The organism is Mesorhizobium sp. P3_B5 (assembly GCF_056402815.1).
In genome coordinates this window covers 53,921-280,014 of record NZ_JBFUGR010000002.1, presented here as the reverse complement: position 1 = coordinate 280,014, position 226,094 = coordinate 53,921, and the positions used below count along the sequence as shown (strand labels likewise).

Annotated in this window: 214 protein-coding genes, 1 tRNA gene and 1 pseudogene (2 of these 216 running past the window's edge); 113 read left to right on the top strand and 103 right to left on the bottom strand. The window is 63.4% G+C overall.

Features of this window, described 5'->3' with window-relative positions; all coding sequences use genetic code 11:
* On the bottom strand, positions 1-185 hold the 5' end (the start) of the coding sequence (locus AC1DVW_RS06335; RefSeq protein ID WP_477321911.1) for a L,D-transpeptidase. Its footprint begins 586 nt before the window's first position; 185 of the gene's 771 nt are visible here — the first part of the coding sequence; its start codon is at positions 183-185; its stop codon lies beyond the left edge, outside the window.
* Between the two features lie 207 nt (positions 186-392).
* Between AC1DVW_RS06335 and AC1DVW_RS06330 the strand changes: the two genes are divergently transcribed.
* The 3 genes from AC1DVW_RS06330 (at position 393) to xylB (ending at position 3,998) form a co-directional block, all read left to right on the top strand.
* The gene (locus tag AC1DVW_RS06330) at positions 393-1,016 is read left to right on the top strand and encodes a LysE family translocator (protein WP_477240910.1); all 624 of its coding nucleotides are present in this window, start codon (positions 393-395) and stop codon (positions 1,014-1,016) included.
* Between the two features lie 122 nt (positions 1,017-1,138).
* Positions 1,139-2,461: a tetratricopeptide repeat protein gene (locus AC1DVW_RS06325; RefSeq protein WP_477321909.1), complete on the top strand. Its 1,323-nt coding sequence runs from the start codon at positions 1,139-1,141 to the stop codon at positions 2,459-2,461.
* Positions 2,462-2,543: 82 nt separating this feature from the next.
* The gene (gene xylB, locus AC1DVW_RS06320; RefSeq protein ID WP_477321907.1) at positions 2,544-3,998 is read left to right on the top strand and encodes a xylulokinase; all 1,455 of its coding nucleotides are present in this window, start codon (positions 2,544-2,546) and stop codon (positions 3,996-3,998) included.
* 32 nt (positions 3,999-4,030) lie between these two features.
* Here xylB and AC1DVW_RS06315 read toward each other — a convergent pair whose 3' ends face one another.
* Entirely contained in the window at positions 4,031-4,393 is a 363-nt protein-coding gene (locus AC1DVW_RS06315; RefSeq protein WP_477321905.1) for a nuclear transport factor 2 family protein, read from the bottom strand.
* 112 nt (positions 4,394-4,505) lie between these two features.
* Here AC1DVW_RS06315 and xylA point away from each other — a divergent pair, with 112 nt between their 5' ends.
* The 3 genes from xylA (at position 4,506) to AC1DVW_RS06300 (ending at position 7,407) form a co-directional block, all read left to right on the top strand.
* Positions 4,506-5,831, top strand: a complete 1,326-nt coding sequence (gene xylA / locus AC1DVW_RS06310; protein WP_477321903.1) for a xylose isomerase — start codon at positions 4,506-4,508, stop codon at positions 5,829-5,831.
* Positions 5,832-6,172: 341 nt separating this feature from the next.
* Positions 6,173-6,928: an SDR family oxidoreductase gene (locus tag AC1DVW_RS06305; RefSeq protein WP_477322636.1), complete on the top strand. Its 756-nt coding sequence runs from the start codon at positions 6,173-6,175 to the stop codon at positions 6,926-6,928.
* A 275-nt stretch (positions 6,929-7,203) separates the two neighbouring features.
* Positions 7,204-7,407, top strand: a complete 204-nt coding sequence (locus tag AC1DVW_RS06300; RefSeq protein WP_477321902.1) for a hypothetical protein — start codon at positions 7,204-7,206, stop codon at positions 7,405-7,407.
* Between the two features lie 73 nt (positions 7,408-7,480).
* On the opposite strand, the gene AC1DVW_RS06295 is transcribed toward AC1DVW_RS06300, so the two are convergent.
* Entirely contained in the window at positions 7,481-8,461 is a 981-nt protein-coding gene (locus tag AC1DVW_RS06295) for a GlxA family transcriptional regulator (protein ID WP_477240898.1), read from the bottom strand.
* Positions 8,462-8,538: 77 nt separating this feature from the next.
* Between AC1DVW_RS06295 and bcoG the strand changes: the two genes are divergently transcribed.
* From bcoG to AC1DVW_RS06260, 7 genes are all read left to right on the top strand, one after another.
* Positions 8,539-9,456: a 3-dehydrocarnitine:acetyl-CoA trimethylamine transferase BcoG gene (bcoG, locus tag AC1DVW_RS06290; protein WP_477240896.1), complete on the top strand. Its 918-nt coding sequence runs from the start codon at positions 8,539-8,541 to the stop codon at positions 9,454-9,456.
* A 16-nt stretch (positions 9,457-9,472) separates the two neighbouring features.
* Positions 9,473-10,102, top strand: coding sequence for an HD domain-containing protein (locus AC1DVW_RS06285; RefSeq protein ID WP_477240894.1), 630 nt, complete (start codon positions 9,473-9,475; stop codon positions 10,100-10,102).
* On the top strand, positions 10,099-11,193 hold the full coding sequence (locus tag AC1DVW_RS06280; RefSeq protein WP_477321900.1) for a carnitine 3-dehydrogenase: 1,095 nt from the start codon (positions 10,099-10,101) through the stop codon (positions 11,191-11,193). The genes AC1DVW_RS06285 and AC1DVW_RS06280 overlap by 4 nt, the downstream gene beginning before the upstream one ends.
* 4 nt (positions 11,194-11,197) lie before the next feature.
* Positions 11,198-12,361, top strand: coding sequence for an acyl-CoA dehydrogenase family protein (locus AC1DVW_RS06275; RefSeq protein WP_477321898.1), 1,164 nt, complete (start codon positions 11,198-11,200; stop codon positions 12,359-12,361).
* 67 nt (positions 12,362-12,428) lie between these two features.
* The gene (locus AC1DVW_RS06270) at positions 12,429-14,507 is read left to right on the top strand and encodes an acetate--CoA ligase family protein (RefSeq protein ID WP_477321896.1); all 2,079 of its coding nucleotides are present in this window, start codon (positions 12,429-12,431) and stop codon (positions 14,505-14,507) included.
* The gene (locus AC1DVW_RS06265; RefSeq protein ID WP_477321894.1) at positions 14,500-15,282 is read left to right on the top strand and encodes a carnitinyl-CoA dehydratase; all 783 of its coding nucleotides are present in this window, start codon (positions 14,500-14,502) and stop codon (positions 15,280-15,282) included. Before AC1DVW_RS06270 ends, AC1DVW_RS06265 begins: the two co-directional genes overlap by 8 nt.
* A gap of 116 nt (positions 15,283-15,398) precedes the next feature.
* Positions 15,399-16,340 (top strand): alpha/beta hydrolase, encoded by a 942-nt coding sequence (locus AC1DVW_RS06260; protein WP_477321892.1) that lies wholly within the window; start codon positions 15,399-15,401, stop codon positions 16,338-16,340.
* A 9-nt stretch (positions 16,341-16,349) separates the two neighbouring features.
* Here the strand turns inward: AC1DVW_RS06260 and AC1DVW_RS06255 are convergent, their stop codons facing one another.
* A complete protein-coding gene (locus AC1DVW_RS06255; protein WP_477321890.1) occupies positions 16,350-17,210 on the bottom strand; it encodes a hypothetical protein in 861 nt (286 codons plus the stop codon).
* A gap of 111 nt (positions 17,211-17,321) precedes the next feature.
* Entirely contained in the window at positions 17,322-18,914 is a 1,593-nt protein-coding gene (locus AC1DVW_RS06250) for an ABC transporter substrate-binding protein (RefSeq protein ID WP_477321888.1), read from the bottom strand.
* A gap of 202 nt (positions 18,915-19,116) precedes the next feature.
* Between AC1DVW_RS06250 and AC1DVW_RS06245 the strand changes: the two genes are divergently transcribed.
* From AC1DVW_RS06245 to AC1DVW_RS06225, 5 genes are all read left to right on the top strand, one after another.
* Positions 19,117-21,363: a hypothetical protein gene (locus tag AC1DVW_RS06245; protein WP_477321886.1), complete on the top strand. Its 2,247-nt coding sequence runs from the start codon at positions 19,117-19,119 to the stop codon at positions 21,361-21,363.
* A 10-nt stretch (positions 21,364-21,373) separates the two neighbouring features.
* Entirely contained in the window at positions 21,374-25,225 is a 3,852-nt protein-coding gene (locus AC1DVW_RS06240) for a DUF7929 domain-containing protein (protein ID WP_477321884.1), read from the top strand.
* 184 nt (positions 25,226-25,409) lie between these two features.
* On the top strand, positions 25,410-26,087 hold the full coding sequence (rpe, locus tag AC1DVW_RS06235; protein ID WP_477321882.1) for a ribulose-phosphate 3-epimerase: 678 nt from the start codon (positions 25,410-25,412) through the stop codon (positions 26,085-26,087).
* Between the two features lie 275 nt (positions 26,088-26,362).
* Entirely contained in the window at positions 26,363-27,103 is a 741-nt protein-coding gene (locus AC1DVW_RS06230; RefSeq protein ID WP_477240871.1) for a GntR family transcriptional regulator, read from the top strand.
* Between the two features lie 81 nt (positions 27,104-27,184).
* Entirely contained in the window at positions 27,185-28,711 is a 1,527-nt protein-coding gene (locus AC1DVW_RS06225; RefSeq protein ID WP_477321880.1) for a malonate--CoA ligase, read from the top strand.
* Between the two features lie 60 nt (positions 28,712-28,771).
* Here the strand turns inward: AC1DVW_RS06225 and AC1DVW_RS06220 are convergent, their stop codons facing one another.
* The 5 genes from AC1DVW_RS06220 to AC1DVW_RS06200 are packed head-to-tail and all read right to left on the bottom strand — an operon-like array spanning position 28,772 to position 33,757.
* Positions 28,772-29,884 (bottom strand): NAD(P)/FAD-dependent oxidoreductase, encoded by a 1,113-nt coding sequence (locus tag AC1DVW_RS06220; RefSeq protein WP_477321878.1) that lies wholly within the window; start codon positions 29,882-29,884, stop codon positions 28,772-28,774.
* Between the two features lie 9 nt (positions 29,885-29,893).
* On the bottom strand, positions 29,894-31,072 hold the full coding sequence (gene nagA, locus AC1DVW_RS06215; RefSeq protein ID WP_477274460.1) for an N-acetylglucosamine-6-phosphate deacetylase: 1,179 nt from the start codon (positions 31,070-31,072) through the stop codon (positions 29,894-29,896).
* Positions 31,069-32,100: an SIS domain-containing protein gene (locus AC1DVW_RS06210; protein ID WP_477321877.1), complete on the bottom strand. Its 1,032-nt coding sequence runs from the start codon at positions 32,098-32,100 to the stop codon at positions 31,069-31,071. Before AC1DVW_RS06210 ends, nagA begins: the two co-directional genes overlap by 4 nt.
* Complete coding sequence (locus AC1DVW_RS06205; RefSeq protein ID WP_477321876.1) at positions 32,097-32,879, bottom strand: GntR family transcriptional regulator; 783 nt, start codon at positions 32,877-32,879, stop codon at positions 32,097-32,099. Before AC1DVW_RS06205 ends, AC1DVW_RS06210 begins: the two co-directional genes overlap by 4 nt.
* Positions 32,876-33,757, bottom strand: a complete 882-nt coding sequence (locus tag AC1DVW_RS06200) for a glucosamine kinase nucleotide-binding domain-containing protein (protein ID WP_477321874.1) — start codon at positions 33,755-33,757, stop codon at positions 32,876-32,878. The genes AC1DVW_RS06205 and AC1DVW_RS06200 overlap by 4 nt, the downstream gene beginning before the upstream one ends.
* A 198-nt stretch (positions 33,758-33,955) precedes the next feature.
* Here AC1DVW_RS06200 and AC1DVW_RS06195 point away from each other — a divergent pair, with 198 nt between their 5' ends.
* The 6 genes from AC1DVW_RS06195 to AC1DVW_RS06170 all read left to right on the top strand — a co-directional run bounded on the left by AC1DVW_RS06195 (position 33,956) and on the right by AC1DVW_RS06170 (position 40,254).
* A complete protein-coding gene (locus AC1DVW_RS06195) occupies positions 33,956-34,912 on the top strand; it encodes an N-acetylmuramic acid 6-phosphate etherase (protein ID WP_477321872.1) in 957 nt (318 codons plus the stop codon).
* A 2-nt stretch (positions 34,913-34,914) separates the two neighbouring features.
* A complete protein-coding gene (locus AC1DVW_RS06190) occupies positions 34,915-36,174 on the top strand; it encodes an ABC transporter substrate-binding protein (RefSeq protein WP_477240855.1) in 1,260 nt (419 codons plus the stop codon).
* Positions 36,175-36,401: 227 nt separating this feature from the next.
* Positions 36,402-37,331, top strand: a complete 930-nt coding sequence (locus AC1DVW_RS06185; protein ID WP_477321870.1) for a carbohydrate ABC transporter permease — start codon at positions 36,402-36,404, stop codon at positions 37,329-37,331.
* Positions 37,332-37,341: 10 nt separating this feature from the next.
* On the top strand, positions 37,342-38,181 hold the full coding sequence (locus AC1DVW_RS06180) for a carbohydrate ABC transporter permease (RefSeq protein ID WP_477240851.1): 840 nt from the start codon (positions 37,342-37,344) through the stop codon (positions 38,179-38,181).
* Positions 38,178-39,239: a Gfo/Idh/MocA family protein gene (locus tag AC1DVW_RS06175; RefSeq protein ID WP_477240849.1), complete on the top strand. Its 1,062-nt coding sequence runs from the start codon at positions 38,178-38,180 to the stop codon at positions 39,237-39,239. Before AC1DVW_RS06180 ends, AC1DVW_RS06175 begins: the two co-directional genes overlap by 4 nt.
* A gap of 16 nt (positions 39,240-39,255) precedes the next feature.
* Entirely contained in the window at positions 39,256-40,254 is a 999-nt protein-coding gene (locus AC1DVW_RS06170; RefSeq protein WP_477321869.1) for an ABC transporter ATP-binding protein, read from the top strand.
* 211 nt (positions 40,255-40,465) lie between these two features.
* Here the strand turns inward: AC1DVW_RS06170 and AC1DVW_RS06165 are convergent, their stop codons facing one another.
* From AC1DVW_RS06165 to AC1DVW_RS06145, 5 genes are all read right to left on the bottom strand, one after another.
* The gene (locus AC1DVW_RS06165; RefSeq protein ID WP_477321868.1) at positions 40,466-41,311 is read right to left on the bottom strand and encodes a fumarylacetoacetate hydrolase family protein; all 846 of its coding nucleotides are present in this window, start codon (positions 41,309-41,311) and stop codon (positions 40,466-40,468) included.
* 217 nt (positions 41,312-41,528) lie between these two features.
* On the bottom strand, positions 41,529-42,260 hold the full coding sequence (locus AC1DVW_RS06160; RefSeq protein ID WP_477321866.1) for an SDR family oxidoreductase: 732 nt from the start codon (positions 42,258-42,260) through the stop codon (positions 41,529-41,531).
* Between the two features lie 180 nt (positions 42,261-42,440).
* Positions 42,441-44,813 carry an aldehyde dehydrogenase family protein gene (locus AC1DVW_RS06155; protein ID WP_477321864.1) on the bottom strand — a complete coding sequence of 791 codons (2,373 nt, stop codon included), beginning with the start codon at positions 44,811-44,813 and terminating at the stop codon, positions 42,441-42,443.
* A 67-nt stretch (positions 44,814-44,880) separates the two neighbouring features.
* A complete protein-coding gene (deoC, locus tag AC1DVW_RS06150) occupies positions 44,881-45,930 on the bottom strand; it encodes a deoxyribose-phosphate aldolase (RefSeq protein WP_477321862.1) in 1,050 nt (349 codons plus the stop codon).
* A gap of 154 nt (positions 45,931-46,084) precedes the next feature.
* Positions 46,085-46,912 (bottom strand): ferredoxin--NADP reductase, encoded by an 828-nt coding sequence (locus AC1DVW_RS06145; protein WP_477240837.1) that lies wholly within the window; start codon positions 46,910-46,912, stop codon positions 46,085-46,087.
* A gap of 220 nt (positions 46,913-47,132) precedes the next feature.
* Between AC1DVW_RS06145 and AC1DVW_RS06140 the strand changes: the two genes are divergently transcribed.
* The 7 genes from AC1DVW_RS06140 to AC1DVW_RS06110 all read left to right on the top strand — a co-directional run bounded on the left by AC1DVW_RS06140 (position 47,133) and on the right by AC1DVW_RS06110 (position 54,809).
* Positions 47,133-49,217: a hydantoinase/oxoprolinase family protein gene (locus AC1DVW_RS06140; protein ID WP_477240835.1), complete on the top strand. Its 2,085-nt coding sequence runs from the start codon at positions 47,133-47,135 to the stop codon at positions 49,215-49,217.
* Between the two features lies 1 nt (position 49,218).
* Entirely contained in the window at positions 49,219-50,910 is a 1,692-nt protein-coding gene (locus AC1DVW_RS06135) for a hydantoinase B/oxoprolinase family protein (RefSeq protein ID WP_477321860.1), read from the top strand.
* Positions 50,897-51,265, top strand: a complete 369-nt coding sequence (locus tag AC1DVW_RS06130) for a hypothetical protein (protein ID WP_477240831.1) — start codon at positions 50,897-50,899, stop codon at positions 51,263-51,265. The genes AC1DVW_RS06135 and AC1DVW_RS06130 overlap by 14 nt, the downstream gene beginning before the upstream one ends.
* A 141-nt stretch (positions 51,266-51,406) precedes the next feature.
* Positions 51,407-52,183 carry an ABC transporter substrate-binding protein gene (locus AC1DVW_RS06125; RefSeq protein ID WP_477240829.1) on the top strand — a complete coding sequence of 259 codons (777 nt, stop codon included), beginning with the start codon at positions 51,407-51,409 and terminating at the stop codon, positions 52,181-52,183.
* A gap of 70 nt (positions 52,184-52,253) precedes the next feature.
* A complete protein-coding gene (locus tag AC1DVW_RS06120; RefSeq protein WP_477240827.1) occupies positions 52,254-53,369 on the top strand; it encodes an aminomethyl transferase family protein in 1,116 nt (371 codons plus the stop codon).
* 370 nt (positions 53,370-53,739) lie between these two features.
* Positions 53,740-54,333, top strand: a complete 594-nt coding sequence (locus AC1DVW_RS06115; protein WP_477321858.1) for a hypothetical protein — start codon at positions 53,740-53,742, stop codon at positions 54,331-54,333.
* On the top strand, positions 54,318-54,809 hold the full coding sequence (locus tag AC1DVW_RS06110; protein ID WP_477321856.1) for a phosphatase PAP2 family protein: 492 nt from the start codon (positions 54,318-54,320) through the stop codon (positions 54,807-54,809). Before AC1DVW_RS06115 ends, AC1DVW_RS06110 begins: the two co-directional genes overlap by 16 nt.
* Here AC1DVW_RS06110 and AC1DVW_RS06105 read toward each other — a convergent pair.
* Genes AC1DVW_RS06105 through AC1DVW_RS06080 form a run of 6 tightly spaced genes read right to left on the bottom strand, consistent with a single transcriptional unit; the run spans position 54,781 to position 61,848 of the window.
* Complete coding sequence (locus tag AC1DVW_RS06105) at positions 54,781-55,242, bottom strand: MarR family winged helix-turn-helix transcriptional regulator (protein ID WP_477240823.1); 462 nt, start codon at positions 55,240-55,242, stop codon at positions 54,781-54,783. The genes AC1DVW_RS06110 and AC1DVW_RS06105 overlap by 29 nt on opposite strands.
* A complete protein-coding gene (locus tag AC1DVW_RS06100; protein WP_477240821.1) occupies positions 55,239-55,823 on the bottom strand; it encodes an amino acid synthesis family protein in 585 nt (194 codons plus the stop codon). The genes AC1DVW_RS06105 and AC1DVW_RS06100 overlap by 4 nt, the downstream gene beginning before the upstream one ends.
* The gene (locus tag AC1DVW_RS06095) at positions 55,816-56,700 is read right to left on the bottom strand and encodes a UPF0280 family protein (protein WP_477321854.1); all 885 of its coding nucleotides are present in this window, start codon (positions 56,698-56,700) and stop codon (positions 55,816-55,818) included. The genes AC1DVW_RS06100 and AC1DVW_RS06095 overlap by 8 nt, the downstream gene beginning before the upstream one ends.
* Positions 56,700-58,241 (bottom strand): 6-hydroxynicotinate reductase, encoded by a 1,542-nt coding sequence (locus AC1DVW_RS06090; protein WP_477240817.1) that lies wholly within the window; start codon positions 58,239-58,241, stop codon positions 56,700-56,702. Before AC1DVW_RS06090 ends, AC1DVW_RS06095 begins: the two co-directional genes overlap by 1 nt.
* Positions 58,238-60,991 (bottom strand): molybdopterin-dependent oxidoreductase, encoded by a 2,754-nt coding sequence (locus AC1DVW_RS06085; RefSeq protein ID WP_477240815.1) that lies wholly within the window; start codon positions 60,989-60,991, stop codon positions 58,238-58,240. Before AC1DVW_RS06085 ends, AC1DVW_RS06090 begins: the two co-directional genes overlap by 4 nt.
* Entirely contained in the window at positions 60,988-61,848 is an 861-nt protein-coding gene (locus AC1DVW_RS06080) for an FAD binding domain-containing protein (protein ID WP_477321852.1), read from the bottom strand. The genes AC1DVW_RS06085 and AC1DVW_RS06080 overlap by 4 nt, the downstream gene beginning before the upstream one ends.
* A gap of 288 nt (positions 61,849-62,136) precedes the next feature.
* Between AC1DVW_RS06080 and pncA the strand changes: the two genes are divergently transcribed.
* A complete protein-coding gene (gene pncA / locus AC1DVW_RS06075) occupies positions 62,137-62,751 on the top strand; it encodes a bifunctional nicotinamidase/pyrazinamidase (RefSeq protein WP_477321850.1) in 615 nt (204 codons plus the stop codon).
* Between the two features lie 15 nt (positions 62,752-62,766).
* Positions 62,767-64,194: a sodium:proton antiporter gene (locus AC1DVW_RS06070; protein ID WP_477322634.1), complete on the top strand. Its 1,428-nt coding sequence runs from the start codon at positions 62,767-62,769 to the stop codon at positions 64,192-64,194.
* Between the two features lie 239 nt (positions 64,195-64,433).
* Here the strand turns inward: AC1DVW_RS06070 and AC1DVW_RS06065 are convergent, their stop codons facing one another.
* The 8 genes from AC1DVW_RS06065 to gcvA (AC1DVW_RS06030) form a co-directional block, all read right to left on the bottom strand.
* On the bottom strand, positions 64,434-65,141 hold the full coding sequence (locus AC1DVW_RS06065) for an ABC transporter ATP-binding protein (RefSeq protein WP_477321849.1): 708 nt from the start codon (positions 65,139-65,141) through the stop codon (positions 64,434-64,436).
* The gene (locus AC1DVW_RS06060) at positions 65,134-65,862 is read right to left on the bottom strand and encodes an ABC transporter ATP-binding protein (RefSeq protein ID WP_477321847.1); all 729 of its coding nucleotides are present in this window, start codon (positions 65,860-65,862) and stop codon (positions 65,134-65,136) included. Before AC1DVW_RS06060 ends, AC1DVW_RS06065 begins: the two co-directional genes overlap by 8 nt.
* Positions 65,859-66,821 carry a branched-chain amino acid ABC transporter permease gene (locus AC1DVW_RS06055; RefSeq protein ID WP_477274413.1) on the bottom strand — a complete coding sequence of 321 codons (963 nt, stop codon included), beginning with the start codon at positions 66,819-66,821 and terminating at the stop codon, positions 65,859-65,861. The genes AC1DVW_RS06060 and AC1DVW_RS06055 overlap by 4 nt, the downstream gene beginning before the upstream one ends.
* A complete protein-coding gene (locus AC1DVW_RS06050) occupies positions 66,818-67,699 on the bottom strand; it encodes a branched-chain amino acid ABC transporter permease (RefSeq protein WP_477240803.1) in 882 nt (293 codons plus the stop codon). Before AC1DVW_RS06050 ends, AC1DVW_RS06055 begins: the two co-directional genes overlap by 4 nt.
* A gap of 160 nt (positions 67,700-67,859) precedes the next feature.
* Positions 67,860-69,164, bottom strand: a complete 1,305-nt coding sequence (locus AC1DVW_RS06045; RefSeq protein WP_477274409.1) for an ABC transporter substrate-binding protein — start codon at positions 69,162-69,164, stop codon at positions 67,860-67,862.
* Positions 69,165-69,316: 152 nt separating this feature from the next.
* On the bottom strand, positions 69,317-70,777 hold the full coding sequence (locus AC1DVW_RS06040; RefSeq protein WP_477321845.1) for a hypothetical protein: 1,461 nt from the start codon (positions 70,775-70,777) through the stop codon (positions 69,317-69,319).
* Between the two features lie 181 nt (positions 70,778-70,958).
* Positions 70,959-72,263, bottom strand: a complete 1,305-nt coding sequence (pncB, locus tag AC1DVW_RS06035) for a nicotinate phosphoribosyltransferase (protein ID WP_477274405.1) — start codon at positions 72,261-72,263, stop codon at positions 70,959-70,961.
* A gap of 111 nt (positions 72,264-72,374) precedes the next feature.
* Entirely contained in the window at positions 72,375-73,349 is a 975-nt protein-coding gene (gene gcvA / locus AC1DVW_RS06030) for a transcriptional regulator GcvA (protein WP_477274403.1), read from the bottom strand.
* Positions 73,350-73,562: 213 nt separating this feature from the next.
* On the opposite strand from gcvA (AC1DVW_RS06030), the gene speB reads away from it, so the two are divergent.
* The 13 genes and pseudogenes from speB (at position 73,563) to AC1DVW_RS05965 (ending at position 86,745) form a co-directional block, all read left to right on the top strand.
* Positions 73,563-74,624 (top strand): agmatinase, encoded by a 1,062-nt coding sequence (gene speB, locus AC1DVW_RS06025; RefSeq protein ID WP_477240793.1) that lies wholly within the window; start codon positions 73,563-73,565, stop codon positions 74,622-74,624.
* 82 nt (positions 74,625-74,706) lie between these two features.
* A complete protein-coding gene (locus AC1DVW_RS06020) occupies positions 74,707-75,513 on the top strand; it encodes a transporter substrate-binding domain-containing protein (RefSeq protein WP_477321843.1) in 807 nt (268 codons plus the stop codon).
* Between the two features lie 6 nt (positions 75,514-75,519).
* The gene (locus AC1DVW_RS06015) at positions 75,520-76,176 is read left to right on the top strand and encodes an amino acid ABC transporter permease (RefSeq protein ID WP_477321841.1); all 657 of its coding nucleotides are present in this window, start codon (positions 75,520-75,522) and stop codon (positions 76,174-76,176) included.
* Entirely contained in the window at positions 76,173-76,820 is a 648-nt protein-coding gene (locus AC1DVW_RS06010; protein WP_477321839.1) for an amino acid ABC transporter permease, read from the top strand. The genes AC1DVW_RS06015 and AC1DVW_RS06010 overlap by 4 nt, the downstream gene beginning before the upstream one ends.
* Positions 76,821-76,891: 71 nt before the next feature.
* The gene (locus AC1DVW_RS06005) at positions 76,892-77,980 is read left to right on the top strand and encodes an ABC transporter substrate-binding protein (protein ID WP_477321837.1); all 1,089 of its coding nucleotides are present in this window, start codon (positions 76,892-76,894) and stop codon (positions 77,978-77,980) included.
* A 131-nt stretch (positions 77,981-78,111) separates the two neighbouring features.
* Positions 78,112-79,149: an ABC transporter ATP-binding protein gene (locus tag AC1DVW_RS06000; protein ID WP_477240783.1), complete on the top strand. Its 1,038-nt coding sequence runs from the start codon at positions 78,112-78,114 to the stop codon at positions 79,147-79,149.
* The gene (locus AC1DVW_RS05995) at positions 79,146-80,000 is read left to right on the top strand and encodes an ABC transporter permease (protein ID WP_477240781.1); all 855 of its coding nucleotides are present in this window, start codon (positions 79,146-79,148) and stop codon (positions 79,998-80,000) included. The genes AC1DVW_RS06000 and AC1DVW_RS05995 overlap by 4 nt, the downstream gene beginning before the upstream one ends.
* A complete protein-coding gene (locus AC1DVW_RS05990) occupies positions 79,997-80,800 on the top strand; it encodes an ABC transporter permease (protein WP_477240779.1) in 804 nt (267 codons plus the stop codon). The genes AC1DVW_RS05995 and AC1DVW_RS05990 overlap by 4 nt, the downstream gene beginning before the upstream one ends.
* A gap of 103 nt (positions 80,801-80,903) precedes the next feature.
* Positions 80,904-81,128: pseudogene (locus tag AC1DVW_RS05985) on the top strand (ABC transporter permease subunit); the annotation flags it as partial.
* A 296-nt stretch (positions 81,129-81,424) separates the two neighbouring features.
* Positions 81,425-82,090: a hypothetical protein gene (locus AC1DVW_RS05980; protein ID WP_477321835.1), complete on the top strand. Its 666-nt coding sequence runs from the start codon at positions 81,425-81,427 to the stop codon at positions 82,088-82,090.
* A 7-nt stretch (positions 82,091-82,097) separates the two neighbouring features.
* Complete coding sequence (locus AC1DVW_RS05975) at positions 82,098-85,163, top strand: OmpA family protein (RefSeq protein WP_477240775.1); 3,066 nt, start codon at positions 82,098-82,100, stop codon at positions 85,161-85,163.
* 13 nt (positions 85,164-85,176) lie between these two features.
* Complete coding sequence (locus tag AC1DVW_RS05970; RefSeq protein ID WP_477240773.1) at positions 85,177-85,671, top strand: Rab family GTPase; 495 nt, start codon at positions 85,177-85,179, stop codon at positions 85,669-85,671.
* A gap of 3 nt (positions 85,672-85,674) precedes the next feature.
* Complete coding sequence (locus AC1DVW_RS05965; RefSeq protein ID WP_477240771.1) at positions 85,675-86,745, top strand: adenylate/guanylate cyclase domain-containing protein; 1,071 nt, start codon at positions 85,675-85,677, stop codon at positions 86,743-86,745.
* Positions 86,746-86,994: 249 nt separating this feature from the next.
* Here AC1DVW_RS05965 and AC1DVW_RS05960 read toward each other — a convergent pair whose 3' ends face one another.
* From AC1DVW_RS05960 to AC1DVW_RS05950, 3 genes are all read right to left on the bottom strand, one after another.
* Positions 86,995-88,062: a cyclic nucleotide-gated potassium channel gene (locus tag AC1DVW_RS05960; RefSeq protein WP_477240769.1), complete on the bottom strand. Its 1,068-nt coding sequence runs from the start codon at positions 88,060-88,062 to the stop codon at positions 86,995-86,997.
* Positions 88,063-88,283: 221 nt separating this feature from the next.
* Positions 88,284-89,678 carry an adenylate/guanylate cyclase domain-containing protein gene (locus AC1DVW_RS05955; protein WP_477321833.1) on the bottom strand — a complete coding sequence of 465 codons (1,395 nt, stop codon included), beginning with the start codon at positions 89,676-89,678 and terminating at the stop codon, positions 88,284-88,286.
* Positions 89,679-90,080: 402 nt separating this feature from the next.
* Positions 90,081-91,484 carry an MATE family efflux transporter gene (locus AC1DVW_RS05950; protein WP_477321831.1) on the bottom strand — a complete coding sequence of 468 codons (1,404 nt, stop codon included), beginning with the start codon at positions 91,482-91,484 and terminating at the stop codon, positions 90,081-90,083.
* A gap of 248 nt (positions 91,485-91,732) precedes the next feature.
* Here AC1DVW_RS05950 and AC1DVW_RS05945 point away from each other — a divergent pair, with 248 nt between their 5' ends.
* From AC1DVW_RS05945 to AC1DVW_RS05920, 6 genes are all read left to right on the top strand, one after another.
* Positions 91,733-92,650, top strand: a complete 918-nt coding sequence (locus AC1DVW_RS05945; protein ID WP_477321829.1) for an AraC family transcriptional regulator — start codon at positions 91,733-91,735, stop codon at positions 92,648-92,650.
* 230 nt (positions 92,651-92,880) lie between these two features.
* Positions 92,881-94,152 carry an ABC transporter substrate-binding protein gene (locus tag AC1DVW_RS05940; protein ID WP_477321827.1) on the top strand — a complete coding sequence of 424 codons (1,272 nt, stop codon included), beginning with the start codon at positions 92,881-92,883 and terminating at the stop codon, positions 94,150-94,152.
* A gap of 119 nt (positions 94,153-94,271) precedes the next feature.
* On the top strand, positions 94,272-95,138 hold the full coding sequence (locus AC1DVW_RS05935) for a carbohydrate ABC transporter permease (protein WP_477240759.1): 867 nt from the start codon (positions 94,272-94,274) through the stop codon (positions 95,136-95,138).
* Positions 95,139-95,149: 11 nt separating this feature from the next.
* Positions 95,150-95,962 (top strand): carbohydrate ABC transporter permease, encoded by an 813-nt coding sequence (locus AC1DVW_RS05930; protein WP_477274380.1) that lies wholly within the window; start codon positions 95,150-95,152, stop codon positions 95,960-95,962.
* A 15-nt stretch (positions 95,963-95,977) separates the two neighbouring features.
* Positions 95,978-97,024 (top strand): NAD(P)-dependent alcohol dehydrogenase, encoded by a 1,047-nt coding sequence (locus AC1DVW_RS05925; RefSeq protein WP_477321825.1) that lies wholly within the window; start codon positions 95,978-95,980, stop codon positions 97,022-97,024.
* Between the two features lie 8 nt (positions 97,025-97,032).
* Positions 97,033-98,148: an ABC transporter ATP-binding protein gene (locus AC1DVW_RS05920; protein WP_477321823.1), complete on the top strand. Its 1,116-nt coding sequence runs from the start codon at positions 97,033-97,035 to the stop codon at positions 98,146-98,148.
* Here the strand turns inward: AC1DVW_RS05920 and AC1DVW_RS05915 are convergent.
* The 10 genes from AC1DVW_RS05915 to AC1DVW_RS05870 all read right to left on the bottom strand — a co-directional run bounded on the left by AC1DVW_RS05915 (position 98,141) and on the right by AC1DVW_RS05870 (position 109,896).
* Positions 98,141-99,727 carry an FGGY-family carbohydrate kinase gene (locus tag AC1DVW_RS05915; protein WP_477321821.1) on the bottom strand — a complete coding sequence of 529 codons (1,587 nt, stop codon included), beginning with the start codon at positions 99,725-99,727 and terminating at the stop codon, positions 98,141-98,143. The genes AC1DVW_RS05920 and AC1DVW_RS05915 overlap by 8 nt on opposite strands.
* On the bottom strand, positions 99,724-100,407 hold the full coding sequence (locus AC1DVW_RS05910; protein ID WP_477321819.1) for an HAD family hydrolase: 684 nt from the start codon (positions 100,405-100,407) through the stop codon (positions 99,724-99,726). Before AC1DVW_RS05910 ends, AC1DVW_RS05915 begins: the two co-directional genes overlap by 4 nt.
* A gap of 18 nt (positions 100,408-100,425) precedes the next feature.
* A complete protein-coding gene (locus tag AC1DVW_RS05905; protein WP_477321817.1) occupies positions 100,426-101,904 on the bottom strand; it encodes a mannitol dehydrogenase family protein in 1,479 nt (492 codons plus the stop codon).
* An 88-nt stretch (positions 101,905-101,992) separates the two neighbouring features.
* A complete protein-coding gene (locus AC1DVW_RS05900) occupies positions 101,993-102,763 on the bottom strand; it encodes an L-iditol 2-dehydrogenase (protein ID WP_477321815.1) in 771 nt (256 codons plus the stop codon).
* Positions 102,760-103,764 carry an ABC transporter ATP-binding protein gene (locus AC1DVW_RS05895; RefSeq protein WP_477321813.1) on the bottom strand — a complete coding sequence of 335 codons (1,005 nt, stop codon included), beginning with the start codon at positions 103,762-103,764 and terminating at the stop codon, positions 102,760-102,762. The genes AC1DVW_RS05900 and AC1DVW_RS05895 overlap by 4 nt, the downstream gene beginning before the upstream one ends.
* Positions 103,765-103,816: 52 nt before the next feature.
* Positions 103,817-104,641 carry a carbohydrate ABC transporter permease gene (locus AC1DVW_RS05890; protein WP_477321811.1) on the bottom strand — a complete coding sequence of 275 codons (825 nt, stop codon included), beginning with the start codon at positions 104,639-104,641 and terminating at the stop codon, positions 103,817-103,819.
* 11 nt (positions 104,642-104,652) lie between these two features.
* A complete protein-coding gene (locus AC1DVW_RS05885; RefSeq protein ID WP_477321809.1) occupies positions 104,653-105,525 on the bottom strand; it encodes a carbohydrate ABC transporter permease in 873 nt (290 codons plus the stop codon).
* 140 nt (positions 105,526-105,665) lie between these two features.
* Positions 105,666-106,976, bottom strand: a complete 1,311-nt coding sequence (locus AC1DVW_RS05880; protein WP_477321807.1) for an ABC transporter substrate-binding protein — start codon at positions 106,974-106,976, stop codon at positions 105,666-105,668.
* A 733-nt stretch (positions 106,977-107,709) separates the two neighbouring features.
* Entirely contained in the window at positions 107,710-108,618 is a 909-nt protein-coding gene (gene gcvA, locus AC1DVW_RS05875) for a transcriptional regulator GcvA (protein ID WP_477240735.1), read from the bottom strand.
* 318 nt (positions 108,619-108,936) lie between these two features.
* A complete protein-coding gene (locus AC1DVW_RS05870; RefSeq protein WP_477240731.1) occupies positions 108,937-109,896 on the bottom strand; it encodes a sugar-binding transcriptional regulator in 960 nt (319 codons plus the stop codon).
* 213 nt (positions 109,897-110,109) lie between these two features.
* Here AC1DVW_RS05870 and AC1DVW_RS05865 point away from each other — a divergent pair, with 213 nt between their 5' ends.
* Entirely contained in the window at positions 110,110-110,742 is a 633-nt protein-coding gene (locus AC1DVW_RS05865; RefSeq protein WP_477321805.1) for an HAD family hydrolase, read from the top strand.
* A 5-nt stretch (positions 110,743-110,747) separates the two neighbouring features.
* Here AC1DVW_RS05865 and AC1DVW_RS05860 read toward each other — a convergent pair whose 3' ends face one another.
* The 9 genes from AC1DVW_RS05860 to ureC all read right to left on the bottom strand — a co-directional run bounded on the left by AC1DVW_RS05860 (position 110,748) and on the right by ureC (position 117,399).
* Positions 110,748-111,515, bottom strand: a complete 768-nt coding sequence (locus AC1DVW_RS05860; protein WP_477321803.1) for a class II aldolase and adducin N-terminal domain-containing protein — start codon at positions 111,513-111,515, stop codon at positions 110,748-110,750.
* A 100-nt stretch (positions 111,516-111,615) separates the two neighbouring features.
* A complete protein-coding gene (gene ureG, locus AC1DVW_RS05855; RefSeq protein WP_477310903.1) occupies positions 111,616-112,248 on the bottom strand; it encodes an urease accessory protein UreG in 633 nt (210 codons plus the stop codon).
* On the bottom strand, positions 112,245-112,685 hold the full coding sequence (locus AC1DVW_RS05850) for a DUF3995 domain-containing protein (RefSeq protein WP_477321801.1): 441 nt from the start codon (positions 112,683-112,685) through the stop codon (positions 112,245-112,247). The genes ureG and AC1DVW_RS05850 overlap by 4 nt, the downstream gene beginning before the upstream one ends.
* On the bottom strand, positions 112,682-113,353 hold the full coding sequence (locus AC1DVW_RS05845; protein ID WP_477321800.1) for an urease accessory protein UreF: 672 nt from the start codon (positions 113,351-113,353) through the stop codon (positions 112,682-112,684). The genes AC1DVW_RS05850 and AC1DVW_RS05845 overlap by 4 nt, the downstream gene beginning before the upstream one ends.
* Positions 113,346-113,942 carry an urease accessory protein UreE gene (gene ureE, locus AC1DVW_RS05840; RefSeq protein WP_477321798.1) on the bottom strand — a complete coding sequence of 199 codons (597 nt, stop codon included), beginning with the start codon at positions 113,940-113,942 and terminating at the stop codon, positions 113,346-113,348. The genes AC1DVW_RS05845 and ureE overlap by 8 nt, the downstream gene beginning before the upstream one ends.
* A complete protein-coding gene (locus AC1DVW_RS05835) occupies positions 113,939-114,544 on the bottom strand; it encodes a glutathione S-transferase family protein (protein WP_477321796.1) in 606 nt (201 codons plus the stop codon). Before AC1DVW_RS05835 ends, ureE begins: the two co-directional genes overlap by 4 nt.
* Before the next feature lie 47 nt (positions 114,545-114,591).
* Positions 114,592-115,185, bottom strand: coding sequence for a hypothetical protein (locus AC1DVW_RS05830; protein ID WP_477240715.1), 594 nt, complete (start codon positions 115,183-115,185; stop codon positions 114,592-114,594).
* Positions 115,186-115,219: 34 nt separating this feature from the next.
* The gene (locus AC1DVW_RS05825; RefSeq protein ID WP_477321794.1) at positions 115,220-115,654 is read right to left on the bottom strand and encodes a hypothetical protein; all 435 of its coding nucleotides are present in this window, start codon (positions 115,652-115,654) and stop codon (positions 115,220-115,222) included.
* A 32-nt stretch (positions 115,655-115,686) separates the two neighbouring features.
* On the bottom strand, positions 115,687-117,399 hold the full coding sequence (ureC, locus tag AC1DVW_RS05820) for an urease subunit alpha (protein ID WP_477321792.1): 1,713 nt from the start codon (positions 117,397-117,399) through the stop codon (positions 115,687-115,689).
* Between the two features lie 167 nt (positions 117,400-117,566).
* Here ureC and AC1DVW_RS05815 point away from each other — a divergent pair, with 167 nt between their 5' ends.
* Positions 117,567-117,944 carry a hypothetical protein gene (locus AC1DVW_RS05815; protein WP_477240711.1) on the top strand — a complete coding sequence of 126 codons (378 nt, stop codon included), beginning with the start codon at positions 117,567-117,569 and terminating at the stop codon, positions 117,942-117,944.
* 74 nt (positions 117,945-118,018) lie between these two features.
* On the opposite strand, the gene AC1DVW_RS05810 is transcribed toward AC1DVW_RS05815, so the two are convergent.
* The 5 genes from AC1DVW_RS05810 to AC1DVW_RS05790 are packed head-to-tail and all read right to left on the bottom strand — an operon-like array spanning position 118,019 to position 119,959.
* Complete coding sequence (locus AC1DVW_RS05810) at positions 118,019-118,324, bottom strand: urease subunit beta (RefSeq protein WP_477321790.1); 306 nt, start codon at positions 118,322-118,324, stop codon at positions 118,019-118,021.
* Between the two features lie 7 nt (positions 118,325-118,331).
* Entirely contained in the window at positions 118,332-118,487 is a 156-nt protein-coding gene (locus AC1DVW_RS05805) for a hypothetical protein (protein ID WP_477240707.1), read from the bottom strand.
* Between the two features lie 48 nt (positions 118,488-118,535).
* Positions 118,536-118,790, bottom strand: a complete 255-nt coding sequence (locus tag AC1DVW_RS05800; RefSeq protein WP_477240705.1) for a DUF1272 domain-containing protein — start codon at positions 118,788-118,790, stop codon at positions 118,536-118,538.
* A 10-nt stretch (positions 118,791-118,800) separates the two neighbouring features.
* Positions 118,801-119,103, bottom strand: coding sequence for an urease subunit gamma (locus tag AC1DVW_RS05795; protein ID WP_023693076.1), 303 nt, complete (start codon positions 119,101-119,103; stop codon positions 118,801-118,803).
* A 22-nt stretch (positions 119,104-119,125) separates the two neighbouring features.
* Positions 119,126-119,959 (bottom strand): urease accessory protein UreD, encoded by an 834-nt coding sequence (locus tag AC1DVW_RS05790; protein WP_477322632.1) that lies wholly within the window; start codon positions 119,957-119,959, stop codon positions 119,126-119,128.
* 208 nt (positions 119,960-120,167) lie between these two features.
* Here AC1DVW_RS05790 and AC1DVW_RS05785 point away from each other — a divergent pair, with 208 nt between their 5' ends.
* The 3 genes from AC1DVW_RS05785 (at position 120,168) to AC1DVW_RS05775 (ending at position 122,467) form a co-directional block, all read left to right on the top strand.
* Positions 120,168-120,422: an acyl carrier protein gene (locus AC1DVW_RS05785; RefSeq protein ID WP_477240701.1), complete on the top strand. Its 255-nt coding sequence runs from the start codon at positions 120,168-120,170 to the stop codon at positions 120,420-120,422.
* Positions 120,423-120,427: 5 nt separating this feature from the next.
* Positions 120,428-121,636, top strand: coding sequence for a beta-ketoacyl-[acyl-carrier-protein] synthase family protein (locus AC1DVW_RS05780; RefSeq protein WP_477321788.1), 1,209 nt, complete (start codon positions 120,428-120,430; stop codon positions 121,634-121,636).
* 126 nt (positions 121,637-121,762) lie between these two features.
* Entirely contained in the window at positions 121,763-122,467 is a 705-nt protein-coding gene (locus AC1DVW_RS05775) for a glutathione S-transferase family protein (protein WP_477321786.1), read from the top strand.
* A gap of 36 nt (positions 122,468-122,503) precedes the next feature.
* Here AC1DVW_RS05775 and AC1DVW_RS05770 read toward each other — a convergent pair whose 3' ends face one another.
* From AC1DVW_RS05770 to AC1DVW_RS05755, 4 genes are all read right to left on the bottom strand, one after another.
* Positions 122,504-122,872: a hypothetical protein gene (locus tag AC1DVW_RS05770; RefSeq protein WP_477274331.1), complete on the bottom strand. Its 369-nt coding sequence runs from the start codon at positions 122,870-122,872 to the stop codon at positions 122,504-122,506.
* Positions 122,873-122,958: 86 nt separating this feature from the next.
* Entirely contained in the window at positions 122,959-123,579 is a 621-nt protein-coding gene (locus tag AC1DVW_RS05765) for a nucleoside triphosphate hydrolase (protein ID WP_477274329.1), read from the bottom strand.
* Between the two features lie 115 nt (positions 123,580-123,694).
* On the bottom strand, positions 123,695-124,786 hold the full coding sequence (locus tag AC1DVW_RS05760) for a hypothetical protein (RefSeq protein ID WP_477321784.1): 1,092 nt from the start codon (positions 124,784-124,786) through the stop codon (positions 123,695-123,697).
* A 194-nt stretch (positions 124,787-124,980) separates the two neighbouring features.
* Positions 124,981-126,786, bottom strand: a complete 1,806-nt coding sequence (locus AC1DVW_RS05755) for a methyl-accepting chemotaxis protein (RefSeq protein ID WP_477322630.1) — start codon at positions 126,784-126,786, stop codon at positions 124,981-124,983.
* Positions 126,787-127,232: 446 nt separating this feature from the next.
* On the opposite strand from AC1DVW_RS05755, the gene AC1DVW_RS05750 reads away from it, so the two are divergent.
* The 4 genes from AC1DVW_RS05750 (at position 127,233) to AC1DVW_RS05735 (ending at position 130,374) form a co-directional block, all read left to right on the top strand.
* Positions 127,233-128,174, top strand: a complete 942-nt coding sequence (locus AC1DVW_RS05750; RefSeq protein ID WP_477321782.1) for a D-alanyl-D-alanine carboxypeptidase family protein — start codon at positions 127,233-127,235, stop codon at positions 128,172-128,174.
* Positions 128,175-128,494: 320 nt separating this feature from the next.
* Entirely contained in the window at positions 128,495-129,418 is a 924-nt protein-coding gene (locus tag AC1DVW_RS05745) for a DUF1003 domain-containing protein (RefSeq protein ID WP_477321780.1), read from the top strand.
* A 124-nt stretch (positions 129,419-129,542) separates the two neighbouring features.
* Positions 129,543-129,619, top strand: a tRNA-Arg gene (locus AC1DVW_RS05740).
* 287 nt (positions 129,620-129,906) lie between these two features.
* Positions 129,907-130,374, top strand: a complete 468-nt coding sequence (locus tag AC1DVW_RS05735) for a hypothetical protein (RefSeq protein WP_477240683.1) — start codon at positions 129,907-129,909, stop codon at positions 130,372-130,374.
* Between the two features lie 127 nt (positions 130,375-130,501).
* Here AC1DVW_RS05735 and AC1DVW_RS05730 read toward each other — a convergent pair whose 3' ends face one another.
* Together AC1DVW_RS05730 and AC1DVW_RS05725 are read right to left on the bottom strand one after the other, a co-directional pair.
* Positions 130,502-131,956, bottom strand: coding sequence for an ROK family protein (locus tag AC1DVW_RS05730; protein ID WP_477321778.1), 1,455 nt, complete (start codon positions 131,954-131,956; stop codon positions 130,502-130,504).
* A 251-nt stretch (positions 131,957-132,207) separates the two neighbouring features.
* Entirely contained in the window at positions 132,208-133,113 is a 906-nt protein-coding gene (locus tag AC1DVW_RS05725) for a tagatose-bisphosphate aldolase (RefSeq protein WP_477321776.1), read from the bottom strand.
* Between the two features lie 265 nt (positions 133,114-133,378).
* Here AC1DVW_RS05725 and AC1DVW_RS05720 point away from each other — a divergent pair, with 265 nt between their 5' ends.
* The 4 genes from AC1DVW_RS05720 to AC1DVW_RS05705 all read left to right on the top strand — a co-directional run bounded on the left by AC1DVW_RS05720 (position 133,379) and on the right by AC1DVW_RS05705 (position 137,620).
* Positions 133,379-134,281 carry a sugar-binding transcriptional regulator gene (locus AC1DVW_RS05720; protein WP_477321774.1) on the top strand — a complete coding sequence of 301 codons (903 nt, stop codon included), beginning with the start codon at positions 133,379-133,381 and terminating at the stop codon, positions 134,279-134,281.
* Positions 134,282-134,721: 440 nt separating this feature from the next.
* Positions 134,722-135,699, top strand: a complete 978-nt coding sequence (locus AC1DVW_RS05715) for an ABC transporter substrate-binding protein (RefSeq protein ID WP_477240675.1) — start codon at positions 134,722-134,724, stop codon at positions 135,697-135,699.
* Positions 135,700-135,816: 117 nt separating this feature from the next.
* Positions 135,817-136,872, top strand: a complete 1,056-nt coding sequence (locus AC1DVW_RS05710; RefSeq protein WP_477321772.1) for an ABC transporter permease subunit — start codon at positions 135,817-135,819, stop codon at positions 136,870-136,872.
* Positions 136,865-137,620 (top strand): ATP-binding cassette domain-containing protein, encoded by a 756-nt coding sequence (locus tag AC1DVW_RS05705; protein ID WP_477240671.1) that lies wholly within the window; start codon positions 136,865-136,867, stop codon positions 137,618-137,620. Before AC1DVW_RS05710 ends, AC1DVW_RS05705 begins: the two co-directional genes overlap by 8 nt.
* A gap of 24 nt (positions 137,621-137,644) precedes the next feature.
* On the opposite strand, the gene AC1DVW_RS05700 is transcribed toward AC1DVW_RS05705, so the two are convergent.
* Positions 137,645-138,790 (bottom strand): LacI family DNA-binding transcriptional regulator, encoded by a 1,146-nt coding sequence (locus AC1DVW_RS05700; RefSeq protein ID WP_477321770.1) that lies wholly within the window; start codon positions 138,788-138,790, stop codon positions 137,645-137,647.
* 606 nt (positions 138,791-139,396) lie between these two features.
* Here AC1DVW_RS05700 and AC1DVW_RS05695 point away from each other — a divergent pair.
* The 3 genes from AC1DVW_RS05695 to AC1DVW_RS05685 all read left to right on the top strand — a co-directional run bounded on the left by AC1DVW_RS05695 (position 139,397) and on the right by AC1DVW_RS05685 (position 143,090).
* Complete coding sequence (locus AC1DVW_RS05695; RefSeq protein ID WP_477240667.1) at positions 139,397-140,359, top strand: sugar-binding protein; 963 nt, start codon at positions 139,397-139,399, stop codon at positions 140,357-140,359.
* A gap of 119 nt (positions 140,360-140,478) precedes the next feature.
* On the top strand, positions 140,479-142,017 hold the full coding sequence (locus AC1DVW_RS05690; protein WP_477322628.1) for a sugar ABC transporter ATP-binding protein: 1,539 nt from the start codon (positions 140,479-140,481) through the stop codon (positions 142,015-142,017).
* A gap of 77 nt (positions 142,018-142,094) precedes the next feature.
* Positions 142,095-143,090, top strand: a complete 996-nt coding sequence (locus AC1DVW_RS05685) for an ABC transporter permease (RefSeq protein WP_477274295.1) — start codon at positions 142,095-142,097, stop codon at positions 143,088-143,090.
* Positions 143,091-143,098: 8 nt separating this feature from the next.
* On the opposite strand, the gene phnN is transcribed toward AC1DVW_RS05685, so the two are convergent.
* The 9 genes from phnN to AC1DVW_RS05640 all read right to left on the bottom strand — a co-directional run bounded on the left by phnN (position 143,099) and on the right by AC1DVW_RS05640 (position 152,917).
* Positions 143,099-143,728, bottom strand: coding sequence for a phosphonate metabolism protein/1,5-bisphosphokinase (PRPP-forming) PhnN (phnN, locus tag AC1DVW_RS05680; RefSeq protein WP_477321768.1), 630 nt, complete (start codon positions 143,726-143,728; stop codon positions 143,099-143,101).
* Positions 143,725-144,864, bottom strand: a complete 1,140-nt coding sequence (locus AC1DVW_RS05675; RefSeq protein WP_477321766.1) for an alpha-D-ribose 1-methylphosphonate 5-triphosphate diphosphatase — start codon at positions 144,862-144,864, stop codon at positions 143,725-143,727. Before AC1DVW_RS05675 ends, phnN begins: the two co-directional genes overlap by 4 nt.
* 26 nt (positions 144,865-144,890) lie before the next feature.
* Positions 144,891-145,598, bottom strand: coding sequence for a DUF1045 domain-containing protein (locus AC1DVW_RS05670; RefSeq protein WP_477321764.1), 708 nt, complete (start codon positions 145,596-145,598; stop codon positions 144,891-144,893).
* A 153-nt stretch (positions 145,599-145,751) separates the two neighbouring features.
* Complete coding sequence (iolB, locus tag AC1DVW_RS05665) at positions 145,752-146,564, bottom strand: 5-deoxy-glucuronate isomerase (protein ID WP_477321763.1); 813 nt, start codon at positions 146,562-146,564, stop codon at positions 145,752-145,754.
* Between the two features lie 351 nt (positions 146,565-146,915).
* Positions 146,916-147,128: a DUF3329 domain-containing protein gene (locus tag AC1DVW_RS05660; RefSeq protein WP_477321761.1), complete on the bottom strand. Its 213-nt coding sequence runs from the start codon at positions 147,126-147,128 to the stop codon at positions 146,916-146,918.
* 64 nt (positions 147,129-147,192) lie between these two features.
* Positions 147,193-148,110: a myo-inosose-2 dehydratase gene (iolE, locus tag AC1DVW_RS05655; RefSeq protein WP_477321759.1), complete on the bottom strand. Its 918-nt coding sequence runs from the start codon at positions 148,108-148,110 to the stop codon at positions 147,193-147,195.
* Positions 148,111-148,217: 107 nt separating this feature from the next.
* The gene (gene iolD / locus AC1DVW_RS05650; protein WP_477321757.1) at positions 148,218-150,068 is read right to left on the bottom strand and encodes a 3D-(3,5/4)-trihydroxycyclohexane-1,2-dione acylhydrolase (decyclizing); all 1,851 of its coding nucleotides are present in this window, start codon (positions 150,066-150,068) and stop codon (positions 148,218-148,220) included.
* 34 nt (positions 150,069-150,102) lie between these two features.
* The gene (locus tag AC1DVW_RS05645; protein WP_477321755.1) at positions 150,103-152,037 is read right to left on the bottom strand and encodes a bifunctional 5-dehydro-2-deoxygluconokinase/5-dehydro-2-deoxyphosphogluconate aldolase; all 1,935 of its coding nucleotides are present in this window, start codon (positions 152,035-152,037) and stop codon (positions 150,103-150,105) included.
* A gap of 151 nt (positions 152,038-152,188) precedes the next feature.
* Entirely contained in the window at positions 152,189-152,917 is a 729-nt protein-coding gene (locus tag AC1DVW_RS05640; protein ID WP_477274277.1) for an SDR family NAD(P)-dependent oxidoreductase, read from the bottom strand.
* Positions 152,918-153,037: 120 nt separating this feature from the next.
* On the opposite strand from AC1DVW_RS05640, the gene AC1DVW_RS05635 reads away from it, so the two are divergent.
* The gene (locus AC1DVW_RS05635; protein ID WP_477322626.1) at positions 153,038-153,946 is read left to right on the top strand and encodes an AraC family transcriptional regulator; all 909 of its coding nucleotides are present in this window, start codon (positions 153,038-153,040) and stop codon (positions 153,944-153,946) included.
* Here the strand turns inward: AC1DVW_RS05635 and AC1DVW_RS05630 are convergent.
* A complete protein-coding gene (locus AC1DVW_RS05630) occupies positions 153,943-154,788 on the bottom strand; it encodes a MurR/RpiR family transcriptional regulator (RefSeq protein ID WP_477241846.1) in 846 nt (281 codons plus the stop codon). The two genes, AC1DVW_RS05635 and AC1DVW_RS05630, sit on opposite strands and share 4 nt — an antisense overlap.
* A gap of 156 nt (positions 154,789-154,944) precedes the next feature.
* On the opposite strand from AC1DVW_RS05630, the gene AC1DVW_RS05625 reads away from it, so the two are divergent.
* Positions 154,945-156,054 (top strand): Gfo/Idh/MocA family protein, encoded by a 1,110-nt coding sequence (locus AC1DVW_RS05625; RefSeq protein WP_477321753.1) that lies wholly within the window; start codon positions 154,945-154,947, stop codon positions 156,052-156,054.
* A 10-nt stretch (positions 156,055-156,064) separates the two neighbouring features.
* Here the strand turns inward: AC1DVW_RS05625 and AC1DVW_RS05620 are convergent, their stop codons facing one another.
* From AC1DVW_RS05620 to AC1DVW_RS05590, 7 genes are all read right to left on the bottom strand, one after another.
* Entirely contained in the window at positions 156,065-157,156 is a 1,092-nt protein-coding gene (locus AC1DVW_RS05620) for a 3-deoxy-7-phosphoheptulonate synthase (RefSeq protein ID WP_477321751.1), read from the bottom strand.
* Between the two features lie 194 nt (positions 157,157-157,350).
* A complete protein-coding gene (locus tag AC1DVW_RS05615) occupies positions 157,351-158,145 on the bottom strand; it encodes an SDR family oxidoreductase (RefSeq protein WP_477321749.1) in 795 nt (264 codons plus the stop codon).
* A 30-nt stretch (positions 158,146-158,175) separates the two neighbouring features.
* A complete protein-coding gene (iolG, locus tag AC1DVW_RS05610) occupies positions 158,176-159,171 on the bottom strand; it encodes an inositol 2-dehydrogenase (protein ID WP_477240639.1) in 996 nt (331 codons plus the stop codon).
* Positions 159,172-159,292: 121 nt separating this feature from the next.
* Positions 159,293-160,060 carry an ATP-binding cassette domain-containing protein gene (locus tag AC1DVW_RS05605; RefSeq protein WP_477240637.1) on the bottom strand — a complete coding sequence of 256 codons (768 nt, stop codon included), beginning with the start codon at positions 160,058-160,060 and terminating at the stop codon, positions 159,293-159,295.
* Between the two features lie 2 nt (positions 160,061-160,062).
* Complete coding sequence (locus tag AC1DVW_RS05600; protein WP_477321747.1) at positions 160,063-161,133, bottom strand: ABC transporter permease; 1,071 nt, start codon at positions 161,131-161,133, stop codon at positions 160,063-160,065.
* A gap of 100 nt (positions 161,134-161,233) precedes the next feature.
* On the bottom strand, positions 161,234-162,175 hold the full coding sequence (locus AC1DVW_RS05595; protein ID WP_477240633.1) for a sugar ABC transporter substrate-binding protein: 942 nt from the start codon (positions 162,173-162,175) through the stop codon (positions 161,234-161,236).
* 303 nt (positions 162,176-162,478) lie between these two features.
* Positions 162,479-163,510, bottom strand: a complete 1,032-nt coding sequence (locus AC1DVW_RS05590; RefSeq protein ID WP_477240631.1) for a LacI family DNA-binding transcriptional regulator — start codon at positions 163,508-163,510, stop codon at positions 162,479-162,481.
* A gap of 184 nt (positions 163,511-163,694) precedes the next feature.
* Between AC1DVW_RS05590 and AC1DVW_RS05585 the strand changes: the two genes are divergently transcribed.
* Genes AC1DVW_RS05585 through AC1DVW_RS05575 form a run of 3 tightly spaced genes read left to right on the top strand, consistent with a single transcriptional unit; the run spans position 163,695 to position 166,390 of the window.
* Complete coding sequence (locus AC1DVW_RS05585; protein ID WP_477241844.1) at positions 163,695-164,789, top strand: fatty acid desaturase family protein; 1,095 nt, start codon at positions 163,695-163,697, stop codon at positions 164,787-164,789.
* A gap of 51 nt (positions 164,790-164,840) precedes the next feature.
* On the top strand, positions 164,841-165,155 hold the full coding sequence (locus tag AC1DVW_RS05580; RefSeq protein WP_477240629.1) for a MocE family 2Fe-2S type ferredoxin: 315 nt from the start codon (positions 164,841-164,843) through the stop codon (positions 165,153-165,155).
* On the top strand, positions 165,152-166,390 hold the full coding sequence (locus AC1DVW_RS05575; protein ID WP_477321745.1) for an NAD(P)/FAD-dependent oxidoreductase: 1,239 nt from the start codon (positions 165,152-165,154) through the stop codon (positions 166,388-166,390). Before AC1DVW_RS05580 ends, AC1DVW_RS05575 begins: the two co-directional genes overlap by 4 nt.
* 16 nt (positions 166,391-166,406) lie before the next feature.
* Here AC1DVW_RS05575 and AC1DVW_RS05570 read toward each other — a convergent pair whose 3' ends face one another.
* The 5 genes from AC1DVW_RS05570 to hslV form a co-directional block, all read right to left on the bottom strand.
* Positions 166,407-167,366, bottom strand: a complete 960-nt coding sequence (locus AC1DVW_RS05570) for a DUF1402 family protein (RefSeq protein WP_477321743.1) — start codon at positions 167,364-167,366, stop codon at positions 166,407-166,409.
* Positions 167,367-167,543: 177 nt separating this feature from the next.
* Positions 167,544-168,857, bottom strand: a complete 1,314-nt coding sequence (gene hslU, locus AC1DVW_RS05565; protein WP_477274265.1) for an ATP-dependent protease ATPase subunit HslU — start codon at positions 168,855-168,857, stop codon at positions 167,544-167,546.
* Positions 168,858-168,861: 4 nt separating this feature from the next.
* The gene (locus AC1DVW_RS05560) at positions 168,862-169,461 is read right to left on the bottom strand and encodes a DUF2585 domain-containing protein (RefSeq protein WP_477240622.1); all 600 of its coding nucleotides are present in this window, start codon (positions 169,459-169,461) and stop codon (positions 168,862-168,864) included.
* Positions 169,462-169,465: 4 nt separating this feature from the next.
* Positions 169,466-169,993 (bottom strand): GNAT family N-acetyltransferase, encoded by a 528-nt coding sequence (locus AC1DVW_RS05555; RefSeq protein ID WP_477321741.1) that lies wholly within the window; start codon positions 169,991-169,993, stop codon positions 169,466-169,468.
* Positions 169,983-170,534, bottom strand: coding sequence for an ATP-dependent protease subunit HslV (hslV, locus tag AC1DVW_RS05550; RefSeq protein ID WP_109666998.1), 552 nt, complete (start codon positions 170,532-170,534; stop codon positions 169,983-169,985). Before hslV ends, AC1DVW_RS05555 begins: the two co-directional genes overlap by 11 nt.
* 215 nt (positions 170,535-170,749) lie before the next feature.
* Between hslV and hisB the strand changes: the two genes are divergently transcribed.
* Genes hisB through coaA form a run of 9 tightly spaced genes read left to right on the top strand, consistent with a single transcriptional unit; the run spans position 170,750 to position 176,473 of the window.
* Positions 170,750-171,349: an imidazoleglycerol-phosphate dehydratase HisB gene (gene hisB, locus AC1DVW_RS05545; protein ID WP_477240617.1), complete on the top strand. Its 600-nt coding sequence runs from the start codon at positions 170,750-170,752 to the stop codon at positions 171,347-171,349.
* Positions 171,350-171,353: 4 nt separating this feature from the next.
* Positions 171,354-171,827 carry a DUF2628 domain-containing protein gene (locus AC1DVW_RS05540; protein WP_477274261.1) on the top strand — a complete coding sequence of 158 codons (474 nt, stop codon included), beginning with the start codon at positions 171,354-171,356 and terminating at the stop codon, positions 171,825-171,827.
* Position 171,828: 1 nt separating this feature from the next.
* Positions 171,829-172,479 carry an imidazole glycerol phosphate synthase subunit HisH gene (hisH, locus tag AC1DVW_RS05535; protein ID WP_477240613.1) on the top strand — a complete coding sequence of 217 codons (651 nt, stop codon included), beginning with the start codon at positions 171,829-171,831 and terminating at the stop codon, positions 172,477-172,479.
* The gene (locus AC1DVW_RS05530; RefSeq protein ID WP_477321739.1) at positions 172,476-172,766 is read left to right on the top strand and encodes a DUF1330 domain-containing protein; all 291 of its coding nucleotides are present in this window, start codon (positions 172,476-172,478) and stop codon (positions 172,764-172,766) included. The genes hisH and AC1DVW_RS05530 overlap by 4 nt, the downstream gene beginning before the upstream one ends.
* Positions 172,767-172,769: 3 nt before the next feature.
* A complete protein-coding gene (hisA, locus tag AC1DVW_RS05525) occupies positions 172,770-173,519 on the top strand; it encodes a 1-(5-phosphoribosyl)-5-[(5-phosphoribosylamino)methylideneamino]imidazole-4-carboxamide isomerase (protein WP_477274259.1) in 750 nt (249 codons plus the stop codon).
* Positions 173,516-174,352 carry an arginase family protein gene (locus tag AC1DVW_RS05520; protein ID WP_477321737.1) on the top strand — a complete coding sequence of 279 codons (837 nt, stop codon included), beginning with the start codon at positions 173,516-173,518 and terminating at the stop codon, positions 174,350-174,352. The genes hisA and AC1DVW_RS05520 overlap by 4 nt, the downstream gene beginning before the upstream one ends.
* Positions 174,349-175,155 (top strand): imidazole glycerol phosphate synthase subunit HisF, encoded by an 807-nt coding sequence (hisF, locus tag AC1DVW_RS05515; RefSeq protein ID WP_477241842.1) that lies wholly within the window; start codon positions 174,349-174,351, stop codon positions 175,153-175,155. Before AC1DVW_RS05520 ends, hisF begins: the two co-directional genes overlap by 4 nt.
* Before the next feature lie 8 nt (positions 175,156-175,163).
* Positions 175,164-175,481: a phosphoribosyl-ATP diphosphatase gene (locus AC1DVW_RS05510; RefSeq protein WP_477321735.1), complete on the top strand. Its 318-nt coding sequence runs from the start codon at positions 175,164-175,166 to the stop codon at positions 175,479-175,481.
* Between the two features lie 32 nt (positions 175,482-175,513).
* On the top strand, positions 175,514-176,473 hold the full coding sequence (gene coaA / locus AC1DVW_RS05505; RefSeq protein WP_477321733.1) for a type I pantothenate kinase: 960 nt from the start codon (positions 175,514-175,516) through the stop codon (positions 176,471-176,473).
* Here the strand turns inward: coaA and AC1DVW_RS05500 are convergent.
* The 4 genes from AC1DVW_RS05500 to AC1DVW_RS05485 form a co-directional block, all read right to left on the bottom strand.
* Positions 176,460-177,491, bottom strand: a complete 1,032-nt coding sequence (locus tag AC1DVW_RS05500) for a phosphatase PAP2 family protein (protein ID WP_477321731.1) — start codon at positions 177,489-177,491, stop codon at positions 176,460-176,462. The genes coaA and AC1DVW_RS05500 overlap by 14 nt on opposite strands.
* Positions 177,492-177,659: 168 nt before the next feature.
* Entirely contained in the window at positions 177,660-178,280 is a 621-nt protein-coding gene (locus tag AC1DVW_RS05495) for an alpha-ketoglutarate-dependent dioxygenase AlkB family protein (RefSeq protein ID WP_477322624.1), read from the bottom strand.
* A 124-nt stretch (positions 178,281-178,404) separates the two neighbouring features.
* Entirely contained in the window at positions 178,405-178,842 is a 438-nt protein-coding gene (arfB, locus tag AC1DVW_RS05490) for an alternative ribosome rescue aminoacyl-tRNA hydrolase ArfB (RefSeq protein WP_477240599.1), read from the bottom strand.
* An 86-nt stretch (positions 178,843-178,928) separates the two neighbouring features.
* Positions 178,929-180,539, bottom strand: coding sequence for a phosphoenolpyruvate carboxykinase (locus AC1DVW_RS05485; RefSeq protein WP_477321729.1), 1,611 nt, complete (start codon positions 180,537-180,539; stop codon positions 178,929-178,931).
* 342 nt (positions 180,540-180,881) lie between these two features.
* Between AC1DVW_RS05485 and AC1DVW_RS05480 the strand changes: the two genes are divergently transcribed.
* The 15 genes from AC1DVW_RS05480 to AC1DVW_RS05410 all read left to right on the top strand — a co-directional run bounded on the left by AC1DVW_RS05480 (position 180,882) and on the right by AC1DVW_RS05410 (position 199,478).
* Positions 180,882-181,583, top strand: a complete 702-nt coding sequence (locus AC1DVW_RS05480; RefSeq protein WP_013528337.1) for a response regulator transcription factor — start codon at positions 180,882-180,884, stop codon at positions 181,581-181,583.
* A 24-nt stretch (positions 181,584-181,607) separates the two neighbouring features.
* Entirely contained in the window at positions 181,608-183,392 is a 1,785-nt protein-coding gene (locus AC1DVW_RS05475) for a stimulus-sensing domain-containing protein (protein ID WP_477321727.1), read from the top strand.
* Positions 183,393-183,395: 3 nt separating this feature from the next.
* Positions 183,396-183,842, top strand: coding sequence for an HPr kinase/phosphorylase (locus tag AC1DVW_RS05470; protein WP_477240593.1), 447 nt, complete (start codon positions 183,396-183,398; stop codon positions 183,840-183,842).
* Positions 183,843-184,006: 164 nt separating this feature from the next.
* Positions 184,007-184,408 (top strand): PTS sugar transporter subunit IIA, encoded by a 402-nt coding sequence (locus tag AC1DVW_RS05465; RefSeq protein ID WP_477240591.1) that lies wholly within the window; start codon positions 184,007-184,009, stop codon positions 184,406-184,408.
* Positions 184,405-184,701, top strand: a complete 297-nt coding sequence (locus AC1DVW_RS05460; protein ID WP_477240589.1) for an HPr family phosphocarrier protein — start codon at positions 184,405-184,407, stop codon at positions 184,699-184,701. Before AC1DVW_RS05465 ends, AC1DVW_RS05460 begins: the two co-directional genes overlap by 4 nt.
* A 211-nt stretch (positions 184,702-184,912) precedes the next feature.
* Positions 184,913-186,313, top strand: a complete 1,401-nt coding sequence (ahcY, locus tag AC1DVW_RS05455) for an adenosylhomocysteinase (RefSeq protein WP_477240587.1) — start codon at positions 184,913-184,915, stop codon at positions 186,311-186,313.
* A 186-nt stretch (positions 186,314-186,499) separates the two neighbouring features.
* Entirely contained in the window at positions 186,500-189,064 is a 2,565-nt protein-coding gene (locus AC1DVW_RS05450; RefSeq protein ID WP_477321725.1) for a sensor histidine kinase, read from the top strand.
* A gap of 8 nt (positions 189,065-189,072) precedes the next feature.
* The gene (gene tsaE / locus AC1DVW_RS05445; protein WP_477321724.1) at positions 189,073-190,584 is read left to right on the top strand and encodes a tRNA (adenosine(37)-N6)-threonylcarbamoyltransferase complex ATPase subunit type 1 TsaE; all 1,512 of its coding nucleotides are present in this window, start codon (positions 189,073-189,075) and stop codon (positions 190,582-190,584) included.
* Positions 190,581-191,309, top strand: coding sequence for a nucleotidyltransferase family protein (locus AC1DVW_RS05440; RefSeq protein WP_477321722.1), 729 nt, complete (start codon positions 190,581-190,583; stop codon positions 191,307-191,309). Before tsaE ends, AC1DVW_RS05440 begins: the two co-directional genes overlap by 4 nt.
* On the top strand, positions 191,306-194,428 hold the full coding sequence (gene addB / locus AC1DVW_RS05435) for a double-strand break repair protein AddB (protein ID WP_477321720.1): 3,123 nt from the start codon (positions 191,306-191,308) through the stop codon (positions 194,426-194,428). The genes AC1DVW_RS05440 and addB overlap by 4 nt, the downstream gene beginning before the upstream one ends.
* Positions 194,425-197,937, top strand: a complete 3,513-nt coding sequence (gene addA, locus AC1DVW_RS05430) for a double-strand break repair helicase AddA (protein ID WP_477321718.1) — start codon at positions 194,425-194,427, stop codon at positions 197,935-197,937. The genes addB and addA overlap by 4 nt, the downstream gene beginning before the upstream one ends.
* A 76-nt stretch (positions 197,938-198,013) precedes the next feature.
* The gene (gene trxA, locus AC1DVW_RS05425) at positions 198,014-198,337 is read left to right on the top strand and encodes a thioredoxin (protein WP_127380281.1); all 324 of its coding nucleotides are present in this window, start codon (positions 198,014-198,016) and stop codon (positions 198,335-198,337) included.
* A gap of 128 nt (positions 198,338-198,465) precedes the next feature.
* Entirely contained in the window at positions 198,466-198,747 is a 282-nt protein-coding gene (locus tag AC1DVW_RS05420) for a cupin domain-containing protein (protein WP_354461417.1), read from the top strand.
* 72 nt (positions 198,748-198,819) lie between these two features.
* Positions 198,820-199,068: a plasmid stabilization protein gene (locus AC1DVW_RS05415; protein ID WP_477321716.1), complete on the top strand. Its 249-nt coding sequence runs from the start codon at positions 198,820-198,822 to the stop codon at positions 199,066-199,068.
* A complete protein-coding gene (locus AC1DVW_RS05410; protein ID WP_477321714.1) occupies positions 199,065-199,478 on the top strand; it encodes a PIN domain-containing protein in 414 nt (137 codons plus the stop codon). Before AC1DVW_RS05415 ends, AC1DVW_RS05410 begins: the two co-directional genes overlap by 4 nt.
* 15 nt (positions 199,479-199,493) lie before the next feature.
* On the opposite strand, the gene AC1DVW_RS05405 is transcribed toward AC1DVW_RS05410, so the two are convergent.
* From AC1DVW_RS05405 to AC1DVW_RS05380, 6 genes are all read right to left on the bottom strand, one after another.
* A complete protein-coding gene (locus AC1DVW_RS05405) occupies positions 199,494-199,913 on the bottom strand; it encodes a VOC family protein (protein WP_477321712.1) in 420 nt (139 codons plus the stop codon).
* A 27-nt stretch (positions 199,914-199,940) separates the two neighbouring features.
* The gene (locus AC1DVW_RS05400; protein WP_477321710.1) at positions 199,941-201,266 is read right to left on the bottom strand and encodes a bifunctional folylpolyglutamate synthase/dihydrofolate synthase; all 1,326 of its coding nucleotides are present in this window, start codon (positions 201,264-201,266) and stop codon (positions 199,941-199,943) included.
* A 62-nt stretch (positions 201,267-201,328) separates the two neighbouring features.
* Positions 201,329-202,255 carry an acetyl-CoA carboxylase, carboxyltransferase subunit beta gene (gene accD / locus AC1DVW_RS05395; RefSeq protein WP_477321708.1) on the bottom strand — a complete coding sequence of 309 codons (927 nt, stop codon included), beginning with the start codon at positions 202,253-202,255 and terminating at the stop codon, positions 201,329-201,331.
* Between the two features lie 36 nt (positions 202,256-202,291).
* The gene (trpA, locus tag AC1DVW_RS05390) at positions 202,292-203,131 is read right to left on the bottom strand and encodes a tryptophan synthase subunit alpha (protein ID WP_183446090.1); all 840 of its coding nucleotides are present in this window, start codon (positions 203,129-203,131) and stop codon (positions 202,292-202,294) included.
* 2 nt (positions 203,132-203,133) lie between these two features.
* Entirely contained in the window at positions 203,134-204,354 is a 1,221-nt protein-coding gene (gene trpB / locus AC1DVW_RS05385) for a tryptophan synthase subunit beta (protein ID WP_477321706.1), read from the bottom strand.
* 33 nt (positions 204,355-204,387) lie between these two features.
* Entirely contained in the window at positions 204,388-205,047 is a 660-nt protein-coding gene (locus tag AC1DVW_RS05380) for a phosphoribosylanthranilate isomerase (RefSeq protein ID WP_477321704.1), read from the bottom strand.
* Between the two features lie 110 nt (positions 205,048-205,157).
* Here AC1DVW_RS05380 and AC1DVW_RS05375 point away from each other — a divergent pair, with 110 nt between their 5' ends.
* Positions 205,158-205,376 carry a hypothetical protein gene (locus AC1DVW_RS05375; RefSeq protein WP_477321703.1) on the top strand — a complete coding sequence of 73 codons (219 nt, stop codon included), beginning with the start codon at positions 205,158-205,160 and terminating at the stop codon, positions 205,374-205,376.
* Positions 205,377-205,409: 33 nt separating this feature from the next.
* Here the strand turns inward: AC1DVW_RS05375 and AC1DVW_RS05370 are convergent, their stop codons facing one another.
* The 4 genes from AC1DVW_RS05370 to AC1DVW_RS05355 all read right to left on the bottom strand — a co-directional run bounded on the left by AC1DVW_RS05370 (position 205,410) and on the right by AC1DVW_RS05355 (position 208,780).
* Positions 205,410-206,168, bottom strand: coding sequence for a M48 family metallopeptidase (locus AC1DVW_RS05370; RefSeq protein ID WP_477274209.1), 759 nt, complete (start codon positions 206,166-206,168; stop codon positions 205,410-205,412).
* Positions 206,169-206,268: 100 nt separating this feature from the next.
* The gene (locus tag AC1DVW_RS05365) at positions 206,269-206,745 is read right to left on the bottom strand and encodes a DUF2852 domain-containing protein (RefSeq protein WP_477321701.1); all 477 of its coding nucleotides are present in this window, start codon (positions 206,743-206,745) and stop codon (positions 206,269-206,271) included.
* A gap of 117 nt (positions 206,746-206,862) precedes the next feature.
* Positions 206,863-208,005, bottom strand: coding sequence for a benzoate/H(+) symporter BenE family transporter (locus tag AC1DVW_RS05360; protein ID WP_477321699.1), 1,143 nt, complete (start codon positions 208,003-208,005; stop codon positions 206,863-206,865).
* Between the two features lie 4 nt (positions 208,006-208,009).
* The gene (locus AC1DVW_RS05355; RefSeq protein ID WP_477321697.1) at positions 208,010-208,780 is read right to left on the bottom strand and encodes an alpha/beta hydrolase; all 771 of its coding nucleotides are present in this window, start codon (positions 208,778-208,780) and stop codon (positions 208,010-208,012) included.
* A 232-nt stretch (positions 208,781-209,012) separates the two neighbouring features.
* Between AC1DVW_RS05355 and infC the strand changes: the two genes are divergently transcribed.
* The 7 genes from infC (at position 209,013) to pheT (ending at position 215,270) form a co-directional block, all read left to right on the top strand.
* Positions 209,013-209,549: a translation initiation factor IF-3 gene (gene infC, locus AC1DVW_RS05350; RefSeq protein ID WP_010912915.1), complete on the top strand. Its 537-nt coding sequence runs from the start codon at positions 209,013-209,015 to the stop codon at positions 209,547-209,549.
* Positions 209,550-209,690: 141 nt separating this feature from the next.
* Positions 209,691-210,317 carry a methyltransferase family protein gene (locus AC1DVW_RS05345; RefSeq protein ID WP_477321695.1) on the top strand — a complete coding sequence of 209 codons (627 nt, stop codon included), beginning with the start codon at positions 209,691-209,693 and terminating at the stop codon, positions 210,315-210,317.
* Positions 210,318-210,510: 193 nt separating this feature from the next.
* Positions 210,511-210,714, top strand: coding sequence for a 50S ribosomal protein L35 (gene rpmI, locus AC1DVW_RS05340; RefSeq protein ID WP_006201248.1), 204 nt, complete (start codon positions 210,511-210,513; stop codon positions 210,712-210,714).
* Positions 210,715-210,802: 88 nt separating this feature from the next.
* On the top strand, positions 210,803-211,204 hold the full coding sequence (gene rplT / locus AC1DVW_RS05335; RefSeq protein ID WP_023672281.1) for a 50S ribosomal protein L20: 402 nt from the start codon (positions 210,803-210,805) through the stop codon (positions 211,202-211,204).
* A gap of 144 nt (positions 211,205-211,348) precedes the next feature.
* A complete protein-coding gene (gene pheS / locus AC1DVW_RS05330) occupies positions 211,349-212,446 on the top strand; it encodes a phenylalanine--tRNA ligase subunit alpha (RefSeq protein WP_477321693.1) in 1,098 nt (365 codons plus the stop codon).
* Positions 212,443-212,865, top strand: a complete 423-nt coding sequence (locus tag AC1DVW_RS05325) for a GFA family protein (RefSeq protein ID WP_477321691.1) — start codon at positions 212,443-212,445, stop codon at positions 212,863-212,865. The genes pheS and AC1DVW_RS05325 overlap by 4 nt, the downstream gene beginning before the upstream one ends.
* Entirely contained in the window at positions 212,862-215,270 is a 2,409-nt protein-coding gene (gene pheT, locus AC1DVW_RS05320) for a phenylalanine--tRNA ligase subunit beta (RefSeq protein ID WP_477321689.1), read from the top strand. The genes AC1DVW_RS05325 and pheT overlap by 4 nt, the downstream gene beginning before the upstream one ends.
* 235 nt (positions 215,271-215,505) lie before the next feature.
* On the opposite strand, the gene AC1DVW_RS05315 is transcribed toward pheT, so the two are convergent.
* Complete coding sequence (locus AC1DVW_RS05315) at positions 215,506-216,501, bottom strand: aldo/keto reductase (protein ID WP_477321687.1); 996 nt, start codon at positions 216,499-216,501, stop codon at positions 215,506-215,508.
* A 96-nt stretch (positions 216,502-216,597) separates the two neighbouring features.
* On the opposite strand from AC1DVW_RS05315, the gene AC1DVW_RS05310 reads away from it, so the two are divergent.
* The 5 genes from AC1DVW_RS05310 (at position 216,598) to AC1DVW_RS05290 (ending at position 221,508) form a co-directional block, all read left to right on the top strand.
* The gene (locus AC1DVW_RS05310) at positions 216,598-217,488 is read left to right on the top strand and encodes a LysR family transcriptional regulator (protein WP_477321685.1); all 891 of its coding nucleotides are present in this window, start codon (positions 216,598-216,600) and stop codon (positions 217,486-217,488) included.
* 60 nt (positions 217,489-217,548) lie between these two features.
* Positions 217,549-218,121, top strand: coding sequence for a cytochrome b (locus AC1DVW_RS05305; RefSeq protein ID WP_477322622.1), 573 nt, complete (start codon positions 217,549-217,551; stop codon positions 218,119-218,121).
* A 67-nt stretch (positions 218,122-218,188) separates the two neighbouring features.
* Complete coding sequence (locus tag AC1DVW_RS05300) at positions 218,189-218,764, top strand: YceI family protein (protein WP_477274189.1); 576 nt, start codon at positions 218,189-218,191, stop codon at positions 218,762-218,764.
* A 68-nt stretch (positions 218,765-218,832) separates the two neighbouring features.
* Positions 218,833-219,819 carry a Gfo/Idh/MocA family protein gene (locus tag AC1DVW_RS05295; RefSeq protein WP_477274187.1) on the top strand — a complete coding sequence of 329 codons (987 nt, stop codon included), beginning with the start codon at positions 218,833-218,835 and terminating at the stop codon, positions 219,817-219,819.
* A gap of 30 nt (positions 219,820-219,849) precedes the next feature.
* Positions 219,850-221,508, top strand: a complete 1,659-nt coding sequence (locus AC1DVW_RS05290) for an FAD-binding dehydrogenase (protein WP_477321683.1) — start codon at positions 219,850-219,852, stop codon at positions 221,506-221,508.
* A gap of 44 nt (positions 221,509-221,552) precedes the next feature.
* On the opposite strand, the gene AC1DVW_RS05285 is transcribed toward AC1DVW_RS05290, so the two are convergent.
* The gene (locus AC1DVW_RS05285) at positions 221,553-221,918 is read right to left on the bottom strand and encodes a VOC family protein (protein WP_477321681.1); all 366 of its coding nucleotides are present in this window, start codon (positions 221,916-221,918) and stop codon (positions 221,553-221,555) included.
* Positions 221,919-222,066: 148 nt separating this feature from the next.
* Here AC1DVW_RS05285 and AC1DVW_RS05280 point away from each other — a divergent pair, with 148 nt between their 5' ends.
* Together AC1DVW_RS05280 and AC1DVW_RS05275 are read left to right on the top strand one after the other, a co-directional pair.
* Positions 222,067-222,372, top strand: coding sequence for a hypothetical protein (locus AC1DVW_RS05280; RefSeq protein ID WP_477321679.1), 306 nt, complete (start codon positions 222,067-222,069; stop codon positions 222,370-222,372).
* A gap of 28 nt (positions 222,373-222,400) precedes the next feature.
* On the top strand, positions 222,401-223,291 hold the full coding sequence (locus tag AC1DVW_RS05275; protein ID WP_477321677.1) for a sigma-70 family RNA polymerase sigma factor: 891 nt from the start codon (positions 222,401-222,403) through the stop codon (positions 223,289-223,291).
* A gap of 10 nt (positions 223,292-223,301) precedes the next feature.
* On the opposite strand, the gene AC1DVW_RS05270 is transcribed toward AC1DVW_RS05275, so the two are convergent.
* Complete coding sequence (locus AC1DVW_RS05270) at positions 223,302-223,700, bottom strand: VOC family protein (RefSeq protein WP_477321675.1); 399 nt, start codon at positions 223,698-223,700, stop codon at positions 223,302-223,304.
* A gap of 111 nt (positions 223,701-223,811) precedes the next feature.
* Between AC1DVW_RS05270 and AC1DVW_RS05265 the strand changes: the two genes are divergently transcribed.
* The gene (locus tag AC1DVW_RS05265) at positions 223,812-224,513 is read left to right on the top strand and encodes a helix-turn-helix transcriptional regulator (protein ID WP_477321673.1); all 702 of its coding nucleotides are present in this window, start codon (positions 223,812-223,814) and stop codon (positions 224,511-224,513) included.
* A gap of 130 nt (positions 224,514-224,643) precedes the next feature.
* Here AC1DVW_RS05265 and AC1DVW_RS05260 read toward each other — a convergent pair whose 3' ends face one another.
* On the bottom strand, positions 224,644-226,094 hold the 3' portion of the coding sequence (locus AC1DVW_RS05260) for a winged helix-turn-helix domain-containing tetratricopeptide repeat protein (RefSeq protein ID WP_477321671.1). 220 nt of this gene lie beyond the right edge of the window; 1,451 of the gene's 1,671 nt are visible here — the last part of the coding sequence; its start codon lies beyond the right edge, outside the window; it ends in the stop codon at positions 224,644-224,646.

Sequence of the window (226,094 nt, the reverse complement as noted above, 5' to 3'; positions counted from 1 at the left end):
CCGGTGGTCAGATCGTCGAGCTGCAGCTGCGGCAGCTCGAGTGTCTGGGTGCTGCAACCGGCAACGCCGAGCAGCGCCATGGCGCCGGCGCCCGACAGCATGGTGCGGCGGGAAAGCTGAAATTCGGGATTTTCGATGGCGTCGCCCTGATGTGGCGGCGTCAGACTTTGCGGCAGCTCACGCATGTAACCCAAACCCTACGCTATCGGCGGGAAACACGGTCCGGCCGGATAGAAGCATTTTCACCAATCATGGTTGAAAAAGCGTGAAGACGCGCCACGCCGTCTTAACGCGGCTGACCGAACCGAGGTGCTGCAGATTTTCGAACTTGCCTCTTTACATCTTCGCGGGGCCAAGGATTTATCCTCTTCTTTAAGCTCAAGGAGACGACCATGTCCTTCGAAAACTGGGCTGCCTTTGCCGCCGCCTCGGCCATCCTTCTGATCATTCCGGGTCCGACCATCCTGCTGGTCGTGTCCTATGCGCTGGGTCAGGGCTGGCGTACCGCGCTGCCGATGGCGGTCGGCGTGGCGCTTGGCGACTTCACCGCCATGACGCTGTCGATGCTGGGCATCGGCGCGCTGCTGGCGGCGTCAGCCACTGTGTTCACCGTACTGAAGGTGATCGGCGCCTGCTACCTGATCTATCTCGGCATCAAGCTGTTCCGCGCCGGCGGCGCGCTGCGGGCCGAGCCGCGCACCGATGCGGTGTCCGCGGCCAGGATGGCGGCGCATGCCTGGCTGGTCACCGCGCTCAATCCGAAGAGCATTACCTTCTTCGTCGCCTTCCTGCCGCAGTTCCTCGACCGGCACGCCGATTTCTGGCCGCAGATGCTGATTTTCGAAACCACCTTCCTGGCGCTCGCCTTCGCCAATGCCTTCGGTTACGCGCTGATCGCGGCGAGAGCCCGCAACGTCGTGCGCAATCCCAAGGCGATCCGCATCTTCAACCGCACCGGCGGCACGCTGCTGGTCGGCGCCGGCATCGCCACCATGGCGATGCGTTCGGGCAATTGATGGCGAGGCGAAGCCAACCGCTTCCGGCATTGGTGAGTTCCAAACCCGGGTTGGCACGCCCGGCGCCGTTGCATTAGGATCGCATCCAGGTCTGGGATGGCGGCTATCGGCAAGGACGCAACATGGCAGTCAAGGATGCATTCGGACTGACGTTTTCTGGTGCGACGGAGGCTGGGTTCTCGCCCTACAGCAAGGCGGTGCGTGAGCTGCAGTGCTTCATCGGCGACCCGGTCGGCTCCGTCGACAGTGCCATTGCGCAAGATCCCGATTTCGTCATGGCGCATGTGTTCAAGGGCTATCTGTTCGGCCTTGCCACCGAGCGTGAGGCGACGGCGGTGGCCAGGGCGTGCCACGAGGCGGCGCTGCCGCTTGCCGCAACAGTGCGCGAGCAGGCGCATGTTGCAGCCCTTGGCCATCTCGCTGGCGGACGCTGGCATGAAGCCGCCCGTGTGCTGGAAGACATCGCAATCGAGTTTCCGCTCGACATGGTGGCGTTGCAGACCGGCCACCAGATCGACTTCTTCACCGGCAATGCCAGAATGCTGCGCGACCGCATCGGCCGCGCGCTGCCATCCTGGCAAAGCGGCATGCCCGGGTACCACGCCGTCCTCGGCATGCAGGCCTTCGGGCTGGAGGAGATGGGCGACTACGCGCGCGCCGAGAAGCTCGGCCGCACGGCGGTCGAGATCGAGCCACGCGACGGCTGGGCGCAGCATGCGGTCGCCCATGTCATGGAAATGCAGAGCCGGCAAAAGGACGGCATCGCCTGGATGCGCGCCAATCCCGAAGCGTGGACGAAGGAAAGCTTCCTGCAGGTGCACAATTGGTGGCATCTGTCGCTGTTCCACTATGATCTCGGCGAGACCGACGAGGTGCTCAAGCTCTATGACGGTCCAATCTACGGCACGCCGTCGACGCTTGCGCTCAACATGGTCGATGCCTCGGCGATCCTGTGGCGGCTGCATCTCGGCGGTGCCGATGTCGGCGACCGCTGGGCAGCGCTCGCCGCCAACTGGCCCAAGGCCGGTGCAGGCGACTATGCGTTCAACGATGCGCACGCGATGATGGCCTTTGTCGGCGCCGGTCTGGAGGCGCCGGCCAACACGTTGCTCGAAGCCCAACGCCAGGCGATGCGCGCCGACGACGACAACGCCGCCTTCACCCGGGATGTCGGCCATCCCTTAACGCTCGCCATCAAGGCATTCGGCGACGGCAATTATGCCGAGACGGTGCGGCTGATCCGGCCCATCCGGGCGATTGCCCACCGCTTCGGCGGCAGCCATGCCCAGCGCGACATCATTGACCTGACGCTGATCGAGGCGGCCTTGCGTTCGGACGATCAAGCCCTGGCGAAGGCTCTCGCGGCGGAGCGCGTGCTGGCGCGACCGGACAGCCCGCTGTCGGCGCTGTTTTCCCGGCGTGCTGCCGATTTGTCAGAGAATTGACCCGAAGCCGATCTTGTTTTAAAAACTGGCCAAGCCAGATTTTTTCGAGACCCGAAAAAATTACCGGCATGGGGAGGAAAACATGTATCTCGGGCTCGATCTCGGTACGTCGGGCGTCAAGGCGCTGCTGATCGATGCCGGGCAAACTGTCGTCGGTTCCGGTCACGCGCCGCTCGACGTGTCGCGGCCGCATCCCGGCTGGTCGGAGCAGAACCCCGCCGACTGGACCCGCGCTTGCGAGGCGGCAATCGCCGAAGTGAAGGTTTCACATCCGAAAGAGCTTGCCGCGGTCAAAGGCATCGGCCTGTCCGGCCACATGCATGGCGCCACCTTGCTCGGCGCCGGCGACCAGGTGCTGCGCCCCTGCATCCTGTGGAACGACACGCGCAGCCATGCGGAAGCCGCCACGCTCGACGCCGACCCCCGCTTCCGCAAGCTGACCGGCAACATCGTTTTCCCCGGCTTCACCGCGCCAAAGCTGGCTTGGGTGAAGAACAACGAACCCGCCATTTTCGCCAGGGTGGCAAAGGTGCTGCTGCCGAAGGATTTCCTGCGGCTCTGGCTGTCCGGCGAGCATATTTCGGAAATGTCGGATTCTGCAGGCACCGCCTGGCTCGATGTCGGCAAGCGCGCCTGGTCGTCCGAGCTGCTGGCCGCCACCTCGCTCGATGAAAAGCAGATGCCGTCGCTGGTCGAGGGCACTGAGAAGGCCGGCGGCTTGCGCAGCGAACTGGCCTCGAAATGGGGCATGGCTTCAGGCATTCCGATCGCCGGCGGCGCCGGCGACAATGCGGCCTCGGCCTGCGGCATGGGTGCGGTTGGTGCCGGCCATGCCTTCGTCTCGCTCGGCACGTCGGGCGTGTTGTTTGCCGCCAACGCGGCCTATCTACCCAACCCGGCAAGTGCCGTGCACACGTTCTGTCATGCCTTGCCCAACACCTGGCACCAGATGGGCGTCATCCTGTCGGCGACCGATTCGCTCAACTGGCTGTCGGAGATCACGGGGAAAGGCGCCGGCGACCTGACATCAGAACTCGGCGAGACGCTGAAGGCGCCGACCGGGGTCTCCTTCCTGCCCTACCTCTCGGGCGAGCGCACGCCGCACAATGATTCCGCCATTCGCGGCTCGTTTACCGGCCTGGCGCATGAATCAAGCCGCGCTGTGCTGACTCAAGCCGTGCTCGAAGGCGTCGCCTTCGCCTTCCGCGACAGTCTGGAAGCGCTGACGACGGCCGGTACGACGCTGACCCGGGTCACCGCCATCGGCGGCGGCTCGCGCTCGCGCTATTGGCTGAAGGCAATTGCCACGGCGCTGCAGGTGCCGGTGGACATTCCGGCTGATGGCGATTTCGGTGCTGCTTTTGGGGCTGCAAGACTCGGCCTGATCGCGGCGACCGGTGCCGATCCGCTTAGCGTCTGCACGGCGCCGAGGACGGATGCGACCATCGAACCGGATGCGGCGCTCATGGGCGCCTATGCCGACGCCTATCATCGCTACCGGGCACTTTACCCGGCGATCAAAGGCGCCACGGCGTGAGCGATTTCTCGCCCACGCCGCAGCTTCGCGGCTCACTGCGCCGGCACCTTGTCGAGAAAGCCGGTGACGCTCTTCAGGCGACCATTCTCGATGACACCGATGTCGGTGCCTTCGATGACGGAGTCCGTGCCATCCGGCCCGAGGTTCCACGAGAAGCGGATCGTGTCGGCAAAGCCGTCCGGCTTGCCCTTCAGCGAGAACCGGAAGCCGGCAAAGCGCTGCTGCACGCCGTCGATGAGGGCGGCGACACCGTCATGGCCGTCGCCCTGCATGAGCGGGTCGCGGTAGCTCACGTCTTCGGTGAAGGTCGCCTTGAGCAAGGCCGCTCGGCGGTCCGCATCGCCTTCGTTCCAGGCAGTGATGTAGTTCTGGGCGATCGTGTTGAGGTCGGTCATGGTCTGTCTCCTTCGTTGAGTGGTTTTGACATGACCCTTTTCGGCCAGCGAAAGAACGAAACCAATTACGCCTGAGGTAATCAGGGCGAAACTATTCGAGAGAGGAAAAAACATGAGCAGCGGATTTTTCGGCGACATCAAGACGATCAAATATGAAGGCCCGGATTCGAGCAATCCGCTGGCCTACCGGTTCTACAACCCCGACGAAGTCGTCGCCGGCAAGCGGCTGGAAGATCATCTGCGCTTTGCCGTCGCCTATTGGCATTCCTTCGCCTGGCCGGGCGGCGATCCGTTCGGCGGCCAGACCTTCGACCGTCCCTGGTTCCCCAAGGCGGGTGGTGTCGACACGATGGAACTGGCCAAGCTCAAGGCCGATGTCGCCTTCGAAATGTTTTCGCTGCTCGGCGCACCGTATTTCTGTTTCCACGATGCCGATGTGCGGCCGGAAGGCAGGGACTTTTCCGAAAGTGCTGCCCGGCTCGACGAGATCGCCGACTATTTTGCCGGCAAGATGAAGCAGACCGGGGTCAAGCTGCTTTGGGGCACGGCTAACCTGTTTTCCAACCGCCGCTTCATGTCGGGTGCGGCCACCAATCCCGATCCGGATGTGTTTGCCTATTCGGCGGCGACGGTGAAGCACTGCATCGATGTCACCAAGCGGCTGAAGGGCGAGAACTATGTGCTGTGGGGCGGGCGCGAGGGCTATGAGACGCTGCTCAACACCGATCTTGCCCGCGAGCAGGAACAGGCCGGGCGCTTCCTCAACCTGGTCGTCGACTACAAGCACAGGATCGGCTTCAAGGGCACCATCCTGATCGAGCCGAAGCCGCAGGAGCCGACCAAGCACCAGTACGACTATGATGTCGCCACGGTCTACGGCTTCCTCAAGCGCTTCGGCCTGGAGAAGGAAGTGAAGCTCAACATCGAGCAGGGCCATGCGATCCTGGCCGGCCATTCCTTCGAGCACGAGCTGGCGCTGGCCAATGCGCTCGGCGTCTTTGGTTCGATCGACATGAACCGCAATGACTACCAGTCGGGCTGGGACACCGACCAGTTCCCCAACAATGTGCCGGAGATGGCGCTCGCCTATTACCAGGTTCTGCAGGCAGGCGGCTTCAAGACCGGCGGCACCAATTTCGACGCCAAGCTGCGCCGCCAGTCGCTCGACCCACAGGATCTGCTGATCGGCCACATCGGCGGCATGGATTCTTGCGCACGGGGTCTCAAGGCCGCGGCACGCATGGTCGAGGACAAGGCGCTGTCGGGTCCGCTGGCCGAGCGCTACGCCGGCTGGAACTCCGCCGAAGCCAAGGCAATGCTTGCCGGCAAACGGACGCTGGAGGAGATCGCCGAGCGCGTGGTCAAGAAGAAGATCGAGCCGCAACCGAAATCCGGCCGCCAGGAACTGCTCGAAAACATCGTCAACCGCTACGTCTGAAGCCTGACCTCTGGACTGACATCCGCCGCGCATGGCTGAAAGCCGCCGCGGCGGGTGTCCCCTGAATCAGGTCCTGCAGGCAACGCTTGAAGGCACCTCGGGGGGCGCCCAGCGATCATGATCGACCGGATGAATGGGACGCTGCAGGACGGTTCAGACCTACGCAAGGACGGCTGCGCAATCGGTATTCCGGCAGCAGAGCGGACACCCCAGAGCGGCCGGCTTCGGCATTTCGAGAACGCCAAGCGGCGCGGAATGTTGCAGAGCAAATCTTCGCAGCACGGTCGCCATGGTGCGTGGTAAGACCGCGACGGAGCAACCAGCGGAGTCTGATTTTGACCATGCCTTCTACGACCAAGCGTGCGCTGATCACCGGGGCGGGTGCTGCTGACGGCATCGGCTTTGCCATTGCGCGGCAGCTCGGCCTTGCCGGTCATGCCGTTTTCCTGAACGGTGCCAGCGCGCGCGTACTCGATCGCGCCGCCGAGCTTTGCGCCGAAGGCATCGACGCCAAAGCCGCGGTCGCGGATCTCACCATCGCGGCCGAAGTCGCGCGGCTGCGGGCTGATGTCGGCGCTGTCGACATCCTGGTCAACAATGCCGGCATGGGTTCGCTGGCATCGCCCTCGGCCGATAAGGCGTTTCTCGCCATGACCGAGGCCGACTGGGACCAAGGGATCGACGTCAGCCTGAAGACCGCATTCCTGGTCACCGGCGCGTTTTTGCCGGCGATGGTAGTGGCAGGCTATGGGCGCATCGTCAATGTGGCGTCGGTTACCGGGCCGCTGGTGTCTTTCGAAGGCACTGCAGCCTATTCCGCCGCCAAGGCCGGCATGGTCGGCCTGACGCGCACGCTGGCGCTCGAAGTGGCAAAAAGCGGCATCACGGCCAATGCCGTGGCCCCCGGCTGGATCGAAACGGGCTCGTCGAGCGCAATGGAGCGGCAAGCTGCCCTGCACACACCACCGGCGCGGGCCGGGCGACCGGACGAGGTTGCCGCAGCGGTGGTGTTCCTGGCATCGGAAGGTGCGAGCTACATCAACGGCGCCCTGCTGGTGGTCGATGGCGGCAACAGCCTTCAGGAGCGCAAGGGCTGAGACCGAAACGACCGGCAGCCGAAGTCCGGCCGCCAAGAATATCTGGAGAACTCGTCAACCGCTACGTCTGAGGCGGAAAGCCGATTCGTATTGCTTGAGGGGCGACGGGATAACATCCCGGCCGCCGCGGAATTGGTTTGCGCAAGACCCTGTCCGACGACAAGGTTTTGCCTCGCGCTGCCCCTCAATCACCTCGCTCTTGCCTTCAAACAGCCGTCACGGAACTCGTATAAGACGGCTTCTGTGGCGGGTGAAAAGGAAGGAGGCGAACCGATATGCAGCACGAACGCGAAATCGACGCCCTACTCTCATCCGGCGAGACCGGATCGATTATCGATCGGCTGATGGCATTGCCGAGGCCGACAGACGATGTGAAGAACGAATGGGACCGTGCCGTCAGCAGCCGGTTCGAAGTGCGGCTGTCGAGACAGATGCGCTCGCAGATGGACACCAGCGGCGATCGGCAGAACGCCGCTTGATCCCCTGGAGCAATTCCAGGAAAAGTGTGAAGCGGTTTTCCGTCCGGAATTGCGACAATACAAATAGACTGACTTAGCCCCGACGCAGCCTGACCGGGGCTTCGCCGAAAGCTCTTGAAAACGCTCTGGAAAATGCCGCGGCGGACGAAAATCCGGTCCGCCCGGCAATATCGGCCATGGCCACCCTCGTGTCGACCACCAGCCGGCGCGCTGCCCCCAGCCGCAGCCTGAGATAATAGGCGCCCGGCGTCTCGCCGATCGATTTGCGAAAGATGCTTTCCAGTGTTCGCGCCGTCACCCCGGCGCGTTTGGCCACCGCGGCGATGGTCAGCGGCTGGTCGACATGCGCTTCCATCAGCCGGATCGCTTGCGCCAGCCGCGGGTCGTAGCCGTCGAGCCGGCCGAGCGAGACCAGCGGCTGCGCGTCGGTCGCGGCGCGTGCCTGGTCATAGATGAAGACGCTGGCGACATCGAGCGCCACGGCCATGCCGAGCCGGGTGCGAATCAGATGCAGCATCAGGTCGAAGGTCGGCGACGCCCCGCCCGAGGTGAAGACCGGCCCGTCGATGACGTAGCGATCGGGGCGCACGTCGACACCGGGAAAGGCCGACGAAAAATCCTCCATGTCCTCCCAATGGGTGGTGGCGCTACGCCCTTCCAGCAGGCCGGCGCGGGCCACCAGCCAAGTGCCGGCCTCGACGCCGCCGCAGGCGCGCGCCGTCCGCGCCGCGCGGCGCAGGCCGGCAAGCAGGGCCGATGTGGTGTAATTCTGGGTGCCAAAGCCGGCGACGACGACCAGCATATCGGTCGGCTCCGCCGCATCGAAGCGGCCGCTGACCGCCACCGGCAGGCCGCATGTGGTGACCGGTGCCTCGCCGGTGACCGAGACCAATTTGAAATCGAACAAGGTCTCGCCGGCGATGCGGTTGGCGGCGCGCAGCGGATCGACAGCGGAGGCCACGCACATGATCGAGGCGCCGGAAAACACCAGCAGCGTCACCTTGAGCGGCGAGCGCTCGGCGCGAAAGATCGTTGGTTTTTCGCTTTTGATCATGAGGCTTTCGTAAAACGCAAAACAGTTTCCTGCAAGTAGCGCAATGTTGTGGTCTGTTTCGATTGGGAGGAAGTTCCATGCCGCTCGCGATGAACCGTGAGGTTTTCATTACCTGTGCCGTGACCGGGTCCGGCGGCTCGCAGGACCGCTCGCCGCATGTGCCGCGTTCGCCCAAGCAGATCGCAGATTCGGCGATCGATGCTGCCAAGGCCGGCGCGGCCATCGTCCACTGCCATGTGCGCGACCCCGAAACCGGCAAGCCCAGGCGCGATGTCCATCTCTACCGCGAAGTGACCGAGCGTATCCGCGCGGCAGACGTCGACGTGATCCTGAACCTCACCGCCGGGATGGGCGGCGATATGGTGTTCGGCTCGCCGGAAGCGCCATTGCCGCTCAATGAAAAAGGCACCGACATGGGCAGCGCCACCAACCGCATGGAACATGTGCGCCAGTGCCTGCCGGAGATCTGCACGCTGGATTGCGGCACCATGAATTTCGCCGAAGCCGACTATGTCATGACCAACACGCCCGGCATGCTGCGCGCCATGGGCGGCATGATGACGGCGCTCGGCGTCAAGCCGGAGATCGAAGCCTTCGACACTGGCCATCTGTGGTTCGCCAAGCAATTGGTCGAGGAAAAGGTGCTCAACGCCGATGCATTGGTGCAGCTTTGCATGGGCGTGCCGTGGGGCGCGCCGGACGACCTCAACACCTTCATGGCCATGGTCAACAATGTCCCGTCGACCTGGAACTGGTCGGCCTTTGCCATCGGCCGCAACCAGATGGCCTATGCCGCCGCTGCCGTTCTCGCTGGCGGCAATGTCCGCGTCGGGCTTGAAGACAATCTCTGGCTCGACAAGGGTGTGCTGGCGACCAATGCGCAGCTGGTCGAGCGTGCTGCCAGCATCGTCACCAATCTCGGCGCCAGGATTCTTGGGCCGGAGGAAGTGCGCAAGAAGCTGAACCTGACCAAGCGGGCGCCCATCGCCGCGTGATTTGAGGGGTGCGGAGATGACAACCGTCAAATTCACCGCGATGAAGGATGGCGACCGGGACGACTACGAATTCCTGACCGCGCATGAGATCGACTATGCGGCCAGGACCGGCGAGCGGCTGCTCGATGCGCTGGTGCAACTCGACGAGGGCCTGTCCGGCTACAAGATCACCCGGCTCGGTCATTCGCTGCAGGCGGCGACGCGGGCCTGGCGAGACGGCGCCGATACCGACTGGATCGCCTGCGCCCTGCTGCACGACATTGGCGACATCTACGCGCCCTACAATCACGACGAATATGCCGCTTCGATCCTGAAGCCCTTCGTGCGCGAGCAATGCACCTGGGTGGTGGAAAAGCATGGCGACTTCCAGCGCCTCTATTATGCCCACCATCTCGGCGGCAACCGCCATGCCCGCGACCGCTTCGCCGGCCATGTCTATTTCGACGATTGCGACCAGTTCTGCGAACGCTGGGACCAGTCGAGCTTCGACCCCGACTACGACACGCTGCCGATCGACTTCTTCCGGCCCTTCGTGCTCGAAGTCTTTGCCCGCAAGGCCTACGACGCCTCGGTAATCCGCGCCGGCGAGCGCGTGCCCCTCATCGATCCCCAAACAGCCAAGACAAGAACCGGAGCTTCCGCATGAGCATCATCAACAAGGCAGCCGCCATTGGCGGCGGTGTCATCGGCGCCGGTTGGGTGGCGCGGCTGCTGCTCAACGGCATCGACGTGTCGATCTTCGATCCAGATCCCGAGGCCTCGCGCAAGGTCTCGGAAGTGATGAAGGGAGCGCGACGCGCCTACAAGCAGATGGTTCCCGGCGGCTTGCCCAAGGAGGGCAAGCTGACCTTTGCCAAGACGATTGCCGAAGCTGTCGCCGATGCCGATTTCATCCAGGAAAGCGTGCCTGAGAGACTCGACCTCAAGCACCGCGTGCTGGCCGAGATCGACAGCCACGCTCCGGCTAATGCCATCGTCGGCTCGTCGACCTCCGGCATCAAGCCGACCGACATGCAGGTGGCGATGAAGAAGCATCCGGAGCGGCTGGTCGTCGGCCATCCCTTCAACCCGGTCTATCTCCTGCCGCTGGTCGAGATCGTCGGCGGCGAGCAGACTTTCCCCGAGGCGATCGAGGTCGCCAAGGAGATGTACGCCTCGATCGGCATGAAGCCGGTGGTCATCCGCAAGGAGATCGAGGCCTTCGTCGGCGACCGCCTGCTGGAAGCAGCATGGCGCGAGGCGCTGTGGCTGATCAAGGACGGCATCTGCACGGTCGAGGAACTCGACGACATCATGCGCTATGGCTTCGGCCTGCGCTGGGCGCAGATGGGCATGTTCCAGGTCTATCGCGTCGCCGGCGGTGAAGCCGGCATGCGCCACTTCATGGCGCAGTTCGGACCGTGCCTGAAATGGCCATGGACCAAATTGATGGATGTGCCGGAATTCAACGACGAGCTGGTCGACCTGATCGCCACCCAGTCGGACGACCAGGCGCACGGGCTGTCGATCCGCGAGCTGGAAAAGATCCGCGACGACAATCTGGTCGCCATCATGGACGCGCTGTCGAAGCAGAACAAAGGCAAGGGTTGGGGTGCCGGCGCCTTGCACAAGGACTATACCAAGCAGCTGGCCAAGCTGGCGGCGAAGAAGCCGGCCGCCTCCAAGGCGGCGGAGAAGGCTAAGGCGTTGAAGCCGGTGAAAAAGGTCGAGAAGCCGAAGAAAAAGAAGAAGGGCTGACCCCATGGATTTCGGTCTGTCGGAGGAACAAAAGCTCATCGTCGAGACGACGCGGGCGTTTGTCGAAAACGAACTCTATCCGCATGAGCGCGAGGTCGAGCGCACCGGCGTGCTGCGCCGCGAACTGATCGAGGAGATCAAGGTCAAGGCGATCGAAGCCGGGCTTTATGCCGGCAACATGCCGGCCGATGTCGGCGGCGCCGGCCTCGATACAGTGACCTGGCTGCTCTATGAGAAGGAACTCGGCCGCGCCAACTACGCGCTGCACTGGACCTGCGTCGCACGTCCTTCCAACATCCTTTTGGCCGGCACGCCGGAGCAGCGCGAAAAGTACTTATTCCCTTGTATTCGCGGCGAGAAATGGGATTGCCTGGCGATGACCGAGCCGGGCGCCGGCTCGGATCTGCGCGGCATGAAGGCCACCGCCGTTCAGGATGGCGACGACTGGGTGCTGAACGGCACCAAGCATTTCATCAGCCACGCCGACCTCGCCGATTTCGCAATTTGTTTCATGGCTTCGGGCGAGGAAGAAACTGCGCGCGGCAAGCGCAAGAAGATCACCGCCTTCTTTGTCGACAAGGGCACCAAGGGTTTCACGGTGCGCGACGGCTACCGCAACGTCTCGCATCGCGGCTACACCAACGCCATCCTCGAATTCGACGACTGCCGGCTCCCGGCAAGCCAGGTCCTTGGTGAAGTGCACAAGGGCTTCGAGGTCGCCAATTCATGGCTGGGCGCCACCCGCCTGCAGGTCGGCGCCACTTGCCTCGGCCGCGCCGAGCGGGCGCTTGGCCACGCCCTCGAATATTCAGCGCAGCGCCAGCAGTTCGGCCAGCAGATCGGCAAGTTCCAGGGCGTCTCGTTCAAGCTTGCCGACATGGCGACGGAATTGAAGGCCGCCGACCTGATGGTGTTCGAAGCCGGCTGGAAGTACGATCAGGGCACCGTCACCGAACAGGACATGGCTATGGCCAAACTGAAGGCAACCGAAATGCTCGCCTTTGTTGCCGATGAGGCGATCCAGATCCATGGCGGCATGGGGCTGATGGATGATCTGCCGCTGGAGCGCATCTGGCGCGACGCCCGTGTCGAACGCATCTGGGAAGGCACTTCGGAGATTCAGCGACATATTATTTCGCGGGCGCTGCTGCGTCCGTTCGGCGCTTAGAGCATGATGGCCACCAAACCGGGTTCCGGTTTTGGGGATAAGATCATGTTCAAACGAAAAGATGGCCATGCATAAACTCGAACGTCTCCTGCGCCCGAAGTCGATTGCTGTGTTCGGCGGGGCGCAGGCCGCCGCCGTCGTCGCCCAGTCGATCAAGATGGGCTTTGCCGGCGAAATCTGGCCTGTACACCCGACCAAGGACGAGGTCGCCGGTCGCAAGGCCTATCGTTCGGTGGCCGAGCTGCCGGGCGCGCCAGATGCCGCCTTTGTCGGTGTCAACCGGCATCTTTCCATCGAGGTGGTCAAGGCGCTGGCCGAGCGAGGCGCCGGCGGCGCCGTCTGCTTTGCCGCCGGCTTTCTCGAAACCGAGGCCTATGACGCGGACGGCGAGCGGCTGCAGGCCGAACTGGTCGCCGCCGCAGGTGAAATGCCGATCATCGGGCCGAACTGCTACGGCCTGATCAACTACGCCGACGGCGCGCTTTTGTGGCCGGACCAGCATGGCGGCATTAGGCTGCCCGAGGGCGGCCGTGGCGTCGCCATCATCACGCAGTCCTCCAACATCGCCATCAACATGACGATGCAGAAGCGCGGACTGCCTATCGCTTTCCTGATGACCGCCGGCAACCAGGCGCAGACCGGTCTTTCCGAAATGGCGCTCGGGCTGATCGAGGACGACCGCGTCACCTCGCTCGGCCTGCACATCGAGGCCTTCGATTCGGTAGCCGGCTTCGAGCGGCTGGCGGCGCGGGCGCGCGAATTGAAGAAGCCGATCATCGCCATGAAGGTCGGACGCTCCGAGCAGGCCAGACAAGCGACCGTCTCGCACACCGCTTCGCTGGCCGGCTCCGATGCCGCGTCCGGCGCTTTCCTGAGGCGGCTCGGCATTGCGCGTGTCGATTCCATCCCCGCCTTCATCGAGGCGCTGAAGCTGCTGCACATCACCGGGCCGCTGCCCGGTTACCGGCTGTCATCGATGAGCTGCTCGGGCGGCGAGGCATCGGTGATGGCCGACAGCGCCGAAGGCCGCTGGGTCAATTTCCCTGTTCTGACCGACCAGCACCGGCGGCATGTCAAATCGACGCTCGGGCCGCTTGTCGCTGTCGCCAACCCGTTGGACTACCACACCTTCATCTGGAACAATGAGCCGGCGATGACCGCCACCTTCACCGCCATGGTGTCGGGCGGCTTCGACCTCAACATGCTGGTGCTCGACTTCCCGCGTCCCGACCGCTGTTCGGACACCGACTGGTGGGCGACTTTGCGCGCCTTCGAATCGGCGCTGAAGACCAATTCGGCGCAAGGTGCGATCGTCTCCTCGCTGCCGGAGAACCTGCCCGAGGAATACACCGCCGGCCTGATGGCGCGCGGCATGGTGCCGTTGTTCGGCATTTCCGAGGCCATGGACGCGGCGCAGGCGGCTGCTTTCATCGGCTGGGCATGGAGCGAGCCCGAGGCACTGCCGATCGACACTTCGGCTTCCGGCGCGCCGGCCGGCGATCATGTCACCCCTGACGAGGCCGAAGCCAAATCGCGGCTGATCAAGGCCGGCCTGTCCGTGCCAAAGGGCGAACGCGCCGGCAATGCGGTCGAGGCGGTCATTTCATCGATGGCGCTTGGCTTTCCGGTGGCGCTGAAGGCTTTGGGCGTCACCCACAAATCCGAGCTGGGTGCGGTCACGCTCAACCTCAAGGACGCCGAATCCGTAAGCACGGCCGCCCATGATCTCTTGCCGCTCGGCACCGGCCTCTACGTCGAGCGCATGGTGCGCGACGGTGTCGCAGAACTGATCGTCGGCTTCACCCGCGACCCAATGTTCGGCGCGGTGATGACGTTGGGCAGCGGCGGCGTGCTGGTCGAGCTGTTGCGCGACAGCGTCACGCTGATGCTGCCTGCAACCCGCGACGACATCGAGGCGGCGTTGCGCGGCCTCAAACTGTTCCCGCTGCTCGAAGGCTATCGCGGCCGGCCGAAAGCCGATGTCGCGGCTGCCATCGACGCCATCTCGGGCATTGCCGCCTTCGTGCAGAAGAATGCCGGCGAGATCGAGGAACTCGACATCAACCCGCTGATCGTCTGCACAGAGGGCAAGGGCGCCTGGATCGCCGACGCGCTGCTGGTGCTGGGAGACAAGAAGAATGCCTGACGTCATTTCGACCCGCCGTGAGGGCACTATCCTCGAGGTCACGCTCGACCGGCCGAAGGCGAATGCCATCGACCTCAAGACCTCGCGCTTGATGGGTGAGACGTTCAAGGCATTCCGCGACGATCCGGAGCTTCGCGTCGCCATCGTCAAGACCGCCGGCGACAAGTTCTTCTGCGCCGGATGGGACCTGAAGGCGGCGGCCAGCGGCGATGCGGTCGACGGCGACTATGGCGTCGGCGGGTTTGCAGGGCTGCAGGAACTGCGCGACCTCAACAAGCCGGTCATCGCCTGCGTCAACGGCATGGCGGTCGGCGGCGGCTTCGAGCTGGCACTGTCCTGCGACCTCATCTACGCCTCCGACCATTCCTCCTTCGCGCTGCCCGAGATCCGCGCAGGCACGCTGGCCGATGCGGCGACGATCAAACTGCCGAAGCGCATCCCCTACCATGTCGCCATGGATCTTTTGCTCACCGGCCGCTGGATGGATGTCGCCGAGGCGCATCGCTGGGGCCTGGTCAACGAGGTGCTGCCCAAGGACAAGCTCGAAGACCGCGTCTGGGAGATCGCAAGGCTGCTGGCCAGCGGCCCGCCGCTGGTGTTCGCCGCGATCAAGGAGACGGCGCGGGTGGCCGAGGCGCTGACCTTCCAGGATGCGATGAACAAGGTGACGCGCCGCCAGTTGCCGACGGTTGATGCGCTCTACGGCTCCGAGGACGGTATGGAGGGTTTCCGTGCGTTTGCGGAAAAGCGCGAGCCGGTGTGGAAGGGGAAGTGAGCCACTTTACCCTCCCCTCGATGGGGAGGGTCGGACCGAAGGTCCGGGGTGGGGTGACGCGCCGCTACCCCCACATCGCGGGACCTCCCCCATCATGGGGGAGGTAAAGGAGTCCCATGACCGACTACACAAAACTGATCGACGCCGAGACCTGGGCCTTCATCGAGCGCACCAATTCCTATTATCCACCGGATACGATCGACTACACGATCGCTGAGCAGCGCGGCATCTACGACCGCCTTTGTCGCGAGTTCTTTGCCGGCTATCCCGAAAGCGTGACGGCGCAGACCACTGTCATTGCCACACCGTCGCACGACATCCCGATCCGCATCTATCGGACGGTGGCGCCGCAGTCGGCGGCGATAGTGCTGTATTTCCACGGCGGCGGTTTCATCCTCGGCGGGCTCGACAGCCATGACGATGTCTGCGCCGAGCTTTGCGCCCGCACCGGCTATGAGGTGGTTTCGGTCGACTACCGGCTGGCGCCGGTACACCTGCATCCGGCTGCTTTCGAAGACTCCCTCAGCGCCTTCGAATGGGCAACGGCAACCTACAAGTGCCCGATCCTGCTTTGCGGCGACAGCGCCGGCGGCAATCTCGCCGCTGCCGTCAGCCACGCGACGCGCGGCCAGCCGCGAAAACCGGTCGGCCAGGTTCTGATTTATCCCGGCCTTGGCGGCGACCGGTCGGGTGCCTCCTACGCAATCCATGCCGAGGCGCCAATGCTGACCGTGCGCGACCTCGATTTCTACAAGGATATCCGCACCGGTGGTGGGGATGATAGCGGTGACGCAACACTGGCGCCGCTGGCAGACACCGATTTCTCCGACCTGCCACCAACTATGTTGGTCACCGCAGAGTGCGATCCGCTGTCGTCGGACGGTGAGGCCTATCGCGACCACATCGTTGCGGCCGGCGGGCGCGCCATCTGGTTCGAGGAACCGGGGCTGGTGCATGGCTATCTCAGGGCCAGGCATACGGTCGGCCGGGCGCGTGCCAGCTTTACCCGCATCACGGACGCAGTGTCGGCGCTCGGCAAGGGCGAATGGGTCTGGTGACAGCCCGCCTCAGCCGCGGACAAACCTTATCAGCGCCGCTCCCATGCGGTCGTTGAATTCCTGGCGGAAGCGGTTCTGCTTCAGCCAGTCGGGGTTTGAACCGACGGTCTTGTTGGCGTCGACGACGATGCCCTTGCCGTCGACGATGAAGTAGTCGATCGCGCCAAAATCGAGCCCGAGCCGCTGCCTCACCGCCAGCACCTCCAGCGGAACAGGACCGCCCTCTTCGTTGCTGAGGATTTTCGACCCGGCGCACAGCACGTCGTTGTAGACCTGCCGCATATTGACCTCGGCTTCGAGCAGGAACATGTAGCGATGCTTGACGATCGGCAGGTTGAGGCTTGCGAAGGCGAATTTCTCGACCATCAGCCGATCGTCTGACCAGACCCCCGCCGGAACCTGTCCCATGGTCTCGTAGACGCGATAGGGTGGGCACAGGCGTTGCTTGTAGCCGGGGTCGAAGGTCTTGCGGACGAAATGCGCCGCCCGTGTCCAACGATTGCGGTACTGCCGCCAGCGCAGTTCGGGCCGGCCCTTGCTGTTCAGAACCGTCTTGACCACGACCGGACCGGAATGGCTGTCGCCGGGCTTCAGCCTCAGCGTCGAATAGAGGTGCCGGTGGATCGACAGCGCACAGCCGTTGATGGTGCGGTCGTAGAGCTCAGGGATTTCGTGGTAGAGTTGCGGCACTTCGGTCAGGTCGATGTGCAGCAGGGCCGCCAGCGCCCTATCCGCATGCGCCGGCCTGTCGAGCAGGCGGACCGTCATGCCAGCCTGCTCCAGATAGGGCAGCAGCGACTGGACGGAATACTCCTCGCCTGAGCGAAAATTGCCCAGGCTCTCCACATAGACATCGAGATCCGCGCGCATTGCCAGAGCGCTAGAGCCCGTTCCATCCCGACAGAATCGGGATGGGGGCTCTATCTCTTTGTTTGAGCATGATCTTTTCCGAAAACCGGATTCCACTTTTCGGGATCATGCCTAGTCCTGGACGTCGACGCTCGAGAAGTCGTGATGATCGAACGGGTCCATCACGTAGCCCTTGACGCGTTTGCGCATCGGTACCGACACCACCGAATGGGCGATCACCACCCATGGCGTCTGTTCCCTGAAAATCTGCTGCGCCTGCGCATAGAGTTTTGCGCGGGCATCGGGATCGACGATCCCGGCTGCCTGCTTGAGCAAGTCGTCGAAAGCGGGAAAACACCAATTGGCGCGATTGGTGGCGCCGACACCGGCGCAGCCGAGCGGCACTGAAAGGAAATTGTCGGGATCGCCATTGTCGCCGGTGAAGCCGAACAGCATGGCGCCGTCGCGGTCGAGTGCCTTTGAGCGGGCGAGGTATTCGACCCATTCATAGGTGACGACCTCCACGGTGACGCCAATCTTTGCCAGATCCGACTGAATCATTTCGGCCATGCGCTGCGCATTCGGGTTGTACGGACGCTGCACCGGCATCGCCCAGACCTTCATTTGCAGGTCCTTTACGCCGGCGGCGGCGAGCTCCTGCCGGGCAGCTGCAGGATCGAAAACAGCGTCAGGGGTCGACGCGTCATAGGCCCAGGAGGTCGGCGGAAGCGGGTTGCGCGCGACCTTGCCGGTGCCGCGGAACACCGCGTCGACAAGCGCCTTCTTGTCGATCGCCATGTCGATGGCCTTTCTGACGCGGGGATCGTCGAAGGGCTTCTGCAAGGTGTTGAAGGCAAGATAGCCGGTGTTCAGGCCTTCCTGCTGCATCACCTCGATGCCGAGCGTCGCCTTGATCGCCTCGAGATCGGCCGGATTGGGATAGGCCATGACATCGCACTCGCCGGCGCGCAGCTTCTCCATGCGGACGTTGGCGTCGGTGGAGATGGCGAAGACGAGATCATCGATCTTCGGCCGGCCGCGCCAGTAGTCGGGATTGGCCTTGTAGCGGATGACCGCATCCTGCTGGTAATCGACGAGCTGGAACGGGCCCGTTCCGACCGGCTTCACTGCCAGATCGAGCGGCCGTTTTTCGGCCAGCAGTCTGTCGGCATATTCCTTTGAAACGATCGATGCAAAATCCATCGCCAGACTGGCAAGCATCGGCGCATGCGGCGCCTTGAGCGTCATGACGACGGTATAGTCGTCGAGCTTGCGCCATCCGGCTACGAGGCGCGGCATGCCCATACCGTCAAAGTAGGTGTAGGGGCGGTTGGCATAGTTGTGGAACGGATTCTGCGCATTTTCCTGACGGTCCAGGGTGAACAGGACGTCGTCGGCGTTGAAGTCGCGGCTCGGCGTAAAACCGTCGATAGTGTGAAACTTGACGCCATGGCGCAGATGGAACGTGTAGGTGAGACCGTCGTCCGAAATCTCCCATTTTTCCGCGAGGCCGGGGCGCACTTTGGTGGTGCCCGGCTCGAACTCGACGATGCGGTTGTAGAGCGTGGTGGCGGAGGCGTCGCGGGTGCCGGAAGCGAGCGCCGGATCGAACGTATCGGGACTGGCCTCGGTGCAATAGACCAGGGTCTTGGCCAAGGATTGATGGGCCGGCAACGCGACCAGAAGAAGCGTCGTCGCGAACAATACAAAGCGCTTGCTTGTCATGATACCCCCCAGGGTTGGATGACGCTAGCAGAAGCCGGCACTGACGGTAAGTAAGCCTGCCAGTGTTTCGCGCCAGGCTGGTTTCGGTCCTGAGTTGCCTGACACAAGAATTAGTCGCCGCTTCTGTGAAATGGCAAACAGACCCAGCCACCGCTTGCATGAACCTTTCCGCTCCAGCCTGCGACTGACGCTCAGGTGCCGCATGGTGCGGCCCCGGAAAGGAAAGTCCGCCATGATCAGAAACCCAGAGACTCCACGGTCTCCGGGAACAACAGGAGCTCAGCGCGAGCACCGCCTTCGGGAACGGGTGGACGCGCTGGGCTTCTCGCTGATTCCGTTGACCCTGCGGAAGAGCAGGCGTATCGTGAATGTGAGGAAAGCAGACAATTCGATCGGGGACGAACGAGCCGGAACGCCGCGCCTATCCCTGATTCGCGCGGCAAAGCTGGACGTTTCTCCCGTAGGCTACGGGGGTAGTTTCATGTCTGGCAACCACGGCTCGTTCGTGTCCAACACTGCTGGCCGTTGGTGCCGCACAATCCAAATATCCAGCGGTCTCGTGGCGCTGACGCTGGCCGCCAGTCTTTGGCTCGGCAGCCCTGCCCAGGCACAGGATCAGCAAACCCAGATCATCTATCCCGGCTCGATGGCGGTGACCGGATTTTCCGGCACCATCATTCCCGGTTTCGAGGAAGGCCTGCCGCCGGGGGTCGATCCGGTCGACGAAACCTTCATCGACACGACGCGCGCAACCTTGCGCATTTTCGACGTTTCAGCGCTGGGTGGGCCGGCCTCCGGCCAGCTCGTCAACACGCCGCCGCCTTTCGAGGTGACGGCCGAGCAGATCGGACAGGTCTTCGGCATCACCTATGATGACGGCGTGCGCGACGGCGTCCCCTCCGGCATTCCAAACCTCTATGCCGGCGCAACTTCGCTGCACGGTATCCGCATCGTCACCCCTGACGAAGACGCGGACGGCCGCCCCGAGCGGCAGCGCCGCGGCACCGCGGGCGCCACTTTCATGGACGGCCAGTTCGGCACCGAAAACGGTGGCGGACCGGGCACGATCTGGAAGGTCGACGGCATCACAGGCGCCGTTTCGAAATTCTCCGACATCGACACCAACAGCGGTCCCGGCATTGGCGACGTCAGCTTCGACAGCATCCATCGCCAGTTCTTTGCCTCGGACCTCGACACCGGCCTCATCCACCGCATCGACGCCAACGGCACCCTGATCGACACGTTCGATCACGGTGTTGACGGACGCCCGGCGCACGGGCTCGCCCCGCTCGCCGACGACGGCTCGGTGATGGACATACAGGGGGCTGCCTTCGATTCGGAAGACCCTGACACCTGGGGCTATACGCAGGACGAGCGCCGTGTCTGGTCCGTCGCCTATCATGGCGGCCGGCTCTATTATTCGGTCGGCGAAAAGGCCGAGATCTGGTCGGTGGGCATTGCCCGCGACGGCAGCTTTGCCGGCGACCCGCGCTGGGAACTGACGGTCAGTGCCGACAAGGACTATGCAGTCACCGATATTGCCTTCGACAATAACGGCTTCATGTACCTGGCCCAGCGCGGCCCGGTGGAAAACCGCTACGACTACAGCCAGTTCGCCGATTCCGGCAAAGGCGAGGTCATCCGTTACTGGCTCGAAAATCCGGACGATCCGGCGACGGAATCGGTCTGGGTGGAAGTGCCGCAGGAATATGCGGTCGGCTTCCCGCAAGGCAACCGGCAGTCGGCCGGCGGCCTCGACCTGCAATATGGCTATGATGCCGACGGCAATCTCGACACCGGTGTGTGCACGCAGACGCTGGTCAACACCGGCGACAAGCTGCGCGACAACCCGGCACTTGCCGAACAGCTCGCCGCCGGCGGGCCTCTGGCCGTGCACGGCGTGCAGATCACGCCGAAGGAACTGGTCAAGCCGGCTAACGTGCCGCCGTTCGGCTCGTGGTTCGTCGACTTCGACGGCTATTTCGAAGACCCCGAGGTCGAAGGCCATGTCGGCGACGTCGAGGTCTGGCACCCCTGCGAGGGCCGTGCCGGCTACTATGAGGAAATACCGGGCGGCTATCTGCCACCTTTCTATCCGCCGGACTTCCCGCCCCCCGGCGACCTGCCTCCTTGCCTCGATATCGACGACGTCCAGTACTACTGCACGCCGTCGGGCCTCGAGGCCGATCTCTATCTCCATGACCATGCCGGCTTTGGCGGCGATTCGATCAAGGCTCAGTCGAGGACACCGGGCGTCGGGGTGACATCATCCCAATCGCACGCTCCCGGCGCGCCCTACACGGTCAACATCACCGGCCATTACCCTGGCGACACCGTCGATGTCGGGCTCTGCTTCTACAGGCAGTCCGACCGGGACAAGGGTGGCTACTACCCTTGCTGCAAGATGACCGTGCCGCTCAGAACGCCAGCAATCAGCTGTGAACGTTGAGGAGGGGAAGATGAACATTTCAATCCTCTCCCCGCTCGCAAACAGCAATCAATCAACCGTCATGGAGACGATCATGAAACCCCTGTCATACGCCAGGCGCGGCGCGCGCTGGCTGATGGCGGCCGGTATCGCGGTCGCTCTCGCGCCCGCCCTACCGGCTGTCGCCGCCCAGAACATCCAGGCGACCAGCCCGGATGTCCAACTCCAGCTCGACAATCCGCGCGTCGTCAATCCGAGGCCGGACCGGGTTATCCCTTTCTTCACGAAGAAAGGCACTCAAAGAGGCTGTGACTACGTCGTCTATTCGCTGAGCTTCGGCTTGCGCGGCGGCCCGGAGAGTTTTGCCGACCCAAGCTTCGTGGCCCGGCTAAAGAAACTCCAGCTCGACTTCAAGGACCAGCTTCCGCACGGCCTTGCGATCGTCAATGTCAACGTGTCCGGCGACGGCACGGATGCGTCCGGTGGACCGCTGCCGGGTGCAACGATCAGCACCTCGGCTAGCCCGAACGATACGGCGACAGTTTCCGATTTCCGGATTTCCGCCACCGATCTCGACGGCGCTGGCGCACCCAACGAGCGCGTCATCAACTTCAGGATCACCGCCAAGATCGACCATGCGGCGTTTCCCTCGCCGACGATCGTCGACAACCAGGGTATGATCAAGGTAACCAATGGGGTCGGCACCGGGATCATCATCCCATCGCAGGATCCGAACAAGCCTGACGACGGCGACTATCTCACCGGTGAAAAGACCTCGATCAAGATCGACGTCACCAAATGCGAACCACCGCCACCACCTCCCGGCAAGGAATGCTTCAAGGTGGAACGCGGCACGGTCGATTGCGTGCCCGGTGGCGGCGCCTTCATCTACCACATGCCGGTCGGCCCGGAGATGGGCGGCAAGTGGGTGCAGGTTTCGACGACGACACCCGGCATCACCATCATCCCCGACACGCAGTTGGTGCCGGCAGGCGGCGGTGTGCTCAACTGGAAAATCGTCGGCGCATCGCCCGGCGACGTCATCCACCTCATCGTCACCGGCATCGAAACCTATGCCGGCCCGAAGGAGGGCTGGGGCCTGTGCTGCACGCAGACGATCGAAATCGTCATTCCGCGTGACCTCAGATGCCCGCCCGGCAAGGAGCCGGACCTCAAGGTCGAGAAGCGCGCCGACGTGACGCGTTGCACGATGGGCGGTGGCTGCGACTTCACCATCCGGGTCACCAATGTCGGCACAGGCCCTTATCACGGCAAGATCGTGCTCGACGAAGTGACGCTGCCGGCCGGCTCCACCCTCGATTCGGGGCCGAACCCGCCCTGGGTCTGCGTGCCCGGAACCACGCCGATGATTTGCACCTATCCGGTGACCACGCTCAACCCGGGGGCCTTCGTCGACCTCAAGCTCGGCTTCAAGCCGGCCGGAGGCTGGCAAGGCAAGGTGTTACGCAACTGCGCCACCTACAATTATCCGGCCAGCGGCAAGCCGCTGTTCGGCAGCCAGCAAAACGACAGGGGCTGCGCCTCGATCCCGATCTGCCGGCGTGGCGATCGCGACCGCGACTGCCAGCCGCCGGTCGAGAAGAAGGTCGACCTGATCCTGAAGAAGCGTGCCCGCATCCCGGTCTGTACGGCCGACGGCATCTGCTACTTCGTGATCGACATCCTCAATAACGGCAGCGTCCCCTATGTCGGGCCGCTGACGGTTGTCGACACCTACCCGGGTGGGGCGCCGGCATCTTCGACGTTCGGCCCGAGCCCGCCCTGGGCCTGCGGACCGAACGGCCCCGGCCAGTTCCGCTGTGACAATGCCGGCATCGTGCTGCTGCCGGGCGCCTCGACGGCGATCGTCGTCAAGGCGGTGATGCCGGCCGGCTACCAGTCGGACACGGTGGAGAACTGCGCCGCGGTGAAGCCCATCCCCGGTGAGGTCGACCTCACCAACAACAAGGCCTGCGCCAAGGAACGCTTCCGTCATCCCAATGGCGGCAAGCCGACCCTGCGCATCACCAAGGTGTGCAACGGCTCGCTGGCCGGTGCGGCGGTCATCTCTTGCCGCATCACCGTCATCAGCCTTGGCACCGCTGCCCCCACCGGTCCGGTGCGGGTCAACGATGCCGCCAAGCTGGTGGCAGGCGGAGCGCCCGTCCAGATCCAGACCGTCACCCCTGACGGCGCGGAATGGGCGTGCGGACCGGTTCCGGCCAATGCGCTGTCGTGCCAGATTCCCGGCGCCGTGATGACGCCCGGAACCAGCCGCCACTTCGACGTGACGGTGTCGGCCAACGGCGAGTTCGAGAACTGCGCACGGGGCTCCTATGGCCCGGCTCCGGGAGACGACATCGTCTATCCGATCCCCCAGGCCTGTGCCAAGGGCGGCGGTGTCTCGACGATCCGTGTCGAAAAAACCGGCGACAGCGAATGCAAGCCCGGTCAACCCTGCTCGTTCGAGATCACCATCACGAATGACGGGACGAGCCCCTTCTCCGGTCCGGTTCGCATCGGTGATGCGATCGGCGTGGAAGGCCTCGGCAGGCTGGAAGGCGTTGAGATCACCTCGATCGACCCGCCCTTCGGCTGCTCGCCGGAGCCGACAACCTTGCCGTTGTCCTGCATTGCCAACCTGACGCTCGGCGCCGGGGAAAGCCACGTCCACATGATGACCGTGGTTATTCCCGACGACGGCCGCCTGGCCAATCTGCAAGGCAGCGTCAATGGCCGGAACTGCGTCGGCGTACTGTCTCCCGACACCAAGGTGCAAGGCGGTGGCGACGTACTGCCGCGCGATGCGACCAACGTGCAGGGCGACCGCGGCAAGGCCTATGCCTGCCACCCCTTCAGCATCAAGAACGAGGTGAAGAAGGAGTGCTCGGCGGGCTTCGTCATGAACGATGCCGGCAGGTGCGTCTGCCCGAAAGGCACGACGTTCCGCAACGGCCAGTGCTCGCCCGACGGCGGCGTCATCGTCGAGCCGAAGCCAAAGCCCTGCGTACTGCTCAAGGGCCAGATCCGCACCGAGGACGGACGCTGTGTCTGTCCGCGCGGAACCGAGCTCGAGAACGGCGCCTGCGTCAGGATCGACAAACCGGAGCAGTGCACCATTCGCGGCCAGATCCACGACGCCAATGGCGATTGTGTCTGCCCGCGGGGTACGGAAGTGCGCGACGGCGCCTGCCGCAAGAAGCGGCCCGAGGTGGAGCAGTGCACCATCCGTGGTCAGATCCACGACGCCAACGGCGATTGCGTCTGCCCGAGAGGTACGGAAGTGATCGACGGCGCCTGCCGCAAGAAGAGGCCCGAGGTGGAGCAGTGCACCATCCGTGGCCAGATCCACGACGCCAACGGCAATTGCGTTTGCCCGAGGGGTACGGAAGTGAGCGACGGCGCCTGCCGCAAGAAGAGGCCCGAGGTGGAGCAGTGCACCATCCGTGGCCAGGTCCACGACGCCAACGGCAATTGTGTTTGCCCGCGGGGTACGGAAGTGAGCGACGGCGCCTGCCGGCGCAAGCAGCCTGTCGTGGAGCAATGCCAGATACGCGGCCAGCTCCACAACAAGCGCGGCGAGTGTGTCTGTCCGCGTGGCACCCAGGTGATCGACGGCGCCTGCCGCAAGCCACAGGCGGAATGCGCGCCGGGCTCGCATATGGTCGGCGGACAGTGCGAGCCGATCATCACAATTCGGCGTTGCCCGGAGGGGACCATTGGACGGTTCCCGAACTGCAAGCCGATCCGCAGGACGCTGGGGGTCGATCCGACCCAACTGCTGAACCCGAATGTCCTGCAGCAGCTCCTGCCGACGCGCAAGCCGCAGGTGGATCTGCAGCAGGACCCGGCAAGCAATAACATCCAGAACCTAAAGCCGTAACCTTGCGCAGCAAGACCAGAACCCCGCCGGAGCAATCCGGCGGGGTTTTTCTTGGGCCTCGGCGCCTGGAAGGGAACCTGCACTCTTCGCGCTTGTTTGCACACCGGCACACTCGACAAGTCAGCTCCGGAACATTAGGCAGTCGATCAGGTGCCTCGAAACAAGGGCTCGGAAAGGCCTCATCATGAGCAAGAAGACCCTGATCGCGCCATCGGTGCTGGCGTCGGATTTTTCGAAGCTCGGCGACGAGGTCGAGGCGGTGGTGGCGGCTGGCGCCGACTGGGTCCATCTCGACGTCATGGACGGGCACTTCGTGCCCAACATCACCTTCGGTCCGCCGGTGATCAAGGCGATCCGCAACCGCACCAAGGCCTTCTTCGACTGCCATTTGATGATCGCGCCGGCCGACCCTTATCTGGCGGCCTTCGCCGAGGCCGGCTGCGACGGCATCACCGTGCATGCCGAGGCCGGACCGCATCTCGATCGCTCGCTGCAGACGATCCGCAATCTCGGCAAGAAAGCCGGTGTTTCGCTCAACCCGGCAACGCCGGAAACGATGATCGAATATGTGCTCGACCGGCTCGATCTGATCCTGATCATGACCGTCAACCCCGGTTTCGGCGGCCAGGCCTTCATTCCCGGCATCGTCGACAAGGTGAAGCGGGTGAAGGCGCTGATCGGCAATCGGCCGATCCGCATCGAGATCGACGGCGGCGTTTCGCCTGAAACCGCGCCCCTGGTCACCGCCGCCGGCGCCGACGTGCTGGTGGCGGGTGCCGCCATCTTCAAGGGCGGCAGCGTCGAGGCCTATCGGACAAACATCGAGGCGATCAGGGCAGCTGCGGACCAGGCTGTCGGCTGAGCTTTGGGTCGAGAATAAATCACGAACAATTATGAATTCGCTGCCGGGTATCGTGGCGCCCGACGCCCGGCTGTACAAAGTTTCTTGAGAAGAACAGGATTTTCACCACAGTCGTTACTTGGCAGAGCCTGACAGGGCGACCCTTCCTCTTAAAGTACAATATCGTGATCTTTCGCTTGGGTGCGGAAGCCTGACACGGTATAGTACATGTACGGGGATTCGGAATGCTTCGCGGCTGGGAACCGTCGGAGCCACTGCAAACGACAGGAGGCACATTGACGTACGGAACCGCCGATCCGGGAGACGAAGGCACAGGGTCTAAGGGCACACTTGCCAGCGCCGTCTACAATCAGCTTCGCGACGACCTCCTGCGTGGTGTGCTCGAGAGTGAAAGCAAGCTGCGGGTCGAATGGGTGGTTTCCCGATATGGCGCCGGTGCCTCGCCCGTTCGCGAGGCCCTCAACCGGCTTGCTTCGGAAGGTCTTCTGGGCCGGCACGACCAGCGCGGCTTCTTCCTCATGCCGGTCAGCGCGGAGGAATTGGAGGAGCTGACGCGCACCCGCTGCTGGATGGAAGAGCGGGCGCTTCGCGAATCCATCGCCCGCCGCACCGGCGAATGGGAAGAACAGCTGGTGCTGGCGCTGCATCGACTGGCGCGCGCGCAACGCCGCTTGTCCGAGGATTCCACATCGAACGATCCGGAATGGGAGAAACTTCATCGTGCCTTCCACCGCGCGCTGATTTCGGCTTGCCGGTCGCACTGGCTGATTGGTTTCTGCGACCAGCTTTCCGACCAGGCCTCGCGCTACAGGCTGATCTCGCAGGACAACAGCAATCGCGACGAAATCGGCGAGCACCGCCTGATCGCGGAACGCGCCCTGGACGGCGATGCCGACGGCGCGGTTGAAGCCTTGCTCAACCACTACCGGCTGACGGCGGCCATGTGCATGGAGCGCTTCAGCCAGAGCGGCGATCCAAGGGCAAGCGCCACCAAGGCGCTGCGTGCCCGGAAGTAGCTGCCGGAGCAAGATCGTTTTTGCGACGCATGCCCCTGAAGTCAGGATTCCCCTTTTCGGGATCATGGTCTAGGGAAGATCATGAGCAATCACCTGTTTGACGTATTTCGCGGCCGGATGCCCGCGCCCGAGCGGCTCCTGATGGAGACGGATGACGGGCGATCGATCCGCTATGGCGATATGCTGGCGCGGTCGGCGCAACTGGCGCAGGCGCTGACGCTATTGGGCGTCACGGCGGGCGACCGCGTTGCCGTGCAGGTCGAGAAAAGTCCGGAAGCCCTCTTTCTCTATCTCGCCTGCTTGCGCGCCGGCGCTGTCTTCCTGCCGCTGAACACCGCCTACACGCTGACGGAACTCGGCTATTTCTTCGGCGATGCCGAGCCGCGGCTGGTCGTCTGTGATCCGGCACGGGCGGCCGAGATCGGACCGTTAGCCGAGGCATCGGGCGCCATCGCGGTGACGCTCGGCCGCAACGGCGAAGGTTCGCTGACCGATCGCGCCGCGCAACAGCCGGCGGACTTCCGCGATGTGGCGCGCGGACCTGACGATCTCGCGGCGATCCTCTACACGTCGGGGACGACCGGTCGCTCGAAAGGCGCCATGCTCAGCCATGAGAACCTCGCCTCCAACGCGCGGGTGCTGGTCGAGCAATGGCGCTTCACCGGCGCCGATGTGCTGATCCACGCACTGCCGATCTTCCACACGCACGGCCTGTTCGTCGCCACCAACGTCATCCTGACGGCCGGCGGCGCGATGCTGTTCGAAAGCAAGTTCGACCCGGCCCGGATAGTCTCGCTTTTGCCGCGCGCAACAGTGCTGATGGGCGTGCCGACCTTCTATGTCCGGCTGCTGCAGCAGGAGGGGTTGAACCGGCAAGCGGCGAAAAATATCCGCCTGTTCATCTCCGGGTCGGCACCGCTGCTGGCCGAGACGCATGTAGCGTGGCGCGAGCGCACCGGCCATGCCATCCTCGAGCGCTACGGCATGACCGAGACCAATATGAACACGTCGAACCCCTATGAGGGTGAGCGGCGCGCCGGCACGGTCGGCTTTCCCTTGCCAGGTGTCGCGCTTCGCATTGCCGACCCCGACAGCGGCGAAACGCTTGCCCAGGGCGAGATCGGCATGATCGAGGTGAAAGGCCCGAATGTGTTCTCCGGTTACTGGCGGATGCCGGAGAAGACCAAGGCGGAGTTCCGCGACGACGGTTTCTTCATATCAGGCGATCTCGGGCTGATCGATGCCGACGGCTATGTGCACATTGTCGGCCGGGGCAAGGACCTGATCATTTCAGGCGGCTACAACATCTATCCGAAGGAAGTCGAAAGCGAGATCGACGCGCTTGCCGGTGTCGGCGAGAGTGCCGTGATCGGTGTCGCCCATCCGGATTTCGGCGAAGGCGTCACCGCAATCGTGGTGCGGGCGCCGGCTTCGACCATCGGCGCTGCCGAGATCCTCAGTGCCATCGCCGGACGGATTGCCAAATACAAGCACCCGAAGCGGGTGATTTTCGTCGACGAGCTGCCGCGCAACACGATGGGCAAGGTGCAGAAGAACCTGCTGCGCGAGACCTATAGGGACATCTACGCTCCTTCAAAAGCCGGCTAGCTATCTAGCTGACATCACGACTGAGTTGGCAGCCACCAACCCTGGTTGTCCGACACTGGGTCAGCTCGGATACAAAATTTCGCAGACATGGTCGGCGATGGCCAGGCTCGACGTCAGTCCCGGGCTCTCGATGCCGAACAGATTGACGATCTGGCCGGCGCCATGGTCGGCCGGACCTTGCACCATGAAATCGGCGGCCGGCTGGCCCGGACCGGACAGCTTCGGCCTGACGCCGGCATAGGCCGGTTGCAGCGCGCCATCCGCAAGGCCCGGCCAATAGCGCCGGATCTCATCGTAGAAGACGTCGCCGCGGCCGGGATCGACGGTGTAGTCGACGCGGTCGATCCATTCGACGTCAGGGCCAAAACGGGCACTGCCGCCAAGGTCGAGGGTGAGATGGACGCCGAGGCCGCCATCGACCGGGACCGGGTAGATCAGTCGCGAGAAGGGCGACCGGCCCGACAGGGCAAAATAATTGCCACGCGCCAGCCAAAGCGGTGGGATCCTGTCTCGCGGAAAACCCTCGATGCGGCCGGCCAAGGCCTGCGCGTCGAGGCCGGTCGCGTTGACGAAAGCGCCGGCCTCAAGTTCGAAGGCTTCACCGTCGGCACCCTGTGTCATGATTTCCACCCCGTCGGGCGAAACCGCCGTACCCGTGACAGTGGTCAGGAAGGCGAAGGAGGCGCCGGCGGCTTCCGCATCACCGCGCAGCGACAGCATCAGTGCCTGGCCGTCGACGATGCCGGTCGTCGGCGACAGAAGCGCGCCGGCGCAATGCAGCGCCGGTTCGAGGCTTTCGGCCTCAGCGCGCGTCAAAAGGTCGAGATCGGTAACGCCGCAGCGTTCGGCGTTGGTCTGGATCGCCCGCAGCCGATCGAGTTGGGTTGGTTCGACAGCGACGATCAACTTGCCGGTACGCGCATGGCCGATGTTGCGGTCGCGGCAATAAGCATAGAGGCGCTGGCGGCCGTCGACGCAGAGGCGGGATTTCAGGCTGCCCGGCGCATAGTAGATCCCGGAATGGATGACTTCCGAATTGCGCGAACTGGTCGCGGTGCCGATGGCATCGGCCTTTTCGACCACCAGCACCTCGCGCCCCGACAAGGCAATCGCCCGCGCGATGGCGAGGCCCACGACACCTGCCCCGGCGACAACGCAATCGACAGCCTGCATAGCTCCGCCTCAGTGCAAAGTGCCGGCGGCGGCTCCAAAAACCTTGTCGCCACCGATCCATACGTCCCTGACATCCAGATCATCGGACAGCGCGACAATATCGGCTGCGGTGCCGTTGGCAAAGCGGCCAAGCCGGTGCGACTGGCCGATGGCTTGCGCCGGATAGAGCGAGGCCATGCGCAACGCTTCCGCCAGGTCCAGTCCAACCACGCGGTGGACGTATCGAACAGCGGAGATCATGTCGAGATCGGCCCCCGCCAGTGTTCCGTCGGCAAGCCGCAGGCTGCCGTCCTTGCGGTAGATTATGCGGCCGTTGAGCGTAAACGAGGTCATGTCGGTGCCGATCGTGGCCATGGCGTCGGTGACCAGCACGATCTTGCCCGGACCCTGCTTGGCGCGCAGCGCGATCACCATTGTGGCCGGGTCGACATGGATGCCGTCGGCGATGATACCGGCGAAAAGCGTGCCGATGTCGATGGCAGCGCCCGCCAGCCCCGGCTCGCGGTTGCCGATCTGACTCATGGCGTTGAACAGATGCGTAACCACCGAGGCACCCGCCTCGGCGAAGGCGCGGGCATTGGCGTAGCCGGTGTCGGAATGACCGAGGCTGACGACCACGCCGGCCTTGGTCAGTGCCGAAACGCGCGCGGGTTCGACCGATTCAGGCGCTATCGTCGTCAAAAGCACCGGCAGTTTTTTCCGCGCCGCGATCAGTGCCGCCTGGTCGGCGTCGAGCATCGGCCGGATCAGCGCCGGGTCGTGCGCGCCCTTGCGGGCAACCGACAGATGCGGACCTTCGAGATGCAAGCCCAAAAAACCCGGCAGCTTTTGCCGCGCAGCCTCCGCGCCGGCGGCAATTGCCGCGGCGGTGATTGCAGGCGTGTCGGTGATCAGTGTCGGCAGCAGCGCCGTGGTGCCGAACGGCGCGTGCGCGCGGCAGATGGTCTCGATCGAGGCGACATCGGGATGGTCGTTGAGCATGACGCCACCGCCGCCATTGACTTGCAGGTCGACGAAACCCGGCGCCAGCATGCCGCCGCCAGTCTCGACCTTGCGAATGCCGGACGGAATGGCGCCGGCGGCAACGATGGCTTCGACCAGACCGTCGCGCACGACAAGGGCGGCATTGTCGTGCCAGTCATCGCCATCGAATATGCGGGCGCCAGTCAGGGCAAAACGGTCGCTCATACGGTTTCCGTCACCTTGCGAAGATTGGGCGGGGTGTCGGGATCAAGGCCGCGATGACGGGCAAACGCCTCGACGAAACCATAGAAGGACACGATCAGCGTCAGCGGGTCGGTCAGCGGGTGGCCGGTTGCGACATGCGGCAGGCGCGCAGCACTTTTAGCCTTGTCCGAGGTGACGAAGACGGCCGCGCCCTTGCCCGCCAGGCTGTCGGCGGCTTCGGCAACCGACGGCTCCGAGGCATCGCGGGCGGCGAGCGCCAGCACCGGAAAGCCTGGCCCGACCAGTGCCAGCGGGCCGTGCATGACCTCGGCGGCACTATAGGCCTCGGCATGCATGGCGCAGGTTTCCTTGAATTTCAGCGCCGCCTCGTTGGCGATGGCCGAGGACGGGCCGCGGCCGAGGATGAACAGCGATTTCGGCGTCTCTAGTGCGCCAGCCAGCGCCATCCAGTCGCAAGCGATCGCCTTGCTGAAATGCTCGGGCAAGCGGGCAAGTGCCGCCAGAAGCGCATCGTCGCCGGTGCAGTGCGCCATCAGCGCGAGGCCGGCGACCGCCGAATTGACGAAGGTTTTCGTCGCCGCAACGCTACGCTCCGGTCCGGCCAGAATGTCGATGGCATAATCCGAGGCGCGCGCCAGCGGCGAATCGGCGGTGTTGGTGATGGCGACGGTCAGCGAACCGCCGTCCTTGGCGGCTTGCGCCATGGCAACGATGTCCGGGCTCTTGCCCGACTGCGAGATGGCCAGGCAAGCGGAGCCGCCTAGCCTGAGTTTTGCGCCGTAGATTGAGGCGATGGACGGGCCGACCGATGCGACCGCAAGGCCTGCGGTCAGCTCAACCGCATATTTCATGAAGGTCGCGGCATGATCGGACGAGCCACGCGCCACGGTGACGACAAAATGCGGATTGCGTTCGCGAATGCCGCGCCCGGCCTCGGCCAGCACGGCGGCCGAACCATCGAGCAGGCGGGCGACGGCCTCCGGAATCTCCTCGATCTCGCGCCGCATGTGAGTGGTGATTGTGCTCATGGCCGACCCTCTTCGCCCGGCCCGCTCAGCCGGAGTTCGGCGACGAAATCATAGGCGTCGCCCCTGTAGATGGAGCGGGTGAATTCGATCACCTTGCCGCTCGCCAGATAGGAAATGCGTTCGATGTGCAGGCCGGCAATGCCTGACGGCACTTCGAGTAGGCGCGCATCGGCGTCGCCGAGATTGGCGGCGGAAATGCGCTGCACCGCCCGCACCGGCCGGTTGCCGGTCAGCCCCAGCGCCGCATAGAGAGAGGAGCCTATCCCTGAGGGATCCGGCAGCACGCTGGCCGACAGCGAGGCGCGTTCGATCGCCAGAGGCGTGTCGTTGGCGATGCGCAGGCGAGCCACACGCGCCACCAGTTCGTTCGACGACAGGCCAAGCACCATCATCTCGTCGGGAGACGGCGCATAGAGGCCACGGTCGAGCCAGGCGGAACGCACATCCATGCCGCGCCGCGCCATGTCTTCGGTAAAGGACGTCAGCCGCGACAGCGACTGCTCGACACGCTCCATGCGCGGAGCGACGAAGGTGCCGGAGCCGTGGCGCTGAACGAGGATGCCGCCCTTGACCAGATCCTGAACCGCCTTGCGCACGGTGACGCGCGAAATGTCGGCCTTGGTGGCGATATCGCGCTCCGACGGCAGTGCGTCGCCCGGCCCGATCAGGCCGCGATTGACCGCGTCCTCGATGCTTTTCCTCAGCTGCAGATAGAGCGGCGCGCCGCTTTGCGACGACTGTCTCAGCGCAGCAAAAATCTGGTCGGCGGCCTCGCTCATCGCGCCGCCTCCGACGCTTTGGCGAAGATACGCACCGCCATCTGCACTGCGCCGCCCAGAGCATCGTCGAGCGGCGGCTTCAGCAGCGCCCGATAGCGGGCCGACAGGCGCGGCGCATAGAGCGGCGCCAGCCCGCCAAGCAGGCAGAGCGGGGCCCCGCCCGAGAGATCGAGCGCACCAAGTGCGGCCGCGACATCGGCGACCGCTTTGTCGAGGATCCAGTTGGCGACAGCGTCGCCCTTTTCGGCATGGTCGAAGACTTTTGGCGCGAAGCCGCCGAAATCGCCGGGCTTGGCGTTGGTGGTGAACTCGACCACGTCTTCTGGATTGTTGCGGAAGATGGCGAGCATGGCTTGCGTCAGCGGCGATCCCTGGCGAATGCCGTCATGGGCAAGCAGCGTCTGCTCGAGCAGGTCGCGGCCGATGCGGGCGCCACTGCCCTGGTCACCGACCTGGAAACCCCAGCCGCCAATAGCGCGCGATTTACCGTTCTTGCGCGCCATATAGGCGGTGCCGGTGCCGAGGATGGCCATGGCGCCGTCACCGGAGCCGACAGCACCTTCCAGCGCGATCTCGGCATCGGTCTCGACGCGGCTCTGGCTGAACGGCAGGATGGCTTCGAGCTGCTGCCGGTAGGTGCCGACATTGGCGCCGGCGAGGCCGAGAATGGCGGGAGTTTGCGGGATCAGTGCGGGATCCTGGCCGGCGGCGACAAAGGCCTGGCGTGCCGCATCGACGATGTTGGCCCTGGCGCCGGTGAGATCGGTGCGGATGTTGGCGGCGCCACTCTTGGCGCGGCCGACGACAATGCCGTCCGCCGTCGCAAGGGCTGCCCTGCAGCTGGTGCCGCCGCCATCGATACCGAGCACGAAATTCACGCGATTTCTCCTCCGGGCGGATAATACCAATAAAATACCAATAGCCAAGGATTAATTTCCATTTCAAAAAGATTAAGCCGTATTTTATTGAAAAATCAGAGATTTTTGTCGCGAGGCCGGCTCCGGCGCAACGAATTCGTTAATGCGTGTAGACAAGTGGTATTTTTTTGGTATTGTTCCCCGATCGGAGGAAACCGGATGGCCGACACGCGCACCGAAGCGCTTCATCAGAATGCCGAGGGACTGGACATCCAGGCCCCGGACGCCATCCTTTCCTCTCTGGCCAATGCGCAGATCGAGGCCGCCAAGGCCGTGCGCGGCGCCATTCCGGCAATAGCCAAAGCAGCCGAGATCATCGCCAGCCGCTTGAACAGCGGCGGCAAGCTCGCTTATGCGGCGGCCGGCAGCTCAGGCCTGATGGCGCTGGCCGATGCGCTGGAACTGCCGGGTACTTTCGGCATCCAGCGCGAGCGCATCGCAATCCTGATCGCCGGCGGCGACGCGGCCTTCAAGACGCTGGCCGGCGGGCCGGAGGACGACATCGACGAAGCCGCGGCAGCGATTGCCAATGCCGGCATCGGCAAGGGCGATTGCCTGATCGCCATCTCGGCCAGCGGCTCGACACCCTATGCCGTCATGGCGCTCGAAGAGGCCAGGCGCCTGGGTGCGGCGACCATCGCCATCGCCAACAACAAGGACACGCCGCTGCTGCGGCTGGCCGATGTCGCCATATTGCTCGAAACGCCGCCGGAGTTGATTGCCGGCTCGACGCGCATGGGCGCCGGCACCGCACAGAAAATCGCTCTCAACATCCTGTCGACGCTGGCCGCCATCCATCTCGGCCATGTCCATGACGGCTACATGGTCAACCTCACAGCCGACAACATCAAGCTGCGCGACCGCGCGGCGCGCATCGTCGCCGCCATCAGCGGGCGCGACAAGCAAGATGCCGCGCGTCTGCTCGAAAAGAGCGGCGGCGTTGTCAAAACCGCCATTCTGCTCGCCGCCGGTGCTGCCAACGCCGATGCGGCCGAGAAGATACTGGAAGGGACCGGCCAGAAGCTCAGGCCAGCACTTTCCGCGATTGAGGGGAACAAGGGCACGAAGGCCCCTGTTCTCAAAACCGAACCTGAAAAAGGTCAACAGGGAGACTAAGCATGACTACGAAACTACTGACGGCACTGCTTCTCGGCACCAGCATTCTCGGCACCGCCGGGGTTGCGTACGCCGACGACGTAACGCTCAACATCGAAAGCTGGCGCGGCGACGACCTTGCCATCTGGAAGGACAAGCTGATCCCGGCTTTCGAAGCCAAGAACCCGGGCATCAAGGTGGTGTTCGCACCCTCAGCGCCGACCGAATATGACGCCGCGCTGGGCGCCAAGCTGGCCGCCGGCTCGGCGGGCGACCTGATCACCTGCCGCCCGTTCGACAAGTCGCTTGAACTCTACAAGAAGGGCAACCTCGCCGACCTGTCGGCGCTGCCCGGCATGGAGAACTTCTCGCCCGTGGCCAAGGCGGCCTGGCAAACCGACGACGGCAAGGCGAGCTTCTGCGTGCCGATGGCCTCGGTCATCCACGGCTTCATCTACAATAAGGACGCCTTCGACAAGCTCGGCATCAAGATTCCGACGACCAATGAGGAGTTCTACGCCGCGCTCGACAAGATCAAAGCCGACGGCACCTACATCCCGATGGCGATGGGCACGAAGGATCTCTGGGAAGCCGCGACCATGGGCTACCAGAACATCGGCCCGAACTACTGGAAGGGTGAGGAAGGCCGCGCTGCCCTGATCAAGGGCGAGCAGAAGCTGACCGACGCCGACTGGGTCGCGCCCTATGCCGAACTCGCCAAGTGGAAGCCTTATCTCGGCGACGGTTTCGAAGCCCAGACCTATCCGGACAGCCAGAACCTGTTCACGCTCGGCCGTGCCGCCATCTACCCGGCCGGCTCGTGGGAGATCGGCCTGTTCAACACGCAGGCGCAGTTCAAGATGGGCGCCTTCCCGCCGCCGGTGCAGAAGGCCGGCGACACCTGCTACATCTCCGACCATACCGATATCGGCATGGGTCTGAATGCAGCGTCGAAGAATGCTGATGCGGCCAAGACCTTCCTGTCCTGGGTCGCCTCGCCGGACTTCGCCACCATCTACGCCAACGCACTGCCGGGCTTTTTCAGCCTGAACTCCACCCCCGTGAAGATGGCAGACCCGCTGGCGCAGGAATTCGTCTCCTGGCGCGACAAGTGCAAGTCGACGATCCGCTCGACCTACCAGATCCTGTCGCGCGGCACGCCGAACCTCGAGAACGAGACGTGGGTTGAATCGGCCAACGTCATCAACGGCACCGATACGCCGGAAGCTGCCGCCAAGAAGCTGCAGGACGGCCTCGACAGTTGGTACAAGCCGGCGAAGTAAGAGCTCAGGCAACGGACCGGCCGGGCATATGCCCGGCCGGCTTTCAGATTTCAGATAGCGATTGTCGGCACCGCCTCTCGGCCTTACCCTGCTCCGTGTGGGAAAGGCTGGCTGACTTGTCGCAAGCCTTTGTTCTTCCCGTTTCGGGCAAGGACATTCGGGCCGTGCATCGAGGTATCATCTAGCATCGCACCCTTTGGAACCGAGAGACGGCGGGGACCGAACTCATGGCCGCAGACACACGACCGAAACGACCCTTTCGCTGGCATATCGGCGTCTTCCTGGCGCCGGCGCTGCTGGTCTATACGGCGATCATGATCCTGCCGCTGGCCGGCACGCTGCAGCTGTCGCTGTTTCGCAACATCGAGCAGAACCAGGTCTTTGTCGGGCTGCAGAATTTCCGCACGCTGTTCGGCGATCCCAACTGGTCGGTGAATTTCTGGAACGCGCTCAGGAACAACACCTGGTTCTTCATCATCCACATGCTGGTGCAGAACCCGATCGGCGTGCTTCTGGCTGCGTTGCTGTCCAGCCCGAGGCTGAGATTCGCCGCCTTCTACCGCACGGCGATCTTCGTACCGACGATCCTGTCCTTCGTCATCGTCGGCTTCGCCTGGAAGCTGATCCTGTCGCCGCTGTGGGGCGTGGCGCCGCATCTGATGGACCTGGTCGGCTTGAAGAGCCTGTTCACGCCATGGCTCGGCAAGGAACAATACGCATTGACCGCGCTCAGCCTGATCTCGGTGTGGCAGTTCGTCGGCATTCCGATGATGCTGATCTATGCCGCTCTGCTGTCGATCCCTGAGGAGGTCATCGAAGCCGCTGAATGCGACGGCATCACCGGCATGTCGCAGTTCTGGAAGATCAAGCTGCCGCTGATCCTGCCGTCGATCGGCATCATCTCGATCCTGACCTTCGTCGGCAATTTCAACGCCTTCGACCTGATCTACACCGCGCAAGGGGCACTCGCCGGGCCGAACTATTCGACCGATATCCTCGGCACCTTCCTCTACCGCGCCTTCTTCGGCTTCCAGTTGCAGGTCGGTGATCCCAATATGGGCGCTGCGATTGCCACGATGATGTTCCTGATCATCCTTGGCGGCGTCTGCGTCTACCTGTTCCTCGTGCAGACGCGCCTGCGTCGTTACCAGTTCTGAGGGGCGCAAGATGAGCACCGCCACCCGTTCCCTGCCCCGCACCATCGGCGCCCACGCGATCCTGTTGACCTACACGGCGATCGCGTTGTCCCCGGTGATCCTGGTCATCATGAATTCGTTCAAATCGCGCGCCGGCATCTTCAGCGAGCCGCTGACGCCACCGACGCCAAAAACCTTTGACCTGATCGGCTATACCACCGTGATCGGCCAGGGCGACTTCATCCACTATTTCCAGAACAGCCTCGTCGTCACCGTCGCCTCGCTGTTTTTCGTGCTGCTGTTCGGCGCCATGGCCGCGTTTGCGCTGTCGGAGTATCGCTTCCGCGGCAACACGATGATGGGACTTTACCTGGCGCTCGGCATCATGATCCCGATCCGGCTAGGTACCGTCGCCATCCTGCAGTTGATGGTTGCGAGCGGGCTGGTCAATACGCTGACGTCGCTGATCCTGGTCTACACCGCGCAGGGCCTGCCACTGGCCGTGTTCATCCTGTCGGAATTCATGAAGCAGGTGTCCGACGATTTGAAGAATGCCGGCCGCATCGACGGGCTGTCGGAATACACCATCTTCTTCCGGCTGGTGCTGCCGCTGGTCAGGCCATCGATGGCAACGGTCGCCGTCTTCACCATGATCCCGATCTGGAACGATCTGTGGTTCCCGCTGATCCTGGCGCCGTCGGAGGAGACCAAGACGGTGACGCTGGGCGCGCAGCTCTTCCTCGGCCAGTTCGTCACCAACTGGAACGCGATCCTGGCCGCCCTGTCGCTGGCGATCATGCCGGTGCTGATCCTCTACGTCATCTTCTCGCGGCAGCTGATCCGCGGCATTACTTCCGGAGCCGTCAAGTGAGTTTCGAAAAGCCTCTTCGCGTCGTCGTCGCCGGCCTCGGCAATATGGGCCGCAGTCATGCGCTGGCCTATCACAACAATCCGGGCTTTGAGATTGCCGCACTCATCAACCGCTCGGACGTGCCGTTGCCGGATGGGCTTTCCGGCTATGGCATCAGGCGCTCCTTCGACGAGGTGCTGCGCGACGAAAAGCCCGATGTCGCCTGCATCGCCACCTATTCGGACAGCCATGCCGACTATGCGGTGAAGGCGTTCGAGGCCGGCTGCCATGTCTTCGTCGAAAAGCCGCTGGCGACAACGGTGGCGGACGCCAAGCGCGTCGTCGCGGCGGCCAAGGCCAATGGCAAGAAGCTGGTGATCGGCTACATCCTGCGCCATCACCCGTCCTGGGTCAGGCTGATCGTCGAGGCGCGCAAACTTGGCGGCCCTTACGTGTTCCGCATGAACCTCAACCAGCAATCCTCGGGCCATACCTGGGACACGCACAAGCAATTGATGCAGACGACGTCGCCGATCGTCGACTGCGGTGTGCACTATCTCGACGTGATGCTGCAGATCACCGACGCCAGGCCGGTCGAGGTGCGGGGCATGGGGCTGCGGCTGACCGAGGAGGTCGCGCCCTCGATGTACAATTATGGCCACCTGCAGGTGCTGTTCGACGACGGGTCGGTCGGCTGGTACGAGGCCGGCTGGGGTCCGATGATTTCGGAGACGGCTTTCTTCGTGAAGGACGTCATCTCGCCGAATGGCTGCGTGTCGATCGTCATGAAGGAGGGCGTCAAGTCCGACGACATCGACACCCACACCAAGACCTCGACCATCCGCCTGCACAGCGCGGCGACCGGGCCGGACGGCAAGTTCGTCAGGCAAGACGAGATGCTGTCGATGCAGGGCGAACCCGGCCACCAGGACCTTTGTGACCTCGAACAGGCCTTCGTGCTGAAGGCGGTCCGCGAGGATCTCGACCTGACCCGCCATATGGACGACGCGGTGAAATCGCTCGCCGTCTGCCTTGCCGCCGACGAGAGCGTGCGCAGCGGCGCAGCCGTCAAACTCTAACGATAGGAACGACGCCGTGGGCTCGCTGATAATCGAGAATGTGAAGAAGGCCTTCGGGCCGGTCGAGGTGCTGAAAGGCATCAACCTCGAAGTGAATGACGGCGAATTCGTCGTCTTCGTCGGTCCTTCCGGCTGCGGAAAATCGACGCTGCTTCGGGTCATCGCCGGGCTGGAGGATTCGACCTCCGGCCGGGTGGTCATCGACGGCGCGGATGTCTCCGCCACGCCGCCGGCCAAACGCGGCATCGCCATGGTGTTCCAGACCTATGCGCTCTATCCGCATCTGACGGTGAAGAACAATATGGGCCTTGGCCTGAAGCAGGCGGGTACGCCGGCGGCAGAGATCGAGCGGCGCATCGGCATCGCCTCGTCGATGCTGTCGCTGGAACCCTATCTGGAAAGGCGGCCGGCCGAACTCTCCGGCGGCCAGCGCCAGCGTGTCGCCATCGGCCGCGCGGTGGTGCGCGAACCAAAACTGTTTCTCTTCGACGAGCCGCTGTCCAACCTCGATGCGGCGCTGCGCGTCAACACGCGGCTGGAGATCGCGCAGCTGCACCGCCGGCTGAAGGCGACGATGATCTACGTCACCCACGACCAGGTCGAAGCGATGACGCTGGCAGACAAGATCGTGGTGCTGAACGCCGGCAAGATCGAACAGATCGGCGGACCGATGGAGCTCTACAATTCGCCGGCGAACGAATTCGTCGCCGGCTTCATCGGTTCTCCGAAAATGAACTTCGTCGACGGCGCCCGTCTCGGCGAGACGGCAAAGACCATCGGCGTGCGGCCGGAACACCTGACCGTCGATCCGAAATCCGGGGCGTGGAAGGGTACGGTGGTGCACGCGGAGCACCTCGGCGCCGACACCAACCTCTATCTCGACTGCGAGAAAGCCGGGCTGATCACCGTGCGCATTTTTGGCGTCTACAATGCCGAACCCGGCTCGACGCTGTATGCGACGCCGGATCCGGCGAAGACGTATCGGTTCGGGGCGGATGGCAAGACGATCAAGTAGCTGGGCGCCGACTACCCTTCTCCCCCTGTGGGAGAAGGTGGCCGAGCGAAGCTCGGTCGGATGAGGGGTGTTGGAAGGATCACTACCTTGAAGACATAAGTGCTTCAAATCCTTCTATCTTCTCACTCCGCGTTTCTTCCAGCACCCCTCATCCGTCTCGGCGCTGCGCGCCGATCCACCTTCTCCCACAAGGGGAGAAGGAAGGGAGCCCCTACACGTCCGCCTTGAAGGTCTGCTTCTGCTGGCCCAGGCCCTCGATACCCAGCTCGACCACATCGCCAGCCTTCAAGAACACCGGCGGCTTCATGCCGAGGCCGACGCCGGGCGGGGTGCCTGTCGAAATAATGTCGCCGGGGTGCAGCGACATGAACTGGCTGAGATAGGAAACCAGATAGGCGACGCCGTAGACCATGGTCTTGGTCGACCCGTTCTGCATGGTCTTGCCGTTGACTGTCAGCCACATCTTCAGGTTCTGCGGATCGGCCACCTCGTCCTTGGTGACCAGCCACGGGCCGGTCGGGCCGAACGTGTCGCAGCTCTTGCCCTTGGTCCACTGGCCCTGGCGCTCGGCCTGGAAGGCGCGCTCGGAGACGTCATGGGCGACGGCATAGCCGGCGACATAATCCAGCGCGTCGGCCTCGCTGACATATTTTGCCGTCTTGCCGATGACCACGGCCAGTTCAACCTCCCAGTCGGTCTTCTCCGAGCCGCGCGGGATCAGCACGTCGTCGTCCGGGCCGACAATGGCCGAGCTTGCCTTCATGAAGATGATCGGCTCCGGCGGCACGGTGGCGCCGGTTTCGGCGGCGTGGTCGGAATAGTTGAGGCCGATGCAGATGAACTTGCCGGTGCCGGCGACGCAGGCGCCGAGGCGCGGCTTGCCGGAAACTGCCGGCAGCGACTTCGGATCGAGCTTCGCCAGCGCGGCGAGCGATGCCGGATCAAGCGCCTTGCCCGCAATGTCGACGACATGAGCCGAGAGATCGCGGATCGTTCCATCGGCGTCGAGCAGGCCGGGGCGTTCGCTCCCGATCTCGCCATAGCGCAGCAGTTTCATCTAAATCATTCTCCCTACTTGCGGCCTCATGGCCGTTTGCAAACTCTCCGCCGAAGCGATGGCTCCTCTGAGGAACCGGGCGGACCGTACCCATCAACCTGATCCCGGCAAGCGCGGCTAGGCGGCGAGCGAGATTTTCAGACTGCTCGATCTCCCATAAACGCCGGAACGGGAACCGATCTTCCTGTTCGCCCACGATCTTTTCCGAAACCCGTGATCAGATCGACCAGCCACCGTCGATATTATAGGCCTGTCCAGACGTATAAGTCGCACCAGCCAGGTAGACGGCGAGATCGGCGATCTCCTCGGGCGTGCCGAGGCGGCCCATTGGCTGGCGGGCGATGAAGGCCGCACGCGCTGCATCATAGTCGCCTTGCGCGTGCATGCGGTCCTGCAGCGACGGGCTTTCGACCGTGCCGGGGCAGATGGCGTTGCAGCGAATGCCCTTGCCGACATAGTCGGCAGCGATCGCCTTGGTCAGGCCGATGACCGCCGCCTTGGTGACGCCATAGGCGAAACGGTTGGGCACGCCCTTGCCGGCGCCGGCGACCGAAGACATGTTGATGATCGAGCCGTCACCACGCTCCAGCATGCCGGGCAGCACCGCCCGAATGGTGCGGATCATGGCGCGGACATTGAGGTTGAAGGCAAAATCGAGATCGGCGTCCTTCATTTCGAGGATCGAGCCGGAATGAACAAAGCCGGCGCAATTGAACAGCACGTCGACGCGGCCGATCTCAGCAAAACCCGATGTCACCGCCACGTCGTTCAGCACATCGAGCTTGCGGGTCTTGATGCCTGAGGTCTTGGCGAGTTCGGCGAGCAGCACTTCGTTGATGTCGGTCGCATGGACAATCGCACCCGCCTTGGCGAAGGCCAGCGCGCTCGCCCGGCCGATGCCTTGCGCCGCAGCCGTGACGACAACGGTCTTGCCGGTCAGATCCGCCATTCGTCTTCTCCTCGTCCGTTTGCGATCAACCGGGTTCTACCGGCGGATGGTCGCGACGCATTGTGCCAGACGCGCACTATTGTGCCGCCTGCGCCCAACCCAATAAATGTTTTTTCTCGTTAAAGAACATTATTTCGTGCGTCAAGCCCGAACGCCTGCTTCGGACACGGGGTGCGACGCTCAGTCGCCGTAGGGCACCCAGACGTTCTTGACCTCGACGGCCCGGCGCAGGAAAGCATCGCCGGCGGCCTCATTCGACGCCCAATCGAGGCTTCGGCCCTGACCGGTCCAGACGCGCTTGAGATTGCCGATGGACTCGGCTTCGGCCTTGGCGCAGGTCTCGGCATCGGCGAAGATCCAGAGCCCGTCGACATCATCATGCTTGGCCAGCACGCCGGCGAGTTCGGCGCTGCGCCCGGTGACGATGTTGATGGCGCCGGCCGGGACGTCGGAATATTCGATCACCTGATAGAGATCTGTGGCGAGCAGCGGATATTTTTCCGAGGGCACTGCAACCACGGCGTTGCCCATGGCAAGTGCGGGCGCCACCAGCGAGATCAGGCCGAGCAGCGGCGCATTGTCCGGTGCGACGATGCCGACGACGCCGACCGGCTCATGCAGCGCCAGCGTGACGGCGCGGGCCGGCGGTTGATGCACCCTGCCCTCGAACTTGTCGGCAAGGCCGGCGTAGAGGAACAGCCTCTCTGTGGACTGTTCTACTTCTTCGCGCGCGGCCTTGGCGGTGGCGCCGGTGAGTTCGGTCAGGCGTGCGGCAAATTCGTCGGCGCGGCCGGAGAGGTTTTCGGCGAGGTAATAGAGGACCTGGCTGCGGTTGTAGGCGGTCGCTTCCGGCCAGGCCTTGCAGGCACGGGCGGCCGAGACGGCGTCACGGATATCCTTGCGACTGCCGAGACCGACCTCGCCGGCGAGCTTGCCCTTGGCGGTGGCGATGGCGATCGAATAATTGCCATCGGGACGGACCTGCTTGCCGCCGATGAACAGCTTTGCCGTGCGGTCGATGGCGTCGCCTTCGGCCTGCTCGATGGCCTGAGCCGACGCTGTTGCCGGCTTGATGACCGGGCCGAGCGGCAATTTTGCCGTGAGATATTCGAACATGCCTTCGCGCCCGCCTTCACGGCCAAAGCCGCTCTCACGGTAGCCGCCAAAGCCGCAAGCGGCGTCGAACATGTTGGTGCCGTTGACCCAGACGACGCCGGCCTTCAATTGCGGCGCGACGTGCAGCGCGAGATTGACGTTTTCGCTCCACACCGAAGCGGCCAGACCGTAACGGGTGTTGTTGGCAAGCTCGATCGCTTCCTCGGTGTTGCGGAAGGTCATGGTGGCAAGCACCGGCCCGAACACCTCTTCCTGCGCCAATATGTTAGCCGGCGCAACACCAGTGGCCAGCGTCGGCAGATGGTAATAGCCGGAGGAAGGCAGCGCCACGTCCGGCTGCCAGCAGACGGCGCCCTGCTTGGCGCCTTCGGCGACCAGGCCCTTGACCCGATCGAGCTGGGTCACGTCGACCAGCGGGCCGATATCGGTGTTCTTGTCGAGCGGGCTGCCGACGCGCAGCCGGCTCATCCGCGTCTTGACCTTGGCGATGAAGGCATCGGCGATGCCTTCCTGCACCAGAAGGCGCGAGCCGGCGCAGCAGACCTGGCCCTGGTTGAACCAGATGCCGTCGACCAGACCTTCGACGGCGCTGTCGAGATCGGCGTCCTCGAAGACGATGAAGGCCGATTTGCCGCCGAGTTCCAGCGACAGTTTCTTGCCCGAACCGGCGGTGGCTTTGCGGATGATCTTGCCGACCTCGGACGAGCCGGTGAAGGCGATCTTCTGGACGCCGGGATGGTTGACGATGGCGACGCCCGCCTCAGGCCCGCCCTGGACGATGTTGACGACGCCCTTCGGCACGCCGGCGCGTTCGCATATCTCGGCGAACAGGATGGCGGTGAGCGGCGTGAACTCGGCCGGCTTCAGCACCACCGTGCAACCGGCGGCGAGCGCCGGCGCGATCTTCCAGGCCAGCATCAGCAGCGGGAAATTCCACGGGATGATCTGGCCAACGACGCCGACGCCCTTGTGCCCTGGAAAATCCTTGTCCAGCGCCTGCGCCCAGCCGGCATGGTGGATGAAATGGCGGATGGCCAGCGGCACGTCGATGTCGCGGCTTTCGCGGATCGGCTTGCCGTTGTCGATCGATTCAAGCACCGCGAACAGGCGCTGGTGGCGCTGCATGGCGCGACCGATGGCGTAAAGCACCTTGGCGCGTTGATAGCCTGACGAAGCGGACCATTTCGGCAGCGCCTTGGTGGCGGCCGCAACCGCAGCATCGACATCGGCAGCGCCGGCATCCGAGACCTTGGCCAGCAATTTGCCCGAGGACGGCTCGCTGGTGTCAAAGGTCTTGCCGCCCGTGGCTGCCTTCCAGCCACCGCCGATGAACAGCGCCTTGCCGAAATCGCGTGCAGCCAACCACGCATCGGCTTCGTTGCGGGCTTCCGGCGCCGGGCCGTATTCCATGGCGTGATAGCGTTCGAGAATGTTCATTGGGCGGCTCCTTCACCCTCCCCCTTGCGGGGAGGGTCGATCGGCAAAGCCGATCGGGGTGGGGGTTTCACGCCATCGCGTGGCGGTGATTGGCCGAATAATGGCCCGTCAGATGATGTTCGAGCTGGCGCTCGATGTCGGTCAACAGGCTCGACGCGCCGAAGCGGAACAGGTCGGGCTCCAGCCATGGGCGGCCGAGTTCTTCCTTCATCAGCACCAGCCAATCGAGCGAGGCTTTTGCGGTGGAGATGCCGCCGGCCGGCTTGAAACCAATGAGGTAGCCGGTCTCTTCAAAATAGGCCCTGATAGCGCGCACCATGGCCAGGCCAACGGGCAACGTCGCGTTGACGCTCTCCTTGCCGGTCGAGGTCTTGATGAAATCCGCACCCGCCATCATCGCCACCATCGAGGCCAGCATGACATTGCGCAGCGTGGCGAGGTCGCCGGTGCCTAGGATGACCTTCAGATGCGCATCGCCGCAAGCGGCACGCATCGAGACGATCTCATTGTAAAGCTCCCGCCACTTGGCGCCGAACACCACGCCACGTGGAATGACGACGTCGATCTCGTCGGCGCCATCCCTGACCGAGGCCTCAATCTCCTGCAGGCGCGTCGAAAGCGGGGCAAGGCCATGCGGAAAAGCAGTGGACACGGCAGCAACGTGAATGCCGGTGCCGCGCACGGCGTCGACGGCGGTGGCGACGAAGGGATGATAGACGCAGACCGCCGCCGGGCGGATCTTTTCACCCACTACGCCGAGGCCTTCGACGATGTCGCGGCGGAACGGATTGATCGCCTTGGCGCAGAGCCGGCGCACACGCTCCTCGGTGTCGTTGGAATTCAGCGTCGTCAGGTCCATGCAGGCAACGGCGCGCAGCAGCCAGGCCGCCTGATTGTCGGCCTTGATCGAGCGCCGTTTGGTCAGGCTGGCGACGCGGCGTTCGAGTGCCGAACGGTTGACGCTACGCACCGATTCCATGAAGCCGAGATCGAGCTTCATGCCGGGGTTGCGGGCGATGCGATGGTCGAGCGGGACAGGCGTGTTGGCCGCGGCGCGCGCCGGCAACGGCGTCACCTTGGGCGAGCCAAGATCGGCTTCGCGGATTGTGCTGCTCATCTCCTGCCCTTTCATTCAACGACTTGCGCCGAAGATAGCTCGTGAATTGATGCTTCACGAGTCTTTCAAAGGGTCATAGCTGAAAAAGGCCGCGGAAACAGCTGATTTTTGACCGCGTGGTCAAAAGTGCTGGTTTTGAGATGCCTGGGTCTGGTCAGCCGACGAAGGCGCGCTCGACGACGAAGGTCGCGGGGTGATGCAGCGAGCCTTCCTGGAAGCCCAGGCTTTCGGCCAGTTCCTTGACGTCCTTGAGCATATGCATCGAGCCGCAGATCATGATGCGGTCGGTCTCCGGATTGAGCTTGTCGATACCGAGATCGGCATAGAACTTCCCGGAGCCGATCAGCGCAGTGATGCGGCCCATACGCTCGGACTCTTCGCGCGTCGTCGAATTGTAAAGGGTGACGCGGCCACCGGTCAGCTCGCCGATCAACGGGTCGCTTTCCAACGCCGCCACCAATTCCCTACCGTAGGTCAGTTCGGCGGTATCGCGGCAGGTGTGGGTCAGGATGAGCTGGTCGAACTTTTCATAGGTATCGGGATCGCGCAGCAGGCTGGCGAAGGGCGCGATGCCAGTGCCGGTCGAGATCATGAACAGGCGCTTGGCCGGGGTCAGCGCGTCGACCACCAGCGTGCCTGTCGACTTCTGGCGCATGATGACGGTGTCGCCAACCTGGATCTTCTGCAACTCCGAGGTCAACGGGCCGTCCGGCACCTTGATCGAGAAGAATTCCAGCTCTTCGTCCCAGGCCGGGCTGGCGATGGAATAGGCGCGGAACACCGGCTTCTCGGCATTGGGCAGGCCGATCATGACGAACTCGCCGGAGCGGAAGCGCAGCGACTGCGGGCGGGTGATGCGGAACGAAAACAGGCGGTCGGTATAGTGCTTCACCGAGACAACGGTCTCGGCATAGACGTTGGCCGGAATCGGGAATTGCAGCGGACGTGCGCCGGCGGTGTTGAGAGCGGATGTGGTGTTCATCAAATCCAACTTTCTGGCCCAACTCAGGATGCGGGCGCCGAACTTTCACCAGCGCGCCCGAACCATTCAGGTTCCGGCGTGCCGTTTGCACACTGCCAAGCGGTAAGCTCTTGTGTCCGGAATTTATTAGTATACAAACGATATTTGCGTCAAGACGCCAGTGTGAAACAGCTTTCCAAACTGAGACATATCCGTAGTCCTGATATTTCGGGTTTCGACAATGAAAGAGAATTTTTCGGCGCAGGCGCACGATTCCCTTGGCAAAGTCGTCGCTGGCATCGATGTCGGCGGGACCTTTACGGACCTGCTTCTGATCGACGGACGCGACGGCGGACGGGTGCATATCGCCAAGACCCCGACCACGGTCGACAACCAGGCATTCGGCGTCGTTTCGGCACTCGGGGCCACCGGATTTCCGATCGACGGCATCGACCTGATCGTGCACGGCACGACCACCACCACCAACGCCGTGCTGGAGCGCCGGCTGGCGAAAACCGGCATGATCACCACGCGCGGCTTTCGCGACGTGATCGAGCTTGGCCGTCGCACGCGGCCGCAAGCTTACGGCATGACCGGCACTTTCGTGCCGATCATTCCGCGCAATCTGCGGCTCGAAGTGTCCGAGCGTGTCGAAGCGTCCGGAGCGGTGCGCATTCCGCTCGACGAGGCCGAGATGCGGGCGGCACTTTCGCAGTTGATCGCCGACGGCTGCGAATCCCTGGTCATCCATTTCCTCCACTCATATGCCAACCCTGCGCATGAGCGGCGCGCGGCCGAAATCGCCGCCGAACTCTGGCCAAACGGCTACATCACCACCGGCCATGCGCTGCTTTCGGAAGCGCGCGAATTCGAGCGCGGCGTGACCGCCTCGGTCAACGCTTCGGTGCAGCCGATCCTCGAGCGCTATGTCGAGCGGCTGCGCAAGGAATTGGGCGCAAAAGGCTACGCCCGCGACTTCCTGATCATGAACGGCAATGGCGGCATGATCTCGGCTCGCTTCGTCACCCGCGAATCGGCAAAGACCGTGATGTCCGGGCCGGCCTCAGGCGTCATCGCCGCCGCCTATACGGGAAAACGCGCCGGCTTCGAAAACCTGGTGACCTACGACATGGGCGGCACCTCGACCGACGTGGCGCTGATCCGCAATGCCGAGCCGGCAGTGTCCAACGAGATCGAGATCGAATATGCGATGCCGATCCATGTGCCGATGGTGGCCGTGCATACGGTCGGCGCCGGTGGCGGCTCGATCGCCCGCGTCGATGCGGCAGGGCTGATCCAGATCGGCCCGGAAAGCGCCGGCGCCAATCCCGGCCCGATCTGCTATGGGCGCGGAGGCCTGGAGCCGACCATCACCGACGCCAATCTGGTGCTCGGCCGGCTGGCGCCGAAGAAATTGCTGGCGGTCGAAAATCCGGTCACCGTCGAACGCGTCACCGGCATTTTCGAGAACAAGATTGGCCGCGCAACCGGCCTGTCCGGCGTCGAGGCGGCGGGTGCGGTGCTGCGGCTCGGCAACATGAAGATGGCCGGCGCCATCCGCATGGTGTCGGTGTCGCGCGGCCACGATCCGCGCGATTTCGCGCTGTTCGCCTTTGGCGGCGCCGGGCCGCTGCATGCGACTGCGTTGGCGCGCGAGCTCGGCCTGCCGAAAGTGCTGGTGCCGGCGCGTCCGGGCATCACCAACGCACTCGGCTGCGTCGTCGCCGACCTGCGCCACGACTTCGTCAACACGATCAACCAGCCGGTCGCCATGCTCGACGAAGCCAAGCTTCGCGAGGTATTGGAACGGCACCGAAACGAAGGTGAGGAGCTGATCGGCAAGGAAGCGGTGACGCCAGAGACGATCCGCGTCACCCACTCCGCCGACATGCAGTTCGTTGGCCAGACCCACATCATCAACGTGCCGCTGCCGTCGTCGTCGGTGACCCGCGCAACGTTGCAGCAGCTTTTCGAAAAAGCCTATTTCGCCCGCTTCAAGGTCGAGTTGCCGGAGATCCGCGCCAATCTGGTCAACCTCAACACTTCGGTCACCGGCGTGCGGCCGGCGATCGATCTGTCGCGACTGATCGATCCGGCGGGGCGCGCCAAAACGCTTGACGAAGCGCGGCGCGAGATACGGCCGGTCTGGTACGCCGGAACCTGGTACGAGACGCCGGTGTATGCGCGCGAAAAACTGCCGCTCGACGCTGTCATCGAAGGACCGGCGATCCTCGAACAGATGGACGCGACCACCGTGCTCGAACCCGGCGACCGCGCGCGCTCGGACGCTGACGGCAACATCATCATCGACATCGGCGAGGCCTGAGATGCAAAAGCTCGACGCCATCACGCTTTCGGTCCTCCAGGCGGCCCTGCAGCAGGTCTGCGACGAGATGGACCTGACCTTTTCACGCGCCGCCTTTTCGCCGGTCATCGCCGAAGCCAATGACCGCTCTGACGGCATCTATTCCGCCGTCGATGGTTCGCTGATCGCGCAAGGCAGCCAGGGCCTGCCGGTATTCGTCGGCGTCATGCAGTATTCGACCAAGACGGTGATCGAGATGATCGCCGACGGACGCTGCCTGGCGCCGGAACCGGGCGACATTTACATCGTCAACGATCCCTATCTCGGCGGCACGCATCTGATGGATGTGCGCTTCGCCATGCCGGTCTACCGGAACGGCAAGATATTTTGCTGGCTGTCGAACACCGGCCACTGGCCCGACATTGGCGGCTCGGTGCCGGGCGGCTTCTCCGCATCGGCAACAGCTGTCGAACAGGAAGGGCTGCGGCTGCCGCCGGTCAAGCTGTTCAAGAAGGGCGTGCTCGATCCCGAGATCTACGCCATCATCTGCTCGAACATCCGCGTCGCCGACCAGCGCATCGGCGACATCCGCGCGCAAGCCGCGGCGCTGCTGATCGGCCAGGATAGGCTGAATGGAATCCTGGACCGTTACGGCGACGAAACAGTTGTCGAGGCGATCGCCGAGTTGCGCCGCCGTGCGGCGGAACAGATGCGCGCCAACATCTCGGCCATTCCCGACGGTACCTACCATTCCAAGGCGTTTGTCGACTCAGATGGAGTGGTCAACGAGCCGCTGACCATCGCGCTGGCGGTCGAGAAACTGGGCGACACACTGACTTTCGATTTCACCGGCTCATCAAAACCCTGTGCCGGGCCGATGAACAGCGTGCTGGCGACGACGTTGTCATCGGTCTATCTCGCCATGCGCCATATTTTCCCTGATGTGCCGATCAGTGCCGGCGCCTTTGAGCCGCTGAATATCAAGCGGCCGGAAGGCACCTTCCTCGATGCCAAGTACCCGCGGCCGGTGTCGGGCTGCGCGGCCGAGGTGTCGCAGCGCATCGCCGAAGCGGTGTTTGCGGCCATGGTGCAGGCGCTGCCGGACAAGGTGACGGCGGCGCCGGCCGGCTCGAGCGGCAATTTCGCGCTCGGCGGCAACGATCCGGCGCGCGGTCGCGACTATGTCATGTATCAGATCTCCGGCGGCGGCTATGGCGGCAATGCCGGCCATGACGGCCTGACCAATGGCTGCTCGACCATCGGCATTTCCAAATCGCCACCAGTCGAGATCATGGAGCAGGCATTTCCCGTGCTTTACCGCCACTACGCCTTGCGCGAAGGCTCGGGCGGCGCCGGTAAGCATCGCGGCGGCTTTGGGCTTGCCTATGAGGTGGAGATCCTGCGCGGCGATGCCCGCGCCTCCTTCGTGATGGACCATGGCCGCTTTGGCCCGCAAGGCGCGCTCGGCGGCAAGGACGGCGCTGTCAACACAGTGACCGTGTTCCGAGCCGGCGAGGAGCATGTGCCGCCGCATCTGTCCAAGGAACAGGACATCGCGCTGAAGGCCGGCGACCGCGTGCGCGTCGGGACACCGGGCGGCGGCGGCTATGGCGATCCGCTTGAGCGCGACCCGAAACTGGTCGCCGAAGACGTCAGGCTTGGCTATTATACGGAGGAGCAGGCCAGGGAGATGTTCGGGGGTGGTCGAGGATAAGTTCAAGTGCCGCGTTTGCGGACTGAGCCATTTCCCGGACATGCCATGGGGCGAGGATGGTAATGACCGTTCATACTTGATCTGCGATTGTTGCGGTGTCGAGTTCGGCTACGACGACGAAGGTTTGCAGCTCTGTCTCTGGCGTCGGCACCATTGGGTCGAAGTCGAGCATTGCCGATGGTTTTGGCCAAAGTCCCGGCCGGCCGATTGGGATATAGCTGCCCAGATCAGAGGCATCCCACAAGCCTACAAAGGCGTTGACGACGAGCGGCTGATCCAGGCCTATCTCGACGCCGGAGAACCGCCTCTGCGAGGGCTGACGGCCCTGAGCGCTGCGGAGAAGAAGCTGCGCTAGGGATGTCTCACCGGCATGGCGACGCCACCTGCGCCCCCTTCGTGCGTTCGCAGCGCCGTGATCGCCGCCGAGCATGTCGCTTCCGTCTCCGACGAGGGCACAAAAGACCGTAGACTTCTCCGGTCAACGGAGATCAGGATCATGCGTCTTTTCGGTCGTTTCGTGCTTGCCGCTTCCGTCGCGATGGCTCTGGCCACCGGCATTGCTTCCGCCCAGGACAAGAAACTCAAGCTCGGCACCGAAGGCGCCTATCCGCCCTTCAACTATGCCAATGCAGACGGCACGCTGGGTGGTTTCGACATCGATCTCGGCAAGGCGCTGTGCGCTGAGATGAAGACCGAATGCGAATTCGTCGTGCAGGATTTCGACGGCTCGATCCCGGCGCTGCAGGCCGGCAAGTTCGATGCGATCATCAACATCACCATCACGCCGGAACGCGCCGAGAAGGTGGATTTCACCCACAAATACTACCAGACGCCGCCGGCCATTGCCGTGCCCAAGGATTCGACACTCACCGGCACCTCGCCCGAGGACTTGAAGGGCAAGGCGCTCGGCGTGCAGAGCGCGACCATCCACCAGAATTTCGCCGAGCAGAAATACTCGGGCTCGACCATCAAGCCCTATCCGACCGGCGATGACGCCCGTGCCGACATGGTCAATGGCCGCCTCGATGCGGTGATGGATGGCTCGATCATCCTGACCGAATGGCTGAAGAAGCCCGAGGGCGCCTGCTGCAAATTGCTTGGCACCTTGGCCCCGGACCCGGCCATCCATGGCCCCGGCGTCGGCATCGCGCTGCAGAAGGGCAACAAGGAGTTGACCGACAAGCTCAATGCCGCGATCGACGCGCTGCGCGCCAACGGCAAATACAAGGAAATCAACGACAAATACTTCTCGTTCGACGTCTACGGGAGTTAATCCCTTCACCGATCCGACCTCGGCAGCGCCGCCCGGCGCTGCCGTTTTTCATGAATGACGGAGAATTTTCTTGGCCGAACGGCGCTCCCCCTTTTACAACAGCATCGTCGGCCTGGGCGCGACCATGGGCCGGGTCGGCGGCGATTTCGTCTCGGCCAAATATTATTCCGGCATTGCCGACGAGCATCTGAACACCCGCTTGAATGTCGGTGTCCAGGACCTCAGCACCATGGGCAAGATGGACATCAAAGGGCCGGAGGCCGAGGCGCTGGTCAATCATGTCATCGTCAACGATGCCGCCGCCATGAAACCGGGCCAGGTGCGCTACTCCACCGTCTGCCGCGACGACGGCGGCATCATGGACGACCTCACCGTGTTCAGGCTCGGAGCGGAGCATTTCATGCTGGTGACCGGATCGGTGAATCGGCTCAAAATGTTGCCATGGCTGCTGCATCATGCGCAGGGGCGAAAGGCCTATGTCACCGACATCACCGCGGCCATCGCCTTCCCGACCATACAGGGGCCGCGCTCGCGCGAACTGCTGAAGGCGCTGGTGCAGGACGCCGACCTGGATGGACTGAAACGCTGGGCGTTCACATCAGGGCGCGTCGGCGAGACCAAAGTGCTGATCTCGCGCACCGGCGTGACCGGCGAGCTCGGCTTCGAACTGTTCGTGCCGGCCGACGAAGCCACTTCGATCTGGGACGCGCTGGTGCGGGCTGGCCGGGATTTCGGCCTGAAGCCTTATGGCGTGCTGGCGATGTTCACGCTTGGGCTGGAAAAGGCCTATCCGGCGCATGGCATCGACATGGACGAGAGCCGCACGCCGTTTCATGTCGGGCTTGACCGCTGGATCAAGTTCGACAAGGGCGATTTCATCGGCCGCGAGGCGCTGCTCAGGGCCCGCGACAAGGGCCTCGACGAACGCTGGACCGGACTGATCCTCGATGGCGACAAGCCGGCTGCAATGAATGCGCGGGTTCTGGCCGATGGCGAGGATGCCGGTGTCGTCACCTATAGCGACCACGGCTATTCGCTGGGCAAAGTGCTGGCGACCGCGTATCTGCGGCTGCCGTTGACCGCTATCGGCACGGAACTCAGCGTCGACATCGACGGCGTGCCGACCCGCGCGGTGGTGGCGCCGATACCGTTCTTCGATCCGGAAGGGACACGGCTTCGCGCCTGAAGATCAGGCCAATTTCGCCAGCATCGTCATGAATGTCGCGGCGTCATTTGGCCGAAGCTCGGGCTTGGCACCGAGGGCGCGCCAATCCGCCCTTCAACTATGCTGGTCGCCGAGGATGTCAGGCCCGGCTAACGATACGGCTTAGCAGACAAGATGCTTCGGCCTTAGCCGGTTTGACAGCACAGCCGCGTTGCAAAGCAATCCAACAATGCGAATGCCTACCCGACATTATTTAGACAAATCTAATAAGTTTGTTCAGTCTTTGCTAATACTTTGTTTCGATACACCTGAGCAACAACATATTAATTTCGGGAGATTAGGTTGGCACTATACTGAAGAGGTTGACCCGACACTGATTGCGAGAGGGATCATGGGCGCATCTACGCAAGCGGTGGCTGGTGCGCGTGTCGAAGCCGAGGACATTGTGTCCGCCCGGCCGCCCCGGACCGTTCTTCTCGTGCTGGCTTTTTGCTTTTGCTACATAGCCGGCGCTCTGGCGCTCTGGCCGGCAACCTTTCTCGAAATGGCCCAAACCTATTTCTTGGTGCTCGCCCTCTACGGCTGGATGATTGCTCTCGCAATCGTCCTCCCTCTTGGAGTCATTGCTGCGCCGAAGCAGCCGGTTCGGGCGATGATAGACATAATCCGCCGCCGAGGGATGCTGGCCGTTTTCGTCGTCGCCACCTTCGCGCTCGGTCTCGCCGCATTCACCACCTACAAGCTGAACATTCCAACCTTCGTGCCCTTCTACGGCGACAAGGCGATGGCCGACATCGATGACATTCTACATGGTGGCCCGCCCTGGAAAATTGCGCATTCCGTCGATTCCGAGATGACCTCCTGGATCGTCTCGCGAACCTACTATGGGACGTGGTTTTTCGAATGGTTCGCGGAATGGCGTTCCTTGCCGCGTTCCATACCAGGCAGCCTCTGCATCAGCGCTATCTCGTGGCGTTGGCACTGACCACCGCGGTGATTGGCACGTTTCTGGCGACGCTGTTCTCTTCAGTTGGACCGATCTTCTACGATCAGCTTCTCAACGAGACCCGCTTTGCCGACCTCTATGAGGCGTTGCGGCACTATCCTTACAACGAACATATCGTGCGCCATTCCGAATACCTGCTGCAGAACTACAGGGCAGGGTCATCTGAATTGGGCACGGGAATATCGGCGATGCCGAGCATGCATGTGGCTATTGCTACGTTGAACGCCTTCTACCTTGCGCGGCTCAATCGCTGGTGCGGTGTCGGGGGATGGGTGTTTGCCGTGTTGATCCTGTTCGGCTCTGTCTACACCGGCTGGCACTATGCCCTTGATGGCTACGTTTCCGTGGCCGTGGTGAGCTTGATCTGGTGGCTGTCCGCCAGCATTTCCGAGCGTAAGAGCCTCGCAAGTTCAAAGGGTGGCTCGGTCACGCCAGCTTGGACAGTAGCTTCATAAAAGTCGCGGCTTCCTTGGCCGACAGCGGCGCCAGCGTTTCCTCGGTGATGGCGCGGGCCAGCGGAATCAGCCGCTCGATGGCATCACGGCCCTCGGCGGTCAGGTTGACCAGCAGGCGCCTTTTGTCGACCTCGTGCTTGGTGAGGTCGACCAGGCCACGCGCCTTGAGCCGGTCGATGACACCCTTGACCGTCGCCGCGTCCATGGCGATCAGCGTGCCGAGCTGGTTCTGCGAGGTTTCGCCGACGTCGTGCAGCTTGGCCAGAGCGGCGAATTGCGGCGGCGTCAGGTCGGCGATACGCGCGGCAAAGATCGAAACATGGCGCTGGTGCGCCTTGCGCAGGATGAAGCCGACCTGCTCCTGCAAGCGGTAGTCATGCTCGTCAGGCTCTTCGGCCTCCACCAGTTTCAGCAGATTGTCCCCGCCGCTCATCGCAAACCGTCCCAAGCCTTGATGTCGCCAACCGCCAGTCCACCCATGCGGTCGTGCACGCGCGGGCCGCAGCTCATGGCGAGACAGAACAGGATCTCGTCGGCACGCGGCCCGTCGCTGATGCCGACCTCCATGGCGTCGAAATGGCTGCGCACATAGGCGGCGTTGGTGTGGCCGAGCGGCACGTCGAGCCGCGAGCCGAAGGCGCCGACCTTGGTTGCTGACGGCACGATCGCCTTGGCGCCGCCGAGCCGCTCACGCATGGCGTAGCCGCCCGGCACATGCCACAGCGCGCCATGCTCGAGTTCACCTGACGAGCCGACGATCGTGCCCTTGCCGTAGCCGTCGATCTGTTTCACGTCACCGCCCAAGGCGGCAATGAGCTTATCCGTGAGCAGCAGGCCAAGCGGCTTCAGATCGTCCATGGCGCTCTGCAACCCTTCCACGTAGCGGCCGGCGAACGGGTTTTTCACCAGCGCCACAGCGGCGGCGCGTCGGTGCGGCGCCGCGGCGACCGGCCCGCCATCGTGAAAGATCTCTTCGGTCAGAACCGCGATCTTGCGGATCGGAAACTCAGGCATGCGCAACTTCCTTCCCTGGACTTTTGTTGGACGCGGCAAGCACCATGGAACCACTGATGCGGGCCTCACCGCCCAGAAACAGCGCCGATGCGGCAATCAGGCCGCGCCTGCGAAAATCTTCGGCGACAGCAAGGCCATTGTCCAGCGCCCGCGCCACGTCGCCAAGTGCAAGCGTGCCGACGGCCTGTGTCACCAACCGCGCGCCGAGATCGCTGTCGGGCGACAGTTCCTGTGCGGGAATGCGCTTGATGGCAGGATTGCCGGGCAGGTCTACGGCGTTGGCAATGAGCGTCGCCGCCGCATCGGCCTCGGCGCCAGTCCGCGCCAGCACAGTGACGGCGTCGGCAATGCCGAGCGAAAACGACCGGCCACGCCAACCGCTGGTGGCGACGCCGTGCACACCGTCTTCAGAGCGAATGGTGATGCGGTCGGCCATACCGTTGCCGGTGCCGGCGATCGCCAGGTTCATCGACTGGCCCTTGCCGATATGGAGAGCGCTGTCGCCGCCATTGTTGACATAGGCGCGATCGAGCTTGCGACCGGCAAGCAGTGCGGCAAGCATTTCGTCGGCTACCGACCCAGCGACAGCGGCCATCGGTGTTATGAAGCCTTCCGCCAGGGGCATGACGGCTGCTTCCATGCGGCGCGCCGTCGGGCCGTCAAAGGCGCGCGGCGCCAGGAAAAATGCCGGGAGCCGCAATTCGGGAAGCTCCTCGACCAACTCGACCAGGATCGTCTGGAAGCGCTCGACGGCCTGGGCATAGGCGGCACGACACTCATCCGCCTCGCCGAAGGCCTCGACGATCAGGTCGATCGGCCCATGGTTGAGATGCAGCCGCTTGCCGTCCTGCAGCCAGTGCACTTGCGGGCCTTGCATCACCCGGCCCCGTTCGAGCCGGCGCGGCGCAACTGCGCCAGCGGCGGCCACGGGTTCTGTACTGCCGCACCCGCGCCGCGGCGCGGGTTGAGGTACTCGCCGCCCTTGGCGACAATGTCGTCGACACTGCGGATCTCGACCTCGTAGCCGCCGAGGCTGATATAGTCGTCGCGACGCAAGGTGAACTCGATCGGCGCCACCAGCGCCGGGGTCGGGACATAGCCGAAAGCGCCTTCCGGTACGCGCGTGACGTCAACCATCAGCGTGATGCCGCCGCCCGGCCAGACATAGACCGGGGCACCACCGACGGTGACGTAGGTCTTCAGGCCTTGCACCGAACGGGTGAGGTTGACCGGGTTTTCGGTGACGCCGGCGCGCAGCGAGCCGCCGGCGCCGCCGATGAACAACACGGTGCACAAAGCGGGCTCGCAATTGTCCTCGATCAGCCCGACCGATTTCTGCAGCCGCTCCGGGAACGGCTTTTCGACCGGCTTCAAATCGTCGTCGAGCTCGTAATACGCAAACTGCTCGCCGGTGGTCGAGACCATCAGCAGCGACAGGCCAGGATGCGCGCCTTTCTTGGAATTCCATTCACCGAGGATCGACAGCGGGTCGGAAATCGAGGTGCCACCCCAGCCGAGGCCGGGTTCGGAGACCTTGAAATAGCGGCCGGGCGTCGAACGGCGGCCAATGATCTTGATGCCGGTATCCTGCCAGCCCAGCACCTTGCCGGCCTGATGCTCGGAGACGACGCCGGTGATGTGATCGTCGACCACCACCACTTCGTCGACCAGACCGCGCCACTGGGTGGCGAACATGCCGATGGTGGCCGAACCGCAGCCGACGCGCATGCGGTGCTCGACCTTGCCGTCGATGACAGGTGGTTTGCCGGCTTCGACGATGATGGTCGCACCGCCATCGATGACAAGTTCGACCGGCTTGCGGTTGCACAGATCGAGCAGCGCATCGCAAGTGGCGCGTCCCTCAGCCTTGGAGCCGCCGGTCAAATGATGCACACCGCCCAGCGACAGCATCTGCGAGCCGTATTCGCCTGTGGTGACATGGCCGATCGCCTCGCCCTGGGAGCGGACGATGGCGGTCTCCGGACCAAGGTGGCGGTCGGTGTCGATCTTCACCTTGACGCCGCAATAGGAGAAGATGCCCTCCGTGACCACGGTCACCAGATCAACGCCTTCGACTTCCTGGCTGACGATGAACGGGGCCGGCTTATAGTCGGGATAGGTAGTGCCAGCACCGATCGCGGTGACGAAGCGGCGGCCGGTGTTGATCAGTTCGCCGTCCCAGGCCTCGCCTTCGGCAACGAAGGGCACCACAGCGCCGCCGGTCTCGGCCGCGTGGTCGAGGATGGTCAGCGGATCCATGCGCACGATCCTCCCGCCGACATTGCCGTAGCGGTCGCAGGCGCCGGTGCGGCCGTCTGCGATGTAGCACATGACCGGACAGGCATCGCAGCGGATCTTTTCCGCCACCTGCTTTTCGCCGGGATCGTGGGTTTCGAAACGCTCGGCAAGTTCGCTCATTGGCGTGCCTCCTTCTCCCGTATGGCAGCGCGAATGCGGGTCGGCGTCGCCGGAACCTTGGTGACCACCACGCCGGTGGCGTGGCGGATGGCATTGAGGATGGCCGGTGCCGTCGGGATCAGCACATGCTCGCCCAGCCCCTTGGCGCCGAATGGACCTTCGGGATCGGGGACCTCGATCAGGATGGTCTCGATCGGCGGCACGTCGCCGATGGTCGGGATGAGATAGTCGTGCAGGTTTTCGGTGCGGCCGGGGATGTATTCCTCCATCAGCGCCATGCCGATGCCTTGGGCGATGCCGCCCTCGATCTGGCCCTCGACCAGCAGCGGATTGATCGCCTTGCCTACATCATGCGCGGCGGTGATTTTCAGCAGCTTCACTGTTCCCAGCTTGAGATCGACTTCCAACTCGGCGATCTGGGCGCCATAGCCATAGACGGCATAGGGTTTGCCCTGGCCCTTGGCATCGAGCGGCAGCGTCGGCGGATCATAGGTTTCCTCGGCACGGAAGACGAAGCCGCCGGCATCGACATCAAGGGCGGCAAGGTCGATGCGGCGGGTGGCCTCACCCTCGCGAATGACGATTGCCGGCCCATCGAGATGCAGGGACGCTTTTTCCGACACATTGGCGAAGCGCAGGATGGTTTCGCGCAAGGCGCGGCCTGCTTTTTCGGCGGCTTTGCCGGTGACAAAAGTCTGGCGCGAGGCCGATGTTTTGCCGGCGTCGGGGCTGATCGCGGTGTCGGCGCTTTTCAGCCGGAATTTGTCCAGCGGCAGGCCGAGCGCGTCGGCACAGATCTGGGTTATGACGGTGTTGGAGCCCTGGCCGATGTCGACGGCGCCCTGATGCAGGATGACCTCGCCCGCGGGCGAGATGCCGACCCTGATGGTCGAGGGATTGGGCAGCGAGGTGTTGCCGCAGCCATACCAGCAGGACGCAATGCCGACGCCGCGCCTTTGCTTCTCATTGGCAGCATTGAAGGCAGCGGCATCGGCAAGCGCGCGCGCCCAGTGCGGCTGCAAGGCCTCGAGGCACTCGGCGATGCCGACGCCCGACTCCAGCCTCTGGCCGGTAACCGTTTCGGAACCGTTACGAAGGCAGTTGTTCAACCGAAACGCCAGCCGGTCCAGGCCAAGCTTTTCGGCCAGTTCGTCGTAGAGGGTTTCCTGCATGATCGTCGCTTGCGGCACGCCGAAGCCACGGAAGGCGCCGGAGATCGGACCATGCGTGTGGATGGCACGGCCCTCGGCGCGATAATTCGGCGTCGCATAAGGACCGGAGGCATGCACGGGAACGCGGTTGGCGACAGTCGGCCCCCAACTGGCATAGGCGCCGGTGTTGAAATCGCCGGCGAAGATCATGCCGGTGACAAGGCCATCGGCATCGACGCCAATGGTCGCCTTCATCTCAGCGGGATGGCGCTTGGTGGTCGAGATCATCGATTCATTGCGGGTGTAGGTGAGTGCGGCCGGCCTTCCGGTCTTCAGCGCCACCAGGCCGATGAGAGGCTGCAGCGAAACATCGAGTTTCGAGCCAAAGCCGCCGCCGGTGGCGGTCGGCACGATACGCACCTTGTCGACGGAGAGGCCGAGCACCTTTGCCGTGTCGTCGCGGTCCATATAGGGCGCCTGCGTGCAGGCGACGACGACCAGCGTGTCGCCGTCCATATAGGCATAGCCGGCTTCCGGTTCGATATAGGCGTGCTCGACATAGGAGGTGTCGATGGCGCCGGACACCGTGACGACGGCGCCGGAGAGCGCCGCGTCGGGATCGCCGCGCTCGACAAAGCCGGAGGTGAGCAGGTTTGCCGGCCGGTGGTCGTGGATCAGCTTCGCGCCGCCGGCCTGTGCTTCGCCGGGCTGCAGGAAATGCGCTCGTTCGGTCCAGGAAACAGGAAAGTCTGAAAGGTCGAGATCGAGCATGGCCTCGCGCTCGCCGCCAACCAGCGCCACCGCCTCACCGCGAAAGCGCGCAAACCCTTCGGCCAGAGCCGGCTGGTCGGCGAACGGGCCGATGACGCCAAAGCAGTTCTTTCCCGGGATATCGGCGGCGGTGAAGACACCGACGATGCCAGGATGATTTCTTGCCCAGGCATCGAGATCGCCGAAGGTGAACCCGGCATGATAGTGCGGCGAGCGGACCACCAGCACGGCAAGCGCGTCGGCCGGGAAGGAATCGCCGCCGAATTTCTCGCCGCCGGTGACCTTTGGCTGGCCATCAAGACGGATCGGCGACGCGCCGACGGCATGGCCGGATTGCGGCATGCGGTGGTCGAGGCCGTTGACGTGGCGCGACGCATCCATGACCGCCGCAATGATCTTGCGATAGCCAGTACAGCGGCAGAGGACGCCGCCCAGCGCATCCTGGGTTTCAGCTTCGGTTGGGTACGGTTTCTCGTCGAGAAGAGCCGTCGCCGCAACCAGCAAGCCGGGCGTGCAGATGCCGCATTGCGCCGCGCCATGCTCGAGAAATGAGACCTGCAGCGCCGACAGTTTTCCGTTGGCCAGGCCCTCGACCGTGGTTATCGCAGCGCCGGCCACCGAGGCCGCCGGCACCAGGCAGGCGCAGACAGGATTGCCGTCGACCAGCACCGTACAGGCGCCACAATCGCCGGCATCACAGCCGACCTTGGTGCCGGTCAGGCGCAATTCATCGCGCAGCACCGAGGACAGACGGCGGACCGGCGGCACGCGGACGGAAACGGCGGCGCCGTTGATTTTGAAGGCTATATCGGCACGTTCCATGCTCATGCCGCCACCTTGTCGCCGGCGCTGTGCCCGACCGCGGCAAGCACGGCGCGGGCGACGATCTCGCGCGCCGCGTCGAGCCGGTATTCGGCGCTGCCGCGCACATCGCCGATCGGCGCCAACTCGTCCATCGGTGCGGACTGGACCGCAGCGGCGAGCGCAGGGTTGTCAGGTTGGCCACGCAAGGCTGCCTCAACGCCGGCGAGACGTTTGGCGACCGCCGAGCAAGAACCGACAGCGACGGCTGCTTCGCTGACGATACCGTCCTCGACAACCAGACGCGCGGCCACCATGGCGATGGAGATGACGAGATAACGCCGGGCGCCGAGCTTGACGAAGGTCGACGTTCCCAAGCCCGCCTGTTTCGGCACGCGGATGGCGGTGACCATCTCGCCCGGCTGCAATTCGGTGCGGCGATTGCCGAGGATGAATTTTGCCAGCGGCAGGGTGCGGGTCGCCGCTGCGGAGCGCAATTCGATCTCGGCATCGAGCACCAGCAAGGGCGGCACACCGTCGGCGGCCGGCGAGGCATTGCAGAGATTGCCGGCCATCGAGGCGACATTCTGGATCTGCACCGAGCCGACTTCGCGCGCCGCCTGCTTCAGTGCATCGAAAGCCGGCGGCAAGGGATGGCGGACGAGATCGGTCCACGTCGTGCGCGCGCCGATCGTCCAATGGGTCTCGGTTTCAGTGATGCCTCGCAACGCCGCGAGGCCATTGATGTCGAGGACATTGTCGCGAAACGGCTTGCTGCCTTGCGCCGGATAGAAATCGGTGCCGCCGGCAAGGATGCGCCACGGGCCCTCGCCAAGCAGAGCGAGCGCCTCGTCGACCGTGGTGGGTTTCGCGTAACGGATCACGCTTTGCCTTCCAAAAACAAAGAGCCTTCCAAAGAGCTTTCCAGAAAAAGGGCTTTCACGAGGAGTCTGCCAGCGTGCGAGCCGGTCGAATTCATTCGTATGCAAATGATATCAAGCCGGCAGGAATTGTCAAAGCCAGAGTTTGTGCTGCTGTCCGCATCAACGCTCCGGACAAGCATTTGTTATGCCGCTGGAGGTTGACGCCGCCGGCCATCTGGTCAAGTTTCTGCAGCCGGTCGCATCAGCGGCATTTCTTCACTGGAGCCTGAGACAAAAGAGGGAGGCCCCATGGCCGACGAAGCGCTTGTTGTCATCGACCTGCAGAACGATTTTTGTCCAGGTGGCGCGCTGGCGGTCACCGGCGGCGATGAGATCGTGCCGCTGGTCAACGATTTGATCCGGCGCACCGAGCATGTCGTGCTGACGCAGGACTGGCACCCCGCGGGACATTCGAGCTTCGCCTCCAGCCATCCCGGCAAGCAGCCTTTCGAGGCGATCGACATGCCCTACGGCCCGCAGACGCTGTGGCCGGACCATTGCATCCAGGGCAGTCTTGGGTCGGATTTCCATTCGGGCCTCGCCTGGACCAAGGCTGAACTGGTGATCCGCAAGGGCTTCCGCCCGGCCATCGACAGCTATTCGGCCTTCTTCGAGAACGACCGCACGACGCCGACCGGGCTTGCCGGCTATCTCAAGGAGCGCGGAGTCGATAGCGTGACCCTGGTCGGCCTGGCGACCGACTTCTGCGTCGCCTTTTCGGCGCTCGACGCGGTCAAACACGGTTTTGCGACCACGGTGCGGCTCGACGCCTGTCGCGGTATCAATCTCAACGGCTCGGTCGAGACGATGCTGAAGCGAATGCGCGAAGCCGGCGTAAAGCTTGAAGACCACGCATCGGACTGACGGACCATGAATGCGATGCGTGCGACAGCTTTGACGGCCAGCGCTGTGTTGGCTGTTGCAATGTTGTTTCCGGGACTAGCTTTGGCAGCTGAGGAACACGAACTGCCCGGTGCTGCCATGCCGCTTTTGTGGGCGCTGCCTTTCGCCGGCCTGCTGTTGTCGATCGCCACCGGGCCTTTGCTGTTTCCCCATGTCTGGGAGCATCACTACGGCAAGATCGCAGCGCTCTGGGCAGCGCTGGTGGTGGTGCCGCTGGCTCTCGCCTTCGGCATGAATTCGGCAGCGCAAGCGGTGCTGCACACGCTGCTCACCGAATATATGTCGTTCATCATCCTGTTGTTTGCGCTGTTCACCATTTCGGGCGGCATTCTGGTGGCCGGCAACATCCACGGCACGCCGCTGGTCAACGTCGGGCTGCTGCTGGTCGGGGCGATTCTCGCCTCGATCATCGGCACCACCGGCGCCTCGATGATCCTGATCCGGCCGATGCTGCGCGCCAATGACAACCGGCCGTTCAACGCCCATGTCGTCATCTTTTTCATTTTTCTCGTCTCCAACATTGGCGGCTCACTGACCCCCTTGGGCGACCCACCATTGTTCGTCGGCTTCCTGCGCGGCGTCGACTTCTTCTGGACCACCACCAACCTCTATCGCGAGACGCTGTTCGTCGGCGGCCTGGTGCTGGCGGTCTTCCTGGCCATCGACATCGTGCTGCATCGCCGCGAGGGCGGCGCGCCGAAGATCAAGGACCCGACGCCGGATACGAAAGTGCGTATTCGCGGTCTGGCCAATCTGCCGCTGCTGGCCGGCGTCATCGGCGCGATCCTGCTTTCGGCGGCGTGGAAGCCGGACGTGAGCTTTTCCGTACTGGGCGTCAGCCTTGAACTGCAGAACCTGGTACGTGATACCATCATCCTGGGGCTGGCCGGGCTGTCGCTCGTCATCTCCCACAAAAGCCATCGCGAGGCGAACGGCTTCACCTGGGGGCCGATCGCAGAGGTGGCAAAACTGTTTGCCGGCATCTTCATCTGCATCGTGCCGGTCATCGCTATCCTGCGGGCGGGCCATGACGGGGCGCTGGCGCCGCTGGTGGCGCTGGTCACCTCACCGACAGGCCAACCCAACGACCTTGCCTATTTCTGGCTGTCCGGCGCGCTGTCGTCCTTCCTCGACAATGCGCCGACCTATCTGGTGTTCTTCGAACTCGCCGGCGGCAATCCGCAGCATCTGATGACCGAGGCCGCCTCGACGCTGGCGGCGATCTCGGCCGGTGCGGTGTTCATGGGCGCCAACACCTATATCGGCAACGCGCCGAACTTCATGGTCTACGCCATCGCCAGGCATCGCGGCGTCAAGATGCCGGGCTTCTTCGGCTATATGGCGTGGTCGGGCGCGGTGCTGATCCCGACGTTTTTGATCGCTGGCTTTCTGTTCTTTGGGTGAGAATGGCGCACTGATTTCTGCCGGCAGCGCCGCCCCTCATCTGGCTGCCGCCATCTTCTCCCCGTGAACGGGGAGAAGGACGCTGTCATCGCCGATTTCGCCAATCGCCAGCCTTGCAGAATGAGCGCCGAAGGCACGGCCAGCTTCTTTCTCCCCGTTCACGGGGAGAAATGCCCGGCAGGGCAATGAGGGGCGGCGCAACCGCCTGTCTCCTGGCGCTGCCGCTCAGACTTCGCAGTTTACCCCACCCCCACATAGCGGCGCACCGCTGATGGGTCGGCGCGCAATTCCTCGACATCGACGGTCTCGCGGTTGCGGCCATTCTCGATGAAGCAGACACGGTCGGCAACCGACAGCACCGCGTCGACGCGCTGCTCGACGAGGATGGTCGACACTCCCAACTCGCGCAATTTCGACACCGTCTCTCGAATCTTGGCGATCATCGACGGCATCAGCCCTTCGGTCGGCTCGTCGAGCAGCAGCACCTGTGGTTCGATGCACAGCGCCCGCGCCATGGCCAGCATCTGCTGCTCGCCGCCGGACAACGTGCCGGAGCGTTGGCGCAGCCGCTGGCGCAACAATGGAAAAAGGTCAAGGACATTTTCCCGCACGGCCTTGCCCTTGCCGCGCGCCATCAGGCCGATCTCGATGTTTTCGGCCACCGTCATCTCGGCGAACAGCCGCCGGCCTTGCGGTACATAGGCGACGCCGGCCTTCGGCACCTCATGCGCCGGCAGGCCGGTCAACTCCTTGCCGTCGAGCCTGATCGAACCGGCACTTGCCGGAACCAGGCCCATGATCGCCTTCAGCGTCGTCGTCTTGCCGGCGCCGTTGCGGCCGAACAGGCACAGCACCTCGCCCGTGTTCAGCACCAGGTCGAGGCCATAGAGCACCTGGACTTCGCCGTAGAAGCAGTCGAGCCCGGAGATGGTGAGCGCCTCAGTCATGTACCGTCCCCAGATAGGCTTCCTGCACATCGGCGTTTTCGCGGACCTGCTCGGGCGTGCCTTCGGCGAGTATCTTGCCGGCGTTGAAGACGGTGATGCGGTCGGCCAATTGCATAACCACCGGCATGTTGTGCTCGATCAAAAGCACGGTGGCGCTTTTGGCGATCTCGCGCACCAGGCTGATGAAATTGTCGATCTCGCTATCGGCCAGGCCTTGCGTCGGCTCGTCGAGGATCAAGAGGCGCGGCTTCAGCGCTAGTCCCATCGCTACTTCCAGCAGGCGCTGGTGGCCATAGGACAATTGCCCGGCCGGCATGTGGGCCCGGTCGGCGAGGCCGGTGCGCTCGAGCGCTGCCATGACGCCGGCACGCACCGCGCCTTTCGAGCGGCCATCGGTCAGCGTGCGCTGCACCGGCAGCGCGACATTGTCGTAGGCGGAGAGATTGGCAAAGACGCTGGTGATCTGGAAGGTGTAGGCGATGCCCTGGCGAACCCTGATATAGGCCGGCTGGTTGGTGATGTCGGCGCCGTCGAAGACGATCATGCCGGAAGACGGCTGTATGCGACCACTGACCAGGCTGACGAAGGTGGTTTTCCCCGCGCCATTAGGGCCGATGACGGCGCGGATCTCGCCCGACATCAGCGCGAAATCCACGCCATCGACGGCGCGCAGGCCGCCGAAATTGCGCGACAGGCCTTTGGTGGTCAGCAGCGGCATCATGGCAACCACCCCAGCCAACGCTGGCGGATGCTGCCCAGAATGCCCTTTGGGAAAAACAGCACCAGCAGGATGAGAGCGATGCCGACGATCAGCAGATAGGCGGAAGTGAAGCCGCTGGTGATGTCGGTGACATAGTACATGAACAGCGTGCCGATCAGGGCTCCAAGCGTGGTGGCGGCGCCGCCGAGCAGCACCCAGAGCAGCGGCAGGATGGAATACTGCACCGAGGCGAAGCTAGAGCCGACATAGCCGAACAGCAGCGCATAGGCGGCACCCGACGCCGCACAGATGGTGCCCGAGGCGACGACGGCGACGAGTTTGTTCGAGAAGGTGTCGTAGCCGAGCATTTTTGTCCGTTCCTCGTTCTCGCGGATGGCGACCAGCACGCGGCCATAGCGGGAGCGGACGATGGCAAGCGTGACGAGCAGCACGACGGAGAACAGGGAGAGCGCTGTCATGTAGCGCACGGTCGGATTGGTGAGATCGAGCGATGTCGCGCCGAAGGAGAGCACCCGCGCCGGCTGCGGCACGACCATGCCCTGGTCGCCGCCGGTCCACGACGCGAAATAAAGGATGATGAGATAAAACACCTGCGCAAACATCATGGTGACGATCATGAAGGCGACACCGGTCGTGCGCAGCGCCAAGAGGCCGATCACCAGCGCCAGAAGCGCGCCGCAGGCGAGCCCGGCGGCGAAGGCGGCCGGTACATTCCAGCCGAGATGAATGACGGTTAGGCCCGCGCCATAGAGTCCGGCGGAGAAGAACATGGCATGGCCGAGGCTGAGCAAGCCGACATAGCCGAACAAAATGTTGTAGCCCATGGCGAAGACAGCCAGCACCATGATGCGGGCGAGCAGGCCGTGGTGATAATCGGGCAGCACGAAGCTCAAGGCGAAAAGCAAGGCAATGACGCCCAGATGCAATGCATAGGCCTTTGCCGGCGAAGCTTCGCTCATCGCGAGGCCGTCCCGAACAGGCCTTGCGGCCGGAACACCAGCACCATCGCCACCAGCATCGTGGCGATGATCTTGGCCAGGGTCGGCGAGAAGAACACCGAGATGATGCCGTCCGACATGCCGATCAGCACAGCGGCGACAACGGTGCCGCGCAGCGAGCCGAGGCCCCCGATGATGACGACGATGAAGGACAAGAGCAGCGGGTCCTGTCCCATCAGGTAATGCGCCTGGCTGATCGGCACGATCAGCACGGCGGCGACGGCCGCCAGCATGGCGCCTAGCGCGAAGACGCCGGCATAAACCCGGCCAACCGGAATGCCGAAGGCCTGCGCCGTCTCGCTGTCATATTGCGTGGCGCGCATGACGAGGCCGATCCTGGTGCGCGTCAGCACGAACCATGTCGCGACAAGCAGCAGGGCCGAGGCGGCAATGATCGACAGCTTGTAGCCGGAGTAGCCGAACCACGGCAGAAGGATGCGGTAGCTGAAAGGCGGCTCGACCGGCCGCGCCTCAGGACCGTAGAAGGTCAGCGCCAGTTGCTGGATGATGTAGAGCATGCCGATAGTGGCGACGATGGTGGCTTCGGGATTGTAGTTGAGCCGGCGCAGCACCAACCGTTCGGCGACGAGCGCGATGGCGCCGACGATCAGTGGCGCCAGCACCAGCGCGGCGAGGAAGCCGAGTGCCGGATGGCCGCCGATAGCCGTGGTGATCGCCCAGGCCAGCACCGCGCCCAGCATGAAGAACTCGCCATGGGCGACATTGACGACGCGCATGACGCCGAACACCAGCGACAGGCCAAGCGCCGTCAGCGCCAGCACGGCGGAGGTGACGAGGCCTTCGAGGGCGGCAAGGAGGAGGTGGGGTCCGAAGTGCATTCAAGGCGCCCTTACCCTCCCCCTTGTGGGGAGGGTGACCGCGCAGCGGTCGGGTGGGGGAGTGGGGCATGGGCCGTCGCGACCCCCACCCCGTCGCACAGGCTTCGCGGACGCAAAGCCTGCTTGCCGACCCTCCCCACAACGGGGAGGGCAAGGCGGCTCACAGCGCCTGCGTCGTGTAATCCCCCTCGGCCTCGTACAGGCCGTCCTCGATCTTGGTCTTGTGCACGACCTTCAGCTTGCCGCCTTCGACCTTGGAGATGTTCTGGATGCCGAAGCACTGGTGGATCTTGCCGTTGAAGGTTTTTGGTCCCTGCGGATGCTCGGGGCCTTCGGCGAATTCGGTCAGCGCTTCGGTCGCCTCGACCAGCTTGGCGCGGTCCTCCGGTCCCTTGTAGCCGGCATCTTCCATCGCCTTCTTGACGACGTAGAGCGTTTCCCAGCAGCCGAACATGTGCGACGCCGTCGAGACGTCCTTGGGATCGCCGACCGCAGCGCCATTGTCGTCGATGCCGACAGCGGCGCGATAGGCTTTTTGCCCGGCGGAATCGTCGGCCTGCGCATAGCGCGGCGAGCCTTCCCAGAAATGGCTGCCGTCGAGGAATTCAAGGCCGGGGCTGTTGATGTCGGTGGCCTCGAGTGAATCCATGAAGCCGAACAGCTGCGGCCGGTTGGAGCCGTAGAACTCGCCGAGTTCCTTGACGAAGGTGAGCACGGCCGGACCGACCATGACGTGGTAGATCACCTCGGTCTCGGCCGGGATCTGCGGGAAATACTTGGTGAAGGACGATTCCGTCGGCGGAATGGCGATCTGGGCGATGACGTCGGCGCCTTGCGCCTTCAGCGCCGGCGGCAGGTAGTCGCGGTGGTCGTAGCCGAAGGCGAAATCGGGGAAGATCTGCGTCACCTTCTTGCCGGCGTTGGCGGCGATCCACGGCGCCATCGACTGGATCTGGCTCTTCACGTCGGTGATGCCGGGCTGGAAGACGTAGCGGTTCAATTTGGTCGAGGCGACGTGGTGACCTTCGCTGACGACGAAATAGGGGATCTTGTTTTCGCCGGCGGCCGGCGCCGAACCGATGACAACATGCGAGAACAAGGTGCCAAAGACGATGTCGGTCTTGTGCTGGGTGGCGAACTTGCCGACCACCTCGGCGCCGCGGGCGGGATCGGTGCCGTCATCCTCGATCACCAGCTCAACCGGGCGGCCGTTGATGCCGCCGGCATCGTTGATTGCCTTGACCGCGGCGGCGCTCGTCTTCTCGTACCAGCGGCCATAGGCGGCGCCGATGCCGGTGCGGTGCGACTGGAAGCCGATCTTGATCGGCGCCGAGCTCTGCGCCTGGCTGTAGCGGATGAAGCCTGGGGCGACGGCAAGGCCGGCGCCGGCGGCGAGGCCCTTCAGCGCAGTGCGGCGAGAGAGAGCGGTTTTGGAGAGATCGAAAAACCCATTCTTGTCGGTCACGGCAGTTCCCCTGTTTTTGAGTTTTGACTGGCAGCAACGAGGCAAGGCCACTCCCAAGTGGGAGGGCAGAAATCGCATGTGTACAAACTAAATCACCAAAGCCGCGACCTGGCAAGCGAGCTTTGCGCAAAGGCATGCCGGTCGCCTTGTTCTCAGCCGGCGGTCGGTGTGGCAAGCAACCAGAGGCCGAAGACGGTGTAGGCGATCATCAGCAGGGTGAGCGGCAACTGGCTGAGCGCGGCGCGCGCGGGAACCGGGTGCAGTCGCCAGGCGAAACCGTGGGCGACAAGGATCGCGAGCATGTGGCCGGCGATGATGATTCCGGCCTGCACATTCCACAGCCACCAGGCCGAGTCGGCGCCGGCGACGACGCCGGCTTCGATCTGCATGTCGGCGGTGCCGAACAGGTTCCAGCCCAGCGCAAACGGATCGGAGACGGCGGCAAGCGCGTATTGACCATCGACCAGCAGCGCCGTCAGATAATGGGCGACATGATAAGCGAGCGCGATCGGCACGATCGACCAAACCAGCAGGCCGGCAGCCTGAGTGAAGGGATGCGGGCTGGAGGCCAGACGCTGGCCGACGATGACCGCAAGCGCGAACGCCGCTGCCAGCAGGACAAAGGTCAGCATGAGGCCAAAACTGCCGATGCCGATCAGCGCCGTGCGACCGGGAAATTCCAGCGGATTGATGCCGAACAGGCCGAGCCAGAAGAAGGTCTTCGACAGGCCATCGAACGAGACCGATGACAGGCTGAGCAGCAGAAAGGCGACGCCGCTGAGCTGCAGCGGCTTGGCAGCGAGCAGCTTGGCGCCCGGCCAACACAGTTTGAGCCGACCATCTTCATCGCGCTCGACAATGGCGAAGCACGCCACCATGGCGAAGAAGATGGTCAGGAACTCGCCGCGCCGGCTCCAGTGGGGATAACCGAACACCAGCATGGCAACAAAAGTGCCCAGCCAGTAGAGCCCGGCGGCAAAGGCCAGCCGCGCCGGATCGTCGGGCGCCGGATCGATCAGCTCGAACCAGGCGAAGGCGAAGAACAGGATGACGGCGGGCCAGCAGCCGAGCCATGTGGGCAGGCGCGATGCCTGGGTTTCGACGTTGGATCGACCGACCAGGCGAGTGGCGATGCGCCACGGCCCGTACCACGGATTCAGCCACGACCAGAGATCGCCGAGCAGGCCTTGTAGCAAGGCCAAACCGACCCAGAGCAGCGTCCAGATCACCAGGGGCAGCGGGTTGGAGAGAGGGTCGCGGCTGCCGAACAGGCCGGCGGCAATCAGGACTGCAAAGCCGGCAAAGGATAGCAGGCTGACGATCGTGCGGGAGCCCTCGCCAAAGGCAAGGAGCGGCAGGCGGCGGCGCCAGAAACGGTCGAGCGCGTCTGGCGGGAGCAAAGCCAGAACGAGGAAACTGGCGGCAACAGCGAGCGCACCGCCAGCGACGTAGTAGCCGGTGGGGAGAAGGAGGACGTGGCCGCGGTCGGAGGCGTGGGCGAAGGCGGGGGTAGGTGAAAGGAGGGCTATCGAAGCGCCGAGGCTCAGAAAGCAAAAGGCGAGGAATGAAGGGCGACAGCGCTCTACGGCGCCCCCCTCTGTCCTGCCGGACATCTCCCCCACTTGGGGGGAGATTGGCAGTTTCGGCGCCGGCTTCTCTCCCACAGCGTTGGGGATTGGCGAAAGCGGAGATGAGAGCGCAATCTCCCCCCAAGTGGGGGAGATGTCCGGTAGGACAGAGGGGGGCGCGAAGGAACTCACGCTTTCCAAGAATTCCTTCTTACCGGCATCACCCTCACACCTTGACCAGCTGCTCCACGCGATCCTTCGCCCCGAATATCCTGAGATAGCGGTCGATCTCTTTCAGGTCACCCGTCGCCTTGGCCGGGTTGTCGGACAGCTTGACCGCCGGGCGACCATTGGCTTCGGTGACCTTGCAGACCAGCGATATGGCGTCGAGGCTGTTGGTTTCGGTTGGCGCGCAGCCTTCGAAATCATTGGTCAGATTGGTGCCCCAGCCGAAGGACATGCGCACCTTGCCACGGAAGTGGCGGTAGGTTTCCTCGATGGTTTCCACCTCGAGCCCGTCGGAGAAGATGAGCAGCTTCTGCTTGGGATCCCTGCCCTTTTCGCGCCACCAGGAAATGATCTTCTCGCCGCCTTCGATCGGCGGCGCGCTGTCGGGGCGGAAGCCGGTCCAGTCGGCGACCCAGTCCGGCGCGTCGCGCAGGAACGAAGCCGTGCCGAAGGCGTCGGGCAGGACGATCAGCAAATTGCCGCCATAGTAGCGCTGCCAGTCCTGCAGCACCTTGTAAGGCGACTCCTTCAATTCCTTTTCCGAATTGGCGAGTGCTGCGAACACCATCGGCAGTTCATGGGCGTTGGTGCCGAGCGCTTCGAGGTCGTTGTCCATGGCGAGCAGCACGTTGGAGGTGCCGGTGAAGGCTTCGCCGATGCCTTCCTTCAGCGCTTCGACGCACCAGCGCTGCCACAGGAAGGAATGGCGGCGGCGGGTGCCGAAATCGGAAATGCGGATCCCGGGCAGCGCCTTCAGCCGCTCGGTCTTGGCCCACATCTTGGCCTTGGCGCGGGCGTAGAGCACATCGAGGGCGAAGGGGCCGAAGGCGCGCATGGCGGCGCGTGAGCGCAATTCGTTGATGATGGCGAGCGCCGGGATCTCCCACAGGGTGGTGTACATCCACGGGCCGCTGAAGGTGAGTTCGTACTGGCCGCCGTGCCTGGAAAGCTCGTATTCGGGCAACCTGAAATTCTCCAGCCAGGCAAGAAATTCCGGCTCGAAGATCTGCTTGCGGCCATAGAAATTATTACCGCCCAGCCAGATCATCTCTTTCTTCGAGAAGCGCAGCGTGCGGGCGTGATCGAGCTGCTCGCGCAACTCGCCTTCGTCGATCTCGTCGGCGAGGCGCACCGTGGTGGTGCGGTTGATCAGCGAGAAGGTGGCGTCGACCTTGGGGTACATGCCCCAGATCATCTGCAGCATCAAAAGCTTATAGAAGTCGGTATCGAGCAGGCTGCGCACGATCGGGTCGAGCTTCCAAGTGTGATTGTAGACGCGCCGCGCTATATCGGTCTTTGCCATATCTCGATGCCGCCTTCGCTCGCTCCCCGCAAAAGCCTCTTAGCATTGAATTTTTGAAAGCGCCTCCCGCTTTGCGGCTGGCCCGACAAAAAGAAAACGCTCGGGCCAGGCTCAGGACGAGGTCTTGGCGCCGATGACGCGCAGCGCCGGGCGTTTCCTGCGGATGCCGATGCGGCCCGCCACCGGCGCATCGGCGCGGCTGTCGGCCTGCTCCTTCTCGGCAAACAGCCAGTCGATGAACAGCTGCACGATCGGCGTCGATTTCATCTCGTTGCGACAGACGACGTAGAAATCGTCGACCGCCGGCACCGACAGGCTGAACGGGGCAACCAGCAACCCCCTGGCGAGCAGCGCGCTCGCCGTGACTGAATCGCCGAGTGCCACGCCATGGCCATGAACCGCGGCTTCCGTCGACATGCGGGCGTCGCCGAGATGGTGGCGTCGGCCGCGCTCCAGATCGAGCCCGTCGGCGGCGGCCAGCCAGGTGTGCCACTCGCGACCGTCATCACCATGCAGGAAGACATGATCGGCGAGGTCGCGGACGGTGCGGATCGGCCGGTTGTTGATCAGCGTCGGGCTGACCACCGGGAATAGTTCGAGGCCCGACCATTTGCGCATCCAGCAATCGGTCCAGCTGCCATCGCCATAGTGCACGCAGACATCGATCTGCGGGGCGCGGATATCCTTGGCGTCGTTGGAGGGGATCAGCGTCAGCCTGATATCGGGATATTGCGCCATGAAGCTGCCGAGCCGCGGCGTCATCCACAAAAGCAGCAGCGCCGGCACGCAGGAGACCGAGAGTGTGCCGGCGCTGGCCGGCCTTGTCATGCGCTGCGTGGCGGCGGCGATGCCGTCGAAGGCGGTCGATACCGCCGGCAGCAGTTCGGCACCGTGCGGCGTGAGCTTCACCCGCTGGCCGGTGCGTTCGAACAGCTTGACCCCGAGCGATTGTTCGAGCGCCTTGATCTGATGGCTGATGGCGCCGTGGGTGACGTTCAGCTCAGCCGCGGCCTTGGTCAGCGAGGCATGGCGCGCCGTCGCCTCGAAGGCGCGCAACGGATTCAACGGGGGCAAACGCTTGGCCATGGGCACTCAGATTCAATGTGAGATTTTCTCACAAGCTGCACCCTAACAATATCAATTGATTTTTCAATGCGGCTGCCGGACACTTTGGCTCGGAACAGCATCAAGACTTGGAAATCTGCAGGCAGCCAGCGGGACAGCGACCCGGCCGGATGACGGTCAGTTCGTTAGATGTCGCCGAGGCCGCACTGCATTAGCCCAGCAGGAGGACCGGAGATGGGTTACGATCGCGGCAAGCTCGAAGCGTTGCGTCGCAAATATGGCGAAAGCCATGGCGGCGAAATGTTCGATCCAAAGTTCCGGCGCGTCGCCGACAAGATCTTTTCCAAGAGCGGCACCAGGCTGGCGCCCTATTCCGGCATCCCGACCTTCCTCGCCGCGCCCTACCGCGAAATATCAGCCGACAATCCGGACTTCGGCGACCTGCAGGTGGCAATCATCGGCGTGCCGATGGATCTCGGCGTCACCAACCGGCCGGGCTCGCGCTTCGGGCCAAGGGCGCTGCGCGCCATCGAGCGCATCGGCCCCTACAACCACGTGCTGGAATGCGCGCCGACGCATGAGCTTCGCGTCGCCGACATCGGCGATACGCCGTTCCGGAGCCGCTACCGGCTCGAGATCAGCCACGAAGACATCGAGCGCCGCACCAACCAGATCGTCGATGCCGGGGTCATTCCGCTTTCTGTCGGCGGCGATCACTCGATCAGCCATCCGATCCTGAAGGCGGTCGGCAAGAAGGCGCCGGTCGGCATGATCCACATCGACGCCCATTGCGACACCAGCGGGCTGTTCGACATGACCAAGTTCCACCATGGCGGACCGTTCCGCAATGCGGTGCTGGACGGCGTGCTCGACCCGACCCGCACCATCCAGATCGGCATACGCGGCTCGGCTGAATATCTGTGGGAGTTCACCTACGAATCCGGCATGACCGTGGTACATGCCGAAGAGGTGACCGGCCTCGGCATCCCTGCGATCATCGAAAAGGCGCGGAAAATTGTCGGTGACGGCCCGACCTACATCTCCTTCGACGTCGACAGCGTCGATCCGGCTTTCGCGCCGGGCACCGGCACGCCTGAGATCGGCGGGCTGACAACGCGCGAAGTGCTCGAACTGCTGCGCGGCCTGAAAGGCCTCAACATCGTCGGCGGCGACGTCGTCGAGGTGGCGCCGCAGTATGACGCGACCACCAACACCGCCCATGTCGGCGCCCAGGTGCTGTTCGAGATCCTGAGCCTGATGGTGTTCAGCCCCGCAATCACCGGCAAGGGAGCCTGACACTCAAACATATCCCAAGGCGGCCGCCGCGCTGGAGCCGGCGACCGCACTCAAACAAACAAGCTTCCAGAAGGGAACGACAATGACACTTCACATGAAACTCAAATCATCCATTGCCGCCGTGCTGATGCTCGGCGCGACCGGCTTTGGCTTCACCTCTCAGGCCAATGCCGACGCCGTCGACGACATCACCAAGGCGGGCGCCATCAATGTCGGCATCTTCTCCGACTTCCCGCCCTTCTCCTCGGCCAGCGCCGATATGAGCATCAAGGGCTATGACATCGACGTGGCGCAGGCGATCGCCGATTCGCTCAAGGTGAAGCTCAATCTGGTCAGCGTCACCGGCCAGAACCGCATCCCGTATCTCACCGACAAGCGCGTCGATATTCTGATGAGCGTCGGCTATTCCAAGGAGCGTGAGCAGGTGATCGATTTCGCCGCCGCCTACGCGCCTTACTACATCGCCGTCATCGGCCCGGCAGCGCTTGCGGTCAAAGGCAAGGAAGACCTTGCCGACAAGTCGATCGCGGTCAACCGCGGCACGCTCGAAGATACCTCGCTGACCGAGGCTGCACCGGCGTCGGCCGATATCAAGCGCTTCGACAACTACAACTCCGTCATCCAGGCCTTCATCTCGGGCCAGACCCAGCTGATGGTGGTCGGCAACGATGTCGGCGCCCAGGTGCTGGCCAAGCAGGATGCGTTGCAGCCGGAGCAGAAGTTCCAGCTGCTCACCTCGCCCTCGCATATCGGCCTCAACAAGAACGAGGACCGGCTGAAGACAGCGGTCAATGACGCGGTTGCCAAGATGCTGGCCGACGGCAAACTCGACGAAAGCTCAAAGGCCTGGCTGAAGACACCGCTCAATCCCGACAACCTCAAGGATTGATGTGCCGTGGCCTTTGCTTGGCTTCCAGGTGCAGTGGGCGACATCGCACGCGGAGCGCTCACGACGGTCTTGTTGATCGTCGTGACCACTCTGGTGGGAACGCTGCTCAGCATCCTCGGCGCGGCTGGCCGGCGAAACGGCCCGCCGCTCGTGAAGCGGGCAATCGCCATCTATGTCGAGGTGATGCGCAACACACCGTTCCTGGTGCAGCTGTTCTTCATCTTCTTCGGGCTGCCCAGCCTTGGCGTCAGGCTCGATCCGCTCCTGGCTGCCATGCTGGCGATGACACTCAACATGGCGGCCTACACGATCGAGATCGTCGGCGCGGGGCTTGACGCGGTGCCGCGCGGGCAGACGGAAGCAGCGCTGGCCCTGGGCTTGAGGCCACGCCAGGTGTTCATCAAGATCGTGCTGCCGCAGGCGCTCAAGGTGATCTATCCGGCGCTGACCAGCCAGATCGTCATCATGATGCTGGAGTCCGCCGTGGTGTCGCAGATTGCGGTTCGCGAGCTGACCTACGAGGCCGACATGCTGCAAGCCCGCACCTTCCGCTCGTTCGAGACCTATCTTGTGGTGACGATGGTCTATCTCGTCCTGTCGATGGCATTGCGCCGGGTGCTTGTGACAGGCGGACGCCGTGTGTTGGGGGCTGGCGTGACATGATCGAATTCACCTTCTGGGACATCGTGCGCAACCTTCTGCTCGCCGCCCGCTGGACGGTGCTGTTGTCGCTGGCTGCCTTCGTCGGCGGCGGCATCGTCGGCATGGTCGTGCTGTTCTTCCGCATCGCCAAGAACAAGTGGAGCCAGCGCATTGCCTCGGGCTACATCGCGCTGTTCCAGGGAACGCCGCTGTTGATGCAGCTGTTCCTGATGTTCTTCGGCCTGCCGATGCTGGGCCTGCGCATCGAGCCGTGGACCGCCGCCGTGCTCGGCCTCACCTTCTTCGCCAGCGCCTATCTGGCCGAGATCTGGCGCAGCGGCGTCGATGCGCTGCCGCGCGGCCAATGGGACGCCGGCGCCAGCCTCGGCCTGCACTATCTGCAGGAACTCCGACTGATCATCCTGCCGCAGGCCTTTTCGATCACCCGCGCGCCGACCGTCGGCTTCCTGGTGCAGCTGATCAAATCGACGGCGCTGACTTCGATCATCGGCTTCGAGGAACTGGTCAGGACCTCCAACGCCATCAACAACGCCACCTTCGAGCCGTTCAAGGTCTACGGGCTGGTGGCGCTGATCTTCTTCGTCATGTGCTTTCCACTGACGCAATACGCCCGCACGCTCGAACAACGAGCGGCGGCCCACTGAAGCCGCCAAGCGGCGGACACTGGATTTAAGGGAACCAGCCGGAGTTCCGGCATCAACAGAGGAGAAACCAGATGAACAGATTGATCGCAACACCTGTCACCCGGCGCAGCGTGCTTGGCGCCGGCCTTGCCACCGCCGGCGTGCTTGCCATGCCGTCGATCCTGCGGGCGCAGGAGAAGTCACTGAAGGTCGGCGTCTATGGCGGCTACTTCAAGAAATCCTTCGACGAGCATGTCTTCCCCGATTTCACCAAGGCAACCGGCATCACGGTCGAGTCCGTCGCCGAGCCGACCGGCGAGGCGTGGCTGGTGCAGCTCGAACAGGCGGCCAAGGCCGGCCAGGCCCCGGCCGACCTTTCGATGATGTCGCAGACCTCGACGCTGAAGGGCCAGTCGACCGAATTGTGGACGCCGCTCGATACGTCGAAGTTCAAGCACTATGGCGACCTGCTGCCGCGCTTCATCAACAAGTATCCCGACGGCCGCGTCGCCGGCATCGGCGCCGTCGCCTGGTGGATCACGCTGGTCAGCAACACCGACGTCTACAAGGACGCGCCGACATCGTGGGCAGCCCTGTGGGACAAGGCCAACGAAGACAAGCTCGGCCTGCTGGCGCTTGCCTCCAACTCGTTCCTGCTCGAAGTGACGGCCAAGACCTTCATGGGCGGCACCAACGCGCTCGACACTGAAGAGGGGCTGAACAAGGCGTTCGAGAAGCTCGCCGAGGTCAAGCCGAACGTCCGCCTGTGGTATCGCGACGAGGCGCAGTTCGAGCAGGCGCTGAAGTCGGGCGAGATCCCAATGGGCCAATATTATCATGACGTTACCGGGCTCGCGGTCGCCGACGGCTTCCATGTCCGTTCGACCTTCCCGAAGGAAGGCGGCATCCAGGATTCCGGCAATTGGGTGCTGTCGCGCGCCTCGACCAAGGTCGACGAGGCGCATGTCTTCATCGACTATATGAGCCAGCCTTCGATGCAGGGCGTGATGTCGCGCAAGGTCGGCACCACGCCGACGCTCAAGAAAGAGGTGCTCGACCTGACGCCGGAAGAGTTCGCCTCGGTGTCGTCGGAGATCGAGCCGATCATTCCGCGCTACGACCTCTACACGTCGAAGGCCGACTGGATAAACCAGAAATGGACCGAGCTTATCGTCGGGTGAGCCCCGAAGAACTCGCCTGACCCCGCATATTGCCTCTCCCCTGACAGGGGAGAGGCCGCCGATCGCCGAATTCCCATCGCGAAGTGGGGAAACGACCATTCGCAATATTCTCCGGTTTACAGGATCAACTCATGTCCGGACTAGACATCAACGCCATCACCAAGAAATTTGGCAATTTTGCCGCCGTCGACAATGTCCAGCTGAACGTGCCGCACGGCACCTTCGTCTGCCTGCTCGGTCCCTCGGGCTGCGGCAAGACCACGCTGCTGCGCATGATCGCCGGGCTGGAGGAGCCGACCAGCGGCGCCATCGTGCTCGACGGCGAGGACATCACACCGCTGCCGACGCACAAGCGCAATCTCGGCATGGTGTTCCAGTCCCTGGCGCTGTTTCCGCATCTCTCGGTCGGCGACAACATCGCCTATGCTCTGCGCATTCGCGGCGCTTCGAAGGAAGAGCAGAAGAAGCGCGTCGACGAATTGCTGACACTGATCCATCTGACCGGCTTCGCCGACCGGCCGGTGGCCAAACTGTCCGGCGGCCAGCGCCAGCGCGTGGCCATCGCCCGCGCCTTGGCGCTGTCGCCAAAACTGTTCCTGCTCGACGAGCCGCTGTCGGCGCTCGACGCCAAATTGCGTGAAGCCATGCAGGTGGAGCTGCGCCAGTTGCAGCAGCGGCTCGGCATCACCACCATCGTCGTCACCCACGACCAGCGCGAGGCGATGACCATGGCCGATCTGGTCGTGGTCATGGGCCATGGCAAGATCCTGCAAGCGGCGCCGCCGATCGAGATCTACCGCAAGCCGGCCGACGCCTTCGTCGCCGACTTCATCGGCATCACCAATCTGTTGCCGGCGGAACTCGACAGCGCCGGGCGCACCACTATCCTCGGCACTGCCATTCCCGGCCTTGCCATGCCGGCCGGCATGACCAAGGCCTCGGTGTCGATCCGGCCCGAGGACGTGCATCTGGGCGAACCCGGCAGCCGCGCTATCACCGGCCAGGTGAGCTTCGTGCGCGATCTCGGCGGCACCATCGAGACCTTCGTCGAGGTCGGCAGCACCAGCATCATCGCCGTGACCACGCCGCGCGAGCGGCTCAACGTTGCGGTCGGCGCCAAGGTCGGCGTCGTGCTGCCGCCCGAAAGCTGCGTGGTGCTCGGCTCATGAGACGCGAAGCCCCAAGGTCGGTAGCCGACTACACACCTTTGTTCTTTCCGGGTCTGATGCTCGTCGTCTTTTTCGTCGTGCCGTTCTCGACGATGATCGCGGTGAGCTTCTTCAAGCGCAACCCGGCCGGTTTCTACACGCCGGATTTCGTCTTCGACAATTACGCCCGCTTCCTGTCGGTATTCTTCGGCGGCGTGCTCGGCTTCTCGCTGATGCTAGCGGTGCTGGTGGCCATCTGCTGCGTCGCAATCGCCTTTCCCTTCACCTATCTCCTGACCAGGCGGCCGCGCACCGTGCAGACGCTGTGGCTGGTCGGGCTGCTGTCGGTGCTGTCACTGTCGGAAGTCATCATCGGCTTTGCCTGGTCGACGCTGTTCTCGCGCACCGCGGGGATCACCAATCTGTTCGTGGCGCTGGGGCTGATGGACAAGCCAATGGCGCTGCTGCCTACCTTCGGCGCCGTGCTGACCGGCATGGTCTACCAAGCGCTGCCCTACACCATCCTGGTGCTCTACCCCGCCCTTGTGCGTCTCGACCCGACACTGCTCGAGGCCGCGCGCACGCTTGGCGCTTCGCCGATCCGGGCTTTTTTCAATGTCGTCGCGCCGGCGCTGCGAAACACCATCGTGGCGACGCTGATCATGGTCTTCGTGTTCGCGCTCGGCTCCTATCTGTTACCGCAAATCCTCGGCCGGCCGCAGCACTGGACGCTGTCGGTGCTGATCACCGACCAGGCGATCTACCAGTCGAACATGCCGTTCGCGGCAGCGATGGCGGTGTTCCTGGTGCTGATCTCGCTGGCGCTGGTCGGCATGATGCTGCTCGTCGGACGCCGGGAGAACGCGCTATGATCGAGACCTTGCTTCGCCGCTTTTATTTCGTCGTCGTCGCGTTATTCCTGGCAGCGCCGCTGATCGTCGTTGCCGGCGTCTCGGTCAACGAGAAGCAGGATCTGGCCTTCCCGCCAGTCGGCTTCTCGCTGGCCTGGTACGGGCAGATCTTCAACGATCCGGAATGGCGGCTGGCGTTGATCCATTCGGTGACGCTGGCTGTCTGCTCGGCGGCGATTGCGGTCGCCATCGCATTGCCGCTGGCCTGGTTCCTGTGGCGGCGCATCGCGCCATGGGCGAACATTTTTCAGGTGCTGGGGCTGGCGCCGTTTATCCTGCCGCCGGTGATCACGGCGCTCGGCTTCCTCACCTTCTGGGCGACGGTCGGGCTGTTCGGCCAGTTCTTCACCGCCATCATCAGCCACGCCATCTTCTTTGTGACGCTGCCGCTGGTGACGCTGTCGCTGGGTTTTGCCTCCATCGACCGTTCGCTGGTCGAGGCAGCCGCGACGATGGGCGCCGACGACCGCACCGTTTTGAAGACCGTCGTGCTGCCGCTGATCCTGCCTTACCTCGTCTCGGGCTATGCCTTCGCCTTCGTGCTGTCGCTCAACGAATACATCGTCGCCTACATGACGATCGGCTTCACCACCGAGACGCTGCCGATCAAGATCTTCAACGCGCTGCGCTACGGCTACACGCCGACCATGGCTTCGGTGTCGGTGTTCTTCGTCGCGGTGGCGGCCCTGGTGTTCGGTTCGATTGCCAGGTTCGGCGACATCCGCCGGCTGCTCGGCGCCATGTCGTCCGACGGCAACTGAATGCATCCATGCAAAAGCAACCCCCGACAATTGGTCAAGGCCTCCTTCGAGCCGTTCAATGGTCGGCGTGCCCGTACGCGTGGCGAAGAGCAAATGGTGCACTGTCACGGTAATCGTAATCCCAAGAACAAAATGGAGCCGGCGTGTCGCTTTCGGCTACATCGCGCTGTTCCAGGGAACGCCGCTCTTGATGCAGCTGTTCCTGATGTTCTTCGGCCTGCCGATGCTGGGCCTGCGCATCGAGCCATGGACGGCCTCCGTGCTCGGCCTCACACTGGCGCAATTACGCCCGCACGCTCGAAAAGCAGGCGCCGAAGCGCTGAGCCGCAAGCATGTTGTGTTGATCGGTATCGACGGCGAGAGCGCAGAGAGATGGCGGACCGTCACTGCTTCGACGACCGTGCCCGTGCTGCCTTTGATCCCCGACTAGCCGCGGCCGTCCGCCTTTAAGATGGCATCGCCCCCCAAACCTCCATTTCTGAGTCGGCGACGCAGCGCGCGGCTGCCGCACGAATCGGCTTAAGTCAAGAAGATTCCAGCTTGCGAGCCGGGTATTTTGCTGACATGCTCAATTTTTTATGGGGTTTTGCACCGTGGCAGGTGTTCAAATGGAAGGGCAAAAGCATGGCAAAGGAATCTTCGAATACCGCTTCTTCTGAAAAGAAGGCGGACGCAAATCTGATAGGTAACGCAGAAGGAAACGGGCTGAACTTCATGGGAGTCCAGGCTCGCGAAAACGGAGGCCCCGGCGACGCTGTAGGTGTCGACAAGATACGTGACCTGCTGTTCGGTAACCAGATGCAGGACTATGACCGTCGCTTTTCCAAGCTTGAAGAACGGGTCTTGCAGCGCTTCAAGGATGTCGAATCCGAAGCCAAGCGCAATCTCGACATGTACGAGTCAAATGCAAAGAAGCAGGTCGATTCGCTTGCGGGGCAATTGCGGAGCGAAAAAGATTCACGAGCCGATGCTGACAAGGAGATTGACCGGAATCTTCGCGAGCAAAACCAGGCACTTGAAAAGCAGGTGCGCGCGTTGTCGGATCAATTGAGCGCGCTTGAGCGCGACGTTGCAGACCGGATAAATCGAAACGATCATTTGCTGCGTGAGGAAATCAAGCAGAAGAATGAAGGCGTTCAGATGCTGATAGAGAAAATGTTTGCCGATGTCAGCAACGTCAAGACCGACCGAAATCTCTTGGCTGGCCTGTTTGTCGAGGTTGCAAAATGTCTGAACCAGGATCCCGTCGGCAGCAAGGGCAACTCGGACCGTAGTTGGAAAGTGAGTTGATGGGACCTTGACGTCAACCGTCGACCCAATCAACCTTCCGCAAAGAACAGCCTCGAACGATACAGAGATTGATCGCGAGGCTCTGGCTCGTCTTTTGATCGAAATTGCCCGGAACGTTGATCCGGACTACCGTGCGCGTTTCGACGGAGTTCCAACCGCCGATCCTCGCATGGAAACGCTGCGCCAGTTGCTGGTCAGCCGCGAAATTTCGGAGCTTTCACGGGTGACGCATCTGCTCGACGAACCCGAGCAGCTTGCGGCAGCAGTGGGCGACGTTCTCCCCAGTGCAGCCGCACGAGCGCCTCATGCGCAGCTCGGCGAGGCCCTTGCGCCAGCTGTCGAAAGGGCTGTGCAACGGTCGATCCAGAAGAGCCCGCGCACGCTGACGGATATATTATACCCGGTGTTTCTGCCGGCAATTCGCAAGTCGATCGGGGAAAAGATCGACCAGACCTTTCAGTCGCTGAATGAAACTTTAAGACATATATTTACCTGGCATGGTCTCAAGTGGAGATTTGAGTCCTGGAGGACTGGCGCCAGCTTCTCGGAAGTTGTTCTGAAGCATTCTCTTGTCTATCGCGTAGAACATGCCTTTCTCATTAGCCGCAATTCCGGGCTATTGATTGCGCATGTAACTGCCGATAATGCAACGAGTGAAGACCCTCAACTCATTTCCTCGATGCTTAGTGCAATTCAGGATTTTGTGAAAGACTCATTTAACGAGAAAGAGCAGAGCAGCCTGGACACTATTCGTTTTGGCGACCTTCGTCTCTGGTCAGAAGTTGGACAATTTGCGACTTTGGTTTCGGTAATCCGAGGAAATCCGCCAGAGGAATTACATGAAATAGTTCGCGATGTATTGCTTCGTATCCATGAGGAATCCTCAGAGGTTTTGGCGGAGTTTGACGGCGACAGTTCGCAGCTGGCCGGCGTAGAGTCGCAGTTGCAGACATGCGTCGAGCTGAAGCAGGAGGAATCGAACCAGGGATTTCCGTGGCTGGTGGTGACTGCGGCCCTGCTGCTTTTGAGTCTGGCAGGCGGCTGGTTCTTTCTTTCCTGGCAATCCGGGCAGCGCTGGCAGGCCTATGTATCGCGACTGGGGACCCAGCCGGGCATCATCGTGGCCGAACAAGAGATACGCGGTGGCCAATTCTACATTGCCGGCCTGAGGGACCCGCTTGCCGCCGACCCACAGTCGCTGTTGTCGGGAACGCAGGTCGATCCCGCCCGCGTTCATTCGCAGTGGCGGTTCTATCAGAGCATTGAGCCGGAGTTCGTGTTGAAGCGGCTGACGGCGTCGCTGACTCCGCCGGATACAGTACGACTTTCGATCGTCAATGATCGCATCGTTGCCGAGGGTGAGGCTCCCGACACGTGGATCAACCGGGCGCAGGCCGCCGCCCAGCAACTTTCGGCGGGCGGACCGGAATTCGACATCTCCAAGGTTCGCGATGTGAGCCCCGAAGCACGCGCGGCGGAGCACTGGCAGGCCTATGTATCGCGACTGGGGACCCAACCGGGCATCATCGTGGCCGAACAAGAGATACGCGGTGGCCAATTCTACATTGCCGGCCTGAGAGACCCGCTTGCCGCCGACCCGCAGTCGCTGTTGTCGGGAACGCAGGTCGATCCCGCCCGGGTTCATTCGCAGTGGCAATTCTATCAGAGCCTTGAGCCGGACTTCGTGGTGAAGCGGCTGACGGCGTCGCTGTATCCGCCGGATACAGTACGGCTTTCGATCGTCAATGATCGCATCGTTGCCGAAGGTGAGGCTCCCGACACGTGGATCAACCGGGCGCAGGCCGCCTCCCAGCAGCTTTCGGCAGGCGGACCGGTATTCGATATCTCCAGGGTCCGTGATGTAAGCCCCGAAGCACGCGCGGCGGAGCGCTGGCAGGCCTATGTGTCGCGACTGGGAACCCAGCCGGGCATCATCGTGTCCGAACAAAAGATACGCGACGGCCAATTCTATATTGCCGGCCTGAGAGACCCGCTTGGCGCCGACCCGCAGTCGCTGTTGTCTGGAACGCAGGTCGATCCCGCCCGGGTTCATTCGCAATGGCAATTCTATCAGAGCCTTGAGCCGGAGTTTGTGTTGAAGCGGCTGACGGCGTCGCTGTATCCGCCGGATACAGTACGACTTTCGATCGTCGATGATCGCATCGTTGCCGAGGGTGAGGCTCCCGACACCTGGATAGATCGGGCGCGCGCAGCGGCCCGACAGCTTTCGGCAGGCGGACCGGAATTCGACATCTCCAAGGTTCGTGATGTGAGCCCCGAAGCACGCGCGGCGGAGCACTGGCAGTATTATGTGTCGCGACTTGAGGCCCAACCGGGAATCATCGTCGCCCAACAAACGGCGAGGGGCGGACATTTCTACATTTCCGGCCTGAGAGACCCGCTTGCCGCCGACCCGCAAGCTCTGCTGTCCGGAACGGAGGTTGATCCTGCCCGCGTTCATTCACAGTGGCAATTCTATCAGAGCCTTGATCCGAAGTTCGTGGTGAAGCGGCTGACGGCGTCGCTGACCCCGCCAAAATCGGTCCGCCTTTCGATCATCCAGGGTCGCATCGTTGTCGAGGGCGAGGCTCCTGCCACGTGGATCAACCGGGCACGGGACGCCGCCGAACAACTTTCAGCGGACGGAGTGGTTCTGGATGTCTCGCAGCTGCGTGAGCTGAACCTTGCAGAACTTAATCATTTGCGAGAAGCCATCCAGGCGACCGATATTTTCTTCTCTTCCGGCAAAGTTGTGCCGGGACCAGAGCAGACGCCGGTTCTCGACAGATTGGCGGATCAACTAAAGGAATTCGCCCAAAATGCCCGCAAGTCAGGCGTAACGGCGCGGTTCATGTTGACCGGGCATTCGGACACCACGGGCCGTGAGACGGCCAACGCGTCGATCAGCGCCGCCCGCGCCGAGACAGTTCGTGCGCTTCTCAACAAGCGCGGCGTCGCTCCGGAACTGCTGCTGGTTCGGGGCGCGGGCACCTTTGAGCCGGCAGTGCCTGAAAATAGTCAAACTGGTAGCTCCATCAATCGCCGAGTTTCGGTTACGGTAAACCTGGACTAGGGCGGAGCCCAAGATGTTGCAAAAAAAGATCTGTATGTTGGGCGGGTTCTCCGTCGGAAAGACGAGCCTGGTTCGCAGGTTTGTGCAAAGCATCTTTTCAGAAACCTACCTGACCACGGTGGGAGTGAAAATCGACAAGAAGAGTGTCGCACTCCCGGACAAAACCGTGGATCTGATTTTGTGGGATTTGGCCGGCGAAGACGATATCGGCTCATTCCGCGTCAGCCATGTGCGAGGTGCGACCGGGCTCGTGCTTGTCGTCGATGGAACCCGCGCCGCTACTCTTGCCGCAGCGCTCACGCTGCGCGAGCGGGTCGAGGCCGAATTCGGCGCTATGCCGTTTGTATTGCTGTTCAACAAATCCGATCTGGCCGATCGGTGGGAAATATCGGATAGCGAGATTGACGAACTGAGGCAACGTGAATGGCAGATCTATCTAACAAGCGCGCTTTCGGGCGAACATGTCGATGATGCGTTTCTTCAACTTGCTTCGATGGTCACCAAATAGACCATGCATAGATTGCCAAGAGAAGTCGGAAGCTGGATTTACAATTTCTTCTACAACGAGCACTCTATCGCATATGTGAAAATTGACGCCCAGCTTTGCATAGCGGCGAAGGGCGGTAACGTTAAACATTACGGGCTCTCATCCCTTCGCATCGGTAAGCCTGTTACCGATCAGCTTGAATTCATGGAAGGTTTGCTGCCTTGCCCGGAGCTTCCATATCATATGCCCATGGTCGAACTGCCCAGCGGGCGTGTCGCGGACCTTCATCTTTTTGCTGACGATGCCTGCGTGTGGCTGCTCTTTCTTGATGCCACTGCCGAACGCGACAACAGGCAGCGGCTGCAACAGAAGGCTTACGAAATGACGCTCCTGCAAGAGAGGGAGCGTCAACTCAACGAGAAATTACAATCGATGAACGAGGCGTTGAGGAAGAGCCAGGAGGGATTGGCGCATGAATACCAGCGTGCCGAGACCCTACTCCTCAACATTCTTCCGGCGTCGATCGCGGAGCGGTTAAAAGCGCACGAACAAATTGCAGACAACCACGCAGAGGTGAGTGTGCTTTTTGCCGACATCGTTGGTTTTACGGAAAGAGCGCGGAGCGTCGGAGCCGAGACGACGCTCGCTATGTTGAATTACTTCTTCAAGGCGGCGGATCTGCTCTCGGAACGATACGGCTGCGAAAAGATCAAGACAATCGGCGATTGCGTGATGGCGGTCGCTGGCCTGCCCGTCGCGCGATCCGATCATGCAGAAGCCCTTGCCCACTATGCACTTGAACTGCGGAAGGCGGTGAAGCGCGAACGCTTCGCAGGAGAACCGATAAGACTCAGAATTGGAATTCACTCAGGACCAATCGTCGCGGGCGTCATAGGCGAAAGGCGGTTTGCCTATGACCTGTGGGGCGACACCGTTAATCTCGCCGCACGTATTCAAACGTCCGCGGAGCCCGATGAAATCCGTATTTCGGATGCAACTCGCAAACTGCTTGGACCAGATTTTGCTTGCGACCCTCTCGAGGAAACGGAATTGCGTGGTACAGGTCGTGTGCGAATGTGGCGGCTCCCGGCCTGATTTGCCGCTTGGCAGTGCCGACCCTGGAGCGCATCGCATCTCAAGCTAGGTGCGCAAGCACTCGACCACCGAGCGACCGTCAAAGGATCCTGAGTTTAAACGTCCGCTCTCGTTCTTCCCTGCATCACCATGCAGTTCCAGCCGACCACCATCGGCAGGCAATTGGCAACCTGCCATCGCATCCTGCTCCTGACGCCTCAGGATCGATGATACACCATTACAGTCCGGGGCTGCACAAACCTAGTACGGTCAAGCCATCGGTGCCGCGCCGCGCCGCTCGAGCGCGGTCTTGCGGATGATCTCCGCGATCTCCGGGCTGCTGCCGCACAGCATCTGGAAATCCGCCGAGTGCAGCGACAGGAGTGAGACCACCGTTGCGGCGCTGACGGTCGCCATACGCGGTTCGCCGCTGATCAGCGCCATCTCGCCGAAGAAGGCGCCAGGGCCAAGCTCCACCGGATTCGGCGTCGCGACGCTGACGCGCCCCTCCACGACGAAGAACATCCGATCACCGGTCTCGCCAATGCGGCAGATCACGGCGCCCGCCGGCACCGTGCGAGGTCTTAACGCGCGCACGATCTCGACCAGCACGGCCGGGCCGAGCTTCTGAAACAACGGCACGGCGGCGACCAATTGCCAATTGCGGACGAAATCCCCGCGACGGACTTCTTGATAGAAGCCCGTGGCAAGAATGCCGGCCCAGAGCCCGAAGATGCCGATGCCACTCATCATGACCGCCCCGGCAAGGACGCGGCCGGCGAAGCTTTGCGGGATAGTGTCGCCATAGCCAGTGGTGGACAGCGTGACCACCGCCCACCACATTGCCTGGGGGATGCTGCCGAACTTTTCCGGTTGGATGTCGCGCTCGATGACATAGGCCGCGAGCGCGACAGCGAACAGAACGACGCCGAAGACCGTGGTGACGCCGATCAGGTTGCGCGCTTCGCTGGCCAGGACCCTGCCCAGCAGCGGGAAGAAAGTCGAGTCGCGCAGCGGTTTCAGCAGCCAGACAGCACAGTAGAGGCTCCGGTCGGGCGTGCCGACGAGCAGAAATGCGGCAAGTGGAACCAAAACCGCGAGCACATCAATGACGATTGCCGGCGTCCTGTCCCGAACCCCGCCCGCCCGGCGCTTGAGCAGCGTCGCGGCCAGTTGCAGGAGATAGGCGCCCCAGATGACAGCGAGCAGGGCAGCCAGAGCCAGTCTGCTTCGTCCGGACATGTCCGGTATTGTGAGCGCAGCCACCGCCAGCAACCCTGGCGCAGCCAGCACCGCGTTGAGCGGCGCGTAAATTCTTAAGAAAGGCAGTACCGACATTCTATGCCCACGAGCGGCTACTACCTTCCAAAATAGATGCCTTCAAGGCAAGCGCAAAGGTGCTTGCTGTCGCTGCGATGTTCTGTGCATCACCAACGGTGAACTCAGATGTCCCGGATTGCTTCGTGACCGGACGTGAACAGACAAGCCATAACCGACGAGAATGACCCGATCCGGACAATTGTAACAGCGACGGAAAACTGAAATATCGGGACGTCGCTTCACTCGAGCCCGATCCACACAAAGCCGTCCTGCTTTCGACAGGGGTATACGATCAGCTTTGCGCGGTTTTTCGAAATGTTACCCGCGAATTCATAGCCCGGCGCGGTACCATCCTGCTGCAGCCGCGCCCAACCCCTGATTTCGCCAGTAGACAGGTCGAAACAACTCTGATGCCAGCGGCAGACCAGGCCAAGATCTGCGGTGATCGTGCTCTCCGTGTGTGGGAGCTTCAGCTTTTCGGCCTGAGCGGAGCTTCGGCGCTCGTAGAACGGCAGATGAAGATGCGGGCAGGCATTGTTGAAGGCGCAATAGCTGTCGGATCCGCGAACGACGACGATGTCGTAATCTTCAAAATCGAGAATCCGGCGTTCATATGGCCCAACCTCGTCTTCGGCAAAAGCGCGAACCCACCTCCTGCCGCCGTGACGGATGGTTTCGCGAAGCCCCTTGGCATTCAGGTCGGCGTCAATTTCGGGCTTCAGCCTGACGATTTCGAACAGGCTCGTGCGCTCGCCGATACCGCGAAGGCGTACCCTGACGAAGTCGCCGATTTCCACCTTGTCGGCGATCTGGTCGCGGAGGGCCTCGGATATCAGCAGTCGCGTACCGGCATCCTTATTGGCGGCCTCGACCCGGCTGGCCAGATTTACAACGTCGCCGATGGCCGTGAGACGTTCGTGTCCAGCAAAACCCAATGTGCCGATGACGGCTTCGCCATAGTTGAGGCCGATACGAATATCGAAATCGATGCCATACATCGAGGCAAAGAACGGCTTCAGACGATCGACTGTGGCGAGGGTCTGAAGTGCGGCGTTTACGGCGCGGAGCGGAGCGTCGGGCTGGTCGTCGATACCGAATATTGCCATGAGCCCATCGCCGATCAGTTTGTCGATGAAGCCGCCATTCTGCTCGATGATGTCGCCGACCTGGGCAAAGTAGCGATTGAGCAGATACATCACGTCGTAGGGGGAAAGCCGCTCCGACAGCGCTGTGAAATCGACAATGTCGCTGAAGAAGACCGCAACATGCCTTGCTTCGCCGCAACGCGTGGCGGCAGAAGTGCCAAGCTGGCTGGTGATCATCATGTCGGTTTCGTCTAGCACCAGGCGTCGGACGCGAAGCTCGCCTTCCGGCCTGAGCTGACAGGCCAGCCGAACCTCATCGGCCAATCTCAACCGGTTCGCCATCAGGGTTTCGTCCGGATTCCGGTCCGGGCAAGCCTCAATGCCGTCGAGAACCCAAACGCGGCATGTCGAGCATTTCGCCCTGCCACCGCATGCGTGGGCAAATGGCACGCCCGATCTGAGAGCCGCCTCAAGCAACGTCTCATCCGCGGCCACGTCGAAATCCACTCCGTCGGGTAAAGCGGTTACTTTGGTCATATCACCGAACACAGGTCCGTCGCGTAACTGGCTTGTCAGTGTAGCACCAATCGGCTCAGGCGATAGAATCGTGCAAAAATTCGGGCACCGACGAAGCCGAAATGGTTCCGTTGCGAAGATCGTGAGCTGGTGCACTCTCTGTTGGCTGGCGGGGCGATGGAAGAAACCGACGCAGCGATGTGATTGCGTCCGAGCCTCTGACCCACCGCGGTCCGACGACAGGCTCGGCTAGTCTAGCCCCAGCGCTCTTTGCGAGGAACGACCGCTCTGCATCGGTGGTGATCGTCCGCCTGCCGGAACACGAATGTCGGCTCGTGGCGCTCAGCGGACCCTTCGATGGGCTATCACGGCGCGCCGTTTATTTAGCCACAATGTCAGGACATCGCGGCCGCCGGGCGTCGGCGGCCATCCGTTTCAATGCCCGAAGGATAGCTGCGGCACGATCCGGTCGCGGCGCAGCCAGCGCGCCAGCAGCAGCGCCGCCACCACGGCCAGTCCCGAGGCCAGGCCGATCCAGATGCCGACGCCGTGCAAGCCGAAATGGAAGGCCAGCAGCACGCCGAGTGGCAGGCCGACGCCCCAATAGCCGATCGCGGCATAGATCATCGGCACCTTGGTGTCGTGCAGGCCGCGCAACATGCCGGCGGCCACGGCTTGCGCACCGTCGAAGATCTGGAACAGTGCGGCAAACGCCAGGAACGACACGGCGAGCGCGACCACCCTGGCATTGGCCGGATTGGCGAGATCGATGAAGGCGCTGATCAGCAGATGCGGCCAAAGGATCATCACCAGCCCCATCAGCGCCATGAAGGAGACGCCGATGACGAAGGCTGTCCAGCCGGCGCGGCTGACACCTTCCGGATTGCCGGCGCCATGGGCAAGGCCGACGCGCACCGTCACCGCCTGGTTGAGGCCGAGCGGCACCATGAAGCTTATCGAGGCGATCTGGATGGCGATGGCGTGCGCTGCCAGCGAAGCGGCGTCGATCAGGCCCATCAGCAGGGCGGCGGCGTTGAAGATCGTCACCTCGAAGGCGAGAATGCCGGCGATCGGCAGGCCGAGCCGCAGCAAGCCCTTGAAGCGCGGCCAGTCGGCTCGCCAGAAGCGCCCGAACAGGCGGTAGCGCCGGAACTTTTTCTCGAACATCACCACCACGGCCAGGCCGACGAACATCAGCATGCTGGACAGCGTGGTGGCGAGGCCGGAGCCGGCAATGCCCATCGAAGGCACGCCGAGATTGCCGAACATGAACACCCAGTTGAAGAAGACGTTGCAGGCGACGGCAACGAAGACGATGGCCAGCGCCCAGCCCGGCCGCTCCAGCGCTGAGATGAAGGAGCGCAGCACGATATAGCCATAGAAAGGCAGCACCGCCCATTCCAGCCAGCGCAGGTAGATGCCGGCCTGATGCGCCAATGCGGGTTCCTGGCCCATCGCCAGCAGAATGGCCTCGCCGTGCCAAAGCACGAGCCAGATCGGGATTGAGATCAGGATCGCCAGCCACAGGCCCTGGCGAACGGTGCGGCGCAAGTCGCGCACCGAATGGCGGCGACGGCCAAGTTCGGTGGCCATCATGGGCGAAGTTGCCAGCATCAGGCCAAGCCCGAAAATCAGCGGCATGAAATAGAGGTTGGCGCCCAGCGCGCCGCTGGCCAGCGTGTCCGGTCCCAGCCGTCCCATCATCATGACGTCGGTGGCGGTCATCGCGGTCTGGCCGAGATTGGTCAGTACCATCGGCCAGGCGAGCGCCAGCGTCGCCCTGATTTCCTGACGCCAAAGATTTTCCGGTGCGCGAGCACCGGCTTCGATCGCAGACATTTCCGCTCTTTCCAGGTGCGGCACGTCGGCAAAGGGCCGGAAGCCGCATTTCAAACGGCAAAACCTTCGGTTTCGCGGCGTTTGCGCCGTCTTTTGAACGAAACCCTAGACGAAGGCAAGGAGGAGGGATGGTGAGCGATTGAGCCAGCAGCAAGCCGGGAGCCTCCGGTGCCGCGTTCACTTGCAGGCCCGGGGCTGCTACGGATTGCCCGGCATATCGGCAGCCGACGCAGTGCCGGGAGGTTTGGATGCAGTTCAGACAGCGAAAAAACCCGGCCGCGATCCCGCGGACAGCGCCGTCCTTCGAGCACATCGTCACCGAGGCGAGCGACAGTTTCCTGTGGCGGCTGGATGACTATCCGTGGGAGCGCAACGTCTGGAACTTCCACCCGGAATACGAAATCCACCTGCTACGAAAATCCTCGGGCGTTGCGCTGGTCGGCGACCATATCGGCGAATTCGGCCCGGGCTATCTCTCGATCGTCGGCGGCGGACTGCCGCATGACTGGGTCACGGCGGTGCAGCCGGGCGAGCTGATCGAGGGCCGCGACATCGTCTTGCAGTTCGATGCGCAAAGGCTGCGCGGATCGGCGGGGCTGTTGCCGGAACTGCGCGAGCTGGAACCGTTTTTGGAGCGGTCGCTGCGCGGCATCGTCTTCCATGGCGACACGGCGCTGAAGGGCGCCGAGATGATGGAGCGGATGGGCGAGGTGCATGGGCTCGCCCGGCTCTGCCTGTTCCTCGAACTGGTGGACCTGCTGGCCCGAACCGACGAATATGAATTGTTGTCGTCGCCGGATTTCTCGCCGGTTCTCGATGCCGCCTCGCTCGACATCATCCAGCGCACGCTGACCTATCTGTTCCAGCACTTCGCCGAGGATCTGAAGTTGCCGGAAGTGGCGGAGCTCGCCGGAATGAGCGAAAGCACGTTTTCGCGTTTCTTCCAGAAGAACACCGGCAACAGCTTCAGCGACCATCTGGCCAAGCTCCGGCTCTGGCAGGCCTGCAAGCTCTTGGCGGACACCGATATTGCCATCACCGACATCTGTTTTCAGGTCGGCTACATGAACATCTCGAACTTCAACCGGGCCTTCATGCGCAAGCACAAAATGACGCCGTCGTCCTATCGCCGGCTGTCACGACAGCGGCTGACAATGCGGGCTTAAGCGACCATTTCAGACCCGATCGGTACTCGTGTGACGGCTCCGGCATTCGCAGGCGGTTTTTTGCGCTGCACAATGCATAAAAGTACAGGTCGACTGCAACGGGGCTTCTAGCATGGCCCGCCGCAACTCCGCATCTTGGCGATGGGTGGCTTGTCGCTCGGGCGATGGTGAGGATCGCAGAACCCGAGGACTTGCGCTTCCTGCGAAGTGTTCCTGGAGGAGAAAAGATCATGCAACCAATTCGGCTCGCTGCGAGCTTGAGCGCAGCTTTCATGCTTTCCGCTACCGTATCCACCGTGGCCCTGGCGCAGGCGCCGGTCTGCTCGGCGCCGGTCAAGGTGCTGGCGCAGCCACGTGACGGCCTGACCCTGCTGGAGGACTCGAAGGACGAGTTCCAGAAGCTCGCCGGCGCCAGCTTCCAGATCGACTACCTCAACGAAAACGACCGCCGGGCCAAATCGCGCGCCGATGCGTCCACCGTCGGCAACTACAACGTCTACTATGTCGACGAAGCCAACGTCGCGCTGTTTGCCTCGTCGAAATGGATCGTGCCGCTGACCGACTATTATCCGGCTGACTATGATTACGCCGATTTCGATCCGGGCCGCCAGAAGGTCGCGACCTATGACGGCAAGGTCTGGTTTGCGCCGCTGACCGGCGGCGGCGACCTGATGGTCTACCGCAAGGATGTGCTGGAAGCCGCCGGCATCCAGCCGCCGAAGACGCTGGACGAGCTGATCGCCGCCGTGCCGAAGCTGACCAATCCCGACAAGGGCATGTACGGCATCGCGCTGCGCGGTGCGCGCGGTTCGGGCGCCAATGTCTGGCGCTGGATGCCGTTCTTCAAGGCCTATGGCGGAAAGTGGTTCGACGGCGACAAGCCGGCTTTCAATTCGGATGCCGCCGTCAAGGCGACCGAGACCTATCTGCAGCTGTTCAAGGATTCGGCACCCGGCACGCAGACCGGCAGCTGGGATGAATCGACCGGTGCGTTCCTGTCCGGCCAGGTCGCCATCCTTGTGGAATCAACACCGCTGTCGGGCATGTCGGTCGATCCAAAGACCTCGCAGGTGGTCGGCAAGGTCGGCTTCCTGCCGCCCCCGGCGCCGCTGACCGGCGGCGGCTATGGCCACGGCCTGGCCATCGCGGCGAAAGCCAACGCCGACGACGCCTCGAAGAAATGCGCCGGCCTGTTCATCGCCTGGGCAACGTCGAAGGAAAACGAGAAGCGCCGGCTCGACGCGCATCAGTTCGGCGAGCTCAACCGCACCAGCATCCTGTCCAGCAAGGAATTCGCCGACATCTACGGCGCCGACCTCGGCCAGGCGCTGGCGGAGACCGGCAAGGTCACGGCTGTCAACTTCTGGCAGGACCCGCGCTGGCCGGATCTCGGCGACCGCTGGGGCATCATCCTCGAGGAGCTGGTCACCGGCACCCGCACCGACATCAAGGGCGGCCTCAACGAGCTTGAAGCGTATGCCAACGAGCTGGTGAAGAAATAAGCTATCCTCCCCCTGCGGCGCGCGGTCTGCGGCATTCGAGCGAATGTTGGGATCTGTGCGCCGCAGGATTTCCGCGCTCCATGCCAGCCAAGCGTTCGAGACACGCGAGATAGATACCGATGCCGCGACGTTCCTCCCTGCCGGTCACCTTTGTCGTTCCGACGCTCGCCATCCTTTTGGTGCTGTCGATGGTGCCGACGCTCTATGCGATCGTCATCGCCTTGCAGAACCGCGAGCTGAGCTCGGCGACCTATTCCTATGTCTGGTTCTCGAATTTTTACGACCTGTTCTTCGACCGCCGCTTTCTCAACGCCGTCTGGGTGTCGGTGAAATGGGAAATCGTCACCGTTGTCGCCACCATGGCGGTGGCCATTGGCCTCGGCGTGCTGATGTTCGAGGTCGCGTCACCGCGCCTGCGCAATTTCTACTGCCTGCTGTTCATCATCCCGGTGCTGCTGCCGCGCGTCTCCGCCGCCTTCGTGTGGAAGTTCGCCTATCATCCGCTCTACGGCATCGCCACCTACCCCTACAGGCTGCTGACCGGCGGGCTGATCTTCGATCCGCTGTCCAAGCCGTCGACGGCTCTGTTTGCCGTCGCCTCGGTCGATGTCTGGCAATGGGGGCTGTTCTTCGCCGTCATCGTGCTGAAGCTACTGGAAACGCTGCCGCCGCAGCCGATCGAGGCAGCAAGGCTCGACCACGCCAAGCGCTGGCAGATCCACGCCTATGTCACGCTGCCGATGCTGAAGGCGCCACTGATCAGCCTGATGTTCGTCAAGATGATCGAGTCCCTGCGCTCCTTCGACCTGATCTATGTGATGACCCGTGGCGGACCGGGCGTCGCCACAGAAACGCTCGATATGTACGCCTTCTCGCAAGGCTTCATCGAATCCGGCAAAGTGTCCTATGCTTCGGCGATGGCCGTGCTGATGATGATCGCCACCGTCATCACCTTCACCATGTTGTGGAAGCGGGTGCAGGCATGAGATCATCTCGCATGAAACCGGGCCGCCTGATCGCCAAAGCCATCCTGGCCTTTGCCGGCTTCATGGCGGTGTTTCCGCTCGCCTGGACGGCGCTCAATTCGCTGAAGAACAATGTCGACATCATCACCCGCGTCCCACGCCTGGTGTTCACGCCGACGCTCGGCAACATCAGCTACATCATCGGCCGCGACAGCGTCATGACCGGCCTGCACAATTCAGTGATCGCCTGCGGCGTCGCGGTGCTGATCGGGGTGGTGCTCGGCCTGCCGGCGGCTTACGCGGTGGCGCGCTACCCCAACCGCTGGGCCGGCGACATCCAGTTCTTCGTGCTGTCGCTGCGCTTCCTGCCGCCGGTGGCGGTGGCCATCCCGCTGATGGTGATCTGGCTGCAGATCGGGCTCTACGACACGCTGGCGGCGCTGATCGTCACCTATTCGCTGCTCACCATCTCGGTGATCATGTGGCTGGCCATTCCCGCCTTCCAGGCCGTGCCGAAGGAGGTCGAGGAGGCCGCCTTTGTCGACGGCTACGGCGCCTATTCGGTGTTCTGGAAGATCGCGCTGCCGGTGGCGGCGCGCTCGCTGATCGGCGCCGTCGCCTTCAGCTTCGTGCTGGTCTGGAACGAATTCCTGATCGCGCTGATGCTGTCCAGTTCCAACGCCAAGACCTTGCCGATCGTCGCCTCGGAACTGTCGCAGCAAGGCATGAACGTGCCGTGGGGCATCCTGAATGCCTCGGTCGTGCTGTTGTCGCTGCCGCCGCTGTTGTTTCTCGGCGTGCTGAGCGGTTTCCTGAATTCCGTTTTCCGGCAAAAAAAGACTTGATGCGAGGACGATCCAATGCGGGCTTTGGTACTTGAGAAAAAAGGCGAACTGGCGCTGCGCGAGATTGCGTTGCCGCTCGATGTCGGGCCGGACGATGTCAAAATCGCCATCCACACGGTCGGCGTCTGCGGCAGCGACGTGCACTATTACACCCATGGCGCCATCGGCAGCTATGTGGTGCGCGCGCCAATGGTGCTGGGCCACGAAGCGTCAGGGATAATCGTCGAGGTCGGCGCCAATGTCAGGACGCTGAAGGTCGGCGACCGCGTTTGCATGGAGCCGGGCGTGCCGAACATGTCGTCGCGGGCGACCAAGCTCGGCATCTACAATGTCGACCCGGATGTGAGCTTCTGGGCGACGCCGCCGGTGCACGGCATTCTTGCGCCCGAAGCCGTCCATCCGGCCGCCTTCACCTACAAGCTGCCGGACAACGTTTCCTTCGCCGAAGGCGCAATGGTTGAACCCTTTGCCATCGGCATGCAGGCGGCGGCCCGCGCCCGCATCGTTCCGGGCGACGTCGCGGTCGTCGTCGGCTGCGGCCCGATCGGCATCATGATCGCGCTGGCGGCGCTGGCCGGCGGGTGCTCGAAAGTGCTGATTTCCGATTTCTCCGCCCCCAAGCTGGAGATCGCGGCCCGCTATCCGGGCATCGTCCCGGTCAATATCGGCGAGGGGTCGCTGGTCGATGCGGTTGCAACGGCGACCGACAATTGGGGCGCCGACATCGTGTTCGAGGCCAGCGGCCACTCGAAGGCGTTCGCCAATCTGTTCGACATCGTGCGCCCCGGCGGCGCGGTGGTGCTCGTCGGACTGCCGGTGGAGCCGGTGAGCCTGAACGTTCCGGCGGCGATTTCGAAGGAAGTTCGCATCGAGACGGTGTTCCGTTACGCCAACATTTTCGATCGCGCCCTGCAGCTCATCGCTTCGGGCAAGGTCGATCTCAACCCGCTGATCACCGGCACCTACGATTTCTCCGACAGCATCAAGGCGTTCGAACGGGCTGCGGCAGGCAGACCGGAAGACGTCAAATTGCAGATCCTGCTTGCCGGCGAGAAGGGCTGAGAGAAACCATGTCCGCGATTGTCTGTTCGAATGTCGACAAATCCTACGGCGCCACCACCGTCATCCGCGATCTGAACCTCAGCATCGAGGACCATGAGTTCGTGGTGTTCCTCGGCCCGTCCGGTTGCGGCAAGTCGACCTTGCTCAGGATGCTGGCCGGGCTGGAGGACATTAGCGGCGGCGAGGTCTCGATCGGCGGCAAGGTGGTCAACGATCTCGACCCGGGTGACCGCGGCATCGCCATGGTGTTCCAGAACTATGCGCTCTATCCGCATATGACGATCTTCGACAACATCGCCTTCGGCCTGAAGCGGCAGAAGGTGGCGAAGGCCGAGATCCAGCAGCGCGTCGAGGCGGTTTCGAAAACGCTCGGTCTCGAGCCCTATCTCGGCCGCAAGCCGGCCGAACTGTCCGGCGGCCAGCAGCAGCGCGTCGCCATTGCGCGGGCCATGATCAAGACGCCAAAAGTGTTTCTGTTCGACGAGCCGCTGTCCAATCTCGATGCCAAATTGCGCAACCATATGCGCATCGAGATCGCCCGGCTGCATCAGTCGCTGAAGACGACCACCGTCTACGTCACCCACGACCAGTTGGAGGCGATGACGCTTGCCGACCGCATCGTGCTGCTGCGGGATGGCAGGATCGAACAGATCGGCTCGCCGGCGGAGATTTATGAGCGACCCGGCAATCTGTTCGTGGCCGGGTTCATCGGCACGCCGAACATGAACTTCATCGATGTGGCGGTTAGCCGGAAAGAGAATGGCTGGGCGCTGACCTGTGCGGAAACGGTGTTTTCCATCGACGGCTCACGCTTCGACCTGCAAGGCGTCGATCGCGCGGTGCTCGGGATCAGGCCTCCGGACCTGAAGACCGCAGGCCCTGGCGCCACCGGGAACCTTATACAGGGCACGGCCGATCTGATCGAGTTCCATGGCAACGACGCGCTGGTGATCTTCGGTTTTGGCGGCAAGGAAATCAGCGCGCTGGTCCCGACCCGCGAGTGCCCGCTCCTGCGCAGCCCCGTCCGCTTCACCGTCGACGAACAGAGCCTGCATCTGTTCGATGCGCAATCCGGGGCGTCCCTGTTGAGACCAGACGCCGGCAAAAGCAGCCTGCCTATCTGATCGCGTCGAGCACCTGCCGCTGCCGGTGCATTTCGAGGAACACCTTGTAGTCGCGGTCGAAGCGTCCTGATGAGGCCGGGTTTGACGGCCGCTTCCTGCCGCCCTGCTGCATGGCGACGCAAGCGGCGTTCAGGTCGGGGAACAGCCCGGCGGCGGTGGCCGCGACCATGCCGGTGCCGAGCAGCACCGCTTCGTCGGCCAGCGGCTCGATGACCGTGCAGCCGGTGGCGTCGGCATAGAGCTCCATCAACAGCGGGTTCTTGGTGTGGCCGCCGGTGACATGCAGCGTGTCGATCAGATAGCCGTTTTCGTTCAGCGCTTCCAGCACATGGCGCACGCCAAGGGCAATGCCGACAGCGGTGCGCCAATAGAGCTTGCACAGGCTGTCGAAGGAGGCGTCCAGCGTCAGCCCGCTGACGACGCCGACCGCATGCGGGTCGGCGAGCGGCGAACGGTTGCCGTGGAAATCCGGCAGCACATGCAGACGTGCGGCGAGATTATCGCCCTCGGCGGTGCGCAGTTCGGCGACGCGACGGGCGATCTTTGCATGCATCGCCGCATCCGGCTCGCCGCCGGCGCCGTGCCAGCGGATGATGTGGTCGAGCAATGCGCCGGTGGCCGACTGGCCGCCTTCCGACAGCCACAGCTTCGGCAGCGCCGCGCCATAATACGGTCCCCAGACGCCGGCAAAAGGCTGCGGGTCGGGCGACATCGCCATGACGCAGCTCGAGGTGCCGGCGATCAGCGCCAAGTGCCGGCCGATATTCTTCTCGTCGCCGGCAAAGCCGCCGAGCACGCCGAGCGCGCCGGCATAGGCGTCGATGACCCCGGCGCCGACGCGACATTGCTCCGTCAGGCCGAGTTGGGCAGCGGCTTGCGCGTTCAGCGCCCCTATATCGGCGCCGACCGGGCTCGCCGTCTCCGGCAGATTGCCATGTTCGAAAAGATCGCCGAGGCCGACGGTTTCAAAGAAGTCGCGCCGCCAGCCTGTCTGCTCATGCGCGAGATAGGTCCATTTGGCGGTCAGCGTGCATTGCGAGCGCGCCAGCGAGCCGCTCGCCTTCCAGGTCAGGAAGTCGGTGAGGTCGAATAGATAGCTGGCTTCATGCCACGTTCCCGGCAGCTTCCGCTTCAGCCACATCAGCTTCGGCGTCACCATTTCCGGCGACATGACACCGCCGATATAGTCGAGCACGGCATGACCGCTCATCGTGCATTCGTCGGCCTCGGCAATGGCGCGGTGATCGAGCCAGACGATGGTGTCCCAGCGCTTTTCGCCTGACACCGATACGCTGAGCTGACCGCCATCCCTGCCGCGCACCACCAGCGAGCAGGTGGCGTCGAAGGAAATGCCGACGATATCCTGCGCCGCGACCCCTGCCTTTTCGCGGGCGGCACGCACGGCGATGCAGACCGCCGACCAGATATCCTCGGAATTGTGCTCGGCGTGATCAGCCTTCGGCTGGTGCATGACGATCGGGTGCTCGGCGCGGCCGAGCAAGGTGCCTTTGGTGTCGAGAATGCCCGCGCGGGCGCTCCCGGTGCCGACATCGACCGCGCAAACGAAGCTTTTCGTCAAGATGCTCTTACTCTCGCTCCCAGGCCTGCAATCAAATCGGGCAATTGCAGCATGTCAGCGAATATAAAGTCCGGCTCACTCGACGCAAGCCGCGCTTTCAGCGTCGGGTTGCCGGCATGGGTGCCGCCGGTGAAGGCAAGGACGCGCATGCCCGCCGCCCGCGCCGCGGCAATGCCGGCCGGGCTGTCCTCGACGACGACGCATTGCCGTGGTTGAGCCCGCATGCTGGCAGCCGCATGGAGAAAAAGGTCGGGCGCCGGTTTTCCCTTTGCCACCATGGCAGCGCTGAACAAATGCGGCTCCAGCAGCCCGAGCAGCCCGGTGATGTCGAGCGAATAACGGATGCGGTCGAGCGTGCCGGACGAGGCGACGCAGAACGGCACGCCGAGCCTGGGCAAAACCTGAGCAATGCCGGGCATCGGTTTCAGCTCCTCGCGAAATTTGCGCATCAGCTCGACGCGCATCGCGGTCAGATGCTGGTCGGTGATCTCAATGCCGAAGTCGCGGCCAAGGATTTCGCGGACGCTTTTCATGCTCTTGCCGAGGAAATGCTCGTAGGCGGTGTCCTCGCTGACATCGCCGCCGGCGACCGCGATCATGCCCAGCAGCGCCTTGACCGACAGCGCTTCGCTGTCGACCAGCACGCCGTCACAGTCGAAAATGACCAGCTCAGGCGCCATGGCCGTCATTGCTTGGTGTCAGAGCTTGCCGGCGATATAGCGCGTCAGCGTCGCACGCGCGCCGTTTGCCCACAGCACGTTGAGCGCATGGGCAAAGGCATCGGCGAATGCTGCCGAGCGGCCGACGTCGCCATAGATGTCTTCCATGGCAAGCCAGGCGCTGGGCGCATCCTTCGCCGCCTTGGCGGTTGCCTGCAGCCGATCCCAGTTGGGATCATTGGGCTCGATGACGGCGCCGCTGTCGGTCGTGCCGAAGCAGTAGCGGCACCAGAGCGCCGATTCCAGCGCCAGGCCAGCGACGCTTTTTCCCGCCTTCAGCCGGTCGGCGATGGTCGGGATGATGAATTTCGGCTGGCGGTTTGAGCCGTCGAGGCAAAGCCGCCGGATGGTGTCGCCGATCTTGGGGTTGGAGAAGCGGCCCTCGATCAACTGGTAGTAGTCTTCCAGCACGGTATCCGGCACCGGCGGCACGGTCGGAATGATCTCGTCGCGCTCGAGCTTGGCGAGAAAGCCGCGCACCAGTGGCTCCTGCATCGCTTCATGGACGAAATGAATGTCCATCAAGCCGGCTGGGTAGGCGATGGTGGCGTGACCGCCATTGAGGATGCGGATCTTCATCAGCTCGTAAGGCGCGACTTCCTTGACGAACTGCACGCCGACCTTTTCCAACGGCGGCCGGCCGGCGGTGAACCGATCCTCCAGCACCCACTGCTTGAACGGCTCGCAGAACACCGGCCAGTTGTCGTCGAGGCCGAATTCGCTGGAAAGGATGCCGCGCTCGCGGTCGCTGGTCGCGGGCGTGATGCGGTCGACCATGCCGTTGGGAAAGGCGACTTTCGTGCTCACCCAGTTTGCCAGATCCTCGTCGATCAGCCGCGCCAGGCCGATAACCCCGTCCGAGGTGACATGACCATTGTGGGGGATGTTGTCGCAGGACATGACGGTGAACGGCACGATGCCGTCGTCGCGGCGACGGATCAGTCCGGCAAGGATGAGGCCGAACACCGTCTTCGGTGTCGCACCCGGCTGCGCATCGGCGACAATGTCGGGATGGGTCGGGTTGAACACGCCCGACGCCGGATCGATGAAATAACCGCCCTCGGTGATGGTGAGCGAAACGATCTTGATCGCCGGATCGGCAAGCTGATCGATGATCGCGGCGGCATCGCCGGGCATCAGGAAGTCGATCATGACGCCGGTGACGCGGGCGCTCATATGGCCACTGTCCTGCTCGACCACGGTGGTCAGCCAGTCCTGTTCCTGCAGCTTGCCCCGGCCGATCTTCTCGCCCTCGAACACGCCGGCGCCGATCAGCGCCCAATCGTGACCGAGGCCGGAATTGAACAGATCGTCGAGATAGACGGCCTGGTGCGAGCGGTGGAAATTGCCGACGCCGAAATGCACGATGCCGGCCTTGAGCGTCGAGCGATCGTACTTAGGGCCGGCGACCTTCGAGGGGAGCTTGGCGAGGACGGAAGACGAGAGTTTCATGGTCATCTGCTTTTACCCTTCGGCCGGACTGCGGCCTGCGTGATCCCGGCCTCTTCTCCCCGTGGAGGGACGGGGAGAAGAGTGCCTTCGCCCCTCAACTCATCCACTGGCCGCCATCGACATTGTAGGTCTGGGCGACGATGTATTCAGCGTCATCGCTGGCCAGGAACACCGCCATGCCGGTCAGGTCCTCCGGCTTGCCCATGCGGCCGTAAGGCACGCCCTCGCCGACGAGCCGCTTCTTCTCGCCCTTTGGCCGGTTCTCGTACTTGGCGAACAGCGCATCGACCTCATCCCACATATCGCTGTCGACGACGCCGGGCGCGATGCCATTGACGTTGATGCGGTGCTTGATCAGGTCGAGCCCGGCTGACTGGGTAAGCGAAATCACGGCGGCCTTGGTGGCGCAGTAGACGGCGACCAGCGGCTCGCCGCGCCGTCCGGCCTGGCTCGCGATGTTGATGATCCTGCCGCCCTTGCCCCTTGCGATCATCGAACGTGCCGCTGCCTGCAGCATGAACAAAGTGCCGGCGACGTTGACCGAAAACAGTTTGTCGTAGCTCGCCTTTGATATCTCGACGATCGGCGCCAGGTCGAACAAAGCGGCGTTGTTGATCAGTATGTCGAGGCCGCCGGTCTTTGTCTCCGCCGCTTTCACCGCCACCTCGATCGAGGTGAGGTCGGAGACGTCGAGCCTGACCGCATAGGCCTTGGCGCCAATCTCGGAGGCTGTCTTTTCGGCAGCCTCCAGATTGATATCGGCAATCGCGACGGTCGCACCTTCACGCACATAGGCTTCGGCGAAGGCTTTGCCGATGCCGCGTGCCGATCCGGTGACCAGCGCCGATTTGCCTTTCAGCCTCACTGCGCCATCGCCTTTCCGTCGGCGCCGAAGCGATGCATTCTGACCTTGTCCGGCGACAGATAGATGGTGTCGCCGTGGCGGACGGGCATTTCGCCGTCGGCTCGCACCGTCAGCGTACCGACGCCGTCTGCCTGGACGTGCAAAAACGTGTCGGAGCCGAGATGTTCGGCGACGCCGACAACCGCTTTCCATTCACCCGCCGTCGTCGAGATGTTCATATGCTCGGGCCGGATGCCGATGGTCTTGGCGCCGTACTTGGCGGCCGGTGCGCCTTCGATCAGGTTCATCTTCGGTGAGCCGATGAAGCCGGCGACAAACAGGTTCTTCGGCGACTTGTAGAGTTCCATCGGCGAGCCGACCTGCTCGATGTTGCCGGCATTGAGCACGACGATCTTGTCGGCCATGGTCATGGCCTCGATCTGGTCGTGGGTGACGTAGATCATCGTCGTCTTGAGCTGATGGTGCAGTTCGCTGATCTCGAGCCGCATGGTGCCGCGCAGTGCCGCGTCAAGGTTGGACAGCGGCTCGTCGAACAGGAAGGCCGAGGGCTGGCGCACGATGGCGCGGCCGATGGCGACGCGCTGGCGCTGGCCGCCGGAGAGCTGGCCGGGGCGGCGTTCGAGATAGTTGGTGAGGTTGAGCACGCGCGCCGCGTCCTTCACCTTCTTGTCGATCGTCGCCACATCCTCGCCGGCCATCTTCAACGGGAAGCCGATGTTCTTGGCCACCGTCATATGCGGGTAGAGCGCGTAGGACTGGAACACCATGGCCAGCTTGCGCTTGGCCGGCGCCTCGCCGGTGACGTCGCGGCCATCGATGTTGATGGTGCCGCCGCTGGTGTCCTCGAGGCCGGCGATGAGGCGCAGCAGCGTGGACTTGCCGCAGCCAGACGGACCGACGAAGACGACGAATTCACCGTTCTCGATGACCAGGTCGAGGCCCGGAATGATGATCGTCGATCCGAAGTGCTTGGACACGTTCTTGAGTGTAATGTTTCCCATGGTTTCCTCCCCCGAAGGGTTATTTTTCGTGGATTGCTTCAGGCAAGGTACGCTACTTCACAGCACCAAATGTCAGGCCGCGCACAAGCTGCTTCTGGCTGAACCAGCCCATGATCAGGATCGGCGCGATCGCCAGCGTCGAGGCTGCCGAAAGCTTGGCCCAGAACAGGCCCTGCGGGCTTGAGAACGAACTGATGAAGGCCGTCAGCGGTGCTGCTTCGGTGGTGGTCAGGCGGATGGTCCAGAACGCTTCGTTCCACGCCAGGATGATGTTCAAGAGCATGGTCGAAGCGATGCCCGGCACCGCCATCGGGGTCAGCACATAGGCGATTTCACCCCACAGCGTGGCGCCGTCCATGCGCGCCGCTTCGAGGATTTCACCCGGGATCTCGCGGAAGTAGGTGTAGAGCATCCAGATCACGATCGGCAGGTTGATCAGCATCAGCATGACCATCAGGCCGATGCGGCTATCGAGCAGTCCGGTATCGCGGAAGATCAGGTAGATCGGGAACAGCACGGCAACCGCCGGCATCATCTTGGTCGAGAGCATCCACATCAGGATGTCCTTGGTCCACTTGCCCGGCGAGAAGGCCATCGACCACGCCGCCGGAACCGCGACGATCAGCGCCAGAATGGTCGAGCCGACCGACAGCAGCACCGAGTTGAAGAAGAACTTGAAATAGCCGCTCTGCGCCTGGACTTCGGTATAGCTCTCGAACGTCCCCGACGGGATCAGGGCAAAGCCCTGGATGGCCTCCTGCTCCGACTTGAACGAGGTGATGATCGTATAAAGGATCGGGAAGAAGATCAGCAGCGCGACGATCCAGGCTGCCGCGGTCGCAACGACCTTGTGTTGGGTGGTGACTGCACGTGCCATCGTATCCTCCCTTACTTGTCCAGGTTCTTGCCGACTGCGCGCATGGCGAAGAAGGCGACGATGTTGGCGAGAATGACGGCGATGACACCGCCGGCGGATGCCTGGCCGATTTTGAACTCCAGCAGTGCCTTCTGGTAGACGAGGAAGGGCAGGTTGGTTGAGGCGTAGCCCGGGCCGCCATTGGTGGTGACCAGGATCTCGGCATAGACCGACAGAAGGAAGATCGTCTGGATCAGGATGACGACGGTGATTGCGCGCGACATGTGCGGCAGCGTTAGATAGATGAAGCGGCTGACGAAGCCGGCGCCGTCCATTTCGGCGGCTTCCTTCTGTTCGCCGTCGAGCGACTGCAGGGCGGTCAACAGGATCAGAGTGGCGAAAGGCAGCCACTGCCAGGCGACGATGATGATGATCGCCAGCATCGGATGCTGCCCGAACCAGTCGATCGGCTGCCCACCAAAGAAGCGCGCTATGTCGGCAAAGACGCCGTATTGCGGATGCATGATCATGTTCTTCCAGACCAGTGCCGCCACCGGCGGCATGACGAAGAACGGTGAGATGACGAGAATGCGCACGATGCCTTGTCCCCACATCGGCTGATCGATCAGCAACGCCAGCATGATGCCGCCGATCACCGTGATCAGAAGCACGCTACCGACGAGGACAAGCGTGTTGAGGATCGACTGCAGGAAGGCCGGGTTGGAATAGAACAGCGCGTAGTTCGAGAAGCCGACGAACCCATCGCGGATCGGGTTGAGCGGATTGTACTGCTGGAAGGAGAACCACAAGGTGATGACCAGCGGCACAATCATCCAGACGAACAGCAGCACCACGGATGGCGCCATCATGAAGCGGGCAAGCGAACGGGTCTGCTGAGTAGCCATGACGGTCACCCTCCAAAGGTCAGTCAGATTTTTAGAGTTGTGCCACAATTCCTAGGATTGTGAAGGCGGCCGCCCGAACTGGGATTCGGGCGGCCGTTGCCGGTCATGATCGATGACCGGCATTCGGCACCGGGAGGAGCCTACTTGATATAACCGCCCTCGGTCATCGTTGCCGTGGCAGCGTCCTGAGCCTGCTTCAGGGCATCGTCGACGCTCGACTGGCCGGCAAGTGCCGCCGAGAAGAGCTGGCCGACGGTGGTGCCGAGACCCTGGAACTCAGGGATGGCGACGAACTGGACGCCGACATAGGGCACCGGCTTGACGGTCGGATGCGTCGGGTCGGCCGCGTTGATCGAGTCCAGCGTCATCTTGGCGAACGGCGCCGCCTTCTGGTACTCGGCATTTGCGTAGAGCGAGGTGCGCGTGCCCGGAGGAGCGCTGGCCCAGCCTAGCTTGGAAGCGACGAGCTCAGAGTAATGCTTGCTGGTTGCCCAGGAGACGAACTTTTCGGCCGCGTCTGCCTTCTGCGTACCGGCCGGAATGGCCAGCGACCATGCCCACAGCCAGTTGCCGCGCTTGCCGAGACCGGTGTCTGGCGCCAGCGCATAGGCAACCTTGTCGGCGACCTTCGAGCTCTTCGGGTCGGAGACCATGGATGCAGCGACGGTGGCATCGATCCACATACCGCACTTGCCCTGCTGGAACAGCGCCAGGTTTTCGTTGAAGCCGTTGGACGAAGCACCCTCGGGGCCGTCGGCCTTCATCAGGTCGACATAGAACTGCAGCGTGTTTTTCCATTCGGGCTGATCGAACTGCGGCTTCCAGTTCTCGTCGAACCAGCGGGCGCCGAAGGAGTTCGACATGGCGGTGAGGAAAGCCATGTTCTCGCCCCAGCCGGCCTTGCCGCGCAGGCACACGCCGTTCACGCCATTGGCGCGGTCGGTCATCTTGTCGGCAGCCTGCTTGATGAAGTCCCAGGTCGGCGCGTCGGGCATGGTAAGGCCCGCCTTCTCCATCAGGTCCTTGCGGTACATTACGAAGGAGCTTTCGCCGTAGAACGGTGCTGCATAGAGCTTGCCGTCGACCGAAAGGCCGCCGGCAATGGCCGGCAGGATATCCTTGGCGTCGTAGTCGTCGCCGAGCTTGTCGAGCGGCAGCAGCCAGCTCTGCTTGGCCCAGATCGGAACTTCATAAGTGCCGATGGTCATCACGTCATACTGGCCGCCCTTGGTGGCAATGTCGGTGGTGACGCGCTCGCGCAGCACGTTCTCTTCGAGCGTGACCCAGTTGAGGGTGATGTCGGGGTTCGCCTTGGCGAAGTCGTCCGTCAGCGTCTGCATGCGGACCATGTCGGCATTGTTGACGGTGGCGATGGTGATGGATTCGGCGTGAGCGGCGAACGCAAGAGCGCTGGCCGACAACAGGCCCAGTGTGAGCGTGCGAAGTTTCATCAAATTCCTCCCATAAACCAAGATGAGCATTTGCCTTGGTGATGAGCAATTACTCACCTGCTGTTAATTATGTCAAGCCGGATTCGATGCTGCAGCGCAGCACGCGGGATGTCGCGCGGCATGCAGCGCGTGGCGAATTGCGGTGTTTTGAGAACGGGTTCGAAACCGGCGGCCGTAAATCGAAACGACAGAGTTTCGCCCGATCGCCCTTCTGTGAACTGGCGAAGGATTGCGGGCCTATGTCGACCGGCTATCGCGGCCTATCGCCAGTAGCGTGTCTGGACGAGGGTTTTCATCCGTGCGACGGATATCGTCCGACGCAATATTCGAAAACGTCGCCATCGCGGTCTTGCCTGGCTCTGGTCAAGATTTCCGTCACTCTGATCCAGTCGGATTCATCTTTTCGCAGTGTAACTTCCCGACGGATTGCCCGAGCAGCAGCTTGAAACGGGGTAAATGCTTCGATCATATGTGTCGCGCGCACAGCGCAGTCTTCCATTTCTTCGACACGATAAGCTTTCATCGGCCCTGACAATCTCACTGATCAACGGCATTTTACTGCGCCGATTGATCCAACTTGATTGAGTCGCAACAAGTGCGGGGCTGGCCAAACAGATGATGTCGACAGTGTTTTTCAGGGTGATGGTTAACTGAGCGCTTACTATTGGTTAACCATGCTGAAGGACGGGGTCGTAGAAGCCTCTCGCATGGCGACAGGCATCTTCCGCTTCGCCTACGGGCAAGCGATCTCGGCCAGCACCCAATCGCGAAAGGCGCGGATCTTCGGCACGTTGCGGCGCGCTTCGGGATAGACCAGCCAGTAGGCGTGACCGTCATCGCCGACGAGGTCAAAGGGCTGGATGAGGCGGCCATCGGCAAGTTCGGTCTTGAACAGCGCCCTGGTCAGGATGGCCACGCCCTGGCCGGCGATGGCGGCATTGGCCTCGTAGGCTTGCGCACCCATGCTCGAGCCGGGGCGCGTGGCAAGATCGTGGGATTGTACACCGGCAGCCGCGAACCAGTCCCTCCACCAGATATCGCCGGGATCGAGAATGGGCAGGCGCAACAGATCGGCCGGCTCGTTGACGCCGCCGATGCTGGCAGCCAGTTTAGGGCTGAGCATCGGCGTGAAGTCGGCATCAAGAAGCTTGTGCACCTCCATGCCCGGCCAGTTGCCGCCGCCCGAGCGGATGGCGATGTCGATGTCCTCGCGGGCGAAATCGACGATGCGGTTCGACGTGTCGAGGCGAACGGCCAGCGCCGGATGCGCGAGCTGGAACGAGCCAAGATGCTGCGCCAGCCAGTTCGAGGCAAAGGTCAGCAGCGTCGAGACGCAGAGCAGGCCGTCTGCCCCGGTGCGCGCGGCGGAGTAGGCTCCGCTCAGCAGCGCGAACGCCTCGCTGACCGCCGGCGCCAGGCGTTGGCCGGCCTCGGTCAGCACGATCTGCTTTGGCCGGCGCAGGAACAGCGGCCCGCCGACGCGCTCTTCCAGAAGCTTGATCTGATAGCTCGCCGCCGCCTGCGTCATGCCGAGCTCATCTGCGGCCTTGGTGAAGGAAAGATGCCGCGCCACCGCCTCGAACACCCTGACAGCCTGCAGCGGCGGGAGCTGGGAAATCTGTCGTGCCTCAAGATTCGGCATAAGCCCTCCTTATGGGCCGTGATCGACGTTTGATTGGAAGCGAGGGCCGATCCCGCCGATATCTGGGGTCGACGATCAATCTCGTCCAGACATAGCGGAGGCTGACGATCATGACCACGGTACAGGAAAAGCTGATCTTAGCTCCAGGCCACAGCTGGCTTTCATGGCTGACGCTTGGATTTGCACGGAAAATGGCCCGCAGACGGGCCTATCTCGACATCAGGGACTTGCCGCCGCATCTGCAGCGCGACATGGGTTTTCTGGACGGCAACGATCCTTGCGGGCGGCGCCAATAGCCTTGTTCAACTTATCGAGAAATCACCCGGCGGCGAGCAGCGCGGCGGCGGTCCGCTCATCGGTGATCAGGCCGTTGACCAGCCGCCGGTTCACCGCCGCAAGGATGCCAGGCAGCTTGCGCTCGCCCATGGCGAGCGCGATGACCAGCGACTTTTCGCGCGACGGCAGCGACGCCGACGACACACGGTCGTTGGTGATGCCGTCGATCATGCGGCCGTCGCGGTCGAACACCCAGCCGACGATTTCGGCGACGCCGCCTGCCTTTTGCAGCGCCTTCAATTCAGCTTCCGAAATGAAGCCGTCCTCGTAGAGCGGTGCCTTGGGGCCGAGGTCGCCGATACCGACAAAGGTGACGTCGGCCTCTGCCGCCAGCGCCAGCGTCGGCTGGATCATCGGCTGGTTGAGCAGCATTTCGCGCTCTTCCGGAGAGGAGGCGATGACCGGCAGCGGCATCGGGAAGGAGCGCGCCTTGACCCTGTCGGCCATGGTGAAGATGACGTTGTAGAAAGCGGCCGAACCGTCGGGCGAGATGTTGCCGGTCAGCGACACCACCTTGTGCTGCGGACATTCCATCGGCGGCAGCTGCTCGATCGCCGCCTTCAGCGTACGGCCGGTGCCGATAGCCATGACGATCGGGGTCGGCGACCTTAGCCGCCGTTCGATCTCGGCAGCCGCCGCCTCGGCGATGCCGATGACGGTGGAGGACGACGCCGGATCGCTCGGCACCACTTCGACCAGATCCAGCGCGAAACGCGATTTCAGCCGTGCCGCGAGGTCGAGGCAGTTGGCGATCGGGTGATCGACGCGCACCTTGATCAGCCCCTCGGACACCGCCAGCGAGACGAGCCGCTGCGCCGTCTGCCTGGAAATGCCGAGCGTGGACGCAATCTGGTCCTGCGTGTTGCCGGCAACATAATAAAGCCAGCCGGCACGCGCCGCGTCGTCCAGCCTGTTGCTGCCGCCATCCTGCCGGGAATTCAACGTCCTGCCTCCCATGCCCGCCAAGCATCGAGGCGGAACGCTATAGTCTTGCAGGGAATGCGCTCGCGCGCAATTGTCTATCACAAGGGCAATTGCTTGCGGTCTTGGAACGTCGGCGATGCGACAACCGCCCAATCGGCATCGCCGATGACAGGCTCAAAGGTTTATCTCCTGCCACAAACGCTTTAAGGGGATCGAAAAAGGGATTCTAGCATGACGCCGAAAGCGGTTTTCTGGGACATGGACGGCACGCTGGTCGACAGCGAGCCGCTGCACGAGGCGGCGCTGGTGGCGGCGTTGCACAGCGTCGGCATCGCGCCACCGGCCAATTTGCATGAGCGGGTGCTGGGTGTTGCCGCATGGCCGGTCTACGAGATGCTGCGCGACGACTTTGGCCTCGACCTGCCGTTCGACGACTGGATCGTGCGCAAATACGACCACTATCTGCCGATGGCCGAAACGCTGAAGCCGCGCCCCGGCGCGATCGAGGTGTTCAACGAATTGCGGGCGCTAGGCGTGGCGCAAGCGGTGGTGTCGAACTCCGACCGGCTGATCGTCGATGCAAACTTGAGCGCCGTCGGCCTGATCTATCCCGGCATGAGGACCATCAGCCGCAACGACGTGCATGAAGGCAAGCCGCATCCCGAGCCCTTCCTGCGCGCCGCCTGGCTGGCCGGCGTCGATCCTGCCGACGCCGTCGCGGTCGATGACAGTCGCACCGGCGCCATGGCCGGGCTGGCGGCAGGGATGCGGACGATCTTCTGGCCGGAAGCGCCGATGGCAGGGCCGCCCGGGGCTATCGTCGTCAACAGCGCCGAGGAATTGCGTAGGGAATTCGGGCTTTAGAAAGATCAGTTCCGGTAGACCGGTTCCTGTTCGTCGAGGATCGCCTTCAGTTCGCTGAGGTGGCGTTCGGCCTGACCCGGATAGTCTTCCTGCTCGAGTGCTGCCTTCTCGGCGATCTCGTCGGAGAGCACACGCAGCGGACGGCCTGTCCACAGCGCCTTGATGTAGGTTTCGGCGGCGCGTTCGAAATAGAACATGCGGTTGAAGGTGTCGGCGACGCTGTCGCCGATGATCAGAACGCCATGATTGCCCATGACCATCACCTTGACCTTGGGATCGACGAGAAGCTGCGAGCAGCGCTCGCCCTCTTCCTCGAAAGCCAGCCCGCCATAGTGCCCATCGACAACGTGGCGGTTGAAGAAGATCGCCGAGTTCTGGTCGATCGGCGGCAGGCGCGAATCCGCGAGCGAGGCGAGCACGGTGGCGTGAACCGAATGCACATGCATGACGCAGCGCGCGTGACGCACATTGCGATGGATGGCGCCATGCAGGCCCCATGCCGTCGGATCGGGTGCATTGGGGCCGGAGAGCGTGTCGGGATCGTTGGCGTCGATCAAAAGCAGATCGCTCGCCTTGATGCGCGAGAAATGCACCTGGTTGGGGTTCATCAGGAATTTGGTGCCGTCATCGTTGACCGCCAGCGAGAAATGATTGGCCACCGCCTCGTGCATGTTGAGCCGCGCCGTCCAGCGGAAGGCGGCGGCGAGATCGACGCGCTCCTCGTAGAAGGGCAGGTTGGTCAGCGTTTCCTTCTGCAGCCGGGCGATGCTCATCGACAAAACTCCGTGAAAGAAACAAGGATGCCGCGCAGCCGACAGGCGCGCAACCGGTTTCGTTTGGTGCAGACCAACTCCATCCGCGCCGCTAAATGTGTCAGGCGGCCGACCGCGCCGCCCTCAGCCCGCCATGCTCGACGATGAAGTCGATCACTTCCTGCAACCCCTTGCCGCGCGACAGGTCGGTAAAGCCGAAGGGGCGCTTGCCGCGCATGCGGGTGGCGTCGCTCTCCATGACATCGAGATTGACGTTCACATAGGGCGCCAGATCGCTCTTGTTGATAACGAGGAAGTCGGAACGGGTGATGGCAGGCCCGCCCTTCCTTGGGATTTCCTCGCCCTGGCAGACCGAGATGACATAGAGCGTCAGGTCGGCGAGATCGGGCGAGAAGGTCGCCGCGAGATTGTCGCCGCCGGATTCGATGAAGACGATGTCGAGGTCGGGGAATTTCCTGTTCATCTCGGCGATCGCCTGCAGGTTGATCGAGGCATCCTCGCGGATGGCGGTGTGCGGACAGCCACCGGTCTCGACACCCATGATGCGATCCTCGGGCAGCGCCTGCAGCCTGGCCAGCATCATGGCGTCTTCCTTGGTGTAGATGTCGTTGGTGACGACGGCGATGGAGAACTCGTCGCGCAGCGCCTTGCAGAGCTTCTCGGTCAGCGTCGTCTTGCCGGAACCGACAGGGCCGCCAATGCCGATACGCAGAGGGCCGTTGGCTTGTGTCATGTGGGGAACTCCGTGATGGCAAGAATGGCAAAGCCGAGCCCGATCAACAGGCACAGCGGCGAATAATATCGCAGGTCGAGCCGCGCGAAAGGCTGTTCCGGCGCCAACCGGCGCCACCAGGGCGTGAAGCCGGCAATGCCGCGCCCGAGGAACACCAGAGCGATGAGCAGCGATGTGGCGGCGAGCCCGGCCTTGGGAAAGGGCGAAGCAAACACGCCTTCCAGCGCCAGCGGCCACAGAGTGGCCAAGGCCAGACAGGCCGCAACCGCGAACGAGGCGAAAGGCGTCGGCATCTCGTTGACGCCGCGAAAGCCGACCACGGCCCGGGCGCAGGAGGCAGCGTCCCTGCCCGGCCAGATGCCGCCGATGCCCCAATAGACATGCAGCGCGGTGATCGGCAGCAGGACGAAGGACAGTGCGAAGGCGAGGACGATCATGAACGGAACAGCCTGGAGTATTGGGTTTCGTGCTTCATCGCCATGATGTCCGAGATAAAGGCGCAGCCGCCGAGATCGTCAAGCGTCGAGCGCGCCGCGCGATCGGCCGTCGCCAATGCCAGCGGTTCGAAGCCGGCGAGCAGCGCGGTGGCGCCGGTCTGACCGACGACACCGAGCCTGATCGCAGCTTGGACGAGGTTGGAAAAGAAGGTCTGCAGGAATGCCGACAGCGCGTCCTGCAGGGCAATGGCGTTGCCGCCGGCAACGGCGCCGACGGCGACGCAATAGGCGCATTCCTCGGGCAGGCGCTGCAGCACAGGATTTGGCCAGGCCGATGCCGCCTTGAGAAAGGCGGCACCCTGCAGCATGGTCTCCGAATGGCGCTCGCGCGATCCGGCCAAAGCCTCGGCGAGCCCGGCAATTTCGTCGAAATCGCCGCCTTCGCGGGCGCGCCGCCAGCTTTCGGCGAACAGCACGGCGTCGTTCCAGCCCGAACCCATCTCGACCAGCGTTTCCAGCCATGCGGCGAGCCTTTCGCTGTCCGATACCGCCCCGTCATGCACGGCGCGCTCAAGACCGTGGCTGTAGGAGAAGCCGCCAACCGGGAAGGACGGCGACAGCCACGCCATCAGCCGCAAAAGAGCGATGCCGGAAGGCTGGTCAGTCATGGTCGTGGTGGTGGCCGGTGTGAGAATGTGAATGAGAATGCGATTCGCTGTGCGAGTGAGAATGGGCCGCGTGGCTGTGCGCCTCCGCGTGTGAATGGCCGTGATCATGGCCATGCCCACCTTGGGCGGAATAGGCGCCGCGCACCGGCTTGAACGGTTCGGAGACGTCCTCGACCGTGGCGCCCAGCCCCTCCAGCATCGCCTTGATGACATGATCGCGCAGGATGAGGATGCGCCCCGCTTCGATACTGGCGGCGAGATGGCGGTTGCCAATATGCCAGGCGAGCTCGGACAGATGCACGGGGTTGGCGGCGCGGATGTCGTAGAGTGGCTCCTCTGCCGCGACGATCTCGACATGACGGCCGTCCTCCAGCACCAGCCGGTCGCCGTCGTTCAGGGCCACCGCCTCAGGCAGGTCGACCAGCACCTTGCTGCCGTCGGCAAGCTCAATGGCGCGGCGGCGCAGATGCCGCTCGTCATGGGCAAGCACGGCGCGACCGTATGGTGCAGTCGCTCCGGCCTCGCCGGCTGGCAGCACCGAGACGGCGCGCGGGAATTTGGTGAAGTCGGTGCGGATGTCGAGCTTCATCTGAGGGAACCTCCATTGGCCTGCGCGCGAGCGCGAGCGGGGCGCGCCAGCAGGCGGTCGAAATAGGCGCTGACGCGGTCGGATTCGATCGGGAACCGGCCAGCACGCGCCCAACTGCCCATATCGCCAAGCAGCACGTCGACGGCGGAAAAGCGGTCACCCAGCGCGAAGGGGTTGTCGCCAAGCCGGCGATCCAACGCCTTGACCTCCGAGGCGAAGTCATGCGCCGCGGCGGGGCCGACATCGACCCGCATTTCCTTCGGCAAGAGAAAGCGGTGGCGCACTTTGTTCCACAGCGGCGCTTCGAATTCCGATTGGGCAAAGTGCATCCACGAATCCATTTCGGCGCGGCCGGCAACACCGGGATTGGCGCCCATGCCTTTGTCCGCATGCTTGTCGGCGAGATAGACGCAGATCGCTGCGGAATCCGTCACCTTCAACTCGCCGTCGATCAGGATCGGCACCTTGCCCGACGGGTTGAGCGCATAGGCTTCCGGTGAGCGCAGTTTGACCTCGACGAATTCATAGGGCTGCCCGAGTTCCTCGAGCATCCAGAGAACACGGCTGACCCGGGATCCGCGCGATCCAACGGCCTGGTACATGGTTGAAACCTCTGCCTTTCCCTGGGAGCCTAGTCCATCCGCTGCGGTCATACGATCGTGTCGAAGAGCCGCAGGATGAACGATACCTGATAGATCAGCGTGCCGGCGATGAAGACGATGTGAAAGCGGCGATCGCGCACCAGGATGGCGACAATGCAAAGCGCGAAAAAGACCGGCGTGCGGATCAGGTACTCGTTGCCGAAATGGGCGAAATGCTCCGGCCCCTTGAGCAGCGTGTCGACCACGTCGAGCAGATAGGTTGCGCCCAACAGGCCAAAAAACCAGGCGCGGCGCGAATAGAAGAAATCCTCGTAGCTGGTGTAGTCCAGCATCGAATCCGGAAACAGCAGCGCGCACAGCAGGAACAGCGTGATGGCGTAAAAAATGAGGAACAAATATTTGCCGAAGGTCCAGTTTTCGATGGCGTAGAGGCCGAACTCCCACCACCAGAAATGCACCAGCATCAACAGCACCGAGGCGACCCAGGCGAGATGCACGGGATAGAGCTTGTACTGGCCGGGATGCTGGACGATGCGGGCCAGCCCCGACAAAAGGCGCGTGACGCCGAGGCCGATCACCATGCCCATGACGATGCGGATGTGCGGGAAGATGTCGTGGGCGGAAGCTATTTCGGTGGCCATTCGTCTGTTCTAAGAACTGCTGACAGATACGGCTTCAATCATACCAGAGCCATAGCTTTCGGTAACCGGCCGGAATTTCAACCTGCTCGGCGGGTAGATGGTCTACATCTCCCTCCCAGGTTTCGTCTGGCTCAAAGCCCGACGGCAGCCAGCCAATCACATGGTCTTCGGTGGCGCGCGTTGTGATGACGACTTTGTCCGAGAACGGCCATTCTCCATCATCACACTGCACGATTGCTATCCGGATGTCGTGAACTTCGGGCCTTTCTCGTATCGATCGGAATGTGGCTAGAACCGTTTCGTTGTCCGGCGCCTCCGGACTGTTGCACAGCGATCCGGCTTCACCTTCAGCTCCATCGAAATATTCTTCCAACGGAACAAGCGGCATAGCAAGCGGAGCAACGCCGCCGTTGTATTTTTGCAGCGCGCCCATTCTCGAAATCAAGGCCTGTTTCTTTTGCTCGTCCACGGTGCCTCCAATACTTCGTGGGCGCACCAGTCCTAAAACAGAAAATACCGCTGCGCCATCGGCAGCACCGTCGCCGGCTCGCAGGTCAAGAGTTCGCCGTCTGCCCGCACTTCGTAGGTTTCGGGGTCGACCTCGACATGCGGCGTGGCATCGTTGAGCACCATCGAATGCTTGCCGATGCCGCCACGGGTGTTTTCGACCGCGACGAACTGCTTGTCGACACCAAGCCTGCCATGCAGGCCTGATTCGAGCGCCGCCTTCGAAACAAAAGTCACCGACGAGTTGATCCGCGCCTTACCATAGGCGCCGAACATCGGCCGGTAGTGCATCGGCTGCGGTGTCGGGATCGAGGCGTTGGGGTCGCCCATGGGTGCTGCGGCAATCATGCCGCCGAGCAACACCATGTCCGGCTTGACGCCGAAGAAGGCCGGATTCCACAGCACCAGGTCGGCGCGTTTTCCGACTGCGATCGAGCCGATATCCTTCGACAGGCCATGCGCAATGGCCGGGTTGATGGTGTATTTGGCGATGTAGCGGCGGACGCGGAAATTGTCATTGTTGCCGGTCTCCTGCGGCAGCGAGCCGCGCTGGCGCTTCATCTTGTCGGCGGTCTGCCAGGTGCGGATCGCGACTTCGCCGACGCGGCCCATGGCCTGGCTGTCCGACGAGATGATCGAGAAAGCACCGATGTCGTGCAAAATGTCTTCGGCGGCGATGGTTTCCTTGCGGATGCGGCTTTCGGCAAAGGCGATGTCTTCTGGGATCGACGGCGACAGATGATGGCAGACCATCAGCATGTCGAGATGCTCGGCCAGCGTGTTCACGGTGTAGGGCCTTGTCGGGTTGGTCGAGGACGGGATGACGTTGGGCAGGCCGCAGACCTTGATGATGTCTGGCGCGTGGCCGCCGCCGGCGCCTTCGGTGTGGAAGGCGTGGATGGTGCGGCCCTTGATGGCGGCGACGGTGTTTTCGACAAAGCCCGACTCGTTCAGCGTGTCGGTGTGGATCATCACCTGCACGTCGTAATCGTCGGCGACCGACAGGCAGCAGTCGATGGCCGCCGGCGTCGTGCCCCAGTCCTCGTGCAGCTTCAGAGAGCAGGCACCGCCCAGCACCATTTCCTCAAGTGCTGCGGGCAGCGACGCATTGCCCTTGCCCGACAGGCCGATGTTCATCGGGAAGGCGTCAAAAGACTGGATCATGCGGGCCATGTGCCACGGCCCCGGCGTGCAGGTCGTCGCCAGCGTGCCATGCGCCGGGCCGGTGCCGCCGCCGAGCATGGTGGTGATGCCTGACATCAGCGCTTCCTCGATCTGCTGCGGGCAGATGAAATGGATATGCGCGTCGAAGCCGCCGGCGGTGAGGATCTTGCCCTCACCGGCGATGATTTCCGTACCGGGGCCGATGATGATGGTGACGCCGTTTTGCGTATCCGGGTTGCCGGCCTTGCCTATTGCCGCGATGCGGCCGTCCTTAAGGCCGATATCGGCCTTGAAGATGCCGGCGCTGGCATCGACGACCAGCGCATTGGTGATGACGGTGTCGACGGCACCTTGCGCGCGAGAAACCTGGCTCTGGCCCATGCCGTCGCGGATGACCTTGCCGCCGCCGAATTTCACTTCCTCGCCGTGAATGGTGAGGTCCTTCTCGACCTCGATGAACAATTCGGTGTCGGCAAGCCGCACTCTGTCACCGACCGTCGGGCCGTACATCTGCGCATAGGCGGCGCGGGTAATTCTAGCCATCAGCACTTGCTCCTGAAATAGGGTCTGGCCGCAGCCGAACTCCACATGGTCGCCATCCTATGGTCATGCAATGACCCGCTGGGCGACACCTTCTGATCCCATTTGCCGGTTGAGGTGGGCGAGCCACCCAAAAACGACCGTTTGCCAAACGATGGAAAGGAAAATCCATGCGCAAGACGATACTTATTACAGCCACCGCCACCCTGATGCTGGCGAGCGCCGCCAGCGCCCAGCAACAGCCCGCGCAGCAACAACCGCCGGCTTCGGCCGCCCCCACGGCGCCCGGCACTCCGCCGGCAGCGCCGGCGATTCAGAGCATCAGCATCGTCGATATCAAGGAACTGCCTGAGGCTACACAGGCGAAGGTCAACGAAGTGATCGCCAAGCGCGGCGACGGCGACCTGCAGAAGCTGCGCGGCTCGATCGACGCCACGCCACAGGTCAAGTCGGCGCTCGAAGCCAAGGGGCTTACGTCGGCGCAGGTGATTGCCGCCAGCATGAACCCCAATGGCGCGTTGACCTTGATCACCAAGAAAGCGAGCTGACGATACGTTGCGGCGGACTGGCATCCGGTCCGTCCGCCGCATCAAAGGGCCGACAACACTCGACGCCGTCGAACTCACAGCTTGCCCATGATCTTCTGCTGAAACCCGTAGACCTCGCGTTTTCCCCCGAGCGGCACCAGCGTGACGTCGCGCTCCTGGCCCGGCTCGAAGCGCATGGCGGTGCCGGCGGCGATGTCGAGGCGCATGCCCCGCGCTCTGTCGCGATCGAACTTCAGACCCTCATTGGTCTCGAAGAAGTGGTAGTGGCTGCCGACCTGGATCGGCCGGTCGCCGCTGTTGGCGACTTTCAGCGACAGCGTCGGCAGGCCCTTGTTCAGTTCGATATCGCCGCCTGCGGTGATGATTTCGCCCGGGATCATCAGAACCTCACAACACGCCGAAGACGAGGCCGACGCCGACCACCGCGCAAGCGGCACCGGCAGCGCGAGCAAGGCCACGGAATCTGACGCCGAGGCCGAGGCCGACGGCATGCAGCATGGCGGTGGCGAGCAGCAGGATCGCCGAGAGGGCGATGCTTTTCATCGGAGCTGATATCATCGACGTGCCTTCCGTTTCAAAATCGTCGTCAGTTCAAGCGGCCTTGCGGGGGCCGCAGCCTTCGGCCTTGAGAACGCGTTTGGTCGACGCCGGATATTTCTTCAGCATCGCGGCCGGCCGGATCGGGCGCATGGAAAAATTGCCGCCGCAATTCGGGCAGGTGCCGCCCAGCACATTCTCAGCGCAATCAACGCAAAAGGTGCATTCGAAGGTGCAGATCAGCGCGTCCGTCGCCTCGGGCGGCAGGTCCTTGTCACAGCATTCGCAGTTGGGACGCAGTTCCAGCATGTTCGCCTCCTCACCTGATGGGTTCGTGCACGGTGACCAGCTTGGTGCCGTCGGGAAATGTCGCCTCGACCTGCACGTCGTGGATCATCTCGGCGATGCCTTCCATCACCTGCGCCCGGGTGACGACATGGGCGCCGGCCTCCATCAGTTCGGCCACCGGGCGGCCGTCGCGGGCACCCTCGACGACGAAATCGGTGATCAGCGCGATCGCTTCCGGGTGGTTGAGCTTGACGCCGCGCTCCAGCCGCTTGCGGGCCACGATCGCCGCCATGGCGATCAGCAGCTTGTCCTTTTCCCTTGGCGTCAGGTTCATGCGTTTTCCCGGAGTGGCAGAATCAAAGTGACCATAATTTGGGCAGACCCGCCCGCCCGTTGAGCAATTCGACAAGCGGAACCAGCCGCTTGCGGAGCTGGTAGCCGTCCTCGGCAAACAGCCTCGCAAGAAGCTTGCCAGATTTCTGGACGCTCCAGGCGCTGGCGTCGCCCTGGCCGCCGATGATGTCACGCGCCGGATCGAGCAAGGCTTCCGCCCGCGGCGAGACCATCAGCAGCGTCGCCACCGCGATGGCGCCGCCGGCCGCCGCCGGACGGTTCAAGGCGGTCGCAATGCCGGGGCCGATGCGGAAATCCTCGGCATGGGCGAGCGCGCCATTCTGATGGACGCGCCAGCGGTCGTGGAATTGGCCTTGGGTTGTACTTTCGCCCATGGCGAGGCGACCGAAGACCGTGGCCTCAAGCAGCAGCGCCTCGGCGCCGTCGGCGAGTTCGACGTCAAGCGTGCGGGCAAAGGCCGATCGGTCAAAGACAATGGTTTCCTGTGGCAGCCAGGCAATGCGGCCGTTTTCGCCAACCATCAGCCTGACCCGCACCTCGGCGCGGTCGGACGCGGCGCGATAGACCTTCTCGCAGGCCTGGGTGGTTATCGAGGCGGAAGCGCCGGCACCGACATCGATCTCCCAGCCGAGGCGGTCGCCGCCGGTCAACCCGCCGGCGGTGTTGATCAACACGGCTTCGAGCGGATCGACTGCCACGGCCGGCATGCGGATCTTGGCGGAGCCATCCTGATAGAGACGCTGAAGGCGCGTGCGGCCGCCACTTTTGCTGCAAACAAGCTGCGCCAGGCCGGCTGCGCGCTGGGCCGGCGGTGCTGAAATCGAGGTGTGTTCCATCGTGTCCACGGCCCAACGTTAAGCACTGCGGCGGCTTTGTCGATATATAGCTTGTTGCTTGACAACGTTTCCGTTTCTATAGAGGGAGCCACCCTGGAACGGTCATACAGCGCCTTGCTGGGTAAAAGGCGACGAGGATTCGAATCCGGGGACAGAGGGGCGCTGATCAGTTGGCGTCGGGAAACGACAGAGTTGGGGAAGAAACCGAATGGCTGACCAGCTGGCAACGGACATCATCGCCAAGATCAAGGCTCACGCGGAGCCGGGCGGCGAAGAAATCACCACCAGTACCGAATTGACCGCGCTTGGCATCCATTCGCTGGAACTGACCGAGATCATCTTCGATCTCGAGGAAGATTATGGCATCGAGATCGAGATGAACACGGTCGATGCCTGGAGCAATCTCAAGAATGTCGGCGACATGGTCGAGGCGGTTCGCGCGCTGATCGCGAAAAAAGCCTGAGCTGAATGCGCAAGCGGGTCGTCATCACCGGCATCGGCGGCATATGCGGGCTCGGCACCAATGCGCCCGCGATCTGGGGTGAAATGTGCGCCGGCCGCTCGGCCATCGGCCCGATCGCCAATTCCGAATTGCATGACCTGAAGGTCAGGGTCGGCTGCGAGATCAAGACGCTTCCCGATCATGGCATCAGCCACAAGCAGACCGTGTCGATGGACCGCTTCAGTCTTTTGGCGACGATCGCCGCGCGCGAGGCGATGCAGCATGCCGGACTGGCTTCGGACGAGGCCACCACCTACCGCATGGGCGCCGTGATCGGCGTCGGCGTCTGCGGCTGGGAAGCGATCGAAGAGAGCTATCGCGCCATCCTGCTCGAGGGCAAGAACCGCGCCGGCATCTTCACCGTGCCGAAAGTCATGCCGAGCGCGGCGTCGGGCCATGTCAGCATGGCGCTTGGCCTGCGCGGGCCGGTGTTCGGCGTCACCTCGGCGTGCTCTTCGTCAAACCATGCCTTTGCCTCGGCGGTCGACCAGATCAGGCTCGGCCGCGCCGACGTCATGGTCGCCGGTGGCACCGACGCGCCGCTGGTCTGGGGCATCCTGAAAGGCTGGGAAGCGCTGAGGGTGCTGGCGCCCGACACCTGCCGGCCGTTCTCGGCCGATCGTCAAGGCCTGTCGCTCGGCGAAGGTGCGGCCATGGCAGTGCTGGAAACCTACGAACACGCGATGGCGCGCGGCGCCAACATCCTGGCCGAAATTGCCGGCGCCGGGCTGTCGGCCGATGCGTCCGACATCGTCGCCCCGACCATCGATGGGCCGACGGCGGCGATGCGCGCATGCCTCGCCGATGCCGAACTCAATCCGGAAGACATCGACTATCTCAATGCGCATGGCACCGGCACCAAGGCCAACGACCAGATCGAGACGGCGGCGATCAAGCGCGTCTTCGGCGATCAGGCCTACAAGCTTTCCATCTCCTCGACCAAGTCGATGCACGCCCATTGCCTTGGCGCATCCGGCGCGCTGGAGATGATCGCGTGCGTGATGGCGATCCGCGAAGGCCTCGTGCCACCGACGGCCAATTTTCGGCAAGCCGATCCCGATTGCGATCTCGACATCACGCCGAACGTCGCGCGCGAGCGCAAGGTGCGCGCCGCGATCAGCAACGGTTTTGCCTTTGGCGGCACCAATGCGGTGGTGGCGTTCCGGGCGGTCTGAGCGTTTCCATCTTATCCGTGCACGGCCAAACGCTGGCGTATTGATCACAAAGGATTGCGCGCCTAACTGTTGGCAACCCGCCATGCAGCGCCCTTGCGCGCGAAATCCCCGAGCCGGAGCCCCTCGATGACCGACCTGTCCGCCTTTCCGATCACCCAGCGCTGGCCGCCCAAGCATCCCGACCGCCTCCAGCTGTATTCCGCGACAACACCCAACGGTGTGAAAATCTCGATCGCGCTGGAGGAGCTCGGCCTGCCCTATGAGGCGCACCTCGTCCAGATCGGCAAGAACGAGAGCTGGACGCCGGAATTTCTGTCGCTGAACCCCAACGGCAAGATCCCGGCGATCATCGACCCCAACGGCCCGGGCGGCAAGCCGATCGCCCTGTTCGAATCCGGTGCCATCCTGCTCTACCTCACCGACAAGACCGGCAAGCTGATCCCCGCCGATCCGACGCGGCGCTACGAGACCATACAGTGGGTGTTCTTCCAGATGGCCTCGATCGGGCCGATCTTCGGCCAGGTCGGCTTTTTCAACAAATTCGCGGGACGTGAGATCGCCGACAAGCGACCTCTCGAGCGCTATCGCGACGAATCGCGGCGGTTGATCGGCGTGCTCGAGACAAGGCTGAAGGGCCGCACCTGGATCATGGATGACGACTACACCATCGCCGACATCTCGATGCTCGGCTGGGTGCGCAATCTGATCGGCTTCTATGAGGCGCGGGAACTCGTCGGCTTCGACGATTTTCCCATCGTGGTGGCGTGGCTGGAGCGCGGCCTGGCGCGCCCAGCGGTGCAGAGGGGCCTCAACATCCCGGCGAGAGCCTGACGCGAGGCGAGGCAGAGCCGCGAGAAGCGGCTCGGCCTATTTCGCCTTGGCTTTGGCTTTTGAGCCGCCCCTGCCGATCACGGAAGCAGCGAGCGATGCGGCGCCTCTGGCCGTGGCGACAACCGCGCCGGCGGCAACATTGGCCGTCGCCTTGACCGTGCGCATGGCATTGCCTGCCATCGATCCGCCGGATGCCGCCTTCCTGGGCTTGGCGGCTTTTGGCGCGGTGGTTTTTGCCGCAGTCTTGGCCATGGCCGGCACCACTTTCTTGGGCGGCGCCTTGCCGAAAGCCGGCTTTGCATCCTTGGAGCGCGCCGCAATAGCCGGGCCTGCGCCTGCCTTTGCTTGCGTTGCCTTGGGTTGCGCTGTCTTGCCCTTGACGGGTTTTCTTGCCTTGGTTGCCATTGGACGTTCCCTCATGGCGGCACGATTGCCGGTTTGGGCGATAACGACCAGAAAGTCTTAAGGTTCCCGTTCGGAAATCCTGAGAATTATGCGTGATCGCCGATTACCAGGTCGGCTTGCCGCCGGCGGGCCAGCACGCGATCGATGTTGGGCATGTCGTTGGAGGCGATCCAGGCGCGGGCATCGGCGTCGGAACGGCCATGGCCATGCCAGCGCTCCAGCAGGCGGCGCTCGAGTTCGGAGCGCGGCACGTCGACATAGATCGTAAAATCGAACAGCGGCGCCAGGCGCGACCATGGCTCTTCGTCGAGCAAGAGGTAATTGCCCTCGACCAGGATGAATTTGGTCTCGGCTGCGACGATCCCCGCGGCGGCGCGCGACAGTTCCATGCTGCGGTCGAACACCGGAATGGCGATGTCGGGCTCGCTGGCGCGGATGCGCTTCAGCAGCGTCTCGAAGCCGTAGAAATCAAAGGTTTCCGGCGCACCTTTTCTGGAGCGAAGGCCACGCCGGTCGAGCACGATGTCGTCATAGTGGAACCCATCCATCGGCACGACTTCCGCGGCGCCTTCCGGCAAAAGATCATGCAGGCTGGCCGACAGCGTCGACTTGCCGGCGCCCGGAGGACCGGCAATGGCGACGATGAAGCGCGGCGCCTTGCCGGCACGCTTGAAGATGGTGGCCGCGAGATGGGCGATTTCGGACATTGGGCGCTTCCGGTTGTTCTTTTGCATCTTGTCGGCAGTTTGCGGAAATTTCAAACCGCGATTTGGCCTATTGGGCGACATCTGCCGACGTTAGCGCCGCGCCGGCGCTGGAAAATCAGCCAGGCTGGCCGATGCGCAGGAAATCGCTGTCGAAGGCGATATCGCGGGTCGAGCTGTCGGCTGCGGCCAGGCGCATGCGGCCATCCGACGTTGCGATGTCGCGGGGTGGTTCGCCGCCCGCCTGCGGCAGTGCGCCGATAACATGGCGGAAGGAGACTTCGCCGCCGAGCGCAAAGGCCGTCGCCACGCCTTCGCGCTTCAGCCAGTTGTCACTGATCGACGCGGCGTGACCGACCGCGGCGCGGCCGTCCTCGATGCCGAGCACGCCACGATGGCGGCCGTTCCACGGCGCGTAGTCGCGGCCGCCATTGCTGAACCACAGCATGGTGACTGGCAATTCGGCCGGGTTCTTCAGCACCAGCACGAGATCCTGTTCGGCCCGGCGCGCCAATGCCGTCCAGCCCAGCCCACCATGATCGGCCTCGACCAAAGTGAGGAAATCCTCGCGCAGCTGATCGTTGCGATAGTCGCCGAGGTCGGTCGTGCCGCCATCGGCGGTCGGAAAGCGCGTCAGGTCGGCGGAACGCGCGGGATAGGCGAGCAGAAAACGGCCGCGGGCCGGGTCGGGCTCCAGCGGCTCGTCCAGCGTCGCGGCAAAGCGCTTTGGCGAGAAGGCGAGCCGGCCGCCGTCCTGCATCGCGGTCATCGGATGGTGGGCGACGGAAATCGCGCCGGCGCCGCCGGAAAAGACGTGCTCCTGATAGAGGAAGGGGTGGCCATCGCGCAGCGTGAGGATCTTGTCGACGGTGGCGCCCATGACCTTGTGCTGCAGCCGGAAGGTGGCGCGCCAGCCATCCGATGTCGCGCTGCTGTCGACGACATCCCAGGCGCTGTTGGCCGGCCAGCCATGCAGCGGTGCTTCCTCGACATCGCTGCGCGAGAACGGCGCGCAGAGGAAATCGCCCGACAGGCGAACGGTGCCTTCGGGCAGGTTTTGCGGCAGCGTCTCGTCCGTGTCGACCCAGGGTGCGCGGTGCAGCGGCTTCAGCTGGCGGCCATCGATGTCGACCGCCATGTCGGCGAGATGGCCGACCGTGAGGTCGAGCGCAACCGAAATGCCGTTAGCCTTGATCGTGATCCTATCCATGCGCGCACCTGCTGATTCTGCCCGCGCCAGCAAAAGCCGGTCAGGGCGGATTGCGCAAGCGTAGGGGCTGGCATTTTGCATCAGACGAGGGAACCATAGTGGAGTGATGGCCAATCGTGGACTGTCCGCGCCGCCCCTCATCCGCCTGCCGGCACCTTCTCCCCGTATAGTGACGGGGAGAAGGGTTCTGGCCGCTACTGCCGCTTGTACTCCCTCACCGGTGACTGGGTGCCGTCCATGTAGGTGACCTGCACCGACATCGACTTCACGCTGTCGGCGACCTTGAAATAGGGCTGGTAGTCGTAGGGGATGGCGTAAGGGTCCTTCTTGTCGCAAGGCGGCATCTTGATCTCCTTGTCGAGCGCCGCACCGTTCAGGCCGTAATGCACCTGCTTGATGGCGCAGCGGAACGACAGCATCTGGCTGAAATAGACCAGGCCGTGATTGCCGCTGGCATCGAAGGCGATCCACGAGGTCCAGAACTGGTCGAGGATCTGCTTCGAGCCTTGCTGCAGGGCGGCGTCCGGATCGAAGCTGATGTCGAACGGGCCGGTCTCGCGTCCCCTCAGATCGAGATATTTGATGGCGATGGTGGTGGCCGCGGTGCTGTCGGGCAGCTCGAAGCTCGGATTGGGCATCGGCTTGCCGGTGCGCTGGTCGTTGACCGCCAGGAAGCCGGTGTCGGTGAACGGGCCGCTGCTGCCGAGACGCCAGGAAATGGCCGTGGCCACCTCGGGCAGCGAGATGGTCATCGACCAGCCCTGGTTCGAGCGCATCGGCGTCAACGTCGGTGCAAAACGCGAGGGGTCGAGCACGTCGCCAAGGGCGGCCAGCCGGCTGCGACTGCGGTCCAGCCAGTCGGCGAGCTGGGTCTGGTCGACGAAATACTTCAGCAGCCCGCCATCCTTTTCGTAGGACACGAATTTGGTCAGCGCCTGGGCTTCGCTGCGTTTGTCGGACAGCGACTGGCTGCCGAGGCGATCCTCCGAAAACTCCTGCGCCAAAAGATAGTAGGCCGGCGCGAAATCGGGATTGGCTGATATGAAGGCGTTGAGCTTGTCGATGCGCTGGGCATCGTCGAACTGTTCGAGATGGACGAGCTTGATCGACAGCGCCTTGCCCTTGTCGGCCAGCGCGCCGAACACTTCGCGCGAGCCCGCCTTGCCGTCCTGCACGCGCAGCAGCGTGGCAAAGCGCGTGTAGGGATCGATGGCGTCGACATCGAAACCGGCAAAGGCGAGATAGGAGCGCCGCGCATTGAGCATGTCGCCCGACAATTCGTAGACGCGGGCATTGTGATAGTACTCGTCGGGACGCTTGGGGTCGGCGATCGCCCCGCCCTGGGCGGCGAGTGCCGCAAACCCCTTGGCGATGGTGTCGATCGAGACGGCGATCTGCTCGGTGGTCGCCTGCAGTTTCTCGGCCTGCGCCGCCTGCTGCTTCTGGCCGGCGGCTAGCGTCTCGGTGGTTTGCTTGACCGCCTCGACGCTCTTTTGCGTTTCGGCGCCCTGCACGGCCTGCTGCTGCTGGGTCGAGGCGATCTCCTCGGTCGTCTTGGCCACCGTGTCGGTGGTCTGCTTGACCGCCTCGACCGTCTGCTGCGTCTCGGTGACGGTTTTCTCGATCTTGGCCACCTTGGCCGAGACGATGCCCATCGACTGCTGCAGCTGAGCGATGGCCGGCACCAGGCCGGCGATCACCCCGTTTTGCGAATTGGTCTGCTGTTGCAACCCGTAGACGCCACCGGCAACCGCGGCGGCGCTAGTGGCAAAGATCAGCGCCGGCAGCGCCTTGGCCGCCAGCACCAGTCGCAACACAATGGCGATGGCAATGATGGCTGCCGCGACCGAGGCGACCAGCGCGATATAGGCGGCGAACGGCGCCAGCGGGTTGAGGATGTCGGAAGCCGCCCCGCCGATAAAGGCGACGCTGCCGGCCCATTTGCCGGTGCGGCTGAGAGATGCCCTGATCAGCGACGGCGCCTGCGCGCCGAGTTCCATGCTCATATTAACCCCCAAGCCAAATGTCGCACCACAATTAACAGCAGCGCGACCCCGAAGGCAAAACAGAACAGGAAACAGGCGATTTCGGGGCGGTGGCGGTGGTCGAGCCCCGCCTTCCAGCGTTGGTGGTTGGCGAAAGCGGAGGTCGTTCCGATCTCCCCCCTTGCGGGGGAGATGTCCGGCAGGACAGAGGGGGTGGGAAGGATCGCCAGCTTCTGATTTCAGCCACTTCGACGAGAACTCGTTTGAAGGCAGGGCTGCGATTGATTGACAGGGTCGGCGGGACAGCACCCCCCTCTGCCCTGCCGGGCATCTCCCCCGCAAGGGGGGAGATCGGCAGCTTCACTGGCAGCGCGTCCCGCGCCACCGTTAACCAAATGGACGAAGCAATCGGGTTAGGCTAGGTTCCGGCCCTCTCAGCAACAGCTTGCTTCGGAACCGACTTGCCCGCTTTCCGCTTCCCTTCCCTCGTCCAGAGATTTGTCGCGGCGTTGACGCTGCTGCTGTTTGTTGCCGGCTGCACCACCGCGCCGCCCGACAGCGTGCTGGCGGTGCCGGCGCCGCCGCAGAAATATGCGGCTGTCGTCATCGACGCCAGCAGCGGCAAGCAGCTGTTCGAGGTCAATTCGACGGCGCAGCGCTATCCGGCCTCGCTGACCAAGATGATGACGCTCTATTTGCTGTTTGAGGCGCTGGACTCCGGCCGCGTCACTAAGGAGACACAGATCCCGGTTTCGGACAATGCCGCCCGGCAGCCGCCGACCAAATTGCGCTTCAAGCGCGGCGAGACCATCGATGTCGATTCGGCGATCCGCGCCATCGTCGTCAAATCGGCCAATGATGTGGCGGTGGCCATCGCCGAATATCTCGGCGGCTCGGAAGAGGCGTTTGCCGGCGCCATGACCGCCAAGGCGCGCCAAATCGGCATGACAAGCACGGTGTTCCGCAACGCATCGGGCCTGCCCGACGACGACCAGCACACGAGCGCGCGCGACATGGCGGTGCTGGGCATGGCGCTGCGCGCCCGCTTCCCGCAGCAATTCCACTATTTCTCCGAAAGCGACTTCATGTTCCGCGGACGGCTGGTGCGCGGCCACAACGACATGCTCGGCCGGGTGCGCGGCGTCGACGGCATCAAGACCGGCTACATCAAAGCCTCCGGCTTCAACATCGTGACCTCCTACGATGCCGACGGCCGCCGGCTGATCGTGGTGGTGATGGGCGCCGACAGCGCCAGGCAGCGCAACGACCACGTCGAAGCGCTGATCCAGCGCAGCCTGTCGCCGACCAGTGCGAATGCCAAGACAAGGCTGATGTACGCAGGGCAGCAGCCAACCGCTTCGCCGCTACCCGGTTTGCCGCTACCTGGTTTGCCGGAGCAATAGAAGCTTTGAGACGCTGGCRGGACAGCGCCCCCCTCTGTCCTGCCGGACATCTCCCCCACAAGGGGGAGATTGGCAGCTTCGGCGCCCCGCTCAATCCTGCAAAGTTGGCGATTGGCGAAAGCCGGCGCGACATCCGATCTCCCCCCAAGTGGGGGAGATGTCCGGCAGGACAGAGGGGGGCGCGAAGGATCACTACAGATCTCACCCGCACGGGCAATCACAAGAACTTGTTTGGTCACACCAGCTTCACAGTCGCGATGGATATGCCGCGCCGGCTTGGCGTATCGTATCGGAAAGCCCGAGAAACAGGAGCACTGACCATGGCCGGCGACCCCAAGGCATCCGCGCAGAAGGCGGCAGACGACGCGAAACTGTCGGGCGGCGAATATCTCGAGGCGGCCACCGTGGCGGACGACGCGCCTGCGGACGAGCATCTCGAAGCCCCTGATGTGCCGGACTCCGAGCCGACCCTGCCCGGCGCATCGCGGGTCAAGCCGAAGAAGAAGCCGTCGGCGATATCAGGCCGGAAGTTCCACAAGCGCGACCTGGTGCGCATAGACGAACTGCGCCCGAGCCTCGCCGACCGCATCCGCGCCGACCATCCGGACCTGCCGCATGGCGCCCGCATCAGCCGCGCCGAGCTCGGCCGCTACCGCATGCGTTACATGGAGGAGCTGCTGCAGCAGGAGCACGGCGAATTCTCCGAGCTCGACCGCCAGGTGGTGGAATCGATCGCCAGGCAGGACACGATTTCGGAAAACTCGGAAGAGGAATTCGAGGAACACCGGACGTTTGCCGACCGCGTCTCGGACAATATGGCGGCGTTCGGCGGCAGCTGGTGGTTCCTGATCTCGTTCGCCAGCGTGCTTGCGGTGTGGATCGGCATCAATCTCATCGAGGGCATGGGGGGCGCTTTCGACCCCTATCCCTTCATCCTCTTGAACCTGCTGCTCTCCTGCATTGCCGCGATCCAGGCGCCGATCATCATGATGAGCCAGAAGCGGCAGGAAACCAAGGATCGGCTGCGCTCCTTCAACGACTACCGGGTGAACCTGAAGGCGGAGCTCGAAGTGCGGCACCTGCACGAAAAGCTCGACTACCTGATCTCGCGCCAATGGACGCGGCTGGCCGAAATGCAGCAGATGCAACTGGATGCGATGCACGAGCTCACCGGCGCGAAGAAGCCGAAGCGGGCGACACGGGGGGTGCGGCGGCGGGTGATGAAGGGTGAGGCGGCGGGGTGATGGACGCGCCAAGCTCCAACGAAGCGATGCCAATTGCCCGTTGAAGCCCGCGCCGGCTTCCGCTAAGAAGCCGTGGCTGGCCGGTTCACCGGCTGGTTCGTTTTCAAGATCGCCGATCCTGAAGGCACCCGTAGCTCAGCTGGATAGAGCGCTGCCCTCCGAAGGCAGAGGTCACAGGTTCGAATCCTGTCGGGTGCGCCACTGATTTCAATCACTCATGTCTTACTTGGCTGCTCGATAGCCAGTTCCCGCACGGCAGCCCCGCCAATAGCCATTGACCATGTCAGCTCCGCTGGCGGGCGTTTGGAAATTGTCGATTCTTTGCGGCAATTGTGAACTATCTATCTCAAGCAACTGGAAATACAATAACAACGATTTCCAGTAACTCCTATTCAGTAGGAAACTAAAAACGCTACACTGGCGTAATGATATTGGTAACCGATGTCATTCAGCCTGTGCCCGGGTAACCAATACGGGGAGCATCATAAATGGTTTTCTTGCGGAATCTTACCAAGATCTTGGCGAGAGGTGCGGTTGTCGTCGCTTTGTCTTTTCCCGCTAGCGCGGCCGGGCTCGGCTTGGGCCTCGGTGGCGGCGGTGGGGTCAATGCCGGCGCCTCGGTCGGTGGCGGTGGCGTCGGGGTCGGCGCTTCCGTTGGCGGCACCAGCGGCGTCACCGCCGGTGCGGGCGCCACGGTTGGCGGAACTGGCGGCGTTTCCGCGGGCGCCGGTGCATCGGTCGGCGGTGGTGTCAGCGCCGGTGTCGGCGTTGGCGTCACCAGTCCGAGAGATCCCAACCAGCCGGCGATAGCCACGCCGCCAGCGGTGGCTGCGCTTTCCGCCATGTCGAAAAGCCAGATCGCCCGGATGAAGAAACGCTGCGCCAGCGTGCTCAGCGGCCAGGGCACCTACGATCGCGACCTGAAGCAGCTCTGCCTCCTGCTGGCGCGCCGCTGAGCGTTCGCAGTATTGGCAGTATCGGACAGGCCGAAGGCTTTGACGGCTCCATCCCGATGCGATCGGGATGGAGTTCTGTTTTCTCCCTTGAGCAGCCGGCCCGCGCACCACCGCGAACGCAGGCTGACTATGCGTGAACCATCGCCTGCAGCCACGCTGTGATGGCGTCGAAATCGATCGCCTTCGTCGTGTCGACATCAAACAGCGGTCCGCGCCGCAGCGGCTCGGCGCGTTTGGCCAGTTCGATCAGCTCGGGGATGTAGGCCGCGCCGGGATGGCCAGGAAGGCGCTGGTCGAGCCGGGCGCGATAGCGCTCGGCCAGGACTTCGCCGGGGGCATGGCACCAAATCTCGGCGGTCTCGACGATTCCGGCCTTTTGCAAATGATCCTCGAGCAGCTGGCGCGGTTGGAAGCCGAACCAGGCGTCGACGACGAAAATGCTGCCGGCAGGGGCTTCGCCGACGACCGACCAGATGGCCTGGTAGCTGGCGCGGCCGAGCGTGCGGTTGAATTCGCGGTCGCCGCCGCCGAGCGCTTCGAGGAACGGGTTCTTGATCGTATCCAGCGCCAGCAAGGGCCAACCCATGCGCTCGGCAATGCCGCGCGAGACCGTGCTCTTGCCTGAGGCAGGGATGCCGTTGACCAGCACGGCGCGTCGGGCGGCAGGCCGGCCCGGGCCGAGCCGCGCGGATGGCAAGGATACTGGTGCGGCAGCGACCTTCGCTTTTGCCGCCAGCGCTTGCAGGCCGGCGCCGATGACGCCAGCGTCGTCGCCGAGCTGCGCCGGCTCCACCGGGCATTGATACCATGGCGCCAGGGCCGGGGCGCAGGCGAGCGCCCTGTGCGCCGCGTGGCCAAGCCCGCCGCCGAGCAGCACCAGATCGGGGGCGAACATGGCGACCGCGGTGTCGATTGCGGCGCGCAGCGGCCTCGCCCATGCTTCCAATATGCCGCGCGCGACGGCATCGCCGTCGGCATCCCTGGCAAACAGCTGATCGACCGACACGTCGGGGCCGAGGCCGGCGCGGGCGATGTGGCGGCCAAGGGCGGTGCCGGAGCTGGTGGTTTCGACGCAGCCGCGCCGGCCGCAGATGCAGAGCTCGCCGTTCAGGTCGACGCCGATATGGCCGAGCTGGCCCGCCGTCGCCTTGCCGCGCACGATCTGCCTGTTTTCAGCCGCCGCGCCGCCAATGCCGGTGCCGATGGTGAACATGACGATGTTGTTGTGGCCCTTGCCGGCGCCGCGCGCCATTTCGGCTGTCAGCGCCATGTTGCAGTCATTGTCGATGATGACGGGCTTGCCGGCCATGCTTTCCAGCCGCTGCGCGAGCGCAACCGAAGCGAGGTCGACATAGCCGCCGGACAGCACCGCGCCGCGCCGCGCTTCGACGCGACCGGGGACGCCGACGCCGATCGCCGCCACGTCGGGCGCGTCGAGCTGGTGCACCATGTCGGCAATGCGGCCGAGAACGAGCTCCGGGTCGGGCGCGCTTTTCTCGGACAGGCGTTTGAGGATTTCGCCGGTGGCGGAAATGCGGGTGGCCCGCAGATTGGTGCCGCCGATATCGATTCCGATGGCCATCGATCTTTGAGGCATGACGTTCCGTACCTGTCTGAACCCTGCTCCAAGGTGTGTTGAGATTCAGGTCAGGCCGAGTCGAGAATGGCTGATACCGAGAACCGGAGCGGAGCGTACTTGAAGTACGTGAGCACCGGCCTACGCCGACCGTAGCCTTAACTGCCACGGCCACTCAAGAGCGCTTCGGCCGGCGAAGGCCGGAAGCGCAGGTATCAGTCATTCGCAGGCCGGCATCACCTGAATATCAGCATGCCTTAGGCGGCTTTCTGCCGGTAATTGCCAATCACTGCCTGCAGCTCGCGCAATCTCGACACGGCGATGGTCTTGAGCTTTTCACGCTGAATGTCACGGTCGAGCGAGATGCAGTCCTTCCACAGCGAGCGGCCGGCGATGACGCCCGAGGCGCCGTTCTGCATGGCGATTTCGACCTGGCCAAGGAAGGTCGCGTGGTTGACGCCGGCCGACAGCACCGCCCACGGCACGTCGCCGGCCATGCTGGTGATCCGGGCGCAGGATTCCGGCGTGCCGGGATAGGGAAGCTTCAGCACCTTGGCGCCGCAGTCCAGCGAGATGCGGGTGCCTTGCTCGACCAGCGAGGGGATCTTGGCCGTATAGTCCTCAACGCTTTCGCCTTCGAGCTGATAGGTCAGGAACTCGACGACGAGCAGCAGGTCTTCCCTACCGAAATCGGCGATGCACTGGCGCAGAATGGCAGTGTTGTGCTCGTTCGCCTCAGGCTTGTCGGCCCTGAGATAGACCATGATCTTGCCGCCGGTGCCGCCGAGTTCGCGCACGCGGCGCGCGTCGATGCCGGGAACGAGGCGCGACAGGCGGTAGCCCTGCGGCGTCACATCGAAGCCGGAGGCGTCGAGGCCGATGAGCAGCGCCGTATCGCGGTTGAGCACGCCTTCATCGACCACCCGCGGCACGGCGCAGAGCGGGTCGAGCAGCACGCAGGAGGCCTGGCTGGCGAGGTAGCGGGTGATGTCGGCCTTGGTGTCGCCCAGCATGTCGTTGGTGATCTTGGCCTGTTCTTCGGGGTCCGACGCCAGAAGCGTGCGCATGCCGCCGCGCTGGTCGCAGGCGATGGCCATCATTGCGCCGTCCTTGCCGCAGATCTGCTGGTAGCCGCGCAACTCTGCAGTCGTCATCTTGGTCATGGTGTTTTGTCCGATGTTGGCGCCCCAGGGCGCAATTTTGTGGAACAGGACGGTTGCCTACCTCGCGGCAGGCATGCCGCATCGATCTGCTATCGAACCCTGAAAATCCGGCCGGACCCCACAAGGTGCCGTGGGAACGAACTCACGTTGCAGGTCTGCCCGATTTGCGCGATAACTCGATCAGTCGCCGGACCTGTAACACATTGCTGAAAGGAATTGCAAGCTGTCTGTCCCCTCAGCAAACGATGCGGCCGCATCGCGGACGATGCTGCATACGGTCGCCAAGATGCATTACGAGGCGGAGATGTCGCAGGTCGATATCGCGCGCCGGCTCGGCGTCTCCACCGCGACCATATCGCGGTTGCTGCAGCGGGCCAGGGCAGAAGGCATCGTGCGCATCGAGGTTCTCGACCTGGCAACGCCCGAGATCATCACCACGCAGCTGATCGACGGGCTCGGGCTGCGCACTGCCGCGGTGGTCGAGACACCGGCGGCCGGTGCGCTGGCGGCGCTCGCCGCACCGCTCGGCGCCTTGCTCAGGCAAGCCGAGCTGGCGGCCGGCTCGGTGGTCGCGATCGGCTGGGGGCGCGCCATCCGCGAGGTGATCCGCGCCGGCCTGCCCCGCATTCCCGGCGTTCTCACCGTCGCGGCCACCGGCGGCATGCAGCAGCAGGCGGCGCATTTCCAGATCAACGAGTTTGTGCGCCTCGCCGCCGAGGAGTTCGGCGGCACGCCGCACTTCATCCATGCGCCCTATCTGCCGTCGACCGAATTGCGCGAGGTTTTTCTTAGCGATGCGGCCATTGCCGACAGTGTCGCGCTGTGGGACCGCACCGATGTGGCGATCGTCGGCATCGGCCTGCCGCATGCCATCAACCCGCCCGAGGCAAGTGCCGCGACGCTGAGCGAACAGGCGCTGTTTCATGCCGCAGGCGACGTCATCCGCCACTATTTCGACGCCGACGGCACGCTGATCCCTTGGGAAGGCGAGAGCCGGATGATCGCCATGTCGCCGGCCCAGCTTCGCGCCGTGCCGTTGGTCATCGGCGTCGCCGCCTTGCCGGAAAAGGCGAGCGCCATCATCGGCGCTGTGCGGGCCAAGCTCATCAACGCGCTGATAACCGACACCAAGACGGCGCAGGCCATCCTCGACGCCTTGCCGCGGTAGAGTCGTCCGCCCGACTGCAAAAATCACCCTTTTGCTGGACCATGATCTCCCCCGAAAACCGGTTTCCCCTTTTCGGGATCATGCTCTAGTCTCCCGCGGGGGCTCCGCGGAGCAGGCAGATGCCGTCCGTTTTGAAAAGCGTTTCGGCCCGGGAAATACCCGGTTGCAATTTCTTTCAGCAAAGTGTTACAACTTTTCAGCTAGGCACGCATGCGTGTCGGGCAGCGCGGTTCTCTGGACCTTGCGGAGGCAAGGAAACGGAACCGCCGATATCAGGCCGGTCGGTTTCGACCGGCTGACCTAACGACTTGGGAGGCGCCTGGGAGGAGCTGCCCGTAACAGCAAGCAGGCGTTTCCGGCCGTCAGCCCTTGAACAGATCGACGGCCATTTCGATTCCAATCGCAACGGCAAATCTGCCAACACCCATGAGGAGGATGTCATGAAGAAGATCGTTGCCGCGCTCGCGGCTCTCGCCATCAGCGCAACGGCGCTGATCGGATCGGCTCAGGCCGAAGACAAGAAGTTCACCATTGCGCTCGTTCCGGGCCTGACCACCGACGGTTTCTACATCACCATGCGCAAGGGCGCCCAGGCGGCAGCCGATGCACTTGGCGTCAACCTGGTTTTCCAGGGCGCCCCGGATTTCAATCCGGTCACCCAGGTCCCCGTGCTTGACGCCGTCATCGCCAAGAAGCCGGACGCCATCCTGATCGCGCCGACCGACAAGGTTCAGCTGGTCGAGCCGCTGCGCAAGGCCAATGATGCCGGCATTCCGGTTATCACCGTCGACACCTTCATCGGCAGCGGCGTCTACCAGACCGGCGCCGGCGATGCGGATTTCCCGCTGGCCTATATCGCTTCGGACAACGTGCTGGGCGGCGAGATTGCCGCGCGGGCGCTCGCCACCGCCATTGGCGACAAGGGCAAGGTCTACGTTTCCAACGTCAAGCCCGGCATCTCGACCACCGACCAGCGTGAAGAAGGCTTCAAGAAGGAGATGGCCAAGCATACCGGCATCACCGTGCTCGAGACCCAGTTCAACGAGGACGACGCCAACAAAGCGGCGTCGCAGCTGCAAGCGGTGTTCGCGCGCAACCCCGATCTCGTCGGCGTGTTCGGCGCCAATTTGTTCTCCGCGCTGGGTGCCGCCAATGGCGTCAAGCAGGCCGGACAGAGCGGTGTCGTCAAGGTCGTGGCGTTCGACGCGCCGACCAGCATCGTCGACAACATCAACACCGGCCTGGTCGACGTTGCGATTGCGCAGCATCCGGCCGAGATCGGCTATTTCGGCGTCGTTTCGGCCTATGCCCATCTGACCGGCCATTCGATCCCGGTTGCGATCGGCACCGGCTTCACGATCATGGACAAGTCCAACATCGCGGATCCGAACATCTCGAAGTATCTTTACTCCGAATAAGTCCTCACTCTGGTCTCCTCCCGGCGAGCCGGGAGGAGACCGATGCCCGGTATCGCGCCGGGACCCTGTTTGACACAGGCCTGGCCAGGACAGCCAAGCCGCGGATCGGATGCATTGATGACGTCAACATCACAACAGGTCGAAAAGCATGTCGCCCCCCAGGCGGACCATGGTGATCCCACCAGAACCTTGCTCGGCCGGATCGCCGAAGGCCGGGCCTGGCTGTTCCTTGCCGGCCTGATCATCTGTTTCGAGGTCTGGTCGCGGCTCTCCTTCGGCGCCACCTTCGTGCTCAATCCGTTCAACGTGCAGTCCATTGCAATCTTTGCCGTTGCGCCGTTGCTGCTGGCGACCGGACAGACATTCGTCATCATTTCGGGCGGTATCGACCTCTCGCTGGGCTTCATCATGGGGCTGGCGGCCGTCATCGCCGCGCACGCGACCAACATGGCGGGCGCCGCAATCCCGCTGCCGCTGGCCATGCTGGCCGGCATCCTGGCTGCCGTGCTTGTCGCCGGCGTGCCCGGCGTCATCAACGGCCTGTTGATCTCGCGGCTCAGAATCCCGCCCTTCATCGGCACGCTCGGCATGTTCGGCGTGGCGCGCGGCGCTGCCTACCTGCTCGCCGGCGGCACCACGGTGCCGGTGCAGAATTCCTGGTTCGCGCTGCTCGGCAACGGCAAATTCTACGGCGTGCCCTATCTCGTGATGATCACCGCCATCTTCGTCATCGTGATGCACTATTTGCTCAGCCAGACCCGGTTCGGCCAGCACAATTACGCCATCGGCGCCAACGTCCAGGCGGCGCGTCGCGCCGGCATCGACATCAGGGGGCACATACTGCGCCTCTACGTGCTGTCGGCGATGTGCGCCGGCCTTGGTGGGGCGCTCTATGCGGCGCGCTTCACCGCCGGCGCCGCGCAGGCCGGCGAGCCGCTGCTGCTCGACAGCGTCGCGGCCGTGGTCATCGGCGGCGCCAGCCTGTTCGGCGGCTCCGGCACCATCTTCGGCACGGTCGCCGGCGCGCTGGTGATCGCGGTCATCCAGTACGGGCTGGTTTTCGTCAATGTCGAGCCGTTCTGGCAGTTCATCGCTGTCGGCGTCGTCATCATCATCTCCGTCCTAATCGACCAGGCGCAGCGCCGGTTCAGTGGAGCTCGCCAGGATGAATAGTTCCGATCAGACCACACCGCTTCTCGAAGTTCGCCACCTTTCCAAGCATTTTGGCGCGGTGCAGGCGCTCAACGATTTCTCCATGGCCGTGCGGCCGGGCGAAGTGGTGGCGCTGGCCGGCGACAACGGCGCCGGCAAGACGACGCTGATCAAGGCGATATCGGGGGTGTTTCAGCCGACCGGCGGCGAGATCCTGCTCAGGGGCCAGCCAGTCACCTTTGCGACGCCGCAGGAGGCGCGCGAAAAGGGCATCGAGACCATCTACCAGGACCTGGCACTGGCCGACAATCTGTCGATCGGCGCCAACATCTTCCTCGGCCGTGAACCCATGCGCAAGGCCTTCGGCTTCCTGCCGGTGCTCGACCGCAAGGCGATGGCCGTCGCCGCCAAGCAGACCATGAGCCGGCTGGATTTCCATGTCAGCCGGCTGGAGGCCCCGGTCAGCAATTTCTCCGGCGGTCAACGCCAGGCTGTCGCCATCGGCCGGGCCGTCTATTGGGACGCGCAGATCCTGATCATGGACGAACCGACGGCAGCGCTTGGCGTGCCCGAGCAGCGCAAGGTCATTTCGCTCATCCACCAGCTCAAGGCACAAGGCCGCGGCGTGATCTTCATCTCGCACAATCTGCAGGACATTTTTGCCGTGTCCGACCGCATCGTCGTGCTGCGGCGCGGCGTCCAGGCCGGCGAGCGCAAGATCTCGGAAACCAACCACGATGAAGTCGTCAAGCTGATGGTTGGCGGATAGAGCGCCGGACGGCGAGCCGACGCTTTAGCCCACCGATGTTTCGCGCGAACTCGTGGACGGCCCGGCGACAGCGCTTACCGACTCCCTTTCCACCAGCGGACACTCCAGCTTGGTGATGGGATACCGCCCACGGCCAGGCGGGGCCGGCACTTCCAGCTGTTCGATCGCCCATTGGCCCATTGCCATGTGCGGCAGGATCGAGGTCGTCAGCGGCGGGAACAGATGGCGGGCGATTTCCTCGTCGTCATAGCCGACGACTGAGATGTCCTGGGGAATGTGCAGGCCGGCTTCCTTCAGCGCTTCGTAGCAGCCGATGGCGGTGCGGTCGTTCTGGCAGAAGATGGCGGTCGGGCGATCCTTCAGCGCCAATAGCTTGACGGTGGCGGCATAGCCGGCGCTGGCCGACCAGTCGCCCTCGACCACCAGTTCCGGATCGAACGGGATGTCGGCCGTGGCCAGCGCCCGGCGGTAACCCTTGAGCCTATCCTGCGCCGCCTGCATCCAGGGTTCACCGGTGATGGTGGCGATGCGGCGGTGGCCATGGCTGATCAGATGGCGGGTGGAACTCTGGCCGCCGGCGATCTCGCTCGGCACCACGGCGGGGAAGGCATAGTCGGCGGTGTAGCAATTGAGCAAAATGACCGGGATGTCGAGACCGTAGAGATAGTCAGGGGCAACGATCTCGCGGGTGAAGATGGTCATGTAGATCAGCGCCGAAATGCCCCGCTTGGTCAGTGCTGCAATGGCGCGCGGCTCCATGACGGAATCGCCCAGCGTCTGCGCCACCAAAAGCACATTGCCGGCATTCCACGAGGCTTGCCGCGCGCCTTCGATAGCAACGACCGCTTCCGGGCTGGTCGCCAGCTGGTCGACGGCAAAGCCGATCACCCCGTCCAGCCCGTCGAAGGCGGGCACCGGGCGTTGCAAGGCGGAAAAGGCGGGCGGTGAATAGCCAAGCGTGCGCGCCGCCTCGATCACCCGCTCGCGGGTCTGCTGCGACAGCCTGATGCCCGGCGTGTTGTTGAGCACGAACGAAACCGTCGCCTGCGAGCAGCCCGCGGCCCTGGCGATGTCGGTCATGGTGACACGGCCCTTGGGGTTTTTGCCCGCTGGCTTGCGGCGCCGGGAAACCTCGGGAGAGGGATCGCGCAGTTCCGTCGGTTCGCTCATTGCAGTCTCGTCCCCCATCCCAGCCTGTCTAACCACAGGCCGGCACAACAGCAAGATGGTCCGGTGGCGTGCGTTTATAATCTGACCGCGCGCCAATGATTATTAGCATCCCGGCTACCATACAGCCGTCCGCGACGCGTGAGCAGGCAAGGCATCAGGCAACGTCTGATAGGGCAAGACCTTGCGGTGGCTCTTCTTTTTCGCTCCGCCACGGCTCGCATCGACCGCAAACCTCCCCGTCTTCGCCGCCATCTCCACAACCGACCTCGCGATTTCCAACCGGAAACTAATACTATTTACTAATACCCGTAAGCGTTCTAACGTCAAATGGTCATGCAAAGCTCGGGATCGAGCAGCGATGACTGGAGCAGGCGTATGGCACGATATCGGGCAGGCTGCGGCCGGCAGGACAATGCCATACGTTCACGGAAATGTCAGACAAATCGGACTATTTACGAACCGCAAATGAGTCTCTAAAGTCCACGACGTGGCTGGAACGGCGCCGTTCTTTCGCTGCCCTAGAAGCGCCTTGAGGAGAGGGCGTCCAAGCCACAAACGACAATTTTCTGATCAGCGAAAATGTCTAAGCCAAATGGGAGGTTGAACATGAAATCTGCAATACGAAACGCATCCGTAGCCGCGGCTGCCCTGCTGCTGGGATTGTCGGCGACGGCGATCGCGCGTGCCGACGACAAGCCGACACTGGCCTTCGTCGTCAACGGCGCTTCCGATTTCTGGAAGGCGGCGGAAGCCGGCGTCAAGAAGGCGCAGGGCGAACTGCCCGACTACAATCTCGAACTCAAATATCCGGAGCAGTCGTCGGTCGCCATCCAGCAGCGGCTGATGGACGATCTGGTGACCGCCGGCGTCAAGGGCATCATGGTGTCCGCCGTCGACCCCAAGACCTCGACCGACGGCCTGAACAAGATCGCTTCTGAAACGGCGCTGTTCACCACCGACAGCGACGCACCGCAGACCAAGCGCGTCGCCTATATCGGCTCGTCCAATGTCGATGCCGGCAAGCAGGCGGCCGAGATTGCCAAGAAGGCGATGCCCGACGGCGGCAAGTGCCTGGGCTTCGTCGGCCTGCTCGGCGCCGACAATGCCAAGGAACGCATCCAGGGCATGAAGGACGGGCTCGCCGGCAGCAAGATCGAGCTGGTCGACGTGCGCGGTGACGATATCGACCAGGCGCGCGCCAAGAAGAATGTCGAGGACGCGCTGGTCGCCAGCCCCGACATCACCTGCATGGTCGGCTTCTACTCCTACAACACGCCGCGCATCTATGAAGCGCTGCGCGACGCGGGCAAGCTCGGCTCGATCACCGTCGTCGGTTTCGATGACGATCCGATCACGCTGGGCGGCGTCAAGGAAGGCACCGTGGCGGCGACTGTCGTGCAGCAGCCCTTCGAATGGGCCTATCAAGGCATGAAGCTGATGGCGGCCTATCTCAAGGGCGACAAGTCGGGCATTCCGGAAGGCGGCCTGATCATCGTGCCGACCAAGATCATCGGCAAGGATGACGTCGACGCCTATGCCGCCAATCTGAAGGCGATGTCCGGGAACTAAGCGAATGAATTGCGCCGGCTCGGGTTCATCCCGGGCCGGCGGTTCGCATTGACGAACCCGGCAAGGGTCGTCAGTCTGCAGATGGGACTATTTCGTTCCACCGGCTGCTGTCAGGCATGATGAATTACTCCGACACATCCATCGTTGCATCCACTCCGTTCCTCAGCCTCGAGGGCGTGCGCAAGACCTATCCCGGCGTTGTCGCGCTGGATGGGTTTTCGATGGAGGTCAGGCCGGGCGAAGTGATCGGCCTGGTCGGTGAAAACGGCGCCGGCAAATCGACGCTGATGAAAATCCTTGGCGGCGTGACGACGCCGGACACCGGTACGATCACCGTCGACGGCGTCGCGCATCACGGGCTGACCGTCGAAGGGAGCCTCGGTTCGGGCATCGCCTTCGTCCACCAGGAACTCAACCTGTTCGAAAACCTCGACGTCGCCGCCAATATCTTTTTCGGCCGCGAGCCGTTGCGTGGCGGTCCGCTCAGGCTGGTCGACCGGGTAAAACTTCGCTCCATGGTGGCGCCGTTGCTGAAGCGGGTTGGTGCCAACTTCTCGGCCGACACGCCGGTTTCGTCGCTGTCGCTGGCGCAGCAGCAGATGGTCGAAATCGCCAAGGCGCTGTCGATCAAGGCGCGACTGGTGATCCTGGACGAACCGACGTCGAGCCTGCCGCTCGCCGAGACCGACAAATTGCTCGATGTCATCGCCGCGCTGAAGGCCGACGGCATCAGCGTCATCTTCATCTCGCACCGCCTGCACGAGGTCGAGCGGGTCGCCGATCGCGTCGTCGTGCTCAGGGACGGGCTGCTTGCCGGCACCTTGCCGAAGAGCTCGATCAATCACGACCAGATGGTCAAGCTGATGATCGGCCGCATGCTGAAGGAGCGCGAGAAGGCCGCCGAAGCGGCGCGCGCGCCGGGCAGCGTCGCGCTGTCGGCCAAGGCCATCCGCACCGGCGCCTATCCCGACCGTCCGGTCGACCTCGACGTCAGGCATGGCGAGATCCTCGGCCTGGCCGGGCTGGTCGGCTCCGGCCGCACCGAACTGGCGCGCGTGCTGTTCGGCATCGACAAGAGCTTTGGCGGCACCTTGCAGCTCGACGGGCAAAGCCTGGTTCTGGGTTCCGCCGCCGACGCGGTGGCCAGCGGCATCTTCCTGGTGCCGGAAGACCGCAAACTGACCGGCATCCTGCTTGATCTCTCGATCGCGCAGAATATTTCGCTGCCGAATTTGCCGGCGCATGCCAGGCGTTCCCTGGTTTCCGCCAGCACCGAGGCCGCCACGGCCGAGAAGCAGAAGACCAATCTCGGCATCAAGGCGCCATCGGTGCAGACGCGCACCGGCACGCTCTCGGGCGGCAACCAGCAAAAGGTGGTGCTGGGCAAATGGCTGGCGATGGACCCCAAGGTGATGATCCTGGACGAGCCGACGCGCGGCATCGACATCGGCGCCAAGGCCGAGATTTACGGGCTGATGCGGGCGCTGGCCGATGCCGGCGTCGCGGTGCTGATGATCTCCAGCGACATGGAAGAGGTGATCGGCGTTTCGGACCGCATCGCCGTCATGCATGAGGGCCAGATCTCCGGCATTCTCGACAAGGAACACTTCAGCCAGGAAAACGTGCTGTTGCTGGCTGTCGGCAAGAAGCCGAACTAGGTCTTGTTTTTGCCGCTGTCGCAAAACGGCGGAACAGTTTTGCAGAACCTGCTCAAGCGGGCATTGGGGAGAAGACGATGAGCAAGAAAGATCTCGGCCTGCTGATCCTGATCCTGGTGGTCGGAGCGGTGGTGGCGATCATCAATCCGCGCTTCCTGTTGCCGATCAACCTTGCCAACACCTCGAACCTCATCGGCCTGTTCGGCATCCTGTCGATCGGCCAGGCCTTCGTCATCATCACCGGCGGCATCGAATTGTCTGTGGGATCGGTGGTGGCGCTGCTCGGTACGCTGTTTATCGACTTCATCGCCGTGCGCGGTTTGGGATGGCCGATCGCGCTGCCATTGATCCTGGTGCTCGGCGCCATCATCGGCCTGGTGCATGGCTGGCTGATCACGCGGCTGAAATTGCAGCCCTTCGTGGTGACGCTCTGCGGTTTGCTGATCTATCGCGGCGTGGCGCGCTTCTACACCGCCGACGGAACCGCGGGCTTCGGCTTCGGGCAGAATTTTCCGGAGCTCGAATTCCTGACGGCGGGGCGCAGCTGGGGCGTGCCGAACAGCTTCATCGCGCTGATCGTCATCGCCATCGTCATGTGGGTGGTGCTGCACCGCTCGGTGTTCGGCCGCTACCTCTACGCCATCGGCAAGAACGAGGAAGCGGCAAAATATTCCGGCATTAGAACGGGGCGCGTCGTCATGGCCGCCTATGTCATCTGCGGCGTTCTGACGGCGCTGTCAGCGGTCTATTTCGCCATGTACACGCGCTCGATCTCGCCGGCCAGCCACGGCCAGTTCTACGAGCTTTACGCCATTGCGGCGGCGGTGCTCGGCGGCTTCTCGCTGCGCGGCGGCGAAGGCTCGCTGATCGGCGTGATCCTCGGCACGGTGCTGCTGCAGGAGCTGCAGAACCTCGTCAATCTGCTCGGCATCCCCTCCTCGCTCAACTTCGCGGTGATGGGCGGGGTTATCCTGATCGGTGTGCTGGTCGACCAGCAATGGGGCGTGTTCCGGGCGCGGCGGCTGATGATGGACGCGACACGCAAAAGCGTGGCCGGTGCGGCGGCGGAGTAGTGATCTGACTAGATCATCCCCGACATATCGGAAAACGCCATCGCCTTGCGCAGCACCTCAGTGAAACGTTCGCCGGCCGCTTCGCGCGGGCCGCTGTTGTCGATTGAGGTGACGCCAGGTTCCGACAAGGTCACATTGGCGCTGCGCGCCAGCCGCGCCAGCACTTCGCCGCGAGACTCGCGGCCGCGCATGGCCAGCCGCTCGGCCAGCACCTCCGGCGTGGCGGTGATCTCGACGATGGCCAGATTGGCATAGCGTTCGCGCAAGACCGGGATGATCGCGCGGGAGACATTGGCGATGGCAACACGGCCATTGGCGACCGACCAGTCGACATCGACCGGGATGCCGTAGCGCAGGCCATGCGCCTCCCAGGCGACGGCGAAGGCACCGTCGGCTTCGGCTTCGACAAAAGCAGCGTCGGCCAGCGTGTCGTGGTCTTCGCTGGTGATGTCGCAAGGCCTGGTGATGACCCGGCGCACGAACTCCAGCCGCGTCTCCTCGGTGAAGCACGCACGGGCGTAGCCGATCACCGTGTCTTTGCCGGCGCCGCTTGGGCCGACGACGGCGACGAAGACACCGTCACGGATCGGAAACGTCTCGGCGGACAACTCGCGTTCGATCAACGCCGACACCATCATGCGACCCGGCGTCCCTGGCGCCAGACGGTGCGGACAACGGGCACGTGGTCATCGACGCGGACACGAACCAGATCGGCGCGCCGGCCTTGTTCGATGACGCCGCGATCGGTGAGACCGACCGCATCGGCCGGGTTCTTCGAGACCATCGCCACCGCCTGCGGCAGGGAAATTCCCTCGACCACGTCGCCGAGGAAGAAGGCCGACTGGATCAGGCTGAAAGGAATGTAGTCGGACGACAATATGTCGAGCAGGCCCTCGCCAGCCAGCGTGCGGGCCGAGACATTGCCCGAATGCGAGGAGCCGCGCATGACGTTTGGCGCGCCCATCAGCACGCCGAGGCCGGCGTCCTTCGAAGCCCTAGCGGCTTCCTCGGTGGTCGGGAACTCGGCGACGCGCACACCTTGCTCGATCGCCTCGCCGACATGGCCTGCCGTGGCGTCGTCATGGCTGGCCAGCACGATGCCACGCTGATGGCAGGCAGCGGCGATCACCGCCCGGTTGGGGGCCGAATTCCGCTCCGATTCGGCCATCCGCTTTTCGCAGAACAGCTTGAAGTCGCGATCGGTCAGCTTCAGCTTGCGCTGGTAGTAATAGGCGTAGGTTTCGAGATTGACGAACTGGCGCTGTCCCGGCGCATGGTCCATCAGCGACGCCAGTTTGACCCGTTCGTCGCCGTCGAAATTGGCGAAAGCGGCGAGGCAATCCGGTGCCGAAACCTCGCAGCGCAGATGGATGAAATGGTCGGCTCGCAGCCGGTCCTGCTGGACGCTGTCCTCGATGGCGTCGGCCAGCTTGCGGATGTCCAGGGATGTCAGGTCGGCATCCTCGTCCATGCCGACGCGCAAGGCATCGAGCACGGTGGTGATGCCGGCGGTGGCCACCTGCGCGTCATGGGCGAGCACGGCGGCGATCGGATTCCAGCGCACTTTCGGTCGCGGCGCATAGTGGCCTTCGAGGTGATCGGTGTGCAGCTCGACCAAACCGGGGATGATGTAGTCGCCACCCATGTCCTCGCCGGTTCGGCCGACACCGGCCTCGATGCCGGCGATGAAACCGTCGCGCAACACGATCGAGCCTTCGACGATCTCGTCGGCCAGGACGATGCGGGCATTGTTCAGAACGGTCTCGGCGGTCATTGCAGGCAGTCCTTGCTGGTTCAGCGTCAGGCAGTTTTTCTGGCGGCGCGGCGCGCCAGTGCGTGATGGGAAAGCACCATGAACGGGGCGCCGGGTTCGGTTTCGACAAACAGCGTCAGCGCGTCGACCGGCACCGGCTGTTGCAGCACCTGCGCAAACAGGCTGTCGATTGCTGCGCGCAAACGGGGGCTTTCCTGTGACCCGGCGCGGCCCGACAGCGTCATATGGAACCGAAAGGTCTCGAAGACATAGGGGTAGCCCCACTGGCAGAGATTGCGAAACTCGGCCGGCTTCAGCGAATCGGGGCTGCGGCGTTCGATTTCCGCTTCGGTTAGCGGCGCGCGAAAACGGTCGAAGCCAAGCACGACGTCATCGGCGAAACGGTTGAGCGCCGGCAGCGGGCCCTCCGGCACCAGCGCGAAGAAGCTGTCGATCTGGCTGACGACCAGGCGCGGGATGGTCACCACCGGCGTCGCTTCTGCAAAAGCGTCAAGTGCCGCGCGAAGCGAGGTTTCCGTCTCGTTCGGCGCCAGCCGGAAGGGCGCCTTCAGCGTCGCATGAAAACCGTAGCGGCGGGCTGACGCGGTGTGGAAGGCGACTTCCGCCGCCGACAAATCGCCCACGGCCTCGACCGGGCGGGTGGCGGCGCCGAACGGATCCCGGCCGAGCCAATTGGCGGCGATCCGCGCCAGCGGCTCGTCCTGCCGGGGGGTGAAATAGATGGCATAGCGCATAAGAAGTCCTCGTCAGCTCCGCTGCCATAGGCGATTTCCATGACGGATTGACGAAGCTTTGAAGGGTTTTCGATGGCAAATCGACCCTGAAGGTCCTTAGCCGACGATTTTTCCAAGCTGGACCAACAGCTTCAGCCGAAAAGGCGGGACCGATCAGGCCTTCATCAGCCATTCGTGCTCGGGCGCGTTGTGGAACTTCCACGTCCGCTTCGGTCCGGCCATGACGTTGAGATAATAGAGATCATAGCCATGACAGGCCGCACAGGGGTGGTAGCCCTCGGGTACCAGCACGACATCGCCGTCTTCGATCGCCATCGCCTCATCTAGGGCGCGTTCGCCATTCTTGTCGGCATCGGTGTAAACGCGCTGGAAGGCAAAGCCCTGCGGCGGGTTGAGGCGGTGGTAGTAGGTTTCCTCGAGATAGGACTCGGCCGGCAGATTGTCCTGGTCGTGCTTGTGCGGCGGGTAGCTCGATGTATGGCCGCCGGGCGTGATGACCTCGACCACCAGCAGCGAATCGGCCGGCTTGCCCTCCGGCAGGATGTTGGTGACATAGCGCGTGTTGGTGCCCTTGCCGCGGATCTCCTGGCCGAGATCGTCGGGCGCGATGACGCGGACCGGCAGACCGCCGCCAAGGCCGGGCGCCGAGCAGACGGCGAGTTCCAGTTCAGTGTCTGCGGTCACCGACCAGTCCGAACCCTCGGGTACATAGACCGACCACGGCTTGCCTTCGAAAGGCGACATGCGCCCGCCGAGCAGGCCGAGCTCGTTGCCGCCGGCTTTTGCCTTGCCCTTGCCGGTGACGAACACCAGGCAGATTTCACGATCTTGCGTCTTGCCGGATGCCGTCTCGCCGGGCTTCAACCGATGCAGGTCGAAGCCGACATAGGTCCAGCCGGCGCTTTTCGGCGTGACATGGGCGACGCGGCCATGGCCCTTGTTGGCTTTGACGAGCAGTTTCGACATTTTTTGTCTCCCTAATTTCAGCCCTGCTTGCGGTCCCGTGAACAAACTTCGGAGATTAGCCGGGGCCCTCTCAACTTCGTCATCCTAGGGCGAAGCAGGAGCGAAGCTCCGTCGCGGAGACCCTAGGATCCATGCCGTTACCTCGGCCGAAGGGTGCAGCGGAGCGAAATCCTGCACCGTCACGCCACCTTCAACGTCATGGCATGGATCCTAGGGTCTGCGCTGCGTCGCTGCGCTCCTTGCTCCGCCCTAGGATGACGAAGTGAAGAGCGTTCCTGCCAATCGCCAACGTCGGCGAGCCACCACGCACGCCGTATCCGATCCACAAAAACCTCTGCGCCATTGACCGCTCTATTCCTTTGGCTCGACCGGAGGCTTGTCCTCATCGACCGGCTTGTAGAGGTAGAAGAACTGCCAGACGGCGTAGCCAGCGAAACCAAGAGCGAGAACGCCCCAGAATGGCGTGCCGGTGGCAAATTCGATCCCCGACCAGGCGAGGCAGACCACGACGATGGCAACGCGCCGCCACAAGGGCCGGAAGAACGGGTGCTCATAGTCTTTCATCGGGCCAATCCGGGTTTCACCAACTGGGCATCAGATAGGCTGCCCGTCACGGCAAATCCAGCATTCATGCGTTGGGGAAGCCTTGCGTTTCGACCGTGTAGCCGGCGGCGGTCATCACCCGCATCAGTTCGGCGTAGCCGACCTGCGCCATCTTCAGCGGTGGATTCTTCTTCGGATCCTGCTCGGCCTCGACCACGAACCAGCCCTCATAGCCATGGTCCGCCAGCTTTTGCACGATGGCGCCAAAGTCCAGCGAACCATCGCCCGGCACGGTGAAAGCGCCAAGCGCCACGGCATCGAGGAAGGATTGCTTGCTGCGATCGAGATTGTCGATCACGTCCATGCGCACATCCTTCACATGCACATGGCTGATGCGCTGGTGATGATTGTCGATGGCGCGCAACACATCACCGCCGGCAAAGGCGAGGTGACCGGCATCGAGCAGCAGCGGGATGCCTTCGCCGGAATAGCGCATGAAGGCATCGAGCTCCGGCTCGGTTTCAACCACGGCCGCCATGTGGTGGTGATAGGACAGTGGCATGCCTTGTTCGGCGCACCATTCGCCAAATTCGGTCAGGCGCCTGGCGTAGGCCTTCATCTCGTCGTCCGCGAGTTTCGGCTTGGTGGCGAGCGGCTTCGAGCGATCGCCCTGGATGGAGCGGCCGACCTCGCCATAGACGATGCAAGGCGCGTTGACGGCCTTGAACAGGTCGATCATCGGCTGGATGCGATCCTTGTTCTTGGACATGTCTTCATCGACCAGCGTGCCGGAGAACCAGCCGCCGCACAGCGTGACGTCGGCCGTCTTCAGGATCGGCAGCATGATCTTGGGATCGTTGGGAAAGCGGCGGCCCATTTCCATGCCGGTGAAGCCGGCCGAACGCGACTGGCGCAAACACTCCTCCAGCGACACGTCATCGCTGAGTTCCGCAAGATCGTCGTTCCACCACGCAATGGGGGACATGCCCAGTTTGGCTTTCAAGTCGTCACTCCAGATTGAAACAGTACATTCTTTTGCCGCCGGCGCTGCCCCTCATCCGCCTGCCGGCACCTTCTCCCCGTATAGGGACGGGGAGAAGGGAGCTAGCATCAATCGCCGATGGTCTGCATCTGGCGCTTTTCATCATAGGCCTTGCGGGCCGCGTTCACCTGGCTGCGCGCGGACACTTCCGGCACCGCCACATCCCACCAAGTGCCGCCGGCATCGGTTGAAACCAGCGGATCGGTGTCGATGACCAGCACCGTGGTGCGCGTGTTCTTCTTGGCCTTTTGCAGCGCGTTTTCCAGCCCGGCGATCGACGGCACTTTTTCGGCAATGGCGCCAAGGCTTGCCGCATGCGCCGCGAAGTCGATGTCGGGCAGGATCTCGTGGCGCGAGTCCTTCAGCAGATTGTTGAAGTTGGCGCCGCCGGTCGCCATCTGCAGCCGGTTGATGCAGCCATAGCCTCTGTTGTCGAGCAGCACGATGGTGAGCTTGAGGCCAAGCATCACCGACGTGGCGATCTCGGAATTGAGCATCAGATAGGAGCCGTCGCCGATCATGACGACGACGTCCTCGTCGGGCTTGGCCATCTTGACGCCGAGCCCGCCGGCGATCTCGTAGCCCATGGTCGAGAAACCGTATTCGGCGTGGTAGGAGCCGGGCGCACCGGCCTGCCAGAGCTTATGCAATTCGCCGGGCAGACCGCCGGCGGCATGCAGCAGCGTCACGCCGGAACCCATAGCGCGCTGTACGGCGCCGATGACCTGCGCGTCGGAGGGGTAGGCGGCGTTGGTCGACGCCGTCACCTTGCTGGCATCGGCCTGCCAGTCCGTCTTGCCCCTGGCCGCATTGTCGGTCCAGACGGCAGGCGCCTTCCAGCCTTTCAGCGCAGCACCCAACTCAGCCAGTCCCTCGGCTGCATCGGCGACCAGCGGCAGCGCGCGATGCTTGCCGGCGTCGAAAGGCTGAACGTTGAGGCCGATGATGGTCTTGCCGGAATTCTTGAACAGCGACCAGGAACCGGTGGTGAAATCCTGCAGCCTGGTGCCGACCGCCAGCACTACGTCGGCTTCCTCGGCCAGCCGGTTGGCGGCCGAAGTGCCGGTGACGCCGACCGCCGCCATGTTCAGCGGATGATCGTCCGGCAGCGAGGATTTGCCGCCTTGCGTCTCGCAGACCGGAATGCCGGCGCCTTGTACGAATTTGGCCAGTTCATCGGAGGCCTGCGAATACAGCACGCCGCCGCCAGCGATCACCAGCGGCTTTTTTGCCCCTTTGAGCGCTGCTACCGCGGCCGCCAGCTCGCTGCGGTCCGGGCGGACACGGCGCTGGTGCCAGACGCGTTCGGCAAAGAAGCTCTCGGGATAGTCATAGGCCTCGGCCTGCACGTCCTGACAGAGCGACAATGTCACCGGGCCGCATTCGGCGGGATCGGTCAGCACCTGCATGGTCCGGGCCAGCGCCGGAATGATCTGCTCCGGCCGGGTGATGCGGTCGAAATAGCGCGACACCGGACGAAAACAGTCATTGACCGTCGCCGTGCCGTCGGAAAAATCCTCGGCCTGCTGCAGCACCGGATCGGGAATGCGGTTGGCGAAGACATCGCCGGGTAAAAACAGGACGGGCAACCTGTTTACGTGTGCGAGCGCTGCCGCCGTCACCATGTTGAGCGCGCCGGGACCGATCGAAGAGGTCGCCGCCATGAAGCGGCGGCGGAAATTGGCCTTGCCATAGGCGATCGCCGCATGCGCCATCGCCTGTTCATTGTGGGCACGGAAGGTCGGCAGTTCGTCGCGCACCTGATAGAGCGCCTCGCCGATGCCGGCGACATTGCCATGGCCGAAGATCGCCCAGACACCGCCGAAGATCGGCACTTTCGTGCCATCGATCTCGGTCATCTGCTGGCTGAGAAAGCGGGTCAGCGCCTGCGCCATCGTCAGGCGGATTGTCTTGGTCATTTTGTTTTCCTCCGCAGTCCTATGCCGCGCCTTGTTATGCTGCTCTGCGGCCACGCGCGGCAAGCCACGCCTCGGTCAGCTTCTCGAAGCGCGACGCCATGTCGGCCACCGCCTCGTCGTCCGTCATCTTGCCGGCCAGCCATTGTTCGGCGGCGTTGATGAAGATGGTGCGACCGACGGCGAAACCCTTGACGATGGGCGCCTTGGCAGTGGCGGCGAAGGCCGCTTCCAATTCGTCCTGCGGCGCTTCCAGTCCAAGCAGCACGACGCCGCGGCACCACGGATCGTGCTTCAGGATCACCGCCTCGATCCTGGCCCAGGCGCCGGCCGAAGCCTGTGGTTCGAGCTTCCACCAGTCGGGCTTGATGCCGAGCGCATAGAGTTCCTCCAGCGCCCGCGGGATGGTCGTGTCGTCGAGCTTGCCATGCTTGCCGGCGATGATCTCGATGAGAAGTTCCCGGCCAACTTTGCGCGCGGCTTCGAACAGAGCGCGCAGCTTCTGCTGCTGCTCTTCCTTCAGCGCCGCCGGATCGTCGGGGTGGTAGAAGCACAGGCATTTGATGCAGTGCTCGACCGGCCATTCGACCAGTTGCGAGCCGATATCCTGCGAGAATTCGAAGCGTAGCGGCCGCGAGCCCGGCAATTCGACGGGACGGCCGAGCCAGGCGAAGGAATGGCGGGCATATTCGAACATGGCGTCGCGGCCGTATTTTTCGTCGAGCAGCATGCCATAGCCGGCGCGGCCGGCGGCGACCTTGGCCGCGGCTTTCACCGTCAGCACCTTGAAATCCTGGATGCGCGACGGGTTGGCGCCGGCCTTGGCGGCGACATCGTCGAGCTGGATGCGGTGGTCGCAGGCCAGCGCCATCAGCGAGGGAATGTCGCGACGGCGCGTCGTCGCCCAATGGATGTGGTTGATCGCCTCGTCCTTGCGCAACGCCAGATGCTTGGAGCCGTTTTTGAGGAAGAACTGCAATTCCTCGAAGGTCGGGTATTCCGGCGCGCAGACCAGGCGCGACACGGCGAAGGCGCCGCAGGCATTGGCCCAGGTCGCCGCCGTTGCATGGTCTTCGCCACCAAGCCAGCCGCGCAGGAAGCCGGACATGAAGGCGTCGCCGGCGCCGAGTACATTGTAGACCTCGATCGGAAAGCCCTTGCCGACGATGCCGTGCTCGAGATCGTCGCTGATCGGTCCGTCATAGACGATGCAGCCCATGGCGCCGCGCTTCAGGACGATGGTGGCCTTGGACAGCGAGCGGATCGTCTTCAGCGCGCTCAGGCAATCATCGGCGCCCGACGCAATCATGATCTCTTCTTCGGTGCCGACGATGAGATCGCAATCGGGCAGCACCGTCTTCAGCTGGGCGGAGACCCGGTCGGATTTCACATAACGCTCGAAACCTTCGGCATGGCCGGCGAGACCCCAGAGATTGGGGCGGTAATCGATGTCGAACACCACCTTGCCGCCCTTGGCCTTGATGATGCGGATGGCCTTGCGCTGCGCCGCGTCGCTGTTGGGCCGTGAAAAATGCGTGCCGGTGACGACGATCGCGCGGGCGGAAGCGATAAACGCCTCATCGATATCCTCTTCCGACAGCGCCATGTCGGCGCAGTCCGAACGGTAGAAGATCATCGGCGAGACGCCTTCCTCCTCGACCGACAGCAGCACCAGTGCCGTCAGCCGGTCGGGATCGGTCTTCAGGCCATCGACCGAAACGCCCTCGCGCTTCAGCTGTTCGCGGATGAAACGGCCCATCTGCTCGTTGCCGACGCGGGTGAGCAGCGCCGAGCGCAGGCCGAGCCTGGCGGTGCCGACGGAGATGTTGGCTGGACAGCCGCCGACCGACTTGGCAAAGGAGGTGATGTCCTCCAGGCGCGAGCCGATCTGCTGGCCGTAAAGGTCGACGGAAGCGCGACCGATGGTGATGACGTCGAGCGGCGCCTGTTTTGCGTCCACGGCTTCGCTCATTGGAACCTCCCGTCGGCCTTGTTGTCTTTGATAACACGCGCGAGCGGCAGCGTGATGCTCCCAATATGAAATAATAATTCCAATCCATAGTCAATATGGAATGAGCATTCCTTTGCCGAAAACTGCCGCCAAATTTCACCAGGCCCCAAATTCACCAGGCAAGCGGGCCCTCATCGTTGAAGTATCCCGCGGTCGGACCATCGGTGTCCAGGGTGGCCAGGCGGATGACGATCTCGGCCGCCTGCTGCACCGTGCGGTGGCCCTTGAACCCGTTGAGATCGGTGGCGGTGTAGCCGGGCGCCGCAGCGTTGACCTTGATGCCTTGCCCCTCGAGTTCCCTGGCGAAGGCCACGGTGATGGCATTCAAGGCAGTCTTGGAGCTGCCATAGCCCATCAGGTTGACGGCAGAATTGGCGGTGGCAGGGTCGAGCGCGCGTCCGATGGAGCCGGTGGAACTGCTGACCATGACGATGCGGGCGGCCGGCGCTGCAAGCAGTAGCGGCAGGAACGCCTGGGTCACGCGGATCGGGCCGAAGACATTGACGTCATAGGTGGCCTGGATGTCGGCAACACGCTGCCGACTTGGCGGCGGATCGTAGTTGATAGCGACGCCGGCGTTGTTCACCAGCACGTCGAGGCAGGAACTGTCCGCGCTGACGATTTTGACGGCCGCCGCCACGCTTTCATCCTGTGTGACGTCGAGCTCGAGCCATTGAACGTCCAGGCCTTCGGCGCGAAAGGCTTGCGTCGCTGCCATGCCGCGTTCGGCGTCCCTGGCGCCGAGCCAGACCTTGAAGCCCATCGTCGCCAGTCGCCGGGCGATTTCGCGGCCAATGCCCTTGTTGGCGCCGGTCACCAGAGCGCTTTTCGATGTCATCATGTCAGTGTCTCCTGTGCTCGTGCGGAAGGCATCCATTTGGAGCAGCACAGGAAACGTCGCGCGCCGAAACCTCTCTCGCTCTTGCCTAATCCTCTCACGATGGTTGCGCGGCGCGTGGCGATGCGCGATGCTCGTGCCATGAGTGAACCCCTGCGAGAGCTGATCGATATCGCCGGCCGCCATGCGCGCGGGCGACGAACAGCAACGGCTATCCCCCGCGTATCGATCGGCCGCAGTGAAGTCACCACGGCACCATTGGCGGGCGTGTGGGGTTCGGGAATCTTGTTCGTGCTGCAGGGCGCCAAGACGGTCCTGATCGGTGACCGATCCCTTCGCTACAATCCAGCCAGCTATTTCATCTACACTGTCGACACGCCGACCATCAGCCAGTTGGTCGAAGCGAGCGCCGCGCGTCCCTACTTGGCCATCGGCTTCAGCCTTGATCTGCAAACTGTCGCCGAACTCCTCGTCGAGCACGAACCGGCCCTTAGCGGCGACAATTTCTCCACCTCTCCGGTCAATGACGAGTTGCTCGATGCGTTGCGTCGAATGATGCGGCTGCTTGACCGGCCAGCGGAGATTCCGGTGCTGGCGGCCATGCTTGAACGCGAGATGCTGTTTCGGTTGCTGCAAGGCCCCCAAGGCGGAAAGCTGCGCCAGCTTGCGCGGATCGATGGCCATCTGTCCCGAATACGCCAGGCGATCGCCTGGATCCGGACGCATTGCCATCAGCAAATCCGGGTCGAGGATCTGGCCGACATCGCGCATATGAGCAATGCCGCATTCTATCGCCACTTCAAGGCGGCGACGGCTATGAGCCCGATCCAGTATCAAAAGCAGATTCGGCTGCTGGAGGCCCGCCATCTGCTGGTTGCCCAGCCAGGCAATGTGGCACAGGTCGCCTTTGCCGTCGGCTATGAGAGCGCTTCACAGTTCAGCCGGGAATATGCCCGTCAGTTCGGGTCACCACCAGGGCGCGACGCGGCGCAGCTTGTGGCGAGAGGCGAAGCGGCCGTCGAGGTTATCTAGGCCTTGCGCTTGCGGCCGCCGTCACGCCGCTTCTCGCCAACGGCGACGGTCAGCGCCATGGCCAAAGCCATCGTCGCCGACAGCGAGCGGAAGCCGGCGAAATCGGCCTCGGCGACTTCGAACCAGACCTTGGCGAACTGGGCGAGCGGCGAAAAGGCGCTATCGGTGATCGCCACGATCGGCACGCCTTGCTCCGAAATGGTCTTGGCTTCCTCGATGGTCGCCGGCGCATAGGGCGAGAAGCTGATGGCGATGACGGCGTCTCGCGGCGTGGCAAAACCGATCATCTCGGCGTTCAGGCCGGCGGCGGATTCGATCAGCTGGTTGCGGATCTTGAGCTTGCCCAGCGCATAGGCGATGTAGGACGCCACCGGATAGGAGCGGCGCTTGGCCAGCACATAGATGGTCTCCGCCTTCGCCAGCAGAGCGATCGCCTCTTCGAAATGCGGTTCGTTGAGCGTGCGTGAGATGTCGTTGAGCGAGGTGCTGGCGGCGGCGACAAAACCGTCGAAGATCGCCCGGTGGCCGGCGCCTTCCTCGGCCTTTGCGCGCAACGCCAGCAGCCTTTCATCATAGGACGAATTGCGTTCGCGCAGGCGTTCGCGAAACACCGACTGCAGGCTGGTGAAGCCATCGAAGCCGAGCTGCTGGGCAAAGCGGATCAAGGTCGAAGGCTGCACGCCGGCCGAGGCAGCGATGCTGGCGGCGGTGCCGAAGGCGATGTCGTCGGGATTGTCGAGCGCATAGGCGGCGATCTGGGCGATGCGTTTGGGCAAGGTTTCGCGCCGCTCGAGGATCGTCGCGCGCAGCGTCTCAAAATCGCGAGGTACCCGTTCGTCCATCGTCGCTTTGCCCAGGCTCATCGGTCGGTACCCTCTCTGCCTCATCATAGCGAGGCTGCGCAAGAACGCCATAATAAATGAGGCAGGCGTTCCATTCCTGAGAAAAATGGACTAATTCATCCACGCGACACTTTTCAGCCAGCGGAGACAAGGGAAATGGTCGGAGTCGGTCTTATCGGCACGGGCTTCATGGGCAAGTGCCATGCCATCGCATGGAGTGCCGTAGGCGCCGTCTTTCCAGACGTGGCCAAGCCACGGCTCGTCCATCTTGGCGAGGTCAATGAGGACCTGGCCAGGCGCAAGGCGGGCGAGTTCGGCTTCGCCAAGGCCTCCGGCGACTGGCGCGCCGTCGTCAATGATCCGGACGTCGATATCGTCTCGCTGACCACGCCGAACCAGTTCCATCCGGAAATGGCCATCGCCATCCTCGAAGCCGGCAAGCATCTGTGGTGCGAAAAGCCGATGGCGCCAAGTTTTGCCGAGGCCGAAGCCATGGCTGCGGCGGCGAAGAAATCCGGCAAGGTGGCCGCACTTGGCTACAACTACATCCAGAATCCGGCCATCCGTCACATCGGCGCACTGCTCGACGAGAAGATCATCGGCGAGGTCAACCTTGTGCGCATCGAGATGGACGAGGACTTCATGGCCGACCCGGAGGCGCTGTTCTTCTGGAAGCATGAGGCTTCGTCAGGCTATGGCGCGCTCGACGATTTCGCCGTGCATCCGCTGTCGCTGATTTCGGTGCTGTTCGGCCGTGTCGGCCGCGCCATGTGCGACATGGCCAAGCCCTATGCCGACCGCAAGGTCGCCTCCGGCGGGCGCCGCGCGGTGGAAACCTACGACATTGCCAGCGTGCTGATGCATCTCGAAAACGGCATTGCCGGCACGCTGCTCGTCAACCGTTCGGCCTGGGGCCGCAAGGGCCGCATCGCCATCCAGATCTTCGGCTCGAAAGGCTCGATCCTCTACGACCAGGAGCGGATGAACGAGTTCCAGCTCTATCTCACCGCCGACCGGCCGACCGAGCAAGGCTACCGCACCATCCTGGTGGCGCCGCACCACAAGCCCTATGACAGCTTCCTGCCGGCGCCTGGCCATGGCCTCGGCTTCAACGATCTCAAGATCATCGAATGCCGCGAACTGTTGACGCGCCTCGCCGGCAAGCCGGCGCGCATCATCGACTTCGACGAAGGCCTGGAAATCGAGCGCACCGTGCATGCGATGGCGCGCTCGTTCGAGGAGAAGCGCTGGGTGGAGGTGAGGTAGCGCCTCCTCGTCAGGCGGCTCCCGGCCGGCTCTCCATCATGGTGCGGCGGGCTGAGCGGCGCCATTCGACGGCGCCAGCAAGGCCATGCAGCACCGTTTCGGTGGTCGCCCAGTCGATGCAGCCATCGGTGATGCTCTGGCCATAGACGAGCGGCTTGCCGGGCACGACGTCCTGGCGGCCGGCAACGAGATTGCTCTCGATCATGACCCCGATGATGTGCTCGTCGCCTGCGGCGACCTGGCCCGCCACATCTGCGGCCACTTTCGGCTGGTTCTCCGGCTTCTTGGCCGAGTTGGCGTGGCTGACATCGATCATCAGCCGGGGTGCGACGCCGATGCGGGCGAGTTCCGCCGAGGCTGCCGCGACACTCGCCGCATCATAGTTCGGCTGAACGCCGCCACGCAGGATGACGTGGCAGTCCTCATTGCCGGTGGTGGTCGCGATGCCGCTGCGCCCGCCCTTGGTCACCGCCATGAAATGATGCGGCTGGGCGGCGGATTTCACCGCTTCGGCGGCGATCCTGAGATTGCCGTCGGTGCCGTTCTTGAAGCCGACCGGGCAGGAGAGACCCGATGCGAGTTCGCGGTGGATCTGGCTCTCGGTGGTGCGCGCGCCGATGGCGCCCCAGGCGACGAGGTCGGCGATGTATTGCGGCGTCGTCATGTCGAGGAATTCGGTCGCTGCGGGAAGGCCGAGATTGTTGACGGCCGATAGCACGTTGCGAGCCATCCGCAGCCCCTTGTCGATGTTGAAGCTGCCGTCGAGGTCGGGATCGTTGATCAGGCCCTTCCAGCCGACAGTGGTGCGCGGCTTTTCGAAATAGACCCGCATGACGATCTCCAACCGGTCGGACAGGGTCTCGCGCAGCGCCGCCAGACGGCTGGCATAGTCGACGGCCGCGACCGGATCGTGGATCGAACACGGGCCGACGATGACGAGCAATCGGTCATCGGTCCCGTTCAAGATGGCATGGATGGCGTTGCGTGATGCGCTGACGGTGCGCGTCGCCGTCAGCGTGCGCGGGATCTCCCGCATCACCTGGTCCGGCGTACTCAATTCCCTGATTTCCTTGACCCGAAGATCATCTGTGGTGGTCAACACGGCTTTCTGCTCCTGTTTGGGAGACCTGCCGGCAAAAACAAAAAAGCCGCCAGGTCTGGCGGCTGTTCGGATTTTGATGCTGCAATCTTCAGATCGAGCGCAATCCTCCCGCCGCCAGCGAGCTCCTAAAGTACCAATATTTGGCGGTCAGGTTGATCATGAGGCTCATATAGTCGAAGCGAAGGCGTTTGTCACTACTCGCCGATCACCCCGGCAATGTTCTGGTCGTAGTCGACCAGCGATCCGGTCATGACGCCAGCCTGCGGGCTGACCATGTAGCTGATCAGCCGGGCAAGCTGCGCCGGCTTCACCAGCTGGCCCATCGGCTGCGCGGCCTCGGCCTTTGCCAGCCAGTCGTCCGGCGCATCGTGCCATTTCTTCTGCACGATCGCTTCGCCTTCGGTGTCCATCCAGCCCGGCAGCACGGCGTTGCAGCGGATGCGATTGCGCCGATAGGAACTGGCTACGTTCTTGGTCAGCGTCATCAGCGCGCCCTTGCTGGTGGAGTAGGGCGTCAGGAAGGACTGGCCGGCATGCGCCGACATCGACAGCACATTGACGATCGAGCCCGGCGCCTTGCGTTCGAGCAGGTGCGCCACCACGCCTTGCATCAGGAAAAACGGTCCGCGCACATTAGTCGCGAAGATCGTGTCGAAAAGCTCTTCGCTGGTTTCGACCAGCGAACCGCGGGCCGAAGTGGCGGCGGCATTGACCAGCGCGTTGATGGTGCCGAAATGCGCGATCGCGGTTTCGACCGCGCGCTTGCAGTCGGCCACTTTTGAAACGTCGGAGCTGATGAAGATCGCGTCGACGCCTAATTTTTTGAAATGGGCAACGGCCTTGTCGCCCTTTTCCTGCGAACGGCCAATAAGCGCCAATGCCCGGCAACCCTCGTCGGCCAACGCCTCGGCAACGGCAAAGCCGATGCCTTGCGCGCCGCCGGTGACGATGGCGCGCGTTTCTGAATTGCGACCGGCCGATACACTCATCACTTTGCTCCTGGTTCTTCCTAAGTGCTCTTACTTGTCGAGACGGACGGTCTTGCCCGTGGTCGCCGACTTCAGTGCCGCATCCGCCAGTTTCAGCGCGACAAGGCCGTCGGCCCCGCTCGGCGCCGCCTTCTTGCCGCTCGTTGCCGCGGTGATGAAAGCGGCGATCTCGATGGCATAGGCGTCGAGGTAGCGGGTCATGAAGAAGTCGTGCAGCGGCGGGCGGGTGTAGCCCTTGTCATTGGCGACCTCGATCGACACCGGCCGCTGGTTTTCGGCGGCGACCATGCCCTTGGAACCATGCACTTCGATGCGCTGGTCGTAGCCATAGGTGGCGCGGCGGGAGTTGGAGATGACGGCCTGCTTGCCCGAAGCGGTTTCGAGGATGACGCTGACCGAGTCGAAATCGCCGGCTTCGCCGATCTTCTTGTCCACAAGTACCGAGGCATGGGCGCTGACCGCTACCACCTCTTCGCCGAGCAGGAAGCGCGCCATGTCGAAATCATGGATGGTCATATCGCGGAAAATACCACCCGAGCGCTTGATGTAGTCGATCGGCGGCGCGCCGGGATCGCGCGAGGTGATGGTGACCATCTCGACGGTGCCGATGGCGCCGTCGTCGATCGCCTTGCGCACGGCGGCGAAGTGCGGATCGAAGCGGCGGTTGAAACCGACCATCAGCGTCGCCTTGGCCTTCTCGACCACGGCCAGGCACTTCTCGACGCGCTTGACGTTGAGGTCGATCGGCTTCTCGCAGAAGATCGCCTTGCCGGCCTTGGCAAAGCGCTCGATCAGATCGGCATGGGTATCGGTCGGCGTGCAGATGACGACGGCGTCGATGTCTTTTGATTTTTCAATCGCGTCGATGGTCCGCACTTCGGCGCCATAAGCCGAAGCCAGTTCGGTCGCCGCCTTCTCGAAGGCGTCGGCAACGGCAACCAGTTTGGCCTGCGGATTGGAGCCGACGGCGCGGGCGTGGACCTTGCCGATGCGGCCGGCACCGAGGAGGGCGAAACGAACAGTCATGGAAATTTCCTCTAAGGGGATGGGTTCGAGAGAATTGTGTCTCCACCTTCCTATTGGGGGAAGGTGGCAAGGCTATTTCTGAACGCGGCAGATCGTCCCGGAAACCGGATGGCCACCCTGTTTATGCCGCGAGTTCCGCCTCGCCGGTCTTGGCGCCGGTGATGTAGGAGACGATATCGTTTCCGTCGGTGTCCTGCTTGCGCAGATTGGCGACAATCTTGCCACGGCGGAAGACGACGATGCGGTCGACCAGGTCGAACACCTGGCGCATGTTGTGGCTGATCAGGATCAGCGGCTCGCCATTTTCCTTCAGCGTGCGGATGATGTTTTCGACCTGCGCCGTCTCCTGCACGCCAAGCGCTGCCGTCGGCTCGTCCATGATGATGAGCTTGGAAGCAAAGGTCGCGGTGCGGGCGATCGCCACGCACTGGCGCTGACCGCCCGACATGTGGCGGATGGTGCTGGACAGATTGGGGATCTTGACCGCCGTGCGGACAAGCGCCGCCTCGGTCGCCTTGCGCATGAACTTGCGGTCGAGGATCGAGAACGGCCCGAGATTGAACAGCACCTTCTCGCGGCCGAGAAACAGGTTGGACGGCACGTCGAGATCGTCGGCGAGCGCCAGGTTCTGGAACACGGTCTCGATGCCGGCCTCGCGCGCTTCGATGGGGCCGGAAAAGTTCACTTCCTTGCCGTCGAACCAGACCTTGCCGTCGGTGCGCTGTTCGACGCCGGTGATCTGACGCACGAAGGTCGATTTGCCGGCGCCGTTGTCGCCCATGATGGCGACATGCTCGCCTTTGCGCAGTTCGAAATTCGCGCCTTCGAGCGCATGCACGCCGCCATAGCGCTTGGTCAGGTTTTCGGTCTTCAGAACGATGTCCGACATGATCAACCTCCTATCGCGCGCCGGCGCTGGCGCCATTGGTCGAGAACCACCGCGCCGACGATGATCACGCCCTTGACCATCTCCTGGTAGTAGGCGTCGAGGCGCAGGAAGGTGAAGCCGGAGATGATGACGCCGAAGATCAGCGAACCGATCACCGTGCCGATGATCGAGCCGCGGCCGCCCGACAGCGAGACGCCGCCGATGACCGCCATGGCGATGGCGTCGAGTTCGTACATCACGCCCATGCCGGATTGGGCGGTCAGGTTCTTCGAGCACAGCACGACGGCGGCGAGCGCGGCGAGGATGCTGGCGATGGCATAGACGAGGATCCTGTGGTTGGCGATGTTGATGCCAGACATGCGCGCGGCATCCTCATTGGAGCCGATAGCATAACAGTGCTTGCCGTATTTGGTGTAGGTCAGGATCAGCTGGAACAGTATTGCCAGCGATATGAAGATGACGACCGGCATCAGGCCCTTGCCGATTGCCGCGAAACCGTCTGTCGGAAACGAGATCGGCTGGCCCTTGGACCACCATTTGGCGATGCCGCGCGCGGTGACCATCATGCCGAGCGTGGCGATAAAGGGCGGAATGCGCGTATAGGCAATAAGTGCGCCGTTGACGAGGCCGGCCAGCAGGCCGCAGCCGATGGCGACAAACACCGGGACGATCACCGGCAGGTCGGTCCAACCGACGAACATCGCCTTGGGATTCGGGTTGCCGTTGACCGTCGCCACCTGGGCAAAACTCATGGCAATCATCGCCGTAGCGCCGACGATCGAGCCCGAAGACAGGTCGATGCCGCCACAGATGATCACCTGCGTCACGCCGATGGCGATGATGCCGACGATCGACACCTGCAGGATGATGATCTCGAGCCGCTGCTGGTTGAAGATCGCGTCGACATTGTCGCGGGTGTTGAAAAGGAAACTGTCGCCGAGGAAGACCCGGCCGATCAGTTCGAAGGCGCCGACGAGGATGATGAGCGCCAGGAACACGTTGAACTCAGCCGGCCATGCGCGCTTCTTCGCATCATAGCTGAGCCCGCCGACGCCATGAGATGTCTGTGCCACGTCTTCTGTCCTCCGTCGGCCGCGCTTCCGCCGCCCGCTCGGGCAGGTCGGGAAAGGAGGAGCGGCGCTTTTTCGCGCCGCTCCCGATCGTTGCGAAGCCTCAGTTCTTCTTCAGGAACTTGTCGATGTTTGCCGGGGTGACCAGCTGGAAGGGGATGTAGACCTTGTGTTCCACCTTCTCACCCTTGGCGAGCTTCAGCGCGGCGTCGAGAGCACCGGCACCCTGGCCGGCGGCATCCTGGAACACCGTCGCGTCAAGGTCGCCCGCCTGCATTGCTGCAAGCGCGTCCTGAGTGGCATCGACGCCGCCGACGACAACCGTCTTCATGTCGATGTTGGCGGCTTTCATTGCCTGGATCGCGCCGATGGCGCTTTCGTCGTTGTTGGCGATGACGCCGTCGAACGGCTTGTTGGTCGACAGCCAGTTGGTCATCAGGTTCTGGGCTTCGTCACGGTTCCAGTTCGACGTCTGCTTGTCGATGATCTTGATGAAGCTGCATTCCGGCGTGGCGATCACATCGTCGATGTCCTTGGTGCGCTGCACCGCGGCCTGGTTCGACAGTTCGCCCATGATCACATAGACATTGGCTTCTTTCTTGCCGGCTTCGGTGAACAGGCGGCAGACTTCCTTGGTCTCGAGTGTGCCGGAATCGGCCTCATTCGAAGCGACGAAAGCCTGGTTGTCCGGCAGCGTGTCGACATTGACCGGCTCGCGGTTGACGTAGACCAGCGGGATCTTGGCGGCGGCGGCGGCGTCGGACATCGCCTGCGTGGCCGAGGTGTCGACCGGGTTGACGATGATCGCGTCGACGCCCGAGGCGGCGAAGTTCTTGATCTGGTCAAGCTGCTTGGCAACGTCGTTCTGCGCGTCCTCCACTTGCAGCTCGACACCGCTCATGCCCTTGGCTTGCTCGATCATGCCGTTGCGCAGCACGGTCAGGAAGTTGTCGTCGAATTTGGCCATCGACACGCCGACCTTGGCCGCGAGAGCCGACGAACTCATCAGCGCCGCAAAGGCGACGCCCAAAAGCAGTTTCTTCATTTTCGTTCTCCTCCACACATTGGTGTCCGGCTGCACCGATTCTACCCGGAATCCCCGATCTCCCAGGGAATCTCTCCCGATTGTCGTTTCAGTTCCGGATGGCCTTTTGCGCGCAATTGGAACGCCAGGCGCTCAGTTTGAAACAGATGTTCCGGAACGAAAGAACCAAAATGCCCAGTTGGTGAAATTTTTATTCCATTTTCTGTCAGGACGTCAAGGGTGATTCCGCGGTCGGATGGCGGATTTTCGGCCTGCTCTGATAGATTCTATCATTTCCGGCGGCCGACTCGCGCCGGCGAGGGGTCAAATGTTTTCCGGAAGATAGATGTCGAAGGGCAGAAAGGTCTGGCCCGGCGCGTTGGCGGCGCCGGCCTCGATGGCATGCGCCATCAGACCGACCAGCTCGCGGCACAGTGCGGCGAGCGGCGTCGAGATCACCATCGTCAGGATGTTGTCGGCAAGTGCCGCGCGCGATTCGGCGTTGATCTCGTTGCAGACGACCACCGGCATGTTTGCCGGCTTCGCCGCCCGCAGCGCCGAGACCGCGCCTTCCATGCCGCCGCCGGCGACGTAGCAGCCAGCAAGATCCTGATAGCGCGCCAGGAGATCGATCATCGCATCGTGGGTCACCTGGTTGGCTTCCAGATTGACCAGCGTTTCCATCACCGTGAACTCAGGCGCATGTTCGCGGAAGAAGGAGCGAAAGCCGATCTCGCGCAGCTCATGGCCGTGAAAGCGATGGCTGCCGACGAAAAGGGCTACCTTGCCGGGCTTCGGCGCCGCCTTGGCGATCATCCAGGCCGCGCTGCGACCGACCTTGCGGTTGTCGAGGCCGACATAGCCCTCGCGAATGCCGGCGGCAAAGTCGGACAGCAGGGAAAAGACCGGTTGCCCCCTCGCCTTCAGCGCCTCGACGGCTGCCGTCAGCGTCGGATGGTCCGGGCCGACAACGGCGATGGCCCTGGATTTCGCCGCCAGCTTGCGCATCTGGGCGGCGATCTCGTCGGCGGCGAGCGAAGTGGCAAAGTCGATGGTGGCGACGCCGCGGAAGCGCTGCGACTGCGAGACCGCCACTTCCAGTTCCCGCGCGAAATCGCCGTAGAAGACATCATTGCCGCGCAGCAGCAGAAAGCCGAGGCGGTATTCGGGCAATTCCTGGCGCATGCGCTGCTTGATCAGACCGGCAGCGTGATAGCCGATACCGGTCGCTGCCTCATAGACGCGGCGCGCGGTTTCCTCGCGCACCGGCAGCCGGTTGTTCAACACCCGGTCGACGGTGGCGACGCTGACGCCCGAGATGCGCGCCAGATCGGTGATGGTTGGCCGCTTTGCCATGGATCCTCCACTGCTTGAGGACAAAGAGTACCTCATTCTGATATGAAATGATAGAAACTATCTTTGTGATATTGAGACTATCATGGCTTGGCGCTATTTTGGAATCCGACGCCAGCCATTGCGCCCGAGCTTCCGTTGTGGGCTGATCGCAAGGCGCGATGGAGGAACCTCGATGACGGCAGTGATGGAAGCAGCACCGTCCCGGCGCGACTACAGCCTGATCGGCCGCGACGCCAGGCTCGCCGTCGAGACCGGGCTGTCGGCGGCGGAGTGGTATCACACCGATGTCTCGCGCAAGCAGATGAAGGAGCTGATGCAGCGCTCGGACCAGCCGGCGATCCGCGACACCATCATCTGGCTTGCGGCCCTTATCCTCAGCGCGGCCGGCGGCGCCTGGTTCTGGGGCACATGGTGGTGCGTGCCGTTCTTTTTCGTCTACGGCACGCTTTACGGCTCTTCTACCGATTCCCGCTGGCACGAATGCGGCCATGGCACGGCCTTCAGGACGCAGTGGATGAACGATGCAATCTATCAGATCGCCTGCTTCATGATCATGCGCAATCCAGTGACCTGGCGCTGGAGCCACACGCGGCACCATACCGACACCATCATCGTCGGCCGCGACCCGGAGATATCGGTGATGCGGCCGCCGGACCTGATCCGTACGGCGCTGGCCTTCGTCGGCGTGCTGGATGCCTGGCATGCGATGAGCGACATGCTGCGCAACGCGGCCGGCAACATCAGCCCGGCGGAAAAGACCTTCATTCCCGAGCAGGAGCAGCCGAAGGCGATCCGCATTGCCCGCATCTGGACGGCGATCTATGCCGCCACCATCGCGCTGGCGCTGTACTACGGCTCATTCCTGCCGCTGATGCTGGTCGGCCTGCCCAGGCTCTACGGCGCCTGGCACCATGTGCTGACCGGCCTGCTGCAGCATGGCGGCCTCGCCGACAACGTCATCGACCATCGGCTCAACAGCCGCACCGTGCTGATGAACCCGATCAGCCGCTTCATATACTGGAACATGAACTACCATGTGGAGCACCACATGTTCCCGATGGTGCCCTATCACGCACTGCCGAAGCTGCATGAGCTGATCAAGCACGATCTGCCGGCGCCAACGCCGTCGATCCTGGCCGGCTATCGCGAGATGATACCGGCTTTCCTGCGCCAGTTGCGCAATGAAGACTATTTCCTCAAGCGCGAGCTGCCGCCGACGGCGCGGCCCTATCGTGGCGAATTCCACAGCGACCCTGCTGCTGCGAAGGCAGCGGAATGACAGCAGCCCGTAACGGGCAGCTGACGGGCCAAATTCTACCGGGAGGAATTAATGAGCGACTGGGTCGAAGCCTGCGCGGCCGGAGACATCGACGAAGAGGATGTGATGCGGTTCGACCACGGCGGCCGCACCTTCGCCATCTATCGCAGCCCCGATGACGACTATTTCGCCACCGACGGGCTGTGCACGCACGAGAAGGTGCATCTGGCCGACGGGCTGGTGATGGACGACATCATCGAATGCCCGAAACACAATGGCCGCTTCAACTACAAGACGGGTGACGCCAGGGGCGCGCCGGTCTGCGTCAACCTGAAGACCTATCCGGTCAAGGTCGACGCCGGCAAAGTGCTGATCCAGATCGGATGATGGCGATGACAAAAGGCATGGTCATCATCGGTGCCGGCGAATGCGGCGGGCGCGCGGCGCTGGCGCTGCGCGACCTTGGCTATGACGGCCCCGTGACGCTGGTCGGTGACGAACCGCATCTGCCCTATGAGCGGCCTCCGCTGTCGAAAGACGCGATGGTCAGCGACGCGCCCGAGATCAAGGCGATTGCCAGCGAGGCCTTGCTGGCCGAAAAATCGATCAGACATATCCATTCGGTCCAGGCCGTGTCGATCGACCGCACAGCACACAGCGTGCGCCTGTCGGACGGTTCGGTGCTGCCTTATGACAGACTGCTTCTGGCAACCGGCTCGACGCCGCGCAAGCTGCCGATGCCGGGCCTTGGGCCGCGCTGCGTCTATCTCAGAACTTTTGCCGACGCGCTGGCCATTCGCGCCCATTTGCGGGCCGGCAACCGCATCGCCATCGTCGGCGGCGGCTTCATCGGGCTCGAGCTTGCCGCAGCAGCGCGCAAATTGGGCGCCGATGTCACCGTCATCGAGGCGCAGCCGCGCATTCTGATGCGCGGCGTGCCGGCCGAAATCGCTAAGGTGATCCACGCGGCGCATGAAGCCGAAGGCGTGACCATCCTGTGCGGTGACGGCATCGCGGCCATCGCCGACGACGGTGCGCAGGTGCGCATCACGCTGGCCGGCGGGCGCGACATCGTCGCCGACCTTGCGGTGATCGGCATCGGCGCCGTACCGGTGACCGGACTTGCCGCGGAAGCGGGGCTGACGATCGACAATGGCATCGCGGTCGATGGCGAATTGCGCAGCAGCGATCCCGACATTTATGCCGCCGGCGATTGCTGCTCGTTTCCGCTGGCCGTCCATGGCGGAAGGCGGGTGCGGCTCGAAGCCTGGCGCAACGCACAGGAGCAAGGCGCGCTTGCCGCGAGAAACATGCTGGACGCCCGCGAGGCGCATGCAGCGGTGCCGTGGTTCTGGTCGGATCAATATGGCCTGAGCTTGCAGATCGCCGGCCTTTCGGATGAAGGCCGCAGCGTCGTGCGCCGTGATCTCGACGACGGCGCCTTCATCCTGTTCCACCTGGCTGAGGACGGCAGGCTGGTGGCGGCGAGCGGCATCGGCCCCGGCAATGCGGTCGCCCGCGACATCAGGCTGGCCGAGATGCTGATCGGCAAGCGGGCAAAGCCGACGCCGGAAGCGCTCGGCTCGCAGACCGTCAAGCTGAAGTCGTTGCTGGCGGCGTAGACCGCATCAACGCATCCTAGAACAGCGCCTTGAGCTCCGACAGTTTGTCGTTGACCAGCCAGCCATAGTAATTTTCCTCGGGCAGCTTCACCGGCTCGCCGGCGGCGCGGCGCCTGTCATTCTCGACCTTCAGCTCATAGGCGTGCTGTTCGGGATTGCCGATATTGTACAGCGTCGAGGTGACGCCGGGATTGCCTGAGATGTCGAAGCCGGCAATGCCCTTGTAGGCGTCGATCGATTTCTTGATCGTCGCCGCGACATAAGGCAGCGTCAGGTCCGGATCCATGATGGTCTTGTAGACGGCGTTCGGATCGCTGACGTCGAGCTTCGGCAGGCCGGACACCTTGTGCACGAGATCGCTCATCTGCAGCGCGGTCAGCGGGTTGAGCTGGCCAAGGCCAAAGGTCTGGCCTGCATAATAGGGCTGGAAGAAGGTGGCGCCGAAGCGGTCGTTGGGAAAACTCTCCCCGCCGACGCTCTTGCCGCGAAAGGACCGGTTCCACACCTGCTCGCGGCATTCCCACAGATCGTAACTGTCCGACTTGGCCGCGCATTTGGCGAATTCCGGCCGCTGCACGAAATCGGTGATGTCCTCGCCGTCATAGGCAAAGGAGAGCTTGCTGGAGAGATAGGAGATCGCCTTGACGTAGTAGGTCTGCAGCCGGTCATAGGCGTCGACATTGTAGGTGTGCTCGCCGACGATGGCGCCGACGATATGCATCGGGTCGATGCCGTAGGCGGAGGCCGCCTGCTTGATCTTGCCGCGCAATTCGGCGTCGCTCTGCAGCAGCGCGTAGACCTTGCGGTATTTCGCCTGGAAGGTGGTGTTGGTGGCTTGGGTGCGTCGGCTGGAAGCGCCCGGTATGTCGGGTTGTTCGACGTTGCGGTTTCCCGGCGGCACCATGGTTGCCGCATGGGCAGCGAACATGGTTGTCGCCAGCGCCAAGCCGAGAATGACGAAGATCAGTTTTTTCATGCACCGCCGCCTAAATAGTCGGGGGGCAAACTAGGTAATGCTCCTAGGGGAGTCGATAGACCCCTTGGCCCGGCAGGTCGAAAGCTGGCCAGATGCTTCCATTTGGCCACACCTTCGCAAATCCTGCCGGCAGATTGCGCGCCGCCCCGGCCCGCCCTTTACGAGATGAATTGCCCTTTAAAGGATGAATCGCGACAAATCTGTGTTTCTGGAGAGGTCACCGACGTGCTTTTCCACATAGGCGGCGTCGATGGTCACCGAGGTGCCGTTACGGTCGGGCGCATCATAGGAAATCTCGTCCAGCACCCGCTCCATCACCGTCTGCAGGCGCCTGGCGCCGATGTTCTCGACGCTGGCGTTGAGGTCGACGGCGATGCCGGCAAGCGAATCGATGGCATCGTCAGTGAAGGTCAGGTCGACGCCCTCGGTCTTCATCAGCGCGATGTATTGCTTGATCAGACTGGCCTCTGTCTCGGTGAGGATGCGGACGAAATCATCCTTCTCCAGCGCCCGCAATTCGACGCGGATCGGCAGGCGGCCCTGCAGTTCCGGCAACAGGTCGGACGGCTTCGAAACGTGGAAGGCGCCGGAGGCGATGAACAGGATGTGGTCGGTCTTCAGCGGTCCATACTTGGTCGCCACCGTCGTGCCTTCGATCAGCGGCAGCAGGTCACGTTGCACGCCTTCGCGCGAAACGCCGGCCCCCATGCCGCCTTCGCGCGACGCGATCTTGTCGATCTCGTCGAGGAAGACGATGCCGTCATTTTCCGTCGCATCGAGCGCCTGGCGCACCACCTCGTCCTGGTCGAGCAGCTTGTCGGACTCGTCGTTGACCAGAAGCGCGTAGGATTCCTTCACCGTCGTCTTGCGCGTCTTGGTCTTCTTGCCGCCCATCGCCTTCGACAGCATGTCGTTGATGTTGAGCACGCCGATATTGGCGCCCGGCATGCCGGGGATCTCGAAGCCGGGCATGCCGCCAGTGCCGGTATCGGCCACTTCGACCTCGATCTCCTTGTCATCGAGCTCGCCGTCGCGCAATTTCTTGCGGAAGCTATCGCGGGTGGCCGGGCTCGCCGTCTTGCCGACAAGGGCTTCCAGCACTCGTTCTTCGGCATTGATATGGGCGCGCGCCTTGACGTCTTCGCGCATCTTATCGCGCACCAGGCCGATGGCTATCTCGACGAGGTCGCGGATGATCTGCTCGACATCGCGGCCGACATAGCCGACCTCGGTGAACTTGGTCGCCTCGACCTTGACGAAGGGTGCTCCGGCCAGACGCGCCAGGCGGCGCGAAATCTCGGTCTTGCCGACGCCGGTCGGCCCGATCATCAGGATGTTCTTCGGCATCACCTCTTCACGCATCTGGCCTTGGAGCTGCTGGCGGCGCCAGCGGTTGCGCAAGGCAATGGCCACGGCGCGCTTGGCGTCTTTCTGGCCGATGATGAAGCGGTCGAGCTCCGAAACAATTTCGCGGGGAGAAAATGTCGTCATGTCACTAAATTCCACTTTGCCACTGCTTGATGGCCTCGAACGGATGCAGCAGCATGATCACGTTGAGTGTCAGATTGTCCCGGATGAGGTAGCCGGTACCGAGTTCGAAGATGATGGCGAGGCTGACGATCACCCATATAGGTAGCCTTCGCGCCATCACAAATCCCAGCACCATGGCCAGTGTGTCGGACACCGAATTGATGATGCTGTCGCCGTAGTAATCGAGCGAGATGGTGCCGGCGCGGTAGCGGTCGATGATGAACGGGCTGTTCTCGAGCAATTCCCAGCCACCCTCGATGAGGACGGCAAAGGCCAGCCTGAGCCCGATCGGTGAACGCGGGAACAGGAACCGCGCCAGCGCGTAGAACAGGAAGCCGTGGATGATGTGCGAGAAGGTGTACCAGTCGGAAATATGCTGGGAATTCTCCGAACTCTGCACAACACCATGCCAGAGTTTGACATAGCCGCAGGTGCAGATCGGCGTTCGCCCCATGCCGTACAGCGCCCCGGCCTGGAAGACGATCAGAGCGAGGACGAGCAGCAACCCCATCCGCCAGGAGTCTTCATAGGCCGAATAGCTGTCGTCCTTGACCGGTGTCGTCATCAGGTCATTTCCCCTCTTCCGTGTCGCTCTCTTCGGCATCGACGGCCATCAGAACGACGTCCCCATATCTAGAGTGCCTGCGATCGATGGCTCTGAAACCGGCCTTCTCATAGGCGCGAATGGCCCGTCCATTGGACGGATCCGGGTCGATGATGACGCGCGGCGCGCCTTCCTCGAACAGCTGCTCGACGAACTGGCGGACAATGGCCGAGCCATGGCCGGCCCCGACAAATCCCGGCACGCCGATCGACAGGTCGATGCCGAGCGTGCCGAATGGCTGGTCGGCATAGGGATGGCCGTCCTCCAGATGCGGGTCGTAGCTCTGCAGATAGGCGATCGGCTTGCCGTCGAGCTCGACGATCAGCGGTTCGACGGAAATCGAGTCGATATGCTCACGAATTTCAGCGATTTCCGTTTCGGGATCGTCCCACCACTCAGCCACATGCGGCTCGGCGAGCCATGCCGCGATCATCGGCAGGTCCTTCTCGGTCACCGGCCGAAAATCGTAGAGCAAAACCGGATCAGCCGGCATCGAGCGTTTCGATGACGAAATTGTTGTTGGTGTAGACGCAGATGTCCGACGCGATCTGCATCGCCTTGCGGGCGATCTCCTCGGCATCCTTGTCGCTGTCCATCAGCGCGCGCGCCGCGGCCAGCGCGTAATTGCCGCCCGAACCAATGGCCATGACGCCGAATTCGGGCTCGAGCACGTCGCCGGTGCCGGTCAGCGCCAGCGAAACCGACTTGTCAGCCACCAGCATCATGGCTTCGAGACGGCGCAGATAGCGGTCGGTCCGCCAGTCCTTGGCGAGTTCGACGCAGGCCCGCGTCAGTTGGTCGGGATATTGTTCGAGCTTGGCTTCCAGCCGTTCCAGCAAGGTGAAGGCGTCGGCGGTGGCGCCGGCGAAACCGGCAATGACATTGCCGCCCTTGCCGATGCGGCGCACCTTCTTGGCGTTGCCCTTCATGATGGTCTGGCCGAGGCTGACCTGGCCGTCGCCGGCGATCACCACCTTGTTGCCCTTGCGCACCGTCACGATGGTCGTGGCGTGCATGGTCAGTTCATTCGACATTTCTTGGGCTCCGAGCAGCGCCATCCCAAAAGGCGATTGGCGCGTTACGAGTGACTTGATCGGCCATATGTATGCATAGGCCCGGCGATTGCAAACCGGCCTCGATGCGGCTTGGCATGGCAACTGGCAATCGCTGGATCATGCTGCTAGAAGGCTCTCGTTTTCAAGCAGTGAAGGCTTGGAAAGCCTGCAAACTCCAAGACAAGGACAAGGTCATGCCGACCCGTTCCGCGCAAGCAAGCCGCAAGACCAAGGAAACCGATATCTCCGTATCGGTCCATGTCGACGGCTCGGGCAAGTCAGACATTGCGACTGATATCGGCTTCTTCGACCATATGCTGGATCAGCTGTCGCGCCATTCGCTGATCGACATGACGGTCAAGGCCACGGGCGACCTGCACATAGACGACCACCACACGGTCGAGGACACCGGCATCGCGCTCGGCCAGGCGCTCAGCAAGGCGCTGGGCGAACGGCGCGGCATCATGCGCTATGCCTCGATCGACCTCGCCATGGACGAGACGCTGACGCGGGCGGCGATCGACGTCTCCGGCCGCCCTTTCCTGGTGTGGAATGTTGCCTTCTCGTCGCCGAAAATCGGCACCTTCGACACCGAACTGGTGCGTGAATTCTTTCAGGCGCTGGCGCAGAATGCCGGCATCACGCTGCATGTAACCAACCATTACGGCGCCAACAACCACCATATTGCCGAGACCTGCTTCAAGGCGGTGGCGCGGGCGCTGCGCGCCGCCCTTGAACCCGACCCGCGCCAGCCGGACGCGGTGCCCTCCACCAAGGGATCGCTGAAGGGATAGTATCATGGCCATCTATGTCGTGATGGAGCCACCGGGCCGCGGCGAAAAGGCCGATACGACCTTTGTCCGTGACGGCTTTTCCTGGCTCGGCTTCCTGGTGACGCCGTTGTGGCTCGCCTGGCACCGGCTGTGGATCGAGGCGGCGCTGGCCTTTGTCGCCATGGCCGCGCTGTCGATGCTCGGCGAGAAATTAGGGCTCGAATGGGCCGGCTCGGCTCTCTCGCTGCTGGTCTCGCTCTATGTCGGGCTGGAGGGGCAGGGTCTGCGGATCGCGGCGCTGCGCCGGCGGGGCTGGCAGCAATGGGGCGTGGTCGAGGCCGATGGGATCGACGATGCCGACACCCGCTACGCGCTGGAAACCGAGGCGCCGTCGGATGAAGGCGCGCCGGTGCATCGCATCGTTCCGGACGCCGCCCAGGCGCGGCCGGCGCAGCCGGGCATGGCGCTGGGGCTGACCCACATTCCGGGAAAGACCTGAGATGCGTGTTGCCATCATCGACTACGGGTCGGGCAATCTGCGCTCGGCCACCAAGGCTTTTGAGCGCGCCGCGCACGAAGCCGGCATTGCTGCCGCGATCGAGCTGACGGCGGACGCCGAACGGGTGCGCACCGCCGACCGCATCGTGCTGCCCGGCGTCGGCGCCTATGCCGATTGCGCGGCGGGCTTGCGTGCCGTTGCCGGCATGTGGGAAGCGGTGGAGGAGGTGGCCATCGCCAAGGGGCGGCCGTTCCTCGGCATTTGCGTCGGCATGCAGCTGATGTCGGAACGCGGCCTGGAAAAAACCGTTACCAAAGGCTTTGGCTGGATCGCCGGCGACGTCAAGGAGATCAAGCCCTCCGATCCGGCGCTGAAGATCCCGCAGATCGGCTGGAACACGATCGATCTGGAGCGCAAGCATCCGCTGTTTTCCGGCATTCTCACCGGACCCAAGGGGCTGCACGCCTATTTCGTGCATTCCTACCACCTCGATGCAACGAAGCCGACCGAAGTGCTGGCCGTCGCCGACTATGGCGGCCCGGTGACGGCCGCTGTCGCCCGCGACAACCTCGTCGGCACCCAGTTCCATCCCGAAAAGAGCCAGGCGCTCGGCCTGGCGCTGATCACCAACTTCCTGCGGTGGAAGCCATGACCAAGAAGGGCTACTGGATGGCGATGATCGAGGTGACCGATCCGGAAAACTATCCGCTCTACATCGCCGCCAACAAAGCGGCTTTCGACAAATACGGCGCAAGATTCCTGACCCGTGGCGGCCAGTCGTCGAGCCCGGAAGGGCCGTCCGGCAGTCGCCACATCATCATCGAGTTCGAGAGCTACGCGGTCGCACTCGCCTGCTTCCATTCACCCGAATACCAGGCGGCGCTAAAACTCCGGCGGCTTTATTCGACGTCGCATTTCGCCATTGTGGAAGGGGCGTGAACCGTGATCCTGTTTCCGGCCATAGACCTCAAGGACGGCCAGTGCGTGCGGCTGAAGCACGGCGATATGGCGACCGCGACGATCTACAATGACGATCCGGCGGACCAGGCCAGAGCCTTCGAAAGCCAGGGCTTCGAATGGCTGCATGTCGTCGACCTCAATGGCGCCTTCAAGGGCCAGAGCGTCAACAGCGCGGCAGTCGGCGCCATCCTCAAGGCAACGAAGAACCCGGTGCAGCTCGGCGGCGGCATCCGCACCCTGGAGCAGATCGAGGACTGGCTCGATCGCGGGCTCGCCCGAGTCATTCTCGGTACGGTGGCGGTGCGCGATCCCGACCTGGTCAAGCAGGCCTGCAAGGCGTTTCCGGGCAAGATCGCCGTCGGCATCGACGCCAAGGGCGGCAAGGTGGCGGTCGAGGGTTGGGCCGAGGCCTCCAGCCTCGGCGTCATCGAATTGGCGAAGAAGTTCGAGGGCGCCGGTGTCGCTGCCATCATCTACACCGACATCGACCGCGACGGCGTGCTGACCGGCATCAACTGGGATGCCACGATCAGCCTCGCCGAAGCGGTGTCGATCCCGGTCATCGCCTCGGGCGGCCTGGCCTCGATCGCCGACATCGTGCGTATGACCATGCCCGATGCGCAAAAGCTCGAAGGCGCGATCTCCGGCCGCGCGCTCTATGACGGGCGCATCGACCCGACCGAGGCCCTGGCAATCCTGCGCGGCAGGCCCGTAGCGGAGGCGAGACCGTGAAAGTCTCGATCATCCTGGCCTCCTATGACAGCGGTCAATATCACGGCGGCATGGGCCAGGGACCGGACGCGCTGATATCAGGCGGGCTGGTCGAAGCGCTGACGCTGGCCGGTCACGACGTTGCCGTCGAGGACATCGGCAAGGTCGGAGATGAGCAGGAACGCGAGATCGCAACAGGCTTTGCCGTCTGCAACGCCGTCTCCGGCGAGGTCCGCATCGCCCGTGACCGCGGCCGGTTTCCCATTGTGCTCGCCGGCAATTGCCTGACCAGCGCCGGTGCGGTCGCCGGCGGGGACGCCGATTCGATCATCTGGGCCGACCAGCATGGCGACCTCAACACGCCCGAGACATCCGTTTACGGCTTTCTCGACGGCATGGCGTTGGCGACGGTTCTGGGGCTCTGCTGGCGGGCGATGGCGAAAGCAATTCCCGGCTTTCATGCGATCGACCCGTCCCGCTGCGTGCTGGTCAACGCCCGCGACCTCGATCCGGCGGAAGAGCTGCTGCTGGAGACATTGCCGGTCATTCGAGCGGAATGCCCGGATGTGGCAAAGGCAGCCGGAAGGCTGAAGGCCACCGGCGTCAAGCGAACGCATATGCATCTCGACCTGGATGTCCACGACCCCAACGAATTGCAGGCCAATCGCTATACGCATTCGGGCGGGCCGAGACCGGCGCAGTTGCGCCAGGCGGTGTGCGGCATGGCCGGTTTGCTGCCGATCGTCGGCATCACCATCTCTGCCTACGATCCGGCGTTCGACGCGCAAGGCGATGTTCCGCCGCTGGTCGGCCAATTGCTGACCGATCTGCTGGCAACGGTGGAGAAAAGCTGATGCTGAAGGCCCGCGTTATCCCCTGTCTCGACGTGAAGAACGGCCGCGTTGTCAAGGGCGTCAATTTCGTCGACCTGATCGACGCCGGCGATCCGGTCGAGGCGGCCAAGGCCTATGACGCGGCCGGCGCCGACGAGCTCTGCTTTCTCGACATCACCGCCTCGTCCGACAACCGCGAGACGATCTTCGACGTCATCGCCCGCACCGCCGAACAATGCTTCATGCCGCTGACCGTCGGTGGCGGCGTGCGCCAGGTCGCCGACATCCGAAAACTGTTGCTGGCCGGCGCCGACAAGGTGTCGATCAACACGGCGGCGGTGAAGAACCCTGATTTCGTCGCTGAAGCGGCCGATAAGTTCGGCAACCAGTGCATCGTCGTCGCCATCGACGCCAAGAAGGTGTCGGCAGCCGGCGAGGCCGACCGGTGGGAGATTTTTACCCATGGCGGCCGCGAAAAAACCGGCATCGACGCAGTCGAATTCGCGCGAAAAATGGTCGATCTCGGCGCAGGCGAAATCCTGTTGACGTCGATGGACCGCGACGGCACCAAGGCCGGCTACGACATCGCGCTGACCCGCACCATCGCCGACGCCGTGCGTGCGCCGGTGATCGCATCTGGCGGCGTCGGCACGCTCGACCACATGGTCGAAGGCATTCGCGACGGCCATGCCGGGGCTGTGCTGGCGGCATCGATCTTCCATTTCGGCACCTACACGATCGCGCAAGCCAAGGCGCATATGGCGCTTGCCGGGCTGCCGATGCGCCTGGACTCGCCGTTTCACTCCAAACCACAAAGGCTGTAGGCTGCGTCATGGCTGAGTTCTCGCTCTCCGATCTGGAGACCACCATCCGCGAACGCGCGCAGTCCGGCGACTCGGACTCGTGGACGGCAAAGCTGTTTGCGCGCGGCATGGACAAGGCGGCGCAGAAACTCGGTGAAGAGGCGGTCGAAACCGTCATCGCCGCCGTCAAAGGCGACAAAAAAGCTCTCGTTTCGGAAAGTGCCGATCTTCTATATCATTGGCTCGTCGTTCTCGGCATCGCCGACATTCCGCTGAGCGACGTGCTCAAGGAGCTCGAAACCCGCACCGGGCGCTCGGGCATCGCAGAAAAGGCGTCTCGGTCCTGAGACGCTGACCGCTGAGGAGGGCAGGAAACTCGATGGACCAGCTCGCTCCCACCGAGAAATATTCACCCTTTCGTTTCTTCTCGGCCGAGCAATGGTCGCAGTTCCGCGCCGACACGCCGCTGACGCTCGGCGAAGATGAAATCAACCGCCTGCGTTCGCTGAACGACCCGGTCGATCTCGAAGAGGTCAAGCGCATCTATCTGTCGCTGTCGCGGCTCTTGTCCGCGCATGTCGAGGCGAGCCAGCTCCTGTTCCGCCAGCGCCAGGCCTTCTTCAACGCGCTGGATGTGGTCAAGACGCCGTTCATCATCGGCATTGCCGGCTCGGTTGCGGTCGGGAAGTCGACCACGGCACGCGTGCTCAAGGAACTTTTGGCGCGCTGGCCGTCGAGCCCGAAGGTCGATCTGATCACCACCGACGGTTTCCTGCTGCCCAACGAGGTGCTGCGCCGCGACAATCTGATGGAGCGCAAGGGCTTTCCCGACAGCTATGATGTCGGCGCGCTGCTGCGTTTCCTGTCGGGCATCAAATCGGCGCAGCGCAATGTCCGGGCGCCGGTCTATTCGCATTTGACCTATAACGTCATCCCCGGCGAGTTCGTCACCATCGACCGGCCGGACATATTGATCTTCGAAGGCATCAACGTACTGCAGCCGGGTAAATTGCCCAGGGATGGCAAGATCGTGCCGTTCCTGTCGGACTTCTTCGACTTCGCCATCTATATCGATGCCGACGAAAAGCTGATCCACCAATGGTACATTGCCCGCTTCATGCGGCTGCGCGAGACCGCCTTCCGCAATCCGGACTCCTTCTTCCACCGCTATTCGCAACTGTCAGAAGGCGCCGCACGCGCCATTGCCGAAGGGTTGTGGGCCAACATCAATCTGAAGAATCTGCGCGAGAACATCGTGCCGACGCGGGCGCGCGCCGATCTCATCCTGCGCAAGGGCGCCAATCACCTGGTCGAGGAAGTGGCGCTCAGGAAGTTGTGACGGCAGCCCCCGGGCGGTCCACGATATCGGTCGACGGCTCGTCCTGTGTCTGTAGCCGCAAATAGGGCCGATCCGCGGGGACGAGTTTACGCGCCACGACATAGACCACGATCGCGACAGCGGCGGCGGCATAGCCGTCGATGGCATAGTGCCAGGCCAGATAGACCGAACTGACGGCGACAAAGGCCACATAGACGAACGCCACAGCGCCGAGACGGCGACTATACTCCCACACGAAAAGCGCATTGAGCATCACCAACCCGACATGCACGCTGGGAAAGGCCGAAATACCTGAGGCGAACCCCGTCTGCCTGGCTTCATGGAGCGTCCACAAATATTGCTGATAGGAAACAGCGGAGTTGGCGGATTCGGCGCCGTGGGCCAGGAATGCCAGCTGTTCGCCAAACCGCGCCGTGTCGCCCGTGACGGCACCATAGAACGCCGGACCGGCCGACAGGAACAGCCCAGCCAGGATGTTGCCTACGACAACCCAGACCACCATGAAGCAGGCGACATAGCGCGTTCGAACCGACGCCGTCCGCGGCGATGTCGCGACAAAGAACAAGGCGCCGAAATTGAGGACGAACCACAAAACGTTGTAGTTCCACTCGACGGCGGTCCGCACGAAATCATTTTCAGCGACCACGTAGAGCCAGCGCCACGGATCGGCGCCGAAATGCAGGAAGGCGTCGATGTCGGCATGTGTCACATCGAATGGAAAGCCATCCTGCCAGACCGGCATGCCATTTTTCACGGAGGTGAATGTGCCTTGAAAGATCATGAGCGCCATGAGGAGGCATAGACCCGAGAGCGAGTATGCCAGCCGTGATGTCGAAAAGACCTGTTTCGCTGCCAGACGGCGCCTGCCATCGAAGCGATGCATGAGCAGGCTCACGTCGACAAGAATGGCGAAGACCGGCAGCATCACGCCGTTCAGCAATATCCAGCGCCCGAAATATATCGAATACGCGCTGCGGTCGGCCGCGCCGATCGCATGCAGAAAGACCAGGCCGGCCAAGGTGTAGATGGCAATGAACAGATAAAGGCCGGAATCCCGGCGGACCAGCGGGATTGCTCCGTTGGCGGCAGCCCACAGTTGGCGCAAGATTACACTGCTGTCTGTCATGATCCCCGAGCCGACGTTGCAATGCCCAGGCACGTTTACGAGGAAAACCTGTAGAATCGGTTAGTGTCCCGCCCGCGTGACCCGCCGCAGCGTCAGATTGATGCGCCCGCCGTTCTTGAGCAGCGCCGAGGTCGAGGGATAGATACGGTCGACGCCGTGGAAGCAGAGGCGGCCCTCGCCGCCAAGCACGACGACATCACCGCTTTTCAGCCTGAATGATTTGGTCGCCCCGTCGCGCGTGGTCTGGCCGACCCTGAACAGGCAGTCGTCGCCGAGCGAGACGGAGACCACAGGCGCCGCGAAATCGGCCTCGTCGCGGTCCTGATGCAGGCCCATTTTGGCGTCCTGCGCATAGAAGTTGACCAGGCAGGCCTCCGGCGGCTGCGGATAGGCGGAGACCTCGCGCCATAAGTGCAGGAGCACCTCGGGGATCGGCGGCCACGGCGCTCCGGTCACCGGATGGGTCGGCTGGTAGCGATAGCCGTGCTCCTTGTCGGTGACCCAGCCAAGCGTGCCGCAATTGGTCATGCGCACGCTCATCTCCTTGCCGGTGCGCGGCATGGCGGGCACGAACAAGGGGGCGGCCTGCACCACGCTTCTGACATCCTCGACCAGCGCCTCCTGCAGGGCGCGCGACAGATAGCCGGGCATGTGGCGAACGCCATTGGGCAGGACGAGCATCAGATTGGCCGCTTCATTCGGTTCATCCGGCAACAATGCCATCCCCAGGCAAAAACGGCGACCCGAAAGCCGCCGATCTTGCGTTGCGCCGCTCCGGCCCGAAGGAAATACAGGCGGGCCGCACTCAGTCGTCGCCGACGCGACCGCGCAATTTCTTGATCGTGCCGCGCCCCGCCTTGCTCTTCAGGCGCCGCTCGACGGCGCCTTTCGACGGCCTCGTCTTCTTGCGCGGCGGCGGCGGCGGCTCGGCTGCCTTGGCGACCAGCGCCGTCAGCCGTGCGCGTGCGTCCGCCCGGTTCTGCTCCTGCGTGCGGTAGCGGCCGGCCTCGATGACGATGACACCGTCCTTGGTGGCGCGCTGGCCGGCGAGCTTGATGGTCCGCTCGCGCACGCGCTCCGACAGGCCCGCCGCGTTGGCGGCATCGAAACGCAACTGCACGGCCGTCGCCACCTTGTTGACGTTCTGGCCGCCAGGGCCGGACGAGCGGATGAAATCCTCGTGCAGGTCGCCCGGGTGGATTGTCGCCTCGTCGGCAATGATGATCTTGTCGTCGGCAGTCATGCCGCACTCATGGCGCGGCGGATGAAAAAAGAAAAGGCCCGATCACAACCGGGCCTTCCAATGTTGGGTTGGGGCGACTGCCGGCCCTACTCCGCTGCTTCCTGCAGGCGCGGCGCGGCGCCCAGCACGTTGGCGTCGACATGCGGTTCGAATTTTTCGAAATTGACGGCGAACATGCCGACCAGCCTTGCCGCCTGCCGGTCGTAGGCAGCCTTGTCGGCCCAGGTCGAGCGCGGATCGAGAATGGCACTGTCGACGCCGGCAACCGCCACCGGCACCTCGAAGCCAAAATTGGCGTCGGTGCGGAAATCGGCCGATTTCAGCGAACCGTCGAGCGCCGCGGCAAGCAGCGCCCGCGTCGCCTTGATCGGCATCCTTTTGCCGGTGCCGTAAGCGCCGCCGGTCCAACCGGTGTTGACCAGCCAGCAATCGACGTCGTGGCGGGCGATCAGCTCGCGCAGCAGATTGCCGTATTCGGAGGGGTGGCGCGGCATGAACGGCGCGCCGAAGCAGGTGGAAAACGTCGCTTCGGGCTCGGTGACGCCCTTTTCGGTTCCCGCAACCTTGGCCGTATAGCCTGAGAGGAAATGATACATCGCCTGCGCCGGGGTCAGCCGCGCGATCGGCGGCATGACGCCAAAGGCGTCGGCGGTCAGCATGATGATGTTTTTCGGGTGACCGGCGCGACCGGTCTTCGAGGCATTGGGGATGAAATCGAGCGGATAGGCGCAGCGCGTGTTCTCGGTCAGCCTTCCGTCATCGAAATCCGGCACGCGGTTGGCATCGAGGATCACATTCTCCAGCACGGTGCCGAAGCGCCGTGTGGTGGCAAAGATTTCCGGCTCGGCTTCGGCCGAAAGCTTGATCGTCTTGGCATAGCAGCCGCCTTCGAAATTGAAGATGCCGTGCGGACCCCAGCCGTGTTCGTCGTCACCGACCAATGTCCGCGACGGATCGGCCGACAGCGTCGTCTTGCCGGTGCCCGACAGGCCGAAGAAGACGGCCGCGTCCCCGGCCGGGCCTTCATTGGCCGAGCAATGCATCGGCATGACGCCCTTGGCCGGCAACAGATAGTTGAGCATGGTGAACACCGACTTCTTCATCTCGCCGGCATAGGAGGTGCCGCCGATAAGCACGATCTTGCGCGCCAGATCAACCGCGATCACCGTTTCGGTGCGGGTGCCGTGACGGGCCGGATCGGCGCGGAACGACGGCAGGTCGATGATCGTCATCTCGGGCACGAAATGCTCGAGCGCGGCGGCTTCAGGACGGATCAGCAGATTGCGGATGAACAGCGAGTGCCAGGCGAGTTCGGTGACGACCCTGGTCGTCAGCTTCAATCCGTCGTCGGCGCCGCCGACCAGATCCTGCACATAAAGGTCCTTGTCCGCCGCATGGGCGCGAAAATCGGCAAGCAGCGCCTCGAACTGGGCCGGCGAGATCGCCTTGTTGTTGTCCCACCAGACATGCGGCGTGGTCGCCTCGTCGCGCACGACGAATTTGTCCTTGGGCGAGCGACCGGTGTGCTGGCCGGTCTCGGCGACAAGCGCGCCATGCGCGGTCAGCCGGGCCTCGCCGCGGCCGATTGCCTGCTCGTAGAGCTGAGCCGCGCCGAAATTGTAGCGCACCACGCCTGACGTCAGGAGGCCGATCCGATCGATCGCGCATGCGGGATTGCGTTTGCCGGCTTCCAACATGGGTGTCCCTTCTTCGATTTGCCGCATCTTGCCGGCGAATTTTCCGGAGCCCACTTGCCAGGGCTGAAAGGCTCAGAACCAGAAAACCCGAATGATATCAAATCATTAATCGATTTAAAAATTTTAAAAGTTGTTTAAATCGTTTATATGTGCAAAAAGTCGGGTGGTTGCCCAAAGGATTGGCAGTCTTTGTTCGTCCAATCCGTGTAGTGGTGTGATTGTGGCCGCCGGCATGCCGCTCGTGACAGCGGTCTGAGCCTATGCCACATTTTGTACCTAATTTGTCCTGCAAAAGCCCCTTCTCTACGAAAGAAGGGACAGCTCATGAGGGAGCCGCTTGAAATGGCAACGATCGCGCTTGTCGATGACGACCGCAACATTCTGACTTCGGTGTCGATTGCCCTCGAATCCGAGGGCTACCGCGTCGAAACCTACACGGATGGGGCGTCAGCGCTGGAAGGCCTGGCGGCGCGCCCGCCGAACCTCGCCATCCTCGACATCAAGATGCCGCGCATGGACGGTATGGAACTGCTGCGCCGCATGCGCCAGAAGTCCGACCTGCCGGTGATCTTCCTGACCTCGAAGGACGACGAGATCGACGAGCTCTTCGGCCTCAAGATGGGCGCCGACGATTTTATCCGCAAACCGTTTTCGCAGCGTCTTCTGGTCGAACGGGTCCGCGCCGTGCTGCGCCGGGCCAGTGCCCGCGAGGCCGCGGCGAAGACACCCAGCCAGCAGGCCCGCTCGCTCGAGCGCGGCCAGCTTGTCATGGACCAGGAGCGCCACACCTGCACCTGGAAGGGCGAGCCGGTGACGCTGACCGTGACCGAATTTCTCATCCTGCACTCGCTGGCGCAGCGTCCCGGTGTGGTAAAAAGCCGTGATGCGTTGATGGATTCAGCCTATGATGAGCAGGTCTATGTCGACGATCGCACCATCGACAGCCACATCAAGCGGCTGCGCAAGAAGTTCAAGGCCGTCGATGATGACTTCGAAATGATCGAAACGCTTTACGGAGTCGGGTACCGGTTCCGCGAAGCTTAAGAACGGACCGGGAGCTGCTATTCTATGGCAGTTGACGTAGAGCGAGGCAGACGGGCGGGCGCCGGCAGGCGGCCGTCCAGGATTCTGCCCGCATTTCTGTCGAGGCTGACGGTGCCGATGCGCCGTTTCCTCGGCCACCATATCTTTTCCAGCCTGACCCGGCGCATCCTCTTCCTCAACCTTGCCGGCCTCGCCGTCCTGGTCACCGGCATCCTCTATCTCAACACGTTTCGCGACGGGCTGATCGATGCCCGCGTCGAGAGCCTGATGACGCAGGGCGAGATCATCGCTGGCGCGATTGCGGCGTCGGCGACGGTCGAGACCGATTCGATCAGCATCGACCCGGAAAAGCTGCTGGAGCTGCAGGCCGGCGAAAGCCTCGGCCCCGGCTCCGACCAGCTCGACAATCTGGATTTCCCAATCAATCCGGAGCGCGTGGCGCCGGTGCTGAGACGGCTGATTTCGCCGACGCGCACCCGCGCCCGCATCTACGATCGCGACGCCAATCTGCTGCTTGATTCACGCCATCTCTATTCGCGCGGCCAGATCCTTCGCTACGACCTGCCGCCTGTCGAGGAAGAAGAGCCCGACCTTGTCGAGCGCGTGCAGAAATTCGTCTTCGATTTGTTCCGCAACACTGAACTGCCGGTCTACCACGAACAGCCGGGCGGCAATGGCGCCGCATTTCCGGAGGTGGTCAAGGCGCTGACCGGCAGCCCGTCGACCATCGTGCGGGTCTCAGAGCAGGGCGAGCAGATTGTTTCGGTGGCCGTGCCGATCCAGCGCTTCCGTGCCGTGCTCGGCGTGCTCATGCTGTCGACGGAAGGCGGTGACATCGACAAGATCGTCGCTGCTGAACGCAAGGCGATCCTGCGCGTCTTTGGCATTGCCGCCCTGGTCACCGCCATCCTGTCGATGCTGCTGGCCTCGACCATCGCCAACCCTCTGCGCCGGTTGTCGGCGGCGGCAGTGCGGGTGCGGCGCGGCGTCAAGAACCGTGAGGAAATCCCCGACTTTTCCGACCGGCAGGACGAGATCGGCAATTTGTCGATCGCCATACGCGACATGACCAATGCGCTCTACGCCCGTATCGAGGCGATCGAGAGCTTTGCCGCCGACGTGTCGCACGAATTGAAGAACCCGCTGACGTCGCTGCGCAGCGCCGTGGAAACCCTGCCCTTGGCGAAGAACGATAATTCCCGCGCGCGTCTGATGGAGATCATCCAGCACGATGTCCGGCGGCTGGACCGGCTGATCACCGATATTTCCGACGCGTCGCGCCTTGACGCCGAGTTGGCGCGTGAAGATGCCGGAACGGTGGATCTGAAGAAATTCATCACCGACCTCGTCGCTGTTTCACGTGAGGCGACGCGCAACAAGAAGGCGGTCGAGATCGAGTTCAAGGTCGCCAAGCTGCCGCAAGGCGTCAAAGGCTATTTCGTCGTCGGCCATGATCTCAGGATCGGCCAGGTCGTCACCAACCTGATCGAGAATGCCCGCTCCTTCGTTCCCGAAGAGCACGGCCATATCGCGATTTCCCTTGCACGCGCGGGCAAGTTCAACATCGTCACCGTCGACGACAATGGCCCCGGCATCCGGGCCGACAACATCGACCGTATCTTCGAACGCTTTTACACCGACCGGCCGGCCGGCGAGGCGTTCGGCCAGAATTCAGGCCTCGGCCTGTCGATCTCGAGGCAGATCGTCGAAGCCCATGGCGGCACGCTGACCGCGGAGAACATCCCGGGTACCAAGCCCGGCGAGATCAAGGGTGCGCGCTTCGTGGTGACGCTGCCGGCCGAAGGCTGATCCGTGCAAGCGGAAAACATTCATGGAACGGCGCTGCTCATCGGCGAACGCGGTGTGCTCATCACCGGACCGTCCGGCGCCGGCAAGACGACGCTGGCGCTGGTGCTCATCGACCATTGCCGGGCACGCGGGTTGTTTTCACGGCTGATCGGGGACGACAGGCTGCTTGCGGCCACGCGCGCCGGGCGGCTGATCTGCCGCGTTCCCGCCACCATTGCCGGCCTCGCAGAAGTGCCAGGATTCATGCCACGGCCGCTGTCGTTCGAGCCAAGCGGGGTGATCGACCTCCATATCCGGTTGGTACCGAAGCATGCGAGGGACCGCTTTCAGGAAGACTTCAGCGAGCCGATCGCGGGCTGTCCGGTACCGCGGATCGATCTGATCGAGCGCAACGTTGCGACAGCCTTGCCGGCCGTAATGGCGCGGCTGTCGATCGCGGCTTTCGCATGATCCGGTTTCGATTTCTTGCTGCAATGCGTCAAAATGGCGTCGGTCGGCGCAATTTTGGGCTTGTCAACGCGCCTCGCGTCGACAAGATAGCGCTCCCGCCGCCTGGAATGGCCGGCGAGCATAAAATACGCCTGTGAAGCGGCGATGACGGGAGCCACCAACGAATGATCGGACTCGTGCTTGTAACGCACGGTCAACTGGCCGCCGAGTTCCGCCATGCCGTGGAACATGTCGTGGGGCCACAAGACAATTTCGAAACCGTGGCGATCGGCGCCGATGACGATATGGAGCAGCGCCGCAGCGACATCGTCGAAGCCGTGGCGCGCGTCGACACCGGGTCGGGCGTCATCGTGCTGACCGACATGTTTGGCGGCACGCCGTCCAACCTCGCCATCTCGGTGATGGAATCCGGCCGCACCGAAGTCATTGCCGGCATGAACCTGCCGATGCTGATCAAGCTGTCGAGCATTCGCAAGGGCGACAATATGAGTGCGGCGCTCGACGAGGCGCAGGCCGCGGGGCGCAAATACATCAACGTCGCCAGCCAGCTGCTGAGCAGCAAATGAACGCGCTGTCGCCGGAAAAAGACCACATCGTCCGCGAGTTTCCGATCGTCAACCAGCGCGGCCTGCACGCGCGTGCCTCGGCCAAGTTCGTCCAGGTCGCCAGCGGCTTCGACGCCGCGGTCCATGTCGAGAAGGACGGCGTCAAGGTCGGCGGCACCTCGATCATGGGCCTGATGATGCTGGCGGCAAGCCCAGGCTATTCGATCCGCGTCACCGCCAGCGGGCCTGAAGCCCTGGAAGTCATCGACGCGCTGGAGCAGCTGGTCGCTTCGCGCTTCGGCGAGGAGTCCTGAAGTTTTTGGTTCGATGCATGCCGTTGTCCCAAAACCGCGGGGCACTTTTGGGCGGCACGCATCCCCTCCAAAGACATGCACGAATAAAGATTTCTTTATATCCCATTGTCGTGCGACCGGCGATCTGCTAGTCAGGCGCGGCAATCCGCGCCCTTCGACGCGCCTTCCGGCGTGGGCGCATCCCTGAGATTTTTCACACCGGAGTACTGCCATGACGGGTAGCAAGGACTATGTGGTCGCCGACATTTCGCTTGCCGGCTGGGGCCGCAAGGAAATCGAGATCGCCGAAACCGAAATGCCGGGCCTGATGGCCTGCCGCGAGGAATTCGGCGACAAGAAGCCGTTGAAGGGCGCACGCATCACCGGCTCGCTGCACATGACCATCCAGACGGCGGTGCTGATCGAAACGCTGAAGGCGCTCGGCGCCGACATCCGCTGGGCCTCCTGCAACATCTTCTCGACCCAGGACCACGCCGCTGCCGCGATCGCCGAGGCCGGCATCCCGGTGTTCGCCATCAAGGGCGAGTCGCTCGAGGACTACTGGGACTACACCGACCGCATCTTCCAGTGGACCGATGGCGGCACCTCCAACATGATCCTCGACGACGGCGGCGACGCCACCATGTACATCCTGATCGGCGCCCGCGCCGAGGCCGGTGAAGACGTGCTGTCCAACCCGCAGAGCGAGGAAGAAGAGTACTTCTACGCCCAGGTCAAGAAACGCCTGAAGGCCTCGCCCGGCTTCTTCACCAAGCAGAAGGCGGCGATCCGCGGCGTTACCGAAGAGACGACGACCGGCGTCAACCGGCTCTATCAGCTGCAGAAGAAGGGCCTGCTGCCCTTCCCGGCGATCAACGTCAACGATTCGGTGACCAAGTCGAAGTTCGACAACAAATATGGCTGCAAGGAATCGCTGGTCGACGGTATCAGGCGCGGCACCGACACGATGATGGCCGGCAAGGTCGCGGTCGTCTGCGGCTATGGCGACGTCGGCAAGGGTTCGTCGGCCTCGCTGAAGGGCGCCGGCGCCCGCGTCAAGGTCACCGAAGTCGATCCGATCTGCGCGCTGCAGGCGGCGATGGACGGCTTTGAAGTCGTCACGCTGGAAGACGCTGCCCCGACAGCAGACATCATCATCACCACCACAGGCAACAAGGACGTCGTCACCCTCGACCACATGCGCTCGATGAAGGACATGGTGATCGTCGGCAACATCGGTCACTTCGACAACGAGATCCAGGTGGCTGCGCTGCGCAATCTGAAATGGACCAACGTCAAGCCGCAGGTCGACCTGATCACCTTCCCGGATGGCAAGCGGATGATCCTTCTGTCGGAAGGACGCCTGCTCAATCTCGGCAACGCTACCGGCCACCCCAGCTTCGTCATGTCGGCGTCGTTCACCAACCAGGTGCTGGCGCAGATCGAGCTCTACAGCAAGCCCGGCCAGTATGAGAATCAGGTCTATGTGCTGCCCAAGCATCTCGACGAGAAGGTCGCGCGCCTGCATCTCGACAAGCTTGGCGCCCGCCTGACCGAACTGTCCGGCGAACAGGCTGCCTATATCGGCGTGACCCCGCAGGGGCCGTTCAAGCCGGAACACTACCGCTATTAACCAAAGCGGAAATCACCACTAGATATTGTAGCCGGGCGATTGACTTTTCGCCCGGCTTAATTTTTGCGCTGAATGATTCTTCACGCCGATTCGCGCAAGCGCTATGGTGCTGATTCGGTCCGGGGACGAGGACCGACGCACGCATTTTGGGCGGTCTTGCATTCAGGCGGCGAAGAGGACCAAGACATGCCGGGGGAAAACCCGCCTCGCGCGGGACAGGCCGTTTCCGGCGGCCGCAACGATTCGGGTGTCACCGGCTCCGCTGTCACGGGCGGCGGCCTTTCATGGCGCCTTGGCGCACGCGTCGGGACATGCCTTGCCACTTCCGCACTCGCCGGTCCGCTGCTTGGCTTTGCGGCGCATGCCGAGCCTAGCATTGCCCAAAAAGCCGGACTGTCGGTCAGCACGGTCGAGGTCATGCAGCTGGCGATGTTTGTCGGCGTCATGGGCGCGGCACTTGTCTCGGCGATCTTCCTGATCCGCGAACGGGCGCGCACCTCGGCGCAGAATGTCGAACTCAGGGCCCGCATCGCCGATGTCAACGTAGCGCTGCAGCGTTCCGAAGCGATGCTCAACCTGCGCGACCAGCGCGTGATCGTTTGGACCTCGGAAAACAAGAAGCCCGAGCTGATCGGCACGTTGCCGATCGAGAGCGGCGCCCCGGAAGATCGCACCGCTTTCCTGGCCTTCGGCCGTTGGCTGATGCCGCGTTCGGCGGCAGCGCTGGAGAACGCGGTGGCGGGATTGCGCGAAAAGGCGAAGTCCTTCGACCTGGTCATCGAATCGCAGGCCGGAGCGCCGCTCGAAGTGCACGGCCGCAAGAGCGCTGCCCATGTGATCGTGCGTTTCGTCTCGCTTTCGGAAACACAGCGAAGCCAGGCCAGGCTGAAGATCGACAACCAGCGGCTGGCCGCCGACTACGACACCGTGATCGGGCTTCTCGACGTGCTCAAGATGCCGACATGGCTGCGCGCCGCCGACGGACGACTGAAATGGGTCAACCGCGCCTATGCCGAGGCGGTCGAAGCAAAGGACGCCGAAGCCGCCGTTCGCGACGCCAAGGAATTCCTCGGCGGCCAGGCGCGCGATGCAATCGCCGAGCAGCACAAATCGCGGCCGGTGTTTGAACAGACACTGTCGACGGTGATCGAGGGCGACCGCCGCATGTTCGCGGTGACCGACTTCGCCGGCACTGAGGGCTCCGCGGGTATCGCCAGCGACACCAGCGCCATCGAAACCATTCGTGGCGAGTATGAGCGCACGGTGAGAAGCCACGCCGACACGCTCGACCAGCTGAACACCGCCGTTGCGATCTTCGACACCGACGAGAAGCTGCGCTTCTTCAACCAGGCCTTTCAGAAACTGTGGAGCCTCGACAGCGGCTTCCTGCACAGCGCCCCCGACAACGCGCTGCTGCTCGACCGGCTGCGCAGCGAAGGCAAGATCGCCGAGCAGCCCGAATGGCGGCGCTGGAAGGAAAGCCTGCTCGGCGCCTACCGCGCCGTCGAATCGCAGGAGCATTGGTGGCATCTGCCCGACGGCAAGACCATCCGCGTGGTGGCCAACCCGCAGCCGAAGGGCGGCGTGACCTGGGTGTTCGAGAACCTGACCGAGAAGATGGACCTCGAAAGCCGCTACCAGACCGCGGTGCGGGTCCAGGGCGAAACGCTCGACAACCTTGCCGAGGGCGTGGCGGTGTTCGGTCCTGATGGACGGCTGCGTCTGTCCAACCCCGCCTTCGTCGCGCTGTGGGGGCTGGGCGCCGATGTCGTCAAGCCCAACGTCCATGTCTCGGCCATCCGCGATCTCAGCGACCAGCGCGCCGCGGACAGCCCATGGGGCGGGTTCGTTGCCGCCATCACCGGTTTCGATGACGAGCGCCGCGACCGTCACGGCCAGACCGAACTCAACAACGGCAATGTGCTGCGCTATGCCGTCATCCACCTGCCCAACGGGCAAGTGATGATGACCTTTGTCGACGTCACCGACAGCGTCAATGTCGAGCGGGCGCTGAAAGACAAGAACGAGGCGCTGGAAAAATCCGACCAGCTCAAGAACGAGTTTGTGCAGCACGTCTCCTACGAGCTGCGCTCGCCACTGACCAACATCATCGGCTTCACCGAGCTTTTGTCGCTGCCGACGACCGGGCCGCTCAGCCCGAAGCAGCGCGAATATGTCGAGCATGTCGGCTCGTCTTCGTCGGTGCTGCTGACCATCGTCAACGACATACTCGACCTGGCGACGGTCGACGCCGGCATCATGCAGCTCGACATCTCCGAAGTGAGTATCGACCGGACCATCGCGGCCGCGGCCGACCTGGTTGCCGACCGGCTGGAAGAGCATTCGATCAAGCTCAGCATCGATGCAGCCGCGGCGCCCAAAAGCTTCCACGGCGACGAGATCCGCATCCGCCAGATCCTCTACAATCTGCTGAGCAACGCCGCCAACTATGCGCCGGAGGCGAGCACCATCACGCTCGCCTGCCGCCAGCTGGCGCAAGGCGTCGAGTTCTCCGTCCATGATGATGGCCCAGGCATGCCGCCGGACCTGCTCGATTCGGTGTTCCGCCGCTTCGAGCCAAAGACCAATGGCGGCCGCCGGCGCGGCGCCGGGCTTGGCCTGTCGATCGTCAAGAGCTTTGTCGAATTGCATGGCGGCAGCGTCCGCATCGAGACTGGCAAGGACAAGGGCACCACCGTCATCTGCACCTTTCCCGACGCCCCGTCGGGCGTTCGCGCCGCGGCCGAGTAGCGCCTACGATGGCAGGCGTGGTGCTGGAGCGTTTTCTCGCTGACGAAGCGGCGACGGCGAGGCTCGGCGAAGACCTCGCCATGGCGCTCCGGGCCGGTGACGTTCTGGCCCTCAAAGGCGATCTCGGCGCCGGCAAATCGACCTTGGCGCGGGCGCTGATCCGGGCCCTGGCCGACGATGCCGGCCTCGACGTGCCGAGCCCGACCTTCACCCTGGTGCAGAGCTACGACACACGCATTCCGGTGCATCATTTCGATCTGTATCGCCTGTCTTCGGCCGGCGAGATCGACGAGCTGGGTTTCGACGACGCGCTGCTGCAAGGCGCTGCCCTGGTCGAATGGCCGGAACGGGCACAGGCCTATCTGCCGAAGACGTCGCTCTGGATCGAACTCATCCATGATGGCGACGGCCGCCTTGCCAGATTGTCCGGGCAAGGTGCGGCCTTCGAACGCGCGGCGCGATCGCTGGCGATGCGCGACTTTCTTGCAAAGTCCGGCTGGGGTGACGCGCAGCGGCGCCATTTCGTCGGTGACGCCTCCGCCCGCTCCTATGAAATCGTCTCGCTTGCCGGCTTTGCGCCACGGGTGCTGATGAACTCGCCACGGTTGGTGCTCGGACCACCGGTCCGTGACGGCAAGCCCTATGCCTTGATCGCGCATACCGCGCAGTCGGTTTCGGCTTTCGTCGCCATCGACAGCGCCTTGCTGGCCGGCGGTGTCAGCGTCCCGGAGATCCATGCGCAGGATCTCGATCAGGGATTTCTGTTGATCGAACATCTCGGCTCGGAGGGATTTCTCGATCAGCATGGCGAGCCGGTGGCCGAGCGCTATGCGGCGGCGGCCGAACTGCTGGCGATGATGCATGGCAAGGCATGGCCTGCCCGCATGGAGGCCGCGCCAGGGGTCTTTCACGACGTGCCGCCCTTCGACCGCGACGCGATGATGATCGAAGCCGATTTGCTGGTCGACTGGTATGTGCCGATGGTCATGGGCAGTCCGGCAAGCGATGCCTTGCGGGCCGGCTACCACAGCGCGTGGAACGCGGTGCTCGACCGGCTGGCGGCCAGTGAATACACGCTGATGCTGCGCGACTACCATTCGCCCAACATCATCTGGCGCGGTGATCGTGCCGGCCACGACCGTCTCGGTATCGTCGATGTCCAGGACGCGTTGATCGGGCCTTCAGCCTATGATGTGGCGTCGCTGGCCATGGATGCCCGTGTCACCGTATCGACTGACATCGAGGCACAGACGCTCAAGGCCTATATCGCGGCGCGCCATGCGGCGAGCGCCTTCGATGAAGACAAATTCACCGAAGCCTATGCAATCATGGCGGCGCAGCGCAATTCGAAGATCCTCGGCATCTTCGTCCGGCTCGAAAAGCGCGACGGCAAGCCCTATTATCTCAAGCACCTGCCGCGCATTCGCGACTATCTACGGCGGGCGCTGGCGCACCCGGCCTTGGGCGGACTGCGCGACTTCTATGTCGCCAATGGCCTGCTGGAGGAACGAACACCGTGACGGCAAAGCCCAGGACCGCGATCGTGCTCGCCGCCGGGCTTGGCAAGCGCATGCGGCCGATCACCGACACCATCCCCAAGCCGCTGGTCAAGATAGCCGGCAAGACACTGCTCGACTGGGGCCTCGACAGCCTGGCCGCCGCCGGGGTTGGCAAGGCCGTGGTCAATGTCCATTATTTTCCCGAGCAGATCGTCGCCCATGTCGCCGCGCGCCAGGCGCCGCACATCCTGATTTCCGACGAGAGCGAACAGCTGCTCGATTCCGCCGGCGGTATCGTCAAGGCGCTGCCGGAACTGGGCGAGCAGCCCTTCTACATCCTCAACGCCGACACCTTCTGGATCGACCACGCGCCGCTCAACCTCGATCGCCTCGCCCTTGCATGGGACGCGGCGAAAATGGATATTCTGCTGATGCTGGCTGATCTCAATCAGGCAACCGGACATTGCGGCAGCACCGATTTCCTGGTGGCGGCGGATGGCGCCTTGCGGCGTTCAAAAGGCGATTCGGCCGGGTTGATCTATGCCGGTGCCGCCATCGTCCATCCGCGTTTGTTCAAGAATGCGCCGGCCGGGCCGCACTCGCTCAACGCCTATTTCGACACGGCGATCGCCGATGGGCGCCTTTTCGGCATGCCGATGCACGGCCACTGGATCACCGTCGGCACCCCCGACGCCATTCCGCTTGCGGAAGCGGCAGTCGCCGGCGCGCTCACCGAGTCGCAATGAGCGGCTCCCGCCGCGTTTTCTCGATCCCACCCGGAGCGCCGTTTCTGCCGACGCTGGCCGATGCGCTGCTTGCCGGCACACTGGTTCCCGGTTTTCGTTTCGACGGCGACCCGCTGGCGCTGGCCGACGTCACCATCTATGTGCCGACGCGCCGCGCCGCCCGCGCGTTGCGCGGCGCCTTCGTCGACAGTCTGGGTGGCCGCTCGGCGATCCTGCCGGTCATCCGCCCCCTTGGCGAATTCGACGAGGACGAGGCCGCTTTCGAGGCCGAGGCATCGGTGGCAATAGACCTTGCACCGCCAATCTCGGCAATAGAGCGGCTTTTGCTGCTGGCGCCGCTGGTGCGCGAATGGAAACGCAACCTGCCGGCGCATGTCGCTGCCATGTTCGACGAAGAGATCGTCGTGCCGGCCTCGGCTGCCGACGCCATCTGGCTGGCGCGCGACCTTGCCCGACTGATGGACGAGATCGAGACCGAGGATTCCGACTGGACGCGGCTGGCCGACCTGGTGACCGGGAACCTCGCCGGCTGGTGGCAGGTGACGCTGAGTTTTCTCGGCATTGTCACCGACGCATGGCCTAACTTCCTGGCAGAGCGCGACCGCTCCAACCCGGCCGCGCATCGCAATGCGCTGATCCGGCTGGAAGCGGCACGGCTGAAGCGCAATCCACCCGCCGGGCCGGTAATCGCCGCCGGCTCGACCGGTTCGATCCCGGCCACCGCCGAACTGCTGACCGTGGTCGCCAGCCTGCCCAACGGTGCCGTCGTGCTGCCTGGGCTCGACCGGATGCTGGACGAGCCGTCCTTTGCGGCGATTGCCGCACCGGGCGCCCGGCCGGCGCTGCTTGGCCATCCGCAATACGGCCTGGCAAAGCTGATCGGCAAGATCGGCGTACTGCGAGCCGACGTCGAGGAGGTCGTTGCCGCCGAAACGCCGCTGGCCATCCGCACGGCTCTTGTCGGCGAAGCGCTGCGCCCGGCCGAAACCACCGAACTGTGGGCCGAAACGCGCGCCCGCTTCGACGCCGCGGACATTGCCGAGGCCTTTGCCGAGGTGACGTTGGTGGAGGCGGCCAGCGAGCGCGACGAGGCGGTGGCGATTGCCGTGGCGCTGAAGACTGCCGTCGAAGAGCCGGGGCAGCGGGCAGCGCTGGTCACCGGCGACCGCGCGCTGGCGCGGCGCGTCTCGGCCGAGCTGTTGCGCTTTGGCGTTGTTGCCGATGATTCCGGTGGCACGCCGCTGGCCAACACACCGGCCGCCAGCCTGCTGAGGCTGGCGCTGCAGGCCGCGTTCCGCCCCGGCGATCCGGTCGGGCTGCTGTCGCTGCTGAAACACCCGTTGCTTGGCCTCGGCCTGGAACGGGCAAGTGTGCGCCATGCGGCCGAGCTCATCGAACTGGTGGCGCTGCGCGGCGGCACTGGACGCCCCGACATCGCATCGCTGCCGGCGCTGTTCGAGGCGCGTCTTGCCGGGTTGAGCAGCGACAAGCGCCAGCCCTTCTGGTTTTCACGGCTGACCGTTGGCGGCATCGAGACAGCGCGTGATCTGCTTACCCGTCTAACCGGCGCGCTGGCGCCGCTGACTGCCTTTCGCGGGCAGGACGATGCCGATCTGGTCGCGCTGACCCGAGCCAGCGTTGCCGCGCTGGAAAATCTCGGCCGGGCTGCGGATGGCAGTCTGAGCGAACTCTATGCTGGAGACGCCGGCGAAAAGCTCGCCGAGCTTTTGCGCGGGCTGGTCGCCGCCTCGGCGTCGTTTGCCTTCGCCGCGGACGAATGGCCCGATGTGATGGACGCATTGATTGCACCGGAAACGGTCAAGCCGGGGCAAGGCACCGACCGCAACATCGCCATCTGGGGCGCGCTGGAAGCCCGGTTGCAGAGCGTCGACACGCTGGTGATTGGCGGGCTCAACGAAGACGTGTGGCCGCGCAAGCCGGAAAGCGACCGCTTCATGTCGCGGCTGATGAAGACCGGCATCGACCTCGAGCCGCCGGAACGGCGTATCGGCCTTGCCGCGCATGATTTCCAGATGGCGATGGGGGCGAAAAAGGTGGTGTTGGCGCGCTCCGCCCGTTCCGGCGACGCGCCGGCGGTGCCATCGCGCTGGCTGCAGCGTATTCTCACTTTCGTCGGCAAGGACCACGCGGCCACGCTGCGCCGGCGTGGCGATGAATTGCTGGCCTGGGCCCGCACGCTCGATGCCGGCGAGAAGGAAAATTTCGCGCCACGGCCACAGCCAAAACCGCCGCTCGATGTCAGGCCGCAGCATTTCTCGGTCACCGAGATCGAGACGCTGCGCCGCGACCCCTATGCGGTCTACGCCAGGCGTATCCTCGGCCTGATGCCGCTCGATCCGGTGATCCGCGATCCGGGTGCGGCCGAGCGCGGCACGCTGTTCCACGCCATCCTGCATCTGTTCTCGGCGCGCGTCGCCGACCCGCGCGCGCCGGAGGCGTTGGCCGGCCTCATTGCCGCCGGTCGGGCCTGCTTTGCCGAGGCCGCACTTCCCGCCGATGTCGAAGCCGTCTGGTGGCCGCGCTTCGAAAAGCTGGCCACCAGCATCATCGAGTGGGAGCGCGGCCGCGCCGCCGCCGTGGTCCGGCGGCATGCCGAGGAGCGCGCCGAAAGGACCGTTGTCGGCCAATCCGGCGTGACCCTGTCCGGCTATGCCGACCGCGTCGACCTGCTGGCCGGCGGCATGGCCGACATTCTGGACTACAAGACCGGCTCCTCGCCATCCAAGGCGCAGGCGCACACGCTGCTGGCGCCGCAACTGGCCCTGGAGGGCGCGCTGCTCAGGCGCGGCGCCTTCAAGGGGCTTGGCGCGCGCGAGCCTTCGCAGCTGGCCTTCGTCAGGCTGAAGCCGAATGGCGAGGTGTTCGAGGAATCCATCCTCGAATACAACCGCAAGCCGCGGACCGCCGCGGATCTCGCCGAAGAGGCCTGGGCGCGGCTGGAAAAGCTGCTGATCCACTATGCCGATCCGGCAGCCGGCTATCTGTCGCGGGCACTGCCGTTTCGCGAGGGCGAGACGGATGGCGATTACGACCATCTCGCCCGCGTGCTCGAATGGTCCGCTGGCGGCGACACCGACGACGAGGGAGGGGAGGCATGAAGAAGGCCTATCCCATCTCGAGCGACACCGCTTCCAGCCAGGCGCGCGCTTCCGATCCGCAGAATTCCGCCTGGGTGTCGGCTAATGCCGGATCGGGCAAGACCCATGTGCTGGCCCAGCGCGTCATCCGGCTTCTGCTGCGTGGCACCGATCCGTCGAAAATCCTGTGCCTGACCTACACCCGCGCCGCCGCCGCCAACATGTCGAACCGGGTGTTTTCGACACTGTCGGAATGGACGGCACTTGGCGATCCGGAGCTGGCGGCAAAGATAGAGGCGCTGGACAATCGCCGGCCCGATCGTGACACGATGCGCCGTGCGCGGCGGCTGTTCGCCGAAGCGCTCGAGACGCCCGGCGGCTTGAAGATCCAGACCATCCACGCCTTTTGCGAATCGGTGCTGCACCAGTTCCCGCTGGAAGCCAACATTCCGGCCCATTTCGAAATGCTCGATCCGCAGATGGAGGCGTCGCTGTTCGCTGCCGCGCGCCGCGACATGATTACGGGCACCGCTGCGGGCGACACGACATTGGCCGAGGCTTTCGCAGCCGTGCTGGAACGCAGCGGCGAAGGCGGGCTCGACGCGCTGCTGGGCGAGATCGTGCGCAAGCGCGACGGTCTGCACGCCTTCATCCATGCTGCCGGCCGCGACCGCTTCCAGGCGCTGTTCGACGAGTTTCAGTTCAGCGCCGGGCAGACGGCTGAAAGCATAGCGGCGTCCGTCTGGCCGCTGCCGGGCTTTTTGCCGGATTATTTTGCCGGCTTCGCCCGTGCCGCCGAGGACGCCGATGCCCGCACGGTGCTGAACAACATTCTGCCCTATGCGCGGCTTGCCTTCGCCGAGGGTGATGCGGTGCGCAGGCTTGGTCTGCTGTCCCGGGCTTTTCTGAAGGCGGATGGCGACCCCTACGATCCGCAAAAAACCTTCAAGAAGGCGTTGCTCGACCGGCTGCCCGATCTGCCGGAACGCTATCTCTCGGCGGTCAAAGCCATTCTCGAGATCTCCGACCGGCTGGCGCTGTTCCGGATGCTGGAAGGCACGGCTGCCGCGCTGACCATCGCCGACTGGCTGATCGCCCGCTACGAGACGCTGAAGCGCGGCCGCGGCTTTCTCGATTTCAACGATCTCATCACCCGCACGGTCAACCTCCTGGCGCGGCCCGATGCCGGCCCCTGGGTGCAATACAAGCTCGACCAGGGCATCGACCATATCCTGCTCGACGAGGCGCAGGACACCAGCCCCGACCAGTGGGAGGTGGTGAAGCGGCTGACGGAAGAGTTCTTTGCCGGGCAAGGCGCGCGCGACACGACGCATCGTACGGTGTTTGCCGTTGGCGATGAAAAGCAGTCGATCTATTCCTTTCAGGGGGCGGCGCCGGATTCTTTTGCCGACAGCCGACTGTTGTTTGCCGGCCGTGTGCGCGATGCCGAGGCCGCCTTTGCCGATCTCAAACTGACCTGGTCGTTCCGTTCGACCGACGACGTGCTGGCCGCCGTCGACCGCGTCTTCGCCGAGCCGGGCGTGCGGCGCGGCATCAGCCATGATCCCGATCCGCTCGACCACAAGGCGATCCGCACCGATGCGCCGGGCTATGTCGAGGTGTGGCCATCGATCGGCACCGATGCCGTCGATGAGCCCGACGACTGGACGCAGGCCATCGACCACGCCCATGCGCCGGCGGTGCGGGTCGCCGAAAACGTCGCCGCGACCATTGCCGGCTGGATCGGCAACCGCGAAATCATCGAAGGCCGCGGACAGAAACTGCGACCCGGCGATGTGCTGGTGCTGGTGCGCAAGCGCGACCGCTTCGTGCACGCGCTGACGCGGGCGCTGAAGCGCCGCGACATCCCTGTCGCCGGTGCCGACCGGCTGAGCCTGCCCGGCCATATCGCGGTGAAGGACCTGATCGCGCTCGGCCATTTTCTCATCCAGCCGCAGGACGATCTGTCGCTCGCCGCCGTGCTGCGCAGCCCGATCTTCGACGTGTCGGAAGAGACGCTGTTCGCGCTCGCCGCGGCGCGGCCGTCCGGATTGTCGCTGATCGCCTCGCTCAGGCAGCATGCCGGCGAAAGCACTTTGCTGGCTAATGTACTTTCCCGGCTAGACGGCTGGGCCAGCGAAGCGGCGTTCAAGCCGGTGTTCGAATTCTATGCCGGCGTGCTGGCCCGTGACGGGTTGCGCAAGAAGATGATCGCCCGTCTCGGACCGGAAGCCGGCGACATTCTGGACGAATTCCTCTCCTTCTGCCTGGCCGAGGAGCGGACCGGCCTGCCCGGGCTGGAAGCCTTCCTGTCGACGCTGGAAAACACCGGCCCCGAGATCAAGCGCGAGATGGACCAGACGCGCGACGAGGTGAGGGTCATGACCGTGCACGCCGCCAAGGGCCTGGAAGCGCCGGTGGTGTTCCTGGTCGATGGCGGCTCAGCGCCATTCAGCGACCAGCATCTGCCGCGATTGATGCCGTTCGAGGGCACAGGCCAGTATTGGGCCGGCAAGGGTTATCTCTGGCGCGCCGCCAGTGAGGTCGCCAACGGCTTTTCGCGCGCAGCCGCGGCGCGGGCGCGGGAGCTGGCCGACGATGAATACCGCCGGCTGCTCTATGTCGGCATGACGCGGGCCGAGGACCGGCTGATCGTCTGCGGCTACCACGGCAAGCGGGCGCCCAGCACCGGCACCTGGCATTCGATCGTCAGCCGGGCGCTGATCGGCGCGCCTGAAAGTGCGGAGCGCCGGCACCCCGCCATTGACGAGCCCGTGCATCGCTTTCGCGTGACAAAACTGTCGCCCGTCGCGCTGGTTTCAGGCGACGACGCAAGGCAAAGGGAGATCTTCAGGCCACTGCCGGCCACGCTGTTCCGGCCCTTGCCGCCTTACGAGGACCTGCCGCGACCGCTATCGCCGTCCGGCGCCTCGGCGCTGATCGACGAGGCCAAGGAAGCGGTGGTCGATACACGCTCGCCGGTGCTGGACGGTGAGGCGGAGCCCGGCTTTGCGGTGATGCGCGGACTGGCGCTGCACAAGCTGCTGCAAATGCTGCCCGGCCTGGCCGAAAGCGAACGCCGGGCGGCGGCGGAACGCTATCTCACCCGCGCTGGCGCGGAATGGCCTGCCGCCGAGCGCGAAAAGGCGCTGGCCTCGGTGGCGGCGATCCTCGCCGACAGCCGCTTCGATAAGCTGTTCGGGCCGTCATCGCGGGCCGAAGTGGCAATCATGGGCAGCCTGGAGGTGAAGGGCAGGATGCGCTCGATCTCCGGCAAGATCGACCGGCTGGCGGTGACCCCCGACCGCGTCTCGATCGTCGACTACAAGACCAACCGGCCGGCGCCCGCTGGCCTCGCCGATGTCCCGCCGGCCTATGTCCTGCAGCTGGCGCTCTATCGCGCGCTGCTGCAGCCGCTTTATCCCGGCCGCGCGGTCCAGGCGGCGCTGCTGTTTACCGAAGCGCCGCGGCTGATCGAGTTGCCGGCGGCGGCCATGGATGCCGCCCTTGCCCGACTCACAGGAGCGTGACACAACACCTGCTTGAAGAAGGGCTCGATCACCACCACATTTGGTGGGACAAAAACTTTCGAAAGGATTTTCCCATATGGCCACCGTAAAGGTCGACAAGAGCAACTTCCAGACTGACGTGCTTGACGCCAACGTGCCGGTCGTCGTCGATTTCTGGGCCGAATGGTGCGGCCCTTGCAAGATGATCGCGCCGGCGCTTGAGGACATCGCCACCGAGCTGGGCGCCAAGGTGAAGATCGCCAAGCTCAACATCGACGAGAATCCCGAGCTTGCCGCCCAGTTCGGCGTGCGCTCGATTCCGACGCTGATGATCTTCAAGGGCGGCGAAATGGCCGACATGAAGGTGGGTGCCGCGCCGAAGACCGCGCTGTCGCACTGGATCAACGGCAACCTCGCCTGATCCATCCAGGATTCCGACCATCAAGCCCGGCCCTCGCGCCGGGCTTTTTGTTGGCGTCATCGCTGAGCCGCTCTGGCCCTCGCGCCCGCGCACGCCATGTCCTCTGTTTTGGCAAACAGGAGAGCGACATGACCGGATCCGCCAAAGCCACCGTCTTCATCGACAATGAGCGCGTCATCGTCACCGAGTATCGCTTCGCCCCGGGCGACAACACCGGCTGGCACCGCCACGGCCACGACTATGTCGTGGTGCCGCTGATGGACGGCAAGGTGAAGCTGTTGACCAAGGACGGCGAATCCTTCGCCGAGATGAAGAAGGGCGCGCCCTATTTCCGCAAGGAGGGCGTCGAACACGACGTCGTCAGCGCCAATGAGGGCGAATACGCGTTTATCGAAATCGAGTTGAAGTGATGGCCTGCCGTCAGATGCCATCTTGATGGCAGCTGGTGGAGAGGCTATATCTTTCTCAAAAGGGAGTTTGAGATGGCAGAGCCTCAGCTGTCCGTTCGCAGCGCAAAAGCACGTGATCTTGCTCATCGACTGGCCCGTCGCGAAAACCGCTCAATAGCTGATATCGTCGAACGCGCGCTCGAATCCTATGAGATTCGGGAGGCCGGGCGAGAACCGGCCTCCGCCTTCTACTCCCGCCTGACGGCAAGCATTGGCGTCGACATCGATCTGGAAGAAATCATCCGCGAAAGCCGCAAGATCCATACAGGGCCGGAGCTTTGATTTTCGTCGACACCAATGTGATTTCGGAGACCCTTAGAAAGGCGCCCGACGCAGCCGTGCTGGCTTGGCTGGTCCGCAACGATGCCGAATTGGCACTTCCCACAGTGGCGATTGCCGAAATCGCTTTCGGCATCCAAAAAATACGACCTGATGAGCGCGCCGATCGCCTGGAGCAAGGACTCTCCCAATGGCGCCGTCGCTTTGCTGGCCGCATTTTTGGGCTGACGGAGGAGGCGGCTCTGGCTTATGGCGAGATTATGGGAACCGCCACCCGCCAGGGCCGAGGCATGTCGGCACCCGATGGCATGATTGCAGCGATAGCACGTGTGAATGGTGGTCGACTGGCAACACGCAATCTCAACGACTTCGGCCCGGCCAACCTCGAGCTGATCTCACCCTGGGATTTCTAGAGCCCTGTTCCCTGGTCACCAGTCGGCGATGCGGTCGCCGCCGGCGAATTGCGCACTTTTGGCGGTGTATTCGAACAGCTCGATCTTCACCCCGTTGGGATCGCGGATCCAGGCCTGGAAGGTGTCGTCGCAGGCATGCTTCTTGGCTGTCACGTCGATGCCCTTCGACTTGATATGGGCGATCGCCGCGTCAATGTTTTCCACCTCAAGGCAGAAATGGTTGATCTGGTTGAGCTCGCTGAAGCTCGTGCCGTCCTTCTGGAACACCTCGACATGGCTGCGGCCGCCGCAATCGAGGTAGAAGCCGAAGACCTTGCCGTCGCGCAGGAAATTGAATTTCGTGTCCATGCCCAGCACGTCGCGGTAAAAACTGCGCGTCGCTTCCAGATCATGCGCGAAGATGCAGGCATGGGCGAGCTGCTTGACCTTGATCATCCCCGCTCCTTGCGTTGGCCTTGGTGCTCAGGTCGGCGGCGTGCCGTTTTCGGCCAGCACGGCGCCGACGAAATAAAGCGATCCGCCGATCAGGATGCGCGGCGGCGGTCCGTCCCAGGTGTCGCGCAACAGCATCAGCGCGCTGGCGACGGAACTCACCGGTTCGGCCGTCAGCCCTGCCTCCGTGGCGCGGATCGCCAGTTCGTCATTCGGCACGCCGGCCTCGCTCATGCTCACCGGCACCGTGTAGACATGCCGGACCAGGCCCTTGAAGGCGCTGAAATAGCCGCTCTGGTCCTTGGTGTTGATCATGCCGGCGATCAGGAACAGCGGCCGCGGGTGCCTTTCCTCCTGCTCGGCCAGCGCTTCGGCAACGACGATGCCGGCGCCTGGATTGTGGCCGCCATCGAGCCAGATGTCGGCGCCCTTGGGCGCCAGATCCACCAGCCTGCCTTGCGACAGTTTCTGCATCCGGCCGGGCCAGACAACGCTCGTCATCGCCTTTTCCGCGGCGCGGTGGCTGATCTCGAAACCCGCCGCCTTGACCGCGGCGATCGCCGCCGCCGCATTGGCGAACTGGTGGCGCCCCGGCAGGCGCGGCGGCGGCAGATCCATCAAGCCGTCTTCGTCCTGATAGACCATCCGGCCGTTTTCCTCATAGGCGAGGAAATCCTGGCCATAGACGAAGGACGGACAGTCAAGCCGCTCGGCGGTTTCGATGATGGCCTGCAGCGCCGGCTCGCTTTCCTGGGCGCCGATGACCACCGGACAGCCGCGCTTGATGATGCCGGCCTTTTCGACCGCGATCACCTCGACCCGATCGCCGAGATAGGCCTGATGGTCGAGCGAGACCGGCATGATCACCGAGACGGCCGGTTCGCTGATGACATTGGTGGCGTCAAGGCGGCCACCGAGGCCGACCTCGATGATCGCTACGTCGGCCGGATGTTCGGAAAACAAAAGGAAAGTCACCGCGGTCAAAATCTCGAAGACGGTGATCTTCTCGCCATTATTGGCCTTGGCGACGCGGGCGATGGCATCGGCGAAGACCTTGTCTTCGACCAGCCTGCCGCCGCCATCGGCGGCCAGACGGTAGCGCTCATGCCAGTTCACCAAATGCGGGGAGGTGTGGACATGGACGCGGTAGCCGGAGGCTTCGAGCAACGCACGCGAAAAGGCGGCGCAGGAACCCTTGCCGTTGGTGCCGGCGATGTGGATGACCGGCGGCAATTGGTCCTGTGGATTGCCCAGCCGTTCCAGCAGCCGCGATATGCGGCCGAGCGAAAGGTCGAAGCCCTTCGGGTGAAGCGCCATCAGGCTTTCGATTTCGCGGTCGGCGGCAAGCGTGGTCATGGACGAATCCTAAGCGCGTCGCAAAGCGCGCGCAATCGCGGTTCGCGGCTAACGATGTCGCGTCAGGCTTGCGGACGGGCTTCCGGCGGGATCAGCGCCGGCGGCAGGATTTCCGGCTCCAGCGGCTTTTGCTCTTCCGGCAGCTTGAGCAGCATTTTCAAGAGTCTGGAAATCGTTCCGCGCAATTCCAGCCGCGACACCACCATATCGACCATGCCGTGCTCCATCAGATATTCGGAGCGCTGGAAGCCGTCGGGCAGTTTTTCGCGGATGGTCTGCTCGATGACGCGCGGGCCGGCAAAGCCGATCAGCGCGCCGGGCTCGGCAATGTGCACGTCGCCGAGCATGGCATAGGACGCGGTGACGCCGCCGGTGGTCGGGTTGGTCAGCACGACGATGTAGGGCAGACCGGCTTCCTTCAGCCGGTCGACGCCGACGGTGGTTCTCGGCAATTGCATCAGCGACAGGATGCCTTCCTGCATGCGGGCGCCGCCGGAGGCGGCAAACAGGATCAGCGGCCGCTTGCGCTGCAAGGCGACTTCGAAGCCATGCACGATGGCATCGCCGGCGGCCATGCCGAGCGAACCGCCCATGAAGGCGAAATCCTGCACCGTCACCACCACCGGCAGGCCTTCGACGGAGCCCAGCACGTTGACGATGGCGTCTTCGAGGCCGGTCTTGGCCTTGGCGTCCTTCAATCGGTCGGTGTAGCGCTTCTCATCGCGGAACTTGAGCGGGTCCTGCATGACCTTGGGATTTTCGAGCTGCTCGTATTTGCCGTCATCGAGGAAGAAGCGCAGCCGCTCCTTGGCCGAAATCTTCATGTGATGGCCGGAAGACGGGATGACGAACTGGTTCTGCTCCAGATCCTTGTGGAACACCATCTCGCCGGTCTCCGGATCCTTGATCCAGAGATTCTCGGGCATGTCGGTGCGCCGGCCGAGCATCGAATTGATCTTCGGGCGAACGTAGTTGGTGATCCAGTTCATCGCTTCGGCTCCTGTCCTGACGAAGACGTAGGAAGATTATTCGGCGGCAGCAAGGCGGGCCGAGCGCACGCCTTGCGCCAGGCCGCTGACCAGCGTGGCGACCGCTTCGGCCGGGTCGGCGGTTTTTTCGCCCTTCGGCCCCAGCACGTTGGCGACCGCATTGACGATCGCGGTGCCGACGACGACGCCGTCGGCATTGGCGCCGATGACGCGGGCCTGCTCGGCGGTCTTGACGCCGAAGCCAACGCAGACCGGCAGGTCGGTGTGGCCCTTGATGCGCTTGACCGCCGCCGCAACCTTGCCGGTGTCGGCCAGCGCCGAGCCGGTGATACCGGTCATCGACACGTAGTAGACAAAGCCCGAGGTGTTCTGCAGCACCTTGGGCAGGCGCTTGTCGTCGGTGGTCGGCGTCGCCAGCCGGATGAAATTGATGCCGGCCTTGAGTGCCGGAATGCAGAGTTCCTCGTCCATCTCCGGCGGCAGGTCGACGACGATCAGCCCGTCAATGCCGCTGGCAATCGCGTCCTTCAGGAAACGGTCGACGCCGTAGATGTAGATCGGGTTGTAGTAACCCATCAGCACGATTGGCGTTTCGTTGTCGCCGGCGCGGAAGTCCGCCGCCATTTTCAGCGTCTTGACCAGCGTCTGGCCGCCTTTCAGCGCCCTGAGGCCCGCCGCCTGGATCGCCGGGCCATCGGCCATCGGATCGGAAAACGGCATGCCGAGCTCGATGATGTCGCTGCCGGCGCCGGGCAGCGCCTTCATGATCGACAGCGAGGTGTCGTAGTCCGGGTCGCCACCCATGAAATAGGTGACCAGCGCCGGGCGGCCTTCAGTCTTCAGTTTCGCCATGCGGCGGTCGATGCGGGTCACCATGATCAGATCTCCATGCCCAGCATCGAGGCCACGGTATGCACGTCCTTGTCGCCGCGGCCGGACAGGTTGACGATGACGATCTGGTCCTTGTCCATGGCGGGCACGATCTTCACCGCGTGCGCAATGGCGTGCGCGGATTCCAGCGCCGGAATGATGCCTTCGACCCGCGTCGTCAGCTTGAAAGCCTCCAGCGCCTCGTCGTCGAGGATCGGCACGTATTCGACACGGCCCGAGTCGCGCAGCCAGGAATGCTCTGGGCCGACGCCGGGATAATCGAGTCCGGCCGAGATTGAGTGGCCGTCCATGATCTGACCATCGGCATTCTGTAGCAGATAGGTGCGGTTGCCGTGCAGCACGCCCGGCGCGCCGGCATTCATCGAGGCGCAATGCTCGATGCCGTCGAGGCCGCGGCCGCCAGCTTCGATGCCGATGATGCGGACCTCCTTGTCGTCGAGGAAAGGATGGAACATGCCGATAGCGTTCGAGCCACCGCCGACACAGGCGATGATGGTGTCCGGCAACCGGCCTTCCTGTTCGATGATCTGGGCGCGGGCTTCCGAACCAATGACCGACTGGAAATCGCGCACCAGTTCCGGATAGGGATGCGGCCCGGCGGCGGTGCCGATCAGGTAATAGGTGTCCTCGACATTGGTCACCCAGTCACGCAGCGCCTCGTTCATGGCGTCCTTCAGCGTGCCGTGGCCGGCGGTGACCGGCCGCACCTCGGCGCCCAACAGCTTCATGCGGAAGACGTTGGGGCTTTGGCGGGCGACGTCGGTGGCGCCCATATAGACAACGCATGGAAAGCCGAAACGCGCCGCCACCGTGGCCGACGCCACGCCATGCTGGCCGGCGCCGGTTTCGGCGATGATGCGCTTCTTGCCCATGCGCTTGGCCAAAAGGATCTGGCCAAGGCAGTTGTTGATCTTGTGCGAGCCGGTGTGGTTCAGATCCTCGCGCTTGAAATAGACCTTGGCGCCGCCGAGATGCCTGGTCAGGCCTTCGGCGAAATACAGTTTTGAGGGCCGCCCGGCATAATGGGTCGACAGGTCAGTGAGTTCAGCCCTGAAATCCGGATCGTTCTTGACCTCGTTCCAGTTCCGCTCGAGGTCGAGGATCAGCGGCATCAGCGTCTCGGCGACGAAACGGCCGCCAAAGATGCCGAACATGCCCTGCTCGTCGGGTCCGGTGCGGAAGGAATTTGGTGTCGCCGGCTTGTCCATCGCCGATCTCCTAGTCTGTGGTTTGAAGCACTATCAGGCTGCGCGGTTGTCGCGTGCTGCCCTGACGGCCCGGAAAAACTGTTCGATCAGCGCCGGATCCTTGACGCCCGGCGCGCTTTCCACGCCTGAGGAAATGTCTATTCCGGGCGGGTTGGCAAGCCGAAGGGCGTCACCGATGTTGGCGGCGTTGAGCCCACCGGAAAGCATGTAATCGACGCTGGCGTCAAGGCCGGCCAGAATATGCCAGTCAAAGGCGACGCCATTGCCACCAGGCAATTCCGAACCCTTTGGCGGCTTGGCATCGAACAGGAAGCGGTCGGCAATGCCGATAAGGGGTTTTATCCGTTCGAGATCGGCAGCCTCGCTGACCGACAGCGCCTTCATCACCGGCAGGCCATAGCGCGCCTTCACCTGCGCCACCCGCGCGGGCGTTTCCGAGCCGTGCAGCTGCAGCATGTCGGGATGCATTTTCGCGACGATCTCATCGAGGAACACGTCGCTGGCATCGACGGTGACGGCCACCGCCTGGGCCTTGCCCGTTGCTCCCTGGCGCAAGCGCCCGGCTTCCGCCGGTTCGACATAGCGCGGGCTCTTGGCAAAGAAAATGAAGCCGACATGGCTGGCGCCGCCGGCCAATGCCGCGGCCAGTGCCCCGTCGGTCTTCAACCCGCATATCTTGATGTCGAGCGCCATGGCGCGGGGATTGGCACGAAACGCTAAAAGAGTCGAGAAAAAGCATCCTGTTTGCCGCCGGGGCGGAAAGCGCTACCTTTCCCTGTAGCGATACAGGCGGGAGCAAAACAATGGCAGACGAAACCGCTGATCAACTCAGGCAAAAGATCGCCCAGGCCCGCGAGGTCATCGCGCATCTGATGGACAAGGCCGCCTTCAACGGCGCCGAGGCGCACCGCGCGCTCGACTATTTCGGCGGTGACAAGTTTGAGAAGAATTTCTTGCCGTGGCCGCGCCATGGTGATGAAGGCCTGCGGCCGGAAGATCTCAACGCGGCGAATGACGATTGATCGGACCAGTCGCCGCCACTCCGACCAGGCGCCCTACTCGAACACGATCGCCTGCAGCGCGCCGCCGTTGCGCTTCAGCCAGTCCTTGCAACGGTCGGTGTCGGGGCAGAGTTTTTCACACAATTTCCAGAATTTCGGGCCGTGGTTCATCTCCTTGAGATGCGCCACCTCATGCGCGACGAGGTAGTTTATGACCGGCTGCGGCGCCATCATGATGCGCCACGAGAAGGACAGATTGCCTTCGGACGTGCATGACCCCCAGCGGCTGGACGTGTCCTTGTAACGGATCGCCTTGGCGCGCTTGCCGAGCGCCTCGGTGTGTTTGATCACCAGCTTCTCGATTTCCTTCTTGGCCTCGCGCTTCAAGAAATCGGCGATGCGGCGCGGCAGATGTATCCGGTCGCCATGCACGATCAACAACGGGCCGCGCTCGTCGCGCGACAGGCTGACGGTGCCGCGTTTTGCCGGTTCATGGACGATGCGATGCGGCACGCCGCGTAGCGGTATCTTGATGCCGGGCCGCACCTGCGGCCGGTTTGGCACCTTGGCCAGACGCTGCTCCAGCCAGTCCTGATGGCGATGTAGGAATTTTTCCACCTCGCCGCGGCGCAGGCCCGGCGGCACGGTGATGCGCAGGCCGCGGCCACCAGAATCGATGCGCAGCGTCAGCCGCCGCGCCCGGTCGCTCTCGACGATCTTGAGCGGCAACGAGCGGCCGGCGACGACATGCTCACGCTCTTCAACGGGGGAAGGCGTGGGTTTCGTCAGGTTGCGGAAGAAGCCGAAGGACATAGCGAGACGATACGCGATTCGAGGAAAACGACCAGAACAAAAAAGAAACGGCGCCGCTTGCGCGACGCCGTTTTTGCATGCCGGGCCCTGTCGCTGGGGCTCAGTCGTCGAGCAGGTTCGAACCCTTGCCGCGCTTCGCCGGCTTGCTCGGCTCGGTCGTCGTCGTCGGAGCGGTCGCCTTGTTGCGGTTGGCCATGAAGCGGTCGAACTCGGCCTGGTCCTTGGCGCGGCGCAATTCGCGGGCGTATTCGTCGAACTGGGTCAGCATCTCGTCGAGCTTGTTGCGCTCTTCATTGAGACGCTCGAGTTCCTTTTCGCGCCAGTCGTCGAAAGCGACGTTGCCGGTCCGAGCCGAACCGTGGCCCCAGCGGGCGGCCTTGTCGGAACCGCGGCGGCAGCCGGCGAAGACGCCGTCGGTGGCGCGGTTGACGTCACGCTTGAAGCCGTCGAGCCGGTCGCCCCAGATGATGTAGGCAAGCATGGCGAAGCCGAGCGGCCAGAACACCATGAAACCCACAACCATCAACGCGATGGTCGCCGGCGTCCACGCCGGACGGATCAATGCAGATGTGTTCATTTTCTCCCAATCCTTCAGTTGGAGACAGCCAGATACGGCTGCGTGGATTCGAAATGGGATGGGAAAAACGGCGATTCAAGACAATGCCGGCCAAAACCGGACAAGGCTCTGAAATGATTATCGCTTTTTGAGCATTTCCAGGAAGAGCACGACCAGTCCGGCGATCAGGCCCCAGAAGGCGGCACCGACGCCGAACAGCGTCAGCCCCGACGCGGTGACGACAAAGGTGACGGTGGCGGCCATGCGCTCGCCCTCTTCCTTCAGCGCGATCGACAGCGCGTTGGCGAGCGACGCCATCAGCGCCAGGCCGGCGACCAGCACGATCAGGCTCTGCGGCAGGACGGCGAAGATCGCCACCAGCGAAGCGCCGAACATGGCGAAGACGAGATAGGCAAGCGCGTAGAACGGGCCGGTCTTCCAGCGCTCGGCCGGGTCCGGATGGACGTCCGGCCCGGTGCAGATCGCCGCCGAGATCGCCGCCAGATTGGTGGTCGAGCCGCCAAACGGCGCCGACAGCAGCGAAAACAGGCCGGTGACGCCGATCAGCGGGCCGGGTTCGGGGTGGTAGCCGGCGGCCCTGAGCACGGCGAGGCCGGACAGGTTCTGCGAGGCCATGGTGACGAGGTAGAGCGGCAGTGCCAGGCCGATGATCGCCTTGGCAGTGAAATCGGGCGCAATCAGCGTCAGCGTCGATATCTCCGGTGTCGGCAGGCCGCCGACGCGGCCGGTAAGGAAAGCCGCGAGGCCGCCGCCGATCAGCACTGCCAGCACCGACAGCGCCGGATTGAACAGGCGGATGACGAAGAAGGCCGCGATCAGCGGCAGGATCAGCCATGGATCGACGGGAACGGTCTTGACCGCATTCAGCGCGAAGGTGACGACAATGCCGGCCAGCATGCCCGAGGCAACGGAGGGCGGTATCCTGGATATCAGCTGCGTCAGCGGCCGAAACAGGCCGGTGGCGATCAAAAGGGTGCCGGTGACGATAAAGGCGGCGACGGCCTCACCCATCGAAAAACCGGTCGATGCCGCGATCAGCGCCAGGCCCGGCGTCGACCAGGCGGTGATGACAGGCATTTTCGTGCGCCATGACAGCCACAGGCTCTCGATGGCCATCGCCAGGCAGATGGTGGTGACCCAGCTCGCGGTCTCGACCTGCGTCGCGCCGACCGCCTTGGCCGCGGCAATGACGATGGCCAGCGTGCCGCCGAAACCGACAATCGCCGCGACGAAGGCGGATATGGGAATGGAAATGCGCATTTTCCTACCCTGCCTGCTGGACCATGGCGCCCACGGCTCGCAGCAGCATGTCGAGATCCTGTGGCCGCGACAGGCGGTGGTCGCCCTCGGGAATGAGCGATAGCGTCACGTCGTCGGCCGGCAGCAGGCCGACCAGCTTCAGCGCATGGCTTGTCGGCACATCCGCGTCAGCCAGGCCTTGCAAGATGTGGACAGGGCAATGGGTGTCGATCGGCCCGGTCATTGTCCGGTTGCGGCGGCCGTCCTCGATCAGCGCGCGGGTGTAGATGTAAGGCTCGGCGGAGTAGTCCGACGGCTCCTCGAAGAAGCCCTTTTGCGCGAGGTCGCGCTTCTGTGCCTCGGTCAACGCCGGTTCGACCAGTTCGGCGGTGAAATCCGGCGCCGGCGCCAGCAGCACCAGGCCGGCGACGCGGTCCTCGCCCGCCTTGCGCAATTCCTGCACCGTGCGCAGCGCGATCCAGGCGCCCATCGAGGAACCAACCAGGATCTGCTTGCCTTGCGTGAAATGGCGGAAGACGGCGAGGCTTTGCGCCAGCCATTTCGAGATGGTGCCGTCGGCAAAGGCGCCGCCCGATTCGCCATGGCCGGAATAATCGTGGCGCAGGAAGGCGCGGCCTTCGCGATCCGCCCAATCCGACAGCGTTTGCGCCTTCGTGCCCAACATGTCGGATTTGTAGCCGCCGAGCCAGACGATGCCGGGCTCGGCGCCTGCCCTATGCCTGACGGCGATGGCGGTTCCTTCGACGTCCAGAAAAACCGGGGCGGTGGCGGTCATGGCTTTGTTCCCTCGCGCCGGTCTCTTGGCACGCCGGTCTTTTGGCACAGCCGAGGGCTCAACGAAAAGTGCTTGGCGCGTTTCTTCGCTTGGCGCAGCCGAAGGTGGCGGACGCAGGGTGATTTCCTGTCAGCGCTGTGCTATTGACTCCGCCCGCGCGCTCACCACATTGGCGCGTTCACCGATTTGAACTGAAGAACCCTGAACGAAACGGCTCAAGGAGACCACGACCATTCGCAGACCTTTCAAAGCAGCGGCGCCCACCAAGGATGGCCCGCGCTCCAACCGTGATATCCGGGTTCCCCGGGTCCAGCTCATCGACGCCGAAGGCCAGAACCGAGGCGATGTCTCCATCAACGACGCATTGCTGCTTGCCGAAGAGGCCGGGCTCGATCTGGTCGAGATATCGCCCAATGCGGTACCGCCCGTCGTAAAAATCCTCGATCTCGGCAAGCTGAAATACGCCAACCAGAAGAAGGCGGCCGAGGCGCGCAAGAACCAGAAGGTCATCGAGATCAAGGAGATCAAGATGCGCCCGAACATCGACAGCCATGACTACGAGACCAAGATGAAGGCCGTGCGGCGCTTCTTCGAGGAAGGCGACAAGGTCAAGCTGACCCTTCGCTTCCGTGGCCGCGAGATGGCGCATATGGAACTCGGCATGCAGCTTCTGAACAAGGTCCGCGAGGAAGTGGCGACCATCGCCAAGGTCGAAGCGGAACCGAAGCTCGAAGGCCGCCAGATGATGATGGTGCTGGCGCCGCGCTAGATCACGATAAGTTCAGCGTGATGATGGCGCTCTAAATCCGCCTTGATGATATTCCACGGCGTCCCGGCGATCGGCGGGACGCCTGTTTCTTGTCCAGATGCTGCGATCGCCGGCAAAGCTTTTCGACGATCGGATTCCGACATGGTCAATGAGGTCAAATACGCCACTGGCGACTATCAGCACACGCGCAGGATGGTGCTTGCGGTACTGGTCGTCGTGCTGTTCGCGGCGCTGCTGTTCGGCCAGTCGACGTTTCCGCCGGATACACCGGTGCACGAAACCATCGAGATGTTCGGCGTGCTTTTGATCTTCCTCGGTGTCGTCGGACGCTTGTGGTCGACGCTCTATATAGGCGGGCGCAAATCCTCCGAGGTGGTGACCGGCGGACCCTATTCGATCACCCGAAACCCGCTCTATGTCTTCTCGAGCGTCGCTGCCGCCGGCGTCGGCGCGCAGATCGGCTCGATCACGGGCACGATCGGCTTCGGGTTGCTTTGTGCGGGAGCCTTTCACATCGTCATCCGGCACGAGGAGAAATTCCTCAAGGAGGCGCTTGGTGCGCCATACAAGGCCTATCTGGCAAAAGTGCCGCGCTTCTTCCCTAATTTGTCTCTCTACGAGGAAGGCGATACCGGCAGCTTCAAGCCGCGCCTGCTGTTGACCACGCTGCTGGACGGGCTGGTGTTCCTGGTGGCGCTGCCCGTCTTCGAAACCATCGACGGCGCCCAGCAATCTGGGATACTCCCGGTGCTGTTCCGCATCCCTTAGGCCACGCTCGGGTCCGGACAGAGCGTCGCATCCCCTGAGGTGTTGCGCCCCGGCCCGCTTTGACGTATAGGACCGCCGTTCCAAGAAAACCGCCCGGCAGGGCATGCCGTGGCGGTTTCATTTGCTTTTCGGGCTTTGGTCGGCCTGAAGCGAACAAAAAGCGCGATCGTGCGCACATAAACGGAGTAGCAAAATGCCCAAGATGAAGACCAAGTCGGCCGCCAAGAAGCGGTTCAAGATCACAGGTACGGGTAAAGTCCTGTCGGCTGCGGCCGGCAAGCGTCACGGCATGATCAAGCGTTCCAACAAGTTCATTCGAAATGCCCGCGGCACGATGGTTCTGGCTGAACCGGATGGCAAGAAGGTCATCAAGAATTTTCTGCCGAACGGCCTCTAAGGCATTCGGTCCGGACACGCATTTGTTTTACGCAATTCCGAACGGAAAGCCGCCAGGCACTTGGAATTGCTTTTAAGGAGATCATGACATGGCACGCGTAAAAAGAGGCGTCACCTCGCACGCCAAGCACAAGAAGGTCCTGAAAGCCGCGAAAGGCTTCTACGGCCGCCGCAAGAACACCATCCGCATCGCCAAGCAGGCGGTGGAAAAGTCGATGCAGTACGCGTATCGCGACCGCAAGAACCGCAAGCGCTCGTTCCGCGCGCTGTGGATCCAGCGCATCAACGCCGCGACGCACGAGCATGGCCTGACCTATGGCCGCTTCATCGACGGCCTCAACAAGTCGGGCATCGAGATCGATCGCAAGATCCTGTCGGACATGGCCATCCACGAGCCGCAGGCTTTCGCAGCCCTGGTCGCCAAGGCCAAGGTCGCGCTCGAATATCTGAAGAACACCACGCCGAACGCTTTTGAAAGCGCTGTCGCCTAAGACCAGCGCTTCCCAAGCATTCGCTATTCTGATTTGGGGAACCCGCGCTGGCACGGCTGGCGCGGGTTTTTCTTATGCCTGATGTAACCAAATGGTGACGACGAACCAAAATGGTGTCGGTCGCCCGATCGAGAGAGCTTCGCCGTGAACGCCACTGCTGGAAATCTTGAAGCCCTGGAAGCTTCGCTGCTTGCCGACATAGCGTCGGCCGCGGACGAGGCCGCTATCGAAGCCGTGCGTGTTGCCGCCCTTGGCAAGAAGGGATCGGTTTCCGAAATGCTGAAGACGCTGGGCGCTATGAGCGCCGAGGAGCGCCAGCTGAAGGGGCCGGCGATCAACGGCCTCAAGAACCGCGTCACCGACGCGCTCACCTCGCGCCGGGCCGAACTGAAGGATGTGGCGATCACCGCCCGCCTTGCCGCGGAAAAGGTCGATGTGACGCTGCCGGTGCGGCAATCGCCGGCCGAGCGCGGCCGTATCCACCCGATCAGCCAGGTCATCGACGAGATCGCGGCGATCTTCGGCGATCTCGGCTTTGCCATCGCCGAAGGTCCGGATGTCGAGACCGACTATTACAATTTCACTGCGCTGAATTTCCCCGAGGGACATCCGGCGCGCGAGATGCACGACACCTTCTTCTTCCAGCCGGACGAGAAGGGCGAGCGCAAGCTTTTGCGCACCCACACCTCGCCGGTGCAGATCCGCACCATGGAAACGCAGAAGCCGCCGATCCGCATCGTCATCCCCGGCAAAACCTACCGGCAGGATTCGGACGCCACCCACTCGCCGATGTTCCATCAGGTCGAGGGGCTGGTGATCGACAAGACGGCTAACGTCGCCAACATGAAGTGGGTGCTGGAAGAGTTCTGCAAGGCGTTCTTCGAGGTACCCTCGGTCAAGATGCGCTTCCGGCCGTCCTTCTTCCCGTTCACCGAGCCGAGCCTCGAGGTCGACATCCAGTGCGACCGTTCGCGGCCGGGCGAAGTTCGCTTCGGCGAAGGCTCCGACTGGATGGAAATCCTCGGCTGCGGCATGGTGCACCCCAATGTGCTGAAGGCTGGCGGGCTCGACCCTGACGAGTACCAGGGCTTTGCCTGGGGCATGGGCATCGACCGCATCGCCATGCTGAAATACGGCATGCCGGACCTGCGCGCGTTCTTCGACGCCGATGTGCGCTGGCTGGCGCATTACGGCTTCAGGCCGCTCGACATGCCGACGCTGTTCGGAGGCCTCTCCGCATGACAGCGCCACACACCGGCGGCTGTCGCTGCGGCGCCGTGCGGTTCGAGGCTTCGGCCGAACCGCACCATGTCAGCTATTGCCATTGCGGCGATTGCCGGAGGGCCAGCGGCGCGCCGGTGTCGGCCTTTGTCGGCTTCCTGACCGAGCAGATCGCCTTCACCGGCAAGGCGTTGAAGATGTACGAGAACGGGCCGGTGACGCGCTCGTTCTGCGGCATTTGCGGCTCGCCGATCGCCTATGTCGATGAGCGGCTGGAAGACCACATCTATTTCATGCTCGGCGCCATGGACGCGCCGGCCGATTTCGAGCCGACGCTGCATGCCTATGTCAGCGAGCAGCTTGCCTTTCTGCATTTGCAGGACGACTTGCCGAGACATCCCAAGACCAGCGTGCCCAGACCACACGGAACACAATCATGAAATTCACCCTCTCCTGGCTCAAGGATCACCTCGAGACCGACGCAACGCTCAACGAGATCGTCGAGCGGCTGACCTCGATCGGCCTCGAAGTCGAACATGTCGACGACAAAGCTGGCTTAAAGCCCTTCGTCATCGCCAAAGTGCTGACGGCGGTGCAGCACCCAGATGCCGACCGGCTGCGGGTGTTGACCGTCGACACCGGCGACGGCAAGGCCCCGGTGCAGGTCGTCTGCGGCGCGCCGAACGCCCGCGCGGGCCTGATCGGGGCCTTTGCCGCGCCCGGCACCTATGTCCCCGGCATCGACGTGACGCTGACGGTCGGCAAGATCCGCGGCGTCGAAAGCCATGGCATGATGTGCTCCGAGCGCGAGCTGGAACTGTCCGACGAACACAACGGCATCATCGATCTGCCTGCGGATGCGCCTGTCGGCACCAGCTTTGCCGCCTATGCGCATCTCGACGATCCGCTGATCGAGATCAATCTGACGCCGAACCGGCCCGATGCGACCAGCGTCTACGGCATCGCCCGCGACCTGGCGGCGAGCGGGATGGGCCGCCTCGTCGGTGGCGCCATCATGCCCCATGTCGGCAGCGGCATGTGCCCGGTCAAGGTGACGATCGAGGCGCCGGAGCTCTGCCCCGGCTTCGCGCTCAATCTGGTCAAGGGCGTCAAGAACGGCCCGTCGCCGAAATGGCTGCAGCAGCGGCTGATCGCCATTGGCTTGAGGCCAATCAGCGCGCTGGTCGACATCACCAACTACGTCACCTTCGACCGTGGCCGGCCGCTGCACGTGTTCGACGCCAGCAAGGTCGCGGGCAATCTGGTCGTGCGCCGCGCGCGCGACGGTGAAAAGGTGCAGGCGCTCGACGGTCGTGAATACACGCTGACGCCGGAAATGTGCGTCATAGCCGATGACAATGGCGTCGAATCGATTGCCGGCATCATGGGCGGCGAACATTCCGGTTGCGACGAGAACACCACCGACGTGTTGATCGAATCGGCCCTTTGGGACCCGATCGCCACGGCCCGCACCGGCCGCACGCTCGGCATCATCACGGACGCGCGCTACCGGTTCGAGCGCGGCGTCGACCCTGAATTTATGGTCCCCGGCGTGGAGCTGGCGACCAGGCTGGTGCTTGATTTCTGCGGCGGCACGCCGACGGAGATCGAAGTGGCAGGCTATGCCGGCCACACCCCAAAGATCGTCTCCTTCCCGCTGTCGGAAGTGAAGCGGCTAACCGGCGTCGAGGTGCCCAGGGAAGAAAGCCTCGACATTCTGTCGCGCCTCGGCTTCAAGCCCAAAGGTTCGGGCGATGTCGTCAAAGTCGCCGTGCCGTCCTGGCGGCCGGATGTTGCTGGGAAGGCCGATCTGGTCGAGGAGGTCATGCGCATCCACGGCGTCGACAACATCGTCCCGCAGCCGCTCGGCGCGCATGACGCGGTCAATTCAAAGATCCTGACGACGCTGCAGATCCGCACCCGTGCGGCCAAGCGCGCGCTTGCGGTGCGCGGCATGATGGAGGCCGTGACCTGGTCGTTCATTCCCGCAAAACACGCCGAATTGTTCGGCGGCGGGCAGACGGCGCTGAAGCTTGCCAACCCGATCGCCGCCGACATGTCCGACATGCGGCCGTCGCTGCTGCCGGGCCTGATGGCGGCTGCGCAGCGCAATGCCGACAAGGGCATCGGCGATGTGGCGCTGTTCGAAGTGTCGGGCACCTATGAAGGCGACGGCGCCGACCAGCAGCGGCGAGTCGCCGCCGGCGTGCGGCGCGGAACCGCAAAGCTTGACGGCTCCGGCCGCAATTGGGCCGGCAATTCCCAGAATGTCGGCGTGTTCGACGCCAAGGCCGATGCAATCGCGGCCCTGGAAGCCTGCGGCGCACCGGTCGAGCGGCTGCAGATCGAGGCCGGCGGTCCGGCCTGGTATCATCCCGGCCGTTCCGGCACGATCAAGCTCGGCCCGAAGACGGTGCTCGGCACATTCGGCGAATTCCATCCGAAGACGCTGGAGGGGCTCGATGTCTCCGGACCGCTGTGCGGCTTCGAGGTGTTCGTCGACGCCGTGCCGGAGTCGAAGGCCAAGCCGACGAAGACCAAGCCTAAGCTGGAGCTCTCCGCTTTCCAGGCGGTGAAGCGCGATTTTGCCTTCGTCGTCGACAAGACGGTCGAGGCCGGCACGCTGGTGCGCGCCGCATTGGCCGCCGACAAGAAGCTCATCACCGCCGTCTCGGTCTTCGACGTCTTCGAAGGCGCTTCGCTTGGCGCGGCCAAAAAATCGATCGCTATCGAAGTGTCGATCCAGCCGGTCGAAAAGACGCTGACCGACGAGGATTTCGAGGCGCTGGCCAAGCGCATCGTCGAGAATGTCGGCAAGCAGACGGGCGGCGTGCTGCGCGGCTAGAGTTTCTTTCTTGACGCAATTCCGGACGGAAAACCCCTTTCACACTTTTCCTGGAATTGCTCTGAGACTTGCGAGCAGATGCAGACGCATGAGGCGAAGGGGGCGAGGGCAAGAGAGAACTGGCCGGAGATATCGGTGGTGCCTTGGTAGGAAATGTCGGCGCGAGACACCCCCCTCTGCGCTGCCAGATACGAAAAAGGGGCGCCGAAGCGCCCCTTCCTCTGTTGATCATCGCTCACCCATTCACCAGCGCCAACAGCTCCTCGGTGTAGCGCTTGCCAACCACCTTATCCGGCGACAGCGCATCGCCAATCGCCGCCACCTCAGCCGCGCTCAACTCGATCGCGGCTGCCGCCGTGTTCTGCTCCAGATGGTGGATTTTTCTCGCACCCGGGATCGGCACGATGAAATCGCCCTGGTGCAGCACCCAGGCGAGCGCCAGCTGTGCCGTGGTCACGCCCTTTTGCGCCGCCATCTTCTCCAGCGTGGCGATGACAGCAGCATTGGCGGCCATGGCGTCGGCCTGGAAGCGGGGCAGCGTGCGGCGCCAATCGTCGTCGCTCAAGGCCTCGGGTTTGGCGATGGTGCCGGTCAGCAGGCCACGGCCGAGCGGGCTGTAGGGAACAAAGCCGATCCCGAGTTCGCGGCAGACGGCAAACACCTCGTCCTCCGGATCGCGGCTCCACAGCGAGTATTCGCTCTGCACGGCCGCGATCGGGTGCACGGCATGGGCCCGGCGGATGGTTGCGGCACCGGCCTCCGACAGGCCAAGCGCCCGCACCTTGCCCTCGCGCACCAGCCCGGCCATGGCGCCGACCGTGTCCTCGATCGGCACGTTGGGGTCGACACGGTGCTGGTAGTAGAGGTCGATGACCTCGGTGCCCAGCCGCTTCAGCGACGCCTCGGCCACCGCCTTGACGTGCTCGGGACGGCTGTCGACGCCGGCCATGCGCTGCATGCCGGTGCCCTCTTCCAAAATCCTGAAGCCGAACTTGGTGGCGATGGTTACCTTGTCGCGCACCGGCTTCAGAGCCTTGCCAAGCAGGATTTCGTTCTCGAAGGGGCCATAGACTTCCGCCGTATCGAAGAAATTGACGCCGATGTCGACGGCGCGGCGCAGCGTGGCGATCGCGTCGGCCTCTGCCTGACCGCCATAGGCGAAGCTCATGCCCATGCAGCCGAGGCCGACGGGATAGACCTTCAATTCTGTTCCTAGCTTGCGGGTTTGCATCACGTGTCTCCTTGTTGCGATGCGACAGAGATAGGGCCTTGCCCTATGTTCGATAATCAGCTCTCATTTGCACAGGCTGTTCTAATAGATAGATCAATGAACCGAGCGCATCTTTCCCAATTGGCCGTGCTGGCGACGGTCGCCCAATGTGGGAGCTTTCGCGGCGCCGCCAGGGAATTGGCCATCGCGCCGTCGGCGGTGAGCCATGCGGTGTCCAGCCTGGAGGCACGGCTTGGCGTTAGCCTCCTGGCGCGCAGCACACGCAGCGTCGCGCCGACCGAGGCTGGAGCACAGCTGCTGGAGCGCCTGCGGCCGGCGCTGTCGGAAATCGATCTGGCGCTGGAGACAGCGATCGAGGCACGCGACCGGCCGGCCGGCAACCTTAGGCTGACCGTGCCGCGCACCGCGGCCCACCTGGCGCTGACACCCAGGCTCGGCGCCTTCGCCGCGGCCTACCCCGACATCGTGCTGGAAATCGTCATCGAGGATCGCTTCACCGATGTCGTCGAAGGCGGTTTCGATGGCGGCGTCCGGCTCGGCGAGAGCCTGCAGCGCGACATGATCGCTGTGCGCATAGGGCCCAACCTTCGCGGCGCCGTCGTCGGCGCTCCGTCCTATTTCGCGACCATGCCCAAACCATCGCATCCGCACGATCTGGCCGACCACCGCTGCATCCGCTTCCGCTTCTCCAGCGGCATTCTCTACCGCTGGGAGTTCGAGAAGGACGGCGAGGAGATCGAGTTCGCTGCGCAAGGGCCACTGATCCTCGACGAGGACCATCTGATCGCCCAGGCAGCGGTCGATGGCGCCGGGCTCGCCTTCGTGTTCGAGGATTATGTTCGCGCACCGCTCGCCGACGGCAGGCTCATCCGTGTGATGGAAGACTGGTGCCCGCCCTTCGACGGTTTCTTCGTCTACTATCCGAGCCGCCGCCAGATGCGGCCGGCACTGCGGGCGTTCGTCGATTTCTTCAAGGTGAGAGGGTGAGGACCACCCTCCCACGAGGGGAGAATGGAAGAAACCCGCCCCTACATTCGTTCACCGTCAATGCCTGCACTGATCACCAACAGCACCACCCGCTATGGCTGGGCGGCGATACTCCTTCACTGGCTGATCGCGATAATCTTCATCGGCCAGTTCGGGCTCGGCTTCGTCATGGTACGGCTGACCAGCCAGCGCACCGCCTTCGAGCTGATCCAGTTGCACAAATCTTTCGGCTTTCTGTTGCTTGGCCTGGTTGTCCTGCGCATCGCCTGGCGGCTCGGCAATGCCGCGCCGGTGCTGCCGCGCTCGGTCGGCGCCCTGGAGCGCCGGACAGCGCCGCTGGCGCATCTGGTGCTGTATGCCTTTCAACTGGCTCTACCGTTGTCCGGCTGGGCGCTGGTCTCGGTGTCGATGCTGGAGATCCCCAGCATGCCGTTCAACCTGTTCGTGATGCCGAACCTGCCGCTGGCTGAATCGGATGCGAGCGAAAGCTTCTGGACGTCGGCGCACTGGTATCTCGCCTATGCCGGCATCGGACTTGTCGTCTTGCATCTCGCTGCTGCGCTGCGCCATCATTTCTGGCTGAAGGACGCAGTGCTCACGCGCATGATCACGCCTTCGTCAGATCAGGAATAGAGCGGGCGGCTCATTCGTTTGTTGGGTGAGGACGCGAAAGCGTTGCCTCCAAAAAAGGAATAACTCCATGTATGCGCGCATCATCGGATTCGCGGCGGTCGCCGCTTGCCTTGCCATGCCTGTCTCCGCCGCTGTTGAACTCGGCGAAGCCGCCGGCAGCTACACGATCAACCCGGGCAGTTCCAGCATCCACTTCTCCATCGGCAAGGTCGGTGGCGGGGGGTTGAACGGCGCCTTCGGTCGTTTCAAGGGCTCGATCCGCATCGACAACAGCGATGTCGGGCGCTCCCAGGTCAACTTCACCATCTTTCCCGAAAGCGTCGGCACCGGCCAGGGCCGCATCGACGCCTTCCTGCGCTCCGACGCGGTGTTCGACGCGGCCAACAGTCCGGAAATCCAGTTTCGCTCGACCAGCGTCAAACGCACCAGCGACACCACAGCCCTGGTCACTGGGCGGCTGAAGGCGCGCGGCAAGACGTTTGCGGAAAAGTTCACCGCCGAACTCGGCGGCCTCAAGGCCGGCACGATCAAATTCCACGTCACCGGCAAGGTGCTGCGGTCACGCTACGGCATGGATGTCGGCACACCGATCTATTCGAATGTCGTCGATTTCGACATGACGCTGACGGGAAAACGGAGCTGAGTCTTCAATTGGCTTTTCCATCGATTTCGGGCAAACCTCGTCGCCTGTAATCGAGATGGAGAAGCGTGATGTTCCGATGGGGTGTTTTGTCGACCGCCAAGATCGGGCGCGAGCAGCTGCTGCCCGCAATCGTCGATGCAGAGAACGGCGTGCTGTCGGCGATCGCCAGCCGCGACCTGTCGAAAGCCAAGGCGCTGGGCGACCGTTTCGGCGCGCGCCATGCCTTCGGTTCCTATGAGGAGTTGCTCGCCTCCAAGGACGTCGACGGCGTCTACATCCCGCTGCCGACCTCGCAGCACGTCGAATGGACAGCCAAGGCCATCGAGGCGGGAAAACATGTGCTGGTTGAGAAGCCTCTCGCGCTCGACGCCAAGGATATATTACCACTGATCAAGCTGCGCGATGCCAAGAAGGTGCTGGTCTGCGAAGCCTTCATGGTCATCTACCATCCGCAATGGATCAAGGTGCGCGAACTCATCGCCAGCGGCGCCATCGGCCGGCTGCGCCATGTGCAGGGCGCGTTCTCCTACTACAATGTCGACCCCAACAACATGCGCAACCAGCTTGACCTCGGTGGCGGCGCGCTGCCCGACATCGGCGTCTATCCGACGGTGTCGACACGCTTTTCCACCGGCAAGGAGCCTAGCCGTGTGCAGGCGACGATCGAGCGCGACAAAAAATTCGGGACCGACATCTACTCCTCGATCCGCGCCGATTTCGGCGACTTCGAACTGTCCTTCTATCTGTCGACGCAGATGGCGGCGCGCCAGGTGATGGTGTTCCACGGCGAGAAGGGTTTCATCGAGGTGTTCTCGCCCTTCAATGCCGGGCTCTACGATCATCACCGCGTCGAGCTGCACAACCAGAACCATACCGAGGCGCAAGTGTTCCGCTTTCCCGGCACGCAGCAGTACCGGCTGGAGGTCGAGACTTTTGCGCGGGCGGCACAGGGCGGCAAGGAGCACGTCTTCACGCTGGAAGAATCCGTGCTCAACCAGAAGGTCATCGACGCCATTTTCCGCGCCGGCGGCAAGGACGGCTGGGAAGCGGTCTGACGATTTTATCGAAGCCCGGGGGAGCAAAAAATGGCTGACGACGCGGATGTGATCATTGTCGGCGCCGGCCTCGCCGGGCTGGTTGCGGCGGCCGAGCTGACTGATGCCGGCAAGAAAATCATCATCGTCGACCAGGAGCCGGACCAGTCGCTCGGCGGCCAGGCCTTCTGGTCGTTCGGCGGCATTTTCCTGGTCGATTCGCCCGAACAGCGGCGCATGCGCATCCGCGACACCTATGATCTGGCGCTTGAGGACTGGCTGGGCACCGCCGCCTTCGACCGGCCGGAAGATCTTTGGCCACGCCGCTGGGCCGAGGCCTATGTCGGCTTTGCCGCCGGCGAGAAACGCTCGTGGCTGATACAACGCGGCCTGAAATTCTTTCCGGTGGTTGGCTGGGCCGAGCGCGGTGGCGGCAACGCCCTCGGCCACGGCAATTCAGTGCCGCGCTTCCACGTGACGTGGGGCACCGGTCCCGGCGTGCTCGAGCCTTTTGTCCAGCGCGTGCGCGAGGCGCAAAAGCAGGGGCTGATCCGCTTCAAATTCCGCCACCGGGTCAACGAACTGATCCGCACCGGCGCTGTCGTCACCGGCGTGCGCGGCGACATCTTGCAACCGAGCTCTGTCGAGCGCGGCCAAAAAAGTTCGCGCGACGTCGCCGACGATTTCGAGTTGAAGGCGCAAGCGGTCATCGTCGCCTCCGGCGGCATCGGCGCCAATCACGAGCTGGTGCGCAAGAACTGGCCGCAACGGCTGGGCACTCCGCCAAAACACATGATCACCGGCGTTCCCGACCATGTCGACGGCCGCATGCTGGCGATATCAGAGGCGGCTGGCGGTTCGATCATCAACCGCGACCGCATGTGGCATTATGTCGAGGGCATCAAGAACTGGGCGCCGATCTGGACCGACCATGCGATCCGCATCCTGCCCGGCCCATCATCGCTGTGGCTCGATGCGCGCGGCAAGCGCCTGCCGGTGCCGCTCTATCCCGGCTTCGATACGCTGGGCACGCTCAGCCACATCATGGCTACTGGCTTCGACTATTCCTGGTTCATTCTGACCAAAAAGATCATCCAGAAGGAGTTCGCACTGTCGGGCTCCGAGCAGAACCCCGATCTCACCGGCAAGAGCTGGCGGCAAGTGATTGGCCGCGCCACGTCGGGCATTCCCGGCCCGGTCAAGGCGTTCATGGAAAAGGGCGAAGACTTCATCGTTGAAGCCGAATTGCCGGCGCTCGTTGCCCGCATGAATGCGCTGGCCGGCGGCGAGCCGCTGCTTGAGCTCGCCCAGGTCGAGCGCGAAATCCGCGCCCGCGACCGGCAGCTCGACAATCCGTTTTCCAAGGACATGCAGATCACCGCGCTGCGTGGCGCGCGCGCCTATCTCGGCGACCGGCTGATCCGCACGGCCAAGCCGCACAAGATGCTTGACCCGGCGAACGGCCCGCTGATCGCGGTTCGGCTCAACATCCTGACCCGCAAGACGCTGGGCGGCCTGCAGACCGATCTCGACAGCCGCGTGCTTAATGCCGACGGCCAGCCGGTCGAGGGGCTCTATGCAGTCGGCGAGGTCGCCGGCTTCGGCGGTGGCGGCGTGCATGGCTATGCCGCACTGGAAGGCACGTTTCTTGGCGGCTGCATTTTTTCGGGCCGCAGCGCGGGTCGGGCAGCGGCGGCTTCAGTGGGATAGACGCGAAAAGCACCTGCATCCGTTCGGGGGTGCCGTAGCTCCTCTCATCGGCTGGCAACCACCATCCGGTTGCCCTCGCTGTCGCGGAACTCGGCGACGGTGCGGCCCCGTTGCCAGGGCGCTTCCTGCGGCTCGGTGATGATCTCGACGCCGCGAGACTTCAAAGTCGCGATGGTCGCTTCGACGTTCCAGTCGACCAGCACCAGCACTGGCTCGGCAGCTGGCGCTGCATCGGCCCGCCTGACGAAATGCAGGTTGGTAACGGCATGAGGAAACGCCAGCTCGATCCAGCGCCAACCCCCGTCGCCCATCGGCTGGTCGGCTATGACCTGGCAGCCGAGATGATCGGTGTAGAACGCCTTGGCGCGGTCCTGGTCGAACACCGGCAATTCGGCAAACTGGATGTGCATGACATGTCTCTCCTGCTCTCTGATGGCCACGGCGCAGCCCCCACCGGTGAAAGACGATGTGGGTGGTCAAAAAGATTCTCAGGGGTGCGAGAATCTTTTCGGCACCGCGAAACGTCCTTTGAGCAGACCAACCAACAGGAGACGGACGATGGGCTACACGATCATTCGCTATGGCGTGAAGGACGCTGAGCTGGCGGAGAACCGCGCGCTGGTGACCAAGGTGTTCGAGGCGCTGGCCGAGGCGGCGCCACCAGCCGTGGGCTATCTCGTGCTCGAACTGGACAATGGCGAGTTCATCCACATCGTCGGTCAGGACAAGGAAAGTTCCGCGATTACCGGGCTGGCGGCCTTCAAGGCCTTCAGTGCGGATCATGCGGATCGGCGCGCGACGCCGGTTGTCAGATCGCCTGCCAGGATCATCGGCAATTACCGTATGCTGGCTGGCGAACGTTGAAATTCGGATCAACCGCGCGGGACCAACCATGAGCACAGCAAGACTCGACCGGCCGGCCCTGGAAGCAATGCTGGCCGGGCTGCGGCCAAAACTGCATCGCTATTGCGCCCGCATGGCCGGCTCGGTGATCGACGGCGAGGACATCGTGCAGGAGACGGTGGTGAAGGCGCTGCAGGCCATCAACGGCCGTGCCGCCGTCGAGCGCCCCGAGCAATGGCTGTTTCGCATCGCCCACAATGCCGCGCAGGATCATCTGCGCCGGCGCAACCGGGAAAGGTTGCGCATCACCGAGGCCGACATGACGACGATCGAGGACCCCTCCGGCAGCGCCGACGCCAGGCTCGCCGCGGCGACCGGCCTGCGCTCCTTCATGCAGCTTTCAGTGGCGCAGCGCAGTGCGGTCATCCTGGTCGACGTGCTCGGCCTCAGCCTGCACGAGACCTGCGACGTCTCCGGCGCGACGCTGGCCGCGACCAAGGCGGCCCTGCATCGCGGGCGGGCGCAGCTGCGCTTGCTGGCGTCAGCGCCGGACGAGGCACCCGTGCCCAGGCTCGATCCCGACGATGAGCGGCGCCTGCGCCACTATGTCGATCTGTTCAACGCGCGCGATTTCGACGCCGTGCGGGCGCTGATCGCCGAGGATATCCAACTCGAAGTCGTCAACCGCACGCGGCTGCATGGCAAGGCGCAGGCATCGACCTATTTCGGCAATTACGACCGCGTCAGTGACTGGGTGCTGTCGCTCGGCTTCGTCGAGGACCGGCCGGCCATCCTGATCCGCGACCCGCAGGCGGCAGATGCTGCCGTGCGCGGCTTCATGCTGGTCGAATGGCTGGACGAGCAGGTCATCGCGATCCGCGATTTCCGTTATGCGCCTTATTGCGTCGTCGATGCGGATATCCGGTTGATCGACGGGTGAGTGGAAACCTCTAGCCGTTGAACTTCTTGATCGCTTCGGCGCTGACCGGCGTGAAGAAATTGATCAGATTCCCGTCGGGGTCACGAAACAGCAAGGAGCGGTTTCCCCATGGCATGGTTGTCGGCTGCTGGACAAATTCACTGACGACCTTGCCCAGTCTCGCAAAATCCTTGTCGACGTCATCGACGCGGAACTCGATGATGCAGCTGTGGTTGGCGGCAGGGCGCGCGGAGCCGGCGCCGAACAGGGCCACGGTGCGCTCGCTGCCTATTGCCAGGGTACAGGCTGGCGTCGCCAACTCGGCAAAATCGTCGGTGTAGCGCGTCGCCGACAGGCCTGTGATGGCTTCATAGAATTCAACCAGGCGGCCGACGTCGCTGGCAATTATGCGCACCGAAACGAAATTCATGGTGTTCTCCTTCTGCGGGGCGATGTTCCCGACTTTTTGCCGCGGGGGTGCGGCGCTGGGCGGCTTGTGGCAGGGTCCTGCTGACAGCTTCCCGTCAGCAGCGAGACCGCCATGCGCCGAGCCGACCGCCTGTTTCAGATTATCCAGATCATGCGGCGCTCCACCCGCCCGATCACCGCCGGCATGCTGGCCGAAGAGCTGGAGGTGTCGAAGCGGTGCGTCTACCGCGACATGGCGGACCTGATCGGGCAAAGGGTGCCGATCCGCGGCGAGGCTGGACTCGGCTATGTCCTCGACAGCGATTTCGACATGCCACCGCTGATGCTGACACAAGATGAGATCGAAGCCGCGGTGCTTGGCGCGCAACTGGTCGCCGAGCGCGGCGACCCCGTGCTGGCGCTTGCGGCGCGCGACCTGATTGCCAAGATCGCCACCGTCGTGCCAGAACGTCTGCGGCCGTTCATCGCCGAGCCGGCCACCGGGGTGGCGCCGGCCAGGGTGCTCGCCCCCGACGTCCTGGATATTGCGAAAACCCGTCTATGGATACGCAACGGGCGCAAGATACGGATCCGCTATCGAAACCAGGAGGCGCAAGACAGCGAGCGTGTCATCTGGCCGGTCATTATCGGCTATGCCGAGACAGTGCGCCTGCTGGCTGCCTGGTGCGAGCTGCGCCAGGCGTTTCGCAACTTCAGGACGGATCGCATCGTCGCCGCCGAATTTCTTGACGAGAATCACGGCAGTCGTCTCGGCGAGCTGAGAACCCGATGGAAACGCCATATGGAGAGCGAGCGCGGTGTGCGGCTGTCATAGCGGGCGGGTTCGGCACGGGCGCGGCTGCGGACTTCGCGCAGATGCGCCGTCTGGCGTCAAAGGAACAAAGTTGAGGAGAATTCAATCTAAAGCGACTTCGCCAAGGTCGCGGCCGCGCACGGACAGCCGTTCACTCCGGCAACCCGGCGAACCGCATCTGCGTGATCCAGCGATCGAGGCTTCCGGGTGCGGTCCAAATCTTGTCCCACTCCCTGCGTTCTTTGCTGATGGATTCACCAGGAGTGTTCTGGAGGAAAACTGCAAGCGCTTCCTTTGCCTCTCGCTGGTTTCCCAGGCAGGCGTGGATCCCCGCAAGCATGCGCTGTGCGCCGCTCGGGATTCTGGCCATTTTCCGCATCGCTGCCAGCGCCGCCCCACAATCATTCTTTTCCCAGAGCGCCCAGCCCATCTGCCAGTGAAAAAAGTCAGGGTGGAAGGGATCGATGCCCTTGGCCTGCTCGATCCGATCGATCGCTTCGTCGGCGCGGCCAACATACAGCAGCACGTCCGTACTCATGACGAGGATATGCGAGGCGCTGGGGTTCAAGGCGATCGCCTGATCGTACTGGGCAAGGGCCTGCTCGACCTCTCCGGCTTCGGTGTGGATGCTGGCGCGGACCTCATGCGCTGCAGCGTCATCAGGGGCGAGCAGGATGGCCTTGTCGGCGTATTCGGCCGCGAGTTTCAACGCCTCGTCCCGGTTGTGTTCCTGCGCGTGCCAGCCGAATACCGCGTCATTGCGATCGGACCAGGCCAGCCCGATATAGCCGAACTGGGCGTTCGGATCCGCTTCGACCGCCTTGAGGCTGAACTGCCTTAACAGCTCGGTCCCCTCGGCTGTGATATCCTCTCCGATCAGGGCCCTCCCCGTCAGGTAATAGCTGAGCGCGCTGACCTGCGCGGCATCGCTCTGTGGCAAGGGTCGCTCGATCCTTACTCCGACCCGATCCGCAAGCGTGCGGATGATTTCCTCCTGGACGACGAAAAGATCGCCGATCTCCCGGTTGTAGGAGTTGGCCCAGACATGTGATCCGTCATGCGCATTCAGCAACTGGGCGGACACTTTCAGCCGATCTCCGATCTTCTGCTGGCTGCCTTCGAGCAGGTAGTCGACGCCGAGTTCATCTCCAATCTGCCTGGTGTCGATGGGTTTATCGCGGTACCTGAAGCTCGAGTTCCGCGCGATGACGGCATAAGTCTTGCTCCGCGCCAGCGCGGTGATGATCCCCTCGGCAACGGCATCGCTGAGATATCCCTTGTCCGCACCGGCACTCATGTCGTCGAAGGGAAGGACCGCAATCCTGGGCATGTCGCCCGAACGAACGGGGGCGGCTCGCCATGCTTCCGCGCCGTAGTATGCGCCGATCGCTGCCGCGACGAGAACGATCGCAGCAAGAATGAACCCGCGTTGCGAAAACCGTGTCCTGGCTCGTTCCGTGACCACCGCGGCGTTTGCTGTGTCCGATGGATCGGCATTCAGCCGGTAACCTCTCCTGGGGAGGGTTTCCACGATCGCATGCGCGTCGTCCCTCAATGCGCGGCGAATATCGGCAATGCATTGGGTAAGGCTGTCGTCGGTCA

Bases quoted from the DNA above. Each gene is read 5' to 3' on its own strand.
- AC1DVW_RS06330 (WP_477240910.1), top strand. From the start codon at position 393: ATGTCCTTCGAAAACTGGGCTGCCTTTGCCGCCGCCTCGGCCATCCTT.
- AC1DVW_RS06325 (WP_477321909.1), top strand. From the start codon at position 1,139: ATGGCAGTCAAGGATGCATTCGGACTGACGTTTTCTGGTGCGACGGAG.
- xylB (WP_477321907.1), top strand. From the start codon at position 2,544: ATGTATCTCGGGCTCGATCTCGGTACGTCGGGCGTCAAGGCGCTGCTG.
- AC1DVW_RS06315 (WP_477321905.1), bottom strand. From the start codon at position 4,393: ATGACCGACCTCAACACGATCGCCCAGAACTACATCACTGCCTGGAAC.
- xylA (WP_477321903.1), top strand. From the start codon at position 4,506: ATGAGCAGCGGATTTTTCGGCGACATCAAGACGATCAAATATGAAGGC.
- AC1DVW_RS06305 (WP_477322636.1), top strand. From the start codon at position 6,173: ATGCCTTCTACGACCAAGCGTGCGCTGATCACCGGGGCGGGTGCTGCT.
- AC1DVW_RS06300 (WP_477321902.1), top strand. From the start codon at position 7,204: ATGCAGCACGAACGCGAAATCGACGCCCTACTCTCATCCGGCGAGACC.
- AC1DVW_RS06295 (WP_477240898.1), bottom strand. From the start codon at position 8,461: ATGATCAAAAGCGAAAAACCAACGATCTTTCGCGCCGAGCGCTCGCCG.
- bcoG (WP_477240896.1), top strand. From the start codon at position 8,539: ATGCCGCTCGCGATGAACCGTGAGGTTTTCATTACCTGTGCCGTGACC.
- AC1DVW_RS06285 (WP_477240894.1), top strand. From the start codon at position 9,473: ATGACAACCGTCAAATTCACCGCGATGAAGGATGGCGACCGGGACGAC.
- AC1DVW_RS06280 (WP_477321900.1), top strand. From the start codon at position 10,099: ATGAGCATCATCAACAAGGCAGCCGCCATTGGCGGCGGTGTCATCGGC.
- AC1DVW_RS06275 (WP_477321898.1), top strand. From the start codon at position 11,198: ATGGATTTCGGTCTGTCGGAGGAACAAAAGCTCATCGTCGAGACGACG.
- AC1DVW_RS06270 (WP_477321896.1), top strand. From the start codon at position 12,429: ATGCATAAACTCGAACGTCTCCTGCGCCCGAAGTCGATTGCTGTGTTC.
- AC1DVW_RS06265 (WP_477321894.1), top strand. From the start codon at position 14,500: ATGCCTGACGTCATTTCGACCCGCCGTGAGGGCACTATCCTCGAGGTC.
- AC1DVW_RS06260 (WP_477321892.1), top strand. From the start codon at position 15,399: ATGACCGACTACACAAAACTGATCGACGCCGAGACCTGGGCCTTCATC.
- AC1DVW_RS06255 (WP_477321890.1), bottom strand. From the start codon at position 17,210: ATGCGCGCGGATCTCGATGTCTATGTGGAGAGCCTGGGCAATTTTCGC.
- AC1DVW_RS06250 (WP_477321888.1), bottom strand. From the start codon at position 18,914: ATGACAAGCAAGCGCTTTGTATTGTTCGCGACGACGCTTCTTCTGGTC.
- AC1DVW_RS06245 (WP_477321886.1), top strand. From the start codon at position 19,117: ATGGTGCGGCCCCGGAAAGGAAAGTCCGCCATGATCAGAAACCCAGAG.
- AC1DVW_RS06240 (WP_477321884.1), top strand. From the start codon at position 21,374: ATGAACATTTCAATCCTCTCCCCGCTCGCAAACAGCAATCAATCAACC.
- rpe (WP_477321882.1), top strand. From the start codon at position 25,410: ATGAGCAAGAAGACCCTGATCGCGCCATCGGTGCTGGCGTCGGATTTT.
- AC1DVW_RS06225 (WP_477321880.1), top strand. From the start codon at position 27,185: ATGAGCAATCACCTGTTTGACGTATTTCGCGGCCGGATGCCCGCGCCC.
- AC1DVW_RS06220 (WP_477321878.1), bottom strand. From the start codon at position 29,884: ATGCAGGCTGTCGATTGCGTTGTCGCCGGGGCAGGTGTCGTGGGCCTC.
- nagA (WP_477274460.1), bottom strand. From the start codon at position 31,072: ATGAGCGACCGTTTTGCCCTGACTGGCGCCCGCATATTCGATGGCGAT.
- AC1DVW_RS06210 (WP_477321877.1), bottom strand. From the start codon at position 32,100: ATGAGCACAATCACCACTCACATGCGGCGCGAGATCGAGGAGATTCCG.
- AC1DVW_RS06205 (WP_477321876.1), bottom strand. From the start codon at position 32,879: ATGAGCGAGGCCGCCGACCAGATTTTTGCTGCGCTGAGACAGTCGTCG.
- AC1DVW_RS06195 (WP_477321872.1), top strand. From the start codon at position 33,956: ATGGCCGACACGCGCACCGAAGCGCTTCATCAGAATGCCGAGGGACTG.
- AC1DVW_RS06190 (WP_477240855.1), top strand. From the start codon at position 34,915: ATGACTACGAAACTACTGACGGCACTGCTTCTCGGCACCAGCATTCTC.
- AC1DVW_RS06185 (WP_477321870.1), top strand. From the start codon at position 36,402: ATGGCCGCAGACACACGACCGAAACGACCCTTTCGCTGGCATATCGGC.
- AC1DVW_RS06180 (WP_477240851.1), top strand. From the start codon at position 37,342: ATGAGCACCGCCACCCGTTCCCTGCCCCGCACCATCGGCGCCCACGCG.
- AC1DVW_RS06165 (WP_477321868.1), bottom strand. From the start codon at position 41,311: ATGAAACTGCTGCGCTATGGCGAGATCGGGAGCGAACGCCCCGGCCTG.
- AC1DVW_RS06160 (WP_477321866.1), bottom strand. From the start codon at position 42,260: ATGGCGGATCTGACCGGCAAGACCGTTGTCGTCACGGCTGCGGCGCAA.
- AC1DVW_RS06155 (WP_477321864.1), bottom strand. From the start codon at position 44,813: ATGAACATTCTCGAACGCTATCACGCCATGGAATACGGCCCGGCGCCG.
- deoC (WP_477321862.1), bottom strand. From the start codon at position 45,930: ATGAGCAGCACAATCCGCGAAGCCGATCTTGGCTCGCCCAAGGTGACG.
- AC1DVW_RS06145 (WP_477240837.1), bottom strand. From the start codon at position 46,912: ATGAACACCACATCCGCTCTCAACACCGCCGGCGCACGTCCGCTGCAA.
- AC1DVW_RS06140 (WP_477240835.1), top strand. From the start codon at position 47,133: ATGAAAGAGAATTTTTCGGCGCAGGCGCACGATTCCCTTGGCAAAGTC.
- AC1DVW_RS06135 (WP_477321860.1), top strand. From the start codon at position 49,219: ATGCAAAAGCTCGACGCCATCACGCTTTCGGTCCTCCAGGCGGCCCTG.
- AC1DVW_RS06125 (WP_477240829.1), top strand. From the start codon at position 51,407: ATGCGTCTTTTCGGTCGTTTCGTGCTTGCCGCTTCCGTCGCGATGGCT.
- AC1DVW_RS06115 (WP_477321858.1), top strand. From the start codon at position 53,740: ATGGGCGCATCTACGCAAGCGGTGGCTGGTGCGCGTGTCGAAGCCGAG.
- AC1DVW_RS06105 (WP_477240823.1), bottom strand. From the start codon at position 55,242: ATGAGCGGCGGGGACAATCTGCTGAAACTGGTGGAGGCCGAAGAGCCT.
- AC1DVW_RS06100 (WP_477240821.1), bottom strand. From the start codon at position 55,823: ATGCCTGAGTTTCCGATCCGCAAGATCGCGGTTCTGACCGAAGAGATC.
- AC1DVW_RS06095 (WP_477321854.1), bottom strand. From the start codon at position 56,700: ATGCAAGGCCCGCAAGTGCACTGGCTGCAGGACGGCAAGCGGCTGCAT.
- AC1DVW_RS06090 (WP_477240817.1), bottom strand. From the start codon at position 58,241: ATGAGCGAACTTGCCGAGCGTTTCGAAACCCACGATCCCGGCGAAAAG.
- AC1DVW_RS06085 (WP_477240815.1), bottom strand. From the start codon at position 60,991: ATGAGCATGGAACGTGCCGATATAGCCTTCAAAATCAACGGCGCCGCC.
- pncA (WP_477321850.1), top strand. From the start codon at position 62,137: ATGGCCGACGAAGCGCTTGTTGTCATCGACCTGCAGAACGATTTTTGT.
- AC1DVW_RS06070 (WP_477322634.1), top strand. From the start codon at position 62,767: ATGCGTGCGACAGCTTTGACGGCCAGCGCTGTGTTGGCTGTTGCAATG.
- AC1DVW_RS06065 (WP_477321849.1), bottom strand. From the start codon at position 65,141: ATGACTGAGGCGCTCACCATCTCCGGGCTCGACTGCTTCTACGGCGAA.
- AC1DVW_RS06060 (WP_477321847.1), bottom strand. From the start codon at position 65,862: ATGATGCCGCTGCTGACCACCAAAGGCCTGTCGCGCAATTTCGGCGGC.
- AC1DVW_RS06055 (WP_477274413.1), bottom strand. From the start codon at position 66,821: ATGAGCGAAGCTTCGCCGGCAAAGGCCTATGCATTGCATCTGGGCGTC.
- AC1DVW_RS06050 (WP_477240803.1), bottom strand. From the start codon at position 67,699: ATGCACTTCGGACCCCACCTCCTCCTTGCCGCCCTCGAAGGCCTCGTC.
- AC1DVW_RS06040 (WP_477321845.1), bottom strand. From the start codon at position 70,777: ATGTCCGGCAGGACAGAGGGGGGCGCCGTAGAGCGCTGTCGCCCTTCA.
- pncB (WP_477274405.1), bottom strand. From the start codon at position 72,263: ATGGCAAAGACCGATATAGCGCGGCGCGTCTACAATCACACTTGGAAG.
- gcvA (WP_477274403.1), bottom strand. From the start codon at position 73,349: ATGGCCAAGCGTTTGCCCCCGTTGAATCCGTTGCGCGCCTTCGAGGCG.
- speB (WP_477240793.1), top strand. From the start codon at position 73,563: ATGGGTTACGATCGCGGCAAGCTCGAAGCGTTGCGTCGCAAATATGGC.
- AC1DVW_RS06020 (WP_477321843.1), top strand. From the start codon at position 74,707: ATGACACTTCACATGAAACTCAAATCATCCATTGCCGCCGTGCTGATG.
- AC1DVW_RS06010 (WP_477321839.1), top strand. From the start codon at position 76,173: ATGATCGAATTCACCTTCTGGGACATCGTGCGCAACCTTCTGCTCGCC.
- AC1DVW_RS06005 (WP_477321837.1), top strand. From the start codon at position 76,892: ATGAACAGATTGATCGCAACACCTGTCACCCGGCGCAGCGTGCTTGGC.
- AC1DVW_RS06000 (WP_477240783.1), top strand. From the start codon at position 78,112: ATGTCCGGACTAGACATCAACGCCATCACCAAGAAATTTGGCAATTTT.
- AC1DVW_RS05995 (WP_477240781.1), top strand. From the start codon at position 79,146: ATGAGACGCGAAGCCCCAAGGTCGGTAGCCGACTACACACCTTTGTTC.
- AC1DVW_RS05990 (WP_477240779.1), top strand. From the start codon at position 79,997: ATGATCGAGACCTTGCTTCGCCGCTTTTATTTCGTCGTCGTCGCGTTA.
- AC1DVW_RS05980 (WP_477321835.1), top strand. From the start codon at position 81,425: ATGGCAAAGGAATCTTCGAATACCGCTTCTTCTGAAAAGAAGGCGGAC.
- AC1DVW_RS05970 (WP_477240773.1), top strand. From the start codon at position 85,177: ATGTTGCAAAAAAAGATCTGTATGTTGGGCGGGTTCTCCGTCGGAAAG.
- AC1DVW_RS05965 (WP_477240771.1), top strand. From the start codon at position 85,675: ATGCATAGATTGCCAAGAGAAGTCGGAAGCTGGATTTACAATTTCTTC.
- AC1DVW_RS05960 (WP_477240769.1), bottom strand. From the start codon at position 88,062: ATGTCGGTACTGCCTTTCTTAAGAATTTACGCGCCGCTCAACGCGGTG.
- AC1DVW_RS05950 (WP_477321831.1), bottom strand. From the start codon at position 91,484: ATGTCTGCGATCGAAGCCGGTGCTCGCGCACCGGAAAATCTTTGGCGT.
- AC1DVW_RS05945 (WP_477321829.1), top strand. From the start codon at position 91,733: ATGCAGTTCAGACAGCGAAAAAACCCGGCCGCGATCCCGCGGACAGCG.
- AC1DVW_RS05940 (WP_477321827.1), top strand. From the start codon at position 92,881: ATGCAACCAATTCGGCTCGCTGCGAGCTTGAGCGCAGCTTTCATGCTT.
- AC1DVW_RS05935 (WP_477240759.1), top strand. From the start codon at position 94,272: ATGCCGCGACGTTCCTCCCTGCCGGTCACCTTTGTCGTTCCGACGCTC.
- AC1DVW_RS05930 (WP_477274380.1), top strand. From the start codon at position 95,150: ATGAAACCGGGCCGCCTGATCGCCAAAGCCATCCTGGCCTTTGCCGGC.
- AC1DVW_RS05925 (WP_477321825.1), top strand. From the start codon at position 95,978: ATGCGGGCTTTGGTACTTGAGAAAAAAGGCGAACTGGCGCTGCGCGAG.
- AC1DVW_RS05920 (WP_477321823.1), top strand. From the start codon at position 97,033: ATGTCCGCGATTGTCTGTTCGAATGTCGACAAATCCTACGGCGCCACC.
- AC1DVW_RS05910 (WP_477321819.1), bottom strand. From the start codon at position 100,407: ATGGCGCCTGAGCTGGTCATTTTCGACTGTGACGGCGTGCTGGTCGAC.
- AC1DVW_RS05905 (WP_477321817.1), bottom strand. From the start codon at position 101,904: ATGACCATGAAACTCTCGTCTTCCGTCCTCGCCAAGCTCCCCTCGAAG.
- AC1DVW_RS05895 (WP_477321813.1), bottom strand. From the start codon at position 103,764: ATGGGAAACATTACACTCAAGAACGTGTCCAAGCACTTCGGATCGACG.
- AC1DVW_RS05890 (WP_477321811.1), bottom strand. From the start codon at position 104,641: ATGGCACGTGCAGTCACCACCCAACACAAGGTCGTTGCGACCGCGGCA.
- AC1DVW_RS05885 (WP_477321809.1), bottom strand. From the start codon at position 105,525: ATGGCTACTCAGCAGACCCGTTCGCTTGCCCGCTTCATGATGGCGCCA.
- AC1DVW_RS05880 (WP_477321807.1), bottom strand. From the start codon at position 106,976: ATGAAACTTCGCACGCTCACACTGGGCCTGTTGTCGGCCAGCGCTCTT.
- gcvA (WP_477240735.1), bottom strand. From the start codon at position 108,618: ATGCCGAATCTTGAGGCACGACAGATTTCCCAGCTCCCGCCGCTGCAG.
- AC1DVW_RS05865 (WP_477321805.1), top strand. From the start codon at position 110,110: ATGACGCCGAAAGCGGTTTTCTGGGACATGGACGGCACGCTGGTCGAC.
- AC1DVW_RS05860 (WP_477321803.1), bottom strand. From the start codon at position 111,515: ATGAGCATCGCCCGGCTGCAGAAGGAAACGCTGACCAACCTGCCCTTC.
- ureG (WP_477310903.1), bottom strand. From the start codon at position 112,248: ATGACACAAGCCAACGGCCCTCTGCGTATCGGCATTGGCGGCCCTGTC.
- AC1DVW_RS05850 (WP_477321801.1), bottom strand. From the start codon at position 112,685: ATGATCGTCCTCGCCTTCGCACTGTCCTTCGTCCTGCTGCCGATCACC.
- AC1DVW_RS05845 (WP_477321800.1), bottom strand. From the start codon at position 113,353: ATGACTGACCAGCCTTCCGGCATCGCTCTTTTGCGGCTGATGGCGTGG.
- ureE (WP_477321798.1), bottom strand. From the start codon at position 113,942: ATGAAGCTCGACATCCGCACCGACTTCACCAAATTCCCGCGCGCCGTC.
- AC1DVW_RS05835 (WP_477321796.1), bottom strand. From the start codon at position 114,544: ATGTACCAGGCCGTTGGATCGCGCGGATCCCGGGTCAGCCGTGTTCTC.
- AC1DVW_RS05830 (WP_477240715.1), bottom strand. From the start codon at position 115,185: ATGGCCACCGAAATAGCTTCCGCCCACGACATCTTCCCGCACATCCGC.
- ureC (WP_477321792.1), bottom strand. From the start codon at position 117,399: ATGGCTAGAATTACCCGCGCCGCCTATGCGCAGATGTACGGCCCGACG.
- AC1DVW_RS05815 (WP_477240711.1), top strand. From the start codon at position 117,567: ATGCGCAAGACGATACTTATTACAGCCACCGCCACCCTGATGCTGGCG.
- AC1DVW_RS05810 (WP_477321790.1), bottom strand. From the start codon at position 118,324: ATGATCCCGGGCGAAATCATCACCGCAGGCGGCGATATCGAACTGAAC.
- AC1DVW_RS05805 (WP_477240707.1), bottom strand. From the start codon at position 118,487: ATGAAAAGCATCGCCCTCTCGGCGATCCTGCTGCTCGCCACCGCCATG.
- AC1DVW_RS05800 (WP_477240705.1), bottom strand. From the start codon at position 118,790: ATGCTGGAACTGCGTCCCAACTGCGAATGCTGTGACAAGGACCTGCCG.
- AC1DVW_RS05795 (WP_023693076.1), bottom strand. From the start codon at position 119,103: ATGAACCTGACGCCAAGGGAAAAGGACAAGCTGCTGATCGCCATGGCG.
- AC1DVW_RS05790 (WP_477322632.1), bottom strand. From the start codon at position 119,959: ATGGAACACACCTCGATTTCAGCACCGCCGGCCCAGCGCGCAGCCGGC.
- AC1DVW_RS05785 (WP_477240701.1), top strand. From the start codon at position 120,168: ATGGCTGACCAGCTGGCAACGGACATCATCGCCAAGATCAAGGCTCAC.
- AC1DVW_RS05780 (WP_477321788.1), top strand. From the start codon at position 120,428: ATGCGCAAGCGGGTCGTCATCACCGGCATCGGCGGCATATGCGGGCTC.
- AC1DVW_RS05775 (WP_477321786.1), top strand. From the start codon at position 121,763: ATGACCGACCTGTCCGCCTTTCCGATCACCCAGCGCTGGCCGCCCAAG.
- AC1DVW_RS05770 (WP_477274331.1), bottom strand. From the start codon at position 122,872: ATGGCAACCAAGGCAAGAAAACCCGTCAAGGGCAAGACAGCGCAACCC.
- AC1DVW_RS05765 (WP_477274329.1), bottom strand. From the start codon at position 123,579: ATGTCCGAAATCGCCCATCTCGCGGCCACCATCTTCAAGCGTGCCGGC.
- AC1DVW_RS05760 (WP_477321784.1), bottom strand. From the start codon at position 124,786: ATGGATAGGATCACGATCAAGGCTAACGGCATTTCGGTTGCGCTCGAC.
- AC1DVW_RS05755 (WP_477322630.1), bottom strand. From the start codon at position 126,786: ATGGAACTCGGCGCGCAGGCGCCGTCGCTGATCAGGGCATCTCTCAGC.
- AC1DVW_RS05745 (WP_477321780.1), top strand. From the start codon at position 128,495: ATGGCCGGCGACCCCAAGGCATCCGCGCAGAAGGCGGCAGACGACGCG.
- AC1DVW_RS05735 (WP_477240683.1), top strand. From the start codon at position 129,907: ATGGTTTTCTTGCGGAATCTTACCAAGATCTTGGCGAGAGGTGCGGTT.
- AC1DVW_RS05730 (WP_477321778.1), bottom strand. From the start codon at position 131,956: ATGGCCATCGGAATCGATATCGGCGGCACCAATCTGCGGGCCACCCGC.
- AC1DVW_RS05725 (WP_477321776.1), bottom strand. From the start codon at position 133,113: ATGACCAAGATGACGACTGCAGAGTTGCGCGGCTACCAGCAGATCTGC.
- AC1DVW_RS05720 (WP_477321774.1), top strand. From the start codon at position 133,379: ATGCTGCATACGGTCGCCAAGATGCATTACGAGGCGGAGATGTCGCAG.
- AC1DVW_RS05715 (WP_477240675.1), top strand. From the start codon at position 134,722: ATGAAGAAGATCGTTGCCGCGCTCGCGGCTCTCGCCATCAGCGCAACG.
- AC1DVW_RS05710 (WP_477321772.1), top strand. From the start codon at position 135,817: ATGACGTCAACATCACAACAGGTCGAAAAGCATGTCGCCCCCCAGGCG.
- AC1DVW_RS05705 (WP_477240671.1), top strand. From the start codon at position 136,865: ATGAATAGTTCCGATCAGACCACACCGCTTCTCGAAGTTCGCCACCTT.
- AC1DVW_RS05700 (WP_477321770.1), bottom strand. From the start codon at position 138,790: ATGAGCGAACCGACGGAACTGCGCGATCCCTCTCCCGAGGTTTCCCGG.
- AC1DVW_RS05695 (WP_477240667.1), top strand. From the start codon at position 139,397: ATGAAATCTGCAATACGAAACGCATCCGTAGCCGCGGCTGCCCTGCTG.
- AC1DVW_RS05690 (WP_477322628.1), top strand. From the start codon at position 140,479: ATGAATTACTCCGACACATCCATCGTTGCATCCACTCCGTTCCTCAGC.
- AC1DVW_RS05685 (WP_477274295.1), top strand. From the start codon at position 142,095: ATGAGCAAGAAAGATCTCGGCCTGCTGATCCTGATCCTGGTGGTCGGA.
- phnN (WP_477321768.1), bottom strand. From the start codon at position 143,728: ATGATGGTGTCGGCGTTGATCGAACGCGAGTTGTCCGCCGAGACGTTT.
- AC1DVW_RS05675 (WP_477321766.1), bottom strand. From the start codon at position 144,864: ATGACCGCCGAGACCGTTCTGAACAATGCCCGCATCGTCCTGGCCGAC.
- AC1DVW_RS05670 (WP_477321764.1), bottom strand. From the start codon at position 145,598: ATGCGCTATGCCATCTATTTCACCCCCCGGCAGGACGAGCCGCTGGCG.
- iolB (WP_477321763.1), bottom strand. From the start codon at position 146,564: ATGTCGAAACTGCTCGTCAAAGCCAACAAGGGCCATGGCCGCGTCGCC.
- AC1DVW_RS05660 (WP_477321761.1), bottom strand. From the start codon at position 147,128: ATGAAAGACTATGAGCACCCGTTCTTCCGGCCCTTGTGGCGGCGCGTT.
- iolD (WP_477321757.1), bottom strand. From the start codon at position 150,068: ATGACCAAGACAATCCGCCTGACGATGGCGCAGGCGCTGACCCGCTTT.
- AC1DVW_RS05645 (WP_477321755.1), bottom strand. From the start codon at position 152,037: ATGAGCGAAGCCGTGGACGCAAAACAGGCGCCGCTCGACGTCATCACC.
- AC1DVW_RS05640 (WP_477274277.1), bottom strand. From the start codon at position 152,917: ATGATGACATCGAAAAGCGCTCTGGTGACCGGCGCCAACAAGGGCATT.
- AC1DVW_RS05635 (WP_477322626.1), top strand. From the start codon at position 153,038: ATGCGCGATGCTCGTGCCATGAGTGAACCCCTGCGAGAGCTGATCGAT.
- AC1DVW_RS05630 (WP_477241846.1), bottom strand. From the start codon at position 154,788: ATGGACGAACGGGTACCTCGCGATTTTGAGACGCTGCGCGCGACGATC.
- AC1DVW_RS05625 (WP_477321753.1), top strand. From the start codon at position 154,945: ATGGTCGGAGTCGGTCTTATCGGCACGGGCTTCATGGGCAAGTGCCAT.
- AC1DVW_RS05615 (WP_477321749.1), bottom strand. From the start codon at position 158,145: ATGAGTGTATCGGCCGGTCGCAATTCAGAAACGCGCGCCATCGTCACC.
- iolG (WP_477240639.1), bottom strand. From the start codon at position 159,171: ATGACTGTTCGTTTCGCCCTCCTCGGTGCCGGCCGCATCGGCAAGGTC.
- AC1DVW_RS05605 (WP_477240637.1), bottom strand. From the start codon at position 160,060: ATGTCGGACATCGTTCTGAAGACCGAAAACCTGACCAAGCGCTATGGC.
- AC1DVW_RS05595 (WP_477240633.1), bottom strand. From the start codon at position 162,175: ATGAAGAAACTGCTTTTGGGCGTCGCCTTTGCGGCGCTGATGAGTTCG.
- AC1DVW_RS05590 (WP_477240631.1), bottom strand. From the start codon at position 163,510: ATGGCAAAGCGGCCAACCATCACCGATCTGGCGCGCATCTCGGGCGTC.
- AC1DVW_RS05585 (WP_477241844.1), top strand. From the start codon at position 163,695: ATGGAAGCAGCACCGTCCCGGCGCGACTACAGCCTGATCGGCCGCGAC.
- AC1DVW_RS05580 (WP_477240629.1), top strand. From the start codon at position 164,841: ATGAGCGACTGGGTCGAAGCCTGCGCGGCCGGAGACATCGACGAAGAG.
- AC1DVW_RS05575 (WP_477321745.1), top strand. From the start codon at position 165,152: ATGATGGCGATGACAAAAGGCATGGTCATCATCGGTGCCGGCGAATGC.
- AC1DVW_RS05570 (WP_477321743.1), bottom strand. From the start codon at position 167,366: ATGAAAAAACTGATCTTCGTCATTCTCGGCTTGGCGCTGGCGACAACC.
- hslU (WP_477274265.1), bottom strand. From the start codon at position 168,857: ATGACGACATTTTCTCCCCGCGAAATTGTTTCGGAGCTCGACCGCTTC.
- AC1DVW_RS05560 (WP_477240622.1), bottom strand. From the start codon at position 169,461: ATGACGACACCGGTCAAGGACGACAGCTATTCGGCCTATGAAGACTCC.
- AC1DVW_RS05555 (WP_477321741.1), bottom strand. From the start codon at position 169,993: ATGCCGGCTGATCCGGTTTTGCTCTACGATTTTCGGCCGGTGACCGAG.
- hslV (WP_109666998.1), bottom strand. From the start codon at position 170,534: ATGTCGAATGAACTGACCATGCACGCCACGACCATCGTGACGGTGCGC.
- hisB (WP_477240617.1), top strand. From the start codon at position 170,750: ATGCCGACCCGTTCCGCGCAAGCAAGCCGCAAGACCAAGGAAACCGAT.
- AC1DVW_RS05540 (WP_477274261.1), top strand. From the start codon at position 171,354: ATGGCCATCTATGTCGTGATGGAGCCACCGGGCCGCGGCGAAAAGGCC.
- hisH (WP_477240613.1), top strand. From the start codon at position 171,829: ATGCGTGTTGCCATCATCGACTACGGGTCGGGCAATCTGCGCTCGGCC.
- AC1DVW_RS05530 (WP_477321739.1), top strand. From the start codon at position 172,476: ATGACCAAGAAGGGCTACTGGATGGCGATGATCGAGGTGACCGATCCG.
- AC1DVW_RS05510 (WP_477321735.1), top strand. From the start codon at position 175,164: ATGGCTGAGTTCTCGCTCTCCGATCTGGAGACCACCATCCGCGAACGC.
- coaA (WP_477321733.1), top strand. From the start codon at position 175,514: ATGGACCAGCTCGCTCCCACCGAGAAATATTCACCCTTTCGTTTCTTC.
- AC1DVW_RS05495 (WP_477322624.1), bottom strand. From the start codon at position 178,280: ATGCTCGTCCTGCCCAATGGCGTTCGCCACATGCCCGGCTATCTGTCG.
- arfB (WP_477240599.1), bottom strand. From the start codon at position 178,842: ATGACTGCCGACGACAAGATCATCATTGCCGACGAGGCGACAATCCAC.
- AC1DVW_RS05485 (WP_477321729.1), bottom strand. From the start codon at position 180,539: ATGTTGGAAGCCGGCAAACGCAATCCCGCATGCGCGATCGATCGGATC.
- AC1DVW_RS05480 (WP_013528337.1), top strand. From the start codon at position 180,882: ATGGCAACGATCGCGCTTGTCGATGACGACCGCAACATTCTGACTTCG.
- AC1DVW_RS05475 (WP_477321727.1), top strand. From the start codon at position 181,608: ATGGCAGTTGACGTAGAGCGAGGCAGACGGGCGGGCGCCGGCAGGCGG.
- AC1DVW_RS05465 (WP_477240591.1), top strand. From the start codon at position 184,007: ATGATCGGACTCGTGCTTGTAACGCACGGTCAACTGGCCGCCGAGTTC.
- AC1DVW_RS05460 (WP_477240589.1), top strand. From the start codon at position 184,405: ATGAACGCGCTGTCGCCGGAAAAAGACCACATCGTCCGCGAGTTTCCG.
- ahcY (WP_477240587.1), top strand. From the start codon at position 184,913: ATGACGGGTAGCAAGGACTATGTGGTCGCCGACATTTCGCTTGCCGGC.
- AC1DVW_RS05450 (WP_477321725.1), top strand. From the start codon at position 186,500: ATGCCGGGGGAAAACCCGCCTCGCGCGGGACAGGCCGTTTCCGGCGGC.
- tsaE (WP_477321724.1), top strand. From the start codon at position 189,073: ATGGCAGGCGTGGTGCTGGAGCGTTTTCTCGCTGACGAAGCGGCGACG.
- addB (WP_477321720.1), top strand. From the start codon at position 191,306: ATGAGCGGCTCCCGCCGCGTTTTCTCGATCCCACCCGGAGCGCCGTTT.
- addA (WP_477321718.1), top strand. From the start codon at position 194,425: ATGAAGAAGGCCTATCCCATCTCGAGCGACACCGCTTCCAGCCAGGCG.
- trxA (WP_127380281.1), top strand. From the start codon at position 198,014: ATGGCCACCGTAAAGGTCGACAAGAGCAACTTCCAGACTGACGTGCTT.
- AC1DVW_RS05420 (WP_354461417.1), top strand. From the start codon at position 198,466: ATGACCGGATCCGCCAAAGCCACCGTCTTCATCGACAATGAGCGCGTC.
- AC1DVW_RS05415 (WP_477321716.1), top strand. From the start codon at position 198,820: ATGGCAGAGCCTCAGCTGTCCGTTCGCAGCGCAAAAGCACGTGATCTT.
- AC1DVW_RS05405 (WP_477321712.1), bottom strand. From the start codon at position 199,913: ATGATCAAGGTCAAGCAGCTCGCCCATGCCTGCATCTTCGCGCATGAT.
- AC1DVW_RS05400 (WP_477321710.1), bottom strand. From the start codon at position 201,266: ATGACCACGCTTGCCGCCGACCGCGAAATCGAAAGCCTGATGGCGCTT.
- accD (WP_477321708.1), bottom strand. From the start codon at position 202,255: ATGAACTGGATCACCAACTACGTTCGCCCGAAGATCAATTCGATGCTC.
- trpA (WP_183446090.1), bottom strand. From the start codon at position 203,131: ATGGTGACCCGCATCGACCGCCGCATGGCGAAACTGAAGACTGAAGGC.
- trpB (WP_477321706.1), bottom strand. From the start codon at position 204,354: ATGGACAAGCCGGCGACACCAAATTCCTTCCGCACCGGACCCGACGAG.
- AC1DVW_RS05380 (WP_477321704.1), bottom strand. From the start codon at position 205,047: ATGGCGCTCGACATCAAGATATGCGGGTTGAAGACCGACGGGGCACTG.
- AC1DVW_RS05375 (WP_477321703.1), top strand. From the start codon at position 205,158: ATGGCAGACGAAACCGCTGATCAACTCAGGCAAAAGATCGCCCAGGCC.
- AC1DVW_RS05370 (WP_477274209.1), bottom strand. From the start codon at position 206,168: ATGTCCTTCGGCTTCTTCCGCAACCTGACGAAACCCACGCCTTCCCCC.
- AC1DVW_RS05365 (WP_477321701.1), bottom strand. From the start codon at position 206,745: ATGAACACATCTGCATTGATCCGTCCGGCGTGGACGCCGGCGACCATC.
- AC1DVW_RS05360 (WP_477321699.1), bottom strand. From the start codon at position 208,005: ATGCGCATTTCCATTCCCATATCCGCCTTCGTCGCGGCGATTGTCGGT.
- AC1DVW_RS05355 (WP_477321697.1), bottom strand. From the start codon at position 208,780: ATGACCGCCACCGCCCCGGTTTTTCTGGACGTCGAAGGAACCGCCATC.
- AC1DVW_RS05345 (WP_477321695.1), top strand. From the start codon at position 209,691: ATGGTCAATGAGGTCAAATACGCCACTGGCGACTATCAGCACACGCGC.
- rpmI (WP_006201248.1), top strand. From the start codon at position 210,511: ATGCCCAAGATGAAGACCAAGTCGGCCGCCAAGAAGCGGTTCAAGATC.
- rplT (WP_023672281.1), top strand. From the start codon at position 210,803: ATGGCACGCGTAAAAAGAGGCGTCACCTCGCACGCCAAGCACAAGAAG.
- AC1DVW_RS05325 (WP_477321691.1), top strand. From the start codon at position 212,443: ATGACAGCGCCACACACCGGCGGCTGTCGCTGCGGCGCCGTGCGGTTC.
- pheT (WP_477321689.1), top strand. From the start codon at position 212,862: ATGAAATTCACCCTCTCCTGGCTCAAGGATCACCTCGAGACCGACGCA.
- AC1DVW_RS05315 (WP_477321687.1), bottom strand. From the start codon at position 216,501: ATGCAAACCCGCAAGCTAGGAACAGAATTGAAGGTCTATCCCGTCGGC.
- AC1DVW_RS05310 (WP_477321685.1), top strand. From the start codon at position 216,598: ATGAACCGAGCGCATCTTTCCCAATTGGCCGTGCTGGCGACGGTCGCC.
- AC1DVW_RS05305 (WP_477322622.1), top strand. From the start codon at position 217,549: ATGCCTGCACTGATCACCAACAGCACCACCCGCTATGGCTGGGCGGCG.
- AC1DVW_RS05300 (WP_477274189.1), top strand. From the start codon at position 218,189: ATGTATGCGCGCATCATCGGATTCGCGGCGGTCGCCGCTTGCCTTGCC.
- AC1DVW_RS05295 (WP_477274187.1), top strand. From the start codon at position 218,833: ATGTTCCGATGGGGTGTTTTGTCGACCGCCAAGATCGGGCGCGAGCAG.
- AC1DVW_RS05290 (WP_477321683.1), top strand. From the start codon at position 219,850: ATGGCTGACGACGCGGATGTGATCATTGTCGGCGCCGGCCTCGCCGGG.
- AC1DVW_RS05285 (WP_477321681.1), bottom strand. From the start codon at position 221,918: ATGCACATCCAGTTTGCCGAATTGCCGGTGTTCGACCAGGACCGCGCC.
- AC1DVW_RS05280 (WP_477321679.1), top strand. From the start codon at position 222,067: ATGGGCTACACGATCATTCGCTATGGCGTGAAGGACGCTGAGCTGGCG.
- AC1DVW_RS05275 (WP_477321677.1), top strand. From the start codon at position 222,401: ATGAGCACAGCAAGACTCGACCGGCCGGCCCTGGAAGCAATGCTGGCC.
- AC1DVW_RS05270 (WP_477321675.1), bottom strand. From the start codon at position 223,700: ATGAATTTCGTTTCGGTGCGCATAATTGCCAGCGACGTCGGCCGCCTG.
- AC1DVW_RS05265 (WP_477321673.1), top strand. From the start codon at position 223,812: ATGCGCCGAGCCGACCGCCTGTTTCAGATTATCCAGATCATGCGGCGC.